Annotated in this window: 215 protein-coding genes, 1 tRNA gene, 12 pseudogenes and 2 riboswitches (2 of these 230 only partly in view); of the genes and pseudogenes, 96 read left to right on the top strand and 132 right to left on the bottom strand. The window is 63.3% G+C overall.

Annotation, left to right across the window (positions count from 1 at the left end; all coding sequences use genetic code 11):
* Positions 1-192: the beginning of a glutamate-1-semialdehyde 2,1-aminomutase gene (gene hemL / locus AC1ZQA_RS03350; RefSeq protein WP_482678417.1), read on the bottom strand. Its footprint begins 1098 nt before the window's first position; the window shows 192 of its 1290 coding nt (coding positions 1-192); its start codon is at positions 190-192; the stop codon falls past the left edge of the window.
* An 89-nt stretch (positions 193-281) separates the two neighbouring features.
* Positions 282-1148, bottom strand: a complete 867-nt coding sequence (gene thiD / locus AC1ZQA_RS03345) for a bifunctional hydroxymethylpyrimidine kinase/phosphomethylpyrimidine kinase (protein WP_482678416.1) — start codon at positions 1146-1148, stop codon at positions 282-284.
* Between the two features lie 145 nt (positions 1149-1293).
* Here thiD and AC1ZQA_RS03340 point away from each other — a divergent pair, with 145 nt between their 5' ends.
* The 6 genes from AC1ZQA_RS03340 to AC1ZQA_RS03315 all read left to right on the top strand — a co-directional run bounded on the left by AC1ZQA_RS03340 (position 1294) and on the right by AC1ZQA_RS03315 (position 11113).
* Entirely contained in the window at positions 1294-1446 is a 153-nt protein-coding gene (locus AC1ZQA_RS03340; RefSeq protein WP_013106818.1) for a rubredoxin, read from the top strand.
* Positions 1447-1515: 69 nt separating this feature from the next.
* On the top strand, positions 1516-1914 hold the full coding sequence (locus tag AC1ZQA_RS03335) for a response regulator (RefSeq protein ID WP_482678415.1): 399 nt from the start codon (positions 1516-1518) through the stop codon (positions 1912-1914).
* A gap of 22 nt (positions 1915-1936) precedes the next feature.
* Positions 1937-2302 carry a response regulator transcription factor gene (locus AC1ZQA_RS03330; protein WP_482678414.1) on the top strand — a complete coding sequence of 122 codons (366 nt, stop codon included), beginning with the start codon at positions 1937-1939 and terminating at the stop codon, positions 2300-2302.
* Positions 2303-2369: 67 nt separating this feature from the next.
* Positions 2370-2894, top strand: a complete 525-nt coding sequence (locus tag AC1ZQA_RS03325; RefSeq protein ID WP_482678413.1) for a chemotaxis protein CheW — start codon at positions 2370-2372, stop codon at positions 2892-2894.
* A 107-nt stretch (positions 2895-3001) separates the two neighbouring features.
* Complete coding sequence (locus AC1ZQA_RS03320; protein WP_482678412.1) at positions 3002-5212, top strand: methyl-accepting chemotaxis protein; 2211 nt, start codon at positions 3002-3004, stop codon at positions 5210-5212.
* 78 nt (positions 5213-5290) lie between these two features.
* Positions 5291-11113 (top strand): hybrid sensor histidine kinase/response regulator, encoded by a 5823-nt coding sequence (locus AC1ZQA_RS03315; RefSeq protein ID WP_482678411.1) that lies wholly within the window; start codon positions 5291-5293, stop codon positions 11111-11113.
* 65 nt (positions 11114-11178) lie between these two features.
* On the opposite strand, the gene AC1ZQA_RS03310 is transcribed toward AC1ZQA_RS03315, so the two are convergent.
* Positions 11179-12696 (bottom strand): cryptochrome/photolyase family protein, encoded by a 1518-nt coding sequence (locus tag AC1ZQA_RS03310; RefSeq protein ID WP_482678410.1) that lies wholly within the window; start codon positions 12694-12696, stop codon positions 11179-11181.
* Positions 12697-12777: 81 nt separating this feature from the next.
* Here AC1ZQA_RS03310 and AC1ZQA_RS03305 point away from each other — a divergent pair, with 81 nt between their 5' ends.
* Genes AC1ZQA_RS03305 through AC1ZQA_RS03280 form a run of 6 tightly spaced genes read left to right on the top strand, consistent with a single transcriptional unit; the run spans position 12778 to position 17410 of the window.
* Positions 12778-13350, top strand: coding sequence for a YqgE/AlgH family protein (locus AC1ZQA_RS03305; RefSeq protein ID WP_482678409.1), 573 nt, complete (start codon positions 12778-12780; stop codon positions 13348-13350).
* Positions 13343-13729, top strand: a complete 387-nt coding sequence (gene ruvX / locus AC1ZQA_RS03300; RefSeq protein ID WP_482678408.1) for a Holliday junction resolvase RuvX — start codon at positions 13343-13345, stop codon at positions 13727-13729. Before AC1ZQA_RS03305 ends, ruvX begins: the two co-directional genes overlap by 8 nt.
* 2 nt (positions 13730-13731) lie before the next feature.
* Positions 13732-14262 carry a bifunctional pyr operon transcriptional regulator/uracil phosphoribosyltransferase PyrR gene (pyrR, locus tag AC1ZQA_RS03295; RefSeq protein ID WP_482678407.1) on the top strand — a complete coding sequence of 177 codons (531 nt, stop codon included), beginning with the start codon at positions 13732-13734 and terminating at the stop codon, positions 14260-14262.
* A 15-nt stretch (positions 14263-14277) separates the two neighbouring features.
* Positions 14278-15246, top strand: a complete 969-nt coding sequence (locus AC1ZQA_RS03290; RefSeq protein WP_482678406.1) for an aspartate carbamoyltransferase catalytic subunit — start codon at positions 14278-14280, stop codon at positions 15244-15246.
* Positions 15243-16547, top strand: a complete 1305-nt coding sequence (locus tag AC1ZQA_RS03285; RefSeq protein WP_482678405.1) for a dihydroorotase — start codon at positions 15243-15245, stop codon at positions 16545-16547. Before AC1ZQA_RS03290 ends, AC1ZQA_RS03285 begins: the two co-directional genes overlap by 4 nt.
* Positions 16544-17410 (top strand): lysophospholipid acyltransferase family protein, encoded by an 867-nt coding sequence (locus AC1ZQA_RS03280; RefSeq protein WP_482678404.1) that lies wholly within the window; start codon positions 16544-16546, stop codon positions 17408-17410. The genes AC1ZQA_RS03285 and AC1ZQA_RS03280 overlap by 4 nt, the downstream gene beginning before the upstream one ends.
* A gap of 459 nt (positions 17411-17869) precedes the next feature.
* On the opposite strand, the gene AC1ZQA_RS03275 is transcribed toward AC1ZQA_RS03280, so the two are convergent.
* From AC1ZQA_RS03275 to AC1ZQA_RS03165, 23 genes and pseudogenes are all read right to left on the bottom strand, one after another.
* A complete protein-coding gene (locus AC1ZQA_RS03275) occupies positions 17870-18061 on the bottom strand; it encodes a 4-oxalocrotonate tautomerase family protein (RefSeq protein ID WP_482678403.1) in 192 nt (63 codons plus the stop codon).
* Between the two features lie 24 nt (positions 18062-18085).
* Positions 18086-18874, bottom strand: coding sequence for a 2-oxo-3-hexenedioate decarboxylase (gene dmpH, locus AC1ZQA_RS03270; protein WP_482678402.1), 789 nt, complete (start codon positions 18872-18874; stop codon positions 18086-18088).
* Positions 18875-18919: 45 nt separating this feature from the next.
* A complete protein-coding gene (gene gstA / locus AC1ZQA_RS03265; RefSeq protein WP_482678401.1) occupies positions 18920-19531 on the bottom strand; it encodes a glutathione transferase GstA in 612 nt (203 codons plus the stop codon).
* 65 nt (positions 19532-19596) lie between these two features.
* Complete coding sequence (gene dmpG / locus AC1ZQA_RS03260; RefSeq protein ID WP_482678400.1) at positions 19597-20640, bottom strand: 4-hydroxy-2-oxovalerate aldolase; 1044 nt, start codon at positions 20638-20640, stop codon at positions 19597-19599.
* A 60-nt stretch (positions 20641-20700) separates the two neighbouring features.
* On the bottom strand, positions 20701-21627 hold the full coding sequence (locus AC1ZQA_RS03255; RefSeq protein WP_482678399.1) for an acetaldehyde dehydrogenase (acetylating): 927 nt from the start codon (positions 21625-21627) through the stop codon (positions 20701-20703).
* A 69-nt stretch (positions 21628-21696) separates the two neighbouring features.
* Entirely contained in the window at positions 21697-22494 is a 798-nt protein-coding gene (locus tag AC1ZQA_RS03250) for an SDR family NAD(P)-dependent oxidoreductase (protein WP_482678398.1), read from the bottom strand.
* A 9-nt stretch (positions 22495-22503) separates the two neighbouring features.
* Entirely contained in the window at positions 22504-23286 is a 783-nt protein-coding gene (gene dmpE, locus AC1ZQA_RS03245; RefSeq protein ID WP_482678397.1) for a 2-oxopent-4-enoate hydratase, read from the bottom strand.
* A gap of 30 nt (positions 23287-23316) precedes the next feature.
* Positions 23317-24171: an alpha/beta fold hydrolase gene (locus tag AC1ZQA_RS03240; protein ID WP_482678396.1), complete on the bottom strand. Its 855-nt coding sequence runs from the start codon at positions 24169-24171 to the stop codon at positions 23317-23319.
* Positions 24172-24191: 20 nt separating this feature from the next.
* Entirely contained in the window at positions 24192-25703 is a 1512-nt protein-coding gene (locus tag AC1ZQA_RS03235; RefSeq protein WP_482678395.1) for an FAD-dependent monooxygenase, read from the bottom strand.
* Positions 25704-25716: 13 nt separating this feature from the next.
* Entirely contained in the window at positions 25717-27222 is a 1506-nt protein-coding gene (locus tag AC1ZQA_RS03230; protein ID WP_482678394.1) for a 2-hydroxymuconic semialdehyde dehydrogenase, read from the bottom strand.
* A gap of 84 nt (positions 27223-27306) precedes the next feature.
* Entirely contained in the window at positions 27307-27756 is a 450-nt protein-coding gene (locus AC1ZQA_RS03225; protein ID WP_482678393.1) for a GlcG/HbpS family heme-binding protein, read from the bottom strand.
* A gap of 12 nt (positions 27757-27768) precedes the next feature.
* A pseudogene (locus AC1ZQA_RS03220) lies at positions 27769-28458 on the bottom strand (VOC family protein); the annotation flags it as partial.
* Positions 28459-28553: 95 nt separating this feature from the next.
* Positions 28554-30011, bottom strand: a complete 1458-nt coding sequence (locus AC1ZQA_RS03215; RefSeq protein ID WP_482677102.1) for an IS5 family transposase — start codon at positions 30009-30011, stop codon at positions 28554-28556.
* An 82-nt stretch (positions 30012-30093) separates the two neighbouring features.
* Complete coding sequence (locus AC1ZQA_RS03210) at positions 30094-30387, bottom strand: VOC family protein (RefSeq protein WP_482678392.1); 294 nt, start codon at positions 30385-30387, stop codon at positions 30094-30096.
* Between the two features lie 14 nt (positions 30388-30401).
* Entirely contained in the window at positions 30402-30773 is a 372-nt protein-coding gene (locus AC1ZQA_RS03205) for a 2Fe-2S iron-sulfur cluster-binding protein (protein WP_482678391.1), read from the bottom strand.
* A gap of 123 nt (positions 30774-30896) precedes the next feature.
* The gene (locus tag AC1ZQA_RS03200; RefSeq protein ID WP_482678390.1) at positions 30897-31961 is read right to left on the bottom strand and encodes a 2Fe-2S iron-sulfur cluster-binding protein; all 1065 of its coding nucleotides are present in this window, start codon (positions 31959-31961) and stop codon (positions 30897-30899) included.
* Between the two features lie 56 nt (positions 31962-32017).
* Positions 32018-32374, bottom strand: coding sequence for a phenol hydroxylase subunit P4 (locus AC1ZQA_RS03195; protein ID WP_482678389.1), 357 nt, complete (start codon positions 32372-32374; stop codon positions 32018-32020).
* Positions 32375-32392: 18 nt separating this feature from the next.
* A complete protein-coding gene (locus AC1ZQA_RS03190; protein WP_482678388.1) occupies positions 32393-33946 on the bottom strand; it encodes an aromatic/alkene/methane monooxygenase hydroxylase/oxygenase subunit alpha in 1554 nt (517 codons plus the stop codon).
* 40 nt (positions 33947-33986) lie between these two features.
* A complete protein-coding gene (locus tag AC1ZQA_RS03185) occupies positions 33987-34256 on the bottom strand; it encodes an MmoB/DmpM family protein (RefSeq protein ID WP_482678387.1) in 270 nt (89 codons plus the stop codon).
* A gap of 35 nt (positions 34257-34291) precedes the next feature.
* Positions 34292-35287, bottom strand: coding sequence for an aromatic/alkene monooxygenase hydroxylase subunit beta (locus tag AC1ZQA_RS03180; RefSeq protein WP_482678386.1), 996 nt, complete (start codon positions 35285-35287; stop codon positions 34292-34294).
* A gap of 67 nt (positions 35288-35354) precedes the next feature.
* Complete coding sequence (locus AC1ZQA_RS03175; protein WP_482678385.1) at positions 35355-35771, bottom strand: phenol hydroxylase subunit; 417 nt, start codon at positions 35769-35771, stop codon at positions 35355-35357.
* Between the two features lie 200 nt (positions 35772-35971).
* On the bottom strand, positions 35972-36772 hold the full coding sequence (locus AC1ZQA_RS03170; protein ID WP_482678384.1) for a GntR family transcriptional regulator: 801 nt from the start codon (positions 36770-36772) through the stop codon (positions 35972-35974).
* Positions 36769-38466 (bottom strand): sigma 54-interacting transcriptional regulator, encoded by a 1698-nt coding sequence (locus AC1ZQA_RS03165; RefSeq protein ID WP_482678383.1) that lies wholly within the window; start codon positions 38464-38466, stop codon positions 36769-36771. Before AC1ZQA_RS03165 ends, AC1ZQA_RS03170 begins: the two co-directional genes overlap by 4 nt.
* Before the next feature lie 433 nt (positions 38467-38899).
* On the opposite strand from AC1ZQA_RS03165, the gene AC1ZQA_RS03160 reads away from it, so the two are divergent.
* The 8 genes from AC1ZQA_RS03160 to AC1ZQA_RS03125 all read left to right on the top strand — a co-directional run bounded on the left by AC1ZQA_RS03160 (position 38900) and on the right by AC1ZQA_RS03125 (position 46293).
* On the top strand, positions 38900-40405 hold the full coding sequence (locus AC1ZQA_RS03160) for a YHS domain-containing protein (protein WP_482678382.1): 1506 nt from the start codon (positions 38900-38902) through the stop codon (positions 40403-40405).
* A 69-nt stretch (positions 40406-40474) separates the two neighbouring features.
* Entirely contained in the window at positions 40475-40741 is a 267-nt protein-coding gene (locus tag AC1ZQA_RS03155) for a toluene-4-monooxygenase system B family protein (protein WP_482678381.1), read from the top strand.
* 17 nt (positions 40742-40758) lie between these two features.
* Positions 40759-41094 carry a monooxygenase system ferredoxin subunit gene (locus AC1ZQA_RS03150; RefSeq protein WP_482678380.1) on the top strand — a complete coding sequence of 112 codons (336 nt, stop codon included), beginning with the start codon at positions 40759-40761 and terminating at the stop codon, positions 41092-41094.
* 17 nt (positions 41095-41111) lie between these two features.
* The gene (locus tag AC1ZQA_RS03145; RefSeq protein WP_482678379.1) at positions 41112-41420 is read left to right on the top strand and encodes an MmoB/DmpM family protein; all 309 of its coding nucleotides are present in this window, start codon (positions 41112-41114) and stop codon (positions 41418-41420) included.
* A 96-nt stretch (positions 41421-41516) separates the two neighbouring features.
* Positions 41517-42503 carry an aromatic/alkene monooxygenase hydroxylase subunit beta gene (locus AC1ZQA_RS03140; RefSeq protein ID WP_482678378.1) on the top strand — a complete coding sequence of 329 codons (987 nt, stop codon included), beginning with the start codon at positions 41517-41519 and terminating at the stop codon, positions 42501-42503.
* A gap of 213 nt (positions 42504-42716) precedes the next feature.
* Positions 42717-43736 carry a 2Fe-2S iron-sulfur cluster-binding protein gene (locus AC1ZQA_RS03135; RefSeq protein ID WP_482678377.1) on the top strand — a complete coding sequence of 340 codons (1020 nt, stop codon included), beginning with the start codon at positions 42717-42719 and terminating at the stop codon, positions 43734-43736.
* A 35-nt stretch (positions 43737-43771) separates the two neighbouring features.
* Positions 43772-44833, top strand: coding sequence for an alcohol dehydrogenase (locus AC1ZQA_RS03130; protein ID WP_482678376.1), 1062 nt, complete (start codon positions 43772-43774; stop codon positions 44831-44833).
* Between the two features lie 59 nt (positions 44834-44892).
* Positions 44893-46293: an OmpP1/FadL family transporter gene (locus AC1ZQA_RS03125; protein WP_482678375.1), complete on the top strand. Its 1401-nt coding sequence runs from the start codon at positions 44893-44895 to the stop codon at positions 46291-46293.
* Positions 46294-46449: 156 nt separating this feature from the next.
* Here AC1ZQA_RS03125 and AC1ZQA_RS03120 read toward each other — a convergent pair whose 3' ends face one another.
* The 3 genes from AC1ZQA_RS03120 to AC1ZQA_RS03110 all read right to left on the bottom strand — a co-directional run bounded on the left by AC1ZQA_RS03120 (position 46450) and on the right by AC1ZQA_RS03110 (position 48986).
* Positions 46450-47070: a DUF3501 family protein gene (locus AC1ZQA_RS03120; RefSeq protein WP_482678374.1), complete on the bottom strand. Its 621-nt coding sequence runs from the start codon at positions 47068-47070 to the stop codon at positions 46450-46452.
* Positions 47071-47105: 35 nt separating this feature from the next.
* Positions 47106-48455, bottom strand: coding sequence for a (Fe-S)-binding protein (locus AC1ZQA_RS03115; protein WP_482678373.1), 1350 nt, complete (start codon positions 48453-48455; stop codon positions 47106-47108).
* A 108-nt stretch (positions 48456-48563) separates the two neighbouring features.
* Complete coding sequence (locus tag AC1ZQA_RS03110) at positions 48564-48986, bottom strand: rubrerythrin family protein (protein ID WP_482678372.1); 423 nt, start codon at positions 48984-48986, stop codon at positions 48564-48566.
* Positions 48987-49452: 466 nt separating this feature from the next.
* Between AC1ZQA_RS03110 and AC1ZQA_RS03105 the strand changes: the two are divergent.
* The 3 genes and pseudogenes from AC1ZQA_RS03105 (at position 49453) to ypfH (ending at position 51599) form a co-directional block, all read left to right on the top strand.
* Positions 49453-50645 (top strand): annotated as a pseudogene (locus tag AC1ZQA_RS03105) (IS256 family transposase).
* 98 nt (positions 50646-50743) lie between these two features.
* Positions 50744-50938, top strand: a complete 195-nt coding sequence (locus AC1ZQA_RS03100; protein WP_291521619.1) for a YgaP family membrane protein — start codon at positions 50744-50746, stop codon at positions 50936-50938.
* A gap of 31 nt (positions 50939-50969) precedes the next feature.
* Positions 50970-51599 (top strand): esterase, encoded by a 630-nt coding sequence (ypfH, locus tag AC1ZQA_RS03095; RefSeq protein ID WP_482678371.1) that lies wholly within the window; start codon positions 50970-50972, stop codon positions 51597-51599.
* A gap of 685 nt (positions 51600-52284) precedes the next feature.
* On the opposite strand, the gene AC1ZQA_RS03090 is transcribed toward ypfH, so the two are convergent.
* The 6 genes from AC1ZQA_RS03090 to AC1ZQA_RS03065 form a co-directional block, all read right to left on the bottom strand.
* Positions 52285-52851 carry a hypothetical protein gene (locus tag AC1ZQA_RS03090; RefSeq protein WP_482678370.1) on the bottom strand — a complete coding sequence of 189 codons (567 nt, stop codon included), beginning with the start codon at positions 52849-52851 and terminating at the stop codon, positions 52285-52287.
* Positions 52852-53954: 1103 nt separating this feature from the next.
* Positions 53955-54503 (bottom strand): hypothetical protein, encoded by a 549-nt coding sequence (locus tag AC1ZQA_RS03085; protein WP_482677032.1) that lies wholly within the window; start codon positions 54501-54503, stop codon positions 53955-53957.
* Entirely contained in the window at positions 54500-56095 is a 1596-nt protein-coding gene (gene tnpC / locus AC1ZQA_RS03080; protein WP_482676861.1) for an IS66 family transposase, read from the bottom strand. Before tnpC ends, AC1ZQA_RS03085 begins: the two co-directional genes overlap by 4 nt.
* Before the next feature lie 62 nt (positions 56096-56157).
* Positions 56158-56505, bottom strand: coding sequence for an IS66 family insertion sequence element accessory protein TnpB (tnpB, locus tag AC1ZQA_RS03075; protein ID WP_482676862.1), 348 nt, complete (start codon positions 56503-56505; stop codon positions 56158-56160).
* Positions 56505-56843, bottom strand: coding sequence for an IS66 family insertion sequence element accessory protein TnpA (tnpA, locus tag AC1ZQA_RS03070; protein ID WP_482676863.1), 339 nt, complete (start codon positions 56841-56843; stop codon positions 56505-56507). The genes tnpB and tnpA overlap by 1 nt, the downstream gene beginning before the upstream one ends.
* Positions 56844-58171: 1328 nt before the next feature.
* Entirely contained in the window at positions 58172-58480 is a 309-nt protein-coding gene (locus AC1ZQA_RS03065) for a helix-turn-helix domain-containing protein (RefSeq protein ID WP_482678369.1), read from the bottom strand.
* Positions 58481-58584: 104 nt separating this feature from the next.
* Between AC1ZQA_RS03065 and AC1ZQA_RS03060 the strand changes: the two genes are divergently transcribed.
* Positions 58585-59007 carry a hypothetical protein gene (locus AC1ZQA_RS03060; protein WP_482678368.1) on the top strand — a complete coding sequence of 141 codons (423 nt, stop codon included), beginning with the start codon at positions 58585-58587 and terminating at the stop codon, positions 59005-59007.
* A gap of 267 nt (positions 59008-59274) precedes the next feature.
* The gene (locus AC1ZQA_RS03055) at positions 59275-60549 is read left to right on the top strand and encodes an IS256 family transposase (protein ID WP_482678367.1); all 1275 of its coding nucleotides are present in this window, start codon (positions 59275-59277) and stop codon (positions 60547-60549) included.
* A 331-nt stretch (positions 60550-60880) separates the two neighbouring features.
* Here AC1ZQA_RS03055 and dmeF read toward each other — a convergent pair whose 3' ends face one another.
* Both dmeF and AC1ZQA_RS03045 read right to left on the bottom strand, forming a co-directional pair.
* On the bottom strand, positions 60881-62143 hold the full coding sequence (gene dmeF / locus AC1ZQA_RS03050) for a CDF family Co(II)/Ni(II) efflux transporter DmeF (protein ID WP_482678366.1): 1263 nt from the start codon (positions 62141-62143) through the stop codon (positions 60881-60883).
* A gap of 8 nt (positions 62144-62151) precedes the next feature.
* Positions 62152-62430, bottom strand: a complete 279-nt coding sequence (locus tag AC1ZQA_RS03045) for a metal/formaldehyde-sensitive transcriptional repressor (protein WP_482678365.1) — start codon at positions 62428-62430, stop codon at positions 62152-62154.
* A 228-nt stretch (positions 62431-62658) separates the two neighbouring features.
* Here AC1ZQA_RS03045 and AC1ZQA_RS03040 point away from each other — a divergent pair.
* Positions 62659-63369: pseudogene (locus tag AC1ZQA_RS03040) on the top strand (tyrosine-type recombinase/integrase).
* A 1954-nt stretch (positions 63370-65323) separates the two neighbouring features.
* Positions 65324-65767: pseudogene (locus AC1ZQA_RS03035) on the top strand (IS1634 family transposase); the annotation flags it as partial.
* Positions 65768-66137: 370 nt separating this feature from the next.
* Here AC1ZQA_RS03035 and AC1ZQA_RS03030 read toward each other — a convergent pair.
* The 7 genes and pseudogenes from AC1ZQA_RS03030 to AC1ZQA_RS03000 all read right to left on the bottom strand — a co-directional run bounded on the left by AC1ZQA_RS03030 (position 66138) and on the right by AC1ZQA_RS03000 (position 75062).
* A pseudogene (locus tag AC1ZQA_RS03030) lies at positions 66138-67126 on the bottom strand (IS630 family transposase).
* 143 nt (positions 67127-67269) lie between these two features.
* A complete protein-coding gene (locus AC1ZQA_RS03025) occupies positions 67270-68412 on the bottom strand; it encodes a HoxN/HupN/NixA family nickel/cobalt transporter (RefSeq protein ID WP_482678364.1) in 1143 nt (380 codons plus the stop codon).
* Positions 68413-68431: 19 nt separating this feature from the next.
* Positions 68432-69523, bottom strand: coding sequence for a carbohydrate porin (locus AC1ZQA_RS03020; RefSeq protein ID WP_482678363.1), 1092 nt, complete (start codon positions 69521-69523; stop codon positions 68432-68434).
* A 114-nt stretch (positions 69524-69637) separates the two neighbouring features.
* Positions 69638-70357: a Ni/Fe-hydrogenase, b-type cytochrome subunit gene (gene cybH, locus AC1ZQA_RS03015; protein ID WP_482678362.1), complete on the bottom strand. Its 720-nt coding sequence runs from the start codon at positions 70355-70357 to the stop codon at positions 69638-69640.
* Positions 70358-70417: 60 nt separating this feature from the next.
* Complete coding sequence (locus AC1ZQA_RS03010; protein WP_482678361.1) at positions 70418-72235, bottom strand: nickel-dependent hydrogenase large subunit; 1818 nt, start codon at positions 72233-72235, stop codon at positions 70418-70420.
* Entirely contained in the window at positions 72232-73344 is a 1113-nt protein-coding gene (locus tag AC1ZQA_RS03005) for a hydrogenase small subunit (RefSeq protein ID WP_482678360.1), read from the bottom strand. The genes AC1ZQA_RS03010 and AC1ZQA_RS03005 overlap by 4 nt, the downstream gene beginning before the upstream one ends.
* 528 nt (positions 73345-73872) lie before the next feature.
* Positions 73873-75062, bottom strand: a protein-coding gene (locus tag AC1ZQA_RS03000; RefSeq protein WP_482678359.1) for an IS3 family transposase whose coding sequence is annotated in 2 segments (ribosomal slippage) — positions 73873-74804 and positions 74804-75062 — 1191 coding nt in all. Because the reading frame shifts where the segments join, the coding sequence is not laid out codon by codon here.
* A gap of 66 nt (positions 75063-75128) precedes the next feature.
* Between AC1ZQA_RS03000 and AC1ZQA_RS02995 the strand changes: the two genes are divergently transcribed.
* The 19 genes from AC1ZQA_RS02995 (at position 75129) to hypE (ending at position 92146) form a co-directional block, all read left to right on the top strand.
* Positions 75129-75422, top strand: a complete 294-nt coding sequence (locus AC1ZQA_RS02995; RefSeq protein WP_482678358.1) for a hypothetical protein — start codon at positions 75129-75131, stop codon at positions 75420-75422.
* Between the two features lie 410 nt (positions 75423-75832).
* The gene (locus AC1ZQA_RS02990) at positions 75833-76534 is read left to right on the top strand and encodes a HyaD/HybD family hydrogenase maturation endopeptidase (protein ID WP_482678357.1); all 702 of its coding nucleotides are present in this window, start codon (positions 75833-75835) and stop codon (positions 76532-76534) included.
* A 2-nt stretch (positions 76535-76536) separates the two neighbouring features.
* On the top strand, positions 76537-76854 hold the full coding sequence (locus AC1ZQA_RS02985) for a HypC/HybG/HupF family hydrogenase formation chaperone (protein ID WP_482678356.1): 318 nt from the start codon (positions 76537-76539) through the stop codon (positions 76852-76854).
* 15 nt (positions 76855-76869) lie between these two features.
* Positions 76870-77280 (top strand): hydrogenase-1 expression HyaE, encoded by a 411-nt coding sequence (locus AC1ZQA_RS02980; RefSeq protein WP_482678355.1) that lies wholly within the window; start codon positions 76870-76872, stop codon positions 77278-77280.
* 10 nt (positions 77281-77290) lie between these two features.
* Complete coding sequence (locus tag AC1ZQA_RS02975; RefSeq protein ID WP_482678354.1) at positions 77291-78148, top strand: hydrogenase expression/formation protein; 858 nt, start codon at positions 77291-77293, stop codon at positions 78146-78148.
* Positions 78145-78366: a rubredoxin gene (locus AC1ZQA_RS02970; RefSeq protein ID WP_482678353.1), complete on the top strand. Its 222-nt coding sequence runs from the start codon at positions 78145-78147 to the stop codon at positions 78364-78366. Before AC1ZQA_RS02975 ends, AC1ZQA_RS02970 begins: the two co-directional genes overlap by 4 nt.
* Entirely contained in the window at positions 78363-78869 is a 507-nt protein-coding gene (gene hybE, locus AC1ZQA_RS02965) for a [NiFe]-hydrogenase assembly chaperone HybE (protein ID WP_482678352.1), read from the top strand. The genes AC1ZQA_RS02970 and hybE overlap by 4 nt, the downstream gene beginning before the upstream one ends.
* 7 nt (positions 78870-78876) lie before the next feature.
* The gene (locus AC1ZQA_RS02960) at positions 78877-79989 is read left to right on the top strand and encodes a nickel-dependent hydrogenase large subunit (protein WP_482678351.1); all 1113 of its coding nucleotides are present in this window, start codon (positions 78877-78879) and stop codon (positions 79987-79989) included.
* Complete coding sequence (hypA, locus tag AC1ZQA_RS02955; RefSeq protein ID WP_482678350.1) at positions 79982-80323, top strand: hydrogenase maturation nickel metallochaperone HypA; 342 nt, start codon at positions 79982-79984, stop codon at positions 80321-80323. The genes AC1ZQA_RS02960 and hypA overlap by 8 nt, the downstream gene beginning before the upstream one ends.
* Before the next feature lies 1 nt (position 80324).
* Entirely contained in the window at positions 80325-81245 is a 921-nt protein-coding gene (hypB, locus tag AC1ZQA_RS02950; protein WP_482678349.1) for a hydrogenase nickel incorporation protein HypB, read from the top strand.
* Positions 81246-81253: 8 nt separating this feature from the next.
* Entirely contained in the window at positions 81254-82729 is a 1476-nt protein-coding gene (locus tag AC1ZQA_RS02945) for a sigma-54-dependent transcriptional regulator (RefSeq protein WP_482678348.1), read from the top strand.
* Positions 82722-84089, top strand: coding sequence for a PAS domain-containing sensor histidine kinase (locus AC1ZQA_RS02940; protein WP_482678347.1), 1368 nt, complete (start codon positions 82722-82724; stop codon positions 84087-84089). The genes AC1ZQA_RS02945 and AC1ZQA_RS02940 overlap by 8 nt, the downstream gene beginning before the upstream one ends.
* Positions 84082-85083: an NADH-quinone oxidoreductase subunit B family protein gene (locus AC1ZQA_RS02935; protein ID WP_482678346.1), complete on the top strand. Its 1002-nt coding sequence runs from the start codon at positions 84082-84084 to the stop codon at positions 85081-85083. The genes AC1ZQA_RS02940 and AC1ZQA_RS02935 overlap by 8 nt, the downstream gene beginning before the upstream one ends.
* A gap of 57 nt (positions 85084-85140) precedes the next feature.
* Complete coding sequence (locus tag AC1ZQA_RS02930; RefSeq protein WP_482678345.1) at positions 85141-86580, top strand: nickel-dependent hydrogenase large subunit; 1440 nt, start codon at positions 85141-85143, stop codon at positions 86578-86580.
* Positions 86581-86585: 5 nt separating this feature from the next.
* Positions 86586-88952, top strand: coding sequence for a carbamoyltransferase HypF (gene hypF / locus AC1ZQA_RS02925; RefSeq protein ID WP_482678344.1), 2367 nt, complete (start codon positions 86586-86588; stop codon positions 88950-88952).
* Positions 88924-89235, top strand: a complete 312-nt coding sequence (locus AC1ZQA_RS02920) for a HypC/HybG/HupF family hydrogenase formation chaperone (RefSeq protein WP_482678343.1) — start codon at positions 88924-88926, stop codon at positions 89233-89235. The genes hypF and AC1ZQA_RS02920 overlap by 29 nt, the downstream gene beginning before the upstream one ends.
* Before the next feature lies 1 nt (position 89236).
* On the top strand, positions 89237-89932 hold the full coding sequence (locus AC1ZQA_RS02915) for a D-sedoheptulose-7-phosphate isomerase (protein ID WP_482678342.1): 696 nt from the start codon (positions 89237-89239) through the stop codon (positions 89930-89932).
* Positions 89919-91082, top strand: coding sequence for a hydrogenase formation protein HypD (gene hypD, locus AC1ZQA_RS02910; protein ID WP_482678341.1), 1164 nt, complete (start codon positions 89919-89921; stop codon positions 91080-91082). Before AC1ZQA_RS02915 ends, hypD begins: the two co-directional genes overlap by 14 nt.
* Positions 91079-92146 (top strand): hydrogenase expression/formation protein HypE, encoded by a 1068-nt coding sequence (hypE, locus tag AC1ZQA_RS02905; protein WP_482678340.1) that lies wholly within the window; start codon positions 91079-91081, stop codon positions 92144-92146. The genes hypD and hypE overlap by 4 nt, the downstream gene beginning before the upstream one ends.
* 265 nt (positions 92147-92411) lie before the next feature.
* On the opposite strand, the gene AC1ZQA_RS02900 is transcribed toward hypE, so the two are convergent.
* The 12 genes and pseudogenes from AC1ZQA_RS02900 to AC1ZQA_RS02845 form a co-directional block, all read right to left on the bottom strand.
* Entirely contained in the window at positions 92412-93515 is a 1104-nt protein-coding gene (locus AC1ZQA_RS02900; protein WP_094161836.1) for an NAD(P)/FAD-dependent oxidoreductase, read from the bottom strand.
* Between the two features lie 32 nt (positions 93516-93547).
* Positions 93548-93871 (bottom strand): ferredoxin FdxA, encoded by a 324-nt coding sequence (gene fdxA / locus AC1ZQA_RS02895; protein ID WP_013106996.1) that lies wholly within the window; start codon positions 93869-93871, stop codon positions 93548-93550.
* A gap of 7 nt (positions 93872-93878) precedes the next feature.
* Positions 93879-94643, bottom strand: a complete 765-nt coding sequence (gene cobA, locus AC1ZQA_RS02890) for a uroporphyrinogen-III C-methyltransferase (RefSeq protein WP_482678339.1) — start codon at positions 94641-94643, stop codon at positions 93879-93881.
* On the bottom strand, positions 94643-95947 hold the full coding sequence (locus AC1ZQA_RS02885) for a sulfate adenylyltransferase subunit 1 (protein WP_482678338.1): 1305 nt from the start codon (positions 95945-95947) through the stop codon (positions 94643-94645). Before AC1ZQA_RS02885 ends, cobA begins: the two co-directional genes overlap by 1 nt.
* Positions 95947-96906 (bottom strand): sulfate adenylyltransferase subunit CysD, encoded by a 960-nt coding sequence (gene cysD / locus AC1ZQA_RS02880; protein ID WP_482678337.1) that lies wholly within the window; start codon positions 96904-96906, stop codon positions 95947-95949. Before cysD ends, AC1ZQA_RS02885 begins: the two co-directional genes overlap by 1 nt.
* On the bottom strand, positions 96903-97694 hold the full coding sequence (locus AC1ZQA_RS02875; RefSeq protein WP_482678336.1) for a phosphoadenylyl-sulfate reductase: 792 nt from the start codon (positions 97692-97694) through the stop codon (positions 96903-96905). Before AC1ZQA_RS02875 ends, cysD begins: the two co-directional genes overlap by 4 nt.
* The gene (locus AC1ZQA_RS02870) at positions 97691-98197 is read right to left on the bottom strand and encodes a DUF934 domain-containing protein (RefSeq protein ID WP_482678335.1); all 507 of its coding nucleotides are present in this window, start codon (positions 98195-98197) and stop codon (positions 97691-97693) included. Before AC1ZQA_RS02870 ends, AC1ZQA_RS02875 begins: the two co-directional genes overlap by 4 nt.
* Entirely contained in the window at positions 98194-99900 is a 1707-nt protein-coding gene (locus AC1ZQA_RS02865) for a nitrite/sulfite reductase (RefSeq protein WP_482678334.1), read from the bottom strand. Before AC1ZQA_RS02865 ends, AC1ZQA_RS02870 begins: the two co-directional genes overlap by 4 nt.
* Before the next feature lie 10 nt (positions 99901-99910).
* Entirely contained in the window at positions 99911-100603 is a 693-nt protein-coding gene (locus AC1ZQA_RS02860; protein WP_482678333.1) for a sulfite exporter TauE/SafE family protein, read from the bottom strand.
* A gap of 151 nt (positions 100604-100754) precedes the next feature.
* Positions 100755-100982 carry a terminase TerL endonuclease subunit gene (locus AC1ZQA_RS02855; protein ID WP_482678332.1) on the bottom strand — a complete coding sequence of 76 codons (228 nt, stop codon included), beginning with the start codon at positions 100980-100982 and terminating at the stop codon, positions 100755-100757.
* Between the two features lie 267 nt (positions 100983-101249).
* A complete protein-coding gene (locus tag AC1ZQA_RS02850; protein WP_482678331.1) occupies positions 101250-101756 on the bottom strand; it encodes a phage terminase small subunit P27 family in 507 nt (168 codons plus the stop codon).
* A gap of 240 nt (positions 101757-101996) precedes the next feature.
* A pseudogene (locus tag AC1ZQA_RS02845) lies at positions 101997-102985 on the bottom strand (IS630 family transposase).
* A gap of 132 nt (positions 102986-103117) precedes the next feature.
* Here AC1ZQA_RS02845 and AC1ZQA_RS02840 point away from each other — a divergent pair.
* The 3 genes and pseudogenes from AC1ZQA_RS02840 to AC1ZQA_RS02830 all read left to right on the top strand — a co-directional run.
* Positions 103118-104458, top strand: a complete 1341-nt coding sequence (locus tag AC1ZQA_RS02840; RefSeq protein ID WP_482678330.1) for an IS1380 family transposase — start codon at positions 103118-103120, stop codon at positions 104456-104458.
* A gap of 63 nt (positions 104459-104521) precedes the next feature.
* Positions 104522-104773 (top strand): AbrB/MazE/SpoVT family DNA-binding domain-containing protein, encoded by a 252-nt coding sequence (locus tag AC1ZQA_RS02835; protein WP_482678329.1) that lies wholly within the window; start codon positions 104522-104524, stop codon positions 104771-104773.
* Positions 104773-105024: pseudogene (locus AC1ZQA_RS02830) on the top strand (type II toxin-antitoxin system PemK/MazF family toxin); the annotation flags it as partial. The gene AC1ZQA_RS02835 and the pseudogene AC1ZQA_RS02830, both read left to right, overlap by 1 nt.
* A gap of 172 nt (positions 105025-105196) precedes the next feature.
* Here the strand turns inward: AC1ZQA_RS02830 and AC1ZQA_RS02825 are convergent.
* Positions 105197-105376 (bottom strand): annotated as a pseudogene (locus AC1ZQA_RS02825) (transposase); the annotation flags it as partial.
* Positions 105377-105412: 36 nt separating this feature from the next.
* Between AC1ZQA_RS02825 and AC1ZQA_RS02820 the strand changes: the two are divergent.
* Positions 105413-105735 (top strand): annotated as a pseudogene (locus tag AC1ZQA_RS02820) (transposase); the annotation flags it as partial.
* 21 nt (positions 105736-105756) lie between these two features.
* Here AC1ZQA_RS02820 and AC1ZQA_RS02815 read toward each other — a convergent pair.
* Positions 105757-106893, bottom strand: a complete 1137-nt coding sequence (locus tag AC1ZQA_RS02815) for an IS5 family transposase (RefSeq protein WP_482678328.1) — start codon at positions 106891-106893, stop codon at positions 105757-105759.
* Between the two features lie 72 nt (positions 106894-106965).
* Between AC1ZQA_RS02815 and AC1ZQA_RS02810 the strand changes: the two are divergent.
* A pseudogene (locus AC1ZQA_RS02810) lies at positions 106966-107169 on the top strand (ATP-binding protein); the annotation flags it as partial.
* Between the two features lie 560 nt (positions 107170-107729).
* Here the strand turns inward: AC1ZQA_RS02810 and AC1ZQA_RS02805 are convergent.
* Positions 107730-108919 (bottom strand): IS3 family transposase gene (locus tag AC1ZQA_RS02805; RefSeq protein WP_482676881.1). Its coding sequence is split into 2 segments (ribosomal slippage): positions 107730-108661 and positions 108661-108919, totalling 1191 coding nucleotides; the frame shifts between segments, so codons are not numbered across the junction.
* 166 nt (positions 108920-109085) lie between these two features.
* Positions 109086-110183 (bottom strand): tyrosine-type recombinase/integrase, encoded by a 1098-nt coding sequence (locus AC1ZQA_RS02800; protein WP_482678327.1) that lies wholly within the window; start codon positions 110181-110183, stop codon positions 109086-109088.
* A gap of 133 nt (positions 110184-110316) precedes the next feature.
* Between AC1ZQA_RS02800 and AC1ZQA_RS02795 the strand changes: the two genes are divergently transcribed.
* Positions 110317-110391: transfer RNA gene (locus AC1ZQA_RS02795), tRNA-Arg, on the top strand.
* A gap of 5 nt (positions 110392-110396) precedes the next feature.
* Here AC1ZQA_RS02795 and aroC read toward each other — a convergent pair.
* Together aroC and mpl are read right to left on the bottom strand one after the other, a co-directional pair.
* On the bottom strand, positions 110397-111497 hold the full coding sequence (aroC, locus tag AC1ZQA_RS02790; protein WP_482678326.1) for a chorismate synthase: 1101 nt from the start codon (positions 111495-111497) through the stop codon (positions 110397-110399).
* A 10-nt stretch (positions 111498-111507) separates the two neighbouring features.
* A complete protein-coding gene (gene mpl / locus AC1ZQA_RS02785) occupies positions 111508-112995 on the bottom strand; it encodes a UDP-N-acetylmuramate:L-alanyl-gamma-D-glutamyl-meso-diaminopimelate ligase (protein WP_482678325.1) in 1488 nt (495 codons plus the stop codon).
* Between mpl and AC1ZQA_RS02780 the strand changes: the two genes are divergently transcribed.
* The 4 genes from AC1ZQA_RS02780 (at position 112994) to AC1ZQA_RS02765 (ending at position 117332) form a co-directional block, all read left to right on the top strand.
* Positions 112994-113671 carry a Maf family protein gene (locus AC1ZQA_RS02780; protein WP_482678324.1) on the top strand — a complete coding sequence of 226 codons (678 nt, stop codon included), beginning with the start codon at positions 112994-112996 and terminating at the stop codon, positions 113669-113671. The two genes, mpl and AC1ZQA_RS02780, sit on opposite strands and share 2 nt — an antisense overlap.
* A complete protein-coding gene (gene rng, locus AC1ZQA_RS02775; RefSeq protein WP_482678323.1) occupies positions 113668-115173 on the top strand; it encodes a ribonuclease G in 1506 nt (501 codons plus the stop codon). The genes AC1ZQA_RS02780 and rng overlap by 4 nt, the downstream gene beginning before the upstream one ends.
* A gap of 471 nt (positions 115174-115644) precedes the next feature.
* A complete protein-coding gene (locus tag AC1ZQA_RS02770; RefSeq protein ID WP_482678322.1) occupies positions 115645-116814 on the top strand; it encodes a porin in 1170 nt (389 codons plus the stop codon).
* A 41-nt stretch (positions 116815-116855) separates the two neighbouring features.
* Entirely contained in the window at positions 116856-117332 is a 477-nt protein-coding gene (locus tag AC1ZQA_RS02765; RefSeq protein ID WP_482678321.1) for a DsrE family protein, read from the top strand.
* A 72-nt stretch (positions 117333-117404) separates the two neighbouring features.
* Here AC1ZQA_RS02765 and AC1ZQA_RS02760 read toward each other — a convergent pair whose 3' ends face one another.
* From AC1ZQA_RS02760 to AC1ZQA_RS02750, 3 genes are all read right to left on the bottom strand, one after another.
* Positions 117405-117938: an SCP2 sterol-binding domain-containing protein gene (locus AC1ZQA_RS02760; protein WP_482678320.1), complete on the bottom strand. Its 534-nt coding sequence runs from the start codon at positions 117936-117938 to the stop codon at positions 117405-117407.
* Positions 117939-118050: 112 nt separating this feature from the next.
* Positions 118051-118536, bottom strand: a complete 486-nt coding sequence (locus AC1ZQA_RS02755; RefSeq protein WP_482678319.1) for a hypothetical protein — start codon at positions 118534-118536, stop codon at positions 118051-118053.
* 179 nt (positions 118537-118715) lie between these two features.
* A complete protein-coding gene (locus AC1ZQA_RS02750; RefSeq protein WP_482678318.1) occupies positions 118716-120686 on the bottom strand; it encodes a PhoX family protein in 1971 nt (656 codons plus the stop codon).
* A 368-nt stretch (positions 120687-121054) separates the two neighbouring features.
* On the opposite strand from AC1ZQA_RS02750, the gene mltB reads away from it, so the two are divergent.
* Positions 121055-122041, top strand: a complete 987-nt coding sequence (gene mltB, locus AC1ZQA_RS02745) for a lytic murein transglycosylase B (protein WP_482678317.1) — start codon at positions 121055-121057, stop codon at positions 122039-122041.
* Between the two features lie 12 nt (positions 122042-122053).
* On the opposite strand, the gene AC1ZQA_RS02740 is transcribed toward mltB, so the two are convergent.
* The gene (locus AC1ZQA_RS02740; protein ID WP_482678316.1) at positions 122054-124834 is read right to left on the bottom strand and encodes an EAL domain-containing protein; all 2781 of its coding nucleotides are present in this window, start codon (positions 124832-124834) and stop codon (positions 122054-122056) included.
* 151 nt (positions 124835-124985) lie between these two features.
* Positions 124986-125921 (bottom strand): DMT family transporter, encoded by a 936-nt coding sequence (locus tag AC1ZQA_RS02735; RefSeq protein WP_482678315.1) that lies wholly within the window; start codon positions 125919-125921, stop codon positions 124986-124988.
* Positions 125922-125975: 54 nt separating this feature from the next.
* On the opposite strand from AC1ZQA_RS02735, the gene AC1ZQA_RS02730 reads away from it, so the two are divergent.
* On the top strand, positions 125976-126734 hold the full coding sequence (locus tag AC1ZQA_RS02730; RefSeq protein ID WP_482678314.1) for a metallophosphoesterase family protein: 759 nt from the start codon (positions 125976-125978) through the stop codon (positions 126732-126734).
* Positions 126735-126744: 10 nt separating this feature from the next.
* Here the strand turns inward: AC1ZQA_RS02730 and rfbC are convergent, their stop codons facing one another.
* From rfbC to AC1ZQA_RS02680, 10 genes are all read right to left on the bottom strand, one after another.
* The gene (gene rfbC, locus AC1ZQA_RS02725) at positions 126745-127308 is read right to left on the bottom strand and encodes a dTDP-4-dehydrorhamnose 3,5-epimerase (protein WP_482678313.1); all 564 of its coding nucleotides are present in this window, start codon (positions 127306-127308) and stop codon (positions 126745-126747) included.
* Positions 127305-128183, bottom strand: coding sequence for a glucose-1-phosphate thymidylyltransferase RfbA (rfbA, locus tag AC1ZQA_RS02720; protein ID WP_482678312.1), 879 nt, complete (start codon positions 128181-128183; stop codon positions 127305-127307). The genes rfbC and rfbA overlap by 4 nt, the downstream gene beginning before the upstream one ends.
* Positions 128180-129100 (bottom strand): dTDP-4-dehydrorhamnose reductase, encoded by a 921-nt coding sequence (gene rfbD, locus AC1ZQA_RS02715; protein WP_482678311.1) that lies wholly within the window; start codon positions 129098-129100, stop codon positions 128180-128182. Before rfbD ends, rfbA begins: the two co-directional genes overlap by 4 nt.
* Entirely contained in the window at positions 129097-130161 is a 1065-nt protein-coding gene (rfbB, locus tag AC1ZQA_RS02710) for a dTDP-glucose 4,6-dehydratase (protein WP_482678310.1), read from the bottom strand. Before rfbB ends, rfbD begins: the two co-directional genes overlap by 4 nt.
* A gap of 253 nt (positions 130162-130414) precedes the next feature.
* Positions 130415-131839, bottom strand: a complete 1425-nt coding sequence (locus AC1ZQA_RS02705) for an L-serine ammonia-lyase (protein WP_482678309.1) — start codon at positions 131837-131839, stop codon at positions 130415-130417.
* Between the two features lie 15 nt (positions 131840-131854).
* Positions 131855-132925: a threonine aldolase family protein gene (locus AC1ZQA_RS02700; RefSeq protein WP_482678308.1), complete on the bottom strand. Its 1071-nt coding sequence runs from the start codon at positions 132923-132925 to the stop codon at positions 131855-131857.
* 12 nt (positions 132926-132937) lie between these two features.
* Positions 132938-135820, bottom strand: coding sequence for an aminomethyl-transferring glycine dehydrogenase (gcvP, locus tag AC1ZQA_RS02695; protein ID WP_482678307.1), 2883 nt, complete (start codon positions 135818-135820; stop codon positions 132938-132940).
* A 30-nt stretch (positions 135821-135850) separates the two neighbouring features.
* On the bottom strand, positions 135851-136225 hold the full coding sequence (gcvH, locus tag AC1ZQA_RS02690; RefSeq protein WP_482678306.1) for a glycine cleavage system protein GcvH: 375 nt from the start codon (positions 136223-136225) through the stop codon (positions 135851-135853).
* A gap of 86 nt (positions 136226-136311) precedes the next feature.
* Positions 136312-137472, bottom strand: coding sequence for a glycine cleavage system aminomethyltransferase GcvT (gene gcvT, locus AC1ZQA_RS02685; RefSeq protein WP_482678305.1), 1161 nt, complete (start codon positions 137470-137472; stop codon positions 136312-136314).
* A gap of 78 nt (positions 137473-137550) precedes the next feature.
* Positions 137551-137655, bottom strand: a riboswitch (glycine riboswitch).
* Positions 137656-137658: 3 nt separating this feature from the next.
* A riboswitch (glycine riboswitch) is annotated at positions 137659-137753 on the bottom strand.
* Between the two features lie 38 nt (positions 137754-137791).
* The gene (locus AC1ZQA_RS02680; protein WP_482678304.1) at positions 137792-138040 is read right to left on the bottom strand and encodes a TIGR04438 family Trp-rich protein; all 249 of its coding nucleotides are present in this window, start codon (positions 138038-138040) and stop codon (positions 137792-137794) included.
* Positions 138041-138236: 196 nt separating this feature from the next.
* Between AC1ZQA_RS02680 and AC1ZQA_RS02675 the strand changes: the two genes are divergently transcribed.
* Complete coding sequence (locus tag AC1ZQA_RS02675) at positions 138237-138563, top strand: c-type cytochrome (RefSeq protein WP_482678303.1); 327 nt, start codon at positions 138237-138239, stop codon at positions 138561-138563.
* Between the two features lie 242 nt (positions 138564-138805).
* Here the strand turns inward: AC1ZQA_RS02675 and ltrA are convergent, their stop codons facing one another.
* From ltrA to AC1ZQA_RS02650, 5 genes are all read right to left on the bottom strand, one after another.
* Positions 138806-140209, bottom strand: a complete 1404-nt coding sequence (gene ltrA, locus AC1ZQA_RS02670; RefSeq protein ID WP_482678302.1) for a group II intron reverse transcriptase/maturase — start codon at positions 140207-140209, stop codon at positions 138806-138808.
* Between the two features lie 570 nt (positions 140210-140779).
* Positions 140780-141916, bottom strand: a complete 1137-nt coding sequence (locus AC1ZQA_RS02665; RefSeq protein ID WP_482678301.1) for a branched-chain amino acid ABC transporter substrate-binding protein — start codon at positions 141914-141916, stop codon at positions 140780-140782.
* 197 nt (positions 141917-142113) lie between these two features.
* The gene (locus AC1ZQA_RS02660) at positions 142114-142473 is read right to left on the bottom strand and encodes a hypothetical protein (RefSeq protein WP_482678300.1); all 360 of its coding nucleotides are present in this window, start codon (positions 142471-142473) and stop codon (positions 142114-142116) included.
* Positions 142470-142895 carry a DNA polymerase III subunit chi gene (locus AC1ZQA_RS02655; protein WP_482678299.1) on the bottom strand — a complete coding sequence of 142 codons (426 nt, stop codon included), beginning with the start codon at positions 142893-142895 and terminating at the stop codon, positions 142470-142472. Before AC1ZQA_RS02655 ends, AC1ZQA_RS02660 begins: the two co-directional genes overlap by 4 nt.
* 30 nt (positions 142896-142925) lie before the next feature.
* Positions 142926-144389 (bottom strand): leucyl aminopeptidase, encoded by a 1464-nt coding sequence (locus AC1ZQA_RS02650; RefSeq protein ID WP_482678298.1) that lies wholly within the window; start codon positions 144387-144389, stop codon positions 142926-142928.
* A gap of 107 nt (positions 144390-144496) precedes the next feature.
* On the opposite strand from AC1ZQA_RS02650, the gene lptF reads away from it, so the two are divergent.
* The 4 genes and pseudogenes from lptF to AC1ZQA_RS02630 form a co-directional block, all read left to right on the top strand.
* On the top strand, positions 144497-145630 hold the full coding sequence (gene lptF / locus AC1ZQA_RS02645) for an LPS export ABC transporter permease LptF (protein WP_482678297.1): 1134 nt from the start codon (positions 144497-144499) through the stop codon (positions 145628-145630).
* Positions 145630-146727 (top strand): LPS export ABC transporter permease LptG, encoded by a 1098-nt coding sequence (gene lptG / locus AC1ZQA_RS02640; RefSeq protein ID WP_482678296.1) that lies wholly within the window; start codon positions 145630-145632, stop codon positions 146725-146727. Before lptF ends, lptG begins: the two co-directional genes overlap by 1 nt.
* A 22-nt stretch (positions 146728-146749) precedes the next feature.
* Positions 146750-147700, top strand: a complete 951-nt coding sequence (locus AC1ZQA_RS02635) for a CysB family HTH-type transcriptional regulator (protein WP_482678295.1) — start codon at positions 146750-146752, stop codon at positions 147698-147700.
* Between the two features lie 22 nt (positions 147701-147722).
* Positions 147723-148613: pseudogene (locus AC1ZQA_RS02630) on the top strand (methionine aminotransferase); the annotation flags it as partial.
* A 60-nt stretch (positions 148614-148673) separates the two neighbouring features.
* On the opposite strand, the gene AC1ZQA_RS02625 reads toward AC1ZQA_RS02630, so the two are convergent.
* Positions 148674-150377 (bottom strand): IS1634 family transposase, encoded by a 1704-nt coding sequence (locus tag AC1ZQA_RS02625; RefSeq protein ID WP_482678294.1) that lies wholly within the window; start codon positions 150375-150377, stop codon positions 148674-148676.
* Positions 150378-150553: 176 nt separating this feature from the next.
* On the opposite strand from AC1ZQA_RS02625, the pseudogene AC1ZQA_RS02620 reads away from it, so the two are divergent.
* Positions 150554-150832 (top strand): annotated as a pseudogene (locus tag AC1ZQA_RS02620) (aminotransferase class I/II-fold pyridoxal phosphate-dependent enzyme); the annotation flags it as partial.
* On the opposite strand, the gene gluQRS reads toward AC1ZQA_RS02620, so the two are convergent.
* From gluQRS to AC1ZQA_RS02590, 6 genes are all read right to left on the bottom strand, one after another.
* On the bottom strand, positions 150810-151712 hold the full coding sequence (gluQRS, locus tag AC1ZQA_RS02615; RefSeq protein ID WP_482678293.1) for a tRNA glutamyl-Q(34) synthetase GluQRS: 903 nt from the start codon (positions 151710-151712) through the stop codon (positions 150810-150812). The pseudogene AC1ZQA_RS02620 and the gene gluQRS overlap by 23 nt on opposite strands.
* Before the next feature lie 49 nt (positions 151713-151761).
* Positions 151762-152367: an SCO family protein gene (locus AC1ZQA_RS02610; protein ID WP_482678292.1), complete on the bottom strand. Its 606-nt coding sequence runs from the start codon at positions 152365-152367 to the stop codon at positions 151762-151764.
* Positions 152367-153275 carry a heme o synthase gene (gene cyoE, locus AC1ZQA_RS02605; RefSeq protein ID WP_482678291.1) on the bottom strand — a complete coding sequence of 303 codons (909 nt, stop codon included), beginning with the start codon at positions 153273-153275 and terminating at the stop codon, positions 152367-152369. The genes AC1ZQA_RS02610 and cyoE overlap by 1 nt, the downstream gene beginning before the upstream one ends.
* A 20-nt stretch (positions 153276-153295) precedes the next feature.
* Positions 153296-154459 (bottom strand): COX15/CtaA family protein, encoded by a 1164-nt coding sequence (locus AC1ZQA_RS02600; protein WP_482678290.1) that lies wholly within the window; start codon positions 154457-154459, stop codon positions 153296-153298.
* Entirely contained in the window at positions 154456-155040 is a 585-nt protein-coding gene (locus AC1ZQA_RS02595; protein WP_482678289.1) for an SCO family protein, read from the bottom strand. Before AC1ZQA_RS02595 ends, AC1ZQA_RS02600 begins: the two co-directional genes overlap by 4 nt.
* A gap of 112 nt (positions 155041-155152) precedes the next feature.
* Positions 155153-155908: an SURF1 family protein gene (locus tag AC1ZQA_RS02590; RefSeq protein ID WP_482678288.1), complete on the bottom strand. Its 756-nt coding sequence runs from the start codon at positions 155906-155908 to the stop codon at positions 155153-155155.
* Positions 155909-155961: 53 nt separating this feature from the next.
* Between AC1ZQA_RS02590 and AC1ZQA_RS02585 the strand changes: the two genes are divergently transcribed.
* Entirely contained in the window at positions 155962-156165 is a 204-nt protein-coding gene (locus AC1ZQA_RS02585; RefSeq protein WP_482678287.1) for a twin transmembrane helix small protein, read from the top strand.
* A 54-nt stretch (positions 156166-156219) separates the two neighbouring features.
* On the opposite strand, the gene AC1ZQA_RS02580 is transcribed toward AC1ZQA_RS02585, so the two are convergent.
* The 7 genes from AC1ZQA_RS02580 to AC1ZQA_RS02550 all read right to left on the bottom strand — a co-directional run bounded on the left by AC1ZQA_RS02580 (position 156220) and on the right by AC1ZQA_RS02550 (position 161809).
* Entirely contained in the window at positions 156220-157080 is an 861-nt protein-coding gene (locus AC1ZQA_RS02580) for a cytochrome c oxidase subunit 3 (RefSeq protein WP_482678286.1), read from the bottom strand.
* A gap of 11 nt (positions 157081-157091) precedes the next feature.
* Positions 157092-157307, bottom strand: coding sequence for a DUF2970 domain-containing protein (locus AC1ZQA_RS02575; protein WP_482678285.1), 216 nt, complete (start codon positions 157305-157307; stop codon positions 157092-157094).
* A gap of 60 nt (positions 157308-157367) precedes the next feature.
* Positions 157368-157493 carry a hypothetical protein gene (locus tag AC1ZQA_RS02570; protein ID WP_482678284.1) on the bottom strand — a complete coding sequence of 42 codons (126 nt, stop codon included), beginning with the start codon at positions 157491-157493 and terminating at the stop codon, positions 157368-157370.
* Positions 157494-157501: 8 nt separating this feature from the next.
* On the bottom strand, positions 157502-159133 hold the full coding sequence (gene ctaD, locus AC1ZQA_RS02565; protein ID WP_482678283.1) for a cytochrome c oxidase subunit I: 1632 nt from the start codon (positions 159131-159133) through the stop codon (positions 157502-157504).
* 91 nt (positions 159134-159224) lie between these two features.
* Complete coding sequence (coxB, locus tag AC1ZQA_RS02560) at positions 159225-160091, bottom strand: cytochrome c oxidase subunit II (protein ID WP_482678282.1); 867 nt, start codon at positions 160089-160091, stop codon at positions 159225-159227.
* Between the two features lie 40 nt (positions 160092-160131).
* On the bottom strand, positions 160132-160665 hold the full coding sequence (locus AC1ZQA_RS02555) for a DUF2244 domain-containing protein (RefSeq protein WP_482678281.1): 534 nt from the start codon (positions 160663-160665) through the stop codon (positions 160132-160134).
* 202 nt (positions 160666-160867) lie between these two features.
* Positions 160868-161809 carry a methyltransferase domain-containing protein gene (locus AC1ZQA_RS02550; RefSeq protein WP_482678280.1) on the bottom strand — a complete coding sequence of 314 codons (942 nt, stop codon included), beginning with the start codon at positions 161807-161809 and terminating at the stop codon, positions 160868-160870.
* 54 nt (positions 161810-161863) lie between these two features.
* Here AC1ZQA_RS02550 and AC1ZQA_RS02545 point away from each other — a divergent pair, with 54 nt between their 5' ends.
* The 6 genes from AC1ZQA_RS02545 to merA all read left to right on the top strand — a co-directional run bounded on the left by AC1ZQA_RS02545 (position 161864) and on the right by merA (position 166023).
* Positions 161864-162583, top strand: a complete 720-nt coding sequence (locus AC1ZQA_RS02545) for a ComF family protein (RefSeq protein ID WP_482678279.1) — start codon at positions 161864-161866, stop codon at positions 162581-162583.
* Between the two features lie 17 nt (positions 162584-162600).
* Positions 162601-163071 carry a tRNA (uridine(34)/cytosine(34)/5-carboxymethylaminomethyluridine(34)-2'-O)-methyltransferase TrmL gene (gene trmL / locus AC1ZQA_RS02540; protein WP_482678278.1) on the top strand — a complete coding sequence of 157 codons (471 nt, stop codon included), beginning with the start codon at positions 162601-162603 and terminating at the stop codon, positions 163069-163071.
* Between the two features lie 60 nt (positions 163072-163131).
* Positions 163132-163551 (top strand): Hg(II)-responsive transcriptional regulator, encoded by a 420-nt coding sequence (merR, locus tag AC1ZQA_RS02535; RefSeq protein ID WP_482678277.1) that lies wholly within the window; start codon positions 163132-163134, stop codon positions 163549-163551.
* Between the two features lie 116 nt (positions 163552-163667).
* Positions 163668-164033, top strand: a complete 366-nt coding sequence (merT, locus tag AC1ZQA_RS02530; protein WP_482678276.1) for a mercuric ion transporter MerT — start codon at positions 163668-163670, stop codon at positions 164031-164033.
* A gap of 11 nt (positions 164034-164044) precedes the next feature.
* Complete coding sequence (merP, locus tag AC1ZQA_RS02525; RefSeq protein WP_482678275.1) at positions 164045-164323, top strand: mercury resistance system periplasmic binding protein MerP; 279 nt, start codon at positions 164045-164047, stop codon at positions 164321-164323.
* A gap of 8 nt (positions 164324-164331) precedes the next feature.
* A complete protein-coding gene (gene merA, locus AC1ZQA_RS02520) occupies positions 164332-166023 on the top strand; it encodes a mercury(II) reductase (protein ID WP_482678274.1) in 1692 nt (563 codons plus the stop codon).
* A gap of 114 nt (positions 166024-166137) precedes the next feature.
* On the opposite strand, the gene AC1ZQA_RS02515 is transcribed toward merA, so the two are convergent.
* From AC1ZQA_RS02515 to AC1ZQA_RS02495, 5 genes are read right to left on the bottom strand one after another with little or no spacing between them, the layout of a single operon-like run.
* Complete coding sequence (locus AC1ZQA_RS02515) at positions 166138-166911, bottom strand: enoyl-CoA hydratase (RefSeq protein WP_482678273.1); 774 nt, start codon at positions 166909-166911, stop codon at positions 166138-166140.
* 26 nt (positions 166912-166937) lie between these two features.
* Entirely contained in the window at positions 166938-168137 is a 1200-nt protein-coding gene (locus AC1ZQA_RS02510; RefSeq protein ID WP_482678272.1) for an acetyl-CoA C-acyltransferase, read from the bottom strand.
* A gap of 21 nt (positions 168138-168158) precedes the next feature.
* On the bottom strand, positions 168159-170558 hold the full coding sequence (locus tag AC1ZQA_RS02505; protein ID WP_482678271.1) for a 3-hydroxyacyl-CoA dehydrogenase/enoyl-CoA hydratase family protein: 2400 nt from the start codon (positions 170556-170558) through the stop codon (positions 168159-168161).
* Between the two features lie 18 nt (positions 170559-170576).
* A complete protein-coding gene (locus AC1ZQA_RS02500) occupies positions 170577-172373 on the bottom strand; it encodes an acyl-CoA dehydrogenase C-terminal domain-containing protein (RefSeq protein WP_482678270.1) in 1797 nt (598 codons plus the stop codon).
* Positions 172374-172423: 50 nt separating this feature from the next.
* On the bottom strand, positions 172424-173134 hold the full coding sequence (locus tag AC1ZQA_RS02495; protein WP_482678269.1) for a TetR/AcrR family transcriptional regulator: 711 nt from the start codon (positions 173132-173134) through the stop codon (positions 172424-172426).
* 235 nt (positions 173135-173369) lie between these two features.
* Between AC1ZQA_RS02495 and AC1ZQA_RS02490 the strand changes: the two genes are divergently transcribed.
* Positions 173370-175451, top strand: coding sequence for a molybdopterin-containing oxidoreductase family protein (locus AC1ZQA_RS02490; protein WP_482678268.1), 2082 nt, complete (start codon positions 173370-173372; stop codon positions 175449-175451).
* Positions 175448-175927, top strand: coding sequence for a protein tyrosine phosphatase family protein (locus AC1ZQA_RS02485; protein ID WP_482678267.1), 480 nt, complete (start codon positions 175448-175450; stop codon positions 175925-175927). The genes AC1ZQA_RS02490 and AC1ZQA_RS02485 overlap by 4 nt, the downstream gene beginning before the upstream one ends.
* A 9-nt stretch (positions 175928-175936) precedes the next feature.
* Here the strand turns inward: AC1ZQA_RS02485 and dsbD are convergent, their stop codons facing one another.
* The 21 genes from dsbD to rplN all read right to left on the bottom strand — a co-directional run bounded on the left by dsbD (position 175937) and on the right by rplN (position 189080).
* Positions 175937-177925, bottom strand: coding sequence for a protein-disulfide reductase DsbD (gene dsbD / locus AC1ZQA_RS02480; protein ID WP_482678266.1), 1989 nt, complete (start codon positions 177923-177925; stop codon positions 175937-175939).
* 151 nt (positions 177926-178076) lie between these two features.
* Positions 178077-178859 (bottom strand): ABC transporter permease, encoded by a 783-nt coding sequence (locus tag AC1ZQA_RS02475; RefSeq protein WP_482678265.1) that lies wholly within the window; start codon positions 178857-178859, stop codon positions 178077-178079.
* 28 nt (positions 178860-178887) lie between these two features.
* The gene (locus AC1ZQA_RS02470) at positions 178888-179835 is read right to left on the bottom strand and encodes an ATP-binding cassette domain-containing protein (protein WP_482678264.1); all 948 of its coding nucleotides are present in this window, start codon (positions 179833-179835) and stop codon (positions 178888-178890) included.
* Positions 179836-179942: 107 nt separating this feature from the next.
* Positions 179943-180338 (bottom strand): 50S ribosomal protein L17, encoded by a 396-nt coding sequence (gene rplQ, locus AC1ZQA_RS02465; protein WP_482678263.1) that lies wholly within the window; start codon positions 180336-180338, stop codon positions 179943-179945.
* A 97-nt stretch (positions 180339-180435) separates the two neighbouring features.
* Positions 180436-181422, bottom strand: a complete 987-nt coding sequence (locus AC1ZQA_RS02460; RefSeq protein ID WP_482678262.1) for a DNA-directed RNA polymerase subunit alpha — start codon at positions 181420-181422, stop codon at positions 180436-180438.
* Positions 181423-181545: 123 nt separating this feature from the next.
* Positions 181546-182169: a 30S ribosomal protein S4 gene (gene rpsD, locus AC1ZQA_RS02455; protein ID WP_482678261.1), complete on the bottom strand. Its 624-nt coding sequence runs from the start codon at positions 182167-182169 to the stop codon at positions 181546-181548.
* A 180-nt stretch (positions 182170-182349) separates the two neighbouring features.
* Positions 182350-182757: a 30S ribosomal protein S11 gene (rpsK, locus tag AC1ZQA_RS02450; RefSeq protein WP_482678260.1), complete on the bottom strand. Its 408-nt coding sequence runs from the start codon at positions 182755-182757 to the stop codon at positions 182350-182352.
* Positions 182758-182773: 16 nt separating this feature from the next.
* On the bottom strand, positions 182774-183139 hold the full coding sequence (gene rpsM, locus AC1ZQA_RS02445; RefSeq protein WP_482678259.1) for a 30S ribosomal protein S13: 366 nt from the start codon (positions 183137-183139) through the stop codon (positions 182774-182776).
* A 32-nt stretch (positions 183140-183171) separates the two neighbouring features.
* Positions 183172-183285, bottom strand: a complete 114-nt coding sequence (gene rpmJ / locus AC1ZQA_RS02440; RefSeq protein WP_013106894.1) for a 50S ribosomal protein L36 — start codon at positions 183283-183285, stop codon at positions 183172-183174.
* A gap of 18 nt (positions 183286-183303) precedes the next feature.
* Positions 183304-183522, bottom strand: coding sequence for a translation initiation factor IF-1 (infA, locus tag AC1ZQA_RS02435; RefSeq protein ID WP_482678258.1), 219 nt, complete (start codon positions 183520-183522; stop codon positions 183304-183306).
* Positions 183523-183531: 9 nt separating this feature from the next.
* A complete protein-coding gene (gene secY / locus AC1ZQA_RS02430; protein ID WP_482678257.1) occupies positions 183532-184851 on the bottom strand; it encodes a preprotein translocase subunit SecY in 1320 nt (439 codons plus the stop codon).
* A gap of 17 nt (positions 184852-184868) precedes the next feature.
* The gene (rplO, locus tag AC1ZQA_RS02425) at positions 184869-185318 is read right to left on the bottom strand and encodes a 50S ribosomal protein L15 (RefSeq protein ID WP_482678256.1); all 450 of its coding nucleotides are present in this window, start codon (positions 185316-185318) and stop codon (positions 184869-184871) included.
* A gap of 77 nt (positions 185319-185395) precedes the next feature.
* Positions 185396-185581 carry a 50S ribosomal protein L30 gene (rpmD, locus tag AC1ZQA_RS02420; protein WP_482678255.1) on the bottom strand — a complete coding sequence of 62 codons (186 nt, stop codon included), beginning with the start codon at positions 185579-185581 and terminating at the stop codon, positions 185396-185398.
* A gap of 5 nt (positions 185582-185586) precedes the next feature.
* Positions 185587-186105: a 30S ribosomal protein S5 gene (rpsE, locus tag AC1ZQA_RS02415; protein ID WP_482678254.1), complete on the bottom strand. Its 519-nt coding sequence runs from the start codon at positions 186103-186105 to the stop codon at positions 185587-185589.
* Positions 186106-186118: 13 nt separating this feature from the next.
* Complete coding sequence (rplR, locus tag AC1ZQA_RS02410) at positions 186119-186475, bottom strand: 50S ribosomal protein L18 (RefSeq protein WP_482679266.1); 357 nt, start codon at positions 186473-186475, stop codon at positions 186119-186121.
* 14 nt (positions 186476-186489) lie between these two features.
* Complete coding sequence (gene rplF / locus AC1ZQA_RS02405) at positions 186490-187023, bottom strand: 50S ribosomal protein L6 (RefSeq protein WP_482678253.1); 534 nt, start codon at positions 187021-187023, stop codon at positions 186490-186492.
* Between the two features lie 11 nt (positions 187024-187034).
* Complete coding sequence (gene rpsH / locus AC1ZQA_RS02400; protein WP_482678252.1) at positions 187035-187433, bottom strand: 30S ribosomal protein S8; 399 nt, start codon at positions 187431-187433, stop codon at positions 187035-187037.
* Between the two features lie 74 nt (positions 187434-187507).
* On the bottom strand, positions 187508-187813 hold the full coding sequence (gene rpsN, locus AC1ZQA_RS02395) for a 30S ribosomal protein S14 (RefSeq protein WP_482678251.1): 306 nt from the start codon (positions 187811-187813) through the stop codon (positions 187508-187510).
* 7 nt (positions 187814-187820) lie between these two features.
* Complete coding sequence (gene rplE / locus AC1ZQA_RS02390; protein WP_482678250.1) at positions 187821-188360, bottom strand: 50S ribosomal protein L5; 540 nt, start codon at positions 188358-188360, stop codon at positions 187821-187823.
* Positions 188361-188371: 11 nt separating this feature from the next.
* Positions 188372-188689: a 50S ribosomal protein L24 gene (rplX, locus tag AC1ZQA_RS02385; RefSeq protein WP_482678249.1), complete on the bottom strand. Its 318-nt coding sequence runs from the start codon at positions 188687-188689 to the stop codon at positions 188372-188374.
* 22 nt (positions 188690-188711) lie between these two features.
* Positions 188712-189080 carry a 50S ribosomal protein L14 gene (gene rplN, locus AC1ZQA_RS02380; protein WP_013106906.1) on the bottom strand — a complete coding sequence of 123 codons (369 nt, stop codon included), beginning with the start codon at positions 189078-189080 and terminating at the stop codon, positions 188712-188714.
* 309 nt (positions 189081-189389) lie between these two features.
* Here rplN and AC1ZQA_RS02375 point away from each other — a divergent pair, with 309 nt between their 5' ends.
* The 8 genes from AC1ZQA_RS02375 to AC1ZQA_RS02340 all read left to right on the top strand — a co-directional run bounded on the left by AC1ZQA_RS02375 (position 189390) and on the right by AC1ZQA_RS02340 (position 196651).
* Positions 189390-189728, top strand: a complete 339-nt coding sequence (locus AC1ZQA_RS02375; protein WP_482678248.1) for a hypothetical protein — start codon at positions 189390-189392, stop codon at positions 189726-189728.
* A gap of 56 nt (positions 189729-189784) precedes the next feature.
* On the top strand, positions 189785-191092 hold the full coding sequence (gene hemA, locus AC1ZQA_RS02370; protein WP_482678247.1) for a glutamyl-tRNA reductase: 1308 nt from the start codon (positions 189785-189787) through the stop codon (positions 191090-191092).
* Positions 191093-191173: 81 nt separating this feature from the next.
* Positions 191174-192253 (top strand): peptide chain release factor 1, encoded by a 1080-nt coding sequence (prfA, locus tag AC1ZQA_RS02365; protein WP_482678246.1) that lies wholly within the window; start codon positions 191174-191176, stop codon positions 192251-192253.
* Between the two features lie 80 nt (positions 192254-192333).
* Positions 192334-193227 (top strand): peptide chain release factor N(5)-glutamine methyltransferase, encoded by an 894-nt coding sequence (gene prmC, locus AC1ZQA_RS02360; RefSeq protein WP_482678245.1) that lies wholly within the window; start codon positions 192334-192336, stop codon positions 193225-193227.
* Between the two features lie 24 nt (positions 193228-193251).
* Entirely contained in the window at positions 193252-193569 is a 318-nt protein-coding gene (grxD, locus tag AC1ZQA_RS02355) for a Grx4 family monothiol glutaredoxin (protein WP_482678244.1), read from the top strand.
* 18 nt (positions 193570-193587) lie between these two features.
* A complete protein-coding gene (locus AC1ZQA_RS02350) occupies positions 193588-194187 on the top strand; it encodes a UbiX family flavin prenyltransferase (RefSeq protein WP_482678243.1) in 600 nt (199 codons plus the stop codon).
* 89 nt (positions 194188-194276) lie between these two features.
* Positions 194277-195461, top strand: a complete 1185-nt coding sequence (ppk2, locus tag AC1ZQA_RS02345; protein ID WP_482678242.1) for a polyphosphate kinase 2 — start codon at positions 194277-194279, stop codon at positions 195459-195461.
* Positions 195462-195662: 201 nt separating this feature from the next.
* Positions 195663-196651, top strand: a protein-coding gene (locus AC1ZQA_RS02340) for an IS630 family transposase (protein WP_482678241.1) whose coding sequence is annotated in 2 segments (ribosomal slippage) — positions 195663-196122 and positions 196122-196651 — 990 coding nt in all. Because the reading frame shifts where the segments join, the coding sequence is not laid out codon by codon here.
* A gap of 34 nt (positions 196652-196685) precedes the next feature.
* On the opposite strand, the gene AC1ZQA_RS02335 is transcribed toward AC1ZQA_RS02340, so the two are convergent.
* The 4 genes from AC1ZQA_RS02335 to AC1ZQA_RS02320 all read right to left on the bottom strand — a co-directional run bounded on the left by AC1ZQA_RS02335 (position 196686) and on the right by AC1ZQA_RS02320 (position 199158).
* Entirely contained in the window at positions 196686-197135 is a 450-nt protein-coding gene (locus AC1ZQA_RS02335) for an HIT family protein (RefSeq protein ID WP_482678240.1), read from the bottom strand.
* A 5-nt stretch (positions 197136-197140) separates the two neighbouring features.
* Positions 197141-197872: an anti-sigma factor gene (locus tag AC1ZQA_RS02330; protein ID WP_482678239.1), complete on the bottom strand. Its 732-nt coding sequence runs from the start codon at positions 197870-197872 to the stop codon at positions 197141-197143.
* Positions 197872-198453 (bottom strand): sigma-70 family RNA polymerase sigma factor, encoded by a 582-nt coding sequence (locus AC1ZQA_RS02325; RefSeq protein WP_482678238.1) that lies wholly within the window; start codon positions 198451-198453, stop codon positions 197872-197874. The genes AC1ZQA_RS02330 and AC1ZQA_RS02325 overlap by 1 nt, the downstream gene beginning before the upstream one ends.
* Positions 198454-198555: 102 nt before the next feature.
* Positions 198556-199158 carry a ferritin-like domain-containing protein gene (locus AC1ZQA_RS02320; RefSeq protein WP_482678237.1) on the bottom strand — a complete coding sequence of 201 codons (603 nt, stop codon included), beginning with the start codon at positions 199156-199158 and terminating at the stop codon, positions 198556-198558.
* Positions 199159-199401: 243 nt separating this feature from the next.
* On the opposite strand from AC1ZQA_RS02320, the gene AC1ZQA_RS02315 reads away from it, so the two are divergent.
* Together AC1ZQA_RS02315 and AC1ZQA_RS02310 are read left to right on the top strand one after the other, a co-directional pair.
* Positions 199402-201150 carry a tetrathionate reductase family octaheme c-type cytochrome gene (locus tag AC1ZQA_RS02315; RefSeq protein ID WP_482678236.1) on the top strand — a complete coding sequence of 583 codons (1749 nt, stop codon included), beginning with the start codon at positions 199402-199404 and terminating at the stop codon, positions 201148-201150.
* 36 nt (positions 201151-201186) lie between these two features.
* Positions 201187-201861, top strand: a complete 675-nt coding sequence (locus AC1ZQA_RS02310) for a cytochrome b/b6 domain-containing protein (protein ID WP_482678235.1) — start codon at positions 201187-201189, stop codon at positions 201859-201861.
* Position 201862: 1 nt separating this feature from the next.
* Here AC1ZQA_RS02310 and pncA read toward each other — a convergent pair whose 3' ends face one another.
* Both pncA and AC1ZQA_RS02300 read right to left on the bottom strand, forming a co-directional pair.
* Positions 201863-202480 (bottom strand): bifunctional nicotinamidase/pyrazinamidase, encoded by a 618-nt coding sequence (pncA, locus tag AC1ZQA_RS02305; protein ID WP_482678234.1) that lies wholly within the window; start codon positions 202478-202480, stop codon positions 201863-201865.
* A gap of 2 nt (positions 202481-202482) precedes the next feature.
* Positions 202483-206463, bottom strand: a complete 3981-nt coding sequence (locus tag AC1ZQA_RS02300; protein ID WP_482678233.1) for a DUF3683 domain-containing protein — start codon at positions 206461-206463, stop codon at positions 202483-202485.
* A gap of 174 nt (positions 206464-206637) precedes the next feature.
* Here AC1ZQA_RS02300 and AC1ZQA_RS02295 point away from each other — a divergent pair, with 174 nt between their 5' ends.
* The 5 genes from AC1ZQA_RS02295 (at position 206638) to AC1ZQA_RS02275 (ending at position 212856) form a co-directional block, all read left to right on the top strand.
* Positions 206638-207996 carry an HD-GYP domain-containing protein gene (locus AC1ZQA_RS02295; RefSeq protein ID WP_482678232.1) on the top strand — a complete coding sequence of 453 codons (1359 nt, stop codon included), beginning with the start codon at positions 206638-206640 and terminating at the stop codon, positions 207994-207996.
* 73 nt (positions 207997-208069) lie between these two features.
* A complete protein-coding gene (locus AC1ZQA_RS02290) occupies positions 208070-208642 on the top strand; it encodes a heme NO-binding domain-containing protein (RefSeq protein ID WP_482678231.1) in 573 nt (190 codons plus the stop codon).
* Entirely contained in the window at positions 208639-210393 is a 1755-nt protein-coding gene (locus AC1ZQA_RS02285) for a PAS domain-containing sensor histidine kinase (RefSeq protein ID WP_482678230.1), read from the top strand. The genes AC1ZQA_RS02290 and AC1ZQA_RS02285 overlap by 4 nt, the downstream gene beginning before the upstream one ends.
* The gene (locus tag AC1ZQA_RS02280) at positions 210390-210767 is read left to right on the top strand and encodes a response regulator (RefSeq protein WP_482678229.1); all 378 of its coding nucleotides are present in this window, start codon (positions 210390-210392) and stop codon (positions 210765-210767) included. Before AC1ZQA_RS02285 ends, AC1ZQA_RS02280 begins: the two co-directional genes overlap by 4 nt.
* A gap of 7 nt (positions 210768-210774) precedes the next feature.
* The gene (locus AC1ZQA_RS02275; RefSeq protein ID WP_482678228.1) at positions 210775-212856 is read left to right on the top strand and encodes an EAL domain-containing protein; all 2082 of its coding nucleotides are present in this window, start codon (positions 210775-210777) and stop codon (positions 212854-212856) included.
* A 33-nt stretch (positions 212857-212889) separates the two neighbouring features.
* On the opposite strand, the gene AC1ZQA_RS02270 is transcribed toward AC1ZQA_RS02275, so the two are convergent.
* Positions 212890-213570, bottom strand: a complete 681-nt coding sequence (locus tag AC1ZQA_RS02270; protein WP_482678227.1) for a YiaD family glycine zipper/OmpA-like lipoprotein — start codon at positions 213568-213570, stop codon at positions 212890-212892.
* Between the two features lie 132 nt (positions 213571-213702).
* On the opposite strand from AC1ZQA_RS02270, the gene AC1ZQA_RS02265 reads away from it, so the two are divergent.
* The 6 genes from AC1ZQA_RS02265 to AC1ZQA_RS02240 all read left to right on the top strand — a co-directional run bounded on the left by AC1ZQA_RS02265 (position 213703) and on the right by AC1ZQA_RS02240 (position 219172).
* Positions 213703-214557, top strand: coding sequence for a ferritin-like domain-containing protein (locus tag AC1ZQA_RS02265; RefSeq protein WP_482678226.1), 855 nt, complete (start codon positions 213703-213705; stop codon positions 214555-214557).
* A 210-nt stretch (positions 214558-214767) separates the two neighbouring features.
* Entirely contained in the window at positions 214768-215244 is a 477-nt protein-coding gene (locus AC1ZQA_RS02260) for a 4Fe-4S dicluster domain-containing protein (protein ID WP_482678225.1), read from the top strand.
* Between the two features lie 30 nt (positions 215245-215274).
* Positions 215275-217122 carry an aldehyde ferredoxin oxidoreductase family protein gene (locus AC1ZQA_RS02255; protein ID WP_482678224.1) on the top strand — a complete coding sequence of 616 codons (1848 nt, stop codon included), beginning with the start codon at positions 215275-215277 and terminating at the stop codon, positions 217120-217122.
* Between the two features lie 137 nt (positions 217123-217259).
* Positions 217260-218546, top strand: coding sequence for an NAD(P)/FAD-dependent oxidoreductase (locus AC1ZQA_RS02250; protein WP_482678223.1), 1287 nt, complete (start codon positions 217260-217262; stop codon positions 218544-218546).
* Positions 218547-218567: 21 nt separating this feature from the next.
* Positions 218568-218873 carry a MoaD/ThiS family protein gene (locus tag AC1ZQA_RS02245; protein ID WP_482678222.1) on the top strand — a complete coding sequence of 102 codons (306 nt, stop codon included), beginning with the start codon at positions 218568-218570 and terminating at the stop codon, positions 218871-218873.
* Positions 218873-219172 (top strand): hypothetical protein, encoded by a 300-nt coding sequence (locus AC1ZQA_RS02240; RefSeq protein ID WP_482678221.1) that lies wholly within the window; start codon positions 218873-218875, stop codon positions 219170-219172. The genes AC1ZQA_RS02245 and AC1ZQA_RS02240 overlap by 1 nt, the downstream gene beginning before the upstream one ends.
* Here AC1ZQA_RS02240 and AC1ZQA_RS02235 read toward each other — a convergent pair.
* On the bottom strand, positions 219141-220322 hold the full coding sequence (locus AC1ZQA_RS02235) for a glycosyltransferase (protein WP_482678220.1): 1182 nt from the start codon (positions 220320-220322) through the stop codon (positions 219141-219143). The genes AC1ZQA_RS02240 and AC1ZQA_RS02235 overlap by 32 nt on opposite strands.
* A 198-nt stretch (positions 220323-220520) precedes the next feature.
* On the opposite strand from AC1ZQA_RS02235, the gene AC1ZQA_RS02230 reads away from it, so the two are divergent.
* Positions 220521-220967 (top strand): hypothetical protein, encoded by a 447-nt coding sequence (locus tag AC1ZQA_RS02230; protein ID WP_482678219.1) that lies wholly within the window; start codon positions 220521-220523, stop codon positions 220965-220967.
* A 57-nt stretch (positions 220968-221024) separates the two neighbouring features.
* On the opposite strand, the gene AC1ZQA_RS02225 is transcribed toward AC1ZQA_RS02230, so the two are convergent.
* On the bottom strand, positions 221025-222374 hold the full coding sequence (locus AC1ZQA_RS02225) for an ABC transporter ATP-binding protein (RefSeq protein ID WP_482678218.1): 1350 nt from the start codon (positions 222372-222374) through the stop codon (positions 221025-221027).
* A 27-nt stretch (positions 222375-222401) separates the two neighbouring features.
* Positions 222402-224120, bottom strand: coding sequence for an ABC transporter permease (locus AC1ZQA_RS02220; RefSeq protein WP_482678217.1), 1719 nt, complete (start codon positions 224118-224120; stop codon positions 222402-222404).
* A 185-nt stretch (positions 224121-224305) separates the two neighbouring features.
* Between AC1ZQA_RS02220 and AC1ZQA_RS02215 the strand changes: the two genes are divergently transcribed.
* Positions 224306-224783 carry the 5' portion of a cation diffusion facilitator family transporter gene (locus tag AC1ZQA_RS02215; protein WP_482678216.1) on the top strand. The gene runs 464 nt beyond the window's last position, so 478 of the gene's 942 nt are visible here — the first part of the coding sequence; it begins with the start codon at positions 224306-224308; the stop codon falls past the right edge of the window.

Here is a 224783-nt window from a genome sequence, read left to right as displayed (position 1 = left end):
AATCATCGGGCCCCAGGAGCCGATGTAGTCGATGTAGCGCGTGCCCTCGGCGTCGATCATGTACGGGCCTTCGGCGCGGTCGATGAAACGCGGCACGCCGCCGACCTGGCGGAAGGCGCGCACCGGAGAGTTGACCCCGCCGGGGATGGTGCGCTGGGCGCGGTCGAAGAGTTGCTGATTGGTGACGGACATGGTGAGTGCGCTTTCAAACGGACATCGCCCCGGCGTGCAGGGCGATGGAGGATTTGCGGGGTGAATCTGGCGACAGATTCAGACAGACTTCATTGCAGAGTCGGGGTTCCCGGTTCGCCCGGAATCTCATCTTCGTCCTCGGCGGGTTGCGCCCAGAAAAAACGATCCGGGACGACCTGTCCCATGCCGGGGCGATAGCCGAAGTCCAGGCAGTGATCGAGATACTCGATGGCCTCGTGCACCGCCTGATCGAGCTTGGCGCCGTTGGCCAGAATGGCCGTGAGCACGGCAGACAGGGTATCTCCTGCGCCGGTGAAACCGGCCTCGAACAGCTCGAAGCTCTCGCGCAGCAGCACGCGGCGCGGGCTCATCAGCACATTCTCCACCTTGCCTTCGCCAGCCAGCATGCCGGTGACGAGCAGGTACTGCACCCCAAGCTGCTGCGCCTTGTGCATCAGCGCCTCCAGGGTGGGCGGGGTTTCACCGTCCCAATCGGGCAGCAGCAACTGCGTGAGTGCGCTCTGGTTGCCGGTCAGCACCCGGGTCTGCGGCAGGATGAGATCCTGCATGGCCTTGATGTAGTCATCGGCCTGCGCCTCGTCGAGCACATGGAAGTTGCTCGCGTAGGTGACCAGCGGCACCTGGCTGTAGTCGGCCAGCAGTTCGGCCACGGCATTGACCACGTCGACCGTGCCGAGAAAGCCCACCTTCCAGGCGGAGATCTCGACATCTTCCAGCACCGCACGGGCCTGCTCCACCACCGCATCGGCTTCGATCTCGATGGTGTCGAAAATTTCTGCGGTGTCTCGCACCCAAAGCGCTGTGGTGACCGGCAGGGGATGGCAGCCCACGGCGGCGCATGAGGCCAGATCGGCGGCCAGCCCGGCGCTGCCGCTGGGATCGGCCGCGTTGAAGTACATCACGGCCGGAGGGGATTCAGTGGATTCATTCATCATGCAGTCATGGTAGTGCGACTGCCGCACGGCGCAAGCGTCGCCAGTCAACGTGTGCTTGGGTCAAAATGCAACAGCGGCTCATAGAATCGTTGAATCTTCACTCTGACCCCGATACGCTGTGGACAAACAAGAACTGAACAGTTGGATGTGCCTGATTTGCGGCTTCATTTACTCCGAAGCCGAGGGCCATCCAGAAAGCGGTATCGCGCCGGGAACACGCTGGGCGGACGTCCCCATGAACTGGACCTGCCCGGAGTGCGGTGCGCGCAAAGAAGATTTCGAGATGGTGCCGGTTTGATCGGGAACGGCAAGTCACCACGTCAGTTTCAACGCGTGTTCATTTCTCCACCTTTCGCAAAGGATGTGCATGGTTGCGCCTACCAGCTCATTCAAAGTGTTGGTCATCGATGACAGCAACACCATCCGCCGCAGCGCCGAGATCTTTCTCAAGCAGGCGGGCTACGAGGTGCTGCTCGCCGAGGATGGCTTCGACGCCTTGTCCAAAGTCAACGATCACCATCCCGACCTGATTTTCTGCGACATCCTGATGCCCCGCCTCGATGGCTACCAGACCGTGGCGGTCATCCGTCGCAGCGGTAAGTTCGCGCCGATTCCCATCGTCATGCTCTCCAGCAAGGATGGCGTGTTCGACAAGGCGCGCGGCCGCATGGTGGGCGCGCAGGACTACCTGACCAAGCCCTTCACCAAAGACCAGTTGCTCGACGCAGTCAAGCGCCACCTGACCCCGGCGCTGACTGGCATCTGATTCATTCTCCACTCTGACTGCCATGCCAGTTCACAACATTCTCATCGTCGACGATTCCAAGACCGAGCTCTATTTCCTCTCCGACCTGCTCACCAGGCACGGCTACGCCGTGAACACAGCGGAAAACGGGGAACAGGCGCTGGCCATGCTGACGGCCACCAAGCCCGATCTCATCCTGATGGATGTGGTCATGCCCGGACAGAACGGCTTTCAGCTCACGCGCCAGATCACCCGCGACCCCAACTACGCCGGTATTCCGGTCATCATGTGCACCAGCAAGAAGCTCGAAACCGACAAGGTCTGGGCCATGCGCCAGGGTGCATCCGACTACGTCATCAAGCCGGTCAACGCCACCGAACTGCTCGACAAGATTCGCGCTATCGCCTGACGCAGCGCGTGCTGACTTCACCCGCTGATTTCACCCGAGTTCACCAAGCCTCCCACCCAACCCAGTCATGTCCAGAGCCTCGCTTCGCGAATTCCAGACCCACCTTGCGCAACGCCTGAACGCGGCGCAAAGCGGGCAATCGCCGTCCCGCTGGCTGGCGGTGATGGCTGGCCCGATGCGCCTGCTGCTGCCTCTGGAATTCTCCGGAGAAATCTCCCCGATGCAGCACTGCGCACCGCTGCCGCATGCGCGTCCCTGGTTTCTTGGGCTGGTGAGTCTGCGCGGACAGGTCTGCGGTGTGGTGCATCTGGGGCGATTCATTGAACAGGATGCCAGCAGCCATCCTCCCGCCCCGTCTGCACAGGCGCGCCTGATCCAGTTTGCCGCCGCGCTCGATCTGAACACTGCCCTGCTGGTCGACCAGTTGGTCGGTCTGCGCAACCCGGACCAGTTGCGGATCGACCGCAGCATCAGCAGCGATCTGACCCACACCTGGCTGGGTGCGGCATTCCGCGACGAGGATCAGAACCTCTGGCGCGAGGTGGACCTGCTGGCCCTGGCTGAAAACGAACAATTCCTGAACGTCGTCTGAGCACGCGCCACGCTCGCGGCCGACACACTTTGCACTGCAGCATGTCCTGATCAACCTTCAGCACATCGGTTTTGTCTTCAACGCCTTTCACGTCTCACGGAGCGGTCATGTCCTTACTCTCGTCCCTGTTCGGAACGAAAAACAAAGAAACTCAAACCGACACCGAAATCGCGCCCACGGGGTATGGCCGGTCGGGACAGGAAACCCTGCAGATCGACTCGAGCATCAACGACCCGGCCGGCACGCTGAATCTGGCTCAGGGCAATCGGCCGCTGATCCTGCGTCTGCCCATGATCGGCCGCATGCCGCTTGCGCAGCAGCAGCGTTTTTTCGGCATGATGCTCATCATTTCACTGGTGCTGCTTGGCCTGACCCTCATCGTCGCCTTGCGCGGAACCTCCGACTCCGCCAGGCAACTTGAAGCCTCCGGTGCGGCACTGACGCAGTCGCAGCGTCTGGCGCGCGCAATGAACGCGGCCTTGCTCGGCAACAAGGAGGCTTTCGCCACGGTTCGCTCCAGCGCCGACGCACTCAAGGCCGACGTGAATGTGCTCCAGCAAACCACGCCGCCGTCTGGCGCACAGCCCCTGCTCGCGAAGATCGGCCCGGAGACCGACAACACCCTCAAGAATGCGGAACTGCTGCTCAAGCAGGAAACCGTGCTGACCACCACGGCGCAGCAGCTCACCGACATCAACCGCCAGACCGACGCCCTGCTCGACAGCGCGCAAACCCTCACCTCGCTGCTGCTGCAGCAAAGGGCCTCGCCCGGCAACATCAACGCGGCCAGCCAGCTCACCATGCTGACGCAGCGCATCGACAAATCGGCCAACGCCTTCCTGTCGTTCCAGGGCGTGCGTCCCGAGGCGGTGTTCGCCCTGGGCAAGGATCTGAGCACATTCAACGACCTGAGCAAGGGGCTGCTGGATGGCAATGCCGATCTTCAGCTCACCGCCGTGTCCGACTCGCAGGCGCGGCAGCAACTGCAAAACCTGATCCAGACCTACGCCAAGACCGAAGCCGCCGCCCGCGCCCTGCTGGCCAATCTGCCGTCGCTGGCGTCCGCCCGTGAAGCGCAAAACGCCGTGCTCGCGTCCTCCGGTCAGCTCTACGACAACCTCAGTCAACTGCAGCGCCTGTACGCCACGCGCACCGGCGTGAGCTGGACTGCCATTGTGTTCCTCGCCCTGCTGGGTCTGCTGGCCATCATTGCGGCAGCCGACCTGATCTACATCATGCTGAACGAAGCCCGCCAGCGTGCCACGCTGGTGGAACTGCAGCGGCGCCAGACCGAACGGCAGGAACTCGAGGCTCGGCGCACCAACGAATCCAACCAGGCGGCCATTCTGCGCCTGATGAACGAACTGCAGACCGTGGCCGAAGGCGACCTCACGCAGCAGGCCACCGTGACCGAAGACATCACGGGCGCCATCGCCGACTCGGTGAACTACACCGTGGAAGAACTGCGCACCCTGGTGGGGCAGGTGCAGCAAACCGCCGACCAGGTGGGCGAAGGCGCCGAGCAGGCGCAGGCCACGTCCGACCGCCTGATGCAGCAGGCCGACGAACAGCTCAAGGTGATCCGTGAAACCGGCCAGTCGGTGCTCGACATGGCGCAGCACATCAACCAGGTCTCGGTGCAGGCGCAGCAGTCGGCGCAGGTGGCCAATCTGTCGCTGCAGGCCGCCGAGCAGGGCCAGCGCGCGGTGCGCAACTCCATCGACGGCATGAACAGCATCCGCGAACAGATCCAGGACACCTCCAAGCGCATCAAGCGACTGGGCGAATCGTCGCAGGAAATCGGCGAAATCACCGAGCTGATCTCCGACATCACCGAGCAGACCAACGTGCTGGCCCTGAACGCCGCCATTCAGGCCGCCTCCGCAGGCGAGGCCGGACGGGGCTTCTCGGTGGTGGCCGAGGAAGTGCAGCGGCTGGCCGAACGCTCGGCCGAGTCTGCCAAGCAGATTGCCGCGCTGGTGCGCACCATTCAGACCGACACCCAGGATGCCGTGGCCGCCATGGAAAAGAGCACGCAGGGCGTGGTCGAAGGCGCCAAGCTGGCCGACAACGCCGGCGCCGCGCTGGCGCAGATCGACCAGGTGTCGCGCCAGCTCGCGGAGCTGATCACCCAGATTTCACAGCAGACCCAGGTGGAAGCCGCTTCGGCCAACAAGGTGGCCGACAACATCCAGACCATTTTCACCGTGACCGAGCAAACCTCCGAGGGCACGCGCTCCACCGCGTCGCTGGTGCGCGAACTCGCCCGCGTTGCCGACGATCTGCGCCAGTCGGTCTCGCGGTTCAAGATCAACTGAACTGTCTCCATCCTCCGCCTCCCAACGTCCGTTCCTCGGCTTTTCGGCATGAACACAGTCCCCGCTTCGAACCCCGCCGTGCACACTGCCCCAGAGGTGGACATGGGACCGCTGGCCTGGTTGCTCGACCAGATCAGCGACAACCTCCAGTCCGCCCGCACGGCACTCAAGCGCGCCTCCCTGCAGCAGGACGACGGCATCCTCGGATCCGGGCAGGCCGAAAAGTCGGGTCTGCGCACCGCCCGCACCCAGGTGCACCAGGCCGCCGGAGCCATCGAGCTTCTGGGGTTTTTCGGTGCGGCGCGGCTGATGCAGGCTGCAGAAAGCGCCCTCGACCGGCTGATCGAGCATCCGGAACAGCTCGATGCCGCAGCGCTGCAGCGCTTCGAGGCCGGCTTCAACGCCCTGGTCGATTACCTCGAATCCCAGCGCGCGGGCAAGAACGAGCCAGCGCTCAAGCTCTACCCCCAGTACCGCGACCTGATGGAACTGGCGCAGGCCGAGCGCATCCACCCTGCCGATCTGTGGGACTACGACTGGACCTGGCCTGACGCCCCCGCGCTGCCGGGCACGCCGCCACTGGGTGCTGACGACCGTGCGCAATTCGAGATGGGATTGCTGCATGTGCTGCGCGGACAACAAACCGCCTCCGCCATGCGCGATCTCGATGCCGTGGCGCGCAAGGCGCAGGCCAACGGCCTGGGGCCGACCGCCAGTCTTTGGTGGCTGGCGCGCGGTCTGTTCGAGGCCATCGGCGCCGGGCTGCTCACCCCCGACCTGGACATCAAGCGCCTGCTCAACCGCCTCAATCTGCAATTGCGCAGCCAGCTGCAAGGCCAGAATCCGGCGCCGCAACGCCTGGGTCACGACCTCACCTTTTTCTGCGCCCAGGCGCTGCACGGCAGCGGCAATGCCCATGCGCAGGAACTCCCTGTCCTGCGCGCCATCGACAGCAAACTCCAGCTCGCCGCCGCGCCGTTTGCCGATTACCAGCAGAGCCATTTCGGCCTGATCGACCCGGCTCTGGTGCAGCAGGTCAGAAAGCGCGTGCAGACCCTGCGCGACGCCTGGAGCGCGCTTGCCGGTCATGCGCAAACCCATCTCGATTCGGCGCGCATGGCCCGCCTGATCGAACTGGCGCAAGCCCTGCAGCAGCCGTTGCGCACCCTCGTTCCGGGCAGCGAAGCGCTGGTGGACGCGCTGGCAGCGTTGTTCAGGAAAATCAGCGCACGCAACGACTTCCTCACGCCGGAACGCGCACTCGACGCCGCCACAGCCATCCTGTTCCTCGAAATCAGCTTTGCGCATTTCCGGCCCGAAGAGCAGCGGTTTCTGGAGCGCGCGCAAATCCTCGCCCAGCGTCTGAACCAAAGCGCAGACGGCCTCACCCCCGATCCGCTCGCCGGGTGGATGGAAGATCTGTTCCGCCAGGCCTCCGAATCGCAGACCATGGGCAGCGTGGTCCAGGAACTGCGCGCCGACATGAGCACGGTGGAAAAGTTGCTCGACGCGTATTTCCGCAATCCGTCGACCAAACCCGACCTTGCGCCCGTGCCCCATCTGCTGTCGCAGATGCGCGGCGTGTTCTCGGTGCTCGGGGTGGATGTGGCGAGCGCGGCCCTGACCTACCTGCGCGACGAGATCGACGCGCTGCTGGGCACGGACACCCCCCCGGACACGCAGCGCTTCGACGCCCTGGCCAGCAATATCGGCGTGCTCGGTTTTCTGGTGGACATGCTGTCCTATCAGCCCGAACTGGCCAAGACCCTGTTCGTGTTCGACAGCGAGCAAAAGGTGCTGCGCGCCATCGTGCCGTCGATCCAGCGCACTGCGCCGCCCACTCAGCAGCAGGACGTCGAGCACGCCGCGCAGCAGCTCAAGCACGATATTGCGCAGGGCCTTGCCCCCGAGCAGACCGAGCAGCGCCTGGCCCAGTTGCGGGCCGAGGCCGCGCTTGCTGGCGTGCCCGACATGCCGGCGCAGTTGCTGCAGCCCGAACTGCAAGTGGAGCAGCCCGCCGAGGCGCCCCAAGCGGCAGACCTGCCCGTTTCCACGCCGGAGGCACTTGACGCCCCCACAACTCCCCCCGCGCCCGAAACCACGCCGCCCGCCGCGGCGCAAGACGACAACCCGGAAGACGAACTCACCGACATCTTCCTGGAAGAAGCGCGGGAGGTCATCGGCAACGCCGAGGCGCAACTGTTGCACTTGCGCGAATTTCCGGAGGACGAAGGCGCACTCACCAGTCTGCGCCGCGGCTTCCACACCCTCAAGGGCAGTTCGCGCATGGTCGGCCTGCGCGAATATGGCGAAGCCGCCTGGGCGCTGGAACAGGTGTTCAACCGCCAGATCGCAGACCAGCACCGTGCCACCCCAGGCCTGCTCGACCTGGCCCAGCAGGCGCTCACGGAGCTCGGCCAATGGACCGAGGCCATCGCCCGCAACGCGGCCGATGGGTTCAGCAGCGACACGCTGCGCCGCGCCGCCGAGGCCTATGCCGCAGGCGAATCCTCCGCGACCCAGGCCCACACAGCAGCCCAGCCTGCTGCGGAGCAACACGCTGCGGAGGTTCCGGCAAGCACCGCTCTGGAAACGCAAGACGACGCCGAAGCCGCGCACGACCAGACCCATGCCCCCACCGACTTCGACGCCCTGTTCGCCGGCATCGACCTCGAACTTCCGGCGCTGGACGCCGAGCCGCCCAGCGCCACCCCGACGGTCGAGGAAGTCGACATGGCGGCCTTCGAGGCCGCGCTGACCGCACAGGAGCCGCCGCAGACCGTCGAGCAGACAGCAGCCCAGCCCGCGCCGCCCGCTCCGTCCGAGCATCCCGAGCCCGCACCGCTGCACGACGACCTCGTGGCGGAAGATGCCGCCGTGCGACAGATCGGCGAGCTGCGCATTCCCACCCCGCTCTACAACATCTACCTGGCCGAGGCGGACGAGCTGTCCCGCCATCTGCAAAGCGAAATCCACGCCTGGCTGAGCGACACCGCCCAGCCCATTGGCGAACACGCTGCCATTGCCGCGCACAAACTGGCCGGCAGTTCCGCCACAGTGGGCCTGCGCAGCGTGGCCGATCTCGCCAGTCAGACCGAGCATGCGCTCGATGCCTTGCGTGCATTGCCTGCGCACGCCACGCTGCCCGCAGATCTCGACGCGCTGGCGCAGGCTGCGAGCGACATCAAGCAGCTGCTGCATCAGTTCGCCGCCGGCTTTCTCAAGCCCGTCCAGCCCGACTTGCTGGGGCGGCTCGACGCGCTGTGCGAGGCGGCCCAGGCGGTGGCCGCACTTCCCGGCGAGGCGCAGCAAGCCGTTGCAGAACCGCAGCCCGGCATGGTTGCGGCAGAACCCGCGCCCGAAGCTGTGCATGACGCCAAAGCCGCAGACGAGGCAGCGCCCGCGCTCATTCCCGCCGCCCCCCAGGAGGCCGAGCCTGCCCCCGCAATCGAAACCCCCTTGCCGCACGACAGTGGCGCGGGCCTCGCAGCTGCGCCGCATCAGCTTGTCGACACGATCGACCCGGACCTGTTTCCGATCTTCGAGGAAGAAGCCAACGAACTTCTGCCCGCACTGGCGGCCAGCCTGCGCCAGTGGGAACAGCACCCGATGGATGTCGGCCCGGCGGCGCAGGCCATGCGCGCCCTGCACACCCTCAAGGGCAGCGCGCGCATGGCAGGCGCCATGCAGCTGGGCGATCTGGCGCACAACCTCGAATCCGACATCGATTCCCTCACCGCCAACACCCCGGTGAGCGAGACCGATCTGGCCGAACTGCTGAGCCGTTTCGATCATCTCAACACCCGTTTCGACCGTCTGTGCAGCGCCGCGCAGCGTGGCGAAAGCCAATTGCTCGATCTGCCCGCCTCCGGCCCCTCCGAAGTCTTCACCCCGGACGCCGCGCCCCAGGCCGCGGCGATACCGCTGGCGTCCGCCACGCCCGCCCCACACACCACAACCGAGCAGACGGCACGTCTGGCAACGCCGCGCATCGCGGCACAGGCGGTGCGGGTACGCGCCGGACTGCTCGACCGGCTGGTCAATCAGGCCGGTGAAATCACCATTTCACGCGCCCGCCTGGAAAGCGAATTCAGTGCCATCCGCAGCTCGGTGGGCGACCTGAGCGACAACCTCGAGCGCCTGCGCCAGCAGGTGCGCGAAATCGAAATCCAGGCCGAGGCGCAGATGAGCGCGCAGGTGCAGGCCGCGCGCGACGAGCACCGCGACTTCGACCCGCTGGAGTTCGACCGCTTCACCCGCACGCAGGAACTCACCCGCATGATGGCCGAGTCGGTCAACGACATCGCCATGGTGCAGGGCACGCTGGGCCGCCTGCTGCGCGAAGTGGACGACGACATGACCCGCCAGGCGCGCCAGACCCGCGAACTGCAGCGCGACCTGCTGCGCACCCGCATGGTCGAGTTCGACAGCCTGTCCGAGCGCCTGTACCGTACCGTGCGGCAGGCAGCCAAGGATCTGGGCAAGTCGGTGCGGCTGGAAATTGTCGGCGGCACGATCGAGCTCGACCGCGGGGTGCTCGAGCGCGTGTCCGGCAGTTTCGACCACCTGCTGCGCAACGCCGTGGCACACGGCATCGAAACCGCCGAAGAACGTCAGGCCGCAGGCAAGCCCGCAGTCGGCACCATCACCCTGAGCCTGCGGCAGGATGGCAACGAAGTGGTCATCACCCTGGCGGACGATGGCCGCGGGCTGAACTACGCCGCGATCCGCGCCAAGGCCGAACGCCTGGGTCTGGTCGCTCCCGGGCAGGCCCTCTCCGACGAGGAACTGACCCAACTGGTCTTCCGCCCCAACTTCAGCAGCGCCGAAAGCACCACGGCGGTGGCCGGCCGTGGCGTGGGGCTGGATGTGGTGCGCACCGAGGTGGCCGCGCTGGGTGGCCGCGTGCTGCTCGACAACCAGCCGGGCGCCGGTGCCCGCTTCACCCTGCTGCTGCCGCTGACCACTGCGATCACCCATGTGGTGCTGCTGCGCACCGGCGCCACAGTCTATGCCGTGCCCGCCAATCTGGTGGACATCGTGCTGCGCTTCAAGCCCGAGCAGATCGCCAGCGCGGCGCATGCGCACACCATCGACTATGCCAACAGCACCCTGCCGTTCTACTGGCTGGGCGCCCTGCTCGGCCAATCCGGTCAGAGCAGCGAACCGTTCGGCAAGAGCGTGCCGGTGGTTGTGATCCGCAGCGCCACCCAGCGCGTGGCCATTCAGGTGGACGAAGTGGTCGGCAACCGCGAAGTGGTGGTCAAGAACCTCGGGCCGCAGCTCTCCCGCGTGCCTGGCCTGGCCGGCATTTCGGTGCTGCCCTCGGGCGATGCCGCACTGATCTACAACCCGGTGGCGCTGGCATCGGTGTATGGCCAGGAGGCCACCGCACGGATGGACGCTGCGCTCCTGGCACCGGTACCCGAGGCCGCACTGGCCGAACCTGCCGTACTCGCGCCATCCGGCGACGCGCTCCCCACTGTTCCGGCCGCGCCGGAAGCCGCCGCGCCGCGCAGCGCGGCACCGCTCATCCTGGTGGTGGACGACTCGATCACGGTGCGCCGGGTCACGCAGCGTTTCCTCGTGCGCAACGGCTATCTCGTGCAACTCGCCAAGGATGGCCTGGACGCGCTGGAGCAATTGCAGCAGGCCAGCACCCTGCCCGATGTCATCCTGCTCGACATCGAAATGCCGCGCATGGACGGCTTCGACCTCACGCGCAACATCCGCGCCGATGCGCGGCTGCAGAAGCTGCCCATCATCATGATCACCTCGCGCATCGCCGACAAGCACCGCAACTACGCTGCGCAGCTCGGAGTGAATCACTACCTGGGCAAGCCCTACTCCGAGACCGAGCTGCTGCAGCTCATCGAGACGTTCGCAACCCAGCCTGTCTGAGCGCGATCGCCCTGGCCGGGTGAAGACCCCTCTGGCCCCGTCCCCACTCGGTGGGACGGGACGGGTCAGGTGCGGGCGGAACCCTGTTCGCTCGCCGCCTTGACCACTGCATAGCGCTCCAGCGTTTCCGCCCGGGCCAGATCGTGCCGCACCATCGGCGCGGGGTAGCTCTTGCCCAGTTCCACCCCGGCGGCGCGCAGCGCCTGGGCGCTGGCCGTCCAGGGCGCATGAATGTCCTGCGGCGACAGCCTTGCCAGCTCGGGCACATAACGGCGGATGAATTCGCCCGAGGGATCGAACTTCTCGCTCTGCGCCACCGGGTTGAAAATGCGGAAGTAGGGTTGCGCGTCGCAACCGCTGCTGGCCGCCCATTGCCAGCCGCCGTTGTTCGCCGCCAGGTCGAAGTCGTTGAGATGGTCGGCGAAATACTGCTCGCCCCAGCGCCAGTCGATGCCCAGATCCTTGGTGAGAAAGCTCGCCACCACCATGCGCAGACGGTTGTGCATATAGCCGGTCTGGTTGATCTGCCGCATTGCCGCGTCCACCAGCGGATAGCCCGTCTGCCCCGCGCACCAGAGGGCAAACTGCCCTGGGTCGTTACGCCACTGAATGCGGTCATATACGGGCTTGAAGGCGCCCTGCACCACATGCGGATGGTGGTAGAGAATCTGGAAATAGAAGTCGCGCCACACCAGCTCGGACAGCCATACCCGCGCGCCGCTGCTGCCGGCCTGCATGCGCGCCCAGGCCAGTGCCACCAGCTCGCGGATCGACACGGTGCCGAAACGCAGATGCACCGAGAGATAGCTCGGCCCCTTGCGCGCCGGAAAATCGCGCGTCTGGTCGTAGCTGTCGATGCGCTGGGTGAATGCGTCGACCAGTTCCTGCCCGCCCGCGGCTCCGAGGGGCAGCTTGAGGGTGCGCAGATTGGTCGGCGCAAAACCCAGTTCATCCAGGCCGGGAAGTGGCTGCTGCAGGGAGTCGGGCAGCGCGGCAAGGTCGGCGGCTTGCAGCCGAGTGGCATGGGGCAGCTGCGGCTGCGCTGCGTAGCGCGCCTGCCATGCGGTGCGGTAGGGCGTGAACACCGCATACGGTGTGCCCTGCCCGGTGAGCACCTCGTCCCGCTCGAAAATCATGTGCTCCTTCACCGTGCGGAAGTGCCGTCCGTCGTGCTGCAGTGCGGTTTCCACCGCGGCGTCGCGGCTGCGCGCGGCGGGCTCGTCATCGCGCCCGCAGAACACGGCCTGCGCGCCCAGTTCCGCGGCCAGCACCGGAATGGCGTCCACCGCACGGGCATGACGCACCACCAGCGCAGAACCCAGAGCGCGCAGGGCGGCATCCATTTCCGTGATGGCGGCATGAATGAACTCCACCCGCCGATCCGCCTGCAGGCCACGGCGCAACAGCGGATCGAGAATGTCGCGGTCAAACACAAAGACCAGCACCACCTTGTGGCAATGCTGCAGCGCGGTGTGCAGCGCGGCGTTGTCGTGCAACCGCAGATCGCGGCGCAGCCAGACCAGGCCAAGTGGCATCTTTTGCACGGCGGCGGGGGCGGAGCGGTCGGGGGCAGAAGGCAGCATCGGCGCACGTCTCGGAACATGGGATGCAAACCATAACCCAGCAAGGGGAAAGCCGCGCGCCGCCGCGATAAACTCCACCACATGAACCCTCGCCCTGATACCTCCAATCTCAGCAACCAGTTTCTCATCGCCATGCCGGGCATGGCAGACGACAACTTTGCCGGAACCGTGGTGTTCGTCTGCGAGCATTCTGCGCGTGGCGCGCTGGGGCTGATCATCAACCGCCCTTCGGACATCACGGTGCAGGAACTGTTCGAGCGCGTCGGTCTCGCGCATGCGGGTCTGCATGCGTCCCAGCCGGTGCTGCAGGGCGGGCCGGTGCAGACCGAGCGCGGTTTCGTGCTGCACGAGGCAACCGGTGCGGTGTATGCCTCCACCCTCGACATTCCGGGCGGTCTGCAGATGACCACCTCCAAGGACGTGCTCGAACACATGGCCGCCGGCGACGGCCCGACGCGCAGCCTCATCACTCTGGGCTATTCCGGCTGGAACGCCGGGCAGCTCGAAGAGGAACTCGGGCAGAACGGCTGGCTCACGGTGGAAGCCGACCCCATCGTGCTGTTCGACACCCCCATCGAGGCGCGCTTCAACGCCGCCATGGCGCTGCTCGGATTCAGCCCCGCCATGCTGTCGCAAACCGCAGGACATGCCTGACATCACGGTGCTGGGTTTCGACTGGGGCCGCCGCCGCATCGGCACTGCCGTGGGCAACAGCATCACCCGCACCGCCACGCCGCTTTCCACCCTGCGCGCAGACCGCAACGACATCAAGTTCGACGCCATCGCCGCGCTGATCCGCCAGTGGCAGCCGCAGCAGCTTGTCGTCGGCCTGCCCTTGCACCCGGATGGCGCAGCGCACGACAATACCGCCCGCGCCCGGCGTTTCGCCCACCAGCTCGAAGGCCGCTTCAGGCTGCCGGTGGCACTGGTGGATGAACGCTACACCTCGGTCGTGGCAGAAGATGCCGGAGCCGACGACGTGGACAGCGCCGCCGCCCAGCTCATCGTCGAACAATATCTGCAGCAACTCTGACCATGCCCTCCACGCTCGCCGCTCCACCCGATGCCGAGGCGCTGTACGCCCTGCTCCTGGACCGGGTTCGCAGCGCCATCGCCGTGCAACCCGAGCCGCCGCTGCTCATCGGCATCTACTCCGGCGGCGCCTGGCTGGCGCAGCGTCTGCACGCCGATCTGCAACTGGCGCAGCCGTTTGGTGTGGTCTCGTCCACCTTCCACCGCGACGACTTCGCCACCCGCGGCCTGCACCCCAGCGCCAACCGCACCGCCTTGCCGGTGCCCATCGCCGACCGGGCCATCCTGCTGATCGACGATGTGCTGCACACCGGCCGCACCACCCGCGCAGCAATCAACGAGCTGTTCGACTTTGGCCGCCCCGCGCGCATCGATCTGGCCGTGCTGGTCGATCGCGGCGGGCGCGAGCTGCCCATCTGCCCGCAGATCGTCGCCGCCACACTCGATCTGCCCGGCCAGGTGTCGCTTGCGCTGCTGCGCGACGAAGACGTGACGGACGGCATCCGCTTTCGCTTTGACCTCGTGAGCAAATAAACCAGGCTGGTGAACATGCCCCGCGCCCACAACCCCCAACTCAACAAGCACGGCGAACTGCGCCACCTGCTCACGCCCGAAGGCCTGCCGCGCGACGTGCTGCTGCACATCCTCGACACCGCGCAGGGTTTTGTCAGCTTCGGCAGCCGCGAGGTCAAGAAGGTGCCGCTGCTGCGCGGAAAAAGCGTGTTCAACCTGTTCTTCGAGAACAGCACCCGCACCCGCACCACCTTCGAGATCGCGGCGCAGCGCCTGTCGGCCGACGTGTTCAATCTCGACATCCAGCGCTCCTCCACCTCCAAGGGCGAGTCGCTGCTCGACACCATCGCCAATCTCGAGGCGATGGATGCCGATGTGTTCGTCGTGCGCCATGCCGACAGCGGCGCGCCGTTTCTGATCGCGCAGCACACCCCGCCGCATGTCCACGTGGTCAACGCCGGCGACGGCCGCCATGCCCACCCCACGCAGGGCCTGCTGGACATGTACACCATCCGCCATTTCAAGGGCGATTTCAGCAACCTCACCGTGGCCATCGTCGGCGACATCGTGCACTCGCGCGTGGCGCGCTCGGCCATCCACGCCCTCACCACCCTGGGCGCGGCCGAAGTGCGCGCGGTCGGCCCCAAGACCCTGGCGCCCGACAATCTGCGCGACATGGGCGTGCGTGTGTGCCACGACATGGCCGAAGGCATCCGCGGCGCCGATGTCATCATGATGCTGCGGCTGCAGAACGAGCGCATGTCCGGCGCGCTGCTGCCCTCGGCGCATGAATTCAACATGACCTACGGCCTGACCCCCGAGCGGCTGGCGCTGGCCAAGCCGGACGCCATCGTCATGCATCCCGGCCCGATCAATCGCGGGGTCGAGATCGACAGCGCCGTGGCCGACGGCCCGCGCAGCGTCATCCTCGACCAGGTGCGCTTCGGCATCGCGGTGCGCATGGCGGTGCTGTCCATCGTCGCCTCGACCGAAACCCCAGCATGAGCACCACCCAACTCCTGATCCGCGGCGGCCATCTCATCGACCCGCTGCAAGGGCTCGACCTCCACGGCGACATCGCCATCGTCGGCGAGCGCATCGTCGCGGTCGGCCAGGCCCCGGCGGGCTTCGAGCCCGACCAGACGCTCGACGCCAGCGGACTCGTCGTCCTGCCCGGACTCACCGACCTGTGCGCCCGACTGGGCGAGCCGGGGTATGAGCACGAAGGCATGCTCGAGACCGAGCTGCGCGCCGCGCTCGCCGGCGGCGTCACCCGCGTGGTGTGCTCGCCCGACACTGACCCGGTGCTCGACGAACCCAGCCTGGTCGAAATGCTGCGCTGGCGCGCGCGGCGCATCAAAAGCGCGCGGGTCTATCCGCTGGGCGCGCTGACCAAGGGACTTGCCGGCGAGCGGCTGAGCGAGATGGCCGAACTCACCCGGGCGAGTTGCATCGGCTTCTCGCAGGCCGACACCCCGGTAGCCGACACCAAGGTGCTCTTCAGCGCCATGCAATACGCCAGCACCTTCGGCTACAAGGTCTGGCTGCGCGCCAAGGACGCTGCGCTGTCGCGCGGTGGCATCGCCGCCAGCGGCGCGTATGCGCAGCGGCTCGGTCTGGCCGGGGTGCCGGTGATTGCCGAAACCGTCGCGCTGCACACCCTGTTCGAACTCATGCGCGCCACCGGCTGCGCGGTGCACGTGAGCAAGCTGTCCAGCGCCGCGGGCGTCGCGCTGGTGCGGCAGGCCAAGGCCGAGGGGCTGCCGCTGACCTGCGACGTGTCGATCAACAGCCTGATGCTCACCGATCTGGACATCGGCTACTTCGACCCCCGCGCCCGGCTGGACCCGCCGCTGCGCCAGAGCAGAGACCGCGACGCGCTGCGCGCCGCGCTGGCCGACGGCACCGTCGACGCGCTGTGCTCCGACCACACCCCGGTGAGCAGCGACGACAAGACGCAGACTTTCGCCGACGCAGCGCCCGGCGCCACCGGGCTGGAGCTGCTGCTGTCGGTCGCGCTGCAGTTCGCCGCCGACAGCGGCCTGCCGCTGGTGCAGGCGCTGGGCTGCGTTGGCCACCGCGCCGCGCGGGCCGCGGGCCTGACCCCGGCCACGCTGGAGGTCGGTGCGGCCGCCGAGTGCATCCTGGTCGACCCCGAAGCACGCTGGCGCGCCACCCCCGACGCACTGCAAAGCCAGAGCCGCCTGACGCCGCTGGCCGAGCAGGAACTGCCTGGCCGCGTGCGGCACGCCGTGATCGACGGTCGCGTGGTGTGGAGCGCACAGCCCATCGCCGTCCCGGCATGAACACGGCGCCGGATCGCGCCGCAGCAGCACCGGGCCTTCCAGCCGAGGGGGCCGTCGAAGTGTCAGCCGAGCCACCGTCCCCCGTTCCTGCGCCCACGCTGCGCCGCGTCAGCGCGCCGTTGCGCTTCGCCGCACGGCTGAGCCGTCTCAGCGCCCACGCGCTGCGCGGGCAGCGCATCATCCGGCATCACTTCCCCAGGCTGTCCGCTGCGGAGCAACGGCAGCACATCCGCGACTGGTCGGCGCAACTGCTGCGCCTGAGCGGGATCGAACTGCACGTCAGCGGCACGCCCTTGCAGACCCCCTCCCTCGTGGTGGCAAACCATGTGTCCTGGATCGACATCTTTGCCATCAATGCGGTCCAGCCCGTGCGCTTTGTTTCCAAGTCCGAGGCAGCGCAATGGCCGCTCATCGGCCCACTGGTGCGCGGTGTCGGCACGCTGTTCATCGAGCGCGAGCGCGCGCAGGACGTGGTGCGCGTCATCCACCAGATGGCGCAATGCCTGCAGCAGGGCGACCATGTCGGTGTGTTTCCGGAAGGCACCACAGGGTATGGGCATTCGCTGCTGCCGTTCCACGCCAACCTGTTCCAGGCGGCCTGCGTCAAGGAGCATCCAGCGCCTGTCCAGCCCGTGCTGCTGTTCTACGCAGACCACCGCAGCGGCCGCTTCAGCCGAGCTGCCTCGTATGTGGGCGACGAGACCATGGTCGGCAGTCTGTGGCGCATGAGCGCTGCGCCACGCCTGCGCATCGAGGTGAACTACCTCCCCCCCATCCAGGCCAACACCCGCCGCGCCCTCTCCCAGCAAACCCGCGACGCCCTCGCCGCGCACCTCGATCAGCGCCTGCGCGACTGCCGCTGACCTCACCCCGAGCCTCTACAATCCGCTAGGGCCTGTTCACGCTATTGGTGCACCCGCGTTGCCCCCAGGCGGGGATGGATGCAAGGCGGAGGCCAGGGGCAAGGCTGGGCGCCTTGCCCCTGGCTGACAACGCCGCAGACGCCCCGCCTGGGGGCAACCCTGCGGGCCGGGGGTCTGGGCGGCGCACTGCCACGTTGCAGTCCGCTTGTGGTGCAACACACCACGGCGCGGCCTGCGCCTCGCATTGCATCCGCCCAGACCCCCGGCGCGGGTGTACGAATAGCGTGAACAGGCCCTAGCTCAGCTCGCCGTAGTTCAATGGGACGATTGGGTCGAAAGTTTAGAAAATTGCCGCATTTTTGCCGCACAACCGACTCAGGTGCCTTGCGCTTCACCCAAAATGGGTGAACACACAACCTCGTGCTTTCATGTCCACGAGCGTCATAGAAGAATCGAACGTTAGCGTCCCCGTTTTTTCGCACTCTGGCCTGCAATCCCAAAATGTTCCTTGGGCATCTCGGTGATGATGACTCGGATTGACTCCATCGGTGCGTCGAGCGAACGATGGATCGCCTCACTGACTTCGGCGATCAGGCGCTCCTTTTTCGCTGGATCCCGTCCTTCTAGGATATAAAGCTGAGCAATCGGCATGACAATGTTTCTCGCTAAGTTCGGTCAGATGAAACGCATCCCTGTCGACCCCATTGCCTGAACGCGCAAATTGACGCAGTCGCCTGCTTTGACTGCTATGGCCTCGGTAATGCCGCCGGAGAGAATCACACTTCCCGCCGGAATCGATTCGCCGCGTGCGGCGAGATGATTGGCCAGTGCGGCGACGGCGGCAGCGGGATGCCCTAAAACAGCGGCGCCCGAACCGAAGGCGACAGGCTCACCGTTTTTTTCCAACACGATGCCAGTGGTGCGCAAATCCACGCCCTCCACCGCCATGGGCTGACCGCCGATGACAAATCGCGCTGCCGAGGTGTTGTCGGCAATCACACTTTTGAGATCGAATTTGAAATCGCGGTAACGACTGTCGATGACTTCGATGCCCGCAAGCAAGAAATCGGTCGCTGCCAGTACGGTGCCGATGTGGCATCCGGGTCCTCTGATTTCGGCCTTGGTGACAAAGGCGATTTCTGGTTCGACCTTCGGATGGATGAGCTCAGACGTCTTGCACACGCCGCCGTCCGCGACGGAAAAAGCGTCCAGCAAATATCCAAAGACCGGGCTGTCCACGCCCATCTGGCGCATTTTGGCGTGAGAGGTCAGGCCGGCCTTGTAGCCGATCAAGCGTGCTCCGCGCGCAATCTGCATCTGACGCAGTTTGTCTTGGATCGCGTACGCATCGGCCCAGTCGAGATCAGGATATTCGTCCGTGATTTTCAGGGTATCGCGTGCTTCACGCGCACAGGCGTCGAGGTGTTCTGCCAAGCGGTTGAGTGTAGCATTGTCAAGTTTCATGGAAGGAAGATCTCGTGGTAGCGGGTCATTGAACGTCAGTGGCGATCAACCTTGCACCAAGCCCTCGGCGCGCAGCGCCTGCTGGACAGCAGCGCGCTGTCCCACCCGCGCGGCAAAGTGCTGAAGGGCAGGCCAAGGGGACAAATCCACGCCGACATAGCCCGCCCAAGTCAGCGTGACGAACAAATAGATGTCAGCCACGCTGAACTGCTCCCCAAGCAGATAGGGTGCCTGGTCAAGGCGCTGGGCAGTAGTTGCCAGCCGTGCGTTGAGAATCTGGCGGGCGAATGCCTTGTGCTCGTCGCTTGCGCTCGGGTTGAACAAAGGGCTAAAGGATTTGTGAATTTCTGTCGAGATGAAATTCAGCCATTGCTGGAGCTGGTAACTCTCGAAACTTCCGTTGGGCGGCGCGAGATGTTTGGCAGGTACTTGATCGGCGATGTACTGCACGATTGCTGGGCCCTCGGTCAATGTGCGGCCATCGTCCAGCACGAGACAGGGCACATACCCGTTGGGGTTGATCCGTTTGTAGTCCTCGCCACTGTCGTTCTGTTTTGTCTTGAGATCGACTTTGACCAAGTCAAACGGCAAACCAGATTCACGCAGGGCAATGTGGGGAGACATGGAGCACGCGCCCGGGGCGTAATACAACTTCATCGTCTAACCTCGTATGGTTTGAAATGGAAGGTGGGCGGCAACCGCCCGCACGCCAAAAAATCGTCTCAAGCTGCTTTCGCCGGGGCCAACCCACGGTCTCTCGCCAGAGTCAGCGCGGTGTCTTCGATCATGTCCTCCTGCCCGCCCACCATGCCGCGGCGACCAAGTTCGACCAAGATGTCACGCGCGGGAACGCCATACTTCTTCTCGGCACGCTTGGCAAACAGCAGGAATGATCCGTAGACCCCGGCATAGCCCAGTGTGAGCGAGTCGCGATCGATGCGGATGGGAAAATCCATCATCGGCACGACGAGGTCTTCTGCAACATCCTGGATTTTCCAGACATCAACCCCGGTTTGGATACCCAGGCGATCACACACGGCGATGAACACTTCCATTGGTGTGTTGCCCGCTCCAGCGCCAAGGCCAGCGCTTGCGGCGTCAATGCGGTTGGCGCCGCATTCGATCGCCGACAAGGAATTCGCCACACCCATAGCGAGGTTGTGGTGGCCATGAAAACCCAGCTCGGTTTCCGGTTTAAGCGCTGCGCGCACCGCAGTCAAACGAGCCTTGACATCATCAGGCAACATGTATCCGGCCGAGTCGGTGATGTAGATGCAATTGGCGCCGTAGCCTTCCATCAGCTTGGCCTGCTTGACCAAACCCTCCGGGCTGTTCATGTGGCTCATCATCAAAAAACCCACTGTATCCATGTCGAGCTTGCGCGCCATGGTGATGTGCTGTTCCGACACATCAGCCTCGGTGCAGTGCGTGGCGACGCGAATGGTGTGCACTCCCAGCTCATGCGCCATCTTGAGGTGGTCAACGGTACCGATTCCTGGAAGCAACAAGGCGGAGACCTTGGCCTTCTTGAGCAGGGGAATGACCGCGCCCAGATATTCCTCATCGGAGTGTGCAGGGAACCCATAGTTCACCGATGATCCACCTAGGCCATCGCCGTGGGTGACTTCAATCAAGGGTACTCCTGCCTCATCCAGCGCCTTCGCGATACTGGTCATTTGTTCCAGCGTCATCTGGTGGCGCTTTGGATGCATGCCGTCACGCAATGTCATGTCGTGAACGGTGATTTTTTTGCCTTGCAAATTCATGGTGTTTCCTTCGCTTTGCAGCGTGTCAATGTGTTGGAGGCGACTAGTCGGAAGGTCAGATCAGGCTGCCGCTGGCTCTGCAGGCGTGAGCTTGAGTTTGCCCGCGAGGATCTCCTCGGCGAACATCTCAGCGGTACGCGCCGCTGCAGCAGTCATGATGTCGAGATTGCCTGCATACTTGGGCAAATAGTCACCCAAACCCTCCACCTCGAGGAAAATCGAAACCCGATTGCCGTCGAACACCGGTCCGTTGACGATGCGGTAACCCGGAACGTATTTCTGCACTTCCTTGAGCATGGTCTGGATCGACTCGGTGATCTTGGCCTGATTCGGCTCTGTCTCGGTCAGGCAATGCACCGTGTCGCGCATGATTAGTGGTGGCTCGGCAGGGTTGATGATGATGATGGCTTTACCTTGCTTGGCTCCGCCGACCTTGGCCACTGCCGCAGCCGTGGTGCGGGTGAATTCGTCGATATTCTTGCGAGTTCCGGGCCCTGCAGATTTGCTCGACACAGTTGCGACGATTTCGGCGTATTTCAGTGGCTGCACACGCGAAACCGCATGAACCATCGGGATGGTTGCCTGACCGCCACACGTGACCATGTTCACGTTCATCTCGCGCTTGCCGACATGTTCCTTGAGGTTGACCGGCGGCACACAGTAGGGGCCGATGGCCGCTGGCGTGAGGTCGATCATCATGACGCCCAGCGCCGTGAGTTTGTCGGAGTTGTCCTTGTGCACATACGCGCTCGTGGCATCGAAGGCAATCTGAATGTTGTCGGCTTTGACATGCGGCAGCAGGCCGTCAACGCCATCGGCGGTGGTCTTCAGGCCGAGTTCACGCGCTTTATTTAGCCCATCGGAGGCCGGGTCGATGCCGACCATCCACACTGGCTCGAGCACGGGGCTGCGCATGAGCTTGGCCAGCAAGTCGGTGCCGATATTGCCGGGGCCGATCAGGGCGCAGCGGATTTTGCTTTGAGACATGGGAAATTCCTTTCTGGGGTACAAACAAAAAAGACGCGTCCGCGAGGACTGCTTAAAGAAAAGCTCTCCTCAGCCGATGCTGCGCACCACGCCGCCTTCGGCGCGCACTGCGGCGCCATTGACGGCACTGGCCAGTGGGCTGCAGACGAACGCCACGACATCGGCCACTTCTGCCGGGTCGATCAGCCTTTTGAGGATCGAGGTGGGTCTGGCCTCGCGGAAAAATTGCTCGACGAATTGCTCAGCGGTCTGCCCGGCTTGATTGGCAAGCTGCGCAAAGAATGCCTGCACACCCTCGGTGCGCGTCGGGCCGGGCAGAACACTGTTGACGGTGACACCGGTACCGGTCGTGGTTTCGGCCAAGCCGCGTGCGATCGACAGTTGCGCAGTTTTAGTCATTCCGTAGTGCACCATTTCTGCGGGGGGACACAGTCCCGATTCGCTCGAAATGAACACGATGCGACCCCAGCTGCGGCGTTTCATCCGCGGCAGCTGGTGGCGCGCCAGCCTGACCCCGCTCATCACATTGACCTCGAAGAAGCGCAACCAGTCGGTATCAGCAATATCCTCAAATGCTTTCGGTTCAAAGATGCCAAGGTTGTTCACGACGATGTCGACCTCGGGGTGCGCCCGAACGAGCTGCTCACACCCGGCGGCGTGGCTCAAATCGGCTGCTGCGTTGACAAGATTCGCCTCCGATCCGATCTCGGCGCGCAAGGTCGCGAGCGCTGCATCCACACCAGCAGCAGTGCGGCCATTAACGAGCACCCGGGCCCCTTCCGCAGCGAGTCTGCGCGCGATTGCGAAGCCGATCCCGGAGGTCGAACCGGTGATCAGCGCGGTTTTGCCTTGGAGTTGCAGATCCATTTGTCGCTCTCAACCAAACCGCACTGAACAGCTGCCAATACCGCCAATCGACACGCGAAACGCGTCGCCCATGGCGATCGGCGCCATCGCGGCCAGCGCGCCAGACAGAATCACCTCCCCTGCCTTGAGCCCGATCCCAAGGCGCCCGAGGGTATTGGCAAGCCAAGCCACGGCGTTGACCGGCGAGCCGAGCGCGGCAGCACCGGCGCCGGTGCCGATCACCTCGCCGTTTTTTTCGAGCACCATGCCGCAAGTCGATAGATCGACCCTCCTGGGACTGACCGCGCGGTCGCCCAGCACGAACACGCCGCACGATGCGTTGTCCGCAACCGTGTCCTGGATTTTGATTTTCCAGTTTTCGATACGTGAATCGACGATTTCAAAACACGGCATGACGCTATCGGTCGCAGCCAACACGTCTGCATTGGTGACGCCCGGCCCCATCAGGTCTTTTTTTAGGATGAACGCGATCTCGCCTTCGGCCTTGGGCTGAATGAGTGTGTCCAGCGGGATGGTCTGTCCTTCGCCGTACACCATGCCCGAGAGCAAATAGCCGAAATCCGGCTGGAATACGCCAAGCATGTCCATCACCGCCTTAGACGTCACGCCGATCTTTTTCCCAACCACTGTCTCGCCGCAGTCGAGCCGTCGTTGCACCATGCGCTGCTGGATGTGATAGGCGTCCTCGATGCTCAGGTCAGTATGGCGGCTTGTGAGAGGCGTGAGGGTTTTGCGCGATTGCAGCGCGGTAAAGAGTTCATCGCCAAGGTGTTGGAGTCGATCAGTTTGCATGGGAAAAGTGACTTTGGAGTTGAATGCGGATCAAAGCGAGAGGGGTTCGTCAGGTTTTGCCTCGGCAAAGTGGTCCGAGACCAGCCGACAAAACCGCGCGGTGTGCTCGATCTGCGTCCAGTGGCCACATTGACCGAACACGTGAAGCTGTGCACGCGCAATCCAGTTCGCCAGCGTGATGGAATTGGAAAGTGGAATGACTTGGTCTTCCCGACCATGAATGACCAAGGTCTGGTGGGGCAATGTCCGAATGTCCTCTTCGCGGCTCGCCATGGCATCGACCCAACGCTGCCGCGGCGCAGGGAACATCGCCGCGAACGATTCCTGAAATCCTGGCCGGATGCTCGCCTCGTACCGCAGTCGGGCCAGCTCATCGTTGACCAAGGAACGGTCGTACGCAAAGATGTCGAGCAGCTTACGCATGTTGTCGATTGAGGGCGCGTAGCCCCACACGGCATCCAGCCCCGGTGTGATGGGAAAGTGCACACCCACGCTGCCCATCAGCACCAGTCGCCGCACCCGCTTGGGGTGGCGAATCGCCAGCGCCAGCGCCAAAGCGCCGCCGAAGGAGTTACCCACCAAATCCGCCTGTTCGATCTGCAGCGCATCGAGCAGACCGATCGCCTGTGCAATCCAAACGTCCATGTTGTATTGCTGACCCGGCGGGCGGTCGGTGTAGCCAAAACCGACCATATCGGGTGCAATCACCCGAGAACTCCTGGCCAGCTCAGGAATGACCAGCCGCCAGTTCGCCCAAGCCGACACCCCGGGGCCCGAGCCGTGGATCAGTAAGACCGGAAAGCCAGAACCGGCGTCGTGGTAATTGGTGCGAATGCCCGCAGCGACGATGGAATTGGCAATCTCAGGGTTGTTTGTTGCAGTCATTTGATTCCAGAAAATAGAGTTCAGGATGCGTGTTTGGCGAGTTCCTCGCGGCTTTGGACTGCACGCGAGGTTGCTTGCACCCGGAGCTGTGGCCGCAAGGCACCCACGGTCCATCGTTGATCCAGATTGAATTTCCCCGGGACGTCGTCCACACCGGGTTCGAGGCAGAGCTCCGCGACGTCGAGCGAATCCAGTCCGAGGTCGGAAAGCGGCGCGGTGTCAACCAGTTGCGTGGGAGTCAGGTCAAAGCGTTCGATGAGATAAGCGTCAAGCGACGCCACCGAACCTTGCGGTAGCTGGGGCTGCTGGCCGACCGACCCGCTGGAAATCACCTGACGCACTGCGTCGATGATGTCATAGGCGTGGATCCAACGGATGTTGTCACCAACCCGCCAAAGACTCTGGTTGCGACGATCGATCGAATCGGCCGCGCTGAGCTTGTAAACCTGCCCAGCCAAGCGCGACCAGAGCTGAACCTTGGTGGTTCTGGGTTTGCGCAGCGCCTCGTAAGCCGCAAAAGCCTCTGCGTAGGCGTTGCCGCCGACCGCAGCGAGAAGAGCGCTGATCGAGTATCCGCTTTCGATTCCCATGCCGCCACCCATACCCTGGTGCGGTAGCGTCCCGTGCGCGCAATCCCCGGCCAGAACAACCCGCTGGGCGCTCCAGCGCGGCAATGGGGGCAGGTCCATCAAAGACCAATAGTGCAAGTCGCCCTCGCTGACACGTATCACATCGAGGATTGCGTCGTGCCAACAGCGCGCGCGAAAGTTCTCGAGCGCTTCGCCGCGATCACCGGGTTGACGATTGGTTTGTGTAGTCCAATCGGGCAACTGGGGAGGCCGAAAGACTGCGAACAAATTGATCAACGCGCCGTCGTCGATTGCGTAGTTCACCGCATGCGTCTTCGGGCCGCACCACACAGACAGATTTTCCGGCGAGGGATAGTGCGGCACCAACCTTGCAGGAACGACTCCGCGAAAAGCAACTTCACCGCTGTATCGCGGCTTGCTCTCCGGGGCGACGACGGTGCGCGCAACCGAGCGTATGCCATCTGCAGCGATGACGACATCGGCAGAAAGGCTGTTGCCTCCTTGAAATAAAAGCCGCGCTGGCGCGTGCGCATCGCCAGCAGTCAAGCCGACGAGCCGCTGCCCCATATGTAGGGCGACGCCGGCCTCGCGGATTTTTTCGGCTAGAGCGCGTTGCAGCGTGGCGCGATGGAAGGTCAGGTAGGGCGCGCCGATGTCATGGGTGTAGCGGCCGCCGACTTCAGTACTACTCAGTATCTTGGCGTCGTCCCAATTCCGAAACTCGAGCGCCGGTGGCACGTGGCCGAACTGCGCTGGATCGACGCCTAGCGATTTCAAAACCCGCACCGCATTACCACCGATGGCAATCCCTGCACCCACTTCCTCGAGCGCATGCGCCGCTTCGAACACAGCCACGCCCTGAACGCCAGCACGGGCCAGGGTCATCGCTGCCGTCATGCCGGTCATTCCGGCGCCGACGATCGCAATGTGGACGTGTTCCACGATCTGCTCTCCGTCAAAGCTTGATGCAAACGTTCTTCAACTCGGTGTAGAACTCGAGTGAATGCACCCCGCCCTCACGACCGATACCCGATTGCTTGGCGCCACCAAATGGCGTGCGCAAGTCGCGCAGAAACCAGGAGTTGACCCAGGCGATGCCGACTTCGATCGCCGCCGCAACACGGTGCGCGCGCGACAGGTTGGTCGTCCAGATGGCTGTGGCCAAGCCGTAGTCGTTGTCGTTGACGCGTCGCATCACCTCCTCTTCGCTGTCGAAGGGCATGACCAGCGCACACGGCCCGAAGATTTCCTCACGTGCGATCACGCTATCGTCACCAAGCCCGGTCCAGATGGTCGGCTGCACCCAGGCACCGTCCTTCAGTTCAGCCGGCATCTCGGGAACGCCTCCACCGGTGACCACGGTTGCACGGAGTTCGGCGGCTTTTTTGTAGTACGACAACACCTTGTTCCGGTGTTCCTGGCTGATCAAGGGCCCCATGCCGCTGGTTGGGTCTTCTGGGCGACCGAGTTTCATCCCCTCAGCGCCTTTTTTCAGCGCCTGCACGAAGCGGTCGAAAATCGGCCGCTCGACATAGACACGTTCTGTTCCCAGGCAGACCTGGCCGCAGTTGGCAAAGCAGGAACGCAGCGTCCCCTCGATCGCCGCGTCGAAGCCGCAATCGGCGAACACGATCGCGGCGTTTTTCCCACCCATCTCCAGACTCACCGGTCGCGCGCCGTCTGCTGCCGCTTTCATGATCGCTGCGCCAGTGCGCGTTTCACCGGTGAAGGTGATCGCATTGACTCCAGGATGGGTGGTGAGAAATTCCCCAGTCGAGCTCGGCCCGAAACCGTGTACGACGTTGTAGACCCCGGGTGGAATGCCTGCTGCGTTCATCACCTCGCCGAGCAATGCTGCCGTCTGCGGCGTTTCCTCCGAAGGCTTGACCACCACGGTGTTGCCGCAAGCCAGCGCCGGGCCGACCTTCCAGGTCATGAGCAGCAAAGGCAGGTTCCAAGGACAAATGACCCCGACCACGCCAACCGGGCGACGCATTGCATAGTTGAGTGCCCCGAGTCCATCGGGCGTGGACATCTCGAAGAACTCTGTCGGGACGTTTTTGATGACGTCGGCGAAGATTTTGAAATTTGCCGCCCCGCGTGGAATATCCACGTGCCGTGCGAGGCTCATCGGCTTGCCGGTATCTTCAACCTCGGCAGCAAGAAAGTCATCGAAGCGTTTGTTGATCCCGTCGGCAACGGCGTACAACAGATCGACACGCTGGGCAACGGTCAATTTTCCCCACTGGCCATGCAACGCGGCCCGCGCCGCTCGAACTGCCGCGTCGACTTCCTCGCGCCCAGCCTCGGCGACTTGAGCGATCACTTGGTTGGTCAACGGCGAACGCTTGTCAAACCAGCTCTTGCCAGCGACGTAATTGCCATTGACAAAATTCAGAATGCGCTTGGGCGCGCTCGTGCTTGTTGCGCGGGGCACAGAATTTGTTTCGGTAATCAGCATGATGGAAGGTGATGAAGTGCGTGTGCAATCGTTTTCCGGTGATGTCTGTCGGGAGTCTGGTTATATGCTTTGTCGCATCAAATCTCATCCCAAGCCGACCGCTGCAAGACCGGCGTGAGCGCATTGCTCGTCTTGATGCTCGGTGCCCCCCGATACACCGACCCCGCCGATCCGCTCGCCCGACTCCAGGATCGGAAGCCCGCCACCGAAGGCGATGAACCGCGGCCGCAGCACGATCCCGCGCTGCACAGCTTCAGAATGACTTAACAAAGCCTCGGGCCACTGGCCGGTCGGCAAACCGAAGCTCACCGCGGTGTAGGCCTTGTCGATCGCGATGTCGATCGAGTGCAGCGGAGCACCCGGCATGCGCAGGAACGCTGCCAGATTGCCACCAGGATCGACCACGGCAATATTGACCTGAATGCCCAGTTGCTGCGCATGCGCGGCAGCAGCCTGGACGATCTGCGCTGCGGCCGACCAATCGATCAGCCGTAACGCAACGCTTTGGCGAGGGCATTTTGCTCTTTGCATCATCGCACCATTCGATTAGGTATAGACCTCGGTGAACGAGGCGACCAGCTCGCCAGTGTGATAGAAAATCCCAGCGCCTAAATGATCCTCAGTCCACGTCGTGACTGGACGATCGGGTTGCGCCAAGTAGCCCAATCCCGCAAAGGTTTCGTTGCGGTTGCCGCTCGGATCGAAGAAGTAAATGGTCTCGCCACGGGTAATGCCGTGGCGGGTCGGAGCCACATCGATCTTGGTCTTGTTCTTGGCCATGACATCTGCAGCCTTGAGCACGTCGTGCCACGAATCAAGAAAATACGCGATATGGTGCAAACCGTTGCGCGGGCCACCAACGAACGCGATGTCATGCGGCTTGGTTGCGCGGAACATCCAAGTGGCCGCCTGAATGGCGCCACCTGGGCCCACGGTCACCTGCTCGGCCAGGTAGAAGTCCAGGCATTCCTTCATGAACTTGGTGTTCTCGGCCACACGGTTCACGCCAGTCTCTGGGTTGAGCTCACACATCAGCAGGCAGTGGTCCAGCCAGTGTGCACCAGCCCCCTTGATGTCATCCGGCCAAGGATCCGGATTGGTCGAGCCGACATCGGTTCCCACGCAGTCCTTGTAGGCATACAGGCGCATTTCGTGGGTGCTGGGCAAATGGAACTTGAGCATGCGCCCAGTCGACGGCAAGGTTCCCTCAGGCAGCATTTCGGTCTTGATGCCATAGTCGCCCCTGCAAAATTCGTTTTCCGTTCCCCAACCGGACGGAACGCCACCCCATGAGACAGCCGCGTCGGGATTGGGGCGGCGAGCCCACAGTCTCAGGCCAGTGCCCAAGCGGGGCCGCGGGCGGGCGGTGAGGCGCCCATCGCCCGCGCACCCCCCAGCGCCTGGCGCAGCAGGCGCAAAAAAACCGGGCCCAGGCCCAGACGGACGATGGCGCGCAGCAGCCATTTGATGTTGTAGCCCGCCGCGCAGCTCAGGGCGTGCAGCGCATCGCCCAGCGCCCCCTTGAGCCAGCAGCGATCCAGGCGGTGATCGGCCTTCAAGTGTCCGATGGCCGGCTCTACCGCCGAGCGGCGGCGCAGCCAGGTGCGCTGCTGTGCAGTCAGGCGCTTGAACTTGCCGCGGTGCAGGATGTGCCGGCCCGGGTTGTCGGCATCCACCCCGCGAAAGCCCAGATCGACGACGACATGTTGGATGGTCACGGCCCAGTCCTGCATCAGAATGGTGGCCTGTTCCAGTGCCGCATGCAGGATGTGGCCGTCATAGGGATTGCCGGGGAAGGTGCGCGCCCCCAGCATCAGCCCCTGCTGGTGCGAGACCACCACGGCCGTCTTCACCCCAAACTCGTAGGGCTTGCGCGCCTTGCCCTTGCCGATGCACTCCACCTCCGGGGCATGCAGGGCGTAGAGTTTGTTCTTGTCTTTGGGTTGCTGCGTGCGCACGGCTTCAGCCCGGGCCATCCACTCCTGGAGCGCAGCCAGCGCTTTGGGGGAAGACGGGACAAAGTCCGCCGCCTGAAGCGTGCGCTGCACCGCGCGCAGCACAATCCCCAGGATCGTGCGCTGGCGTTTGATCACGCGCTGCAGACGCCGCAATTGCTTGGCGTGGGCATAGCCTGCCGCCTTGAAGCGCAAGGCCTTGCCTTCCTTGGCGTAGGTCTGCTTGAGGGGGATGCCTGCTTGTTTGGCGCTGCGCACCACCTTGTGGCGGGCGATCTCCAGCAGGCGGCTGTCGGTGGGGTGGGCGATGGCCTTCTCCTGCACGGTGGTGTCGACGATCACCCGCTGCAGCTCCTGGGGCTGCACGGCGCGGGTGGCCACAGCCGTGTCGATGGTGGCCTTGAGGAGTTCTTCCAGGCCGTCTTCCCCCAAGGCGCGGCGAAACCTCCCGACCTGGGTCGCGTCGCACGGCAGGCGGTGTTCAAAGTACGCCTGGCCCGAGAAGAACTGCCACAGCACGTTCTCGCTCCAGCGCACGACCAGTTCCTCATCGCTGACGTTGAAGGTGTGCTTCAGATACAGCAGGCTGATCATCAGCCGCAGGGGCAGCCGTGGACGACCCGCAGCACTGGCGCCTGCACCCACAAGTGCCTGATTGGGGCCGAACAGGTCCATGCCTTCGACCACGGTGCCTGCGCGCACTTGGCGCGCAAACTTCTCGGCAATGGCCGCCTCCAGTTGCGCCCAGGGCAGTCGTGTGGCCAGCACCGCCAGCGGGTCGCCCAGGTTGATCATCGCGTCGATGCGGCTGCGGAAAAAGTCGGGCGTTGCCATCCAGAAATCCCTCAGAAAATCGCCTCCACCATAACGTTTCTCAAGGGATTCGGTGCACCGAAAAACACAACAAAGTGTGCATTCATGCGGGGTGCAGGGGTTTTGCAGGGGGGACGCCATAGGCTTCGATGCGCTTTTGCAGCGCATCCAGATCGGCATCATGCTCCACCTTGTAGGCCACGTGGTTGAGCCCGGCCTGATCGGATTGGGTCAGGATGAGCGAGTACTTGTCCCATTCGTCCCAACACTTCATGTAGACATTGCCGTGCTTGTCTTCCATGGTTTTTTTCATGCCAAGCACCTTTTCATAGTGCTTGACCGCTGCAGCCATATCCATGACTCGGATACTGGCGTGTCCAATGCGCATGACGCCCATGATTGATCTCCTCTTTATGACTTCGTGGTAACGAGATTCGACTGACAGCCAGCGAATCCTTTGAAAAACGGCTTTTGCAACTTGCCCACGACTTCCAGCTCCACTGCACACTCCGGAGCGACCCGACATGCCAGGGTGTATCCCTGTGCTTCCTCATCCACACTGACATGAGCCCGACTGACCGGACCGAGTTTGCGCACTTCGCCCTTGGTCACTCGAATCTTGCACACGCCGCACCCGCCACCAAGACATCCCACCGGAATGCCGCGCCGCCCAAGCTTTGCCATCCCGGACAGCAAGGACTCATGCTCTGTGCAGAGGTAGCTCTCGCCGGTCTGGATCAGTGTGACGGTTGGCATCTCGGCTGACGTGGAAGTGAAAGACATGGGTAGAGTCAAAAAGTCTCGAGATTTTTGATGAGGACAGTAAAATCATAGGATTAAGGAGTGCCTCAAGGACTGGTAACAACCCTGATTCGACTTATTCTCTCTCGAGATTTAAGGTCGCCTTCATACTTTCTTGAACAATGGGCTGCGCACCTGCTGGGCATCCGCAGCGGAGATGAACTTCTCGAAAAAAATGTCCCGCTCAAACAGACGCCCTTGCATCAAAGTGGTAATACAGGCATCGATCATCAACGGCGGTCCGCAGAGATAGGCCTGCCGACCAGAAAAATCGTTGTTGAAGTGTCTTTTCGCGACTTCATGCACAAAGCCGCTCTCGACACCACCGGTTGTCGCGTCGCCTGAATCGGACAGCGCAGGGACGTACGTGAAATTGGGATGCTCCCGGGCCAGTGCGCGAAACTCTGTGTCGTAATACAACTCGGCAGCATGCCGCTGCCCGTAAATCAGCGTGATCGGCAAAGAGCATCCGGCTTGCAGCAAGCCACGAATCATCGATCGAGGGCTGGACAAGCCCGACCCGCCCGCCATGAAAACCATGGGCAGCTGGGCCGATTTGCGTACGAAAAATCGGCCATAGGGGCCAGACAGACGCAGGCGGTCGCCGACCTGAAGTGTGTCGTGGATGTAGGCGGTACCTTGCCCGCCTGGAACCTGACGAACGTTCAGTTCGATCTCGCCAGTGGCAGCAACGTCTGCCGGTGAATTGGCAATGGAAAACGCGCGACTCTCACCCAGTCCGGGAATCTCGAGCTGAATGTACTGCCCGGCCTGAAAATGGATCGACTGCTCCAGGCGCAGGTACACGGCCTTGATAGTTGGGGTGAGCTGGTCAATTCGGGTCACATCGGCCGCAAAATCCTTGACCGGGATGATTTCAGCGTCGGGCTCTTCGTCGATCTCGGCCTCGATGACGGTATCGGCGCAGAGGGTTGCACAGCAGGCCAGCGCCTTGCCTTCCTCGCGTTCGAAATCCATCAGAGCGAACGGGTTTGCATCTCCGACGTCGATTTCCCCATCGACGACCTGTACCTTGCAAGTGCCGCACAGTCCATGTCCACAGGCATGCGGCAGATAGATTCCCTGGCGCAGAGCAGCATCAAGCACAGTCTGCCCCTCTTCGACCTCCACGGTCGCCCCAATCGGCTCAATGGTCAGTTGATAGCTCATATAGATAGTCAGTCCTGCTGGAGCAGCACATGCCGCTCAGGCAGGAGCGTCGACTCTCAGCTGCAGGACCCCTTGATTCCAGTGAGTCCGGGAGTTCTGAACCGGATCACATCTTTGTGCCCAAGGCCGTTTTCGGCCAGACTCTTCGACGCGTCCGGATGGAAGGGCTTGCCGGATTTGAACCACTGCACCTTGCCCCAATCGATTTTGGAAAAATCAGGGTGATATCCATAGACCCCTGGCAAAACCTCCGAGACCAGCGCCCCGAACGGCATGGTCGGCGGTAACGGCAGACAATGTGGGGCACAAAATAACAAGTGATCCTCCCAACCGATGAAGAGCAAAGGCGCAGGGAATTTCTCCACGCCATCTCGCGGTGGGAATTTGTAGGGCTTGACGGCAGCAACGGTCATCTTGATTCTCCCCTTGTCTCAGGTGTTGCTCAGCGCTTGGCCACGCCAGGCCGCAAAGTTCTTCTGGTCTTCCGAACCTTCAAAATCAAGGTTGTCTCGACCGAAGTTGAGCTCGTAGTAATTCATCACGGCCATGAGCGGGTCAAATCCTTCCTTGGTCGGATCAGTACCGGGCTTGAAACAGTTTCCCTGGTAGATCTGATGCACCGGCAACCATGATTGTGAGAATTTTTCCGGCTCGTTGTCGAAAATCTCTTTGCAATGATCGCTGCAAAAGTGATATTTGTCGCCGAGATAATCCGATTCGCGATAGCAAATCTTGGTCGCATCTCCAGGCTCGGTGAACAACATGGGAATCTGACAGGTCGTGCACAGCATTGGCAGTGTCTTGTTATAGAACCGGTTGCCTTGCTGCTGTTGCTCTCGGTAGAACTCCAGGCGCTGGCGGTACAGCTTGTCGAAGCTTTCCGGGTATTTAGCCGACAGCCAAGCCATCTCGTCGTCAGTTGGTACCCAAGTGTGGAAAGGAGCGGCCGCGCCGTAGTTATAGAAGGTGTTCCAAGCCTGGTGGCTGATGTGATCCTTACCTTCGCAGGCGTCCTTGAAACCCTTGGGTTCGCTGATGCCGTATCGCGCCAGATCCTTGAACAGGGCGCCGCCATTTTGCTCGGCATAGATCTCCCAGGCCTCTTTCCAACTCATCACGCGCTTGGGCAGCATGTAGTCCATCATCATGGCGACAAGCGTGAGCACGCGATAACCCCGCCAGAACCATTTGTCGATCCAGCGCTGCACGATCGGCACGTTGTCCGGGTCTTGCTCAAGCATGAACTTGATGCACTCGATCCCCAGGGTCATATGGCGTGATTCGTCGGACTGGGCGGAAAAACCGAAGGTCACGGTGGACATGTCGCCGTTGTAGGCCGCACCCGACATGAAGGGCACGAACAACAGGTTGGTCAGCACATACTCGAAAGAAAAGCTCACAGCAGTGAGAAATTCGAACGGACCGGCTGTATTCGCATCTTCGAAGAACGACTTGGGTACTGACAGGTACCACACGCGATCGAACCAGTGGTTCGCGTGGTGCATGCCGTTGAAAAACTTGTTGTAAGTAGAGAGTGCATGAGTTTCAGTCTGATAGTGACGCAACTCATCGACCGATTGCATTTGGCAGGCGACGCGCGCACCCTCGCCGGTGAAATGACGGCCAACATGCGCGAACCCACGATGTGCGTAGTACTCGAGCGGCGTCACCCCCTGGATGAACAACTTGAGCGCATTGACATAGCGCGCATCGGTCACGCCAAGGAAGCCGTTGTTCTGCTGGAAAGCATCGATCACAGCGTAGAGTTTTTTCTCCTTTTCGCCCTGATACTTCCAGTAGGCATCCATGGTGAGGCGGAAGGGATCCTCCCACTTGTCCCAATCATGGATCTTGATGCCTTCGTATTTGTCGTACGGAAATACTTTATCCATCGGCTGGTAAGTCGTTTCCCAGCCCAGGCCACGGGTCATCGCGGCATAACGATCCTTGAGACCGAGTTTTTTCTTCGCTACACGAGTATCCATTGTTCATCTCCTGTTGGTTTGATCGACTTTGATGCTCTAGTCAGTGCTTCCAGCTCAAGGTGAACTGGTCATCGTCCTCGTCGATATGCCCTGACAGAGTGATCAAATTGATATGAATCTGCTGGAGGTCATAGCGCGAGCCAGTGCGCTCCTCGATGCTCTCGCGCTTAATTGTCAAATGGCCGGGAGCATCAATCTTGATCATCCCCGGCGACTCGGCAACGGTCGCCTGTGGGTTGTCGGCCAGAATCGCTTCAATCACCGGTCGTGACTCTTCATTTGCTTGAAATGCGATGAATACGTTAGACATCTTGGTTCTCGCTATTGGGTTACGAAGAGCAGGCATCAGAGGGCAAGGCCAAGCTTGGTCAGGCGGCTGCGGAACTGCTGGCGCGCTTCATCGAGCGCACTCCGCCCACCCTGCGCAAGCGCCATTTCGGCGACTGGCAACAACGCCGTGGCTGCAAGCTCCTCCCAATGGCGCAACCAATGCGTGAGCAGCGCCTTGTTGTCTTCTGATTCCCCCGCCATGGTCTTGACCACCGCATCAACCCAACGGCTGCTTTCGTCGAACCAGTCCGACATGAATGCAGTGAGCATGGACACTGCACTGCCCCCCTTCAGGGCCACGTAGTCATCGACAAATGTGCTGTAGATCAGCGGGTAGAGCAAGCCGTCGAGCGCGACATTCTGCGCAACGAAGAGCTCGACCGGATCTTGCAACACCAGCGTGTCCTCGACATACCTGCGCAGCGATTGCCAAGTCGGATCGGTCAACCATGCCACCTTAGCCAGGTCCAGACGCTCGGGTCCTTCCACCGTCAGTGCCAGTCGCGTGAGGTACTGGGCTATGCCCAGGTTGTCCATGGCATGGAACATCGCTGGAGCGGTGAAAACCGTGCCGTAACCGGTCGCGCAAATCTGCGAGTTGTTCATATTTGCGCCCCAGGCGACATGACGCAGAGGCGTCAGAACATCCAGGGCGAGTTTGCTCACATCCTCGGGGATCATGTCGATCATGCCGCGGGACTCGGCAAACTCGAAATTCGACTCCATGGCGTCCTGTTGCCGCGCACGTGTCATGGTCCATGACGCGTAATAAAACTGGCGCGGATCCTTGAGCGCATACCAATTGCTCATGCGGATCGCAGTACGCGAGGCGTCGAACAATTCATGGTCGGGGCCCCAGGTTGGGCGGTAATGGAAGTTGGCTTCCGGTTGCGCTCCGAAAGTCGCTTCCTGGTAACGAGAGGCTGTCTTTCCCTCTCCGATGTATTTGGCGACGTTGGCAAATGTCGACCGCTGCGGCTTGATGTCGACGGTTTTTAGGTCGATGGTCATTGATGATCTCCTCTTGGCTTTTTGTGGACGGTGTCGGGGGACTTGGCGCCTTGCAGACCGGCGTCGATCAGTGCCGCTGCAGGCGGTGGTCGGGATCGGAGACAACGGCACTCTGCGCTGCACAGAACTCGTCGAATGCATCAGGACGCAGCATCAACTCAACACAAAGTTCCGGAGAGCCCATCGCAAACTCGAATTCGACGAAACCCTGGGGATTGATGCCCGTGACGCGCACCCATTTCATCGAGGGATCAAACTGGTCCGGCATGTGCGCCATTGCCTCGGCATGCGACTTTTGCATTTCGGCTCCTATGCTCTGCTTGTCTGGTTCCATCAATGCACCATCCATGCCAACGATGGCTCTTCCATCAAAAATCCCGAGATTTTTGGGGTAAACACCTAAGCCAGCCAGCCCACCAAACAAGAAGGGAGGGACAACTCTCTTAAAAATTGAGCGAAAAAGGCCGCTCAAAGGCGTCGCCAAACGCTTTGCTTGATGAAATGAGTCAGAAGCCGCAAACCATTTTCATCATTTGATGAAAAACATCCTTGTGTAGGTCGTGCGCATCCTCGTTGCGGTGCGCAATGCCACCTGCTTCGCAGAGAGACGTTGGAGGGTGTTACACGGCCTACCCATACCCATGACCATGTAGTCCCGGCATCAGTTGAAGATCGACGTGCGGCTCAACGCAGCGGACTTTGATCCGGTGGCAGACTTTGCAACGTGACAAGTGTGGTGCTAATGTGGTCTTCGAGCGCAAGTGCGGCCCGTGCGTCGGCACGCCGCAGCGCAGCCTCGAAGATTTCCGTATGCTCGCGATGCACATCGCGCTGACTTTGTGGCATGCCAATGCAGAGCCTGCGGTAACGCTCCCCATGTTGCGACAAGATCCGCAGGATCAGGTGCGTCCATGGAGAGGCAGCGGCCGAGATCAAAGCGTCGTGGAACTGGCGGTTGCACAGTTCCCAATCCGAGCGCCGCGCAAGCGATACGGGCTGCTCATAAGAACTCAGCCGCTCGAAACTACTGCGTACGCGCATTTCCCATTCCTTACCTCCCCTGCGTACCGATTGGCGCAGGGTGTCGACCTCGATGTGAATGCGCAACTGGGTGATGTCGGCCAAATCGGCTAACGACATCGGAGTGACTCGGAAGCCCCGCTGCCCCTCGGCGATCACCAGCGCATCACTCACGAGGCGGTTCAATGCCTCGCGCAACGTACCGGCACCCACGCCGTAATCGTCCTTCAGGTGCTCGACGCGTAATTTCGCTCCAGGAGGGTAGACCCCTTCGATAATGTGCTGTCGCAGGCTCCGATAAGCCTGCTCTGCCAGGGTTTTGGCACGTGGGTTTGAAGAATCGCAGGAATCGAGGCCTTCGATAAGTTGCGGGTCATGCTGCGAAGAAACAAGGGCTGCTGGTGCAACGTCTCCAATGAGACCGAGCAGAGGGTGAGGCAGCGTAATGTCGTCTGGGCCGTTCATGTCGAGCTCTTTTCTCGAAGCGGTTTGCGCAGCAGACGATAGCTAAGCTGCGCACGTGTAATTCCCAATAGCCGAGCCGCAGCTGACAAATTCCCCTTGGCTCGATCCACTGCCTCTTGCAGAAGACCCTGCTCAAGTTCCTCTAGGCCGCCTCCACACGATTGCAACTGATCGATCAGAGAGTGACAGTCCAGCGCGATTGTTGGCTCCAGTGCGAGGTTGCCCTTGGCATTGATGCTGCGTCCAGTCGGTTGCCCAATACCTGGAAACAGATCCTGGGCATCCACCAGACCGTTCGGCTTGGCAAGAATGACAGCCCGCTCGACCAGATTTTCAAGTTCGCGCACATTGCCAGGCCAGTCGTAGTCGCGCAGCGCCTCATAGGCATGGTCCGACAATGTGGGCACAGGCTTCTGATGCTTCGCAGCAAAGCGAACCAACATGTCGCGGATCAGCGCTTCGATGTCATCCCTTCGTTCACGCAAGGGAGGGATGAGCACGGGGTACACATTGATGCGGTAGTACAAGTCGGCCCTGAACCGCCCCTCCTTGACCTCTTGTTGCAGATCGCGATTGGTAGCAACGACCAGACGCACATCGACCTTACGAGTCTGTGTCGAACCAAGCCGCTCTATTTCCCCCTCCTGAAGGACGCGCAACAGTTTGGCTTGCGCTGCCAGGGGCAGTTCGCCTATTTCGTCGAGAAACAGCGTTCCACCATCTGCACGCTCAAACCGGCCAGCGCGTTGAGCAGATGCCCCGGTGTAAGCCCCCTTTTCGGCACCAAATAGTTCAGACTCGATCAGATCATGCGGAATCGCCGCGCAGTTGATGGCAACGAAGGATTTTTCGGCTCGGGGACTGAGAGCATGCAACTCGCGCGCGAATCGCTCTTTTCCCACCCCCGTTTCGCCGGTCAGCAAAACGGTGACTTGCGTCGGGGCTGCGTTTTGCAACAGGGTATAGGAGTTCTTGAACGCAATCGACTGACCAATGAGGCGGGATTTATTCGCCTCCACGTCCACTTCCGATCGTAGATTCTCCACTTGCGTCTGCAAGTCCATGATGGTGCGGAGCATCGAATCTTCGCGAAAATAGGACGATAACTCCTCGGCATCGGGCCACTCCTCTTGTGGTCTGCCGACAATGTGACAGTGCGAGTCACCGCAGCCGACGCAACTGGTTTCCTTGTAAATGATTGGCAACCCCATGAAAGTGCTGGTGTAGCCCGAGGCGTAGCCCACGAGCATCCAGCACACCGGGCTTCCCTGCAAACCGAAATCTCGCCGGTGGACTTCGGCCTCCCACGAGTGATCCCAGCGGAATTCCCCATGGAAATGCCCGGTATGCGGATCTGCATCGAAGTGCAGTGGCGTGACCTGTACGGCGCCTTCGAGCATGTGAAGTTGAGGTCCAACTGCAAACATGTCGAACAATGTTGCTTCAGCACGCAGCTGCTTGGCCAGGGCTGCATCACTTTCGCCTGCAGCAAATCCAACGCGTGTGAAGTAGCGACGTGTCTGCTCTGGCCCGACGCTCTGCATGAGTTCACCTCTGAGTGCAGCTAGTGCAGAGGCATGAACCAGGATCATCCGTTGACCTGCAAGCCAAATTCTCCCGTCTCCGGCAGAGAAGTGGATCAACCGCCGTAAGTCGGCGTCACTGGGCAGAGGCGGAATCGCGGTTCGTGTCATGTCTCATCTGTCGTGGTCTGTAGCCCTGGTGATTGGCTGACTCTTCGCGGACGTCTTTTGATCAATTCATCAATCCAACTTGAGCGAGGTTGCGGATTTGATCAAAGTTGACGCCCTCAAGGCTGTCTCGGATCCATCTTCGCTCCATCGGCCAGTAGTTTCCGATAGATCATCTGCCCGTTCAGGCGAGTCGCAACCCAGTGCTTACCCTAATTTCTCGATATTTTTGAGCCAACACGACCATCTTGGTATGGATCATGCGTCTGTCAGATTCGCGCAAGCTGGACGAAATGTCGGCACCCGACTCAAAGGACGCCAGTCCGACCCGGAGCCTGACATGTTCGCCCATTTTGTGGCGGCCGAATTTTCGGCCTTGAGGTTCAATCGACAGAGCGCGCAAAGATGCCGCTCTCGCTAACTGGAGACATTGACCATGGCACTACTTGAGCGAATGGACTGGTACGACATCGCCCGCACGACGAACTGGACCCCAACCTATGTTGAGGAATCTGAGCTCTTTCCCCCGGAACTGTCGGGTGATATGGGTATCCCCATGGCCGACTGGGAGTCCTATGACGAGCCGTACAAGCAGACCTATCCAGAGTACGTCAAGATCCAGCGAGAAAAAGACGCTGGCGCCTACTCTGTCAAGGCTGCGCTCGAGCGCAGCAAAATGTTCGAAAACGCAGACCCAGGCTGGTTGAGCGTCATCAAAGCGCACTACGGTGCGATCGCACGCGCAGAGTATGCAGCCGCGTCGGCCGAGGCTCGAATGGCCAGGTTTGCTAAAGCCCCAGGACACCGCAATATGGCAACGCTCGGGATGATGGACGAAATCCGACACGGGCAGATACAACTTTATTTTCCCCACGAATACGTCTCCAAAGACCGGCAATTCGATTGGGCGTTCAAGGCCTACGACACAAACGAGTGGGGCGCAATCGCAGCACGGCACATGTTCGACAACATGATGAATGCACGCGATGCAGTGGGGATTGGCCTGATGCTCACGTTTGCATTCGAGACTGGATTCACCAATATGCAGTTCCTTGGTCTCGCAGCAGACGCAGCCGAAGCGGGCGACTGGACATTTTCAAGCTTGATCTCGAGTATCCAGACCGACGAGTCACGCCATGCGCAGATCGGTGGTCCACTCATCCCGATCTTGATTGCGCATGGCAAAAAAGCCGAAGCCCAACGAATGATCGATATGGCATTCTGGCGTTCGTGGAAGCTGTTTTCTGTCCTTACTGGACCAATGATGGATTACTACACACCACTCGAGCATCGCAAGCAGTCGTTCAAGGAATTCATGCAAGAGTGGATCGTCGGGCAATTTGAACGCGCCATTCTTGATCTCGGGCTTGAGCGGCCCTGGTATTGGGAGCAATTCCTCGAGGAACTCGACTATCAACATCATGGTATGCATCTTGGTGTGTGGTACTGGCGCCCCACGGTATGGTGGAACCCCGCTGCCGGCGTGACCCCGGAGGATCGGGAGTGGCTCGAGAAGAAATATCCGGGCTGGAACGACACATGGGGAAAAAACTGGGATGTGATTATCGACAACTTGGTTGCCAACAAACCTGAATTGACGCTACCTGAAACCTTGCCGGTAGTTTGCAACATGTGCCAACTTCCGATCAATGCCACCCCGGGCGAAGTGTGGAAGGTACGCGACCATGCCCTCGAACATAAGGGCCGTTGGTACCACTTCTGCTCTGAGGGCTGCAAGTGGTGTTTCGAGCAGGAGCCAGAACGCTACGAGGGGCACTTGTCCCTGATTGACCGCTTCCTCGCCGGAATGATTCAACCGATGGATCTTGGTGGAGGTCTTAAATATATGGGTCTTGCGCCCGGCGAGATCGGAGACGATGCACACGGCTACGCCTGGGTGGAAGCCTACCGAAAGCTTGCCACAACCAAGCAGGCCGCTTGAATACATCCCCCGCTTAATGATCACAAGTCGCCCTTCGTGAGGGCGACGAAACAACCCAAGGAGATATTGATGGCCCTATTTCCACTAACGTCCAACTTTCAGGGCGATTTTGTTTTGCAGCTGCTCCCGGTCGATACGGAATTCACCATGGATCAGGTGGCCGCCGCGGCTGCACATCACTCAGTCGGCCGCAGAGTAGCAGCCCGACCGGGGGCGATCATGCGCGTACGCCCCCAAGGGGCGCAGGCACCATTGCCACGAACCATGAAGGTTGCTGATTCAGGTTTGCTGCCAATGCAATGCATTGAAGTTGTTTGGGAATCATCGAAAGCTTGAGCCCGGAGAGTCACGATATGGCATTCCAAAAGGTTTGCAACCTAGACGATGTCTGGGAAGGAGAGATGGAGTCGTTTGAAATCGACGGGCAAGAGGTTCTGCTCGTCTGCGCAGAAGGTGGGGAGATCAATGCATTTCAGGGCATCTGTCCTCATCAGGATATTCCGCTGGTTGAGGGCAAATTCGACGGCAAAACACTGATTTGTCGTGCCCATCAATGGGTGTTTGATGCTTGCACTGGTGTTGGCCTCAACCCTGGCGACTGCCAGCTCGCAAAATATCCTATCAAGATCGAGGGGGAAGATGTTTACGTTGATACAGCCAATGTTACGCCATTATTCGCCCATACTTGAATCGAGAAAGAAAGTCGATGAACACCACATTAACTTACCAAGAGAATAACCTCGTTGGCCCTGTGATGCGACAAGGTGATTTGGCCAAAGCTGTTGCAGAGGCCGCAGAGATTGACAACCCTGACAAATCTATCGCTGTTGACGACAAAGTAGCCTACCTGCGCATTCAAACTGACGGCGAAATGATTATCCGTCGCCAGACGATCGAAGACGCACTAGGACGACCGTTCCAGATGCGGCAATTGGAAATCGATTTGTCGTCCTTCGCCGGAAAGATCGATATGAATGCCGATCGAGTGCGGTTTTATTTCAACAAACACCTCTGAAATTCTAGTCAACTGAACCACAAGAAAAAATCGCACTATGCATACTAACCATCATGCAACCTGCGATTTTCCCATCTAAATAATTTAGGAGACATCATGAACGAAACTGAAGTCCTTAAACCACTGAAAACATGGAGCCATCTGGCGGGCCGGCGCCGCAAACCGAGTGAATATGAAATCGTTTCAGTCGGACTGCACTACAACGATCGTGACGAAAATGCGCCATTCGAGCTTGATCCAAATATGTTCATGGCCCGTTGGTATAAAGATCACCGCAATGGTGTCGCAATCAAGCATGCAGACTGGAATGAATTTCGCGACCCTGATGAACTGGTCTACCGTACATACAACATGCTCCAGGATGGGCAGGAGACTTATGTCGTTGGTCTTTTCGATCAATTCAATGAGCGAGAGCACGACAAGGCACTGGAACCCACTTGGGCGGGTTCTTTGGCACGACTCTACACCCCTAGCAGATATCTTTTCCACACGGTACAAATGGCATCTGCTTATTTGATGCAGATGGCGCCTGCTAGCACGATTACAAACTGTGCCGCGTTTCAGGCCGCAGATACGTTTCGTTGGTTGAGCCACAGCGCGTACCGTGCAAAGGAACTCTCTTTGACCTTTCCAGCGAAAGGCTTTGCCAAAGACGAGCGCAGGTATTGGGAAACGGATGCTGCGTGGCAAGGCTATCGAGAACTCATGGAAAAGGTTCTGGTGGCGTGGGACTGGGATGAGTCTTTTGTTGCGCTCAATCTCGTTGCAAAACCGGCGATCGAAGAGGCTGTGCTTCGCAAGCTTGGCGAAGCGGGACGACATAACGGCGATACTTTGCTCGGAATGTTGACCGATGCGCAGTTGCTTGACGCGCAACGGCACCGCCGGTGGGCCAGCGCGCTGGTCAAGATGATGATGGACGTTCCCGGCAATGCGGAAACGATCGGAGGCCTCCTTATGAAATGGATTCCGCTCGCCGACAAGGCGGTCGATGTCTATTGCTCCGCATTGAGCGAAGTGCCCGGAGCTGCAGCGGAGGCAAAAGAAGCGGTGCGGAATTTCCACCGTTCGCTTGGACTTTGAGGGTGTATAGTCCGGCGACATTCGATAACAGGTCGCCTACACACGCGCTGTAATTCGACCTGTTTTTATGGCCGTTTTCTCTGTATGAAAACAGCCGCACGGGTATATAGATGAAGGTCGGGTCAATTCGACTGGGGATGAGAATTCCGAAAATTACCTCATTACTTTGTTTTACGATTTCAAGCAATTGGCAGCCGGCTCGAGGATCCGATTATGGACCACACACTTCAGATCGAAGGATTCGATCGACCTATTCCCATCACACCAGCAGACACCGTACTGCGCGCTGCGCTGCGTGCTGGAGCCGGCTTTCCATATGAATGCAACTCGGGTGGATGCGGTAGCTGCAAATTCGAGATCGTGTCAGGCAGCGTCGATAACGTTTGGCCTGAAGCGCCAGGTTTGACGGATCGCGACCGACGAAAGAACAAGTTGCTTGCCTGCCAATGCGTTCCTGCCACCGACTTGACAATCAAAGTCAGACTCGATCCCGAATGCATACCTAAGATTCGGCCAGAGAGATTTCAAGCGCGACTCGTCGGCGTCATGAACATCACTCACGACATTCGGGAATTTCGCTTCGCGACAGACGAGCCAGCGCGATTTCTGCCAGGCCAGTACGCCAGTCTGCGTATCGATGGCGTTGGCGCTCCCCGTTGCTATTCGATGTCCAACCTTCCAAATCCAGCAGGAGAGTGGCATTTCCAGATTCGACGTGTGCATCATGGTCGCGCCAGCTCGGTATTGTTCGATCAGCTTCAGCTCGGTGGTCAAGTCGAAATTGATGGCCCATTCGGCCAAGCCTATCTTCGCGAGGAAAGCTCTAAAGATATTGTCTGCGTTGCCGGTGGATCAGGCTTGGCACCTATGGTGTCGATTGCACGTGGTGCCGCCGCAGCAGACATGTTGCAGCGGCGCAAACTTCATTTCTTCTACGGTGGACGCACCCCGAACGATTTGTGTGGTGACGATTTTCTACGTGCGCTGGATACTCAAGGTGCCAGAGTGTTTTACCACCCGGTCGTCTCGGATGCTTATAGCGTTGAACAACATGCGTGGTCTGGCGATGTCGGATTCGTCCATGAATGGATCCCCCGCAAACTCGGAGACGACCTTGGCAATTTTGAGTTTTATTTTGCCGGCCCACCTCCAATGACGCAAGCAATCCAAGAAATGCTGATGGTGACGCACCGCGTGCCTTTCAATCAGATTCATTTTGATCGGTTTTTCTGACCGTACTGAACTCAAACAACACAAGGGGACAATCCATGAAAGCAGCAGTGTATTTCGGCCCACAAGAAATTCGGGCAACCGAGATCCCCGATCCAGTAATCCGGGAAGACCATGAGATGCTGGTTCAGGTCGATGCCACTTCGATTTGCGGTTCAGATCTTCACCTCTATCGTGGTGCGCTTGATGCGATCATGGACAAGGGCAAATCACAGACCGGGCATGAACTGATTGGAACAGTCACCGATGTTGGTAAGCGGGTAGGCCGATTCAAGAAAGGGGATCGCGTCAGTATGGCTTACTCCTGCTCATGCGGCCATTGCTACATGTGTCAGGTTGGACAGACTGCGCACTGCGAAACTACCCATAAAGCAGTCTATGGCTTCGGCACGGCGTTTGGCAACCTCAACGGCACGCACGCCGAGGCGATGGTGATTCCTCACGCCGATGCGCACACCTTGCACGTTCCAAAACAGATCACGGATGCCGCCGCACTGACTTTATCGTGCAACCTCCCCTCGGCTGTCATAGCCAACCAACTAGCCGACATCCAGCCTGGAGAGGCCGTCGCACTGGTCGGATGTGGCCCTACCGGGTTGATGACCCTGGACATCGCTTTGCAGCGCGCTCCAGGGCGCATGGTGGCTTTCGACCGCGTTGCTCATCGTCTCAAGGCTGCGGAGAGTCGGGGGGCGGTGGCTATCGACACAGCCAAGTCCAACTGGAAAGATTTGGCTTTGGCGGAAACTGCTGGCCGCGGATTCGACAAAATCATTGAGGTTGTCGGTTACCCCGAAACCCTCCAAATGTGTCTGGATCTTGTTCGCCCCGGTGGAACTATTGCAGCCATTGGCGTCTTTACCGATGCGACGTTCAATTTAAATCTTGTGGATGTCTTTTTGCGCGACATCACTTTGCATATGAACGGCTTTGCCAATGTACAGCCGTTTATGTGGGAGGCATTACGTTTGATCGAGCGTGGAATCCTCGATCCCACGCAATATTTCACACACAATTTTTCACTCTCGGATGTCGATCAAGCATTTTCAACTTTTCATCAGAAAGCAGATGGCGCGATGAAGGTGTTGATTCGCCCATGATTTTTTGTATTGTTCAGCGAGGCATTGAATAATCTTTTTCAAAAACACAAGGAGACAACATGAAAATTAGATATAACCATTTATTTCGCATCACTCTGACAACATTAGCGGCCGCCGCCCTAACCGTATCCGCTGACGTTGCACATGCCACTGACGTTTTCAACCTGGAAGGATTTGGACCAATCTCCCGTGCCATGGGCGGCACCGGTGCTGCTTATGACATCGGCGCAGCCGCCATGATGGAGAATCCTGCAACCCTAGTTTTGATGGCTCCAGGAAAGCATTTGGATGTTGGTTTGGATTTTATTGACCCGACGATCAAAGCGCGCAATACTGCGACCGGCGAAACCGCCACATCGGGCAATCATGGCAACAACAATGGTCCCTATTACGCCCCCGAGTTGGGCTTTGTTTATCGTCAAGATGCTTTGGCGCTCGGCGTTGGTGCCTATGCTCAAGGTGGTCTTGGCACGCAGTTTGGCAGTAGCAGCTTTCTCTCGCGCACGGCAACAAACGGTGTTAACACGGGACTTGATCAGTTTTCCCGTTTACTCGTCCTAAGAATTCCATTCGCTTTAGCCTACAAGGTCAATGATCAGCTGAGCGTGGGCGCGTCTGTCGACGCAGTTTGGACATCACTTAACTTGGGCGCTTTGCTCGATGCGTCGCAGATCGGCTCACTCGCGGCCCAGGGTCGGGCCAGGGGGAGCCTGATCCCTGTTCTGCTGAGCGTGCCGGGATTGTCAGGTGGTTACTTGAATTTCACCAACCATGGCATCGTCGGTGGAGGTGCGGAAGGTTGGGGGGTTGGCGGCAAGGTCGGGATGACCTACCAAGTCACGCCGCAGACACGCCTTGGTGTTGCTTACAACTTCAAGACGGCCGTCAGGGATTTGACTGGCAACGCGTCCTTGTCCGCAGTGAGTTCAGTTGCTGGCAACATCCCATTGACGGGAGCGATTGCCGTTCAAAACTTCCAGATGCCCGCGCAGTTCACTTTAGGGCTGGAACATCGCATCAATTCTGAGTGGACAGTGGCGGCAGATTTTCAACGTGTGTTCTGGGCCGGTGTGATGAAGAATCTCAACCTAGCCTTCACCCAGTCCGGCACTGGAGGCGCATTAAATCTCTCGATTCCGCAAAATTATCGCGACATCAATGTATTTGCCCTAGGGGCACAGTATCGTTACAACGACAAGTGGACGCTGCGTGGTGGTTTCCAATATGCCCAAGAAGCAATTCCATCAAACACTATGCTTGCTGTCGTTCCAGCTATTCCAACGACGCACCTGACCGGCGGTTTTTCATACGCCATGACCAAATCTGATGTGATTAATTTCGGACTGTCTGTTGCTCTCCAAAAGTCATTAACGAATAATAGTCAACCGAATACTTCGGTACCTCTTGAGGTGACACACTCACAAATCAATGCAGTCGTCAATTACCAAAAGATCTTCTGATGATGTATCCGTTATGGGATCGATCCAAAATCTCCTGATGACACTACCTAAGCAGTCCGCATCTGCAAAACTCTCATAATTCCACTTGAATCTTAGGGTTTTGGCAATTCCAGCGTGCCGTCTAGGCGGGAATGTGAATAAATTAAGTACGACAATTCACGGACCCAGGTAGCTGCTGTTTCCCATCTCGGCTAGATCGCCCGCAAGCGAAGCCAGCGTTTCGGGCGAGACAGAAATGTGCGCTGGGTAATTGGGGTGGTCGCAACCGAGCTTGACCGCAGCGCCGACCCGGATGGCCTCGCGCATGGTCGGCGTGAACTCGAAGCGCAGGAAATGCACGGCGCTGGTTTTGTCCGGGGTTTCGCGGTCGAGGTCTTCATCGGCAATGGCATAGACGCGACCGTGACCCTCGACCTCGACGAACATCCGGTCTTCGATGCCGATCAGCCGCGCCAGCTCGCGCCGGCGCTCGTTGACGTCTGGGTATTCGATCATCAACGTCGCCTTCCAGTTGCTGCCATCCGGCACCAGCGGGGCGTAGGCGTCGATCTCCTGCCGGATCTCGTCTTCTTCGAAGATTTTCTCGATGCGCAGCATTTCCTGAATCTGGTAGCGCATCGACAGCTCGCTCTCGAACTGCACCGTCAGGTGCTCTCCCAGGTGCACGGTGCGCAGCCTGCGGTGCGCCATGACCTCGGCCTTGTGCGCCTTGCGCCATTTGCTGTAGGCCTCGAGCGTCATTAGGCTGTCGGGGGTGATTTTGCCAGTCAGTTGCATGGGGGTTCCTTTCACATCAGCCGCGCAGCCAGCAGTCAATCCAGACCGTAGGCCTCGCGCACCAGGGTGAGCGGGTGCTTGAGCGCAGGCGAGCCGAGCTGGTTGACCTCGAACCCCTGCGCGATGTGGTGGCCGCCGAGCGGGCAGTCGGAGCTGATCGCATCGGGGGCGCTGCCGTCTTTCATCGTCGCCATCGCCTTGAACACCGGTTTGCCGATTTTCATCGCCATCTGGTGCGTGGCCTTTTTCACGCCGAAGGTGCCGGCGTGTCCGGAGCAGCGCTCGACCGTGTTGACCTCGGTGCCCGGGATCATTTTGAGCATTTCCTCGGTCTTGCGGCCGATCTTCTGCACCCGGCCGTGGCAGGGAATGTGGTAACTCACCTTACCCAGGGGCCGCGCGAAATCGGTTTTGAGCAAGCCGTCGCGCTTGCGCGCGACCAGGTATTCGAACGGGTCCCACATGTGCTCCTCAACCAGCTGCACATCGGCGTCGTCGGGGTACATCAGCGGGATTTCCTGCTTGAACATCAGCGTGCAGCTCGGCACCGCAGCGACGATGGCGTAGCCCTCGCGCGCATACCGCGCCAGCACCGGGATGTTGGCGCGCTTGGCGACATCGACCGATTCGAGGTCACCGAGTTCGAGCTTGGGCATACCGCAGCAGCGCTCTTTCTCGACGATGACGTAGGGAATGTCGCTGTGGTCGAGGATTTTGAGCAAATCGAGCCCGATTCCCGGCTCGTTGTAGTTGATGTAGCAGGTGGAAAAAATCGCCACCTTTCCCGGCGTTTTTTCCCCATCGACCACTTTGCTCGCCTTGGCCTTGGGCGCGGCCCAGCGAAAGCGCTTGGCCGCCAGATCGGGCAGCCAGGCATCCTTGTCCACGCCCGCGACCGCCTCCATCGCGCTGCGCGCGGCCTTGGTGTGCGTCACCGCATTGGCCACCTGCACCACGATGGGGATGCCCGCGAACTGCCCGTGCACATCGGTGGATGCGAGGAATTTCTCTGCGGTGCCGACCTCGCCCTTTCTGAACTTGATCGCCTTGGCGCGCAGCATGGTGTGCGGAAAGTCGACGTTCCAAGGGTGCGGCGGCGTGTACGGACACTTGGTCATGTAGCACAGGTCGCAGATGTAGCACTGGTCGATGACCTTCCAGTAATCCTTTTTTTCGACCCCGTCGACCTCCATCGTCTCGCTCGCATCGACCAGGTCGAACAACGTTGGGAAGGCGCCGCACAGGTTCACGCAGCGCCGGCAGCCGTGGCAGATGTCGAAGATGCGCTCGAGTTCGACGAAGCATTTGTCTTCGTCGTAGAAGTCAGGGTTTTTCCAGTCCAACGGATGACGCGTAGGGGCCTCAAGATTTCCTTCAGCGGCCATAGGGCTGCTCTCCTCGTTTGTTGTTGGCATGACACATTACGCGACGCGTCGGATGCGGCGCATTGGGCGCCACGGAGATGCGGCACCCAACGCGCAGAACCCAGGAAATCAGTCCACGAGTTCGTTGAGCGCCTTGGTGTAGCGGTTGGCGTGCGAACGCTCGGCCTTGGCCAGGGTTTCGAACCAATCAGCGATTTCGTCGAAACCTTCCTCTCGCGCGGTCTTGGCCATACCGGGGTACATATCGGTGTATTCGTGGGTTTCACCGGCGACGGCCGAGGCCAGGTTCTGCCGGGTGTCGCCGATTGGCATGCCTGTGGCGGGATCGCCCGACTGCTCGAGGAATTCGAGGTGGCCGTGCGCGTGGCCGGTTTCGCCTTCGGCTGTGGAGCGGAACAGCGCCGCAATGTCGTTCTGGCCTTCGACATCGGCCTTGTTGGCGAAGTAGAGGTACCGCCGGTTGGCCATCGATTCACCGGCAAAAGCGTCTTTGAGGCACTTCTCCGTGCGCGAGCCTTTGAGTGCTGCCATGGGATTCTCCTTGAAGGTGGTGGACATCGCATCGTGTCACGTGCGGACGTTGCCGCCGGACTTTTCAACGATAGTCGGTGGGTGCAACAGGCGTCCAATTGACTGGGGCAATCCTTTTCATTGAGCGCGCCTATCACGCCAAATGGCCGGAGGACGCACGGCCCGAAGCACGTGGAAGCCCGAGCGGACTCAGGTTGGCGCGGGAGTTCAAAGCGCGCGGACGTCCGCATGCCCGGGTGCGGGTTTGGGAGATTCCCGCGGGGGTCTGAAGTCTGCGATCATTGGAAGAGGTCATCGGGTAATGTCCCAGGGAGTGGTGTAAGTCTTTGAGAGCAAGGCAAGGCGCGGAGGGCGTAGCCCGAAGCGGCTTGCCTTGCTTCGGTCGTCCCTGGTGTTGGGGTGGCCATCGTGAAGTCCGGATAAGGTTGAGGTGCGACCCACCAATCCTTGTCTGAAAGAAATCACGATGACCAACGCAACTATCGCACTCAACGAGCTCGCTGAGAAGGGAGCCGACATCGACGTGCTGCGCCAGATGGTGCAGTTCATGGCTCAGCGCCTCATGGAGATCGACGTCGAGGGGCGCTGCGGCGCGCCGACGAGAAGTCGGCCGAGCGAATCAACAGCCGCAACGGCTACCGTGAACGCACCTGGGACACGCGTGCCGGCAGCGTCGAACTCAAGATCCCCAAGCTGCGCCAAGGCAGCTACTTCCCCGAATTCCTGGAGCCGCGTCGCACGGCCGAGAAGGCGCTTACCGCCGTGATCCAGGAGGCCTACGTGCAAGGCATCTCGACCCGGTCGGTCGACGAGTTGGTCAAGGCGCTGGGCATGAGCGGCGTGTCCAAGAGTCAGGTCAGCCGGCTGTGTGGCGAGCTCGACGAGCGCGTCGGCGCCTTCCTGAATCGCCCCATTGAAGGCGACTGGCCGTATCTCTGGATCGACGCGACCTACGTCAAGACGCGGGAGGCCGGCCGCATTGTCAGCGTGGCCGTGATAATCGCTGTCGGCGTCAACACCGACGGGCAGCGCGAGGTCCTCGGTGTAAAGGTCGGGGCCAGCGAGGCGGAGCCGTTCTGGACCGAATTCCTGCGCAGCCTCAACCGCCGCGGCCTGCGCGGCGTCAAACTCGTCATCAGCGACAGCCACGAAGGCATCAAGGCCGCCGTCGCCAAGGTACTCAAAGCGACCTGGCAGCGCTGCCGCGTGCACTTCATGCGCAATGCCCTGGCGCACGCCGGCAAGACGCAGCGCCGCATGGTGTCGGCGGCGATCGGCACCGTGTTCGTACAGGACACCGCCGAGGCCGCTCAGGACCAATGGCGAACCGTGGCCGACCAACTGCGCGGCAAGTTCCCCAAGCTGGGCTCTTTGATGGACGACGCCGAGCACGATGTGCTGGCCTTCATGACCTTCCCGAAGGCGCACTGGACTCAGATCTACTCGACCAATCCGCTGGAACGGCTGAACGCCGAGATCAAGCGCCGCACCAACGTCGTCGGCATCTTCCCCAACGATGCCTCGATCACCAGGCTGGTTGGCGCCATGATGTTGGAGCAGAACGACGAGTGGTCTCTGAACCGCCGATACATGCAACTTGAAGGCCTCCAGTCGCTCTGCGATACTGCTCCCACTCGGTTGTCCGCCGTGGCACGCTGAGTAATGTGTGCCTCAGCCTATCCGGGCTGTGGACTTACACCACGCGCTGGGACGCGACCGGTCATCGGGCCCGATGACCCACCTGAGGGGAGCACAACATGACTGTGAATGAAGGGACCCTGGACCGCACGCTGCGCGTGATTGTGGGTCTTGTTCTGATTGGCCTGACGCTCACGCATGTGATTGGCGTCTGGGGCTGGATCGGCGTCGTGCCGCTGGTGGCCGGTGCTGTGGGCATCTGCCCGCTTTACAGCTTGCTCGGCATTCGCACCTGCCCGATGCGCAAGAACTGAGAGGGTGGGTATCCTGGCCCCGAAGCCAACCATGTTCACCTCCATCACGGTGTCGCGCCCTGAGGGCGGCGCCCAGCAGCTGATGCTGCTGTTTCACGGCGTTGGATCGGACGCAAAGGATATGGTGCCGCTCGGTGAGCAGTTGGCCGCAGCGTTTCCCGGGGCGTTTATCGTCAGCGTGCAGGCGCCGGAGCGCTTCGAATTTGGCCCTGGTTATCAGTGGTTTTCCGTGAACGGAGTGACCGAGGCCAACCGAGTCGAGCGGGTCGCACGCGCCTTGCCCGCCTTCGTGGCAGCCATCCGGCATTGGCAGCATGTTGCCCATGTCGGCATCGAGCGGACGACCCTGATCGGTTTCTCCCAGGGCGCCATTATGGCCCTGGAGTCGGCAGCCGCGGGACCCTGCGTCGCAGGACGTGTCGTGTCGATCGCCGGGCGCTTCGCACAATTGCCTGACACGGCACCCAAAGAGACTACGGTGCATTTGTTCCACGGGCAGCGCGATGCGGTCATTCCCACTGCGCTGACGGTGGACGCCGGCGCGCGACTGGCCGCCCTGGGCGCGAAGGTCACTGTCGACGTGGTGCCCGATCTCGGCCATGGAATCAACGCGACCTTGCTCACCTTGCTCATCGAGCGTCTTCAGAACCCCCTGTCCTGAGATGCGTGGTCAAGCGCGCAGTCGCGGGCGACGCATTAAATACACTTGCTGTCATGACAACAGACGATTCGTCGCCCCTCGGACGGCTTACCGGACCCATGAGGCGCGATATGCCGCGTGTGTTGATCGTCGGGGATGGTATCGCCGGTGCCTCACTTGCGTATGTGTTTGCGCGAGAACGACGACGCCGCTGCGTGCCGAGCCTTACCCGAACCGGGTTTCTGACGCCTGAAGCCACCTCCATGCCGCCGACTCATCCTTGTCTGTTTTTAAACCTAGCTCTTAAAGACAAGCCGCATAGCGCGCCGGCGGGTGATAGAAAGAGCCGCGAACATGATTGGGAGTCTGTTGCAGCTTCTGCATGAAGCCTCTGGGCTTTGGCCTCGAGGTCTTTGACCGTTATGGTCACCGAGCTCTGAGCGCAGAGGAGGTTTTGACATCGGCTTTGAGATATTCGTCTGGATTGGACTCCGGCCATAGAGTGGCAGGTACACCCGTTCATTGAGATTCTCCATGCCCACAAGCCACTGGCGCATGGCTTTGGCATGGCACACCCGCAGGTTGCCGGCCGTCGCTGTGGCCGAGTGCTGTGCACCCGGACACAGAGCGAACTCCTGGCAAAATCCAGCCGGGCTCAGGCAGGCCACCGGCGAGCAATACCCATCCACCCCACCGTAGGTGCAGATCACCCCGTCTTTGACGGTGCCCGATTTTTCCAACAGGAAAATGTCGTGCTACACAAGCCATCGCCGAGGAACTTACCCTTTGAGCAACACTTGGCGCTGCGGGTGCAGCAGCATCGAAATTTGAACTTGCGGTTGCGCGCACGCGCGCCTTGAACCTTGGGTGAGACTTCAGTTTTGAAGTTTCTCTCTTTGTTTGCGAGGCACACGCATGCTCGGATGAGGGCGAAAGAAGCCGCGACCTTCAAAATATCCGCTCTACGAAGTTCGGAACATCGCCCTTGGCGCTGGAGTCGCCCACGGAAGGCAGCGCCGTCGTCCTGGGTGTCGAGTTTCTCGCCTCTCCGGCGGGCCTCTTGCTTGAGGCCCTCAATGCACTGGGGGCGCGCATCGGCCCTCTTCTGCGTGCGGCGCGGGTCGTTGGCCCAGACGGAGTGCAGATCCTGCCAGCGGGTCTTGCCAATCTCCTCGTGCACCACCCCGGCGCAGCGCTGCTCATGAATTGAAATCGGTGCTGGGGAAAGCTGGGGACGCAACCGCTCCGCGCCAAGTCCGATGAATATCGACATGGACGCTCGCCGGGAACGGTCGATGGTGAAATCAACATGGACCCGAGCGCGACCCGGTGGCCGCCCCGTACGCGCCGATCAGACGCTCCGAAAGGGGGATGAACAGCTCCGCGTAGGCCGCGCGCTGTACCGCGATCCGCTGACCCGTTGGTCGAATGGACCTCCGCGCCCGCATGACCAGACCAGGGTGTCGAACCCCGGCAAAAAGGCCCCGCGAGCAGCCGGAATCGCCCTGAAATCCCCCGCGCAGGAGGGTGCGCAAGACCTGCACGCAGAGCCCGCCAAACAGGGGCTCTCAAAACCAGACACCCCCCCGGAGATAGCCTTAATTATTATTATAATGTGCAGACACCCCCCCAGAGTTACCGGTGCATTTTGGGCTCTGGAAGGCTTTGCCGGTTGACATGATACGGTTTGCAATGAGGGGTCTTGCCGTTTGAAATGAATCCCCGACCGCGGGCGCGCAGACCAGCGTCCCTGGGCCGTCCGCAGCGGCACAACACAGGGCGGTGTGTGACGGCGGGCGCCACTCCGAGTTGGGAGATGGTGGGAACCGGACCGCCGAGGGGGGCAGGCTCGTCAACATTTGGACGGCCGGTCCACGTCGCGCAAAACCGGCCTGTGCAGGGCGGGGCGAAGCGGGGAGAATGGCCGACATCCCGGGTGCGCGGGGAGTGCAAAACGGTGCGTCAGTCCCCCCGCAGACAGCGGGCTCCAAATTCGGACACCCCCCCGGGGTTAGCCTTAATTATTATTATAATGTCCGGACACCCCCCCGGGGTTACCAGTGCATTTGGGGGTTCCCGAAGGCTTCGCCGGTCGAAATGAAGCCGGTCGAAATGAGGGGTCTGGCCGGTCGAGATGAATGCCCGACGACTGGCGCGCGTCGGGTCGAATTTTGCTTCGCGCAGCGAACGCACGCCATCCATTCCGCGGCAGATCACACGCCACCGAAGCGCAAAATTCTCCCCTCCGCGCGCTGAACCCGCGCCCGAATTCCAATCCCATCCGGGTGCCCCGGTTGCTCACGCGCAACATCCGCGTAAGCGTTCAGCCAGCGGCGTGATTGCGCTCGAGCTATTGGGTGGGTAGATGCAGCAGCATCAGGCAGCAGTCTTCACGCGTCGGGCAGTGCGCCGCTGCACCGCCTTGGTGGTGTGCGATGGGCATACTGCTGCGACGCACTCGGTGAGGTTCACCGCTGCCAGAAGCATGAACTTGATCGCATCGGTTTTCACGTCCAGCAGGTCGTGATCCTGCAGGCGGCTGTAGACGAACGCCAGCAGGTTGGGCTCGGCGTGGGAGTCGATCTGCTGCTGCAGCGCCTGCGCCTGCTGCAGCGTGGTCAAGCCGTCGAGGAAGAGCATCTTCGCCACGAGGCGGTCGAGGCAGCGATCTTGCAGATCCTCGCAGACCATCGGCCATGCATGTCCGCTGATCTTCATCGCCTGGTACACCACGAAGAGGATGTTGAGGATAATCTCGACCTGCTCCAGCCTGGCGCCCAGGCGCGGCAGGACCAGCACACTGGCAAGCAGCGTGGGCTGGTGCGCATGGATCTCGTCGGCGAGCGCCTCGCGCGCGCGCAGATCCATGCGGTCGACGGTGAGGATCGCCTGGGCAACAATGCGCGTGGAGATCCGCTGCGTCATCGGGGCGCGGCCCTGTCCAGGTCCGAGCACAGCGGGTCCTGCCCGAAGTGCTGCGTCCACAGCCTGGGGGTGAGTTCGACCACCCGGGACTGGGGATGTCGGCCCACGCGCTGCAACACGTCGACCAGATAGGTGTACGGGTCGATACCCTGCAGCACGCAGGTGGCGATGAGGCTTTGCAGGATGCCCACATGGCGTGCGCCGACCTCGCTCCAGCAGAACAGCCAGTTGCGCCGCCCCATCGGGATCGGACGCAGCGCGCGCTCGATGTGGTTCGTGTCGATGGGCACCGCCGGGTCATCGATGAACACTGACAGCGCTGCCCGTCGCTCTCGCACGTAGGCCAGCGCTTTGGTCAACGGATTGCTCGGCAGCAGGCCCTGCTGCGCGAACTGCTGCTCGACCCAGGCGAAGAACGCCTGCACCCGCGCCCGGCTGTGGGTGGCGCGATGCGCCAGCTTGGCCGCACCCTCCCACCCGGCGGCGCGGATCTCGGCCTCGATACGGTACAGCGCGGTGATGTGCTGCAAGGCTTGCGTGGCCGCCCGCGGCTCGGCGTCTTGCGCCTCGAAGAACAGGCGCCGCGCGTGCGCCCAGCACTGCGCGTGGGTGACTCCGGTCTGCCTCGCATAGCGGGCATAGGCCGCGTAGCCATCGCTCAGCAGCACCGTGCCACTGGGCAACTGTCCAAGAACTTGGCTCACATGCTCATGGCGGCGCGAGGCGAAGTGGGGGAAGCACACCTCGTCGTGCTCGCCATACACCGGCCAGAAGTACGTGCCCTTCATCTTCCCCGGCCCGGCGCGGCCGGCCTTGATCGGGGTCTCGTCCATCGTGATCACATGCCCGCCCAGGATCGAGGCCAGCTGCGCATCCACGATGGGCTCGAGCAGCGCCGCAGTCTGCTGCATGAGCTGGGTCAACCAGGCCCGGCTGAGCTTGAAGCCGGCATCGGCCAGCCGCTGATGCTGGCGGTACAGCGGCAGGTGGTAGCGGAACTTGTCCACCGCCATGCCGGCGACGAAACTCACGTCGGCGCGGCTGCCCTCGAACACGCTGGCCGGCGCCGGCGCGCAGTGCAGGGTCGCGGTGTCGAGCCGCTTGATCACCGGGCGCACGTACTTGAGCGCCACATAGGCGCCCGGGCGCTGCGCCAGGCGGTAGCTGACCTTCTCGCCGATGACCTCGTACTCCTCGGCACGCAACCCCTGCGCCTGGGCGCACGGCAGGTGGATGACCTGCACCTCGACCCGCTCGGCGTCGAAGAACGCCGTCGCGTCCTGGTCGCCAGCACAATCTGTCGTGCGTGCGCGCCGCGTGTGCCCGGCCACTTGGCGTCCAGCCTCGGGGGCTTGTGGCGGGATCGGCAGATCACCCAGAATCTGGCCGAGATGAAGTTGCTGCGCATCGGCCACGCTCTGCAGCCGTTCGCTCTTGCTGCCGAAGATCTGTCGCCTGAACCACGCCAGTTGCCGCTGCTGCTCAACGATGGTCTGCGCTTGCGATTGCAGCAACCGCACGAGAGCCTCAACCGCCATGCCCGCCACGATCTGGGCGGTATAGGTCTGCACTTGAGCGGGGTCTGCACGCATGAAAGCATTGTGCCCATGGCAAAGCCCGAAGGGAATCGGGCTTTGCCACATTGCAAAACCCGTTATCGCCACTCCACGTGTCGATGCCGCTTGAACTGCCGCGTCACCTGCAGCCCCTCGAGCAGGAGCTTGAGCGCGGTGAAGTCGATCTCGGCGCTGCGCTGCCCGCCCCAGTCGCGCACAAAGCGGCCGGCCTCCAGCCGTTTGCTCCACACGCACCAGCCGCTGCGATCGAAGTACAGCACCTTGATCTGGTCAGCCCGACGGTTCGCGAACACGAACAGATGCCCGCCCAGCGGGTCGACCTCAAAGCCCTGGCGCGCCAGCGCGTACAGCCCGTCGTAGGACTTGCGCATGTCGGCAGGCTGCCCATACAAGAAGACCCGGATGCGCCCCTCAGGAAAGAACATCAGCGGCGCACCAGATGCAGGCTCATGCCGCCGCCCAGGTCCAGCCGCAACTCCATGGGCGCATGCATGCCGCCGGTACCGACTTCGCCCAACTCGATGAACCCCGCGGCACGCTGCTCCATACGCCCAGTCTTGGCCGTCACGGGCGCAGCCTTCACCTTGCCCGACAGCCGCTCACGCCAGCGCCGATAGCTGCTCACACACACTCGCTCCTGCCGACAAAAGCTCTTGAGCGTCAGCCCCGAGGCCGGGAAACGCTCAATCACGTCGCGCCAGCACGCCTCGTCCAGGTGCCGCCGCCGCTTGACCTCGGCCACCTCTGCCGCGTCGTTCTCCATCTCGAATGTCTCCTCATCCCTGCGATGGGAAACATTCTTCGTGGGATCCGAAACGAACGAAAGAACGCCGCTGGCTTACCGGTTACACATCCGCCGCAGGGGTCTCGGCGCGAATTGATGTCAACATTTACCCCTGTCCTGCGGGAATAGATGTTGACATTTTGGGCGCCCTGGTACGAATAGATGTTGACATTTTGGACGCTCCGGCGGGAATAGATGTCAACATTTTCGCCCCTGACGACCGCGTGCGCGCACCGCGCCCGGTGTCCGGATTCCTCGACTTTTGCCGCGCGGATGATGCGGATTTCCGACACCGGACGATCCGACCCCCGCGCTCCGAATGCCCTCCGGCGAAGCCGTTTTCCGGCCGCCCCGATCTTCTGGCGATCCCGTTTTCCGGCCCAACCTGGTCGGAGGATTCTCCGCCGGTCTCCCTTCACCCCGGCTGCCGTGCAGCCGGGCGTCGCCATCGCTGGCTTCGTCGCCATTACCGGAGGACGGTTCTGCTTCACGCAGAATTCCTCGTCGCAAAGCACGCTGAGCGTCCGCCGCCGAAGCGCACCACCTTCCTCCGCACGGGAGCCTGGGGGCCGTGTCAGTGCCAACCCGGGTGATCCGGTGACCCGGTTGCGCATGTGGTCCATCCGCGCAACGGGGTGGCGGCAAGAAGCGGGGGATGCTGCGCGCAAGATTCAAATCGGTTGCACCGGAGGACGGTCGAGACAAATCCCCTTTTGCGCATCCACCATGTCGCAACCCGTCTCAAGCCCTCAGGGCGGCACCTTGAACGGCACCCCCTGAAGAATTCGCCCGGGAAACCCGAACGCGGTGCTCACGGCCTTCAACCAGGAGCTTGAGCACCTGCGGAAGACACGGCGGGGATCAACCCGGCCGTCCTGCGCGCGGTGACAAAACAGCGCGCCGGAGGGTCGGCACGCGCGTGGAGCCGTTCAGCCAGGTGCAGCAGGTGCGTCGTGCATTCTGAGAGACTCGGAACGAGACCGTGGCAACCTCTGCGATCCGGTTGCACCCTCCCAACGGCGGGACGCCGAGCACGGGATGTCCGCATCCACGCTGGGCCGTATGGACACCAGGGCGGACGATCAAGGGGGCATTGACCGCACGACCTGGTGCGGTTGTACGAGGAGAAAGCATCGGCAACGGGCGCGAAGCGCTCGCCACCCAGGTGAGGGCCAACGCGCGCAGTGGGACGGCAATGCCGGTGTGACCGAAGCGGACGGGAATGTTTCATTTCGCCCGGTTGCCTTGATTTCGACCGGCTTTATTGTTCGCGGATGATTTCGCCCGGTTGATTTCGGCCGGGGGGTTTATCGTTCATTGTTGTCCGCAGGCAGGCGCTGCTCGACCAGTGCCAGGAGTGTGGCGGCTGGGATACCCAGGCCTTTGGCGATTCGCAGAATCAATGCCAGGGAGGGCTGGCGCTCTCCGCGTTCGAGTTTGCCGTAGTACGACCGGTCGATGTTGGCGCGCAGGGCGAACTGGTCTTGTGGAATGGACCGGCGCACGCGCTCGGCGCGGATGACGGCGCCGAAGGCGGCAGCGGCCGTGGGCTCGAAGGAGCTGGCACGGCGCGCTGGGGACTGAATCTTGGGAACCGTGGGGGGTGGATTGGGCATGGGCGAAGCATGCCCACTGGGTCAACCTATTGACCACGGTTTATATGCCTCTATGATGTGGGCCTGCTTGTCTCTCCCACCACGACTGTTCTCGCCCGCTCGCCATGTCTGATTCCCGCCCGTTCTCTGATCCCCCTGCTGCGACCACGCCAGACACTGCGGTCGACCGGCGCCTGTTGCTCGCGGCGGTCAAGAGTGGCCCGCCAGAGGCCTGCTTGCCCTGCTGTCTCCCGGATGGGTTGCTGAACTTGCTGGCGCGGGATCTGGACTGGTTGCTGAGTGCGGAGGGGTTTGCATCGGAGGACAGCAAGCCGCTGGTGGCGCCGATGGCGATGATCTTTCGTCTCCTTGCGGCGCAACACCATGGGGAGCCGTTTGATGTCCCGGAGGAGGCGCTGGTGCCGTTGTTCGAGGATTTGCGCGCGGAGGTGGCGCTGGAGGGGTTCCGGCGCCGAACGGGTGCGCCTATCCGGCCTGCGACAGTCGAGACGATCTTTCTGACGCGTCGGGATTGGGGGGATGTGTAGAGTACGCCAAGGTGGGCAAAAGTCCCTTGTGCGGCTGGAAAGGAACGCCCCCGTGGGGTTGACGCACGAATTCGGCAATGATTGTTTCTGTCGTAGATGAAGTGGGCGGCTTGATCTGATTGTGGGCAGGGGAATGCGGTATTCCAGCCGAGGATCGAGCAGGGCGATGTCCCGAACTCTGTTGAACGGATAGTGTGAAGGTGGCGGCTCCTTTCACCCGCATGCGAGCATGCGGGTGCCTCGCAAGCAAAGAAAGGAGCCACCAAGATGAAGTCTCGCACGAAGTCCAAGGCGCGCGCATGCGCGCAGCCCCAAGTTCAGATCTCGATGCCATTACAAGGCGTTTTGCAGGACGTGCAGCAAGCGTTTTACGGGCTGTGCATCGAAGCCGGTCGGCGGGTTCTGGACGTGATGATGGAAGCCGACCGAGAGGCGTTGTGCGGTCCCAAGGGCGTGCCCGATGCCCAGCGTCGCGCCGTGCGCGGCGGGCACACCAGCAGCCGCGTGGTGCTGGGCGGGCAGCGCATCGACATTCGCCGGCCAAGGGCACGCGCCCTCGATGGCGGGGAACTTCCCCTGCCCACGTTTGCCTGGGCGGCAGGGGCCGACCCGCTCAATGCGGCCACGCTGTCGGCGGTGGCCGCTGGGGTGTCCACGCGGCGCTACGCCAGCACGCTGGGTCCGCTGCCACCCAAGGTGCGCCGCTCGTGTGCGTCCAAGAGCGCCGTGTCGCGCCGCTTCAAAGAACTCAGCCAGCAGCAGCTTGACGCCTGGCTGAACCGGCGGCTCGACACCTTGGATCTGCCCGTCATCATGATTGATGGCATCCACTTTGCCGATCGCGTGGTCCTCATCGCCTTGGGGGTCGATGCGCGCGCGGGCAAGCATGTCCTGGGGATTCGCGAGGGCTCCAGCGAAGCCGCCCGCGTCGTGGCCGCCTTGTTGTCCGATCTCATCGACCGCGGCCTCGATGCCCAGCGCCCACGGCTGTGGGTGGTCGACGGCGGCAAGGCGCTGCGCCGCGCCATCACGCAAACCTTCGGCGCCGCAGCCCTCATCCAGCGCTGCCAGGAGCACAAGCGTCGCAACGTCCTCGATCACCTGCCCAAGACCCTGCACGCCAGCGTCAACCGCGCGCTGCGCGATGCCTATGCGGCCAGCGACGCCGACCTGGCTCGGCGCCAGCTGCAACGTCTGGCCAGCTCTCTGGCCTCCAGGCACCCCGGGGCTGCCACCAGCTTGCGCGAGGGCCTGGAGGACACACTGACCTTGCAGACCCTGGGGATCACCGGCGCGCTGTACCGCACCCTGCGCACGACCAACCCGATCGAGAACCTCAACGGACTGGTCGCCAGCTACACCCGAAACGTCAAGCGCTGGAGCGACGGGGCCATGGTGCTGCGCTGGGTTGCCAGCGCCTTGAACGACGCCGCTCCTCGCATGCGCCGATTGCGCGGCTGCGACCAGATGACGACCTTGTTGCACGCCCTCGCACAGCGCTCACCTGCTGACACCACACAGGGCGTTCAGCGCGTCGCGTAGCATCCCAATCCGGAGCCGTCACTCACCACCGTTCAACAGCGAACGGGACATCGCCATCGAGCAGCCGCAGCTCGGCCAGTGCCGACATTGGGGTGGCGCATGGCAACGGCCGTAATGCTCCACGTTGCGGACGTCGGCAGCGGCCGGCAGGTCAGCGTCTGGTTCCTGCGATGACGAAATTGCGTTATCGACCCTGACCCGTCGTTCGTATCGCCGGGGTTCCAATGACTGGTTCCGGGGTCGAGCAGCCATACAGCATGTCTATCCGCCGACAGCATATCGGCCTGATCTGGCATTGGGGCAAGCTCGCGCCATGTCAGCACTGACCAGCTTACAAATCTATCGGCATTTTTCCCACCTCAATCGTCAAATGCGACAAATCCCGGAAGCCTTGCAGCTTGTGACGATAGTAGAGCGCATCCCGACGGGGGTCATTGCATTTCACCGCCACGATCGCTCCAAGGTGCCCAGGTCCAAGGCGCCAGAGATGCAAGTCGGCCAATTCATCGCCCGCTTCCTGCACGACCTTACGGATGGACTGGCTCAGCGCGGCATCCGGATTGACGTCCAGCAGAATGGCGCCGGTATCCCGGATCAAACCGAAGGACCAGTTCGCAATCACCACCGCGCCGACGATACCCATCACGGGATCCATGAAGTTCAGGCCGAAGAACTTGCCCGCTGCCAGCCCCACAATGGCCAGCACGGAAACTGCGGCGTCCGCAGCCACATGCACGAAAGCGGCGCGCATATTGTGATCCCGGTGATGGTCTGCATGACCATGGTCATGGCCCTCAGGCTCTGCAAAGTGCAGGGTTCGAGATTCCACCGTTGCCCCGATGTTCAGATGCAACCGTGCTTCAAAGGCATGCGGCTCCGGAATGGCATCGACCGATTCCCAGTACCCGCCCTGGTCTTGAAACTGAAACGTTTGGCGTTGCCCGGAAGGACGAATCGTCTCCATCCACATGTGCGACGCCAGCAGGCTTGTGGGTGGGCCTGATTGATCTTGCCAACGCAAGCGAAACCTCGGCGGAACCCGATCCTCATGAATCTCGACCCGCACGCGACCTGCGGCAGTGTCGACGAACTGGGCATCGTCCGCGGCTCCCGCGCCATGGTCATGTCCATGACTGTGCTCATCGCCACTGAGCAGCCAGGCACTGAGGATGTTGACGAACAGGCCGAGAAAGGCAATGGCGATGGCCGCATTGAAATCGATCGCCACCGGATGGATGAAGCGGGTAATCGCCTCATAGCCGATCAATAAAGCGATCATGGCCAAGATGATGGCGCTGGAGAAACCTGCCAGATCCCCCACCTTGCCGGTGCCAAAGCTGAATCGGGCGTCATGGGCATGTTGGCGTGCGTAGTGGTAGGCCATGGCGGCAATCAGCATGGCTGCAGCATGGGTGCTCATGTGCAGGCCATCGGCGACCAACGCCAGCGAGCCAAAGTGAACCCCACCAGCGATCTCGATGACCATCACCACGGTGCACAGGGCGACGACGGCCCAGGTCTTGCGAGCATTGCGGTCATGGCCTTGACCGAGAAACACATGCTCATGCTCAAGGGTCAACGGGGTCGCGGACATGGATGCGCTCACTTGAAGTATCTGTGCACGATGTCGATCAACTGGGCTGCAGCCTCGGCCGACTCGTCCTGTTGGCCCTTGAGTGGAGCAATCAGATGGGTCTGGATGTGATCTTCGACGACCTCGGACAGTAAGCCGTTCATCGCACCACGGCAAGCGGCGATGACATGCATGACTTGCTCACAGCCCGCATCACTGTCCAGAGCACGCTCGATGGCATCGACTTGCCCGCGAATGCGGCGCACGCGGTTGAGAAGTTTGGTTTTTGCTCGGATGGTGTGACTCATGGCAACAGTATAGGGGGATAGGGTGTTATTGCAATTCCGCTGGATTGCATCGAACAGGGACACGGTCAGGTGATCGTGAGATGGATCGGCATTAGACGGGGAGGTATTTTCCAATCCTGAGAGCATCCCAGGCCCCTGTCGGCGCTGCCGTTCACCTTGTAGCGCAAGATCGTTTCTCCGCGAACGCCGGGCGCCGACAGGGGCTTGGGATGCTCTCAGGAGATCACCATGAACACCCCCGAATCGGATCGTCAGAGCACAACCGCCCCATGGAACAAGGGCAAAGTCGTCGGACAGAAGGCCCCGCTGAAACTGAAGGACATCTGGGCCATCCGGGTCCGTCTGCAAATGGAGCACCGCACGCGCGAGCTGGCCTTGTTTGGCGGCCGACAATTATCTTGAGCGCCCAGCGACAATTATCGTGAGCGCCGCTCAAGATAGTTGACGCCGGACACCTTGTTCAATCTGGGCTTGGACAGCAAGCTCCGCGGCTGTGATCTGGTCGCCCTGTGCGTGCGCGATGTCTGCCATGGTGATGCCGTGGCCAGTCGGGCGATCGTGATCCAGCACAAGACTGGCAACCCTGTTCAGTTCGAGATCACCGCGGCCACGCGCGAAGCCGTCGGAGCTTGGATCAAAATGGCTGGCCTGCGGGGCGACGACTCCCTCTTCCCAAGCCGCATGCGCGCATCCCCGCACCTCGGCACTCGGCAATACGCTCGCATCGTTCACGGCTGGGTCGAGGAAATGGGCCTTGATGGTCACGCCTATGGCACGCACTCGATGCGGCGGACCAAGCCGACGCTGATCTATCGCAAGACCAAGAATCTTCGCGCTGTTCAATTGCTGCTTGGTCACACCAAGCTTGAAAGCACGGTCCGCTACCTGGGGATCGAGGTAGAAGATGCACTCGACATCGCCGAGCAGATGGAGATTTGACGGCAGTGCCACCCGGCTCCGGTGAAGGCCGGAGTCGGCCAGAAGCTGACGGTCATTGGCGACCGCTATAGACGCGACCATCGAGAGAGTCCTGCGGATTCGCGCAGATGCCACCCGCAGACCAGCTTGCGGAGTCTCCGGTCGTCCCCCCGAGCCGAGCATGTCAGCAACTTCGCTCAATCTGGCGAGTGTGCGGGCCACAATCCAGCATTGCTTTAGCTGTGATCGCCAGACCTTGACGGTCGGAGATATCCTCTGCCGAGGAACTGGCGAAGATGCAGGTGCCTTCCCATGAACGATGACCTGTGCCGAATCTCCAGGTCACGCAGCAGAAAGGTCAGACAAGGACATGAAGTCTCAGGACGATAGCGCGGGCAAGGTCGCACCCGAAACCGCGGAGCAAGCGCCCAGCCCTCGCGAACTGATGCGGGCACGGCACCCTGACCTGTTCTCGGACTCTGTTGTCCAATCACGTCCCGTATTGGCACGTCCGGTATTCGATCACCACCTTGACACGCTAACCGCGCGTAAGGAGGAATATCAGTTCGAGCACTTCTGCCGGCTGATCGCCGAGAAAGAGATCTGCCCGAACCTACGGATTCAAACCGGCCCCACTGGCGGCGGCGACAGCAAGGTCGACTCGGAAAACTATCCTGTCGCGAAAGAGATTTCCGATCGTTGGTGGTTCGGAGAACCGGCGGGCGGGTCGGAGCGCTGGGCGTTCGCATTCAGTGCCAAGAAGAAGTGGAAGCCCAAGATTGAGGCCGACGTGGAAAACGTTCTCTCAACGAAGCGCGACTACAAGCGGATCTACTTCTTCACGAACCAGCTGGTCAGCGACAAGCTGCGAGCCGGCACCGAAGACGCGCTGACCAAGACGGCAGGAATCCCGGTCCACATCATGGACAGGAATTGGCTCACTGACCGCGTATACAGGAATGGCCATCTGGACCTCGCCATATCGGTGCTCCAAATCGAGGATGCATCCCATCAAGGCAGCGTGCGGCTCGGGCCCGAAGACACCCGGCGCAAAGCGGACCTAGAGGAGCTCGATGCGCAGATCTCAGACCCGAGTCGCTACGCGGGCGCACGGTACCAACTGATCGAAGACTGTGTCCGTGCAGCCAAACTTGCGCGCGGCCTGGATAGGCCGCGTGTCGAGATCGAGGGTCGCTTCGCCATGGCCGACCGCATTGCGCGCGAGCTGGCGATTCCCACCCAACTGCTGCGCGTCGCCTATCAGCGCGCTTGGACCGCCCATTGGTGGTTTGAGGATTTCAGCGAGTTCCTGACCCACTACGACGAAGTCGAGCGGCATGCGACAAGTTCCGCCGAGGCGGAAGATCAAGAGCGCCTCCTCAATCTAAACCAGTTGCTGATAACCCTGGAGCGTCGAAACCTCGTACCGGCTGATCGAAGCCGCGCCGGTGACCGACGCCAAGCGCTTGTCGCCCACCTGAAGACGCTGGAGGCCGATCAGGCCCGGCCCAACAACGCCTTGTTCGCGCGAATGCTGAGGACGTTCGTGAGCTTGACCGACGCGATGTACGAAGGTCGCCGGCAGGGGCTCTCGGCGGCCTGGGCAGATCTGAAGGAGATCGCTGAGACCTCCAAGCCCCTAGGTCAGTTCCCATTCGAATCGCTGTCCGGGATGATCCACGAGATGAGTGAGCTGTTCGATACGCCGGAGTTCGACAGCCTCTATGAGCTGGTCGTGGATGTGCAGCGACAGCGTGTGAGCGATGGCGAGGCTGGTGAGTCGTTCAGGTCACGCGGGCGGCAGAAGTTGCGAAATGCAAAGCCCTACGAAGCCATCCGGTGGCTGGGGCGGGCCGAAGAGCTGTTCGTCAAGGAAGAGTATCAGCGCCAGCTGATCCTCACACTGCTGGATTGCAGCTACGCCTACGAGAGCGCTGGGCTGCTATGGGCCGCGCGCAATAAGCTTGTCGTAGCGATCGAGCGCGCCTTCCTGGCGCGCGCCGAACTCAACGACGGCAAGCTGCTGCTGGTGACCAACGTGCCCGACCTCGCGCCCCCCGAGGTCCTGCGCCGCTACAAGAGCCTGGCCGACATCGAGCGTGGCTTCAAGATCCTCAAATCCGAGATCGAGATCGCCCCGGTGTTCCACCGGCTTCCCGAGCGCATCCGCGCCCATGCCCTGATCTGCTTCATCGCCCTGGTCTTGTACCGGGTCATGCGCATGCGCCTCAAGGACGCCGACTCCAAGCTCTCCCCCGAACGCGCGCTGGAGCACCTGCGTCGCATCCAGTACCACCAGGTCCATCTCGGCGGCGAGCGCCGCGACGGCACGTCCACGCTCAGCGACACCGACCACGCCATCTTCCAAGGACTCAAACTCACGAAGCCCGTCGTCGACGACCAACTTGCCCTCCTGTAGGGGCACGTTTCGTTGCTCGCCCCAACAATATCGCGGACTTACGAGTGCAACTGTCGAACTCCGGGGCGCCAGATGAGCATGCGCGGGCTGGCCGCAGCGCAGGGCGAGTGGAATCTGGTGACCATGGCCTGGAACATCAAGCGCATGCATGTGCTGCATGCGGCGGGGTGAACAGGCAGAGGTTCATGCGTCGATCCATGCCCCCGTCAGCGCCTTCAGGAACTGCCCAGCAGCCCTGCGGGACCACACAAGCGGTCGCCAGGTCGACGCCATGCCCGGAACCGCAAAAAATTGCGGCCGGCCTTCCTGATGACCGCCGATCGGACCCAAGTCCGACAGACTCCTATTGATCTTTACTTAATTAATGACACTACCAGAGCGTAGCCTGCATCCAGCATGCGGCAATGATCGAGGGGCGTTTCTGAGCGCTCTTGAGCTTGTTGCGCGCGGTCGTGTGCAGCTCGCTCAGGTCGGCGGGGCAGTAGTTGGCCAATGCGTGTCGCTTCAGCCAGGCCCACAGGTACTCCACCGGGTTCAGGTCCGGCGCGTAGGGCGGCAGGAACGCGATCTGGATGTACCCATCCAGGCTGTCGAGGTATTCGCGCACGAGCCGACTGCGATGCGCCTTGAGACCATCCCAGATCACCAGCAGCGGCTGCTTCAGATGGGCCTTGAGCGCTTTGAGGAATTCGACGATCTCCTCCTTCTTGATGCTGCCCTCGTGCAGCCGAAACAGACAGTTGGTGCGCGTCAAGCCGGCGATCACCGAGACGTGGTTCCAGTTGAAGTGGAACTGGATGATGGGTGTGTGCCCCCTGGGCGCCCAAGTGCGCACCCGGGTCGGGCGCTCGCTGATGCCCGATTCGTCCACGAAGACGATCAGGCGACCTTCTCGCTGGGCTTTTTTTTAAGCGCCGGCCAGGTGCTGCGCTTCCAACTGCGCACAGCCTCTTCGTCTCGCTCGATGGCGCGCTTCTCGGGCTTTTGCGGGCTAAAGCCCAGTGCGCCCAGAATGCGCCAGACATGCACTTCGCTGAAGGATACGCCGTACAGACGCTCGATGAGCAGACGCACCCGCTTGAGCGTCCATCACTCGGTTCCAAATCCGTGCTCGGTGGGCCGCTGCAACAGCGCGCGGCGCAACCCCTCCAGTTGCTGCGCATCCAGTTGCGCCGGGCGTCCTGGCGACATGGCGCGCAGCGCATCGATGCCGCCTTCATCGAGCCGGGCCTTCCAGGTGTACACGGTCTGGCGCGCCACCCCAACCGCCGCTGCTGCCTGTGCGGGCGTCTTGCCTGCCAGCAGCAATCGACCAGCTCGCACCCGTTTGCGTGTTGCCTCGTCCATCTTCTTTCTCATGCAACCAACCTCCAATCACGCTGATGATCGGATAACGTTTGAGTATGCTATTGGTTGTCATGTTTTATGTAAATCTCAATAGAAAAGCCGAGCCACTTCTGTCACGGATCATGGTGCGATCCCGCAGCACATTGATAACACGCTCAATCAAGATGCCGGTGTCCGTGGCGTACTCCATCCGAGTGGGTATGGACATGGTCATGGACTGTGGGGCTGGCGGGCACCGCCTGTTCAATCCCACCCCATTTCCAAATGGCAACTGACACCAGCCATCCGGTGACAAACAGTCCCACAACGAAGTAGCCAATATCTCCGAAGTCTAGGGCCGTGATCGCTTGCGAGACCGGTCCTTGCCAGCCTACGAGCGGAATCAGCACCTGCAGCAATTCGATACCTCCTAAAAGCAACGCAACCAAGACCGAGAGACTGGTGGTGGTGATGTTGTAAAAAATCTTGCGCACAGGATTGATGAAGGCCCAACCGTAGGCTTTGACCATGAGTACACCGTCTGTCGTGTCCATCGCACTCATGCCCGCTGTGAAGAGAATGGGCAGCGACAACACAGCCAGCATGGGAAAATTGCCCGTTGCAGCCCCAGCAGTCAGCGCCAGAAGGCCGACTTCGGAAGCGGTATCGAATCCCAGTCCGAACAGAAATCCGACCGGATACATCTGCCAGCTATGGCGCACGAACTTCTGGACCCGCCCCCCAAACACACGGTTGAGTAGTCCACGCTGAGCAAGTAGTTGATCGATGTGATCGTGATTGTGGTGATGTGACTTCCTCTCGCGCCAGATCTTCAGCATGCCCATCAAGACTGCGAGATTGAGCAAGCCAACAAACAGCAAAAAAGCGCCGGAGACCAAGGTACCGAAGATGTTGCCGAAACTCTCTAGGCTAGGGAGAAAATGTTTGACAAGACCAGCCGAAATTGCCGTGAAGACAGCAAGCAAGAACACGATGGTCGAATGACCCAGCGAGAAGAAGAAACCGACTCCCAAGGGCTTCTTGCCTTGTTGCATCAGGAGACGAACGGTGTCATCCACTGCCGCAATGTGGTCTGCATCGAATGCGTGTCGCAAGCCAAACAAATAGGCCACAAGTCCCAATCCAATCATGGCTGGATGATCGGCTGAGTAATACAGATATAAACCCCAACCCAGTACGTGAAGACCGAGAATGACTCCGTAGTAACCAGATAGTTGCCACAAATCAGCACGGTCAAATTTCCCCAAACAGTCGCGAGGCTGAGATGATTTCAGATATGCGGCGGTTTCAGTATTCATGACTGTAGTCCTCGAAGAATCAAAACTCCAAGTGCAGGCGCGCACCCAGAACCGTGGCTGCAGGGTGTACGCCCGCTGGGTGCCAGATGCGTTGCGCATCGGGCTGCAGGTAGACGCCAGCGGCAAGTTTGTAGGCGTAGGTCGCTTCCAGCACGGTTTCCGGATGCGGCTGACCGGCCAGGTTGGCCCGGGCTAGGCCGATGCTGAAACTGTCGTCGTCGCGCCCGGCCAAGGGGCGCTGCACGCGCAGCCCCAGGCCTAGGTAATACGGCAGCGCATTGACCCGGCCGTTGCTGGCGGCGAGTTGGACGAAAGCGCCGTAGCGCGGGCCGTTGGCCACGTCCCAACGCGTCTCGCCGATGCCGTAGACCCCGCCGGTGGAAGGGCCGAGCAGCGGGTCGTTCTGCCGCATATGCCAGACGCCGAGCTTGAACACCTGCCACGGCTGGCCGTCGGCCAGGGTGCCGATGCTCTTGCTGGCTTCCGCCAGCGCCAGCGCGCCAGCGTGCAGCACGCCGCTGAACTCGGGTGGATTGGCCTGCCAGACGCCGGCCTGCAGCGCATAGCCGTCGCCCAGCGTCACGCCCCCCATCAGGCCCAGGCCCGGGTTGGGAAAAGTGGCGATGTCGGCATTGCTGGTCAGCGTGGGCACGGGGCCGAACGAGGCGTTTTGCAGCTGCGCGGCCAGCCCGACGCTGGCGAAGTAGTAGTTGACGTCCATGATGCCGGCACGATAGAACGCGGGGCTGACGTCTTGCCGATAGGTGAATTGATAGACGCGCAAAAAATTGCTCGCCCAATCGTTGCTGGTGGTTTGCAGCGCGCCGGTTTGCGCGGGCAGATTGCCGTCAATGCGCAAACCCATCAGGCTGAATTCGAACAGCCCGCCGCGCCACAGCCCGGCCTGAGTCGTGTCCAATTGGCCGCCCAGCTGCAACAGCGCGTCGCTGGCAACCAGTCGGCGCAGTCCGCCAGCGGCCACGTCAACCACTTCGGAGTCGAGATGGCCGGAAAATGACAAGCCGTTTTCCAGGGTTTTGAACGGCGGCAGCGTGGGGGCGTTGTACGGCGCGATCTGGAATTCGCCGGGATTGTCGGCAGCATTGGGCACGGCAGGCGTTGCGGTTTGCGCGCGGGCCAGCGGCAGCAAAGCAGCCAGTGCAACGCCAGTCAGGGTGAAGGATGCAGTTTTTTTTGGGGTCTAAATTAATGAACATAACTCATCTCAAAATTCATCGCCATCCACACGACGCGTATCCTTGAATGAACGCCAACCGCTGATCATCGAACTGACGATAGATTGGCGTGACATAATGTCTTCACGAACAGCTACGTAGATATGCACCAAGATAAAAGTAATCAGATACCACATAGCGAGGTGATGCGCGGTACGCACAGCCTGTGGTTGTCCAAATAAGGGTGTAATCCAGGAAGAAAACCAGTCATACTGCCAAGAGCCTGGAAGTGTTCCCTCACCGAATAGTGCAAGGCCCGTCAGTATGATGAAAATGGAACCCCATACAAACATGACATGCATCGTCAAGACGGCAAGCGGATTGTGCCCCGAATATTTTTTGGGTTCCCGAGCAAGGAACAGATACCACTTGATCTCGTGCCACACGCCGCCCCAATATTCGCCACGGAAGATGGGAGGAAGAAAGATTTCGCGTGCATGTGAATTGCCCACGAAGGCCCAGTAGATACGAGTCAGGAAACCGATGATGAAAATGTATGCTGCGGTGAAATGGACGAAGCGGATATACCCCATCAAGAAATGGTCATATGGTTGACCAGGCTGGCTAGGTAGCGGGTGGCCAATGAAAAAACCGGTCACACATAGAGTGATGATGGCGAAAAACTGAACCCAGTGCCACAACCGGATCGGGGCTTCATAGACATAGACCGCTGGCTCGACATGGTTTTGTTGCATTGATCGTGCGCTCATACTTGTCTCCTGTTTGTCAGATCTGCGGAACCGGGCAGCGCTGCCGAGCTCCGCGTTGCGTCAGCGCACCGTCACCTGGGTGAGTTCGCCGCCATCTTCACCCATCACATGGGTGGAACATGCGAGGCAGGGATCAAAGCTGTGCAGAGTGCGCAGAATTTCGACTGGCTCGTCAGGTCGCTCCATCTTGGTGTTCATCAGGCTTGCTTCAAAAGCGCCGATGTTTCCGGCCGGATCCCGCGGCGAACCATTCCAGGTGGTCGGCACCACCGCCTGATAGTTCTCTACTCTTCCGTCCTTGATGCGGATCCAGTGGCCCAGCGCACCACGCGGCGCCGCCACCGTGGCGACGCCCTTTGCTTCCTTGGGCCATGTGCTCGGATCCCACTTCTCCATGTTCGCCGTCGAGCTGTCGCCAGCCTTGATGTTGGCGATCAGGTCGTTCCAGTCGTCCACCATCATGTCGGCGCAATACTCAGCCTCAAGAGCCCGAGCTAGAGTGCGGCCGATGGTGGTCTGCAGCACCGTCTTAGGGTCGACATTGGTGCCGGCGAGTTGGTTGAAGAAAGCCACGCTGCGATCCACCTGCTCCCGCTGGTGCGGGAGGTTCTTGGCATAGGCGATGGTGTAGCGGGACAGTGGCCCGACCTCCACCGCATGACCCTTCCAGCGCGGCGCCTTGATCCACGAGTACTTGGCGGACTCGTCAATCTCCTGGATGTTGGTCTTGCTTCCCTTGGTGTTGGGGCCAAGCTCAAACTTGGGCTCGGTCACGCCGTCCCAGGGGTGCAGACCCTTGTTCTCCTGACCCGGATAGGTATACCAGGAATGGCTCACAAACTCCTGCACTTGCTCAGGGTCTCGCGGATCGACCTCGAACACCTCGTTCCAGTTGCCGTTGAGAATGACACCACCCGGCATCTGGTCAGTCGACTTGTCGCCCATCACCTTAGCGTAGTCGCCATAGTCCATCACGCTTTTAGCGCCAAGGCCACCGCCATAGAGCCAGTCCTTGTAGAAGCTAGCGATGGCAATGACATCGGGAACGTAGACGTTTCGGCAGAAATCCACCATCTCCTGGATGCGTTCGCGCACGAAATTCAGCCGCTCCATGTTCAACGGAGCGCCGGCGGCCATGTCGCCATCCATATTGATGGCGCATGGCACACCTCCTACGAGGTAGTTGGGGTGCGGGTTCTTGCCACCAAAGATAGTGTGGACCTTCACGAATTCGCGCTGCATGTCCAGCGCTTCAAGATAATGGGTGACGCCCATAAGGTCTGCCTCGGGCGACAGCTTGTAGGCCGGATTGCTCCAGTAGCCGTTCTTGAACGGACCGAGCTGTCCCGAATCTACAAATTTCTTGATGCGTGACTGCACGTCGCGAAAGTAACCTGGGCTGGACTGCGGGTGATTAGGTGACACCGTCTGCTGAAGTGTCGACGTGGCTTTAGGGTCTGCTTTCAACGCGTTGATCGGGTTGACCCAATCCAAGGCGTGCAGGTGATAGAAGTGCACCACGTGATCGTGGACCTGTAGGGTCTTGGCCATCATCTCGCGAATGAGATAGGCATTCTTCGGGATGCGGATGTTCAGCGCATCCTCAACCGCACGCACCGAGGCCAAAGCATGACATCCTGTGCACACCCCGCAGATGCGTTCGACAAAGGCCCACACGTCGCGCGGATCCCGTCCCTTGACAATGACCTCGAGTCCCCGCCACATGGTGCCAGTTGACACTGCATTACGGATGATGTTGTCCTTATCGACATTGACTTCGCAGCGCATATGGCCTTCGATCCGTGTTACCGGATCGACCACCACACGCCGCCCCGCGGTATCTAGCGTGAAGCCGTTGGGCGTGGTCAGAATACTCATTCATTGCCTCCAGTGTGTTGGATTTCGTTCTTCGTCTTCGGTTGATCGTTGCTGCGCAGACGTTTGACCGCGCTGGCCACCGCATGCACCCCGACAGCTGCGCCGACTACCCCGGCGGTAACTGCACCTATCTCATCCGCGTTTGCTTCGACTCCGAACGGCTTGATGTCAGTGAGGTGGGCGTACCATGAACCCTTGTCCCAGAAACCGTCCTCTGAACAGCCAATGCAGCCATGGCCCGACTGGATGGGGAAGGACACGCCATCGTTCCACCGCGTGGTCGAGCAAGCGTTGTACGTGGTCGGCCCCTTGCAGCCGACCTTGTAGAGGCAATAGCCCTTGCGCGCGTTCTCGTCGTCAAAGGATTCGACGAACTGACCAGCGTCGAAATGGGGTCGGCGATAGCACTTGTCGTGAATGCGCTGGCTGTAGAACATCTTTGGGCGGCCCTGACGATCAAGCTCTGGCAAACGATCAAAAGTAAGCATGTAGGTGATGACCGCCGTCATTACCTCGGCAATAGGCGGACAGCCAGGCACTTTAATGAGCGGTTTGTCAGTGATAACCTTGTGCACTGGTGTAGCCCGAGTCGGGTTTGGCTTCGCAGCCTGCACACAGCCCCAGGATGCGCAAGACCCCCACGAAATGATGGCCTTGGCGTTGCTTGCCGCGTAACGCAGCTTCTCCACGAAAGGCTGGCCTGCAATGATGCAGTACATGCCTTCCTCATTAAGAGGCGGATTACCTTCCACGGCGAGGATGTACTGGCCTTTGTACTTGTTGACCACCTCTTCCACGATGGCTTCGGCCTGGTGACCAGCGGCGGCCATCAGAGTGTCGTCGTAGTCCAGCGAAATCATCGACAGGATGACGTCTTTGGCAAGCGGGTGGCCCGAACGGATGAATGACTCCGAACAACAGGTGCACTCGAGCCCGTGGAGCCAGAGCACCGGCAGGCGGGGTTTGTTCTCCATCGCGTAGGCGATCTCCGTGGCGTAGTGCGGCCCCAGGCCCAGGGCAGCCGCCGTCAGACTGCAGTACTTGAGAAAACTGCGGCGCGAAATGCCCTGGCGTCGCATCACTTCATAGAATGTTTCCGTCACCGGCATGGTCTGCCTCCTCGTTGCTTTTGGCGTCACTAAAAATTAAGTGCACTGCCTCTGAAGCAAACGATGTGCCAATCTTTTTTTAGCGATAAATCAATATGTTATTACTGTAATCCGCCGATTTTCATGGTTTTCCCTAGGTTCCCGCACAACCAGGATCGAGTGCCTGGTGGTAAGTCGCTAACCACTTGTATTGCATACGCAGCGCCAACTTTGTACAGCTAGCGAACCTGTCTTGACGTCATTCCTGCCCCCGTGGGGGTTGCGTTCGGGGCTGCAGCTGGGCAGATTGAAGACCTCGATCAGCATGGGCAAGGCCAAGCAGCCTTACAAGTTCGGCGTGAAGGTGGGCTGTTGATTTCCACGTAAATCTGACCCCTTTGAGCTGATTTTTTTCATCCAAATCTGACCCCTTGAGTAAGGTCTCCTGCTTGTCTTTTGAGCAGGAGGGATCAAGGAGTGATCAACGTGGGAACACTGGCAAAGATCCGCAGGTGACCTTGCCCCTGGAATTCGTATCCCATAGCTGACTCATGCACTGTCTTGCCTTGGTTTGTTGGCGAGCCAGTTTTCTTCGAACCGCATCGGGCTGACATAGGCCAGGGTTGAGTGCAGCCGGGTGCGGTTGTACCAGAGCATCCAGGCGACGGCTTCGTCCATCGCTTGGCGACGTGTCTTGAAGCGCTGCCCATGCAACCGCTCCACCTTGAGCGAACCGAATAACGTCTCGCTGCAAGCGTTGTCCCAGCAGTTGCCTTTGCGGCTCATTGAACTCGTGATCCCATACTCGGCCAGCACGTCGCGGAAGTCCTTGGCAGCGTACTGGCTACCGCGGTCGCTGTGGAAGATGAGCCCGGCTTTCTTGCTCGGATGGCGCTTGAACCAAGCCATGCGCAGGGCGTCAATGACGATGTCGCGCGTCATGTCGGCGCGCAGGCTCCAGCCGATCACCTGGCGGCTGAACAAATCAATGACCACGGCCAGAAACAGCCACCCTTCGTCGGTGGCGATGTAGGTGATGTCACCTGCCCAGACCTTGTCGGGCTCGGCCACGGTGAACTGCCGGTCAAGCAGGTTGGGGGCAATCGGGAAGTCATGATTGCTGTCGGTGGTGACCTTGAAGCGCCGCTTGCCACGGGCGCGGATGCCATGCCGTTGCATGAGCTTCTGGACACGCTCCTTGCCCACGCGGATGCCCCTGGCCAGCAGTTCCTTCCAGGTGCGCGGCCAGCCGTAGCTCCCACGGGTCTCGGCGTGGATGGCCTTGATATGCACCAGCAGCGCATCGTCGCTGAGATGGCGTTGCTGGGCCGTGCTGGCGGCCCGCACGACGTGCGCGTGGTAGCCAGCCACGCTGACCTCCAGCACCCGGCACTGCACCGAGATCGGCCACACGCGCCGGTGGCGCTGGATGAAGGCGTACTTCACGTCGCTGCCTTTGCGAAGTACGCCGTCGCTTTTCCCAGGATGTCGCGCTCCATCTTCACACGCGCCAATTCGGCCCGCAGCCGACTGATCTCCATCTGCTCGGCGCTGACGACCTTGCTGTCAGCCCCCTTGAGCTTGCCGTGCCGCTGGGCTTTGACCCAGTTGAACAGTGTCTGATCCACCACGCCCAGTGTGCGGGCTGCCGCAGCGATGCTCTGGCCGCCCTCGACCAGCCGCACAGCCTCTTGCTTGAACTCGAGCGTGTACCGCGCCCGCCTTGTCGTCTTCGTCATTTCCGCTCTCCTTGCTTGGATTGAATCACTCAGCAAGGGATACGTTTTTCACGGGCAAGGTCAAGGATGCACCTGCGCGATGACCTTCCAATCAAAGAGATCGAGCGGCGCACGGGCCTGGCCAGAAACACCATCAAGGTGTGGCTGCGCAAGGGCGAGATGGTCCAGCCCAAGTACCCCCAGCGGGTGGTGGTGAGCAAGCTCGACGGCTTCACCGAGACGCTGGCCACCTGGCTCAAGGCCGACCAGCACCGCGGCAAACGCGATCGCCGCACCGTCAAGGCCATGTTCGAGGCACTGGCCGAGCAGGGCTATGTCGGCGGCCATGGCCGGGTCGCCGCCTTTGCCAGGCGCTGGTGAGAGGAGCAGTTGGCTCAGAATTACTTCGCGCGAAGTGGCTCATTTTTACTTTGCGCGCAACTGTCAACGCCCCGCCAGCCGCGCCAAATGGTCTCGGTTTGCGCCAACGGTCGTTACCCCACCACTTTGGCATGACGATGCCGCTGCGGGCGGAGAGTCCATCCCATTGCCTTGCTTACGCATCTTTTCACTGGAATTCATCTTTTCGTTTTGAGTCACCCATCGAAAGAATACTTTGCATCGAGGCATAGAAAGTTCTGGCAAACGTTCTTCCGTTTCTAAACAAATCATGGGCTTGGCTCGGTCGCATGGAACTGGCATCGGATTTGCTGAATACATTCAAAATGATCCGAATCCAAGCAGGGATCCGATCCTTTGCTGCGGAGCAACAACACAAGGAGGCCCGTCACATGTTGGACACACCGTCCGTGCTCATCCTCGGTATCGGCAACCTGCTTTGGGCCGACGAAGGATTCGGTGTACGCACTGTCGAAGCGCTACACCGCTCGCATGCTTTCCCCAGCAACGTGCGCCTGATGGACGGCGGCACCCTGGGGCTTTATCTCATTCAGCATGTGCAGCAGGCTGATGTGCTGCTGGTGTTCGACGCAGTGGACTATGGACTGGAGCCGGGCACGCTGCACTGTGTAGTCGGCGCGGATGTGCCGCGTTTCATGGGTGCCAAGAAGATGAGCCTGCATCAGACCGGATTTCAGGAAGTGCTGATGACCGCCGAACTGCTCGGTGGCATGCCCCGCCATCTCGCATTGGTAGGGGTACAGCCATACATTCTGGAAGACTTTGGCGGAAGCCTGACGGCGCCGGTACGCGCCCAGATCGAGCCAGCCATTGCCGCTGGTCTGCGTTGGCTAGAGGGCCTGGGCGTTGCCGCCACTCGACGCTACGTCGCACTGGGTGACGACGAACGCCTCTCCCCGCCCGCGCTGGAGTTGTACCCTTACGAACATGGCCGCCCTGCCTCAGAAACGGCACCCCGGCAAGGTGACCCACGGGTGCTGGCCGATCCGGCGTTACGCTTCGATCCCAAGCCATTGCACGACGGCTGGCAACGCCTGAGCGTCAACGTCGACAGCAGACGCCCTTCCCTCTGACCATGTGCATCGGCCGCCCCCTGCGCATTCTCGAGATGCATGACTTCTCGGCCCTGTGCGTCGACCCCGACGGCATCCGGGAAACCGTAGACATGACCCTGCTCGGCGCCCAGCCGACGGGAACCTGGGTACTGGTTTTTCTCGGCCATGCCAGATCGGTCCTTGACCCAGACTCCGCGCTGCGCATCCATGACGCTCTCGCCGCGCTAAGCGACCTGATGCGCGGAGCGGCCCCGGACATCAACCGCCTGTTCTCCGACCTTGTCGATCGCGAGCCCCAACTACCTGACCACCTGCGCGGCCCCGCCGCGCTTTCTTGAAAGGACGAGCAGCCCATGCCCTCTCCGCTGATCGATCGCCTAACCGACACCCTCGGCTATCCGCGCGTTACCGCCAAGACGCTCGATGCCGTGCTCCAGTCGGCCGAAATCACGGTGTTGTTCTTCACCGAGGACCCTGCTACCACTCCCGAAGCCAATGACGTTGCCGTGGTACTGCCTGAATTGGTTCGACACTTCGGCGGACGGATCGCCCCGGCCGTGGTTGCTCGCGAAGACGAGCGCGCTCTGCAATCCCTATACAGCTTCAATCTTTGGCCAACGCTGGTATTCCTACGCAAAGACCAGTATCTCGGCGCGATTTCCAAGATACAGGACTGGACCGACTACCTAGAGCAAATTCAGGGTTTTCTCGACACCGGCCCCGTGCGTCCGCCCGCCCCGCGCATTCCCATCCTCCCAGCCTGAGCAGACAACCATGCGCAAACCTATCGACATACCCATCATCGCGGTCGGCCCCGGTAGCCAGCCCGTCGAGGAGGACACCCTTGAATACATGGCTATGCCCAAGGAGATGTTTACCCACGACGTTATCTCCCTGCCTGAACCCGACGCGCTGCGCGACCGCCCTCGCGTGCGCGACTTGTTTGACGATCTGCTTGCCACCATCCGCTCCTACGCCGTGGGCGACGATGGCATCATTCACGACGTCTCCCACTTCGACGCCGCCGATCTCGATTGTCTCAACCAGATTCTGGGCGTCGGCGAAGTCAGCGTCACCCTCGACCTTCCCGGAGGAAAGCTGATGGCGCAAGAATCGGTGCTCACCGGCATCTGGCGCGTGCGCCAAGTGAGCACCGCGCAGATCGTGCTCGACGACCGCCTCGAGGTCGGGGACGTCCCTCATGCCGTGCGCAGCAACAGTTTTGGCGCGGCGCCCGGCACCACCCTGCAGCCCGGTGCGCCCATCCCGGGTGTCCAGAACGCGCCTGCGCTTCTCGTCGAGATCGCAGAAAAAATGTCAACCTGGACTCAAGGCGACCCAGCCCATGTCATCAACCTTACACTGCTGCCGCTGACCCGCGAAGACCTTATTTACCTTGGCAGCGAACTTGGCGTCGGTCCAGCCACAATTCTTTCGCGCGGCTACGGCAACTGCCGAATCGGCGCAACCAGCCTGCCGAACGTCTGGTGGGTCAAGTATTTCAATTCACAGGACGCGCTCATCCTCAACACCATTGAAATCGTCGACGTCCCCTCAGTCGCACTCGCAGCGCAGGAAGATCTCGCCGACACTGCAGACCGCCTGCGCGAGATCCGCGCCCTCTTCCAATGAATACATTCGAAGGCTCCTATCTCGGTGACGCGTCGCGCCTCCGCGACGACGCGCGGCTGGAATGCCGCATCTGCTGGTACGTCTACGATCCTGCTGCGGGAGACCCCGTCTGGCAGATTCCGCCCGGGACCCCGTTCACCCGACTTCCGCAACACTGGCGATGTCCCGAGTGCGACGGCGAGGCGATGCATTTCATGGTGCTACGGGACAACGTATGACCACGCCGACCGCCGATCTCGTCGCCATCGGGCGTACTCTGGAGCAGGCCTACATCCAGATTCAGCACACCCGCATGAGCGGTTTACCCATCGTCAATCCAGTGCTTCAAGTCACGGTTGTGGACCCGCGGACCTGGGCTGGACTGTTCGTCGGAGTCCTCATCACCCCTTGGTGCATGAACCTAGTTGCCCTACCTCTCCCTGGCGCGCGTGCCCTGGCGCCAGCCCCTGCTGGAACGACCTGTACACTGGATCTGCCCGCTGGTCGCTATGACCTTCTCACAGCGCACCTGCCGCAGATCGGCCAATATCTCAGCGGTTCAATCTACTCACCGATGGACGCATTTAGCTGCCATGCCGAGGCAGTCAGCACCGCGCGTGCCGCGCTCGACTTGCTATTCGCCGCTGGAGTGCAAGAGTCTGCCGAAGCGATTCCTTCCGGAGCAATCGGCGCAGGCTTCGCCTCGCGCCGCAGTTTCCTGTTTCGTGGCCCCGGCCGTTAAGCGTCCCATGCCCATCGCAGAGCAACAACTGAACATCCACATCGGCGCACCGGCCTCTGGCGGGTGCACCGTGCGCATCGACAACCAGCGTCCGTTGCAAGCCATGCGCCTGTTCGAAGGTCGTACCGCCACCCAAGCGGTACAACTGCTCCCCGTACTGTTCAGTCTGTGCGGCCACGCCCAGCACGCCGCAGCACGAGACGCTTTGCGGGCCGCGCTACCGCCTATGGATTCGGAGGAGCGCCGCATCCTGCACCGCCGCGTACAGCTCGAGACCATACGCGAGCATTTGCTGCAGATCCACCGCGACTGGCCCGTTCTTTGCGGTGCACCACCCAATCCTGAAGATCTCCGGCAAATCGTCTCTCTTAGCAATGTCGCTGTGGCAGACTCATCTACCCTCGACGCACTGGTCCGCTGGGTAACCCACCGAACCATGGGGTTACCACCTGCCGAGTTCTTGTCGTTCGACGCGATCGACGCAATACGCCACTGGGCGCGTTCGACAGCCGAGGCATCGGCGCCGCGCTGGCTCGGCGTCCTGTACGGTCGCGCGACCGCCATACCAGCCATTGATCTGCCGACGCTCGAATCGCTGCCCCCTGAGAGGCTCTGCACTACGCTCGTTTCCGACGACACCTTGCAGTTCATCCGCCAACCTAACCTCGCTAGCGCCTGTCTGGAAACTGGACCGGCCGCGCGGCATCGCGACCACCCGCTAGTGAACGCTACAGCCCACCTTGGCCTGCTCTGGCGCCTGGCCGCGCGGCTTGTGGATCTTTGCAGCGTGCTTGTCGCCGTCACGCAGGGAAACGATAGCGTCGCGCCTCCGTCCGAAGCAACTGGCTTGGGTTGGGTAGACAGTGCACGCGGACGGCTGATCCATCATGCCGAACTTGACGATCACCAACGCATCACGCACTATCGGATCGTGGCGCCCACCGAATGGAATTTCCATCCACAGGGGTTGGCCGCGCAGTTGCTAGCCGGCATTGTGCCCGGTACGCTTCCGTTCATGCAGGAACAGGCACGACTTGTGGTCAAAACCATCGACCCTTGCGTGCTGACCACCCTGCAGTTCACCACATCGCAAGCCGCGCCGGAGCCCGCCGATGCATGAAATGTCGCTATGCGAAAGTATCGTGCAGATTATCGAGGAGCAGGCCAGCATCCAGCAATTCAAACAGGTGCGCCGTCTAATTCTCAACATCGGCGCCCTGTCGTCTGTGGATGCAGACGCACTGCGCTTCTGTTTCGACGTGGTCGCTGCGCACGGCGTAGCGCAAGGCGCCGAGCTTGAGATTCACACCACACCCGCGCAGGCCTGGTGCATCCCCTGCGCCACAAACGTGGCCATCACCCAACGTTTCGACCCCTGTCCACGCTGCGGCGGCCACCAAGTGGTGGTAGCGGGAGGCGACGACATGTGCATCAAAGAACTTGAGGTTGACTGATATGTGTAACGTTTGCGGTTGTTCCGATGGCGACGCCCGTCTCAATGGCCAAGCGCTAGCCAGCACCGATGCCCTGCATCATCATCCGCACGATCGTGGCGATCACGGCCATGACCACGAGCATGGTCACGACCACACCCATACGGTGGAAGCGGTGGTGGGGGGCGCCAACCATCATTACGGCAAAGGTTCGGCGCGTGCGCATGCACCGGGGTTGAGTCAAGCGCGCATGGTGCAGATCGAACAGAACATCCTGAGCAAGAACGACGGCTATGCCCAAGACAACCGGCTTGTTTTCCGAAAGCGCGGCATCCTGGCGCTGAACCTCGTCTCTAGCCCCGGATCGGGCAAGACTGCCTTACTCGCCCGCACCCTCACAGCCCTGCGCGGCGAGTTCGATCTAGCGGTAATCGAGGGCGATCAGGAAACCTCGCTCGACGCCGAGCGCATCAGAGCCACCGGCGTGCGCAGCGTACAGGTCAACACCGGCAAGGGTTGCCACCTGGATGCGCACATGGTTGGCCACGCCATCACCGAACTTGACCCACAGCACGGGGGTATGTTGTTTATCGAGAATGTTGGCAACCTTGTCTGTCCAGCCGCCTTCGATCTTGGTGAGGCGCACAAAGTAGCCATCCTCTCGGTAACGGAGGGCGAGGACAAACCGCTGAAATACCCTGACATGTTTCACGCCGCGGACATCATGCTGATCAATAAGATTGATCTCCTCCCGCATTTGGAGTTCGACGTTGAGCGTTGCATCGAGGCTGCGCTACGCGTCAACCCTGATCTGCAGATTTTGCTGGTCTCGGCGCGCAGCGGCGAAGGGCTGGACGAGTGGTACGAATGGCTGCGCCTGTCGCGTCGCACCCGGCTAATCGGTCGTCCACTTCCTCTGCATGCTGACATCCGCACAGCCTGAACCAGCCCATGGCCACCAAGCCCACCATCCTGGTCGTCGACGACGAAGTCCGCTCGGTCGAGGCACTAATACGCGTGCTCGACGACGACTTTGACGTACTCAGCGCAACCAGTGCTGCCGAGGCAGAAGCACTGCTAGAAAAGGAGTGGGTGCAGGTCATTCTGTGCGACCAGCGCATGCCCGATTCCACCGGGGTAGAGTTCCTCTCCCGGGTACGCCAGCAGTGGCCCGAGGTGATTCGCATGATCCTCTCCGGCTACACCGATTCGGAAGATCTCATCGAGGCAATCAACGAAGCCGGCATTTACCAGTTCGTCAGTAAACCGTGGACACCATCAGACCTGTTGCTCAAGCTGCACAACGCCGTGGATCTGTTTCGCCTGCAGCGCGAAAACGAACAACTCTCCATCGAGTTGAAGCTTAAGCCAGCCACCCTGAGCGATAACCTGCAGGAAAAGCGGCGCGCGCTGAAGGCTCGCTTCGACTGGGACCAGAGCATTATCCGCGCGCCCGACAGCCCACTCAACGTGGCATGCGATATGGTGCGTACTGTTTCCACCTATGACGTCAACGTGATGGTGTGCGGTGAATCCGGCACGGGCAAAGAACTGTTCGCACGCGCCCTTCACTACAACAGCCTGCGTGGCGACAAGCCCTTCGTTGCCGAAAACTGCGGCGCCCTGCCAGACGACCTGTTGGAAAGTGAACTGTTCGGCCACAAACGCGGCGCTTTCACTGGCGCTGTAGAAGACCGCATCGGCCTGTTCGAGCGCGCCAACGGCGGCACGATCTTCCTTGACGAAGTGGGCGACATTTCCCCGGCTTTCCAAGTCAAGCTGCTGCGGGTGCTGCAGGAAGGCGAGATTCGCCCGTTGGGCAGCAACACGCGCCGCTCGGTCGACGTACGGGTGCTGGCGGCCACGCACCGCGACCTCAAGGATGAGGTGAGGTCTGGACGCTTTAGACAGGACCTGTTCTTCAGGCTAGCGACTTTCATCATATTCATTCCTCCGCTGCGCGAACGCCGCACCGACATCCCGGTGCTGGCGCAAGCGCTGCTGCAGGATGCCATGCGCACGCTGGGAAAGACGGTGCGAGGTATCACGAACGAGGCACTGGCCTGCCTACAAGCCTATGACTGGCCTGGCAATGTGCGCGAGCTCCAGAACGAGATCAAGAGGATGCTCGTACTTGCCCCCACTGATCAGCTCGGCGCCGATCTCATTTCCCCACACATCCTGCGGTGCACCACAGAGGAGGAGGCTGACGCACTTGAGCTGCTCGCCGGCATCGACGGCTCGCTGAAGGAGCGGATGGAGACGCTGGAGGCGCGCATCGTGAAGGAAACCCTCATTCGCAATCGCTGGAACAAGACCCGCGCGGCGCAGGAACTGGGGCTGTCTCGCGTCGGACTGCGCAGCAAGCTCGAACGCTACGGCCTGGAGCAGATCGTGCAGATCGAGGAGTGGGCCGATCATGATTGAAACCCGCCACCACGATTCGCGCAGCGGCACTGCGGCGATCGCGCTCGCCACAACCGCCCCGTTGGACATGAGCGAGGATGCCTGGGTCGAGGTTATCCGCCGCATGGACGAAATCTACGCCGACTTGGTACGGTACCAAGTTGATCTGGAGGAGAAGAACGCCGCACTGGAAGAAGCGCAGCGCTTCATCGACAGCGTGCTGTCATCCATGTCCGATGTGCTCGTGGTCGCCGACGTGCAGGGTCGTATCCTGCGGTCGAACAAGGCGATGGTCAAACTGCTCGGACGCAGCGAGGCCGATCTGGCCGGCACCGAATTGTCAGCGCTGTTCGCCGTTTCGGCCGACTCGGCGATCGCTAACTTCTCCGACCACATCCGCACCGGCGGCATCCTCGACTGCGAGATCGAGATTCTCGCCACCGGCGGTGAGGCCGTTCCGCTGGCGGTGAACTGCAGCCCGCGCTACGACAGCGAGGGAACGCTGTCGGGCATGGTCGTCACAGGCCGTCCGCTGGGCGAACTGCGCCGCGCTTACCGTGACCTGCAGGGGACGCACAAGCGGCTCCAGGCAGCGCAGCAGCAGCTGGTGCAGTCGGAAAAGATGGCCTCGCTCGGTCGGCTGGTCGCTGGTGTCGCTCACGAGTTGAACAACCCGATCAGCTTCATCTTCGGCAACATGCACACCCTGCAGCGGTATGGCGAGCGGCTACAGGACTACTTGCGCCTGGTGCAGCGCGGCGCGGCGCCCGAGGTGCTGGCGCAAGCATGCAAGCAGAACCGCATCGACCGCATCCTCGCCGACCTAGGCCCGCTGATCGCCGGATCGCTCGAAGGCGCCGAGCGAGTCAGCGACATCGTGCAGAACCTGCGCCGCTTCGCTACGCCGCAGCGCCAGAAGCGCCGCGTCTTCGACCTCTGTCGGCTGGTCGAGTCCAGTCTTGCCTGGGTGAGCAAGGCCGCGCGCCAGCCAGTGCAGATCCACCGCGAGATGCCCAACGAACTGCCGGTGCACAACAACGAAGGCCATGTCCAGCAGATCCTGATCAACCTGATCCAAAACGCCTTTGACGCCATGGAAGGCCAGGAGCAGCCGCGGATCGACCTGTGCGTGCGGGCCGCAGACGGGCGCGCCATCGTGCGGATCCGCGACCACGGACTCGGCATCTCCGACGACAACCTTCTTCGCGTGTTCGATCCCTTCTTCACCACCAAACCGGTGGGCAAGGGCACTGGACTGGGCCTGTACATCAGCTACGGCCTGGCCACCGACCAGTGCGCCGGCGCCCTCGCGGTGCGCAACCACCCGGACGGCGGCGCCGAATTCACCCTCGAACTCCCAATGGAGGCCGCGCATGGCTGACCGCCTGAACCTGCTGTGGCTGCAGTCCGGCGGTTGCGGCGGGTGCAGCATGTCGCTGCTCAATGCCGAGGGACCCGATCTCTATGCCGCTCTCGACGTCGCCGGCATCGACCTACTGTGGCATCCGTCGCTCAGCGAAGCCAGCGCCGACGAGTTCGTTGCGCTGCTGCAGGCCATCGTCGACGGCCGGCAGCAGCTGGACATTCTCTGCCTCGAAGGCGCGGTGATGCACGGCCCCGGCGGCAGTGGCCGATTCCACATGCTCGCTGGCACCGGCCGACCACTGCGCGACTGGCTGACCGACCTTTCCACGCGGGCCCGCTACACGGTTGCGATCGGCAGCTGCGCTGCCTTCGGCGGCATCACCGCTGCGGGCGGCAACGCCGCCGAGGCCACCGGGCTGCAATACGACGGCGTCCATGGCGGCGCGCTGCTGCCGGCTCAGTGGATCTCGCCAGGCGGCCTGCCGGTGGTCAACGTTGCTGGCTGCCCAGTGCATCCGGGCTGGGTGACCGATACCCTGGCTCAGTTGACCCAGGGCGAACTCGGCCCGGCCGCGCTGGACGAACTCGCCCGCCCGCGCAGTTATACCGACCACCTAGTCCATCACGGCTGCCCGCGCAACGAGTTCTACGAGTTCAAGGCCAGCGCTGAGAAGCCATCCGACCAGGGCTGCATGATGGAACACATGGGCTGTCTCGGCACCCAGGCGCGGGCGGACTGCAACATCCGCCCGTGGAACGGCGCCGGCTCCTGCCTCAAGGGGGGCTACGCCTGCATCAACTGCACCGCGCCGGGATTCGAGGAACCGGGCCGCGCCTTCACCGAGACGCGCAAGATCGGCGGCATTCCCGTGGGACTGCCCAGCGACATGCCCAAAGCCTGGTTCGTCGCGCTCGCCTCGCTGGCGAAGGCCGCCACGCCCGAACGCCTGCGTCGCAACGCGGTGGCAGACCACATCACGGTGAGGCCGTCGGTACGGCGGAGCAAGTGACATGACCGCCGTCGCCCGTTCGATGCCATGCGCCGCTGTGCGCCGGGGGCGCTCCGCATGAGCAGGCGCATCTACGGTCCGTTCAACCGCGTCGAAGGCGACCTCGAGGTGCAGGTGGAGATCGCCGACGGTCGCGTGGCCGCAGCCTGGGTCAACTCACCGCTGTACCGCGGCTTCGAGCAGATCCTGCACGGCAAGGATCCGCGCGATGCGCTGGTGTACACCCCGCGGATCTGCGGCATCTGCTCGGTGTCGCAGTCGATGGCCGCGGCCGCTGCGCTGCGTACTGCGATGGGCGTGACCGAGGCTGACAACGGTGCGCTGGCGGCCAACCTGGTGCTCGCCTGCGAGAACCTGACCGACCACCTCACCCACTTCTACCTCTTCTTCATGCCGGACTTCGCCCGCGCGGACTATGCCGCGCGGCCCGGATTCGACACCGTCGCGGCGCGCTTTAAGGCGCAGACCGGCAACGCCGCACGCGACATGCTGCCGGCACGCGCGGCCTTCCTGCACCTCACTGGCATCCTCGCTGGCAAATGGCCGCACAGCTTGGCGCTGCAGCCAGGCGGCACCACCCGGGCCATCGAACCGCAGGAAAAGGCGCAGCTGCGCGGCATCATCGCCATGTTCCGTCGCTTCCTCGAATCGACCCTGTTCGACGACCGGCTGGAGCAGGTCGCCGCGCTCGAATCGGCCGCTGCGCTGCAGCGCTGGGCCGTGAGCCATACGCGCGGCGACTTCGGTTGCTTCCTTCGGATAGCGGCCGATCTGCAGCTCGACGCGCTCGGCCGTGGCGGTGCCCGCTTCCTCAGCTACGGCGCGTACACGCTGCACGGTGTCCCGCTGTTTGCCAGCGGAATCTGGGACGGCGAGCCACGCCCATTCGACGCCGCCGGAATCACCGAGGACATCTCGCACGCCTGGCTGCAAGGCCAGCCGGGACCGATGCATCCGTTGCATGGCTGCACCCTCCCGGCCGTCGACAATCCCGCCGGCTACACCTGGTGCAAGGCGCCGCGCCTCGACGGCCAGGTGATGGAAACCGGCGCGCTGGCCCGCCAGGTGATCGACGGCCATCCGCTCGCCCGCGACCTCGCCGCAGACGGCGGCAGCGTGCTCGCTCGGATCGTCGCCCGGATGCTGGAACTGGCGCGCGTGGTGCCGGCGATGGAGCGCTGGATCGCGGCGCTGCAGCCCGGCGCGCCGTTCTGCCACCAGACCGACATGCCGGAGGAAGCCGACGGCGCCGGACTGGTCGAAGCCGCCCGCGGCAGTCTCGGCCACTGGCTGCGCATCCGCAAGGGCCGCATCCTGAACTACCAGATCATTGCGCCGACCACCTGGAATTTCTCGCCGCGCGACGCCGGGGGCACTCCCGGTGCACTCGAGGCGGCCCTGGTCGGCACGCCGGTGGGCGCCGACGGTGCCGCCAGCGCGGCGGTGCAGCACGTGGTGCGCTCGTTCGATCCGTGCATGGTTTGCACCGTGCACTGAACGCCATGGGTGCCGCCGAACGCCAAATCGCCGCCACGCCCGCCACCATCCGTGGCCGGCTCCTGCGGGTGCGCGGCGTGGTGCAGGGCGTGGGATTCCGGCCGATGGTTTGGCGTCTGGCGCATGAGCTCGGCCTGGCCGGCAGCGTGCGCAACGACGCCGACGGCGTGCACATCAAGGCCTGGGGCGCGGCCGACGCGCTCGCCACCCTGCCCGACCGGCTACGTGCGCAGTGCCCGCCGCTGGCGCGCATCGACGCCATCGACGTCGTCCCGCTGCCGTCCAGCGACCCGCCGCCGGCGGACTTCACCATCGCCGCCAGCGCCGCCGGCCGCGCCGCCACCGAGGTGGTGCCCGACGCCGCCACCTGCCCCGACTGCCTGGCCGAGGTGCGCGACCCCGGCGCCCGCCGCTGGCGACACGCCTTCGCCAACTGCACCCACTGCGGTCCGCGCTTTTCCATCGTGCGCGCCGTGCCATACGACCGCGCCAGCACCGCCATGGGCGCGTTCGCGATGTGTCCGCGCTGCGCCGCCGAGTACGCCGACCCGGCCGACCGGCGCTTCCATGCCCAGCCCATCGCCTGCCCCGATTGCGGTCCGGTGCTCTGGCTGAAGCGCGATGGCGTCCGCCTAGCGGGCGATCCGGTCGCCGCCGCCGCCGACCTGCTGCGCGCCGGACACATCCTCGCCGTCAAGGGCATCGGCAGCTTCCATCTCGTGGTCGATGCAACCCGGCCCGATGCCGTCGCCGCGCTGCGCGCCCGCAAGCGGCGCCCGCACAAGCCGCTCGCGCTGATGGCGCGCGATCTCGACGTGGTGCGCCGCTACGCCGCGGTCGATCCCGACGAGGCACAGGCGCTCACCGGCCCGGCCGCCCCGGTGGTGCTGCTCGACGCCACCGGCCCCCGAGCGCTGCCGGCAGCAGTCGCCCCGGACACCGGGCTGCTCGGCTTCATGCTGCCGATGAGCCCGCTGCACCACCTGCTGCTCGCCGGCTTCGATGCTCCGCTGGTGTTCACCTCCGGCAACGCGTCGGGCGAGCCGCCTTGCATCGACAACGCCGAGGCGCTCGACCGCCTCGGCGGCATCGCCGACGCCTTCCTGCTGCACGACCGCCCCATCGTCAACCGACTCGACGACTCGGTACTGCGCCGCGTCGGCGACGGCCTGCAGCCGCTGCGCCGCAGCCGCGGCTACGCCCCGGGCGCGCTGCCGCTGCCCGACGGCTTCGGCGGCGCTCCGGCCGTCACCGCGCTGGGCGCCGATCTCAAGAACACCGCCTGCCTGCTCAGCGACGGCCGAGCCATCCTGTCGCCACACGCCGGCGATCTCGGCGGGGCGATGGCCGCGGCGGACGCGCAACGCGGGCTGGAGCGACTGTCCGCGCTGTTCGCCCATCGTCCGCAGATTGTCGCGGTGGACCTTCACCCGGGCTATCACGCGACGCGTCATGGCCGTGCGCTCGCCGAGCAGGCCGGCCTGCCGCTTGCCGAGGTGCAGCATCACCACGCCCACGTCGCCGCCTGCCTGGCCGACCACGGCCATCCGCCGGACGGCGGACCGGTGCTTGGCCTCGCCCTCGACGGCCTGGGCCTGGGCGACGACGGCACGTTCTGGGGCGGCGAACTGCTGTGCGCCGACTACACCAGCCATCGCCGGCTGGCCAGCCTGCGCCCGGCCGCGCTGCCGGGCGGCGACGCGGCCAGTCGGCAGCCCTGGCGCAACCTCGCCGCGCAACTGCTGGCCTTGCCCGACGCCTCGTCGCTGCTCGCCCGCCACGCCGATCTGCCCGCGGTGCGGCAGCTGCGATCCCGGCCCCTCGACACCCTGTCGCGGATGATCGCCGCCGGCAGGCACGCGCCACCGGCATCGTCCACCGGCCGGCTGCTCGACGCGGCCGCCGCGGCGCTCGGCCTGCATGCCGAGGCGCAGACCTTCGAGGGTCAGGCGGCGACGGCGCTCGAAGCGCTGGCCGCGACCGGCCGCGACGACGGCGCCTATCCCTTCGCCGTGGCGCCGGTCGACGGGCTGCTGCGCGTCGACCCGGCGCCGTTGTGGCCGGCGCTGCTCGCCGACCTGCAGCACGGGACGGCGCCCGCCGACGTGGCGCGCCGCGTGTTCGCCGGGCTGGCGGCCGCCTGGGCCGAGGCGATCGCCCGCGTCGCCGGGAGCGCGCCGTTCGCGGCGATCGCGCTGTCGGGCGGCGTGTTCCAGAACGCGCTGTTCAGCCGGATGCTGGTCAACCGCCTGCGCCACATCGGCCTGCCGGTGTGGATGCACCGCCGCGTCCCGGCCAACGACGGTGGCCTGGCCCTCGGGCAGGCGGTGATCGCCGCCGCACGTGCCCTTCAACCCGATCGGAGCAACTGACATGTGTTTAGGAATTCCCGGCCACATCGTCGAGATCCTCGACGCTAGCGCATGCCTAGCGACCGTCGAGATCTCGGGCGTGCGGCGCAAGATCAACATCGCTTGCGTTGTCGACGCCGACCATCCAGTTGCCAGTTGTGTTGGCGACTGGGTATTGGTGCACGTCGGCTTCGCGATGAGCCGGATCGATGCCGACGAGGCGCGCAAGACGCTGGAACTGCTCGCCGAACTGGGCGAGATGGAAGCCGAGGTCGACTTCATGCGCCAGACCGCAGGAGACTGAGATGCCCGCCCCGTCCCCCCTCGAAGGCCTCTATCCCTTCTTGCACGGCCGTCCCAAGGACGCGGCTCAGGAGCAGGCTGCGCTGCTCGAATCGGTGCGCCGCAAGAGCGCCGACAGCCTGGCGGCGAAGGAGCACTTCTACCGCGAGCACGCCGAGGACGTGGTCGCCTGCGCCCGCACGCTGGCCGACGTCTACGCCGGTGGCGGAAGGATGTTCGCCATGGGCAACGGCGGCTCGAGCTGCGACGCCGCCCACTTCTGCGTGGAGTTCCAGCACCCCGTCACCGCGGGACGCCCGGCCCTGCCTGCCATGAATCTGGTGGCGGACATGGCCATGTTCTCCGCCGTGAGCAACGACGTCGGCGTGCGGCACGTGTTCGTCCGCCAGATCGAGGCGCACGCCCGCGCCGACGACGGTCTGGTGGGCTTCTCCACCAGCGGCAATTCCGACAACCTCATGCAGGCCTTCGCCAAGGCACGCGAACTGGGGCTGCGCACCATCGGCTTCGCCGGCGGCGACGGCGGTGCGATGCGCCGCAGCGGACTGCTCGACCACTGCCTAGTGGTCGACACCGACTCGATCCATCGCGTGCAGGAGGTGCACGTGTCGCTCTACCACATTCTCTGGGACCTGACCCACACCCTGCTGGCCGACCGGCGGGGCGCCACCAAGGACAACGGCCATGCAATACGTTGACGAATTCCGCGATCCCGACAAGGCCCGCGCGCTGGTGCGGCAGATCGAGGTGCTGCTCGAACGCATTCCTGCGGCACGCAACCGACCGCTGCAGATCATGGAGTTCTGCGGCGGGCATACCCACACCATTTTCCGCTACGGCATCGAGCAGATGCTGCCCGAGCGCATCGAGATGGTCCACGGCCCCGGATGCCCGGTATGCGTGCTGCCGATGGGCCGGGTGGACGACTGCATCGCCATCGCCGCGCGCCCCGAGGTGATCTTCACCACCTTCGGCGATGCGATGCGCGTGCCCGGGTCGGAGAAGAGTCTGCTGCAGGCCAAGGCCGACGGCGCCGACGTGCGCATGGTCTATTCGCCGCTGGATGCGCTGGAACTGGCCCGCCGCCATCCCGACCGCGAGGTGGTGTTCTTCGCCCTCGGATTCGAGACCACCATGCCGAGCACCGCGCTGACTGTGCAGCAGGCCGAGCGCGAGGGGCTGCGCAACTTCTCGCTGTTCTGCAACCACATCACCACGGTGCCGACGATCAAGGCCATCCTCGATTCGCCCGACATGCAGATCGACGGCTTCCTCGCTCCCGGACATGTCAGCATGGTGGTCGGCGAGGCACCGTTCGCTTTCGTCGCCCGCGACTACCGCCGCCAGATCGTGATCACCGGATTCGAGCCGCTGGACATCCTGCAGTCCCTCTGGATGCTCATCCGCCAGATTGCCGAGGGCCGGTGCGAGGTCGAGAACCAGTACGCCCGCGTGGTGCCCGCCGACGGCAATCCGCCCGGGCTGCAGGCCATCGCCGACGTGTTCGAGCTGCGCGAATTCTTCGAATGGCGCGGGCTTGGATCGATCGATCACTCGGGCGTGCGCATGCGCGAGCGCTACGCGGCATTCGACGCGGAACGCCGCTTCGCGGTGCCTAACCTGCGCATCGCGGACCCCAAGTCGTGCCAGTGCGGCGAGGTGCTCAAGGGCACCATCCGGCCCTGGGAATGCAAGGTCTACGGCAATCCCTGCACCCCCCAGGCACCGCTCGGCGCGCTGATGGTGTCGTCCGAGGGCGCCTGTGCCGCCTACTACAACGCCGGCCACCGGGCCCGCCGGGTGCAGCTCGACCCACGGCTGGCCGCCCGCCTGGAGGCCGCGGTATGAACGCCCCCGAATCCACAACCCTCCGGCGCAGCGGCACCGTCTCCGGCGACCGGATCACCCTGTCGCACGGCAGCGGCGGCCGGGCGATGCGCGACCTGATCGACGACGTGTTCGTGCGCACCTTCGACAACCCGCTGCTGGCCCCGCTCGAAGACCAGGCGCGGATCGACCTAGCAGCGCTCGCCGCGCTCGGCAGCCGGCTGGCGATGACCACCGATTCGTACGTCATCACCCCGCTGTTCTTCCCCGGCGGCGACATCGGCAAGCTCGCGGTCGCCGGCACCGTCAACGACCTGGCGGTCAGCGGCGCAACACCGCTGTACCTAACCTGCGGGATGATCATCGAGGAAGGGCTGCCGATCGCGGAACTGCGCCGGATCGCCGAATCGATGCAGGCAACGGCGCAAGCCGCCGGCGTGCGCATCGTCACCGGCGACACCAAGGTCGTGCCACGCGGCGGCGCCGACAAGCTGTTCATCAACACCGCCGGCATCGGCGTGATTCCGCACGGCGTGGACATCCGCGCCGACCGCGCCCGCGCGGGCGATCTGGTGCTGATCAACGGCTACATCGGCGACCACGGCGCCGCGGTGGTCGACGCCCGCGGCGAACTGGCGCTGGACAGCGGCGTGGAATCCGACTGCCAGCCGCTGGCCGGGCTGATCGCCGACATGCTCGCCGCCTGCCCCGACCTGCGCTGCATGCGCGACGCCACCCGCGGCGGGGTCGCCACGGTGCTCAACGAATTCGCCCAGGCCAGCCGCTGCGCCATCCGGCTGGATGAAGAAGCGCTGCCGGTCCGCGAGTCGGTGCGCGGCGTCTGCGAAATCTTGGGTCTGGATCCGCTGCATCTGGCGAACGAAGGCAAGATCGTCGCCGTGGTCGCCCCGGAGCATGCCGACGCGGTGCTCGCGGCTATGCGGGCCCACCCGGCGGGGCGCGACAGCCGCATCATCGGCCAGATCGACGCGGCGCCGCAGGGCACGGTGCTGCTCGCGACGCATTTCGGCGGCGACCGCATCGTCGACATGCTGTTCGGCGACCAGTTGCCGCGGATCTGTTAACTCTACTGCCGACCTGGCCAAACAGCCGCCTGCACGAATTGCTGCCGCACCGCTGGGCGGTGGCCAACACGCCGCCGTCGCCGCTCGCAGCCACCGCCTGAACCTCCCGCCAACCCGCGTCAAGACGGGTTTGCTGGACGCATACAAATCTGCGTCGGCACACATCACTGTTGCCTCATCGCGCGAAACTGCGCGCTCGGCATGAGCGCGCGTACCTGGCCTTGAATTTCGCCCGGCCAACGCGTCCGGGCCATCGGACCCTGCTTCAATCGAAGACTGGAGTTTCGACGCCGAGGACCCGATGCAGTTTGGGGCTGGTGGTGGTGTACTGGAGGTGGATTTTCTTGTCGGGGAAGATGGTGTGGGCGGCGCCGAAGGCTGCCAGTGCGGCCTCGTGGAAGCCCGAGAGGATGAGTTTTTTCTTGCCCGGGTAGGTGTTGATGTCGCCCACGGCGAAAATGCCCGGGATGTTGGTTTGGAACTTCTCCGTGTCGACCAGGATCTGCTTGCGCTCCAGGTCCAGGCCCCAGTGGGCGATGGGGCCGAGCTTGGGTGACAGGCCGAAGAACACCAGCAGCATGTCCAGCGGCAGGCGCCGGGTGATGCCGTCGTTGCCGGTGAGCTTGACCTGCGACAGGCGGCCATCGCCGTCGGCCTCGAACCCCGTGATCTGACCGACGACGAACTGCATCGCGTGCTGCTCGCACAGGGCGTGCATCTTGGCCACCGAGGCCGGCGCGGCGCGAAAGCCGTCGCGCCGGTGCACGAGGATGACGCTTTCGGCGCGGTGCGCGTCATCCTGGGCGAAGTGCAACGCCCAATCCAGCGCCGAGTCGCCGCCGCCGACCACCACGAGATTTTTGCCGGCGAAGACCGCGGGGTTCTTCACGCGGTAGAACAACTGCGTGCCCTCGAAGGCGTCCAGCCCCTCCACTTTGAGGGTGCGCGGCTGGAACGAGCCCACGCCGGCGGCGATGAACACCGTCTTGGTGAGCAAGGTGGTGTCCTTGGAGGTGCGCACGACGAAGCGCCCGTCGTCCTGGCGCTGCAGCTCCGTCACGTCCTGTCCCAGATGGAAGGTGGGCTTGAACGGCTCGATCTGCTTGAGCAGGTTGTCGGTGAGTTCCTGGCCGGTGCACATGGGCACGGCCGGAATGTCGTAGATGGGCTTGTCCGGATAGAGCTCCACGCACTGGCCGCCCAGGTGCGGCAGGCTGTCGATGACGTGGGCCTTGATGTCGAGCAGGCCGAGTTCGAAAACCTGAAACAAACCCACGGGACCGGCGCCAATAATGACGGCATCGGTCTCGATCGGCGGGGCGCTGGCCAGGGCCGCGTCGGCGATGGCCGGATTGATGTGCATTTCCATGAGGGATGAGGGGGCGGTCGGAATCCGGATGTTCAGCGCTCGAGAAACTGCAGCTTGCCGGGTTTGCCATTCCATTCTTCGCCGTCCGGTGGGGCGGGCTTGCGCTTGGTGATGCTGGGCCAGCGGCGCGACAGTTCGGCGTTGAGGGCAATGAATGCTTGTTGGTCGCCAGGGACGTCTTCCTCGGCGAAGATGGCGTTGGCCGGACACTCAGGCACGCAGACGGCGCAGTCGATGCATTCGTCCGGATCGATCGCCAGGAAGTTGGGGCCTTCGCGGAAGCAGTCCACCGGGCAGACGTCCACACAATCGGTGAACTTGCACTTGATGCAATTTTCGGTCACGACAAAGGTCATGATGCATTCAGAGATGAAACGCTGTTCGGGACTTGGTTGGCGAGCCAGTCTGGGGTAAATCAGTGTCGGTTTCCACTGTGCACACTGGATTCGCGCCAGCGCCCACCACGACCACCGTCGGCCGGCCATTGTGGAGTATCGCCGCTTGCGCCAGATCGGCCAGTCGGTGTTCACTGTGCAGACGGTCGGCACAGCCGGCGCGTGACACCACGCTGACCGGCGTCTCCCCGGTCCATCCCGCCGCGGCCAACCGGCGCCCGAGCGCGCCTAGCTGCCGACCGGCCATGTAGAACACCTCGGTGTCGGCGCTGCGGCTGGCATGCAGCGTGCCGTCGCGGGTCATCGCCGTCGCCAGGCTGACGCTGCGGCCGCGGCCACGCCGGGTCAGCGGCCGCCCGGTGTCGGCCGCAGCGGCGAGCGCCGCGGTGACTCCCGGGACGACTTCGGCGGCGATCCCGGCCTTGGCCAGTGCCGCCAGTTCCTCATCCAGCCGGCCGAACATGCTGGGATCGCCGCCCTTGAGGCGCACGACCAGGGTGCTGGTCTGCGCCTGGCGCACCAGCAGCGCGTTGATCATGTCCTGCGCCGCGCTGCGGCGAAAGCCACGCTTGCCCACGTCGATCCAGCGCGCGTCCGGGGCCAAATCGCGCAGCGCTGGATCGACCAGCGCGTCAACCAGCACGACGTCGGCCTGTGCCAGTAGTCGGGCGCCGCGCAGGGTGATCAAATCGGCTGCGCCCGGACCGGCGCCGATGAATGCGACTCGTCCCATCACCGCACCTGCTCGACCAGCACCGCGCCGCTGGTGCGATGGCTCGCCGGATCGACCACGATCATCGCGCCGGCCACGCGGTTGTCGGCGTAAGGCGCCAGCGGCAGCAGGTCCTGCGCCTCGAACCGCGCCCGGCCGATGTCGTTGACACCGAGCGCCGTCGCCTCGACCTGGTCGAGGGTATGGATGTCCAGCCGTCCACCGATCGACGCGATGCGCGCCGCGATCCAGCGATGACCGTGGCGCAGCCAGTATTTGCGTCCGACGGTCGCCTGTTCGGTGTCGAGCCAGGCCAGCGTCGCGCCGAACGACCGCGCGGCGCCGGCGAATTCCGGCGACTCCGCCGCACCGATCCAGTCGCCGCGCGACACGTCGAGCTGCCGGTCGAGCACCAGTCCGGCGGACTGGCCGGCGACGCCGCGCTCGACCGCCCCGCCGGCGTGCCGGACCTCGACCACGGTCGCGGTCTGTCCGCCTGGATGTACCTGCACCACGTCGCCGGCGTGCACCGTGCCGCGAGCAATGCGTCCCCAGAAGGTGCGCGGCTGATGGCCGGTGCCATCGCCTTCACGCGCGACGTACTGCACCGGTAGCAGCAGCGCACCCTCCCACGCCTCCTCAACCGCCGGCAGATCTTCCAGCAGTTCAAGCAGCGGCGCACCGTCGTACCACAGCCATTCGGCCGACGCGACCGCGACGTTGTCGCCGCGCAGCGCCGAGACCGGCACGATCCCCGCCGGGCGGATGCCGGCGCCGTCGGCGAATTCGAGCAGCGCCGCGCGCACCGCCTCGAACGCGGACTGCGGATCAGCCACGGCGTCGAGCTTGTTCACCGCGAACACGATCGACGGCACCCGCAGCAGCTGCGCCAGCAGGCTGTGCCGCCGGGTCTGCGGCAGCAGCCGCACGCGCTGGGCTAACAGGTCGAGCTTGGTGATGTCGACCAGCACCACCGCGGCGTCGCTGCCGGCGGCGGCGGTCACCATGTTGCGGGTGTACTGCTCGTGTCCGGGAGCATCGGCGATGATGAACTTGCGCCGCGGCGTCGCGAAGTAGCGGTAGGCGACGTCGATGGTGATCCCCTGCTCGCGCTCCGCCTCCAGGCCATCGGTCAGCCGCGACAGGTCGATGGTGCCGGCGACCGCGTGGCGCTGCAGCGCGTCGAGCTGGTCGGCGAGAATCGCCCGGCTGTCGAACAGGAAGCGACCGATCAGCGTGCTCTTGCCGTCGTCGACGCTGCCCGCCGTGAAGAAACGCAAGGCCTTGTGGCGGGCCTCGCCGTCGGCGTCGTGTTGCCTGTCCATCAGAAATATCCTTCCTTCTTGCGCCGCTCCATTGCACTGTCCGAGGCGCGGTCGTCCATGCGGGTGGCGCCGCGCTCGCTGAGCGTGGCGGTCAGCGTCTCGGCCACCACTTCCGCCGCGTTGCCGGCAGTACTTTCGACCGGGCAGGTGCAAGTCATGTCGCCGACGGTGCGAAAGCGCACGTCGACGGTCTCGACCGCCTCGCCCGGCCGCGGCGGCGTGACCTCAGTCACCGGCACCAGCAGCCCCTTGCGCCGCACCACCTGGCGCGGATGGCGGTAATAAATCGGTGGCAGCGTAATCGCCTCGCGCGCGATATAGAGCCAGACGTCGAGCTCGGTCCAGTTGCTGATCGGGAAGGCGCGGAAATGCTCGCCCGGGCGGATCCGGGTGTTGAACAGCGACCACAACTCGGGGCGCTGCTCCTTGGGCTGCCACTGTCCGAAGCTGTCGCGGTGGCTGAAGATACGCTCCTTGGCCCGCGCCTTCTCCTCGTCGCGCCGCGCGCCGCCCACCAGGCAGTCGAAGCGGTGGTGCTCGACGGCTTCGAGCAGCGCGACGCTCTGGTGCGGGTTGCGCGATTCGAGTTCGTGCGCCAACCGCACCGAACCGCGCCGGATCGAATCGTCCAGATGGGCAACGATCAGCGCATCGCCGCTGGCGGCTACCAGCGCATCGCGGAAGGCGATCACCTCGGGAAAATTGTGGCCGGTATCGACGTGCAGCAGCGGCAGCGGCATCCGTCCGCGGTAACCGCCGTCGGGGCCGCGGTGCCCGAAGGCCTTGTGCGCCAGCCGCAGCACCACGCACGAGTCCTTGCCGCCGGAGAACAGCAGCGCCGGGCGCTCGAAGGCCCCGGCGACTTCGCGCAGCACGAAGATCGCCTCCTCCTCGAGCGCGTCGAGGTGGCCGTGGTCGATGCGGGGCAGCAGGCGTTCGATGTCGAGGGGAGCGTTCATGATTGCGTGGTCGATGCGGAATCGGTGTCTTGCAGGGCACATTCGCTGGTTGGTGCGAAATGCAGGCCGCATTCCTTCGGCGCCTCGTTCTCCCACCACCAGCGGCCGGCGCGGAAATCCTCACCCGGCGCCACCGCGCGAGTGCAGGGCTCGCAGCCGATGCTTGGGAACTGGCGGTCGTGCAGCGGGTTGTAGGGAACGCCGTGCAGCCGCACGTAATGCCAGACGTCACCAAGCGTCCAGTCGATCAGCGGGCTGACCTTCGTCCGGCCGGCGTCGTCGCGCTCGTGCGCCGCCAAGCTGCTGCGCTGCGCCGACTGCTCGCGGCGCAGGCCGGCGATCCAGGCAGACCGTCCGTGCAACATGCGCTGCAGCGGCTCGAGCTTGCGCAGTGCGCAGCAGGTGTGGCGCAGTTCGACGCTAGCGTACATCGCATTCGGGCCGCGCGCGGCGACGAAGGCCTGCACTGCGGCGGCGTCGGGCTGCCAGACTTCGATGGCGAGGCCGTAATGCCGCCGTACCCGTTCGATCAGTTCGAGCGTTTCGGCGTGCAGCCGTCCGGTGTCTAGGGTGGCCACCGCGATCGGCAGGCCATGGCGCGCGATCAGGTCGGTCAGCACCATGTCCTCGACGCCGAGACTGCTCGCCTGGACCACCGCGCCGGGCCACTGCGCCGCCGCGTCGTGCAGCAGGTCGAGCGCCGCAGCGACGCGAGCGTCGAATTGCGCGCTCGGCCGCGCGTGCTGAGAAACGGCGTCCAGCGCCACGACTGGAACCGCTACGTTCATGCCGCCTCCCGCAAGAAGAGCGGGCGTGGATCGCGCACGTCGCCCTGGTAAAACGTCGCCTCGGCGCCACCGCGCGCCGGCAGCAGCCCGTCGAAGAATGACAATGCCCGCCGCGCGGCCTGCTCATCCTGATCCTCGCGTAGCAACGCCGAACTGAATCCGGTCCGGACCAGCGGCAGCATCATGTCGACCAGCACCTGTCCGACGGCGCGGATCTCGCCCGCGTAACGCAGGCGGGCACGCAGCAACCGCGCCTGGCTGTACGCGCGGCCGTCAGACCATTTGGGAAACTGCAGGACGATCAGCGCGAAACGCGCCAGGTCGTCGCGCAGCGTCTGCACCTCGTGGTCGTTGGGCAGCACGATCCCGGTCGGCTGGTCCGCGGGTCGGGTGCCGCGGGCGGAGTCCCATTGCGTCGGCGACAGCAGCTGGAAGGGGGCGGGCGCGTCGCCGGCGGCGGCAATCGCCCACCGGTCGGAGACGGGCTCGACGAAACGGATCATGCCGCGACCTCCGGAGCGATGACCGCATCGTGCCGCGCCGAGTCTGCCGCTGCCTTGAAGGGCGCGACGCCCAGCCGGCGCACAGCGTCGACGAAGCGTTCGCCCGGCAGGCGCTCACGCAGGTAGGCCTCGATCAGCGTCTCGACCACGTCGGGTACTTCCTCGGCGGAAAACGATGGGCCGACGATCCTCCCGGGCGATGCGGGACCGCTCGCGTCCGACCCGTCCGAGCCGCCGACCGTCACCTGGTACCACTCGGAACCGTCCTTGTCGACGCCGAGGATGCCGATGTGCCCGGCATGGTGATGGCCGCAGGAGTTCATGCAACCGCTGATGTTGAGACGGATGTCACCGATGTCGAACAGTTCGTCGAGGTCGGCGAAGCGATCCATCACCGCCTGCGCGATGGGAATCGACCGCGCGTTGGCCAGCGAGCAGAAGTCGCCGCCCGGGCAGGAGATGATGTCGGTGAGTAGGCCGATGTTGGACGTGGCGAAGCGCGACGCCTTCGCGCCGCGCCACAGATCGGGTAGTTCGTCGGCGCGTACCCAGGGCAGCAGCAGATTCTGCTCGTGGGTCACCCGGATCTCGCCTACGCTGTAGCGATCGGCCAGATCGGCGGCGGCGCGCATCTGTTCGGAGGTGGCGTCGCCGGGCGCCTGGCCCGGACGCTTGAGCGAAAGGGTCACAGCGCGGTAGCCGGCGACGCGGTGGGCGTGGACGTTGCGCTCCAGCCAGCGCGCGTATGCGGGCGGGGCGCCATCTTCCGGCGGGGCGGGCTCCTGCCTCGGCTGCACGCCTTCGGGCTGCACGAAATGGCCGGTCACCCGGCGTAGCTCGTCATCGGTGAGCAGATGCGCGTCGCCGCCCAGGTCGTCGGCGAGGATCTCGGCGAACTCGCGTTCGACCTCGTCCGCAAAGCGCTCGGCGCCCAGCGCACGCACCAGGATCTTGATCCGCGCCTTCCAGATGTTGTCGCGGCGGCCCCAACGGTTGTAGACGCGCAGGATGGCCTCTACGTAGACCAGCAGCTGCCGCCACGGCAGGAACTCGCGGATGACGCTGCCAATCATCGGGGTGCGACCCATGCCGCCGCCCACCAGCACGCGGAAGCCGAGCTGACCGTCGTCGTCCACCATCTGCAGACCGATGTCGTACCAGCCCAGCGCGGCACGATCCTCGCGGGCACCGTTGAGCGCGATCTTGAACTTGCGCGGCAGGAAGATGAATTCGGGGTGCAGGCTGCTCCACTGCCGCAGGATTTCGCAGAAAGGCCGTGGATCGACAATCTCGTCGCGCGCGATTCCAGCTAGCGACTCGGCGGTGATGTTGCGGATGCAGTTGCCGCTGGTCTGGATGCCGTGCATGTTCACGTCGGCCAGCCGGTCCATCACGTCAGCGCTACGTGCCAAGGGGATCCAGTTGAACTGGATGTTCTGCCGCGTGGTGAAGTGGCCATAACCCCGGTCGAACTCGTCGGCAATGTCGGCCAGCGCATGCAACTGGCGGCTCGAGAGGGCGCCATACGGGATGGCGATGCGCGCCATCGGCGCGTGGCGCTGGATGTACCAGCCGTTTTGCAGGCGCAGCGCCTTGAACTCGTCTTCACCCAGCGAGCCGTCGAGATAACGCTGCAACTGGTCGCGATACTGTGCGGCGCGCGCGTGCACGAAGCGGCGATCGAATTCGGTATAGCGGTACATAGCCAGAACCTCAGGCGATGAGTTTGAGTCCGGCAGCGGCCAGCGTGACGGACAGCATGGCGCGCACGAGCTTCTCGGGAAGGCGCTGTGCGAGACGCGCACCCAGCCAAATTCCCGGCACCGAGCCGGCCAGCAATGCCGCCACTAGCGCCCAGTCGACCCAGCCGAGCGCGGCATAGCCGATTCCGGCAAGCAGCGTCAGTGGCACCGCGTGTGTGATGTCCGTGCCGACTAGGCGTTGCGTGGTTAGTCCAGGATTCAGCAAGAGAATCAGGGTCGTGCCGATCGCTCCTGCGCCGACCGAGCTTAGCGTGACCAGAATCCCCAGCAGGGCCCCCACGGCAACCGACAACACGGAAATGCTTGATGCGGGAAGGCGGCGGTGGATGGCCAGTGCCGTGGGCTGCCAGACGCTGCGAGATGCCACGGCCAGCGCGGTGAGTAGCAACGCCGTGCCCAGCGCGACCGTGACCACGCTGTGGCCGGCTTTGCCAAGGATGCCGGCATGCATCAGCGCTAGAACGGTGACCGAGGCGGGAAGACTTCCGGCCAGCAGCAGGCAGACAGTGCGATGATCGACGTGGCCTTGGCGGGCGTGCGCCACGGCACCCGACAGCTTCGTTAAGCCGGCAAACCAAAGGTCGGTACCCACGGCCACCGGAAGGCCCAGGTCGAACACACCCAGCAGAAGCGGGGTTATCAAGGAACCGGCTCCGACTCCGGTACAACCGATTAGAACACCGGCGGTCAGACCGTACAAACTTGCGTAACTTTGCATGATGCCGACAGAAGAACTGGATGTGGATGTCGGAAGATGCTAGGGGTGACGTTCGAGTAATGGAACGAATAATTTTTTATGGCTTCATATCTAAAAACGTATAAAGCAAGTGCGGGTCTCGGCGATCAACGATCAAGGGAAGCACTGAAGAAATGACCTCTTGGGCGAAACCGCATGTTTGCGTCATCATGCGGCCCAGCGCCATGATGAGCGCCACGACACCGTCGATCTTGTTCTCCTCGCGTTCTTTCCTCGGGTAGATGTTGTCCTTGGCGTCGCGATGGCAGACCACGTTCGAGATCATCCAGGCGAGGTTCGCCCGCCAGCGGCCCCTTGACGTGCGGCAGGCGTTCGATGAACGCGCACAGGTTGTCGGCGGGGTGATATCTCTTGCCCTTGCCGTCCGCCAGGGCCGGGTTGAACCGGTAGGGACTGGCCTTGCCCCGGAATCCAACGAGATCGTCCAGTTGCCGCTGGCAGGCGAGTCTCACCCAGCGGCAGGCGGGGATGTCGCCGGCCACCACGGCTTCGGCGTAGTGCCTGGCGATGGTCGTGTATTTCGAATCCGTCATCAGCCGGCAATGTCCGCCCAGGGATCGTCGGATCGGGTGGCCGGCACCTGGGGCACCTGGACCCGGCTGCGGGAAACCGGCGTGAATCCAAGCTCCGCCTCGCACTCCCTGAGCAGCCGCGACAACTCCATCTGCAACTCGAACAGGATCGAGCGCGTGGGCAGCCCGAAGCGATCCTTGGCGAGCAGGCCGCCGACGCCGCGTTTGGCGATCTCGTGCACCACATCGCGGTACTGTGCCAGCAGCTCGCAGTAGCGCTCCAGCAGCGCGGCGTTGTTGGCGTGCAGGACCCCCGTCGGGGTGTTGGCGACGAGATAGCGCCACAGATCGGCGGCGGCCTCGCGCATGTCCATCGGCGGATCGGCCAGGGTCGCGGTCGGCCCAGGCTCGGCCGGGTTGGTGCGGCCCTTGCGCAAGGTGCCCTTGACCGCCTTGACGGCGGTCGGCAGGGGCTTGCGCCCGGCGCCGGTGCGGGAGCCCCCGCTGCGCCCGGGCTTACCGGCCACGGACACCCACCATTTGAAAAAAAGGGGTATCCGGATTTGGCTGTGTTTGCCCACATCGAAATCCGGCTTTGCCATCCAACGACGGGCGGCCGGAGCCCACACGAACGTAAAACAGTGTTTGACATTTCTTCAACCCAGATTGTCCATTAGCCATTTTTCGTGAAGTTGGGGCAAGCTGTGAGCCTTCGCGCCGACGCTTGGGAGAGGTCGGTTCTATTTATCTTTACTTAATTAATGACACTACCAGAGCGTAGCCTGCATCCAGCATGCGGCAATGATCGAGGGGCGTTTCTGAGCGCTCTTGAGCTTGTTGCGCGCGGTCGTGTGCAGCTCGCTCAGGTCGGCGGGGCAGTAGTTGGCCAATGCGTGTCGCTTCAGCCAGGCCCACAGGTACTCCACCGGGTTCAGGTCCGGCGCGTAGGGCGGCAGGAACGCGATCTGGATGTACCCATCCAGGCTGTCGAGGTATTCGCGCACGAGCCGACTGCGATGCGCCTTGAGACCATCCCAGATCACCAGCAGCGGCTGCTTCAGATGGGCCTTGAGCGCTTTGAGGAATTCGACGATCTCCTCCTTCTTGATGCTGCCCTCGTGCAGCCGAAACAGACAGTTGGTGCGCGTCAAGCCGGCGATCACCGAGACGTGGTTCCAGTTGAAGTGGAACTGGATGATGGGTGTGTGCCCCCTGGGCGCCCAAGTGCGCACCCGGGTCGGGCGCTCGCTGATGCCCGATTCGTCCACGAAGACGATCAGGCGACCTTCTCGCTGGGCTTTTTTTTAAGCGCCGGCCAGGTGCTGCGCTTCCAACTGCGCACAGCCTCTTCGTCTCGCTCGATGGCGCGCTTCTCGGGCTTTTGCGGGCTAAAGCCCAGTGCGCCCAGAATGCGCCAGACATGCACTTCGCTGAAGGATACGCCGTACAGACGCTCGATGAGCAGACGCACCCGCTTGAGCGTCCATCACTCGGTTCCAAATCCGTGCTCGGTGGGCCGCTGCAACAGCGCGCGGCGCAACCCCTCCAGTTGCTGCGCATCCAGTTGCGCCGGGCGTCCTGGCGACATGGCGCGCAGCGCATCGATGCCGCCTTCATCGAGCCGGGCCTTCCAGGTGTACACGGTCTGGCGCGCCACCCCAACCGCCGCCGCTGCCTGTGCGGGCGTCTTGCCTGCCAGCAGCAATCGACCAGCTCGCACCCGTTTGCGTGTTGCCTCGTCCATCTTCTTTCTCATGCAACCAACCTCCAATCACGCTGATGATCGGATAACGTTTGAGTATGCTATTGGTTGTCATGTTTTATGTAAATCTCAATAATGGATTCCATTAGAGAAAGCCCTTGTGGATCAGTTGGATAGGTGAGGATCATGGCCGGTTCGGTGTTACAGGGAGAAGGTTTTGCGGTGAGCTTCAGCAACCGGGAGGTGACCGCCTGGGGTGGCTTGGCCCTGTTCAAGCAGATGCTTGACAGTCTGGGGTTCCGGCAGGCGTCTGCTGGGTGGGGGTTGCCGGAACCGAAGTCGAACCGGGGCTACGCCCCGCTGCAACTGATCGAGCAGTTCATCGTCTCCATCTGGTGCGGCGCCTGCCGGTTTGTGCACGCTGAAACGGTGCGCATGGACAGCACGCTGGTGCGCCTGTTTGGCTGGACGAAGGCCGCCGGTCACAAGGCCATCATGCGGCTGTTTGCCCGCTTTGACATGCTCACCAACGAACGGGTGCAGGCCGAGGTCTATCGCTGGTTTTTCGGCAAGATCAGCACACTCAAGCAGGTGACGCTGGACGTCGATTCCACGGTCATCACCCGCAACGGATCGCAGCAAGGCGCAGCGCGTGGCTACAACCCCAACCGGCAGGGTCGGGCCAGTCATCACCCGCTCCTGGCCTTTGTTGCCGAAGCACGCATGGTGGCCAACTTCTGGTTGCGCCCGGGTACTGCGCACAGTGCCAGCAACATCCTGCAATTTCTCGAATCGACCCTGCACCATCTGGGTGACAAGACGGTTGGTCTTTTGCGTGCCGACAGCGGTTTCTTCGACGACGCCATCTTGGCCGCACTGGAGGGCAAACGTATCCCCTACATCATCGCTGCCCGACTGACCCAGCCGCTGCAACGCACGATCTACCAAACCACCGGCTGGTGGGCGCTGGAAGCCGGGCTGGAACTGACCGAATTGCGTTACCGGGCGGCCGGCTGGGACATGGAACGACGGTTGATCGTGGTCCGCCAATCGGTCAAGCGCAAGACAGCCCCAGGCAAGACGCTGTCGCTGTTTGCCGATGACCCGGACATTCAGGGCTGGCGCTATGGCGCCTTTGTGACGAGCCTCGATTCTCCGATGGTGGAGATTTGGCGCACCTACCGGGGCCGGGCTGACTGCGAGAACCGGATCAAGGAGCTCAAGGCGGATTTCGGGCTGGATGCCTTCAACATGCGCGACTTCTGGGCCACCGAAGCCGCGCTGGGTTTTGCCATGCTGGCCTACAACCTGATGAGCCTGTTTCGTCAGGCGGTGCTGCGCTGTCAAATTCAGCATACGCTCTCTACCCTGCACGGCCTGGTGTTGGCCGTTGGCGCCTCCTGGCACCAGGACCTCAGCCAGAACAAACTGATGCTGTCCGTCCCCCGCCGAAAACGCGCCTGGTTTGCAGGACTCTGGGCCAACGCCTCGGCTCCGCCTGTCATTCATGGACTGCAAAGTGGCTAATGGACAATCTGGGTTCAACAGGCTTGCCATAATCCGTACAACGATGTTTAACAGGAGTGCTCGATGGAAGTCGCGCTGAAGAAGATGGGCAACAGCACCGCCGTGGTGATCCCGCCCCCGGTCCTCAAAGACCTTGGCATCGGTGCCGGCCAGCACCTGACGCTGGACACGACGGCAGACGGCAAGATCGTGCTGACGCCCAAGCGCAAATACGTCCTAGCCGACATGATCGCGCAGTGCGACCTGAAGGCCGCGCCGCCGGCCGACCTGGCTTTGTGGAATGTGGCTCGACCCGTGGGCGGCGAGGTCATCTGATGGCTGTTTTCGAACGAGGCGACATCGTGAGCGTACCCCTGGACCCCGCCATCGGCCATGAGCAGCGCGGCACCCGGCCGGCTCTGGTCCTGACCACCAAGGAGTTCAACCGGCTCGGCGATGTTCTGATCGCGCCGATCACCCAGGGCGGCGACTTCGCACGCTACGCCGGCTTTGCTGTGGCCCTGACGGGCACTGGCTGCAAGACCCAGGGCGTAGCCTTGGTGAACAAGATTCGCATGCTTGACCTAGGAGTCTGTCGGACTTGAGTCCGATCGGAGGTCATCAGGAAGGCCGGCCGCAATTTTTTGCGATTCCGGGCATGGCGTTGACCTGGCGACCGCTTGTGTGGTCCCGCAGGGCTGCTGGGCAGTTCCTGAAGGCGCTGACGGGGGCATGGACGACGCATGAACCTGTGCCTGTTCACCCCGCCGCACGCAGCACATGCAGGCGCTTGATGTTCCAGGCCATGGTCACCAGATTCCACTCGCCCTGCGCTGCGGCCAGCCCGCGCATGCTCATCTGGCGCCAGCCCATGGCACGCTTGATGATGCCGAAGACGGGTTCCACCGTCTGCTTGCGAAGCCCGTACTGAACCGCCCCGTATTTTGAGGCTCCAACCTTGAAGAGAATGGAGCCATGAACAAGACGAACAAGTTTTCCCCTGAAGTGCGCGAGCGCGCCGTGCGCATGGTGCAGGAACACCGCGGTGAGTACCCCTCACTGTGGGCCGCTGTGGAGTCGATCGCCCCCAAGATCGGCTGTTCGGCGCACACCCTGCTGGAGTGGGTCAGACGCGACGAGGTCGATGCAGGCACGCGCCCCGGCGTGAGCTCGGCAGAAGCCCAGCGGGTCAAGGAGCTGGAGCGCGAGGTCAAGGATCTGCGCCGGGCCAACGAGATTCTCAAGCTGGCCAGCGCGTTTTTCGCCCAGGCGGAGCTCGACCGCCGACTCAAGAACTGAGAGGGTGTAAACGAAATGATTTACCCTGCCAATCGTGTCGCGAGGATACGCGCTTCGGCCAGCCAGACCCAGGCGAGCGGGGCCCAGGTGGAACGATCATGATGGGCCATGAGGCGGCGTGCGCGCTCGTTCCAGGCATGCGTGCGCTCGACCACCCAGCGCTTGGCCTGCACGACGAAGCCCTTGGCAACAGTCTCGGGCCACAGGGGCTGCTGCGCGTCTTGCCAGGTTCCCGTGCTGCGGTTGCCGGGGTGACGCATGACCTCCACGCTGATGCCGTGGGTCAGCTCGATGCCTACGGCGCATTTGCCGCCGTAGGCGGCGTCGGTGTAGAGTTTTTTCAGTCCCGGGACTTTGGTGCAGGCCTGCGCCACGACCTCGGCCGCCGCATCACGATCCTGCACGCTGGCTGCCGTGAGCGTGACGGCCAGCAGCAATCCCAGGGTATCGACCACCAGATGGCGCTTGCGCCCCTTGACCTTCTTGCCCGCGTCGAACCCGGTGTTGCCGCCCTGGGCCGTGCTGCGCGTGCTTTGCGCATCGATGATGGCGGCCGTCGGCTCGGGGGCTCTGCCCATGCGATCGCGCCATTGCTGGCGCAGCCGGTCGTGCAGGGCCTCGAACACGCCGGCCGCAGCCCAGCGCTTGAACGACATGTAGGTCGCCTGCCAGGGCGGGAAGGTCTTGGGCAGCAACCGCCATGCGCACCCCGTGCGCAGCGCGTAGCAGCAGGCGTTGACCATCTGGCGGCGCGCGTAGCGGGGTGGCGCACCGCGCTGGCCATCGCGCTCGAACAGGTCCGCCACCAACGCCCACTCGGCATCGGTCAAATCGGTGTTCATGCCGCTGGCGCCATCGGCACGGCGGTGCGCGGCGGTGTAGCCGTAGCGCTTGGGCGCCGTTCCTTGCACGGCAGCGCGCTCGCCGGCGCGGCGCAAGGGCTTGAGTCGCTCGATACCGGCTTCGCGCAGCGCCTTGCGCACGGTCACCGTGCTGACCTTGACGCCCGTGCGTCGAAGCAACTCGCGCGTCACCTCGTCCAACGACGCGCGTGGCTGCTCCTGGGTGATCGCACGCAGCACTGTGGTGTGTTCAGCGTCCAGAGAGGGCTTGCGGCCCGGTCGTCTTGCTTGCTCATCCTGCGCCTTCTTCACCATCTGCCGCCTCGTGTCCGCATGCCCCGATCCGAGCATAACGCACGAGATGTTGTTTTCGTTTACACCCTCTCAGAGTGGGCCAATGTATTTGGCGACCCAAAGATGACGACGGCGTTGCTGGACCGACTCACCCATCACTGCCACATCGTGGAGACTGGCAACGAGAGTTGGAGGTTCAAGCATTCCAGCGCGCTGGCGCCTTCGGCACGCAAGATCGGCAAACCCAAAACACGGAAAGGAGACGACCAAGAAGTAGACTTATCCACAATCGAATAGTCCAAAAGACCTCGAACCGGGTGGCTCAGTATTCGATTGGAATCTGGCTCAGTTTGTCGCTGGAATCAACAGCCCCGGCGCCGGCAGCTCACGTTCCTGACGTCGGTCGCAAGCATCGTGGTTGTGTAGCTTGCCGACCGGCAGCTTTGCGGCAACGAGATCAGGGCAGCGGATGTCTCTTGAGGGTCGATAACGCAATTTCGTCATCGCCGGAACCAGACGCTGACTTGCCCGCCGCCACCGACGTCAGCAACGTGGGGCATTGCGGCCGTTGCCATGCGCCACCCCAATGTCAGCACTGGCCGATTTGCAGCCACTGATCATTGGGAATAGTTTTGGTGTGGATGACTTTTGCAAGTTGGTTGATGCGTCCAATCTGAGCGGCGAAGTGATGGCAGGGAATTCAAAAAAAGGGCGCGAACTGTCCACTTGGACGGCCCCATTGGGGGGCCTCCATGGGAGGACACGCGATGTCCAAAGCAACCACCATAAACGGCCCGAGCAACCTCCTCGCTCAAGCGACCTGACCTTGCCCCTGGAATTCGTATCCCATAGCTGACTCATGCACTGGCTTGCCTTGGTTTGTTGGCGAGCCAGTTTTCTTCGAACCGCATCGGGCTGACATAGGCCAGGGTTGAGTGCAGCCGGGTGCGGTTGTACCAGAGCATCCAGGCGACGGCTTCGTCCATCGCTTGGCGACGTGTCTTGAAGCGCTGCCCATGCAACCGCTCCACCTTGAGCGAACCGAATAACGTCTCGCTGCAAGCGTTGTCCCAGCAGTTGCCTTTGCGGCTCATTGAACTCGTGATCCCATACTCGGCCAGCACGTCGCGGAAGTCCTTGGCAGCGTACTGGCTACCGCGGTCGCTGTGGAAGATGAGCCCGGCTTTCTTGCTCGGATGGCGCTTGAACCAAGCCATGCGCAGGGCGTCGATGACGATGTCGCGCGTCATGTCGGCGCGCAGGCTCCAGCCGATCACCTGGCGGCTGAACAAATCAATGACCACGGCCAGAAACAGCCACCCTTCGTCGGTGGCGATGTAGGTGATGTCACCTGCCCAGACCTTGTCGGGCTCGGCCACGGTGAACTGCCGGTCAAGCAGGTTGGGGGCAATCGGGAAGTCATGATTGCTGTCGGTGGTGACCTTGAAGCGCCGCTTGCCACGGGCGCGGATGCCATGCCGTTGCATGAGCTTCTGGACACGCTCCTTGCCCACGCGGATGCCCCTGGCCAGCAGTTCCTTCCAGGTGCGCGGCCAGCCGTAGCTCCCACGGGTCTCGGCGTGGATGGCCTTGATATGCACCAGCAGCGCATCGTCGCTGAGATGGCGTTGCTGGGCCGTGCTGGCGGCCCGCACGACGTGCGCGTGGTAGCCAGCCACGCTGACCTCCAGCACCCGGCACTGCACCGAGATCGGCCACACGCGCCGGTGGCGCTGGATGAAGGCGTACTTCACGTCGCTGCCTTTGCGAAGTACGCCGTCGCTTTTCCCAGGATGTCGCGCTCCATCTTCACACGCGCCAATTCGGCCCGCAGCCGACTGATCTCCATCTGCTCGGCGCTGACGACCTTGCTGTCAGCCCCCTTGAGCTTGCCGTGCCGCTGGGCTTTGACCCAGTTGAACAGCGTCTGATCCACCACGCCCAGTGTGCGGGCTGCCGCAGCGATGCTCTGGCCGCCCTCGACCAGCCGCACAGCCTCTTGCTTGAACTCGAGCGTGTACCGCGCCCGCCTTGTCGTCTTCGTCATTTCCGTTCTCCTTGCTTGGATTGAATCACTCAGCAAGGGATACGTTTTTCACGGGCAAGGTCAACCATCCTCGATCGGTACGGCCCCCGGCTCACGATGGAGCAATTGGCGGAGGTGCTGTGTATTTCGAAGCACACGCTGTACAACCAAGTCTCCGCAGGCGTATTCAATCTACCGACGTATCTTGATGGGGGGCGGCGATTTGCGGACTATAGGGATGTGGCTGCTTACCTCGACGAATGTCGTGCTCGCGCCGCGTGAGGTCCTCGGGCCGCAAGTTGGTGTAGCGTTTCAAATTGCGCCAATCCTCATGGCCGGTGACGAGTGCAACCTGTTCAATGCTGAATCCCGCCTCGAACAAAGACGTTGCCCCTTCATGGCGCAGATCGTGGAAATGCAGGTCTGGGATGGACAGAGCGACACAGGCTTCGGTGAAATATTTGCTCATCGTGCCGCCATGGATCGGGAAAGGTCGGCCGCCTTCAGGCTGTTGACGATTCAAAATGGCCCATGCCTCACCGAGGATTGGCACCTCGTGAAGCTTTTTCCCAAGGCGGGGATGCTTGCGCCAGACTTTTGCGACGTGGGTCTCGAAATTGATGTCGCTGAGTTTCAGCGCGCTGATTTCTCCCTGGCGCATCGCGGTGGCCTCGGCAAACGCAACGACCTCGGCGTACCGTGCACCCTTGTGTTCGGCAAGCCACGCCATGATGCGAGCCAGTTCATCCTCTGTCGGCCTACGGTGACGCTTGTTGGCACCACCGATTAGCCGCAAGTGCGAAAGCAGTGGTCGAGCGGACCCCACCACATCGGCAAACTGCACCTTGAGAGAAATACTTCCCATGCGCAAGATAGTCCCCAGCTTGCTGATGTCCATGTTGCACGTGTAAGGACCTGCGCCGTCCTCCTCTCGCCTCTGAACGCAGAACGCCGCAAGGCGCTCCGGCGTCAAATTTACGACGAGTTCCTCGCCCAAGAACGATTCCAGTTTCTTGAGCTGGTAATGCTCATTACTCTGGTCGGAGATCGGTCTGGATGAGTCTCGCAGTCGCCGATAGGCCGCAATGACCTTGCCAACGGTGATGCCGCTGTCCTTCACCAAGGAGTCAGGAGCTGCGCCCGCAGCGATGCGACCCTCGATGGATTCAGCCCAGCGCTTCGCCTCTGCCTTGGTGGAGAAGCTTTTACACTGCGGCTTGTAGCCTTTTCGCCGAATCTCGGCCAGCCACATCCCTTTGTTGCCCCGCTGCCGGTATGTCGCCATGCTCGATTCCTTCCTGTCGCGCTTGCCGTAATTTTGCCGCAATTTTGCCGCACAGGATTAAGGATTCATCGGGAAATGGAATGAGCTGAAAGTGGAATCTTCCGACGGAGACAGGGTGATAGAATAAAGTCATCTCGCCGTAGTTCAATGGATAGAACGGCTGCCTCCTAAGCGGCAAATACAGGTTCGATTCCTGTCGGCGGGACCAGGGACTTATTCGATTTGACCCGCGATTGGCGGTACGTTGAATTGCACGTCGCCGCATTGTGCGCGGTGGCGCAGGGCATGGTCGATGAGGATGATGGCCACGAGCGCCTCGGCGATCGGGGCCGCGCGGATGCCCACGCAGGGATCGTGTCGGCCGTGGGTTTCCACCGTGGTGGGTGCGCCCTGCAGGTCGACCGATTGCCGCGGCAGGCGAATGCTCGACGTGGGCTTGATGGCGATGGAGGCCACCACGTCCTGCCCGGTGCTGATGCCGCCGAGCACGCCACCGGCATTGTTGCTGGCAAAACCTTGCGGGGTGAGTTCATCGCCGTGCTGCGTGCCTTTTTGCGCCACGCTGGCAAAGCCCGCACCGATTTCCACGCCCTTGACCGCGTTGAGCCCCATCAGCGCATGGGCGATGTCGGCGTCGAGCTTGTCGTACAGCGGCTCGCCCCAGCCTGCGGGCACGTCGCTGGCACGCACCATGATGCGCGCGCCGACCGAGTCGCCCGACTTGCGCAGCGCGTCCATATACGCCTCGAGTTCGGGCACGATGTCGGCATTTGGCGCGAAAAACGGGTTCTGATGCACTGCATCCCAGGTCTGGAACGGAATGGGCACTTCGCCAAGCTGGGTCATGCAGGCGCGAACGACCACGCCATGATGCTGGCCCAGCCACTTTTTCGCCACCGCGCCTGCGGCAACGATGGGTGCGGTCAACCGTGCCGAGGAGCGGCCGCCGCCGCGCGGATCGCGCAGGCCGTATTTGCGCCAGTAGGTGTAGTCGGCATGGCCGGGGCGGAAGGTCTGCAGCAGATTGCCGTAGTCCTTGCTGCGCTGGTCGGTGTTGCGGATGAGCAGGGCGATGGGCGTCCCTGTGGTCTTGCCCTCGAACACGCCGGAGAGGATTTCCACCTGATCGGCTTCCTGCCGCTGGGTCACATGGCGGCTGGTGCCAGGGCGGCGACGGTCGAGATCAGGCTGGATGTCGGCCTCGCTCAAGGCCATGCCGGGCGGGCAGCCGTCGATGACGCAGCCGATGGCCGGGCCGTGCGATTCGCCGAAGGTGGTGACTGCAAACAGCAGCCCGAGGGTGTTTCCGGACATGGGATGACTTTCAGGGTTGTGGGATGGGCGCGGCAGTGCCCCGCGCCGCGAGCGCCTGCAGCAGCCTGTCGTGCACGCCGCCAAAACCGCCGTTGCTCATCACCAGCACACGATCGCCAGGCTGCGCGGCGTCCGTCACGGCGGAAACAAGCGCGCCGAGGTCATCGAACGCCCGAGCTTTCGCGCCCAGAGGCCGCAGGGCCTCGTCGAGATTCCAGCCCAGGCCGCCGCAATAGCCGAAGCTCAGATCGGCAGCGGCCAGCGCACCGGGCAGCTGCGCCTTCATCGCACCGAGCTTCATGGTGTTGGAGCGCGGTTCGAACACCGCGAGAATGCGCGCGCTTTTCGCCTGCGGGTCGGCCTGCATCTGCGCGCGCAGCCCGGCGAGGGTGGTGGCAATGGCCGTGGGATGATGCGCGAAGTCGTCGATCACCTGCACGCCGCCCGCAGTGCCGCGCAGTTCCATGCGGCGTTTCACCCCCTGGAAAGTGCACAGCGCAGCACAGGCGGCGTCGGCAAACACCCCGGCATGCTGTGCCGCGACAATCGCGGCCAGCGCGTTGCTGCGGTTGTGCATCCCGGTGAGTGTCCAGCGCACGTCGCCGATGCGCTTGCCGCGATGCAGCACCTCGAATTGTTGCTCGCCGCCCTGCGCGCTCCACCCCTGCGCGGGATCGTCAAAACGCACGACCTCGCTCCAGCAGCCGCGCGCCAGCACGCGCTGCAGTGCCTCAGAGCCCGCGTTGACCACCAGCTGGCCGCTGCGCGGCACGGTGCGCACCAGATGGTGGAACTGGGTTTCGATGGCGGCCAGATCGGGGAAGATGTCGGCGTGGTCGTACTCCAGGTTGTTGAGCACCGCAGTGCGCGGGCGGTAATGGACGAACTTGGAGCGCTTGTCGAAGAAGGCGGTGTCGTATTCGTCGGCCTCGATGACGAAAAACTCCGAGCCGAGGCGGGCTGACGCGCCAAAATCCAGCGGCACGCCGCCGATCAGAAAGCCAGGCTTCAGCCCCGCCACATCCAGGATGTGCGCCAGCATGGATGTGGTCGTGGTCTTGCCATGCGTGCCAGCGACCGCCAACGTCCAGCGGCCCTGCAGCACATGCTCGGCCAGCCACTGCGGCCCGCTCACGTAGGGCAATCCAGCGTCGAGAATCGCCTCCATCAGCGGATTGCCGCGCGACACCACATTGCCGATGACCCAGAGATCGGGCTTGAGCGCGAGCTGATCCGCGCCATAGCCCTCGACCAGATCGATGCCCAGCTGCTGCAGTTGGGTGCTCATGGGCGGGTAGACCTGCGCGTCGCAGCCGGTCACGCGGTGCCCGGCTTCTTTTGCCAGCGCCGCCACGCCGCCCATGAAGGTGCCGCAAATGCCGAGGATATGAATATGCATGGAGGTGGATTTTAGGACCTGCGCCCCCCGCTGGAAAAACCGTCTGATCGCCCGTTTGCACGGACAATAGCCACCTCCGCCTCGACGCCTGTCACGCATGCCCAATCTTCAGAACCGCGCCCTGCCCTTGACGATCTTCCTCGCATCGGCCAGCCCACGACGGCAGGACTTGCTGCGACAGGTCGGCGTGGACTTCGAGCTGCTCGCGCCTCTGCCCGGCGAAGACAGCGAGGCGCTGGAGGTGGCGCTGCCCGGCGAGCTTCCGGCAGACTATGTGCAGCGGGTCACCCGGCTCAAGCTGGAAGCGGCGCGGCATCGCCTGGCGCTGCGCCACCCCAATGTGCGTCCCGAGACGGCCGTGCTGCTGTGCGCCGACACCACCGTGGCACTGGAGACCGCAATGTTCGGCAAGCCGGAAAGCGCCGACGACGCCGCCCGCATCCTGCGCGCGCTGTCCGGCAGGACGCATGCAGTGCTCACTGCCGTCTGCCTGCAGCGCGGCGCGGCGCAATTTGCCGCGCTGCAAACTTCGCAGGTGCGATTTGCCACACTGAGCCCGCAGGACATCGCGGCCTACATCGCCAGCGGCGAACCCTTCGGCAAGGCCGGCGCCTATGCCATGCAGGGACGCGGCGCGGCGTTCGTCGAACACATCAGCGGCAGTCCCAGTGGCATCATCGGCCTGCCACTTTTTGAAACCCTGCGTCTGCTGCGCGCTGCAGGCTGGCAGAGTGACGCACAACAGCCATCACAACAACAGTCATCGCGCCCATGAACCCGACACCAGAAGACATTCTCATCAACATCACACCGCAGGAAACCCGGGTCGCACTTGTTGCCCATGCCGCCGTGCAGGAGTTGCACATCGAGCGCAGCCTGGAGCGCGGCCTGGTGGGCAATGTCTATCTGGGCAAGGTGGTGCGGGTGCTGCCGGGCATGCAGTCGGCCTTCATCGACATTGGCCTGGAGCGCACCGCCTTTCTGCATGTGGCCGATCTGTGGCAGCGCCAAGCCATCCCCGTGCCAACCGATGCCGCGACCGACGCACCGGTCGCCCAGACGCTGCAGCCCATCGAAAAGCTGATCTACGAAGGCCAGACGCTGATGGTGCAGGTGCTCAAGGACCCGATCAACACCAAGGGCGCACGCCTGACCACGCAGATCAGCCTGGCCGGGCGCATGCTGGTGCATCTGCCGCAGGATGACCACATCGGCATTTCGCAGAAGATCGACGGCGCCGAGGCGCGCACCGCATTGCGCGAACGCATGAGCGCGCTGCTCGCCGCCGATGCCGAAGGGTCGCAGGGCTTCATCGTGCGCACCAATGCAGAAGACGCCACCGATGCCGAACTGGCCGAAGACATCGCCTACCTGCGCAAGACCTGGCGCGCCATTCAGCAGCGCGCCCACCTCACCAGCCCCAGCGCCCTGATCTATCAGGAGCTGAGCCTGGCACAGCGCGTGCTGCGCGACCTGGTGAGCGATGCCACACGCAGCGTGCAGATCGACTCGCGCGAGAACTTCGAGCTGTTGCAGGCCTTCGCCGCCGAATACATGCCCCGCGTCAGCAGCCGCCTGCAGCTCTACCGTGGCGAGCGCCCGCTGTTCGAGACCGCCAATGTCGACGAGGAAATCGAGCGCGCGCTGGGTCGTCGGGTGGACCTCAAGTCTGGCGGCTACCTGATCATCGATCAGACCGAAGCGATGACCACCATCGACGTCAACACCGGCGGCTTTGTCGGCGCGCGCAACTTCGACGACACCATCTACCGCACCAATCTGGAAGCCACGCAAGCGATCGCCCGCCAGCTGCGGCTGCGCAACCTGGGCGGCATCATCATCATCGACTTCATCGACATGCACAACCCGCAGCACCGCGCCGCCGTGCTGGAGGAACTGCGCAAATCGCTCGCACGCGACAAGGTCAAGGTCACCGTCAGCGGCTTCTCGCAACTCGGACTGGTCGAGCTCACTCGCAAGCGCACCCGCGACTCGCTGGCCCACATGCTGCTCGAACCCTGTCCGACCTGCGGCGGCCTCGGTCAGGTGAAGACAGCGCGCACCGTCGCCTACGAAATCCTGCGCGAAATCCTGCGCGAAGCCAAGCAGTTCAATCCGCGCGAATTCCGCATCGTCGGCGCCGCCGACGTCATCGACCTCTTCCTTGAAGAAGAGAGCCAGCACCTGGCGTCGTTATCAGACTTCATCGGCAAACCGGTGTCGCTGCAGGTCGAACCGGCGTTCTCGCAGCAGCAGTACGACATTGTGCTGACCTGACAAACCCCTCGGCTTCGCCCATCCGTGCGCACCAACACGGTTTGCCACATGCAGTCGAGCTGACTGCAGGAAGGTTCAGCCGAAGGCGCGCCACGTCATTTGCAACAAATCCGTCTGAATGTAACTGTTGAGTCGTCACGACTCGTCCGACGTTGGACCGATCACGTGGCGTCAACATACTCAGTTGCGCAACTATTCTTGGAAAATCCTCGCTATTGGATTTCTGAGAGTTCGCTTAAACCATTGAAATTCAAAAGATATAATAAAATTATTGAAATATTATTTCAGTATATAAAAATTTAATGATATTGATCCTAAAAATTTGACATCAATTTAATTCATAGAAGTAACAAGAAAAATCAATTTGTTGAGAGTTGCAATCTCCATTTGAATCCGCCCAGCTGATCTCTATCAGCCCAGAACCGCGCGGCACGCCGTCGGTTTCCGAAAGTAGATCAAAGAGGGGATTGCATGAAAAAAAGCATCATGACGGCCGTTGTCATTGGGGCATGCTGTCACATCGCTCAAGCCAAAGAGGGCGTTCAACTCTACGGCGTCATCGACATGGGATTTGAAAGGCTGACCTACGATCACACCAGCCTGAATCGCCTCGGCTCAGGCGTGCAATCCACAGACCGGATCGGGGTTCGAGGACAGGAAAATCTGGGAGGCGGCTTACAGACATTTTTCGATGTAGAAACAGGATTTTGTGGAAACGGCACCAACTCGTTTCCTGGGAGCCTCGTTTACAAAGGGGACGGTAGCGCGGTGGGGGCGAGTTTTTGCTCGGGTGGGGGATTCATGGGCCGCCTCAGTGTGCTGGGCTTGAAAAGCCGTTATGGAATTTTCAAGGCTGGGCGTTTTTACAGCCTGAATTACGACAACCTTGTCAAGATGGACCCATTCATGACGGGGATGACCGGCTCTGTGAAAAACATCGACCCGGCAGGGTACAACTTCGTTCGATTTTCTCAAGCCATCGGGTACACAACACCGGACTTTGGTGGACTGACAGGCGCCTTGCTCTACGCATTCGGAGGGCAGCCTGGAAGTTTTTCAAGGGGTCAGTCGTATGAGATGAACGTCGATTACGAGTCCAAAAAGTGGACAGCCGGAATGGATTATCTGAAAAACAACCATCCGTACAGCGCTGGCACGAAATTCAGTCCTTTCGTCGCGCTTGCATGGGAATTCGGCCCGGCCTCAGCGCTGACCCAGCAAGGCTCGTTCAACAATGAAGTCGTCCAGCTCTATGGCGGCTACGACTTCTCCATCGCCAGAGTAACTGCAATCTACTCCGATGAAAAATACGGCGTCGGTCTCCCCTATGCGGCAGGCCAATTCGCTCCGCATTTGAAAATCTGGATGCTAGGCACCACAGTTCCCCTGCCACGAGGGAAATTACTGGCATCCATTTCCAGGCGCACTGACGCAAACAAATCCGGCACCACTGCCACACAAATAGCGATAGGTTATATTTATCCGCTTTCCATGAGGACGAATCTCTACGCCTCATATTCACGCATCAGTAATGATTCGGCAACTGATTTATATGTTGGCGATAACGGATTCACCGCCCAGGGAACCGTAGGCGGCGCAAATGCCACTGGCCTTGCCATCGGCATCCGCCATTTTTTCTGATGGCTTCCGTGCTCTTTCCCACTCTGCACAAGGATCATTCCATGAAAATGCCCACCCCGCGCGCGCTTGTCGGCGCAACCCTCACCACCCTCGCGCTTTTGTCAGGCTTGGCACGCGCCGACAACACGGCGCCAGCAATTGCCTCAAAGTCACACTACGGGGCAATCTTCCAGATCGACTCGGGAAGTCCAGGCGCCATCAAAAAGACCATCAACAATATCGAAAATCTGCTCCACGACCCTCGACTCAAAGGCAAAGTCCAGGTCGAGTTGATTGCCAACGCCCAAGGATTCGCCGCCTACGTCAAGAACAACGGCTTTGAACAGAAATTGCAGGCACTGCAACAACAGGGCGTGGTGCTCGCACAATGCGCAAATACCTTGCGCGAATTGCACGTGGATCGCAAGGATTTGTATCCGTTCATCACAGTGGTTCCATCGGGCATGGGCGAAATCACTATTCGTGAAGCACAGGGCTGGGCGTACATACACCCCTCAGCGCCGAATCCAGGTCTGTGATCGACGCAAAAAAGGCCGGAATGCACGGCATTCCTGCCTTTTTCTTTTGAGCGCTTGAGACGCGCCCCATGATTATTTTGGACAGGTCGCCGTGCTGCCCGGTACCTTGCCGACCAGCAGCAAGAAAGAGGTGAACGGGTCCATCGCGCGCATGGCGACCATCTTCGGGCCCTGGAATTGGAGACGGCCGAACATCATGGCCTTCATCGGGCCGTATTCGCCCTTGCCCATTTCTTCCCACTGCTTGGTGTTGGCGTGCATCAGGAAGTCAACGTCGAAGTTGGGCTTGAGGGTGGGCGCGCCGCCGGACACGCACATGGCTTTGTCGTTCTGCAGTTGCAGCTTGAGCTCGACTGCGGTGTCCTTGCCGCAGTCGGTGCGGTACATCTCGACCAGCTTGTAGCCGCGCCCCTTGTCGTCATGCATGAACTCGCCCTTCAGACCGTTGGTCAGCTCGGGGGTGTTGTTCCACGCGGTGCAGGCTTCGCTGGCCCATTGCGGCGACATCAGCACCGGGGTATCGGCCCGGGCGTTGACGGCAGCTGCTGAGAAGGCCAGACCGGCTGCCAGACCGATGGCTTGCACGGCACGGCGGGGGTTGAACATTGTTTTCATGTGGTGTTGTCTCCAAGAGGGGTTGAAACGCTCGCGCATGGGTGGATTGGAGCCCTGCCGTGGCGCGACGACACGGCGACAGGCTGGATTGGACAAACGGTGTTCAGTGCAGCAACAGTTCCTGCGCGCGCCGGGCAAAGACTTCCGCCTGCCTTTCGTCGATGAACAGGCGAATGAACTTGACGCAGGCCTGCACCGCAGCGGCCTGGCCCTCGGGCGTGTCTGGATGCTGCTCGATTTTCTGCACCAGCCGAGGCGCCTGGGCGCCGAACTGCTCTTCGACCAGGGCGATGAGCAGCGCATGGGGGCTCTGCGGCGCTGCGCCGGTGGCAAAGACGGAATCAGGCGAACCGGTCGAGACAGCAGCGCTGCGCGCGAGATAGCCGTCTTCCACCAGACCGCGCAGCACTTGAAGGCAACGCTCGGGGTCGGTGCCCGCCTTGAGCAATTCACTCACAGGCCGATGACCATCGGCCATGATGAGCAGGTTGCGCTGCCCTGGCATGAGATGGTTGGCGCGGGTGGCCAGCTCGTCCCGGCCCTTTTGGGTTTTCTCGAGAATCCAGTTCAATGGCAATTCAGCAGACATCCACTTCGGGCGCGGGCTTGAGGTCCACACCTGCCTCCTTTTATTGTTGCGCTTCAGAATGCGCGGTAGTGGCGGGAGTATGCCGATTTGTTGTGCTGTTGACACCGGGATGAACCCGCAGAAAAAAGGCCCGCACGCGGCGGGCCGAAAGAGGCGATCAAGGCAATCGCAGTGCGGTATCAGACCAGTTTGGTCTGCGGCAGGCCGGTGAGGTAGCCGACCGAGGCGCCAAAGCGATCCTTGTAATTGGCGCGCACCAGGGCGTCGAGCGTGGGCTTGACCTTGTCGTGCAGCGGCGTCTCCCAGTCGGCCGGATGCTGGAAGTTGCTCAGGACGTAGGTCCAGCCGTTGACATCGTCCACCCCCTGCAAGCCGGTCGACTCCGCCCCCGCCGGGGTCGAGAGGATGCGGCTGAGCTGCTTGGTATCGACGTTGTACGCCCACAGGAAGTTGTTGACATGCATGCCGCTGTCCTCGCCGATGAACAGGGTGCGCAGCTTTTCCGAGAACTTGAGGTTGTCGGGGTTGGCGACCTTGTCGGCATTGGCCAGATTGCCCAGCGCATCGGCCGTCTTGAGGTCTTCACCGATGAGCGCTGCAGGCGCGGCCATGTCCACCGGCACCCAGTCGCTGTTGATCGCAGCGCTGCTGTTGTCGGTCTGCGCACCCTTGAGGTTGAGCGCGTAGGTGGCGCCGGCTTTGGGTCCTTCCACCTTGAAGCCAGGCACGGTGCCATCGACCATCGAGCTCTGGATGTAACTCATGGCCACATACGCGATCTTGTCCTTGGCGTTGACCGTGGTGCCCTCCCACTTGGTGAAGGCCAGCGTGCCGCCGACCAGCGCCGCGTAGCGGTGGGTTTCGAGAAAGGCGGCGGCTTTCTCCATGCCGGGCTTGAGGCGCACCCAGTTGTTCTTGCCGCTGAAGCGAATCTTGGTGTAGCTCGAGTCTTGCGGATCGGTGGTGGCCACGTCCATGATGTCGGTCGGCTTGAGCGTCTTGGCCAGCTGCTCGATCTCCGCGCTGGTGGCGCTGCCGAGCTTGATCCACTTGAGCGTGAAGCTACCCGGGCCGGTGCTCGAGGTCTGCGTGGCTTTGGCGACGTACAGCGTGCCGCTGGACAGGTCGGCCGGCCTGTCGGCGATGAACATGAACGCACCACCGTTGGTGGCGTCATCGCCCATCAGCACGGTGCGCTGATCCGGGCAGACCTGCACCAGTTCATGCGAGATGCGACCAAGGCAGAAGTGCTTGACCAGCGTGCCGGTGCCGTCGGCGTTGACCTTGACCTCGGGCATGTGGCCGTAGAGGTAGGGGTTGGCCTTCGCCGGGTCGTTGACCGCTGCGGGGTCGCCATACAGATTGGTGATGAACGCCTTGAAGTTGCTGTTGCTCGCGATGGCAAACGCATCGGGCTCGTATTCCTCGCTGGACAGGTGCGTGTTCCACGGCGAGAGGCTCGCGCCGCAGGTGATCCACAGACCGTAAGCCGGCTGGGTCGGCACGTTGTAATACTTCACCAGCGACAGCTTGCCGGTAGCCGGGTCCTGGTCGAGGGAGAGCACTGCAATGGGAGAGGGCAGGCGGCCGTACTGGCTGGCCAGTGCCTGATCGCGGGTGGTGTACTCGAACTGCACCACGGCAAACACTGGGTTGCCCTTGACGCCGAGCTTGGTCTTGTCGGCCCCGGCAATGGGCTGAAGCAGACTCATGCCGTCGGGGCAGTCGGAGAAGAACTGGCGCTCCTGCCCGGCAACCGATCTGTCGATGATGGGGTTGCCATTGATGTCGAAGTAGCCGCCGGCCAGGATGGTGCCGCCCTGCTGGTTGGGCACCTGATCGCCGGTCATGAACAGTTGCTGATAGTCAAGCTTGTAGGCCTGCTTGCTGCCGTCGCTGTAGCTGACCTGCAGGCTGGAGGCGACCGAGGTGGTGGCCATCGCGCCGGGATTGCTCAGCGAGGGTGCGGCCATGCCGGTGAATGCCGCGGCCGTGGGTGTGGCCTGGGTGGCGGCCGTGGCCGCTGTGCCGCCGCCGCAGGCGGTGAGCAGAGCCGAGGCGCCGATGCCAGCGCCCAGGGGCAGCAGTGGCGCACCGCCAAAGAGTTTCAGGGCCTGGCGACGCGAAAGGGAAGCGGGGGATTGAGACATGAGGGACTCCAACAGGGGGATGTGCGCACAAGCACGGTTACCGAAGACACGTCACGTTACATTTGCTTTGTGACAGCTTGTTGACCGGTCGCCCGATCGTGCTTTGCGGCCGCGCGGTGCGGCATGCGAACATGTGGTCTTGATCGTCCCCGCTCCCTCCTGCACCCGCCGACGCGAACATGCCTTCCTTTTCACTCCCCACCCGTTCACCGACGGATCTTGGCAGGCGGCTGTGGCTGCGCACTGCTGCTGTCGGCGCACTGTGCCGTGTTCTGCCTTTGGACGTGCATGCGCAAACGCCACCGCCAGCAATGCCCGGCGCAACGTCAAGCGCGCCCCTGTCGGACGCATCGGCCGCAAGCGTCCCGATGCTGGGTGACTGGCCAGAGCAGCCAGCGCAGGCGCTGGTTGCGGACATCGTGCAGCGCAACCGCCTGCCGCAGGGACTGGTCGAGCGACTGATCGGCAAGGCGCAGTATGTGCCCACGGTCGCCCGCCTCATCCTGCCCGGCCCGCCGACGAAAAAGAACTGGCGCGTGTACCGCAGCCGGTTTCTCGACAGCCTGCGCATCGGCGCGGGCAGCGATTTCCTGCAGGAATTCGGCATCTGGTTCCAGCGCGCGCAGGCGCGCTACGGCGTGCCGCCGCACATCGTCGCGGGCATCCTCGGGGTGGAGACGATCTACGGCCGCAACATGGGCAATTTCCGTGTGCTCGATGCGCTGTCCACCCTGGCGCTGCGCTTTCCTTCACAGGCGCCGCGCGACCGCAGCGCGTATTTCGGTGCGCAGCTTGGCGATTTTTTCCAGTGGTGCGCGCAGGACGGACGCAACCCGCTGCAGGTGCGCGGCTCGTATGCCGGAGCCATCGGCATGCCGCAGTTCATGCCCGAGAGCATCCTCAAATACGCGGTGGATTTCGACCAGGGCGGCGGCATCGATCTGATCAACGACCCAGCAGACGCGATCGGCTCGGTGGCCAGCTATCTGGCCGCCAAGGGTTGGGAGCGCGGCCAGCCGACGCACTTTGCGCTGCAGCTGCCGTCCGATCTGCCGCAGCCCACGCGCGACGCCCTGCTCGCCCCGGACATCACGCCCACGTTCACCGCCGATCAACTGGTGGCCATGGGCCTGCCGCTGCTGCCGCAGGCGCGCGCCTACTCCGGCAAGCTCGCCGTGGTGCAACTGCCCAACGCAGGAGCTGCGCCCGACTATGTGCTGGGCACAGACAATTTCTATGTGATCACCCGCTACAACCACTCGGCGTTCTACGCGCTGGCGGTGATCGAACTGGGCGAAGTGGTTGCCGCAGCAGCCGCAGCCGCTGGTGTTTCTCTCCCCCATGAGGAAGAGTGAAAGACACGCCGTTCAATCGCGATGTTCGGCGCCGAGTTGCCGGATGCCCTGCAGCACGATGGCGCTGAGGTCGGCCACGTCCTGACCGAAGCGCTTGGCCGCAGCCAGATCGCCCACGTCCAGCGCCGCCTTGGCCTGACGCGCGAGTTCATGAATCTCGGCGTGCTGTTCAAGCAGCAGGGCGTAGCGCGGGTCGCGACCGTAATACAGTCGGCCCTGTCCATTGAGCCACAGCCCCAGGTGGCACTGGTTTTCTGCGGCCACATCGAGCACATGGTCGGGAAACGGGACCTCGCCGCGCACTGCCTGCTGCAGCCGCTCCACCCGGCGACGCTGCGCAACCTCCACCTCGTGCGGAAACTCGACCGCGCGCAAGTTGGCAGCGGGTCGCACCCAGGTCTGCACCCAGGTGGACACTGCATCGGCGTGCAGCGGGCGGGCAATGGCATAGCCCTGCGCCAGGGTGCAATTCATCGCCGAGAGCACCGACAGATGTTCCAGCGTTTCCGCGCCCTCGCCAATGACTTCCAGCCCCAGCAGATTGGCTGCCGTGACCACGGCGGAGACGATGGCAAAGTCCTTGGGGTCGTTGACCATGTCGCGCACGAAGGACTGGTCGATCTTGATGGATTGCGCCGGAAGCTGCTGCAGGTAGGTGAGCGAGGCCGCGCCGGTGCCGAAGTCGTCGAGCGCCACGCTCACGCCGAGGTCCTGGCAGGCCTGCAGCACCTGCCGCGCCTGCTCCAGATTGCGCAGGGGCGCCGACTCGGTGACTTCGATCATCAGTCCGCTGGCCGGGTAGCCGGGGTGGTTGCGCAGCGCCTGATGGAGATCATCCAGAAATTCCGGCGCCAGCAGGTGCTCGGCGCTGATGTTGACCGCGATGTGCAGTTCCAGCCCCTCGGCTCGCCACTGCGCGCCCTGGGTCAGCGCCTGATCGAGCACGAAGCGGCCAATGGCGCGCGCCAGCCGCCCGTGGTCGAGCGCGCCAGAAAACTTGGCGGCTTCCACCTGTTCGCCGCGCTCGGTGCGCAGGCGCAGCAGGGCTTCGACGCCCACGACTGCGGGCCGCGACGGGTCGCCGCCGATGGACACAATGGGCTGGTAGCGGAGCGACAGCCGACCCTGCTGCAGGGCGCTCTCCACGCTTTCGAGCAGGCTCTTTTGCCGTTGCGCTGCCAGCTCGAAATCGGTGTTGAAGCGCAGATAACGGTCGCGCCCGGCGGACTTGGCGGCGTACAGCGCCAGATCCGCGCGGCGCAGCAGGGTTTCGGCGTCGCTGCCATCCTGCGGATACAGGGCGCAGCCCACGCTGACCGAAATCGACGCCTGCCGACCCACGCCCAGATCGAAAGGCTGGCGCAGCGCCGCGAGAATGCGCTGAGCCGCGGCCTCTGCAGCAGCCGCACCGCCAAAGGCATCGGTCAGCAGCACGGCAAATTCGTCTCCGCCCATGCGCGCCATGACCTCGCCCTCGCGCAGGATGGCCTGCAGCCGCTGCGCCGTCTCGCGCAACAGGCTGTCGCCGGCCGAATGTCCGTAGGCATCGTTGACCTGCTTGAAGCCATCGAGATCGAGCAGCAACAAGGCGAATTCGCTATCCCGCGCCCAGGCGGATTCCAGCGCCAGCTGCAGGCGCTCGCGCAGCAGCGCACGGTTGCCCACCGCGGTCAATGGATCGGTAATGGCCAGGGTGCGCAGCCGCTGCTGCTGCACCTGCGCCAGCATCAATTCCCGGCTGATCTGACCCCGGGCGTAGCGATACAGCACGGTGAGCAGCAGCAGAAAGAACACCAGCCCGAGCAGCGGCGGCCAGACGGTGCGCCAATACTGCTCCCACAACACGGCGCTCGGCACAGAAACCGCCACCGCCAGATCGGGGTAGGTCTGCAGGCGCTGCCAGCTGCCGATGCGCATGACACCATCCGCCAGCACCAGGCCGCTGTAGTGGCCACTCGAGGAGGCTGGATGTTCGGACAGGGACCTGGTGAAGGCGCCCACCTGCGGTCTGGAGAAAAACGCCTTGTCTTTGGGCGAAGGCCAACGCGCCAGCACATAGCCATCGTTGCGGGCCAAGACGGCCGCCATACCGCTGTACGGCAGCGCGGTATTGGCCAGGGTCTGCCGCAGAAAGGTTTCAGTGCTCACGGCGGCCACGACATAAAACGCCGGATGGCGCGCACTGGCAGACACTTCACGCACCAGCGGAATCACCCAAACACCCAGCATCGGGCCAATGATCGGGCGGCCGACGAGCAGGCCCTTTTTCTGCGGCAAGGCGCGCATGCGGGCAAACGCCTGCACCAGATCAGGAAAGCGCTGCAGATCGGGCAGTTTGTCCGAGCGCAGTGAACTCCCCAGCAGGCGCCCATCTGCCGAAACAATGTTGAGAGACAGGGCGCTGGGCAGCAGGGCCTGCCTGCGTTCCAGCAGGATCTGCAACACTTCCGGGTGCTGCAGCAAATCGGACTTGTCCGCCAGATCGGATCCCGTGGCTTCCAGAACAGACGAAAAACTCTGGAAATACGACTGCGTGGCGCTCACCAGAAAGCTGGAGCTGGTGTCGAGCGAGCCGTACAGGATCTGCCGCTGAGTGCGCCAGGTGGTCAGGGCGTAGAGCAGCGCCAGCGCGATGAACACGACAAACAGCGTCCAGTACAGTCTGCGGATCCAGCGCTGCGCCAGAGGCGTATCCGCCATGCGCTCAGCCGGTTCAAACAAAGGCAGCGCAGTCTGGCCTTCCATGCCGAGCGTCAAGGTATCGGGTTCGGTGGCGGTCCGCGCGGAATCCATGCAAGGCGGGGAGGGGAAAGGAGAACTTGACTGGAACGAGAGAGCTGCGCGATCAGACCCGCAGGCCGGAGCACTTTACCGCGCACTCTCCGCCATTCACAACGCCCTATTCCCGGTTGTGCGCATCAACCCGCGCATTCTGTGGAGAACTTCACAATTCCTGTTCCAGCGGCACGGTCTGCCTGCGGGTGTTGAGCGCGACGTGGATGCCGGCAAAGATCAGCACCGCCGCCCAGAAGTGGTACCAGTGGATGGTTTCGCCGAGGAACAGCCAGCTCAGCAGCGCCGCGAACAAGGGCGCGAGGTTGCCGAAGTAGGACGGGATCTGCGCGCCGACCTTGCCCACCGCGCTGCCCCAGCACCAGTAGGCGAGCAGCGACGGCAGCACCGCCACATACGCGAGCGCCGCCCAGACCTGCGGCCCCCAGTGCGTGACCTGACCGCCGATCCAGCGCTCGGCAAGCATGAACGGCAGGATGGACAGCACACCCCAGATCATCTGCGCGGCCAGCGATGTCATCGGCGCCAGGCCGAGCGGGCGCTGGCGCAGTTCCCAGGTGTAGATCGCCCACAGGAACACGGCGACCAGCATGATGAGGTCGCCCGGTGCGAAGTGCAGTGCGGCCAGATGCGCCGGGTCACCCTGGGTCACGACCAGCGCCACCCCGGCAATCGACAGCAACGCGCCGATCCACTGCGCCCGGCCCACGGCCTGCTTGTAGAACGCACCGCCGATCAGCAGGATGAACACCGGTGCGCTCGAGGTGATCAGCGACACGTTCAGCGGCGTGGTGGTTTCCAGCGCCACGTATTGCAGCGAGTTGTAACTGCCGACCCCGAGCACCCCCATGACCGCGATCGATGTCCACTTGCCGCGCAGCACCGCGCGGTGGCGCCACAGATCGGGGCCGACAAGGAACAGCGCGATCGCCAGCGCAAAAAACCAGCGGTAAAAACTCAGCGCCAGCGGCGGGATCTGCCCAACCATCAACCGCCCGACCACGGCGTTTCCCGCCCAGAACAGCGGCGGCAGGGTCAGCAGCAGCGCGGTTTGCGCGTCGAGCAGGCGTGTTCTATCGTGGGGCATGCAGGCATTATTTCAGTGCGGCAGGTTTTCTGCCGGAACGGGCGAGGGACGGACATGCGACTGGCGATCATCAGCGACATCCACGGCAACCTTCCGGCGCTCGATGCCGTGCTCGCCGACATCGCCCGCCGCGGCGCCGACCTCACGGTCAACTGCGGCGATCTGCTCAGCGGCCCGCTGTGGCCGCGCGAGACCGCAGACCGGCTGATGGCGCTGAACCTGCCGACGATTGCCGGCAACCACGAGCGGCAGTTGCTCGCCTGCGCGCAGCAGCGCGGCAGCAACGCCGATCAATACGCCTTCGACCAGACCACGCCCGCGCAGCGCGAGTGGCTCGCCACGCTGCCTGCGCGGCTCGAGCCGCTGCCCGGGGTGGTGATGGTGCACGGCCGCCCGGACAGCGATCTGGACTACCTGCTCGACACGGTCGATGCCGCCGACCCCGCCGGGGTGCGCCAGGCCACGCCCGAGGAGGTGCGCGCGCGCTGCGCCGGGATCGACGCCGGACTGCTGGTCTGCGGCCACAGCCACCATCCGCAGGTGATGCAGTTGCCCGGCGGAGCGCTGGTGGTCAACGCCGGCAGTGTCGGGCTGCAGGCGTATGACGACGATCACCGCGCGCTGCACTGGATCCGCAACGGCAGCCCGCATGCGCGCTACGCGCTGTGCGAACGCAGCGCCGCCGGAAGGTGGAGCGTGGCGCTGATCGCGGTCGATTACGACTGGGAGGCGGCGGCAGCGCAAGCGCAGCGCAACGGCGCGCCCGACTGGGCGCAGTGGCTGCGCACCGGCTGGGCGCAGGCGGGGCAGTGAGCGCAACAAATCAGTCGTACACCTCGGCGGCGGCGAGCCGCGGCGCGGCGGCGTCCTTGGCGGCGAGCAGCGGCTGGCCGCCTGGCAGGTCGAGCCCGGCCAGCGGCCAGGCGATCGCCAGCTGTGGGTCGTTCCACGCCAGGTTGCGGTCGTACTCGGGGTACCAGTAATCCGTGGTCTTGTAGAGAAAGTCGGCGGACTCGCTCAGCACCAAAAACCCATGACCGAACCCCGGCGGCACCCACAGCTGGCGCTGGTTGTCCGCCGATAGTTCCACCCCGACCCATTGCCCGAAGCGCGGCGAGCTGCGGCGCAAATCCACCGCCACGTCCCACACCGCGCCGGCCACCACCCGCACCAGCTTGCCCTGCGGCTTGACCAGTTGGTAATGCAGCCCGCGCAGCACCCCGCGCACCGAGCGCGAATGGTTGTCCTGCACGAATTCCACGTCCAGCCCGGTGGCGGCGGCGAAGGTCTTGCGGTTGTAGCTCTCGAAAAAAAACCCGCGGGCGTCGCCGAACACCTTGGGTTCGAGGATCAGCACTTCGGGCAGCGCGGTGGCGGTGACCTTCATGCCGCCTCCTGCAGCAGCTTGAGCAGATACTGGCCGTAGCCGTTTTTTTGCATCGGCTCGGCCAGGCGCTGCAGTTGCGCGGCGTCGATCCAGCCGGCCCTCCAGGCGATTTCCTCGGGGCAGGCGACCTTGAGCCCCTGGCGCTTTTCGATGGTGGCGATGAACTGCCCGGCGTCGAGCAGGCTGTCGTGCGTGCCAGTATCGAGCCACGCATAGCCGCGGCCCAGGGTCTGCACCTGCAGCGCGCCCTGCTGCAGATAGACGCGGTTGACATCGGTGATTTCCAGCTCGCCGCGCGGTGAGGGTTTGAGCTGCGCGGCGATGTCGCACACCTGCGCGTCGTAGAAATACAGCCCGGTGACGGCGTAGCTGCTCCTGGGCCGGGCGGGCTTTTCCTCGATGCTGATCGCGCGGCCCGAGGCGTCGAACTCGACCACGCCGTAGCGCTCGGGGTCGTGCACATGGTAGGCATAGACCGTCGCCCCCGTGGTCTGCGCGCTGGCGGCCTTGAGCGAGGCTTGCAGATCGTGCCCCCAGAACAGGTTGTCGCCGAGCACCAGGGCGCTGGGAGAGCCAGCGATGAAGTCGCGGCCGATGAGGAAGGCTTGCGCCAGCCCGTCCGGGCTGGGCTGCACTGCGTACTGCAGGCTCAGCCCCCACTGGCTGCCGTCGCCGAGCAACTGGGCAAAGCGCGGGGTGTCTTGCGGGGTGGAGATGATCAGCACCTCGCGGATGCCGGCGAGCATCAGCGTGGACAGCGGGTAATAGATCATCGGCTTGTCGTACACCGGCAGCAACTGCTTGCTCACCGCCTGGGTGACGGGGAAGAGACGCGTGCCGGAGCCGCCGGCGAGGATGAGTCCTTTGCGGGTCATGCGTGGTTCGGGGTGAGTTCGTCGATCAGGCGTTGCACCTGGGTCTGCCACGGCGGCAGATGCAGGGTGAACGTGGTTTGCAGCTTGGCGCAGGACAGGCGCGAATTGGCCGGGCGCGGCGCGGGAAGCGGGTAGTCTGCCGTCGTGATCGCCTGCACCGCCTCTGGCGCGCAGCGCAGCGCCATGCCGCGCGCAGCCGCCTGCGCGATGACGAACTGCGCGTACCCATGCCAACTCGTGCTGCCCTGCGCGGTGAGGTGGTAGATGCCGCTGGCGCGCGCTGCGCGCTGGGCGTCGGTGCGCAGGCGGTGCAGCAGCAGCGCGGTGACGTCGGCGATCAGCTCGGCGCTGGTCGGCGCGCCGAACTGGTCGGCGATCACCCGCAGGCTGTCGCGCTCGGCAGCCAGCCGCAGCATGGTCTTGGCGAAATTGCTCCCGCGCGCGGCATAGACCCACGAGGTGCGCAGGATGAGGTGGCGGCAGCCGCTGGCGGCGATCGCCTGCTCGCCGGCCAGCTTGCTCTTGCCATAGACGCTTTGCGGATTGGGCGCGTCGTCCTCGGTGTACGGCGCGGGTTTGCTGCCGTCGAACACGTAGTCGGTGGAATAGTGCACCAGCCAGGCGTCGTGCGCTGCGGCCCAGCCGGCGAGCAAACCCGGTGCCGCCGCGTTGATGCGCTGGGCCAGCTCCGGCTCGGTCTCGGCCTTGTCGACCGCGGTGTACGCGGCGGCGTTGACGATGATTTCCGGCTGCGCGCGCTGCAGCAGCGTGCGCAGACCGTCGAGGTCGCTCAAGTCGGCCTGCGCGCGCCCCAGCGCCAACACGTCGCCCAGCGGCAGCAGCGCGCGGCGCAGCTCCCAGCCGACCTGACCGTCGGCGCCGAGCAGCAGGACGCGCAGCGGTTTGGCGGCGTTCACGCTGCGGCTCCGTATTGCTTGTCCACCCACTGACGGTACGCGCCGCTGGTGACATGCTGCACCCAGTCGGGATGGTCGAGGTACCACTGCACGGTCTTGCGCAGCCCGGTGGCAAAGGTTTCCTGCGGCGCCCAGCCGAGTTCGCGCGCGATCTTGCGCGCGTCGATCGCGTAGCGCCGGTCGTGGCCAGGGCGGTCGGGAACGAAGGTGATCTGCGCGCGATAGCTCGCGCCGTCTGCCCGGGGGCGCAGCGCGTCGAGCAGGTCGCACAGGGTGTGCACCACGTCGAGGTTTTTGACCTCGTTGCAGCCGCCGACGTTGTAGGTCTGGCCGGGAGCGCCGGCTTCGAGCACGCGGGCGATGGCGCGGCAGTGATCCTCGACGTACAGCCAGTCGCGCACGTTCTGCCCGTCGCCGTACACCGGCAGCGGCTTGCCGGCCAGGGCGTTGTGGATCATCAGCGGGATGAGCTTTTCCGGGAACTGGTAGGGACCGTAGTTGTTCGAGCAGTTGGTGGTCAGCACCGGCAGGCCGTAAGTGTGGTGCCAGGCGCGCACCAGATGATCGGAGGCGGCCTTGCTCGCGCTGTACGGGCTGTTCGGGGCGTAAGGCGTGGTTTCGGCGAAGGCGGGGTCGGTGGGCGAGAGGCTGCCGTAGACCTCGTCGGTGGAGATGTGCAAAAAGCGAAACGCAGCCTGCTCGGCTACAGGCAGCGCAGACCAAAACGCGCGCACGGCCTCGAGCAGCTCGAACGTGCCTTGCACATTGGTGCGGATGAAGTCGCCGGGGCCGTGGATCGAGCGATCGACATGGCTTTCTGCGGCAAAGTGCACGATCGCGCGCGGGCGGTGCTGCGCCAGCAGCGCGGCCACGGCGGGCCGGTCGCAGATGTCGATGCGGGCGAAGTGGTAGCGCGAATCGCCGGCCACTGGTGCCAAGCTTTCCAGATTGCCGGCATAGGTCAGCGCATCGAGCACCAGCACGGGCTCGTCCTGCGTGCCCAGCCAGTGGTGGACGAAATTGGCGCCGATGAAACCGGCGGCTCCGGTGAGGAAAATCATGGTGAGTGAATTTGGTGAGGCAGTAGGTCATGCCGCCGATTCGCGGCGCAGCCGTCAGGATACCAATGCAGACTGGAGCGTCCCGGCATCCCACACGCGGGGAGGCTGGGTGGGGGCAAAGAGCTGGCTGCGACAGTGCGCAGGCACTGTCCGAAAAAACTCATCTTGGCGACTCAGGAGGTTCGGGCCTTGCAAGGCCCGAGACCCTTCGTTCGTCACCCAACAGTGCGCAGGCACTGTTGGGTGTACGAACTCAGCACTCGACGATGTTGACCGCGAGACCGCCGCGGGCGGTTTCCTTGTATTTGGTCTGCATGTCGGCGCCGGTTTCGCGCATGGTCTTGATCACCTGGTCGAGCGAGACGATGTGCCGGCCGTCGCCGTGCAGCGCCATGCGCGCGGCGTTGAGCGCCTGCACCGCGGCGATCGCGTTGCGCTCGATGCACGGCACCTGCACCAGCCCGCCGACCGGGTCGCAGGTGAGCCCGAGGTGGTGTTCCATGCCGATTTCCGCGGCGTTTTCCACCTGCTCGGGTGTGCCGCCGAGCACCGCGCACAACGCGGCCGAGGCCATCGAGCAGGCCACGCCGACCTCGCCCTGGCAGCCGACCTCGGCGCCGCTGATCGAGGCGTTTTCCTTGTAGAGCAAGCCGATCGCGCCGGCGGTGAGCAAAAAGTCGATCACCCCGGCGTCGTTCGCCCCGGGGACGAACCGGGTGTAGTAATGCAGCACTGCGGGGATGATGCCGGCAGCGCCGTTGGTCGGCGCGGTGACCACGCGGCCGCCGGCGGCGTTTTCCTCGTTGACCGCCAGGGCGTAGAGGTTGACCCAGTCGATCGCCTGCAAGGCATCGCGCAGCGGCTGCGGCGGCGCGGGCAGCGCGCCCGCCTCGCGCGGCAGCGCGCTGCCCGTGAGCGCGCGGTAAAGCTGGGGCGCGCGGCGGCGCACGTGCAGCCAGCCGGGCAGCTCGCCCTCGGTGGCGCAGCCGCGCGCCGCGCACGCCTGCATCACTTGCCAGATGGCGAGCAGCCCGGAGTCGATCTCGGCGTCGCTGCGCCAGTGCCGTTCGTTGATGCGCATCACTGCGGCGATGGTCATGCCGTGCGCGCGGGTGAGCGCGAGCAGTTCGGCCGCGCTGTGAAACGGCAGCGGCAGCACGGTGGTGTCGGGGGCGATGCGCCGTTGCTTCTCGCCATCTGCCGCGACCTCGTCGCTGACCACGAACCCGCCGCCGACCGAGTAGTAGACGCGCTCGTCCAGCAGCGCGCCTGCGGCGTCGAACGCGGAAAACCGCATGCCGTTGGCGTGCAGCGGCAACTGCTCGAGCGCGTAGAACACGATGTCGCGCGCCGGGTCGAACGCGAGCGGCTGCACGCCGAGCAGGTCGAGGCGGTGCGTCGCGCCAACGGCGGCGATGCGCGCGGGGATGCGATCGACATCGACGGTATCGGGGGTTTCTCCCATCAGCCCGAGCACGACCGCGCGGTCGCTGCCATGCCCCTTGCCGGTGGCGCCCAGCGACCCGTACAGCGCACACCGCAACCGCGCCACCCGGGGCAGCCCGCCGCTGGCCTGCAGTTGCAGCGCAAACAGCCGGGCGGCGCGCATCGGCCCGACGGTGTGCGAGCTGCTCGGGCCAATGCCCACCTTGAACAGATCGAACACCGAGACCGCCATGGCCCAGCCCCTAGATCAGGTTTGCGCCGCGCACGCGGCGGCGATGTCCGCGGCGAAGGCATCGACCGCCTCGGGCGTGGTGTCCCACGCGCACATCAGCCGGCAGCCGCCATCGGCGATGAATTCGTAAAAGCGCCAGCCCTGGGCGTGCAGCGCGTCGATCACTGCGCGCGGCAGATGCGCGAACACCGCATTCGCCTCGGGTGGGTGCAGCACCTGCACGCCCGGGACGTCGCGGATTGCCGCATACAGCCGCTGCGCCATCGCGTTGGCGTGCCGCGCATGGCGCAGCCAGGTATCGCCTTCGAGCATGCCCAGCCACGGCGCGGAAATGAACCGCATCTTGGACGCCAACTGCCCGCCCTGCTTGACCCGCCAGGCGAAGTCCTGCGACAGCGCGCGGTCGAAAAACACCACGGCCTCGCCCACCGGCAGGCCGTTCTTGGTGCCGCCAAAGCACAGCACATCGACCCCGGCGCGCCAGGTGATGTCGCTCGGATGGCAGCCCAGATGCGCCACCGCGTTGGCAAAGCGCGCGCCGTCCATGTGCAGCCGCAGGTGATGGCGCTTGGCCATCGCGGCGATCGCGCGCACTTCCTCGACGCTGTAGACCGTGCCGAGCTCGGTCGCCTGGGTGATCGACACCACCTTGGGCTTGGGAAAGTGGATGTCGCTGCGCTTGGTCACCAGCGCGTCGATCGCCTCGGGCGTGAGCTTGCCGCGCCGTGCCTGCGCGCTTTCGCCTTCGGTGATCAGCAGCTTGGAGCCGCCGGAGAAGAACTCCGGGCAGCCGCATTCGTCGGTCTCGATATGCGCCACCGGGGTGCAGATCACCGCGTGGTAGCTCTGGCACATCGCCGCCAGCGCGAGCGAATTCGCCGCGGTGCCGTTGAACACGAAATACACGTCGCAATCGGTCTGGAACAGCGCGCGCAGACGGTCCGAGACGCGCTGCGTCCAGGCGTCATCGCCATACGCCGGCTGATGCCCCGAGGCGTTGGCCTGCAGCAGCCAGTGCAGCGCCTCGGGGCAGATGCCGGCGTAGTTGTCGCTGGCGAAATGCTGACGGATTTCAGCGGACTGCATGGTGTTGGCGGGTCACTGCGCGTAGTCGGCGATCGGCAGGCAGGCGCATTGCAGATTGCGGTCGCCCCAGGCGTTGTCGACCCGGCCGACCGGCGGCCAGTATTTGTTGGCGCGGACCGCAGGAATCGGAAACGCGGCCTGCTCGCGGCTGTGCGCGTGCGCCCAGTCCGCGCCGAGCACGCTGGCTGCGGTGTGCGGCGCGGCCTTGAGCGGGTTGTCCTCGCGCGGCCACTGCCCGCGCTCGACGCGGGCGATTTCCTCGCGGATCGCGATCATCGCGTCGATGAAGCGGTCGAGCTCGGCGAGCGACTCGCTTTCGGTCGGCTCGATCATCAGCGTGCCGGGAACCGGAAAGCTCATGGTCGGCGCGTGAAATCCGTAGTCCATCAACCGCTTGGCGACATCCTCGTTGCTGATTCCGGTGGACTCCTTGAGCGGGCGCAGGTCGAGGATGCATTCGTGCGCCACACGGCCGTTCTCTCCGGTGTAGAGCACCGGGTAATAGGGCTTGAGCCTTTCGGCGATGTAGTTGGCCGACAGAATCGCGACGCGGCTGGCCTGGGTCAGTCCGGCTGCGCCCATCATGCGGATGTACATCCAAGAAATCGGCAGCACGCTGGCGTTGCCCAGCGGCGCGGCGCTGACGGCACCGACGGCCCCGTCCCGGTCGATTCCGGCGCTGCGGTGCACCGGCAGGAACGGCGCCAGGTGCGCGCGCACCCCGATCGGCCCGACCCCGGGGCCGCCGCCGCCGTGCGGAATGCAAAACGTCTTGTGCAGGTTGAGGTGCGACACGTCCGCGCCGAACTCGGGCGGGCTGGCCAGGCCGACCAGCGCGTTCATGTTGGCGCCGTCCACATACACCTGCCCGCCGTGCTGGTGCACGATGTCGCAGATCTCGCGCACCCGGGTTTCGAACACCCCGTGGGTGCTTGGATAGGTGATCATGCACGCGGCAAGACTCGCGCTGTGCTGCTCGGCCTTGGCGCGCAGATCGTCCAGATCGACATTGCCCTGCGCGTCGCACGCGACGACGACGACGCGCATGCCGGCCATCTGCGCCGAAGCCGGGTTGGTGCCGTGCGCCGAAGACGGAATCAGGCAGACATCGCGGTGGCCTTCGCCGCGGCTGGCGTGATACGCGCGGATGACCAGCAGCCCGGCATATTCGCCCTGCGAGCCGGCGTTGGGTTGCAGGCACATCGCGTCATAGCCTGTTGCGGCGCACAGCCACTGCTCGAGCTGCTGCGCCAGCCGGGCGTAGCCGCGGGTTTGCTCGGGCGGGGCGAAGGGGTGCACCGCGGCGAACTCGGGCCAGGTGATCGGCACCATCTCGCTGGTGGCGTTGAGCTTCATGGTGCACGAGCCCAGCGGAATCATCGCACGGTCGAGCGCGATGTCCTTGTCGGCCAGACGGCGCAGGTAGCGCAGCATTTCGGTTTCGCTGTGATAGCGGTGGAACACCGGATGGGTGAGGTAGCTGTTGCCGCGCGCCAGCTGTTGCGGCCAGCGCGGCGCCACACCCTTTTCGGCTGCGGCGAACAGCGCGTCGCACTGCGCCACGCCGAAGCACGCCAGGATGTCGCACAGATCCTGCCGGGTCACGGTTTCGTCGAGCGACACCGCCACATGCTGCGGGCCTACACGGCGGAAGTTGATGCCACGCTGCAGTGCCGCCGCGTGCACCGCATCGGTCCGCATGCCGGTATGCACGGTCAAGGTGTCGAAGAACTGGGGGTTGAGCACCGGCAGCCCCGCCTGTTCCAGCCCCTGCGCCAGCAGCACGGTGTAGGCATGCACCCGCTGCGCGATGCGCTTGAGCCCGTCGGGCCCGTGGTAGACCGCATACATGCTGGCGAGCACTGCGGGCAGCACCTGCGCGGTGCAGATATTGCTCGTGGCTTTTTCGCGGCGGATGTGCTGCTCGCGGGTCTGCAACGCCAACCGGTAGGCCGGCTGGCCATGCGCATCCTGGCTGACGCCGACCAGACGACCGGGCATCGAACGCTTGAGCGCATCGCGCACCGCCAGATAGCCGGCGTGCGGGCCGCCGCATCCCAGCGGCAGACCGAAACGCTGCGTGGAGCCGCAGGCGATGTCGGCGCCGAGTTCACCGGGCGACATCAGCAGCGTCAGCGCCAGCAGGTCGGCGGCGACGATGACCAGCACGCCCCGCGCCTTGAGCGCCGCGATGCGCTCGCGATCGTCGCGCAGGGTGCCGTCCGCGCCCGGGTATTGCAGCAGCACACCGAAATAGTCGCCCTCCAGCGCCTGGTCCACCGGGCCACTGATCACCTCGATCTCCAGCGGCACGGCGCGGGTATGCAGCACTTCGAGGGTTTGCGGCAGCACGTCGTCGGCAACGAAAAAGCGCTGCGATTTCAGTCGGGTCGAGCGCAGTGCGAGGGTCATGGCCTCGGCTGCGGCGGTGGCCTCGTCGAGCATCGAGGCGCCCGCCACGTCCATGCCGGTGAGATCGGCGATCATGGTCTGGAAGTTCAGCAGGGCTTCGAGCCGACCCTGGCTGATCTCGGGCTGGTAGGGCGTGTAGGCGGTGTACCAGGCCGGGTTCTCCAGCACGTTGCGCTGAATGACGCCGGGCATCAGCGCGTTGAAATACCCCTGGCCGATATAGCTGCGCATCACCGTGTTGTCCCGGGCGACACCGCGCAATTCCGCAAGCGCCTGCGCTTCGTCGATGGCCGTGGGCAGATCGAACGCCCGCTGCCGACGGATGGCTGCGGGAATCACCGATTCGATCAGTTCAGGCAGACCGGGCGCGCCCAGCGCGGTCAGCATGCGCTGCTGGTCCGTGGCGTCGGGGCCGATGTGGCGGCGCTGAAAGGCCTGCGCGTCTTCAAGATCGCTCAGCGCGGGTTGGGTGGACATCAACATGCAAATCTCCGGGGAAGCGGGCAATGGCGCTCAGGCGTTCTTGAGCAGTTCGGCGTAGGCGGCCTCGTCCATCAGACCATCGAGCTGGCTCGGGTCGGACAGTTTGATGCGAAAGAACCAGCCGCTGTCCTGCGGGTCGGTGTTGGCCAGCGAGGGGTCGGCGCGCAGGGTCTCGTTCACTTCTGTCACCTCGCCAGAAACCGGGCTGAACACGTCTGCCGCGGCCTTGACCGACTCGACCACGCCAACGGTGTCGTGCGCGGCATAGGTCTTGCCGACCTCGGGCAGGTCGACGAACACCACATCGCCCAGCGCGTCCTGCGCATGGGGGGTGATGCCGACGGTGGCGATGCCATTGGCATCGAGGCGGATCCATTCATGGTCGGGGGTGAATTTCAGGCTCATGGAACACTCCGGATAGCAGGGAAAAGTCGAATCAGAAACGGGCTTGAAACAGAAAAGAGTCGAAACAGCCAACCGCCGCGCATCAATCACCCGCGCCAATAGCGGTGCGGCACAAACGGCATGGGTTGCAACTGCATGGGCACGGCACGGCCGCGCACCTGGGCATGCAGCGTGGTGCCCGGGGCGGTGAATTCGGTGGCGACATACGCCATGGCCACTGGCCCACCTGCGCTGGGCGCAAAACTGCCGCTGGTCACGCGGCCGGCCAGGCGGCCATCGGCTGCATGCAATTCGGTGCCCTCGCGCACCGGCGTGCGATCCAGCCCGATCAGGCCAACCCGGCGTCGCGTCACGACAGCAGGGTTGTCGAGCTGCGACAGGATGCGGTCCGCGCCGGGAAAGCCCCCTGCCCGCGCGCCCCCGGTCCGGCGGACTTTTTGCAAGGCCCAGCTCAGCCCGGCTTCGACCGGGGTGGTGGTGGTGTCGATATCGTGGCCATACAGGCACAGACCGGCTTCCAGACGCAGGGTATCGCGCGCGCCCAGACCGATGGGTTTGACCTCGGGCAAGGCCAGCAGCAGCCGCGCCAGTCGCTCGGCATCGTGCGCCGCCACCGAAATCTCCAGCCCGTCCTCGCCGGTGTAGCCGCTGCGGGTGGCATAGATGCGGATCGGCGTGGTCGGCGTCGGAACGTCCATCCAGCGCCCGGTCATGAACACCAGCCCTGCGGCCTGCGGCATCAGCCGGGCGAAACTCTGCACCGCCAGCGGCCCCTGCAGCGCCAGCAGCGCCTGCTCGGGCATGGGAACGATCTCGCAGCGGTCTGCGAGGGTCTGCAGCAGGGCGACATCCTGCGCCTTGCAGGCGGCGTTGACGATGAGGAACAGCTCAAGCCCCTGACCATCGGCACGCGGGCGAGGAATCACCATCAGGTCGTCGAGAATTCCGCCCGCGTCGTTGGTGAACAGGGCGTAGCGCTGCTTGCCTTCGGCCAGCCCTTGAATGTCCACCGGCACCAGGGTTTCGAGCGCGGCAGCAGCGCCATCACCGCGCAACGCCACCTGCCCCATGTGCGAGATATCGAACAAACCGGCACTTTGCCGGGTTTGCAGGTGCTCGGCAAGAATGCCCGCCGGATACTGCACTGGCATGGCATACCCCGCAAACGGCACCATGCGGGCGCCGAGTTCGAGATGCAGCGCGTGCAAGGGGGTGGAAATCAGATCGGAAGCTGTGGAATCGGACACGTCGGGTTCTCGCGGGGGTGCGGCGCTTGCGCCAGTCATTCCACGCTTCGCACCATGACGGCAGCAAAGCGCGGCGCTCAACCCCTCGCTGTCCCGGGTACCTGAGAGATTGATCCGGCACATGGCCAGACTTGCCCCTTCGGTGAGCGCCCAGATGCAGCGCCACTCTCCAGTGAGGAACACCTTGCGGTGTGGTCAGTCCTTCTGCCTGAGCGGTACACCCTGATCGGGCTTACGCCTTCGGCGGCTGCGGCAAGACAGCTCTCTCCTGACCGAGGAAAGTGTATCGCAGAGCCGCCCAGCCGCCACCATGCAGGGTCTATTTTTTTCGACGATCGCTGCCCAGCCCCAGGCTGGCGCGGTATTTCTGTCGGCGCGCCTTTTGCCGATCCGCCATCTCGTTCATCGCACGCTTTTTCGAGATGTCGAACATGGGATCGATGATCTCCCACCAGATGAAGGCAAGCGCCAGCGGCAGAAGCACCCACCACCAGGACCAGGCAGCGACAGGCGCAATGCCCATGAGCTTGAGGACAATGAAAATCAGACCAAGGATGACGAACGCCATGACATTGCACCTGCTGGGAGGGAATCGCGACAAGATACAAAAGGAAACACCGAATTGCACAGCGCGTGTTGCGCAAAATCAATCTGAACCGACGACGCGATCATTCTCGCTGACTTCCTTCGCTCCAAGTCAACCGAATTGACTAAGATGCGTTACTTGGCTGTACCTGTTTTGTTTAACCCTCTGGAGGACTGGAATGAAAAAAGCTGTTTTTGCTGCTGCTCTGGCCGCTGCCGCCACCATGACCATGTCGTCGGCTTTCGCCGCTGAAGACATGATGGCTCTGGCCAAATCGAAGAACTGCCTGGCTTGTCACGCAGTCGACAAGAAACTGGTTGGTCCGTCCTATCAAGACGTCGCGGCCAAGTACGCTGGCAAGCCCGGCGCCGTGGACACCCTGAGCAACGCCATTCTGCACGGCGTGTCTGGCGTGTGGGGCCCGGTTCCCATGCCGGCCAACCCGCAAGTCACCCCCGCCCAGGCCAAGCAACTGGCCGAGTGGGTTCTGTCGCTGAAGAAGTAATTGCCGCGATGCGCGAACCTCATGGGTTCGCTGCAGCGATAGTGTGATGTGCATCAGCTGATTGACTACGGTTGACATCCCACCCAAAGCCGAGTGCCACAAGCTCCTCGGCTTTTTTGTTGCGTATTTGTTGTGCCTTTTTAGTTTTTTGGCATGTCTTGTGCTGATGAGATCGAGTAGGGGACGGGGTCACCCCCGTCGCCCTCTCACACCACCGGACGTGCGGTTCCGCATCCGGCGGTTCATTGAACACACTGGAGTCGTCGCGTCGTATCAAGCAGCGACACCAGACCTAATCGATCAAAGAAGGACTTCGGGAAGGCCTGGTTCATGTGGCTTGCGCCACTGTTCCACCACGGCCCGCGTTGGTTGAACGCCGAGCGAAATGCCCGCTCTTCCGTTAGCCCCGCCTTCATCAAGTTCCTGGCGCGAGTGTAGGGGCGTTTCCACTGCCGCCACAGGATGCAGCGCAGCTTGCGCCTGATCCAGCCATCCCGCTCTTCCAGCGCCCGCTTGGTTTCGGTCAGCTTGAAATACGCCGCCCAGCCGCGCAGGATCGGGTTGAGTTCGTGGATGACCGTCGTCAGGTTGCGCCCCCGCGCGCCTTTGAGTACTGCGCGGATTTTGTCGTCCAGCCGGCTCAGGCTGGTCGGCGCGATCCGCAGCTTCGGGGCTTTGTGCCACGTCAGGCTGTAGCCCAGAAACTGCCTCTTCCACGGTTCGGCCACCGCGCTCTTGGCCACATGGACCTTGAGCTTGAGCGTGTCCGCCAGAAACCGGGTGATGCTCGCCATGACCCGCTCCCCCGCCGCCTTGCTTTTGACGTAGATGTTGCAGTCGTCTGCATAGCGGCAGAAGGCATGGCCCCGGCGTTGCAGTTCCTTGTCCAGTTCCGTCAGCAGGATGTTCGATCGCAGTGGACTCAAGGGCCCGCCTTGCGGCGTGCCTTCCGTCCGCGGGGAGACGATCCCCTGTGCCATCATGCCCGCTTCGAGATACCGGCGGATGAGGCGCAGTACCCGACCATCACTGATCTTCGTCGAGAGTTTCTGCATCAGCAGGTCGTGATGGACCCGGTCGAAGAATTTCTCCAGGTCGATGTCGACCACGACCCGGCGGCCTGCGGCCACGTATTGCTGCGCTGCCTTGACCGCCTGATGGGCGTTCTTCCCCGCTCGGAAGCCGTCGCTGTGCGCCGGGAAGTCCGCCTCGAAGATCGGCGAGAGGACTTGATGCAACGCTTGCTGGATCAGCCGATCCGTCAGCGTCGGTATGCCGAGTGTCCTGACCCCGCCTTGCGGCTTGGGGATGTCCACCCGGCGCACTGGTGAGGGCACGTATTCCCCCGCCAGAAGCTTGGCCTTGATCGTCGGCCAGTGTTGCTTGAGGTGTGCTTTGAACTCATTGCCGCCGATGCCATCGACACCGGCCGCCCCTTTGTTCTTGAGCACCCGATCATAGGCAAGCACCAGGTTGCCGCGTTCGACCACGGCTTCCATCAGCCCGCTTGCCCGCGCCCACTCCGCTTTCGTCTGCTTGCGGGTCGTCGGCTCAGCCTCGGCACGAGTCCCGGCCCCGGCGACGTTCCGCGCCACCGCATCCAGGTTCGCATCCGCTTTGCGCGGATCTTCTGCCTTCCTCGACATGCTCCGTGTTCCCGCCGCCTACTCGCGGTCTTCAATGTTCGGCCCTTCGGCTTTCGCCTACTATGGCCTCTGCTGACTTCTGCACAGGCATCCCGCCATCTCACGATGGCAGTAGCACAAAGGTCGCCCTCGGCACCTGTGCAGATCTCCCCGGGTATGACGCACCCACCTTGTGCCGCCTCGCTTCGCTCGTGACGGCATCCCGCTGCGCGGGACCGCCCTTCGGGCGTCCTTCGCCTTCGGCTTGTCACGCTTATGCCCGTCGGATCTACGTCACGGCGTTCCGTGCAAGTTTCGGGCTTTGACGATAATGGCCGCCTCACCCCACCGTGCCGCCTCGTATCCGCTTCCTGTTCGTCAGGCCAGCGCTTTGCCTTCGGCTTCCTCCAGATTTCCAGTCGCCCAGAACACCCTTGCCGTTCGGCTAACTCTTCCCCTTGCCGGGCGAGTAGAGGACTTTCACCTCCAAGTGAGTGCGCCCTGCCGGGCGCACCATTAAAAAAAGCACCCCGAGGGGCGCTTTTTTGTTGAATCCAGGCACAGACCGCTGCGCACCTGGAGGCAACAGAGTTACTGCACGGCCAGCACGCTCTTCTTGCCGTCCTTGTCGAACTCCGAGATGGTGATGGTCGCATCCACCAGTTCGCCGGTCTTGGTGAAGTGGATGTCTTTCTTGGTCACGCCGTTGTAGTTGACATTGGCAATGAAGGGCAGATATTTCTTCGGATCGACCGACTTGGCCTTCATCATGGCGTGCGCCAGCACCATGGTGCCGTCATAGGAGTACGGGGAGTAGAGCTGGAAGGCATTGGGGCCGAACTCGGCGTCGTAGCGCTTCTTCCAGGCTTCGCCGCCCGGCATCTGGCTCAGCGGCGAGCCGCCTTCGGCGCAGATGGTGCCGGCAACCGCTTCGCCCGCCAGCTTGCCCAGTTCCGGTGCACAAATGCCGTCACCGCCCATCAGCGTGGCCTTGATGCCCAGTTGGCGCATCTGGCGCACCAGCGGACCAGCTTGGCTGTACATGCCACCATAGAAAATGATGTCGGGATTCGACGCTTTGATCTTGGTCAGAATGGCGGAAAAGTCGGTGGCCTTGTCGTTGGTGAACTCGCGATCAACCATCTTCATGCCGTCTTTTTGCGCGGTCTTGGCAAACACGTCGGCAACACCCTGGCCGTAGGCGGTGCGGTCGTCGATCACTGCAACAGTCTTGGCCTTGAGCTTGTTCTTGGCGTAATTGGCCAGACCAGAGCCGAGCGCATTGTCATTGGCGATGATGCGGAAGAAGGTCTTGAAGCCTTGTTGCGAGATCTTGGGATCGGTGGACGACGGAGTGATGTCAGGGATGCCGGCGTTGTTGTAGATGCGCGAGGCCGGGAAGGTGCAACCGGAGTTCAGGTGACCGACCACTCCGTTGACCTTCTCATCGACGAACTTCTGTGCCACGGTGGTGGCCTGTTTCGGATCGGCCTGATCGTCCTGGGCGTCGACCTTCCAGATGACTTTCTTGCCGCCGATGACGATGTTCTGCGCGTTCAGGTCCTTGATGGCCATTTTCACGCCATTGGCGTTGTCCTGACCGAAGCTGGCCTGCGGGCCGGACATGGGCGATGCACTGCCGATGGTGACGGTGACGGTGTCTTCCGCGTACGCAGTGCCGATGGCCATGGACAGAGCCAGCAGCGGAGCAACATATTTGAGTTTCATGAATGAGCCTCCAAACGAGTGAGAGATGTGTTGTGTTGTGAAGTCAGGATGAATCTGACAGAGCGATACATTAACTGAGTTACAGATTTTTGAACAGATCGCCTTTCCCAAGGTAAGCAAGCAATGTGCCTGGGCAACGTCTGGTTGACAAGTCTGCGGCGGATTTCAGCGCGCATCGCGTCGATCGCTGCGCCAACCTATCGCTGTTTCACCGCCTCGGCAAGGGAATCACGCAGCATCTGTTCGATCGACTGAAACACCTTGGCGGCAACTTGCGGAGCCAGGGCATCAAGCTCGGCACGCACCTGCTCCTGCAAGCGCTGCTGCAGTACCGGCGCGATCTGCGCCCAGAGCTGATTCGGGTCGATTGCGGACGCACGCACAATCGGATCGGCGGTTTGCAGCAGCGATGCCGGATCGCGATAGACCGCATCGGCATAGGCCGATGGCTGGACCTCAAAAGGCGCGGCAATGTCCCCCTCTGTGACGGCGTCGTCGGGCTGCAGGCGCTCGGTAAGCACGGGCAGGATGACATGCTGGGGAGGCAGGGGTTTCATGATCCAGACGGAATGACTTTGGGCTCGACACCGGCCGCGCGGTAGGCCCGCAGCCGCTCGCGGGCAGCGGGCTTGTCGGGGGCGTGCTCGCCCACGAGTTCGATCACGCGATCCAGACTGTCCCAACCCGGCACCAGATCGGGGCCGAGGTTGACCAGCGCGTCCAGGCGGCCTGCCTTCTGCAGATCCGGGGTGGCCGCGAGGATGACCGGCGTTTGCGCGGCAAGCGGGTCGTCCTGCCAGACATGCGCAACAAAGCTGCCGGGCTGAAAGGTCCAGAGCAGCTGATCGAGTTCATCGAGAAACGGCTGTGGCGCCGCAACCAGCAGCCGCGCACTGTGCTGGGTCGCCGTGCGCAGCAGTCCGCAGGCGTAACGCAGCGGATCTGGCAGGTTCACACGAAATTCGACGGCGCAGGCCATGGACTCAGACTGAGGTCGATGCGCGCAGACTCATTTCACCTGCGACAGCAGATAGCGCACCAGCAGCGGCACCGGGCGGCCTGTGGCCCCCTTGTTGGTCCCGCTGTTCCAGGCGGTGCCCGCGATGTCGAGATGCGCCCAGCGGTAGTCCTTGGCGAAGCGCCACAGGAAGCAGGCCGCCGTGATGGCGCCAGCCGGACGGCCGCCAATATTGGCCACATCGGCGAAATTGCTCTTGAGCGCGTCGGCGTACTCGGTCTCCAGCGGCAGGCGCCAGCAGGGGTCGAGCACGGTGCGACCGGCTTCGAGCAGAGCGTTGGCGAGCGCGTCGTCGTCCGTGAACAAGCCGCTGTTGACCTTGCCCAGCGCGATCACACAGGCGCCGGTCAGGGTGGCAATGTCCACGACGGACTGCGGCTTGTAACGCGCGGCGTAGGTCAGTGCATCGCAAAGAATCAGGCGACCTTCGGCATCCGTGTTGAGGATTTCGATGGTCTGGCCCGACATGCTGGTGACCACATCGCCCGGCTTGACCGCGCCGCCATCGGGCATGTTCTCCGTGGCCGCGATCAGGCCGACCACATTGAGCCGGGGCTTGATGCGCGCGATCGCCTCGAACGCGCCCAGCACCGAGGCGGCACCGGACATGTCGAACTTCATCTCGTCCATCTCGGCGCCGGGCTTGAGCGAGATGCCGCCCGTGTCGAACGTCACCCCCTTGCCGACCAGCACATGCGGCGCCTCCTTCTTGCCTGCGCCGTGATACTCCAGCACGATGAAGCGAGGCGGCTGCACCGAGCCTTGCGCCACGGCGAGGAACGCGCCCATGCCGAGTTTTTCCAGCTCGGCGCGACCGAGCACCTTGCAGGTCAGGTTGTGGAATTTGGCGAGCTTTTTCGCCATGTCCCCCAGATAGGTCGGCGTGCAGTAATTGGCCGGCAGGTTGGCCAGTTCGCGCGTGAGCCGCACGCCGATGGCCACGGATTCCGCTTGCTGCAGGACGGCCTTGGCATGCGTCAGCCCGGCTTCGGCGCCAACTGCGCAGAGATGCACGGCGTCGAGCCGGGGCGGGTCATTCTGATCGACGGTGCGGGTGGTGTCGTAGCGGTAAAACACGTCGGCGAACACCACAGGCGCGAGCTCGGCCAGTGTGTCCAGCCCGTTGACGCACAGCAGATGCGCCTGCGCCACGGGCAGGCTCTTGATCACACCGGCGGCAACCTGCAGGGCCTTCTTCCAGTCGCGCATGTCTGGCTTGGCGGCCAGTCCGACCAGCAGCAAACGCCGCGCCGCAACCGCCTGCGGCCGATGCAGCAGCATGGTGCTGCCAGGCTTGGCCTTGAAATCGCCATCGACCGCGAGCTGCGCGATCAGGTCGTCGAGCGCGTCGGCATCGCCCAACCCGCTGGCACCGCGCCCCTCCGGAACGAACACGACCAAGACATCGGTTTTGGTCTGAAGAGGCTTTTTGACGGCAGATATACTGAATTTCATGTCCGGGTTCCATGGAGAGTGTGGAATGCATTATTCCATCGCACCGCGCCCCGTGCCCACGCCCGCGGCCCGCTCCCGCCTACCGCTCTCGCCGCCCGTTCTTCCGCATGCTTCTCGACCTCACCCTGCGCCGTGAAATGAGCCGCAACTTTGGCGGCGCTTTCACCGTGCTGTTCACCGTGGTCATCACCCTGATGCTCATCCGCATCCTGGGGCAGGCGTCCGATGGTCAGGCCAGTCCGCAGGACGTGTTCCTGCTCATTGGGCTCACCGCACTGAGCTATCTGCAAATCGTCATCACCCTGTCGCTGTTTCTGGCCGTTCTGCTCACGTTCACGCGCCTGTGGCTCGATTCGGAAATGACCATCTGGCGCACCACGGGTGTCGGGCGGCTGCGGCTGATGGGCAGCGTGCTGCGTTTTTCCTGGCCCATCCTGCTGCTGATCGCGGCGCTCACCCTGTTCGCCTGGCCGTGGGCCAACCAGCAGTCCACCGCGCTGCGCATCCGCTTCGAGCAGCGCTCGGACATTTCGCGCGTGGCGCCGGGGCAATTTCGCGAATCGGCCTCGGGCAAGCGGGTGTTTTTCATCGACAAGGGCGCGCAGGCTGGGGGCGTGGCGCATGACATCTTCATCCGCGACGACACGTCCGGGCAGACAGTCCTGATCACCGCACGATCGGCGCAGGTGCAGCGCATCGACGGCCAGCCGTTTCTGGTGCTGCGCAATGGCAACCGCTACGCACACACACCGGGACAAGTGAACTACACCATCACAGCGTTCGACACCCTGGAGATGCGGCTCGACGCCACCAGCGGCCTGAGCACGGTAACGGCTAACAAGACCGGCCCAGTGAACTGGCTGGCGCAACCCAATCGCAATGTGCCCACCGAGTATCTGTTCAACCCGACCCTGCCGAACTGGTTGGGCGAGTTGTCCTGGCGGCTGGGCGTGCCGTTGTCGGCCGCGCTGCTTGCGCTCATGGCGCTGCCGCTGGCCTCAGGTTCGGTGCGCACCGGGCGTGCAGGCAGCCTGATCGCCGCCATCCTGGTGTATCTGATCTATTTCAATCTGCTCAACGTGCTGCAGGGCTGGATCAGCGAGGGGCGGGTGGGATTCACCACCGGATTTCTGCTGCTGCATGGCGCTGCCCTTGCGTTTTTGCTGGCGCTGCTGTTGCGCGGCAATGGCGGGCTGCAGCGTCTGTGGCATGGACTCACCCAACGCGGAGCAAACGCCTGATGCGCACGGTTCGCCGCTTTTTGCTTCTGCATGTGTTGAGCGCTGTCGGTCTGGTGACGTTCGCGTTTCTGGCCTTGCTGTTTTTCATTGACATGCTCAACGACCTGAGCAACCTCGGCAAGCCAGATTTCAGTCTCAGCGGCACCTTGCTGCATGTGGCCTTGAGCATGCCCAGCCGCGCCTATGAGGTGCTGCCCATCGCCACCCTGGTCGGTGGGGTATTTGCACTGTCGTCGCTGGCCGCCAGCAGCGAGTTCACCATTTTGCGGATGTCGGGGCTGAGCCCGCGAGGGGCGCTGCTGCTGTTGCTGCAACTGGCCGCCGCATTGGTGATCACGCTGTTTCTGCTGGGCGAATGGCTGGCGCCTGCGGCCGGGCAGCTTTCCGCACAGATGAAGGCTGGCGGTGGCACCGGAATCGGCACGCAGCTGGCCTCGGGTGTCTGGCTGCGCAATGACTCCGATCGCAGCGGCAACCAGACCGTCAATATCCAGGCCATCAATACGCAGGGCGATCTCACCGACGTGCGCATCTATGTGCTCAATGCGCAGGCGCAGATCACGGCAGAACTCCACGCCCTCAGCGGCCAGTACGAGGGCAGTGGCACCTGGATGCTGCACAACGTCACCCGCACCGATCTGCCGTTGCAAACGGGCGCTGCGCTGCAGGTCAGTCAGCTGCCGAGTTTTCGCTGGCAGACTTCGCTGTCGCCCAGTGTGCTCGGGGTGCTGCTGTTGCCGCCGGACAAGATGTCGGCCATCGATCTGTGGCGGTACATCCAGCATTTGCGGGCCAATCACCAGGCCGCCGAGCGCTATGAAATCCAGCTCTGGAAAAAGCTGTTCTATCCGTTCAGTGCCGTGGTCATGCTGCTGCTCGCCCTGCCCTTCGCCTATCTGCACACGCGCTCCAAGGGGGTGAGCGGCAAGGTGCTCGCGGGCATCGTGCTGGGCATTGCGTTCATCCTGCTCAACACCCTGTTCTCCAGCCTGGGCATCCTGGGCACCTGGCCACCCGCGCTCACGGCCGCCATGCCCATGCTGCTGTTCGGCGGACTGGGGTTGATCGTGTTTGCCTGGCAGGTGCGGTTCCGCTGAAGGACGACGCACGAGGACGGCGATGAATCTGCACCAGTTCCGCTTCCTGCAGGAGGCCGTGCGCCGCAAGCTCAATCTCACCGAGGCGGCGCGCGCGCTGCACACCTCGCAGCCCGGGGTGTCCAAGGCCATCATCGAGCTGGAAAGCGAACTCGGGGTCGAGATTTTCAGCCGGCACGGCAAGCGCATCCGCAAACTCACCGAGCCCGGCGTGGAGGTGCTGCGCAGTGTGGACATCATCCTGCGCGAGGTAGCCAACCTCAAGCGCATCGGACAGGACTATGCCGCGCGCGATGCCGGGGAGCTGACGGTAGCGGCCACGCACACGCAGGCGCGCTACAAGCTGCCGTGGGCGATCGCCGAATTCCGCCGCCGCATGCCTGCGGTGCAGGTCAGACTCATCCAGGGCACACCCGAGCAGGTGGCGCAGGCGGTGCGCGAGGAGCGTGCCGACCTGGGGCTGGCCAGCGAGTCGCTGCAGGACGCGCCCGATCTGCTGACCCTGCCGTGCTACAGCTGGCAGCATCTGGCCGTGGTGCCGCATGGCCATCCGCTGTGCGAGCGCGTCGAACCCACGCTGGCCGAACTTGCCACCTATCCCCTGGTCACCTATGAGCCGACATTCGCTGGCCGCCGCCAGATCGACGCCGCCTTCGCGCATGCCGAGTTGCAACCGCAGATCGTGCTCGAAGCGCTCGACTCCGATGTGCTCAAGACCTACGTTGAACTCGGTCTGGGCGTCGGGCTGATCGCGGAAATGGCCATCTCCCCCGAACGCGACACCGGCCTGCGCGCGCTGCCGGTGGGTCACCTGTTCGGCCAGCAGCTCACCCGCGTGGCGTTCAAGCGCGGTGTGCTGCAGCGCAATTTTGTTCCCCTGTTCACCGAACTCATCTCGCCCCGCCTGCCGCGCAAGCTGGTGGAACAGACCCTGCGCGGTGAACTGGACGGGCAGGATGTGTTCTCGATCTGATTCCCCTTGATCCGGTTTGCCCATGCCGCCCCGCACCCCTGTCCTCGATTCGCGTCTGCCGCAGGTCGGCACCACCATCTTCACCGTGATGTCGGCGCTGGCGCAGCAGCACGGCGCGATCAACCTCGGCCAAGGGTTTCCCGATTTCGACTGCGACCCCAAGCTGATCGACGCAGTCGAAGCCGCCATGCGCCGCGGCGACAACCAATACCCGCCGATGGCCGGCGTGCCCGCGCTGCGGCAGGCAGTGGCCGACAAGATCGCCGCGCTCTACGGCCACCGTTATGACGCCGATGCCGAGATTACCATCACCGCCGGCGCGACGCAGGCCATCTTCACCGCGCTGCTCGCCGTGGTGCATCCGGGCGAAGAGGTCATCGTGCTCACGCCCTGCTATGACAGCTACCTGCCCAACATCGCGCTGTGCGGCGGCATCGCCCGCACCGTGCCGCTGCGTGACGATTTCCGCCCCGACTTGGCCGCAATCGCTGCGGCGATCACCCCGCGCACCCGCGCCCTGCTGATCAACACCCCGCACAACCCGAGCGGCACGGTGTGGAGCGAAGACGACATGCGCGCGCTCGACGCGCTGCTCGCGCCGACCGACATCGTGCTGATCGCCGACGAGGTTTACGAACACATGGTGTTCGACGGCGCGCAGCACCACAGCGCCGCGCGCTTTGCCGGGCTGGCCGCGCGCGCCTTCGTGGTGTCGAGCTTTGGCAAGACCTTTCATGTCACCGGCTGGAAGGTGGGCAGCGTCGCCGCGCCGGCGGCGCTCACCGCGGAATTCCGCAAGGTGCATCAGTTCAATGTGTTCACGGTCAACACGCCGATGCAACACGGCCTGGCGGCCTATCTTGCCGATCCGGCGCCGTACCGCAATCTCAGCGCGTTCTACCAGGCCACACGACTTCGACACTTCCGGCACGCAACTTGTTGATTGCATTGGAAGCTGGCTTCCGAACGCAGACTACAGGAGGGGCGCGGGCAGGTCGGTGGGGGCTGGCGTGGGCAACGACAGATCGGCGAACAGCGCCTTCTGCGCCGGGGTGATTTCGGTGAGTCCGTACGCGGTTTCGCCGCTGGCGGATTGGACCGTCTGCTGATGGATGGCGCGCAGCTGCTCGAGCCAGCGCGTGGGTGAGCCCTCGCGACCGGCCGCGCGCAGCCGCATGCGCAGGACGCGGTACAGGATCAGTGCGATGAAGCAGATCAGTGCGTGGGCGCGAATGCGCTGGGGTAGCCGGTGGTAGACCGGGCCGATTTCGATGTCGGATTTGAGCACCCGGAAGCCGCGCTCGATGTCGGCCAGACTCTTGTAGCGCTGCACGACCTCGTCGGCCGGCGCATCGGTGTTGGTCACCAGCAGCAGCTTGCCGTCGAGCAGTTCCAGGTAGTGCTTGCGCGCTTCGTCGATCGCGTAGTTGAACAGCTCGCCCTGAAGGTCGACCTTGACCACGTGGGCCATGTTGGCGTCCTTGACCGCGTGGTAGAAGCGCGCGGTCGCGCCCGAATCCGACAGCGGGCGCCCAGGTCGCCGATGACCGGCGTCCTGGGCATCGAGGGTGCCGCCCCACTGCTGGCCCAGCGCGACGAGCTCGGCCAACGTGTCCTCGCGCCGCTGGCGGCGACGCGCTGCCACCTCCGGGTCGTGGGCGACAACCAGGCGTTGCTGTTGCCACGGCAGCTGCGCCGTCCACGGCGTGGCGCTGTCCTGCCCGGTGGCCAGACGGCGCAGATCGTCGGCAAACTCACTGTGGCGCGCGGCGGGCACCGCCAGGATGTACTGCACGTCGACGTCGCGCCCTTCGGCTCGCAACGCCTCACCCAGCGCGCTCAGCTCCTTGAGGTTGTCCAGGCTGAGCAGGCCGCGGTCGGCGATCAGCACCACGCGCTTGAGCGGGTAACGCGCCAGGAGACGCCGGATGCTCGGCAACAGCGTGCGCGCCTCAGCCGTGTTGCCGGGATGCACCTCATGGGCGATCGGCAACCCGTCGGCGGTCTGCACCAGCGAGAGCATGAACTGGCGCTCCACCTTGCCGGACTTGCCCATCCCGTGCGCACGCACGTCGCCGGGCAACTCGCTGTCGCCGGCAACGCTCACTGTCGTGAGGTCGTAGAACACCACCGACAGGTCCTGGTCAACCAAAGGGCGCAGCAGCATCGACAGCCTCTCGCCCAAGGCGTCGGCATGCTCGTCGAGCACATCCATCGCCCGCAGCAGGTGCTGGTGCTGAGGGGCTTGGCCGAAGGTGAATTCCGTGGGCAGCGCCACCGTGTCGAGCCAGCGCAGTACCCCCAGCTTGCTCCCCGCGTCGCTGAGGCGGTTCCACACCATGGCGCGCAGACAGCCCAGCACGTCAACCTCGGTCTTCGAGCGCCTCCAGGCGCCGGCCAACTCATCGAGTTCGAGTTGCTTCCACAGTTGCGCCAGCGCCCAGACGTCGCCCGCTTGCCGGCTGCCAAGAAAGCGCAGCCCCTGCAACGACGAACTCGGTGGCGCGCGGCCCTGGGCACGCTGCAATCCGGCGACCAGCTTGTCCACGTCACCGCCCACGTCGAGCCGACCCAGCGTGCACACCGTGCGCTGACGCGGCTGTCCTGCCTCGTTGCGGAACGATTCCACAAGCTGCGCGTAGCGCCGACCGCCGGACTGGGTGACCTTGATGAACATGACCGGAGTGTAACCGATGCGAAGCGCGCAATCAACTACAACACAGTTATAAACGTGCCACTACAAGCCGCCCGCTAAAACCAACCCCTCCGCGCGCTCAAGTCATTGATTCAACACGCCACGTCCGGCCTCAGGCCCGCCCGAAGGCCGGGAAATCGGCCCCGAAGTGTTGAACTTGGGAGGCCAAGCGCGACCGCTTCCGCGCCGGGCTGGCCGCAACCCGCTTCGACATCCTGCCCTGCAGCGGCAGCTATTTTCAGTGCGTGCGGTATGGCGCGATCAGCGACCTGCCGGACACAGACTTCTGCCGCTGGCTGACCGAGCGGGTTGGCGTGGCCGCGATTCCGCTGTCTGCCTTCGAGCCCGACGGCAGACAGCGCGGAGTGGTGCGTTTTTGCTTTGCCAAGCAGGAGGCAACGCTGGACGCTGCGCTCAAGCGGCTGGCGGCGCTGTGACCCAGCGCGCCCGCCAGGCGTGAACCGCCTGCGCCAGCAGTTCGGGCAGCGTCTGCGCCTGCACCTGCAAATTGAGCACCCGCAGCGCCGCGCGCACGCTCTCCGGCCCCGCAACGAAGGCCTGCGCACCCCGGTGCTTGGAGAGCTTTTCGCCTTTCGCATCGCGCACCAGCGGGGTGTGCAGATAGCGCGGGGTCGGCAGACCGAGCAGCCGCTGCAGCGCGATCTGCCGCGCGGTGGACGCCGCCAGATCCTCGCCGCGCACCACATCGGTCACGCCCTGCGCCGCATCGTCCACCACCACGGCGAGCTGGTAGGCCCAGGCACCGTCCGCCCGCTTGAGCACGAAGTCGCCCGCATCTCGACTGAGCACCTGCGATTGCGCGCCGAGTCGCCTGTCGATCCAGTGCAGGGGCTTGCTCGCATCATCCGGCAGTCGCACGCGCCACGCACGCGCCGGACGTCCGTTGAGACCGTCGCGACAGCTACCCGGGTAGACCGGCTCCTGACCGCGCTCTGGCAGTCGGCCGCTTTGCGCCAGCACCGACAGAATCTCGCTGCGTGAGCAGGCGCAGGGGTAAGCATGGCCCGTCTGAATCAGCGCATCCAGCGCGTGCTGATACAGGGCAGAGCGCTGCGATTGCCAGGTGGGCGGTTGGTCTGGGTGCAGGCCGCAGTCTGCCAGTTGCTGCAGGATGCGCTGCCCTGCGTCCGGCAGGTTGCGGGTGAAGTCCACGTCCTCGATCCGCACCAGCCAAACCCCGCCCCGCGCCCGCGCGTCCAGCCAGGAGGCCAGCGCCGCAACCAGTGAACCGTCATGCAGCGGCCCGGTCGGTGACGGTGCAAAGCGGCCGATGTAGGTCGGGGTGGATGCGTTCATGCCAGCGCGCACTGGCCGATCGACGCGGGCAAGCGCTGGCGAGCGCCGCTCAGCGACCGTCGATCAGGGCCTTCAGATCCTGCGCCAGATCGGCGGCAGTCACGCCTTCGCGCTCGAACAGGCGGATCTTGCCTTTCGGATCGAACACATAGAACCCTGCCGTGTGGTCCATGGTGTAGCTGCCCGGCGTCTTGCCCGGCACCTTCTTGTAATACACCTTGAAGTCCTTGGCGGTCTGTTCGATCTGCGTGGGCGTGCCCGTGAGTGCGAGAAAGGTCGGGTTGAAGTGGGTGACGTAGGACTTGAGAATTTCAGGCGTATCGCGCTGCGGGTCGACGGTGACGAACAGGAACTGCACATCCCGCGCCTTGTCGCCCAGGTCATCCATGGCCTGCGCCACCACCTGCATCGACGCCGGGCAGATATCGGGGCACTGGGTGTAGCCAAAGTACATCACCACCACCTTGCCGGCAAAGTCTGACAAGGTGCGCTGCTTGCCGTTGAAATCGGTCAGGTCAAAGCCGCTTGCATAGGGCACGCCGGTGATGTCCACCCCGTGAAATGCATACGGCTTGCTGCAGGCGGCCAAGGCCAGGACGGATGCCGAGGCAGCAAGGACGAAGCTGCGGCGGGCGGCAGAGAAACGCTTGGGCATCAGACGAAATGGAAGTGCAAATAGTGATCGACCAGCAGGGCCGCAAAGAGCAACGAAAGGTACAGGATGGAATAGCGGAACGTCTTGCGCGAGAGCAAATCGCTGTATTCACGCTTGAGCGCCCAGGCGTAGGCGATGAAAATGCCGTCGAGCACCACTGCGCTGGCCAGATAGATCAGTCCGCTCATGCCCAGCACATAGGGCAGCAAGGTCACTGCTGACAGCAGGAGGGTGTACAGCAGGATCTGGGTCCGAGTGAATTCTGAGCCGTGCGTGACCGGCAGCATGGGCAGGCCGGACTTTTTGTAGTCTTCCACACGGTAGAGCGCCAGCGCCCAGAAGTGCGGCGGTGTCCAGAGAAAAATGATGAGGAACAGCAGCATGGCCTCGACAGACACATGGCCGCTGACTGCAGCCCAGCCCAGCACCGGCGGCATGGCGCCAGAAGCCCCGCCGATGACGATGTTCTGCGGCGTGGCCGGTTTGAGGAAGATGGTGTAAACCACCGCATAGCCCACGAAGGTGCCGAAGGTCAGCCACATGGTGAGTGGATTGACCTGGGTGTAGAGCAGCCACATGCCCGCGGCGCAAAGCACGCCGGAAAAGCTGATGATGGCCGCCGCGCCAAGCTCGCCATTGGCCGAGGGGCGCCAGGCAGTGCGGCGCATCACTGCGTCGATCTTCTGCTCGACCAGGCAGTTGAACGCCGCCGCCGCACTGGCCACCAGCCAGATGCCCAGGGTGCCAAACACCACCGGCTGCCAGGCAGGCAGCGTGGACTCGGCGAGAAACATGCCGATCACGGCGCAGAACACGATGAGCTGTACCACGCGGGGCTTGGTCAGCGCGTACAGCTGCGAGGCCACACGAAGCGGACTGGGAGCGTTGTTGAGAACTTGAGGATTCATGCTGATCTCCACGAAATGGATCAGTGCCTGGGCAGCACCTGGCCCGCCCGTTGCTTGACGAAGGAAGAACCAAGAGACTCCGAAGGCGCCTGCTGACGCACCGTCGCGCTGACACGATAGATGCCCGTGGTGAGCAGCAGCACGAGAATGGCCGAACCGCCGTTGTGCGCAACCGCGACGACGAGCGGGTGACCCTCGGTCACGAGCACGATGCCGAAGATCACCTGCAGCACCACGGCGAACGCGATCCAGCCGGCCAGCCGACGCAGCGCCGGATGCCGCCACATGGCGGCCACTGCGGCGAACACTGCAGCCGTGGCAAAAATCGCAAACAGTCTGTGGCCCCACTGAATGGCCACCAGCGCAGCTTCGGTAATGGGCTGACCATCCCCGGTCAGGCCCAGATGGCGCCAGAAGGTGAAGCCCTGTGCCCAGTTGGCATCTGGTGTGAAGGTGCCGTTGCAGGTCGGAAAGCCACTGCAGGCCAGTGCGGCGTAGTTGGTGCTGGTCCAGCCACCCAGGAAAATCTGCATCAGCACGGCGGCCGTGGCCGTCCAGAGCAAGGTCCGGGTCAGCCCCCCGGCATGGACACTCACCAGATCGGCCCGGTTACGCATCCAGAACCAGGCCAGAAGCATGAGCAGGATGATGCCACCCATCAGGTGCAGTGTGACGACCAGTGGGATCAGCTGCATGGTCACCGTCCACTTGCCGAACAGACCCTGCAGCACGACCCAGAAAAACAGCGCAAGGGGCAGGCCAAGCTGAATATCCTCACCATGCTTGCGGGCCCAGATGGCGCGCGCCAGCAGCACCATGATGAGTGTGCCGATGATGCTGCCCGCATAGCGATGGATCATCTCGATCCAGGCCTTGAACGGGCTCACATACCCCTGCGTACCGCCCTGCTCCTTCACTGCCTGCGCAATTTGCTCATGCGCCTGCAGCGGTGTGAATTTGGAATAGCACCCTGGCCAGTCCGGGCATCCCAGACCTGAGTCCGTGAGGCGGACGTACGAGCCGAACATCACCAGATCGAGCGTGAGGAACACCAGCACGGCGGTGAGCTTGGACCAGCGCATTTTCAAACCGATCCAGAACACTCCTGCGAGCACGATGACCCACACCAACGCCTGCACCCAGTGCAGGGAAAACTGCCAGATGGCATTGCTTGCGAGATTCATTGCACCGGCTCCACATGCTTGAATTTGATCCCGGCGTTGTTGAACAACAGCCGCGTGAGCACACGCCGCATCTTGGTGGGATCGGGATTGGCCGGGAACTGCATCATCAGATGACCGAACGGATCGACAAGCCAGGTCGGGCCCTGCAGCATCCCGCCCTTGTTGGGCAGCCAGGCAAGGAGCCTCTGCGGATCTGCCCGCAACATCAACGTTCCTTCGGCAGGCACCAGCACGCCCGGGTTGACCGCTGCATCATCGGTGATCAGCCAGACACGAACGATCTGATCGCGGTTATCGCCCTGCGCAATGCGGATCTGGCGCATGTAGAAAAGTGACCGCTGGCATTGTGCGTCGCAGGCTGCAGGCGCTGCCATCACCATCAGCCAGTAGCCTTCGAGCCGCCTGAGATCGTAAGGCTTGCCATCGAGTGTCTTCAGTCCGAGATCGAGCGGGATGGGCCGCTGGGGCTCGACCAGAGAGCCATAGGGTGGCTTGCCGGTGGGATGCACCACATAGAACAGAAAAAAGGCCGCCACGATGGGCGCAGCCGACATGGCGAGCAGCAACCACAGCGTGAACATCGAACGTGGCTTACGGGCCGGTGTCTGGCCTGGGGAATTCAAACTGGAGGTCAAGGGTGTGCTCACAATCGCTGCGTCTAAAAGGGTGCGTCAGGACAATCAAGGCGTGCGCTCATGCCCCATCTGGCGGGGTGAGCGCGCCGCGGCCCAACCTGAACTTTCGCAAACGCCAGAAAACAAAATAAATCAACAAGACGACGCCCGTTGCACTCATGCCGAACCACTGCGCAGCGTACCCGTAGTTCGTGCTGATTCCCGTATTGGCGGCAGGCCATTCGCGTCCCAGGCCGTCATGCAGGTTGCCGGATTGGCGCAACACAAAGGGAAGCAACTTGATGTGGTGGAAGGCCGCAAACTGCTTCAGGTTCACATTTTGCCGGATCACGGCAGCAGGCGGATCGGAGAAAAACGAAAACCATTCTGAGGGCGGCGGGGCGATGAGTCCATCGATCTGCGTCAATCCTTGAGGCGTTATGTAGGGGGCAATCAAATCCATTGCCTGAAAATTGCGCGGAATCCATCCCCGCTGCACCATCACGTACTCGTCGCGCCCCGCCAGCTTCAGCGGAGTCATCACCCAGAATCCCGTCTGCTCATTCTGCTGGCGGTTCTGCAGATACACGGTCAATTTTTCCGCGAAAGACCCTGTCGCCGTGGCGCGTCTCCAGATATCGGCCTGCAACCGAATGTTGTCCGCACCGATCCGCAGGGGAGATGCGCGTTCGCGCTGATCCATGCGCAAATGCAGGGCTTCCTTTTCGTGGGCACGGCCGAGTTGCCAGAAACCAAGCGAAGTCGTGATGCCGATCACCAACACGCCCAGAATGATGATCAGCAAGTCCTTGGGGCCAAAGGCACGCATCTGCATTCGACTCGGAGAATCTGAGGTAATCTGCTCACTCAATTGCACAGGCTCGCACCATGAAAATCCTGATCCCCATTGCCTTCCTGCTCATCATTGCCAGCTTGTTTTCCGGCCTGTTCTTTGTGATGAAGGATAAGGGCAAAAGCAATCGCGCTGTGTATGCACTGACTTTCCGAGTCGGCTTCTCGGTCCTGTTGTTCCTCATTCTGATCATCAGCTACAAGTTGGGTTGGATCCACCCGCATGATGTCGGTCAGTAAGCAGGAAGTAAAAATGCGCCGCAAATGCGGCGCATTTTCCTGATTCGTGCTCAATCAGAGCCAGTAAACCAGCACATACAGCAGCAACCAGACCACGTCCACGAAGTGCCAATACCACGCGGCCCCTTCGAAGGCAAAATGATGATCGGCAGTGAAGTTGCCCTTGATCAACCGGTAGAGCACCACCGAGAGCATGGTGGCGCCGAGAAACACGTGGAAGCCATGAAAACCCGTCAGCATGAAAAAGGTCGACCCGTAGATCCCGGAAGTCAGTTTCACGCCTTCGACGGTGTAGGCGTGGTGGTATTCGTAACCCTGCATGAAGAGGAAGACGACACCCAGCGCGATCGTGAGAGCCAGCCAGAAGATGGCTTTGCCACGATGAGCTGCGCGAAGTGCATGGTGCGCGATGGTCAGCGTGACACCAGAGCTCAGCAGCAACGCGGTGTTGATCGTGGGAATCGGCCAGGGACCCAACGCCTCGGGCACCGCCGGAATGAGACCTCCAGGGCCTGTGGACGGCCAGGTGCCGCTGAAATTCGGCCAGAGAATCTTGCTGTGCAGAGCTGAAAGATCAGGCAGGGAAAACTCACGCGAGTAATACAGCGCGCCGAAGAACGATGCAAAGAACATCACTTCGGAGAAAATGAACCAGGCCATGCTCCAGCGATAAGAAACATCGACGCGCTGGTTATGTTTTCCGGATTCGCTCTCGCCAATGGCCTTGCCGAACCAGCTGAACACGACGTAAACCAGCCAGACAAAACCGGCAAGCAACAGCCATTCCGCATGGGGAACCCCATTGAACCAGAGCGCCGCACCGAGCGCCATTGCCAATAACCCGGCCGATGTCAAGACTGGGTACTGTGACGGTCCAGGTAAAAAATACCCATGCGGCTGGGATGTCGATGCCATATTGCCTCCTGTTATGTGCGCGCAGCGCTGGAAATCACGAAATTGACAATCAAGATCAATCCGACAACAAACACGAACGCTGCAATCAATCCAGCAGCGACGATGTGTTCAGGTCGTGCATTTTGAAAATCTTTACTACGTTCACTCGACTTGCGGATTCCGGCAAACGACCAGAGCACCGCAATCAGTGCACGGAGGAAAGACGGCTGAGGTTCTTTGCTCAACACAGTTGCTCTATTCAAGTTCATGTGGGGCGCCGTCAACATCCTGCGCCCCACATGAATGAATCAAATACCCAATACCTTTGCCTTGATGAGATAACCAAAATAAATCGCCAGTGCGATACTGACTATGATCATCGCCGTTTTGAAATTCTGACGGCGCTTTTCTGGAGGAAGCTGGCGATTACTCATTTCGATTCTCAGTTGTAACCCAGCACGCGGGTTGCATCGGCATTGAGCTTGGGCGGGGTTTCGAAGGTATGGAACGGTGCCGGTGACGGAATTTCCCACTCGAGACCTTCCGCACCTTCCCACGGGCGCTGAGGCGCCTTTTCACCCTTGCCGCGCAGCATGGGAATCACCACCGCGAACAGGAAGTAGGCCTGCGACAGACCGAACAGCCAAGCGCCAACAGTGGAGATCTGGTTGAAGTCAGTGAACTGCACCGGGTAGGCCACATAGCGACGCGGCATGCCAGCCAGACCCAGGAAGTGTTGCGGGAAGAAGGCGATATTGAACGAAATCATGGAGGTCCAGAAGTGGATCTTGCCTGCTGTTTCGTTGTACATCACCCCAGTCCACTTGGGCGACCAGTAGTAGAAGCCCATGAAAATACCGAACAGCGAACCAGCCACCAGCACATAGTGGAAGTGGGCGATCACGAAGTAAGTGTTGTGCACCTGGGTGTCGATGGGCACCATGGCGAGCATCAGGCCGGTGAAGCCACCCAGCGTGAACACGAAGATGAAGCCGATGGCGAACAGCATCGGGGTTTCAAACGTCATGGAACCACGCCACATGGTGGCCACCCAGTTGAACACCTTCACGCCCGTGGGCACGGCGATCAGCATGGTGGCGTACATGAAGAACAGCTGACCTGTGGTGGGCATGCCCGCGGTGAACATGTGGTGCGCCCAGACCAGGAAGGACAGGATGGCGATGGAAGCCGACGCGTACACCATCGAGCTGTATCCAAACAGACGCTTGCGGGCAAACGCCGGGATGACCGAGCTGACGATGCCGAACACCGGCAGGATCATCACGTACACCTCGGGGTGGCCGAAGAACCAGAACAGATGCTGATAAAGCACCGGATCACCACCGCCAGCAGCGCTGAAGAAACTGGTACCGAAGTGACGGTCGGTCAGGGTCATGGTGACCGCGCCTGCCAGAACCGGCATGATGGCCAGCAGCAGGTAGGCGGTGATCAGCCAGGTCCAGACGAACAGCGGCATTTTCATCAGGGTCATGCCGGGAGCGCGCAGGTTCAGGATGGTCACGATGATGTTGATCGACCCCATGATGGACGAAGCGCCCATGATGTGGATCGCGAAAATCACCATGTCCATGCCCATGCCTTGCTGAACGGTCAGGGGGGCGTAGAGTGTCCAGCCCACACCGGGGGCACCGCCGGGCACGAAGAACGAGGCAGTCAGCAGGATGCCCGCAGGAATGAGCAGCCAGAAGCTGAGATTGTTCAGCCGCGGGAAGGCCATGTCGGGCGCACCGATCTGCAGCGGAATCATCCAGTTGGCAAAACCCACCAGCGCGGGCATGACCGAGCCGAAGATCATCATGATGCCGTGCATCGTGGAGAACGCGTTGTACAACTCGGGGTTGAGCAGCCAGACGTAAGGCTTCCACAGTTCGGTGCGGATACCGAGCGCGAGAATGCCGCCCTCGAACAGCATCCACAGGGCAAACAGCAGATACATCGTGCCGATGTCCTTGTGGTTGGTGGAGAACAGCCAGCGGCTGATGCCGTGCGGATGTTCGTGGGCGTGGTCACCGGCATGGGCCGATGGCGGTGCGTGGTCAATGACTGCGCTCATGGTGACTTCCTTTCCTGCGATTCCAGAAAATGTTGAAACGTTGTTCTCGTGCTTGCCGCGTTGTTATGGGCTGTCTCCCACCACGCCCCGATCAGGTTTTGCTGGGCGCTGCGCCGTCAGCCGGCGGCGTGCTGTCGGGATGCGCCTTTTTCCATTGCGCCACCCATTGCTCGTACTCGGGCATGGTCACCACCTTGATGACGATGGGCATGAAGGCGTGATACTTGCCGCAGATCTGCGCGCACTGGCCGTAATAGGTGCCGGTCTTCTCGGCAGTGAACCAGGTCGAACGGACGAAGCCGGGAATGGCGTCCATCTGCACCCCCAGGGCATTCACATAGAAACCATGCAGCACATCGTCGGAGGTGGTGACGATCTTGATCTTCTTGTCCACCGGCACGACCAGTTCATGATCCACCGCCAGAACAAAGTTGTTCGGCAGATCCTTGCCTTGATAGATTTCGGAGTAGGGCGTCGTCAGCGTCGACCAGAACGAGATTCCCTTGCCAGGTCCGGCCATGTAGTCATAGCCCCACTTCCATTGCGCGCCGGTTGCCTTGACGGTCATGAAGGAATCACTGTGGTTTTCCTGAGCGATGACGGTGCGGGTGGCCGGAATCAGGATGGCGATCACGATCAGGATCGGGATGACCGTCCAGGCGATCTCGACCTTGGTGCTTTCATGAAAGTGCGCAGCTACGGCACCCTTGGATTTACGGTGCTTGAACACCGAATAGAACATTGCGCCGAACACCACGATCCCGATGCCCAGACAGACCCAGAGCATCATGTCCATCAGGAACTGCTCCTGCCTGGCCATGGGAGAAACAGGATTCTGGAAATACAGACCCCAGGTTTGCGGACCTCCGGGAATGCTTTCCACCGCGGCATGCGCCGCGCCCATGACACCCAGAAGAGATGCCGCGGTAGCCAGTCGGATTTGATGCAATGCTTTCATGTCGCCCCACTCTAAGAATTGGTCTTGTCCCTAAAACACATCAAAGGGCGCGCAAAGCGGCCCGCAAATCTTTCGCCAGTACTGCACGCCGCTCCGGGCGGGCGTAGCGGCCGATGTAGGCCGTTTTTCCGGCTGACGACAACTCGATCAGCCCACTCTCCGGCAGCGACACCCGCACCCAAACCGGGTTGAAACTGACGGTCTGCACAACACCCGCGTTTTCCCATTCCACCTGCAACTGCTGCGCGGACAAACGCACACGCTCTTGATCGGTCGCGTGGCGCCCATAGACGAACAACGCAATCGCCACCGAACCCAATTCGATTCCGGTGAACGGCATCACCAGAGAACCGCCCACATCCCAGGCGATCGCCGCAACCATCAGCGACACCACGCTCAGCGACACAAAAAACACCACCAACTGCTGCGGTGACATGGAACAGTTGCGGCGGAAAACCCAGTTGCGCAACCAGTTCTCGCCCTGCTCCTGCTGGCCGTCCAGACTTTCAGCGGCCAGCGGCAGGCCTTGCGGCGCGCGCTCTGCAAGACATTGCTGAGAATCGGCGTTGTGCATTTACATCACCTGTGATCGTCGTTGGGTCGTGGCGTGTCGCTCGTCACAGACCTATATGAGTGATCGATTATAGGTGCGACACCATGTCGCATCGCGATTCTGCAGATCACTTGACTCTATTTTGCGTGAGATCAAGATGACGCAGTTACATTCTGATCCATGAATGTTGCAGACACTCACTGCGACAAACGGTCACAGGTTTTTAGTCCAGACGCCGACCTCTCGGCAATCCGGGTTGACGCGCAGTGTTGCGCAATTGTTCGACATCGAAAGCGGCCTGACCGGCCTGCGCGCGCTCGGTGCGCGGGCGGAATGCGTGGCCATAAACCAACTCGAATGTCAGGGAAATGCGGCCGTCGGCTCCCGCCGTGGCCTCCAGCGCGTCCGTCAGTCGCTTCCAGGCGCGGGGCGTCCGCAACCCCGGGGCATGCGCCGCATGCGGCACCGCGCCCAGCGCGCGCAACTCCAGCAGCGCGGCCTGTGCGGACGCCCAGGTCATGCGCACCAGTTCCATGTCCATCACCGGATCGGCAAAGCCCGCCTGAATCAGTTCATCCCCGAGGTCGTGCATGTCGGTGAAGGCCATCGGCTGCGAGTCGTAGCCAATGGTGCGGCAGACTGCGGCGAGTTCCTTGAGTGTGTCCGGGCCAAACGTGGTGAAAAACAGTGCGCCCTCGGGCTGGAGCTGTCGCCGCCACGCGGCCAGAACCGGCGCGCGATCGCGCTGCCAATCCAGGTAGAGGTTGGACCACAGCACATCGGCCTGCGCGGGGTATTCAGGGTCTGCAGCGTCCACCGCCTGCACCTGCACCATGCTTTGCCGCCCGAACCAGCGCGCCCAGCCCGAGCGTGCAAAGCGTCTTGCTGCAGCCTGCGCCAGCAGCGGAGAAGGTTCATAGCCGAGGATCTGCGCTTGCGGATACTGTTGATGAAGCAAAGCCAGGCCATCGCCCCAGGCGCAGCCGGCATCGAGCACGCGTCGTGCCTGCATGCGGAGCAGGGGCAGACGCTCGGCCATGCGCCGCGCCGCCTCCTGCCAGATGAAGGGCGCAGGAAGCCGTGCCAGCCGGTCGCGCGCGCAGGCGGCGGCTGCCAGCCAGCGGGCTTGCTGTTGCGCGGCAAGGAATTGATCGGGGCGATCCATCGGCCAGGGCAAATTGAGGAGCGATACCGCGCGAGCGGGCGATATAGTGCGGCGATGCCTGCACTCGAGCGCCCTATTTTGCCTGCCTCGCGCTGGTCCACGCTGTGGCCCGGTCGTTGCGCGCACTGCGAGGCCCGCAGCAGCCAGCCGCTGTGCAACGCCTGCCTGCAGCAGGACCTGCCACTGCGCCCGCGCTGCCCGCGCTGTGGCGTGGGCGTTGCACAGGATGGGCAGATCTGCGGCCATTGCCTGCTCCATCCCCCGCGGTGGGTCGGCGCGCTGACCCTGGGCGACTACCGCTTTCCGAACGATCAATTCATTCTGCGCATGAAGTTCGGCGCCGAGCCCGCCATCGGGCGCTGGTTTGGCGATCTGCTCGGTGCACGCTGGTTGGATGCCGGGCTGCCACTGCCCGATCGCATCCTGCCCGTTCCGCTCTCGCGCGAGCGGTTGCGCGAACGCGGCTTCAACCCGGCATGGGAGATGGCCCGGCGCATTGCAAAGTGGCTGGATCGCCCTGCAGATCCACATGCCCTGCAGCGGGTGCGACAGGGCATCGCGCAGAGCAAGCTGCCGCTCGACGCCCGCAAGCGCAATATCCGGGGCGCCTATGCCTGCCAGACCCGCTTGGATGGCAAGTCCGTGCTGCTGGTGGACGATGTCATGACCTCGGGCGCCACACTGGCCGAGGCGACCCAGGTGCTGCTGCAACAGGGTGCGACCACCGTGCGAGTGGCTGTCGCCCTGCGCACGCCGCTCGACCCCGCACCCTGATTCCTCCGTTCAAACCCATGTTCCACGTCGTACTGGTTCAACCGGAAATTCCACCCAACACCGGCAACATCATTCGCCTGTGCGCCAACACGGGCTGCAGCCTCCACCTCATCGAACCCCTGGGGTTCACGGTGGAAGACCGGCAGTTGCGCCGCGCGGGGCTGGACTATCACGAATACGCCAGCATGCAGATTCACGCGGATTGGACCCAGTTCGTGCAGACCGCGCAGCCGCCCCGCGAGCGCCTGTTCGCGTTCACCACGCGGGGCAGTCAACTGATCGGCGAGCAGCGTTTCCAGCCGGGCGACTGGCTGGTGTTCGGCGCCGAGACCAGCGGATTGCCGGAGGACGTGCGCGCGCAGTTTCCGCCGCAGCAGCGCGTGCGCCTGCCGATGCGCCAGGGGCAGCGCAGCCTGAATCTGTCGAATGCCGTGGCGGTGACGGTCTTCGAGGCGTGGCGGCAGAATGGCTATGCAGGCGGGGTCTGACGCGGCAGCGAAAATGGCAATTTCACCAGAGCTTCTGGAACACGGACTGGAGACAAGACGATGCAAACGCCCTCGAATGGCCTGACCATCGGCGCGGTCGCCCGGGCCGCTGGAGTGAATGTCGAGACCATCCGGTTCTATCAACGCAAGGGCTTGCTGAGCGAACCCGATCGACCGCAGGGCAGTGTGCGCCGTTATGGGCCAGACGACATCGCGCGCCTGCAATTCATCAAGTCCGCCCAGCGCCTGGGCTTCAGTCTGGTTGAGATCGCGGGCCTGCTCCAGCTCGACGACGGCATGCATTGCGACCAGGCCCGCGAACTGGGCGAGCGCAAGCTCCAGAATGTGCGTGCCAAGCTCGCCGACCTCAAGCGCATGGAATCGGCCCTGGCCCAGATGGTTCGCGCCTGCGGCTCCAGCCATGGCGCCCTGTCCTGCCCCTTGATCGAGGCGCTGCACGGCAAACCGCGCAACACCTGATTGCGCATGCCGCGCAAAGGCCCCATGGGCCTGTCAACCATGACGCAACACCGCTTGACTCCGGACTTTGGTACGGCCCTAAAGTGCCGTCATCGTCAATGCCCTGGAGTTTCAGCATGTCGCAATCCCATCCCTCCCAGCAGCCCAAGGGCCGCGGTGCGCTGTTCGCCGGCGGACTCGCGGCCATTCTGGCCTCCACCTGCTGCCTCGGGCCGCTGATTCTGCTGTCGCTGGGCATCAGCGGCGCGTGGATCGGCAACCTGACCCTGCTCGAACCCTACCGGCCGATCTTCATCGGCGTGGCACTGGTCGCGCTGCTCCTTACCTATCGCCGCTTGTTCAGGGCGCCTGCAGCATGCAAGCCCGGCGAGGTCTGTGCCATTCCTCAGGTCAACGCCACGTACAGGCTGCTGTTCTGGGTCGTGGCCGCGCTGATCGTCGTCGCTCTGTCTTTCCCCTTCGTCGCTCCCCTCTTTTACTGAAAGGACACATCATGAACAAACTTCTGACCTCCCTTGCCCTCAGCCTGGCCTTCACCGCGCCGGCCTGGGCCGCAGTGCAGACCGTGACACTCGCCGTGCCCGGCATGACCTGCGGCGTCTGTCCCATCACGGTGCACAAGGCGCTCACGGCCGTTCCGGGCGTGGAGAAAGTCAGCGTCAACGAAGCCAGGAAGGACGCCGTGGTGACCTTTGACGACACCAAGACCAACGTCAAGGCCCTGATCAAGGCGACGACCGACGCTGGCTATCCCTCGGTCGTCTCCCAGTAAGGCGCCCCATGTCCCTCGCCAGCCCTCCGCGCAGAGCCGTGTTCGACATCGGCGGCATGACCTGCAACGCCTGTGCGACCCATGTGAGCAAGACCCTCGAGCATCTACCGGGGGTGCATTCCGCGCAGGTGTCCTACCCCCAGGGCATCGCGCAGGTGCTGGCCGATGCCGGGGTGTCGCTGGACGCAATGGCTGCCGCCGTCGCCAAGGCTGGCTACTCGGCCCGGCTGACAACACAGACGCTCCGCCCTCCACAGGGTCTGGCCGGCGACACCGGGCAGGCTGGACGCGCCGCTGCGGGCCACGGCCTGCGCATCGCCGTGATCGGCAGCGGCGGTGCGGCAATGGCTGCTGCGATCCGCGCCGCGGCCGATGGTGCGCAGGTCACGCTGATCGAGCGCGGCATCATTGGCGGCACCTGCGTGAACGTGGGCTGTGTGCCGTCCAAAATCCTGATCCGCGCCGCGCACATCGCCCACCTGCGGGGCGAAAGCCCGTTCGACGCAGGCATCTCCGCCACGGCTCCGTCCATCCTGCGCGACAAGCTGCTCGCTCAGCAGCAGGGGCGCGTGGCGGAACTGCGGCACGCCAAGTACGAAAGCATCCTAGAAGGCCAACCGGGCATCACCACCCTGCGCGGCAGCGCACGGTTTCGGGATGCTCACAGCCTGACCGTGGCCCTGCACGACGGCACCGAGCAGGCAGTTGTCTTCGACCGCTGCCTCATCGCCACCGGCGCCAGCGCCGCGATCCCCCCGATCGCCGGGCTGCGTGACACCCCGTACTGGACCTCGACCGAGGCGTTGGAGAGTGACGCCATCCCGCCTCGCCTGGCGGTCATCGGCGCCTCCGTGGTCGCCGTGGAGCTTGCGCAGGCCTTCGCCCGGCTGGGCAGCCAGGTCACCATTCTGGCGCGCAGCACGCTGCTCTCGCAAGACGATCCGGCAATCGGCGCAGCGCTCACCGCAGCCTTGCGCGGCGAGGGCATCACCGTGCACACCCACACCCAGGCCAGCGCGGTGGCGCATGCCGATGGCGTGTTCACCCTGACAACCGAGCAGGGCGCGATCTGCGCCGAGCGTCTGCTGGTGGCCGCAGGGCGCGCGCCCAATACCCGCGACCTGCAGTTGCAGGCAGCGGGCGTGCAGGTCGATGCGCATGGTGCCATTGCGGTGGACGATCATCTGCGCACCAATGTGCCGCACATTTTCGCCGCAGGCGACTGTACCGATCAGCCCCAGTTCGTCTATGTGGCAGCCGCTGGTGGCACGCGCGCGGCAAACAACATGCTCGGCGGCGACGCCAGACTCGATCTTTCCACGATGCCCGCGGTGGTATTCACCGACCCGCAGGTTGCCACGGTCGGCCTGAGCGAGGCGCAGGCACGTTTGCAAGCCATCGAGACCGACAGCCGCACGCTGACTCTGGACAACGTGCCGCGGGCGCTGGCGAACTTCGATACCCGCGGCTTCATCAAGCTGGTCGCCGAGGCCGGCAGCGGGCGACTGCTCGGCGTCCAGGCCGTCGCGGCTGAAGCAGGCGAACTCATCCAGACCGCCGCGCTCGCCATCCGCAATCGCATGACGGTGCAGGAACTCGCCGATCAGCTCTTTCCCTACCTCACCATGGTCGAAGGCCTCAAGCTCGCGGCGCAGACCTTCACCAAGGACGTGAGCCAGCTGTCGTGCTGCGCGGGGTGAGGGTGCAGCACTCTGGTCGGGAATGCCACGCGGCGGCAGTGAACGGCTCTCGAGGAAACGCAGGGCCGCCCCAGGTTTCCTTGACCCCCAGGTCGGCAGCCGTCACCCGTGTCGTCAAAGCGCTGAAAAATCCGGCTTGCGCTTCTGCAAGAAGGCCATCATCGCCTCGCGGGCCGCGGGCGCGCCCAGCAGGGCCTGGAACAGCGCCTCTTCCGCGCGCATGCGCGCCAGCACCGCCTGAGGCCCCTGGTCGCCCAGCCCCTTGAGCAAGCGCTTGGTCGCGCGCACCGACGGGCCGGGCAGCCGGGAGAACTTTTCCGCCTGCGCCACGGCAAACGCGCGCAGATCATCCGCAGGCAGCACGCGGTTGACCAGCCCCATCGCCAGGGCCTCGGCCGCGTCGAACGGCTCACCGAGCAGCAACTTTTCCGCCGCGCGCTGGTAGCCCGCAATCTGCGGCAGCAGCAGGCTGGATGCAGCCTCGGGGCACAGCCCAAGCTGCACGAAAGGCAGCACGAACTGCGCGTCGTCAGCCGCATAGACCAGATCGCAGTGCATCAGCAGCGTGGTGCCTACGCCGACCGCAAACCCCTGTGCCGCAGCGACCAGCGGCTTGTCCAGGCTGGCCAGATGGCGCAGGAACTGCAGCACGGGCGCGTCCTCGCCCTGCGGCGGATTGGAGACGAAGTCCTGCAGATCGTTGCCTGCGGTGAAGCTGCCCCCTTCGCCCGCAATCAGCACCGCCTTGACCTCCGCATCGCTGGCGGCGCGCTCGAAAGCGGCGTTCGCCTCCTCGTACATGGCCAGGGTGAGCGCGTTCTTCTTTTCCGGGCGATTGAACACGATGTGCAGCACGCCGCTGCGCAACTCCACAAGCATTGAACCCATGCCTTGTCTCCCGATTGGCGCTGATCTCAGACGTTCTCGAAAATGCCGGCGGCGCCCTGCCCGGTGCCGATGCACATGGTCACCATGCTGTATCTGGCCTTGCGGCGGCGCATGCCGTAAATCGCGGTGGCGGCACGAACCGCGCCGGTGGCGCCCAGCGGGTGGCCCCAGGCAATGGCACCGCCCAGCGGGTTGAGGACCTCGGGGTTGATGCCCAGATCCTTGACCACCGCGAGCGACTGCGCCGCAAAGGCCTCGTTGAGCTCGATCCAGCCGATGTCGTCGAGCTTGAGCCCGGCCTTTTCCAGCGCCGCGGGAATGGCGAACTTCGGGCCGATGCCCATGATCTCGGGCGGCACGCCGCGCACCGCGAAGCTGACGAAGCGCGCCAGCGGCACAAGATTGAAGGCCTTGAGAATCTTCTCGCTGACCAGAATCAGCGCACCCGCACCGTCGGAGGTCTGCGAGCTGTTGCCCGCGGTCACGCTGCCCTTGGCGGCAAACACCGGCTTGAGTCGGGCCAGGGCTTCGAGCGTGGTGTCGGCGCGCGGACCTTCGTCTGCGGTCATCTTGCGGGTCTTGATGTCGACCTCCGCGGTGCCGAGGCGCGGAAACTTCTCCACAATGTCCAGCGGGGTGATTTCCTCATTGAATTCACCCGCAGCCTGCCCGGCCAGCGCCTTCTGGTGCGAGGCCAGCGCAAACGCGTCCTGCTCCTCGCGGCTGACCTTCCATTGCTGCGCCACCTTCTCGGCGGTCATGCCCATGCCGTAGGCAATGCCCACGTGTTCGTTGTTGGCGAAGATGGACGGGTTGAAGCTGGGATGAAAACCGCCCATCGGCACCCGGCTCATGCTCTCGGTGCCGCCGGCGATCATCACATCGGCCTCGCCCACGCGAATGCGGTCGGCTGCCATCTGGATCGCGGTGATGCCCGAGGCGCAGAAGCGGTTGATGGTCACGCCGCCCACGGTGTCGGGCAGTCCAGACAGCAGCGCGCCGATGCGCGCCACGTTCATGCCCTGATCGCCTTCGGGCATCGCGCAGCCGATGATCGCATCCTCGATCAGCTTGGGATCGAGACTGGGCACCTGCGCCAGCGCGGCGCGGATGACATGCACCAGCAGATCGTCGGATCGGTAGTTCTTCAGCATCCCGCGCGGGGCCTTGCCGACCGGCGTGCGCGTTGCGGCAACGATGTAGGCGTCCTGGATTTGTTTGCTCATGTTGTTCTCCTGGTGGCGGGATCAGTTGCGCACCGGCTTGCCGGTCTGCAGCATGCCCATGATGCGTTCCTGGGTCTTGGCCTGGCCGAGCAATTCGCAGAAATGCTTGCGTTCCAGCGCCATCAGCGTGGCTTCGTCGGCCTGCGCGCCCTCTTCCACATCACCGCCGCACAGCACGGTGGCAATGCGGCTGGCGATCTCGAAGTCGTACGCCGAGATGAAGCCACCGTCGCGCAGATTGACCAGCTGCGCCTGGATGGTGGCCACACCATTGCGGCCGAGCACCGGGAAGGTCTGCCCTGGAATCGGCGGGCGGTAACCCGAATCCGCCATGCCCCGCGCCTGTGCAATGGCCACATGCAGCAGCTCGTGACCGTGCATCACGATGGCATCGCACGGCAGCAGGTAACCGAGGTTGCGGCTTTCCAGCGCCGACTTGCCGACCGTGGCCATCGCCGCCGCCTGGAAATAGGTCTTGAGGAAGTGCAGGATGTCGCCGCCCTTGGCCTCTTCTGCGGCGCGGCGGGCAAGGTAGGTCAGGCCGCCGCCACCCGGAATCAGCCCCACACCCATTTCGACCAGGCCCATATAGCTCTCGAAGTGCGCCACGCGCCGCGCGCAGTACACGCTCAATTCGGTGCCGCCGCCCAGCGCGATGCCCGAGACCGCGGCCACCGTGGGCACTTGCGCATAACGCAGGGTGAGCATCAGGTCCTGCAGTTTCTTTTCCTCGGGTTCGATCGCCCTGGGGCCGCCTGCCATGAAGGCCGGCATCATCGACTGCAGATCGGCTCCGGCGGAAAACGGCCCGCCCGACAGCGAGGTGGGCTGCCAGACCACCAGGCCCTTGTAGCCGGCCTCGGCCAGCGCGATGCCCTTGTGCAACCCGGCGATCACGCCCGGGCCGATGGTGTTCATCTTGGTCTTGAAGCTGGCCACCAGCACATCGTCCGCGCCGGGCGCGGTCCACAGCCGGATCGATTCGTCCTCGAACACGGTCGTGCCGGACTTCAGCGGCTCGGGCGCGTTCTCGCCGAGCACCGACTGCCGAAACACCTGCCGTGCATACACCGGCAGGCTGGAGCGGCCGACAAAGGCGTTTTTCGCTGCGGAATACGACCCTTCAGGCTTGTGCACCCCGTCCACCTGGCCCACCCACGCCGGCAGCGGCGCGCTGCACAGCGCCTTGCCCGCGGCGATGTCTTCGCTGATCCAGTCGGCAATCTGCTTCCAGCCTGCGGCCTGCCAGCTCTCGAACGGGCCTTCGTTCCAGCCAAAGCCCCAGCGGATGGCAAAGTCGAGGTCGCGCGCGTTGTCGGCGATATCGCCCAGATGCAATGCGACGTAATGCCAGACGTCGCGGAAAATGCTCCAGAGGAACTGCGCCTGCGGGTTGCTCGACTCGCGCAGCAGCTTGAAGCGCTCGGCCGCGGGCTTCTTGAGCATGCGCACGACGATGTCGTCGGCCTTCCCGCCGCTGGGCACATAGTCGCCCTTGGCCGGGTCGAACTTGAGGATGTCCTTGCCGACTTTTTTGTAGAACCCGGCGCCGGTTTTCTGCCCCAGCGCGCCGTTGGCCACGAGGGTCTGCAAGACTGGCGGCGTGGCGTAGAGCGCAGCGAACGGGTCCTTGTCCAGCGGCAGGGTGTCCTGCATGGTCTTGATGACGTGCGCCATGGTGTCCAAGCCGACCACGTCGGAAGTGCGGAAGGTCGCGCTCTTGGCGCGGCCGAGCTTGGAGCCGGTGAGGTCGTCGATCACGTCGAAGCCCAGGCCGAATTTCTCGCCTTCCCTGATGACCGCCAGGATGGAGAACACCCCCACGCGGTTGGCGACGAAGTTGGGCGTGTCCTTGGCGCGCACCACGCCCTTGCCCAGGGTGGTGGTGAGGAAGGTTTCCAGCCGGTCGAGAATCGCGCCGTCGGTCTGCGCGGTCGGGATGAGCTCGACCAGATGCATGTACCGCGGCGGGTTGAAAAAATGCACGCCGCAGAAACGCTTGCGCAGATCGTCTCCAAAGCCCTCGGACAGCGCGGTGATCGACAGCCCCGAGGTGTTGGAGGCGAAGATGGTGTTGGCGTCCAGATGCGGCGTGACCTTCTTGTACAGCTCGTGCTTCCAGTCCATGCGCTCGGCAATCGCCTCGATCACCAGATCGCAGCCTTGCAGCAATGCGAGGTCGGTGTCGTAATTGGCCTGGGTGATCAGACCGGCCTCGGCCACATCGCCCAGCGGCGCCGGGCTGAGCTTTTTCAGATTGGCCACCGCCTTGTCGACGATGCCGTTCTTGTTGCCATCCTTGGCGGGCAGATCGAACAGCACGACCGGCACGCGGGCGTTGACACAGTGCGCGGCGATCTGCGCGCCCATGACACCGGCGCCGAGCACCGCAACCTTGCGGACAGGAAGAGTTTGAGTCATTGCGGTTCCTTCTAAGAATCAGGCGAACACCGCCTCGGTGTCCATGAGGGATTTGGCGCCGCTGCGCGCCATGCGAATGGCCGCGGCCGATTCCGGATAGAGCCGTGCGAAGTAGAACCGTGCGGTCTGCAGCTTGGCCTGGTAGAAGGGTGAAGCGTCTCCCGCGGCAATTTTTTGCAGCGCCACCTGCGCCATGCGGGCGAAAGCGTAGGAGAACACCACATGCCCGGCCACGCGCAGGTAGGGCACGGCAGCGGCGCCGACCTCGTCCTTGTTGGTCATGGCCTTCATGCCCAGTTCCATCGTGAGCTTCTGCATCTTGTCGGCCAGGTCGGCCATGGGGTTGATGAATTCCTGCATGGCTTCGTTGACGCCCTCTTCCTCGATGAAGTCGGTGAGGATCTTGCCGAACTTGCGCATGCGCGCGCCGCCGTCCATCAGCACCTTGCGGCCCAGCAGGTCGAGCGACTGGATGGTGTTGGTGCCTTCGTAGATGAGGTTGATGCGCGCGTCGCGCACGTACTGTTCCATGCCCCATTCGCGGATGTAGCCATGCCCGCCGAACACCTGCAGACACTCGTTGGTGGCCTGCAGGCCGTTGTCGGTGATGAAGGCCTTGACAATGGGGGTCAGCAGCGACACCAGATCGTCCGCATCCTTGCGCTTTTCGGCATCGGGATGGTGCAGCGCCTGGTCGAGCAGCAGCGCCACCCAGTAGGCGAGAAAGCGACCGCCCTCGGCCCAGGCGCGGGCGGTCAGCAGCATGCGGCGCACGTCCGGGTGGACGAGGATGGGGTCGGCCGGCTTGTCCGGCGCCTTCGGGCCGGACAGCGCGCGCATCTGCAGTCGGTCACGGGCGTAGGCCAGTGCGTTCTGATACGCCACTTCGGTCAGCCCCAGCGACTGCATGCCCACGCCCAGCCGCGCGCCGTTCATCATCACGAACATCGCCGCCAGGCCCTTGTTGGGCTCGCCGACCATCCAGCCGGTGGCGTTTTCCAGGGTCATCTGGCAGGTGGAGTTGGCATGGATGCCCATCTTGTGCTCGATGCCCGAGCAGAAAATGCCATTGCGCTCGCCCACCTTGCCGTCGGCCGTCGGCACGAACTTGGGCACGATGAACAGCGAAATGCCCTTGCTGCCCTCGGGCGCGTCCGGCAGCTTGGCCAGCACCATGTGCACGATGTTGTCGGCCAGATCGTGCTCGCCGCTGGAGATGAAGATTTTCTGCCCGCTCAGGCGATAGCTGCCGTCGGCCTGCGGCACGGCCTTGCTGCGGATCAGACCCAGGTCGGTGCCGCAGTGCGGCTCGGTCAGACACATGGTGCCAGTCCACTGCCCCGCCACCAGCTTGGGCAGGTACAGGTCTTTCTGCTCGGTGCTGCCGTGCGCGGTCAGCAGCTCGACCACGCCCTGCGTCAGGCCGGGGTACATGGTCCAGGCCTGATTGGCCGCGTTCTGCATTTCATGCACCGCGCTGCCCACCAGGTGCGGCAGCCCTTGCCCACCGTATTGCGGGTCGGCAGTCAGCGCGGTCCACCCGGCCTGCACGAACTGATCCCACGCAGACTTGAAGCCCTTGGGTGTAGTGACGGCATGCGACTGCACGTCATAGTGGCAGCCTTCGATATCGCCGCTGGCGTTGAGCGGCTGCAGCACCTCGCTGCAGAACTTGCCCGCTTCTTCGCAGACCTGGTTGATCAGATCGGCGTCGACCTCCTGATAGGGCGGCAGCGTCTTGAGGGTGCCGACCGCATCGAGCACCTCGTGCATGACGAACTGCATGTCGCGCAGCGGCGGAGTGTATTGGGGCATGGGGATCTCCTTGGAATTCGGATGGATGACAAAACGGTTCTATGAGCGGCTCAGTGCGCCACATCGCCCTGCGCCGCCTGGGATGCATGCGCCTGGCAGGGCGTGAGCAGCGCCAGTCCAGCGGGTGTGGCCTGCGCGCGCAGCAGGGCATCGAGACTGCGGCAGGCCAGCGCCAGGCTGTTGGGCAGTCGCAGCAGCCGGGCGTCGTGGTGCAGCGCCAGGATGTAGCCGTGGATCTGAAACATCAATTGCTGCGGGTCGGTGTCGGCCTTCAGATGACCGCACTCGATCGCCTGGGCAATGGCGCGGCGCACTGCATCGTGCCAGGTCTGGATCATCGCCACCAGCGCCTCGCGCACCGGGCCAGGGCGATCGTCGAACTCCACCGCGCTGGAGATGTAGATGCAGCCGGTCTCCATTTCCACGCTCACCCGCTGCAGCCAGCGCTGCACCATGGCCGCGAGTCGCGGCATGCCGCGGGGCTGCGCGATGGCGCGATAGAACACCTCCTGCTCGAACTGGTCGTGATAGGAGCGGATGACCGCGATCTGCAAGTCCTCGCGCGAGCCGAAGTGCGCGAACACGCCCGACTTGCTCATGTCCATGCGATCGGCCAGCACCCCGATGGACAGCCCCTCCAGGCCGATGCGCCCGGCCATCTGCAGCGCACAGTCGATGATCGCCTGCCGCGTCTGCCGTCCCTTGGCCGAGCCGCTTGGCGCGCCTGCTTCAGGCACGGAGGTTTTCGCCAGACTTTCCATGATTGGCTGGCCTGCAGGCGATTTGCGCGGCGCGCGGCGTGCAGAAACAGTGGGGCGGCTGGGATTCATGTGGAACGGAGGGCTGGGGAATGCAGGATTAAAAAACGAACGGTCGTACTATTTCTGATTCCCGGCGGTTTGTCAACCACACATCACGCAAACGGGATTGCCGCCTACACTTTCAGAGGGCGGTGCGCACTGATTGCCGCCCACTGCCCTGCTCCGGAGATCCGCCATGCCTGACCTCGCCCCCCCACCACTGGAGACCGTGGTGCGCGCTGCCTGCCCGCACGACTGCCCCGACACCTGCGCGCTGCTGGTCACGGTGCAAAACGGTGTGGCCATCAGCGTGCGCGGCGACCCCGACCACCCCACCACCCACGGCAAGCTGTGCACCAAGGTGTCACGCTACACCGAGCGCACCTACCACCCGGGCCGGCTGCTGCAGCCGATGCAGCGTGTCGGCCCCAAGGGCAGCGGGCAGTTCGCTCCCATCAGCTGGGACGAAGCGCTGGACACCATCACCGCCAGGCTCAAGGCCATTGCCGCGCGCGACCCGCAGGCCATCCTGCCCTACTCCTACGGCGGCACCCTGGGCTTCGTGCAGGGCGAGAGCATGGCCGCGCGCTTTTTCCACAAACTCGGCGCCAGCCTGCTCGACCGCACCATCTGCTCGACCGCGGGCGAGGCCGGGCTGAACGCGGTGATCGGCGGCAAGCTCGGCATGGATGTGGAGCAGTTCGCGCACAGCCAGCTCATCCTCATCTGGGGCAGCAACAGCATTACCAGCAATCTGCATTTCTGGACTTACGCGCAGCAAGCCAAGCGCAACGGCGCCCGGCTGGTGTGCATCGACCCCTGGCGCAACGACACCGCGGAAAAATGCCACGACCATGTGCAACTGCGCCCGGGCACCGACGCGGCGCTGGCGTACGCGCTGATGCACGAGCTCATCGCGCACGACTGGCTGGACCACGACTACATCGCGCGCCACACCGTCGGTTTCGATGCGCTCAAGGCGCGGGCGCTGGAGTGGCCGCCCGAGCGCGCGGCGCAGGTGTGCGGCGTGCCGGTCGAGCAGATCCGCGCCCTCGCGCGCAACTACGGCACCATGTCCCCGGCGGCGATCCGCATGAACTACGGCCTGCAGCGCGTGCGCGGCGGCGCCAACGCGGTGCGCGCGATCGCCTGCCTGCCTGCGCTGGTCGGCGCGTGGCGGCACGCCGCCGGCGGGCTGCTGATGTCGAGCTCCAACCATTTCAAGGTCGATACCGCGGCGCTGGAGCGCCCCGATCTGCTGGCCGGGCGCACCCCGCGCACCATCAATATGGTGACCATCGGCGACGACCTGCTGCGCGCATCCTCACCCGAATTCGGCCCGAAAATCGAGGCGGTGATCGTCTACAACAGCAACCCGCTGGCGGTCGCGCCCGACGGCGACAAGGTGCGGCGCGGCTTTGCCCGCGACGACCTGTTCACCGTGGTGCTCGACCACTTCCAGACCGACACCGCCGACTACGCCGACATCCTGCTGCCGGCCACCACCCAGCTCGAACATCTGGACGTGCACAAGGCCTACGGCCACCGCTACTGGCTGGCGAACAACCCCGCGATCGCCCCGCTCGGGCAGGCCAAGCCGAATACTGACATCTTCCGTCTGCTCGCCGCGCGCATGGGCTTCACCGACCCCTGCTTTGCCCAAACCGATGCGCAGATCGCCGCGCAGGCGATCGCCGCCGACCCGCGCAACGGCAGCATCACCTGGGAGCAGGTCCAGCGCGACGGCTGGGCGAAGCTGCCCGGCGCGCCCGCGCCGTTCGCGCACGGCGGCTTTCCCACGCCCTCGGGCAAGTGCGAATTCTGGTCGCAGCGCGAGGCCGACGCCGGGCGCGACCCGCTGCCCGCGGTGCTGCTGCCGTATGAATGCGCAGACACCACGCCGGAACTGGCCGCGCGGTATCCGCTGGCGATGATCTCGCCGCCGGCGCGCAACTTCCTCAACACCAGCTTCGGCGCGGTCGACAGCTTGCGCGCCAGCGAAGGCGCGCCCGCGCTGCTGATCCACCCGCAGGATGCGGCAGCGCGCGGCATCGCCGACGGCGCTGCCGTCATCGTGCACAACGACCGCGGCAGCGTGCAGCTGCAGGCACGCATCACTCCTCGCACCCGCCCCAGGCAGGTCGTGGGCCTGGGCATCTGGTGGCGCAAGCACAGCCCCGATGGCAAGAATCTCAACACCCTCACCCACCAGCGTCTGACCGACCTCGGCGCCGGGCCATGCTTCTATGACTGTCTGGTGGAGGTCACGGCGGCATGAGCGAGGCTCCAGCGACCCGCATGGACGCCGAGAGCACAGTGCAGGTGTTTGATGGACTGTGGTGCTCGGGTCAGCTCAGTGCCGCCGACATTGCGCGCCTGCCTGGCCTGGGCATCGCAACAGTCATCAACCTGGCGCTGCCCACGTCGAGCAATGCGTTGAGCGGCGAGGCCGAGCGGGTGACTGCGCTGGGGATGAACTATGTGCAGATTCCAGTCGCTTGGGATGGGCCGAAGCTGCGGCACTTCGAGCAGTTCGTCGGCGTGATGGCCGCGCTGGGGGATCAGCCCGTCTGGCTGCACTGTGCCAAGAACATGCGGGCCTCGGCCTTCGTCTATCTGTACCGCAGACTGGTCAGAGGCGAACCGGAGGAACAGGCAGCTTGGCCGATGCGCATCATCTGGACACCGAATCCCATCTGGCAGCACTGGATCGACAGCGTCTGCGCTGCGCGCGGCCTGACGCCACCGCGCTGAACACGCCCCTCAAACCCCCGCGCGCTGCATCGACGCCAAAAACGTCTTGGCGTCCTCGAACCCCACCACGCGGCCGACCTCTTTGCCGTCCTTGAAAAAGATGATGCCCGGCGGGCCGAAGAGCTGAAAGCGCTTGAGCAGTTCTTTGTCTTCGGCGGTGTTCTTGGTCACATCCGCCTGCAGCAGCGTAAACCCGGCCAGGCGCTGCGCCACGGCTGGGTCGGTGAAGGTGAAGTGCTCCATTTCCTTGCACGACACGCACCAGTCGGCATAGAAGTCGAGCATCACCGGCTTGGTGCTGCTGGCCACCACGCGGTCGAGATCGGCCACGGTCTTGATGCGCTGAAACTGCACCGCAGGCGCTGCGGCCACGGGGCCTGCGCCACCGCCCAGGCCTGCGAGCGGCTGCAGCAGATTGCGGTTGCCCGCCGCCAGTCCGACCAGCAGGATGGCGCCCACGACCGCCAGCGCCACGCCAAAGCCCTTGAACAGCCGCTTCCAGCCAGAAGCGTCCAGTGGCAGACTGTCGAACGCGCGCAGATAGCTGGCGCTGACCAGCAGCAGCAAGGCCCACAACGCCATCAGCAGCCAGGTCGGCAGCACCGGGGCGATCATGTAGAGCGCAGTGGCGATCAGGAGCACACCGAAGAACGCCTTGACGCCGTCCATCCAGCCGCCAGCCCGTGGCAGCAGCGTGCCCGCGCCCAGGCCCACCAGCAGAAGCGGCAAGCTCATGCCCACCGCCAGCGAAAACAGCGCCACGCCGCCGATCAGCGCGTTGCCGGTCTGGCTGATGTAGAGCAGCGCACCGGCCAGCGGCGCGGCCACACAGGGCCCGACGATGAGCGCGGAAATGCCGCCCATGATGAATACCCCGGCAAAATGCCCGCCCTGCATCTTGTCCGACGTGGAGGACAGCTTGCTCTGCAGACTGCTGGGCACCTGCAGTTCATAGAAGCCGAACATCGACAGCGACAACACCACCAGCAGCAGCGCGAACACCGACAGCACCCACGGGTTCTGCAGCGACGCAGCCAGCCCCTGGCCCAGCAGACCGGCCGCCACGCCGAACGCGGTGTAGACCACGGCCATGCCAAGCGAGTACGCCACGGCCAGCGCAAACCCTCTGCCGCGCGAGACCTTCTCGCCCTGCCCGACGATGATGCTCGACAGAATCGGGATCATCGGCAGCACGCAGGGCGTGAACGCCAGCAGCAGCCCGAACACCAAAAACATCGGCACGATGGTCAGCAGGCTGCCTGATGCCAGCGCCGCGCCGATGCGCGACGACTCGCCGCCCTGCGCCACGGCGGATGACGATGCAGACGCCGCGGGCACATCAGCCCGAGAAGCCGTCGGCGCGGAAGCCGCTGCGGGTGAGGACGCTGCCCTTGCCCCGCTTGCCGCCCCCATCAAGCCGGCAACCAGTCCGCTGGCGCCGTTGCTGCCCGCCACGGGCGCGGCTGCGCCGCCTTGCGCATCCGGCTCGGAAATGCTGACCGTTCCATTGCCACCAAAACCACTCAGGCTCACCGTGGCGAGCTTCTCGATCGGCGGATAGCACAGCCCTGCGTCGGCGCAGCCCTGATAGGTCACCAGCATCTTGAACGTGGCCGGTGCCTTGAGCACGGGCAGCGGGATGGACACCAGATCGCGGTAATGCGCCACGTCATGGCCGAGGTTCTTGTCGAAAATGACATGTGCCGGTGGAAAGCCGGGCTTGCCCAGGTCCACTCCCGGGGTCTGCGATTCGAAATGGAATCGCTCCTGGTACATGTAATAACCCTGGTGCGCCTTGAACTGCAGCAGCACGGTCTTGGCATCCTGCGCCTTGGCGGTGAACTGGAACGCCTCGTCCGGCGGCAGGAAGTCGCCCTGCTGCGCTTGCGCCGCAGGCAGCAGCACCCCGGCCCAGAGCATGGAAACGCCGAGCAACAGGCGGGCGAGCAGCACCCAGTATCGTGCGTGGTGCGGGGTGGATGTGGCGCGATCGGGCATGAACCGTCTCCTTTGAGTTGTTGTGTCGTCGGCCGACGCTCCCGAACCTGACACTGTGGGTCGGCACGCGCTGCGGCGAACAGCAAAATATAAGTCTTGAGTCATATTTGAATCCGTCGGGAATTGCCCTGCGTCGCACACGGGCACACAATCACGCCCGAAAACGCCGCTGCGTGAGTGTGCGCGCCAGCCACCACGCCACCAGCAGATCGAGAACCAGCACGGCCAGATGCAGCCCTCCCTTTGCGTCGAACTGGCCGAAGAACAATGGGCGCACCAGTTCGACCGCGGCATGCAAGGGCAGCACTTGCGCCAGCCACTGCAAAGGCAGCGGCAGCGCAGTCAGCGGGAAATACACACCCGACAAGAAGGTCATCGGCGTGAGAACCAATGTGAAGTAATAGGTGAAAAAGTCATAGCCGCGCGCCTTGGCATTGACGATGAGCCCAATGGCCGAGAACACCAGCCCGGTGAGCAACAGCAGCGGCAAGGCCAGCAGCAGAGTCCACTGCCGGCTGATCCCCAGCAACACGATGACTGCCAGGATGGCCACCCCGCTGAGCATGGATTTGCTCGCCGCCCAGGTGAGTTCGCCCAGCAGCACATCGTCCAGCGATGTGGGCGTCACCCGAATCGCATCCCAGGTCTTTTGCACATGCATGCGCGAGAACGCCGAATACAACGCCTCGAAGCTGGCCGCCATCATCACACTCATGCAGATCGCACCTGAAGCCAAGAACTGGATATAGGGCACGCCATGCACCTGACCGATCAGTGACCCGACGCCAAAGCCAAAGGCCACCAGGGTGATGAGCGGCTCGGCGATATTGCCCACCAGGCTGGGTATGGCGAGTTTTTTCCAGACCAGAAAATTGCGCTGCCAGATGGGGAAGAAGCGCAATCGGCGTCGCTCTGTGATGGTGGGCAGGGACATGGGCGGGACGGTATTGGGCCAGGGCGACTCAGTCGCGCAACTGTCGCCCGGTGAGTTTGAGAAAGACATCTTCCAGATTGGCCCGGCGATGGATCACACGCAGACCCGACAGCGCCTCCAGCGCATGCAGTGCCGGCGCCGCGTGGTTGGTGTAGGCGAACAGGCCGTCTCCACTGCGCTCCAGGCGTTGCACCAGCGGACGCAGCAGTTGCTCCGCGGTGTCCAGGCCCTCACCGTCCATCTCGATGACTTCGGCCTCGACCTGCGCGGCGATCAGCGCACGCGGCGTGTCTTCTGCAATGCGGCGGCCGTGATCGAGCACCAGGATGCGATGGCACAGCCGCTCGGCCTCGTCCATGAAATGGGTCGTCAGCAACAGCGACTTGCCCTGCGCGGTCAGCACCTTCAGCCGCTCCCAGATGAGGTGCCGCGCCTGCGGATCGAGCCCGGTGGTCGGCTCGTCCAGAAAGATCAGGTCCGGGTCGTTGACCAGGGCACGCGCCAGACTCAGGCGCCGTCGCATGCCGCCGGACAGCTCGCTGATGCGTGCCTTCGCCTTGGATTCCAGCGCAGCAAACGCCAGCAACTGCGGCAGACGCGGCCGCAGCTCGGCGTCGCGCAATCCAAAATACCGCCCGAACACCATCAGGTTCTCTTCGACCGTGAAATCGGGATCGAGGCTGTCGAACTGCGTGACCACACCCACGTGCAAGCGGGCACGCCGCGCGTTGTCCGGCACCGGCTCGCCCATCAGCAGGATGCGTCCACTGTCCGGCTTGGCCAGGCCCAGGCAAAGCTGAATCGTGGTGGTCTTGCCCGCCCCATTGGGGCCGATGATGCCGTAACACTCCCCGGGCTTGAGACGCAAGCTCAGGCCATTCACGACCTGCAACTGGCCGTAGCGCTTGTGCACGGCATCGAGCTCCAGCAAAGCCGGGGCGGGTTCTGGCGCGACGTGAGGCAGGAAATCTGGCATGGCAGGAGATGCTACGGGGCGGCCGTGCAATCTGCCGCGCTCCAATGAAAAAACGCCAGCAGGTGCTGGCGTTCTGGGCAGGTTGGAGGGGCAGAGAAGCCGTCACCTTACTCCGACTTGTCTTCCACCGGCGCTGCATCCACATCGGGGCGATCGACCAGTTCGATCAACGCCATCGGCGCGTTGTCGCCCACGCGGAAGCCGAATTTCAAGGTGCGGGTATAGCCACCCGGACGGGTTTCGTAGCGCGGCCCGAGCACGTTGAACAGCTTGGTCACCGAGTCGCGATTGCGCAGGCGGTCAAATGCCAGACGACGGTTGGCCAGAGACGGTTTCTTGCCCAGGGTGATGAGCGGCTCGACCACGGCGCGCAATTCCTTGGCCTTGGGCAGCGTGGTCTTGATGGCCTCATGCTCGATCAGCGCATTGGCCATGTTGCGAAACATGGCCTTGCGATGGCTGGAGGTGCGATTGAGTTTGCGAAGTCCGTTTCCGTGACGCATGGTGCTTTCCTTTCTTTATGAATGAGGGCCAGCCGGATCAGGTACTGGCCTTGCACTGCCGGATACTCCATCCGGCGAATCTGAATGAATCTGTGAATCAGCGCTTGTCCAGGCCGCTGGGCGGCCAGTTCTCGAGCTTCATGCCCAGGGTCAAGCCACGGGCTGCCAGCACTTCCTTGATTTCGTTCAAGGACTTACGGCCGAGATTCGGGGTCTTGAGCAGCTCGGTTTCGCTGCGCTGGATCAGATCACCGATGTAGTAGATGTTCTCGGCCTTGAGGCAGTTGGCCGAGCGCACGGTCAGTTCAAGCTCATCCACCGGGCGCAGCAGGATCGGGTCGTAGGTCTGCGCGCCAGCAGCAGCTTCGGTCGCCTCGGTGGTTTCGGCACCTTCCAGGCTGGCAAACACCGACAGCTGCTCCACCAGAATGCGGGCAGAAGAACGAATCGCCTCTTCGGCACTGATGACACCGTTGGTCTCGATTTCCATGACCAGCTTGTCCAGATCGGTCCGTTGCTCCACGCGCGCGCTCTCCACGGCGTAACTCACGCGCCGCACGGGAGAGAACGACGCATCCAGCACGATGTGTCCGATGCTCTTGCCACCTTCGTCACCGTAATTGCGCAGGGTGCCGGGCACATAGCCGCGTCCCTTTTCCACCTTGATCTGCATGTCGAGCTTGCCACCCTGCGACAGATGCGCGATCACATGATCCGGATTGATGATCTCCACGTCATGCGGTGTCTGGATGTCGGCAGCAGTCACCACGCCCTCGCCTTCCTTGCGCAGTGACAGGGTGACTTCATCCCGGTTGTGCAACTTGAGGACCACACCCTTGAGATTGAGCAGCACGCCGATCACGTCTTCCTGCAGGCCGTCGACCACGGAGTACTCATGGAGCACCCCGTTGATGCTGACTTCCGTCGGGGCATAGCCGACGAGCGACGACAACATCACACGACGCAACGCGTTGCCGAGAGTATGTCCATAGCCACGCTCGAACGGTTCAAGAACGACCTTGGACCGGTTGTGGCCGAGCGATTCAACCTGAATCGATTTGGGGCGAAGTAGTGCTGTTTGCATGAGGCTTCCTGTTCAATACCCTCCGCTCGTTACGCGGATAAGGCCGAGGTGAGCAGTCGCCGCCGGAACCGGCGCGACACAAACACGCCCTGGCAAGGACCAAGGCATGACAAACAAAAAAGATCAGCGGGAATACAACTCGATGATCAGCGACTCGTTGATATCGCTCGCAAAGGCGTCGCGATCCGGCGATTTCTTGAACACGCCTTCCATCTTGGCGGCGTCAACCTGGACCCACTCAGGAAATCCATTGGACTCGGCCAGTTTCACCGCCTCCTGGATCCGCGCCTGGTTGCGTGACTTTTCGCGCACGGCAACCACGTCGCCAGCCTTCACCTGCGCGGAAGGAATGTTCAGCAACTTGCCATTCACGGTAATGGCGCGGTGGCTCACCAATTGCCGGGCTTCGGCGCGGGTGCTGCCATAGCCCATCCGGTAGACCACATTGTCCAGACGCGACTCCAGCAAACCCAGCAAGTTGGCACCCGTGTTCCCGGAGCGGCGCTGAGCTTCTTCGTAGTACCGACGAAACTGGCGTTCGAGCACGCCGTACATGCGCTTGACCTTCTGCTTTTCACGCAGTTGCTTGCCATAGTCGGAGGTGCGGGCACCCGATGTGCGCCCATGCTGGCCGGGCTTGGTTTCCAGCTTGACCTTGGAGTCAATACCGCGGCGCGCACTCTTGAGAAAGAGATCCGCACCTTCGCGGCGTGTCAGTTTGCCTTTGGCACCAATAAAACGAGCCACTTGGAATTCCTTTCAATACTGCCATGCCATTCATTGCATGGGAGCCCGACAAGGTCGGGCAGTGGGCTTAACGAAAACACGCTCAGCCGCCAACCGGATGGCAAGCCGAGCGAGCAGGTGAAATTGAATCAGCGATGCGTTGCGTTGCGATGGAAAACCATGAGCATCAACGCGTCGACATCAGACGCGACGGCGCTTCGGCGGGCGGCAGCCGTTGTGTGGAATCGGGGTGACGTCTTCGATGAGGGTAACCTTGATGCCCAGATTGTTCAATGCACGAACCGAAGATTCGCGACCGGGGCCCGGGCCCTTGATGAACACTTCCAGATTCTTGATGCCGTATTCGAGAGCGACACGCCCAGCCTGTTCGGCTGCAACCTGCGCTGCAAAAGGCGTGGACTTGCGCGATCCCTTGAAGCCTTGCGCTCCCGAAGAGGAAGCGGACAACGCGTTGCCCTGACGGTCTGTGATCGTGATGATGGTGTTGTTGAACGACGCATGCACATGCGCAATGCCGTCGGACACGTTCTTCCGAACTTTCTTGCGGGCCCGTTGAGCAGCGCTGTTCTGAGTGGATGGTTTAGCCATTTGCTTGGATCCTTACTTATTTCTTCAGCGAGATGCTGCCCTTGCGCGGGCCCTTGCGCGTGCGTGCATTGGTGCGCGTGCGCTGGCCGCGAACCGGCAAACCTCGGCGATGACGAAAGCCACGGTAGCAACCCAGGTCCATCAAACGCTTGATGTTGACCGAGATCTCACGACGCAGATCACCTTCGATGGTGAGCTTGCCGATTGCATCCCGCACCTTTTCAAGCTCGGTGTCGGTCAGGTCCTTGATGCGCTTGTTGTAAGGAACACCAGAAGCATCACAAATGGCACGCGCTGTCGTGCGGCCAATTCCGTAAATCGCCGTCAGGCCAATCTCGGAGTGTTGTTGTGGCGGAATGTTGATACCAGCAATACGTGCCATTGAATACCTCGAACTTCAAAAATTATGTGGGTTCAACCCTGACGCTGCTTGTGGCGTGGGTCTGTGCAAATCACGCGAACAACGCCCTTGCGCCGGATGATTTTGCAGTTACGGCACATTTTTTTGACTGATGCGCTCACTCTCATGATGATCCTCTCTTACTCTTACTTGGCGCGGAAAACGATCCGGGCACGTGACAAATCATAGGGTGTCAACTCGACGGTGACCTTGTCGCCGGGAAGAATGCGGATGTAATGCATGCGCATCTTTCCGGAAATGTGACCGAGCACCGAGTGACCGTTTTCCAGCTTGACTCGGAAGGTTGCGTTGGGGAGATTTTCGAGAATCTCGCCCTGCATTTGAATGACGTCGTCCTTGGACATAACACTCCGTTAACGTGCGCCGCCCAAGCCAGATTTGAAATTGGCCTTTTTGAGCAGTGCATCGTATTGATGCGACATGGCATAAGCCTGGACTTGCGCCATAAAATCCATCGTTACCACGACAATAATCAACAACGAAGTACCACCAAAGCTGAATGGCACATTGTATTTCAATACCAGAAACTCAGGGAGCAAGCAGACCAGTGTAATGTAGATTGCACCAACCAATGTCAACCGCATGAGCACCTTGTCGATGAACTTGGCCGTTTGCTCACCCGGACGAATACCCGGAATGAAGGCGCCGCCCTTTTTGAGCTGATCTGCAGTCTCTCGACTGTTGAACACCAGCGCGGTATAAAAGAACGCGAAGAAAATAATTGCGGCTGCGTACAGCAGAATGTAGAGAGGCTGACCTGGCGAGAGGGCACCCGCAACATCTTTCAGCCAACCCATTCCCTTGGTAGCGCCAAACCAGCTCACTGCAGTTGCCGGAAGCAAAATGATGGAGGAAGCGAAAATCGGCGGGATCACACCAGCCATGTTCAACTTGAGCGGCAAGTGCGAGCTCTGGCCACCGTAGACCTTGTTGCCGACCTGACGCCGCGCATAATTCACCAGAATCTTTCGCTGGCCGCGTTCGACAAAGACGACAAAATAGGTGACGAGAATCACGATGGCGAGAACAAAAAGGGCAACCAGCACACTCATCGCACCCGTACTGACCAACTCCATCAAACCAGCGATCGCCGAGGGCAAGCCAGCAACAATGCCAGAGAAAATAATGATCGAAATCCCATTGCCCAAGCCACGCTCAGTGATCTGTTCACCGAGCCACATCAGGAACATGGTGCCCGAGGTCAGGGTCAACACAGCAGACAACTGAAACCCGATTCCAGGATTGATCACCAATCCAGGCGACGCCTGCAAGGCCACGGCAATGCCAAAGGACTGAAACAGCGCCAGAACGAGAGTGAAATAACGGGTGTATTGCGTGGTTTTGCGCCGACCCGCCTCACCTTCCTTTTTCAAGGCTTCGAGTGAAGGCACAACATAGGTCAACAACTGCATGATGATCGATGCCGAGATATACGGCATGATCCCCAACGCGAACACCGTGAAGCGCGCGAGAGCGCCTCCGGAAAACATATTGAACAGGCCGAGTATGCCGCTTGAATTGTTTTTGAACAATTGCTGCAGATGCGTCGGGTCGATACCTGGCACCGGGATGTGCGCCCCGATCCGGTAGACAACCAGTGCGCCAAGCAGGAATAACAGGCGACGACCAAGGTCGCCGTATTTGCCCTGCTGTGCCACGCTAGAACTGGCCATGTCGATGGTTCCGTGTATCAGGCAGCCGCGACTGCGTCGGCTACGCTGCCGCCAGTTGCTTCAATGGCGCTGCGCGCACCCTTGGTGGCAAGAATGCCATTCAGCTTGACCGCGCGCGAGATCGCACCAGATGCAATGACCTTGACCGTGCGTGAGAGATCCGGCACTAATCCGTGCGCCTTGAGAGTCAGCATATCGATCTCATCTTCCTGCAGCCGGTTCAGATCAGCCAGGGTGACCTGAGCACTGTAACGTGCGATCGGCGATTTGAAGCCGCGCTTCGGCAGGCGGCGCTGCAAAGGCATTTGACCGCCTTCGAATCCGACCTTGTGGAAACCACCGGAACGGGACTTTTGACCCTTGTGTCCACGGCCTGCGGTTTTGCCAAGGCCCGAACCCATTCCACGGCCGACACGGCGCTTGGCATGCTTCGCGCCGCTGGCGGGCTTGATGGTGTTGAGTTGCATATCGAATCTCACAAATTCTTCTGTCGTGCGAAACCTGGCACAGCAGCAAACGAAAATGTCGTGTTTGCCGCAAGCGCTCAAGCGCAAATTTCAACCAGATAACTGACCTTGCGAACCATTCCGCGCACAGCCGCAGTGTCCTCGAGCTCGCGCACACTGCCCAGCTTGCGCAGTCCGAGGCCACGCACCGTGGCGCGATGCGATTCACGTGTTCCGATCACACTGCGGACGAGTTTGACCTTGATGACTTTTTTATCGCTCATGATGTTCAGCCCAGAATCTCTTCGACGGTTTTGCCACGCTTCATGGCAATTTCCTGGGCAGAACTCATATTGCCCAAGGCATCCAGGGTTGCGCGCACCATGTTGTAAGGATTGGTCGAACCATGGCTCTTGGCCACGATATCGGTAATCCCCAACACCTCAAACACCGCGCGCATCGGCCCACCAGCAATGATGCCCGTGCCCTGCACCGCCGGCAGCATCATCACATTGGCAGCGCCGTGCTGGCCCATGACCTTGTGATGCAGCGTGCCGCCCTTGAGCGGTACCTTCACCATGTTGCGGCGCGCCTGCTCCATCGCCTTCTGCACGGCGACAGGAACTTCGCGCGCCTTGCCCTTGCCCATGCCGATGCGTCCATCGCCATCACCGACGACGGTCAAGGCGGCGAAACCCAGAATGCGGCCACCCTTGACGACCTTGGTGACGCGGTTGACCGCGATCATCTTCTCGCGCAGACCATCGTCACGCGCTTCGTTGGCAAACTTGTTTTGAACTTTAGCCATGATGTGCTCGTTCTCAGAACTTCAGGCCGGCTTCGCGCGCAGCCTCTGCGAGCGCCTTCACGCGCCCATGAAAGCGAAACCCCGAACGGTCGAAGGCAACGGACTCGATACCAGCTGCCTTGGCCTTTTCGGCAATGCGCGCACCAACTGCAGCCGCAGCGGCCAGATTGCCACCGTGCCCATTGAGTTGACCGCGCAATTCGGGCTCCACCGTGGAGGCAGAGGCAAGAATGCGATCGCCTTCGGCGGAAATGATGCTCGCGTAGATGTGCTGATTGGTGCGATGCACCGACAGGCGCACGGCGCGCAGTCGCGCAATGCGGCGGCGGGTAGCCTGAGCACGGCGCAGGCGGGAAATGTTTTTGCTGATCATGATCCTGGCCCTTACTTCTTCTTGGTTTCCTTGATCACCACGACTTCGTCGGCATAGCGCACGCCCTTGCCCTTGTAGGGCTCAGGCGGACGATAGGCGCGCACTTCGGCGGCGATCTGGCCAACGAGTTGCTTGTCCACACCCTTGATCACGATCTCGGTGGGAGTGGGCGTCTCGACCTTGATGCCTTCCGGCATATCCTTGATGACAGGATGCGAAAAACCGATCGACAGATTCAGCTTCGCGCCCTGCGCCTGCGCTTTGAAACCGACGCCAACCAGCGTCAGCTTGCGCTCGAAACCCTTGGAGACACCATGCACCATGCCGGCGACCAAGGCGCGCATCGTGCCAGACATGGCATGCGCTTCGCGGGACTCATTGGTCGGTTCGAAGGTCAGGGCACCATTGTCCTGCGCAATGCGGACACCGGCGAATTGCGCGCGCTGCAGCTTGCCCAGCCCACCCTTGACGGCGATCATGTCTTCGGTGAGATTGACCTCGACACCAGCAGGCACCTGAACCGGATACTTTGCGATACGTGACATTGTCGTTCTCCTTAGGCCACGTAGCAGAGCACTTCGCCACCCACGCCAACCTGACGCGCCTTGCGATCGGTCATCAACCCCTTGGGAGTGGAGACGATCGCAACGCCGAGGCCATTCATGACCTGCGGGATGCCTTCCTTGCCACGATAGACACGCAACCCCGGGCGGCTGACGCGCTCCAGGCGCTCGATCACCGGCTTGCCTGCGTAGTACTTCAGCGAAATTTCAAGATCGGCCTTGGCATCGCTCTCGCGACGGATGTTGAACCCGTCGATATAGCCCTCTTCGTGCAGGACTTGAGCGATTGCCGCTTTGATCTTCGAAGCTGGCATCGTTACCTTCGCCTTGGCGACCATCTGCGCGTTACGAATACGCGTCAGCATGTCGGCGATGGGATCACTCATGCTCATCAATACTCTCCTAAAAACTTTTGGCGTCTGGCCGGAATGGTGAACCGAACTCGACTGACTGTCTGACTGAACGATTACCAGCTGGACTTGGTCACGCCGGGGATTTCCCCGCGGAACGCCAGCTCACGAATTTTGCTGCGCGACAGGCCGAAGCGGCGGAAGGTTCCGCGCGGACGCCCTGTGATGGCGCAGCGATTGCGCAGACGCGTCGGGCACGAGTTGCGCGGCAGCTGCTGAATTTTCAGACGCGCTTCGTAGCGCTCTTCGAACGACTTGGACGAGTTGTCAACGATGGCCTGCAGCTCGGCGCGCTTCGCAGCAAATTTCGCCACCAGGTCTTCGCGCTTTTTTTGACGATTGATGAGGGACAGTTTTGCCATGATGACCTCAGTTCTTGAAGGGAAAGCGGAACGCGGCGAGCAGCGCCTTGCATTCTTCGTCTGTTTTCGCCGTCGTGGTGACGCTGATGTTCAAGCCGCGCAGCGCATCCACCTTGTCGTACTCGATTTCCGGAAAGATGATCTGTTCCTTGACACCGATGTTGTAGTTGCCACGGCCATCAAAGGCGCGCGCGGAGATGCCACGGAAGTCACGCACACGCGGCAGCGCAATGGTGACAAACCGATCGAGGAAGTCGTACATGCGACCGCCACGCAACGTCACCATGCAACCGATCGGCAGATCTTCACGGATCTTGAAGCCGGCAATCGCCTTGCGCGAGCGGGTCACGACGGGCTTCTGCCCAGCGATCTTGGTCAGATCACCGACAGCGTGCTCCATCACCTTCTTGTCAGCCACCGCCTCGGACACCCCCATGTTGAGAGTCACCTTGGTCAGGCGCGGCACTTCCATCACCGATTTGTAGCCAAACTTGGCCATCAACTCGGGAACCACTTTCTCTTTGTAAATCGTCTGCAGGCGCGACATAAATCCTCCGGTCAGCCCTTGATCTGCTCGCCACTGGACTTGAAGATGCGCACTTTCACGCCATCCGCCAGGGTCTTGAAGCCGACGCGGTCGGCCTTGCCGGTCGCCGGGTTGTAAATCGCCACATTGCTCTGATGAATCGGCAGGTCGCGGGACACCACACCGCCTGCCTCGCCCTTCATCGGATTGGGGCGCACATTCTTCTTCACAGTGCGCACGCCCTCCACCACGATGTGGTCAGCATCAGCGCGTGCCGTCACTCTGCCGCGGCGACCCTTATCGCTGCCGGCAATGACAATCACCTCATCATCCTTGCGAATCTTGTTCATCACAAATCCCTTTCTCACGCGCTCAAAGCACTTCAGGTGCCAGAGAAACGATCTTCATGAAGCGCTCGGTGCGCAACTCGCGCGTCACCGGCCCGAAAATGCGCGTTCCAATCGGCTCGAGCTTTGCGTTGAGCAGCACTGCGGCGTTGCCGTCGAACTTGATCAGGGAGCCATCGGCTCGGCGCACGCCCTTGGCGGTACGAACCACCACAGCGCTGTACACCTCGCCCTTCTTCACGCGACCACGCGGCGCAGCTTCTTTGATGCTGACCTTGATGATGTCGCCCACGCCGGCGTAGCGGCGCTTGGAGCCGCCAAGCACCTTGATACACATGACGGATTTGGCGCCCGTGTTGTCGGCGACATCCAGTCTGGATTGCGTCTGAATCATGTAATTTCCTTCACCCAACTTAGTCGCACTGCGTGCGCCAGTCTTGGCTCCCTGGTGCGGGAATTGACCTGTGTAGTTCGCCTCTTGGCCGCAGCGGCTTGCAATCAGCGCATCACGCCATTGCCACTACTCTTGCCACCACCCGCTTCAACCGTTGTTCCGAATCGAAGCGCGCCACATAAAAGACAAGCGTGTAATTCTGCAGCGTCCTCGGAGAACTGTCAACTTGTTTTTGTGGCGCGGTCGCGGCGGCGGCCACAGCTCCAAGCGCTGATCACTGTGGAAATCAAGACCACAGCGGCGTAATCGATGATCGATCCCTCTCGAACAAGTCCGCTCCCCACAACCGCGAGGTGCGTGATCCAGGCGGCCGCGCCCGCCCTGATCGCACGCCGCCACGGCCCTGTCGCGCAGTCATTCCCCCAAGCCGATGCAGCCAAAGCGCCAGTCACCGCGCCGACAGACAAGGGCATGACACTGGTCTGCACAAACCAAACGAAAAAGATCGAGATCATGAAACGTGATAGAAAGATGGGTTTTTCTGGGTTGAAGGTCGGCGGAGTTGCCGTTTTCCCGATGGACGGCTCTGACGAACAGAAATACTCTCCCCCGTACAGTCAACGTCAGAACCCTCTGGCGCATTCCTGATTTGATCAGGATCAGACGTCGCAAGGCACGACAGTTCTTAAAATCACGATTTAACTATGTTGCTCGCCGCCATCGGACTCAACCACCAGACCGCTCCTGTCGGGGTGCGGGAGCGTCTGGCGTTCTCGGCGGATACCCTTGTGGATGCCCTGCAGCGCCTGAAGGCATCCATGCTGTCGGGCAAAGGCAACGGGCCAGTCGAGGCGGCCATTCTATCGACCTGCAACCGTACCGAAATCTATTGCGCGGCCGAGGATGATCCACGCGACGCCTTGCTGCACTGGCTGTCCAGCGAGCGCAATGTGCAACTCGGCGATCTGGCCGACCACAGCTACAGGCTGGTGCAGGACGGTACCGTGCGACACGCGTTTCGCGTGGCGAGTGGACTCGACTCGATGGTGCTGGGAGAGCCGCAGATTCTGGGGCAGATGAAGGAGGCGGTGCGCGTGGCCTCCGACTCCGGCGCCCTGGGCAGCACGCTCAATCAGATGTTCCAGCGCACCTTCTCGGTTGCCAAGGAAGTGCGAACCAACACCGAAATCGGTGCGCACTCGGTCAGCATGGCGGCTGCCAGCGTGCATCTGGCTCAGACCGTATTCGAGAGTCTCAGCGATTGCCGGGTGCTGTTCATCGGCGCGGGCGACATGATTGAGCTCGTCGCCACCCATTTTGCAGCGCATCAACCCAAGAGCATGGTGATCGCCAATCGCACGGTCGAGCGGGGCGCACGTCTGGCGCAGCGCTTCGGGGCGGAAGCCATGCGTCTGTCTGACGTGCCGCAACGCCTGGCGGAATTCGATGTCGTGGTCACCAGTACCGCCAGCACCTTGCCCATCATCGGCCTGGGTGCTGCCGAACGCAGCATCAAGCAACGACGCCACAAACCCGTGGTCATGGTCGACCTGGCCGTGCCGCGCGATATCGAGCCCGAGGTTGCGCAGCTGCGCGACGTCTATCTGTATTCGGTGGACGACCTGTCGGCTCTGGTGCGCAGCAATACCGAAAAGCGTCAGGCCGCCATCGAGCAGGCAGAAGCCATCATCGAAAACCGGGTGCATGGCTTTCTGGAATGGCTCGATCTGCGCGCGCAGGTGCCGCTGATCCAGCGCCTGCAGTCGCAAAGCGAGCAATGGCAGGCACACGAAGTCGAGCGCGCACGCCGCTTGCTGGCGCGTGGCGAGCCCCCCGAGGCCGTCCTGGACGCCCTCGCCCGCGGCTTGTCGCACAAATTCCTGCACGGTGCCTTCACCGCGCTGCATCACGGCGATCCGGGACATCGTCAGGTCGTGGCGCAAGCTGTCGAGCGGGTCTTTCTCTGCCCGCACCGGGGCGGCCCTGACACCTCATCCGACGCCTCGGTCTAGCGGCGCGTTCCGCTGCATTGAATCGGTCTTGCACCTGCGTGCCTGGCCGCTTGCGTCGCCACCCCGCTTGAACCCTCTGTCATGATGCCTTCCCTGCTGGACAAACTGGAGCAGATGCAACGTCGCGCAGGCGAGCTCGATGCCCTGCTCGCCGATCCCGATTGCACCGCCGACATGGAGCGCTATCGCAGCATCACGCGGGAGCTGGCAGAACTGCAGCCCATCGTTGCGCTGCTCGGCCAGTTCCAGGCCCGGACGGACGATCTGGCGCAAGCCCAGTCCCTGCTGAACGATCCCGACATGAAGGATCTGGCGCAGCAGGAGGTCCAGGACGCACGCGCTGCAATTGCCGAGTTGGAAGCGCAGCTGCAGATGGCGCTGCTGCCGCGCGACCCGGATGACAGTCGCAACGTGTTCGTGGAAATCCGCGCCGGAACCGGGGGCGAGGAATCCGCGCTGTTCGCCGCCGATCTGTTGCGCATGTACACGCGCTACGCCGAACGCAAGCGCTGGGCGACCGAGCTGATCAGCGAGAGCCCCAGCGATCTGGGCGGCTACAAGGAAGTGATCCTGCGCATCGCGGGCGAAGGCGCCTACGGGCTGCTGAAATATGAATCGGGCGGACACCGCGTGCAGCGCGTGCCCAAGACCGAAACCCAGGGCCGCATCCACACCAGTGCGGCGACGGTGGCGGTCATGCCCGAGATGGACGAGGCGCAGGCGGTACAGATCAACCCGGCCGATCTGCGCATCGACACCTTCCGCGCCTCGGGCGCCGGCGGCCAGCACATCAACAAGACCGACTCCGCCATCCGCATCACCCACCTGCCCACCGGGCTGGTGGTGGAATGTCAGGACGAGCGCTCGCAGCACCGCAACAAGGCGCGGGCGCTGTCGGTGCTGGCCGCGCGGCTGGCCGAGCGCGAACGGCAGGCACGGCAGGCGGCAGAGGCCGCAACGCGCAAAAGCCTGGTGGGCAGCGGCGACCGCTCCGATCGCATCCGCACCTACAACTTTCCGCAGGGGCGTGTGAGCGAGCACCGCATCAATCTCACGCTGTACAAGATCGATGCCATTCTCGACGGCGATCTGGACGAGCTGCTCACTGCCTTGCGGACCGAAGACCAGGCCGAGCAGCTTGCAGCGCTTGGGGCCACCTGAGGTGAAACAGCCCCCTGTCTCGCTGCGCACGTTCGCCCCGGGGGCGGTCAGTTTCTCCGGAACGGCCGTGCAGAACTGACATGACCCGGCTGTCCGACTGGATGCAGGCAAGCGGGCTGGCCCGGCTGGACGCGCAAGTCCTCGTCGGCACGGTGCTGGGCTGGAGCCGCGCACAGCAGGTCGCGCATCCCGAGCAGGAGCTGCGCGACGCCGACCTGGCGCGGCTCAACGCGCTTGCTGCCCGACTGCGCGCGGGTGAACCGCTGGCCTATGTGCTGGGCGAGCGGGAGTTTTATGGGCTGACTTTCCGGGTCACGCCCGATGTGCTCATTCCCCGGCCCGATACCGAGCTGCTGGTCGACCTGGCCTTGCAGACATTCGACGCCTTGCCGCCGCTCTCCGGCCGGCGAGCACTCGACTTGGGCACGGGCAGCGGGGCCATCGCCGTGGCGCTGGCCCATGCGCGGCCAGTCGCGCAGGTCTGGGCGCTCGATGCCAGTGCCGCCGCGCTGGCCGTGGCACAGGCCAATGCGCAGCGACTGTTGCCCGCGCAGCGGGCCGGGGGCGCAATTCGCTTCGTGCAGTCCAATTGGTTTTCAGCGCTGCGCGAGGCAGAGGCCGCTGTGCCGCGCTTTCACTGCATCGTCTCCAACCCGCCCTACATCGCACAGCACGACCCGCACCTGCCCGCATTGCGGCATGAACCGACGCTGGCGCTCACCGGGGAACGACCGAGCGCAGATGGGCTGGGCGATATTCGCCACATCGTCACGCAGGCCGCCGACTTTCTGCATGACGACGGCTGGCTGCTGGTGGAGCATGGGTATGACCAGGCGGATGCGGTGCGCGCCCTGCTGGCCGCGCAGGGTTTCCGCGCGGTCTTCAGCGCACGCGATCTGGCGGGTATCGAGCGGGTCAGCGGGGGACTTTGCCCACACCCACGTGCAAGGCAAAGCGCCCCTAAAATTGTGTGATCGACACCAAACAGGAAACCCGCCATGTCCAGCGTGCAGGAACAGATTGATCAAATCGTCAAAAGCAATGACGTCGTGCTCTTCATGAAAGGATCGCCGCAGTTCCCCATGTGCGGGTTCTCGGGCCGGGCAGTGCAGTTGCTCAAGTCCTGCGGCGTCAGCCAGATCAAGGCGGTCGATGTACTGCAGGACGAAGCCATCCGTCAGGGCATCAAGGAATATGCCAACTGGCCGACCATTCCTCAGCTCTACATCAAGGGCGAATTCATCGGCGGCTCGGACATCATGGCCGAGATGGCGCAGAGCGGTGAGTTGCAGGCCCTGTTGGGCAGCCTGAAATAAACCATTTCGGCTGCACGTTTGAATTCCGCTGCCCCCTCCAGCTCCCGGCCCCGGCTCATCGTGGCGCTGACGGGCGCCACCGGCATCGTCTACGGCGTGCGCCTGCTGCAGCATCTGCGTCGGCTGGGTACGGTGGAAACCCACCTCATCCTTTCCGCTGCGGGCATTCTCAACCTCAAGGTGGAACTGGACATCGACCGCAAATCGATCGAAGCCCTGGCCGATGTCGTCCACCCGGTCGGTGACATCAGCGCCAGCATCGCCAGCGGCTCGTTTTCCACTCTGGGCATGGTGGTGGCGCCGTGTTCCATGCGAACCCTGGCCTCCATTGCCCATGGTTTCTGCGACAACCTCATCACCCGCGCGGCGGATGTGTGCCTCAAGGAGCGGCGCAAGCTGGTGTTGCTCCCCCGCGAGGCGCCGCTCAACCTGGCGCATCTGCGCAACATGACCGCCGTGACCGAAATGGGCGGCATCATCTTCCCGCCGCTGCCCGCGTTTTATCTGCGCCCCGGCAGCATCGCGGCCATGGTGGATGGCAGTCTGGCCCGCGTGCTCGATCAGTTCGGTCTTGCGCATGACCTCGGCGTGGAGTGGACCGGGATCAAATCAACCTAGATTCTTCGTCGCTGCGCTGCACATTGTCCGATGTCATTGTGAGCGGCTGTCACTCGGGCCTATAAAGACAGACTCTTCTGGAGTCTGCCATGAACAAACCCGTCGCCACACGCCGTGCCTCTCCTCGCCCTGCCGCAAAAAAGGGCGCCGCCAAGCCCACTGCCAGTCGTCGCGCCGCACCGCACGACAAGGTTGCCCAGGGCGATATTCCGCCGCATCTGACCCCGACCGGGGTGCGCAATTTCGTGCTTGAGCAATCGCAGGAGGCCGCGCAGCAGGCCGAACTGGCCGCGCTGAACACCATCCTCCATAGCGCACCTGCACCCGATGGCGCCAGCGAAGGTGTCCAGGCCATTCTCGAGGGCGATGCACCCGACGATGCCCAGGCCATGCGCGCAGCACTCGGCCTTGCGGCAACCACGGCCGCGCCGCGCGGCACCAGCGACGAACTGGCGGAAGACTGGCGCAAGGGCGGCTATCCGTACAAATACAAGATGCTGCGCCGCGATTACGAGCGCGAAAAATTCGTGCTGCAGACCGAACTGCTCAAGCTGCAGGCCTGGGTCAAGGAAACGCAGCAGCGTGTGGTCATCCTGTTCGAGGGCCGCGACGCTGCAGGCAAGGGCGGCACCATCAAGCGCTTCATGGAACATCTCAACCCCCGCGGCGCGCGCGTGGTGGCGCTGGAAAAGCCCAGCGAGATCGAACGCGGGCAGTGGTATTTCCAGCGCTATGTGCAGCATCTGCCCACGGCGGGCGAAATCGTGCTGTTCGACCGGAGTTGGTACAACCGCGCCGGAGTGGAGCGGGTGATGGGATTTTGCACCCCTGCGGAATACACCGAGTTCCTGCGGCAGGCGCCCGAGTTCGAGCGCAATCTGGTGCGCAGCGGGATACATCTCATCAAGTTCTGGTTTTCGGTCAGCCGGGATGAACAGCGCCGACGCTTCAAGGAGCGGCAGGTGCATCCGCTCAAGCAGTGGAAGCTGTCGCCCATCGACATGGCCTCGCTCGACAAATGGGACGACTACACCCGCGCCAAGGAAGCGATGTTCTTCCACACCGATACCGCCGATTCGCCCTGGACGGTGGTGAAGTCGAATGACAAGAAACGCGCGCGACTCAACGCCATGCGCTATCTGCTGCATTCCATGCCCTACACCGGCAAGGATGTGAGCCGGATCGGCGAGGTGGACAACCTGATCGTCGGCCGCGCCAACTTCATCCATGAGCGCGGCGAGCACGACCTGAGCAAGGGCGAATACGTCGCCTGACGGGCGCGGCGTGGCCTGGTGCCAAGGCAACGCTGAACAAGTCCCTTGCGCGCTGCGCATCCGGTCTGCGGGCGGTCTGCGGCGTTGCGCATCATCACAAGAACTTTTTCAGTGTTGCCCTATTGAGATTTACATAAAACATGACAACCAATAGCATACTCAAACGTTATCCGATCATCAGCGTGATTGGAGGTTGGTTGCATGAGAAAGAAGATGGACGAGGCAACACGCAAACGGGTGCGAGCTGGTCGATTGCTGCTGGCAGGCAAGACGCCCGCACAGGCAGCAGCGGCGGTTGGGGTGGCGCGCCAGACCGTGTACACCTGGAAGGCCCGGCTCGATGAAGGCGGCATCGATGCGCTGCGCGCCATGTCGCCAGGACGCCCGGCGCAACTGGATGCGCAGCAACTGGAGGGGTTGCGCCGCGCGCTGTTGCAGCGGCCCACCGAGCACGGATTTGGAACCGAGTTATGGACGCTCAAGCGGGTGCGTCTGCTCATCGAGCGTCTGTACGGCGTGTCCTTCAGCGAAGTGCATGTCTGGCGCATTCTGGGCGCACTGGGCTTTAGCCCGCAAAAGCCCGAGAAGCGCGCCATCGAGCGAGACGAAGAGGCTGTGCGCAGTTGGAAGCGCAGCACCTGGCCGGCGCTTAAAAAAAAGCCCAGCGAGAAGGTCGCCTGATCGTCTTCGTGGACGAATCGGGCATCAGCGAGCGCCCGACCCGGGTGCGCACTTGGGCGCCCAGGGGGCACACACCCATCATCCAGTTCCACTTCAACTGGAACCACGTCTCGGTGATCGCCGGCTTGACGCGCACCAACTGTCTGTTTCGGCTGCACGAGGGCAGCATCAAGAAGGAGGAGATCGTCGAATTCCTCAAAGCGCTCAAGGCCCATCTGAAGCAGCCGCTGCTGGTGATCTGGGATGGTCTCAAGGCGCATCGCAGTCGGCTCGTGCGCGAATACCTCGACAGCCTGGATGGGTACATCCAGATCGCGTTCCTGCCGCCCTACGCGCCGGACCTGAACCCGGTGGAGTACCTGTGGGCCTGGCTGAAGCGACACGCATTGGCCAACTACTGCCCCGCCGACCTGAGCGAGCTGCACACGACCGCGCGCAACAAGCTCAAGAGCGCTCAGAAACGCCCCTCGATCATTGCCGCATGCTGGATGCAGGCTACGCTCTGGTAGTGTCATTGATTAAGTAAAGATCAATAAGTAAAGATCAATAATTCGCGCCAAACCGCGCGCTGAATGCCTCGGCCAGTGCGGCATCCACTGCGGGCAGGCGAGCACGCAGGGCGTCCAGCTGCGCGGTATCGGCCTCGCGCTGCGCTGCGGACCAGGCGGATTGCGGCCAGTACGCATCCGAGCGCCAGCGGGCGATCACATGCCAGTGCAGATGCGGCACGACATTGCCCAGACTGGCGAGGTTGATCTTGTCGGGCTGCAGACGCGCGCGCAGCGTCTGCTCGATCAGCGTCACGGCGTCCATGCAGCTCATGCGCTGCAAGGCAGTGAGATCCGAGAATTCGGCCACATGCGCCGTCCACACCACGCGATAAAACGCGGGCAGCAAGACGTCTTCCGCGCGGATCAGGCGAAAGTCCGCACCGCGCCAGATCACGTGGCCCGCGTCGGTGCTGCACAGGGGGCAAGAGGCATGGTCTGCCATGCGGCTCAGGCGCGCTGCGCCGCTCCCACCATGATGACTGGCCCGGTCGGCAACCCGGTGGGAGAACCTCCGGGCGGCTCCACGCTGACCGCGAAAGCCTTGGCCTGCGCCAACAAGGCCTGCGCAGCCGCAGGCAGGGGATAGCGCGTCTGGCCAGCGGCCATCACGCCCAGGGAGACCGGCGCACCCTGCGTGGGCAACAGCCAGAGCTGGTAGCTCTTGCCGCTGGGCGGCGCCAATGCCCCCACAGCGGTCAGGGTGAGCGCGCCGTTCTGCACCGTGACCACGGCAGACTGCCCGCCCTGCCCGTGCATCAACGCGGCCATCTGCACCGGGGCTGCGCTGCCTCCAGTCGGGCCGGGCTGCTGCACGACGAGCAGCACCGAAAACGCCACGGCCGCCACTGCAACACCACCAAGCAAGAGAGACAGGCGACGCCAGGCCCGCACGCCCCAGCCGGATTCAGCCGCCACAGTGGGCGCCGCGCTTCGCGGCATGTCGATCCGCGCCGCAATGGCCTGCCAGATCGCATCGGACGGCTGCCCAAACTCCTTGCGCGACATCAGACCCGCATCCAGTCGTTCGCGCCAGCGCTGCACCGCGCTGGCGAACGCCGGGCTCTGTTCCAGCAAACGCTGCGCGCGGCGTTGCGCAGCAGGGCACAGACCGCCGGTGAGCCAGTCGGCCGCAAGGCGATCGAGCAAATCCGGGTTGGCGTAGCGCTGCGGCAGGTTCATCAAACGCCCTCCCCCAGACAATCGCGCAACAGCAACACGGCGCGGCGAATCAGGGTCTTGACCGTGCCCAGCGGCAGCGTGCGCTCGCGCGCCACCTCGGCGTGCGACTGTCCAAGAACATAGGTTGCGGCCAGCAAGTCACGCTGACGCGGCTGCAGCTGACCCAGACAGTCTTCCATCTGCCGCCCTTGCAGCCCGGCTTCGAGCAGCGCTTCGGGCGTGCGGTGATCGGCGATCTCGGGCGGGTCGTCATCCTCATCGGTCTGCATGGGCACCAGGTACTGCGCCTCGCGCTTGCCCGCGCGCAGGCGGTCGAGGCAGGTGTTGCGCACCAGGGCGGACAACCAGGCCTCCGGGCTTCCCAGATGCGGCCGATAGCTGGCTGCCTGACTCCAGATCTTCACGTAGGCATCCTGCATCGCCTCTTCCGCCGCGGCCGTATCGCGCAGCAGGCGCAGGCAGATGGCCCAGGCCCGGCTGCGGGTGGCCGCATACAGCTGGCTGAACGCATCGCGATCGGCCAGTGCGGTGTAGGCAAGGAGAGACTGCAGGTCGGGCATGGATGTGGTGCGAGTGGACAACCGTCTCCTCGCACCCCGCCAGATCGTGGCTTGGTGGCTTGCGGGAAGACGCACTGCACATGGTACAGACATGGCGCCTCCCGTTTGCGCAGGCGATGCCGCTCAGGCGATGAACGCCGCAGGCACCGGGTCCTTGCCCAGCGCGTTGAGCAGAATCGCCCAGTGCATGGTCTCGTCGCCCATGATGCTGGCCGCTGCCTTGGCCAGGTCCTTGTTGTGAAACTGCGGGACCGCGCCCAGGTAGGCACTGGCGGCGCCCTTCTCCAGCCCGGCGGCAAACTCCAGCACATCGGCCTGGGTCTTGAGCGAAGCGGTCGGAAAGCCGTAGTCAGCCGGCTTTTTCGCCTGCACCGCAGTGCCGCCCAGCTTGGCGATGGTCGAGGCCAGCACCTCGGCATGCGCCTTGTGCTGTCCCTGGAATTTCACCGCGACCGCAAGTACCGGCTTTTCCAGCAGCCCGGATTCGGCGCCGACCTGATAGGCCGCGATCGCCTGATATTCCAGCCCCAGCGCAGTGTTGAGAATGGCGATGTCGTCCGCGGTGGAGGCGGACAGGGTTCCCGCCCAGCTCGCCACCGGCGCCAGCGCGGCGGAAGCGGCCAGCCCGGCGGCGAACAGGCCGCCAGCGCGGAAGAATTGACGACGGCCCGTGCCCTGCTCGGTCGTGTCCTGTGTGTTCAAAGCGGTGTCTTGCGTGCGTTGCATGGTGAAACCTCCTGATGACTCACAGCGCGCCCCGTGCGGCTGTTGCAGGAATTACGACGCATCGGCGCAAATGGATTCAAAACCGGAGGCAACCCACCGCGTGCGTTTATCCCAGATCAAGAGATTGCAATTCCGGCATATCGGCGCCCCGAGTTTTTGCGTCTTGTCACATTTGCAACAAGATGCGTCAGGGATGATGCACGCCTCGATCGATTTGTTTGGCACACCGCTGGAGTGTTCGTCATGCCGCTTTCCCATCGTTTCGCTTCCTCGGCCCGCGTCGCACGCTGGCTGGGCCTGGCCGTCGTCGGCGCTGTCGCCGCGGTCAGCATGCCGCTCGCCTCGGCCGGCCCGTCCTCGCCGCCGCAGTCGGCGCAGGCCGAGGTGGACATCCACTCTCCCTACCGCGTGGTGCCGCCCATCCCGATGGGCCACAAGGCCACCGCAGATCACAGCAAGTTCAAGGAGCTGCAGGGCCCGTTCAAGAGCGGCCCCGAAGTCACTGCAGCCTGCCTGAGCTGCCACACCGAGGCCGCCAAGCAGATCAAGGGCACCATCCACTGGAAGTGGGAGGAGGTCGAGAAGGACTCCAAACGGATCGTCGGCAAGAACAAGGTGATGAACAACTTCTGCGTGTCCACACCCAGCAATCAGCAGTTCTGTACCGGCTGCCATGTCGGGTATGGCGACGCCAAGTCCGGCGAATTCGTCGCGTTCAGCAAACGCCCCGATAGCGATGTGGACTGCCTGGTCTGCCACGACCAGACCGGCAACTACAAGAAGGCGCCGTACCAGTCAGGCAACCCGGCGACCACGCGCATCGAAATGCCGCCCGGGTCGGGCAAGTTCATCGAGCCGATCGACCTGGCCGCCATCGCCCAGCACGTGGGTGCGCCGTCGCGCGCCAACTGCGGCACCTGCCACTTCAACGGCGGCGGCGGCGACGGCGTCAAGCACGGCGACCTGGACAGTTCACTGATCAACCCGCCCAAGTCGCTCGATGTGCACATGGCCAAGGACGGGCTGAACTTCCAGTGCCAGACCTGCCACGCCACCGGCGGCCACGAAGTCAGCGGCAGCCACTACAAGCTCGACGCCAAGCATGCGGGCGGGCAGTACGTGCGCGGCAGTCAGCACAACGTCGGCAGCGCGGCAAGCTGCCAGTCCTGCCACGGCGACACCCCGCACAAGGGCAGCCTGGCGCAGGACCTGAACATGCACACCCGCAACATCGCGTGCCAGACCTGCCACATTCCCGAGTTCGCCCGCGGCGGCGTGCCGACCAAGGTGGAATGGGACTACTCCAAGGCCGGTCAGCGCGGCCCGGATGGCAAACCGCTTGTCATCAAGGATGAGCACGGTCACCCCACCTACCTCGGCATCAAGGGCCAGTTCAAGCTGGGCGAGGACGTGGTGCCCGACTACACCTGGTTCAACGGCGCGGTGAAGTGGATGAACATCGGCGAACACGCCGTGCCGAACAAGGATGGCGTCATCGCCATCAACCAGTACGGCGGCAGCCCCGCCGACGGCAAGTCGCGCATCTGGCCGGTCAAGACCATGAAGGGCACCCAACCTTACGACCCCGAACTGCACCGCCTGCTGGCGATCCACAACGCTGGCTTCGACGACGCTGCCTACTGGAACACCATGGACTGGCGCAAATCCATCGCCGCCGGCATGAAGGAGGCCGGACTGCAGTGGTCGGGCAAGTACGAATTCGTCAAGACCACGACCACCTGGCCGATCACCCATATGGTTGCACCCAAGGACAAGGCGCTGAACTGCGCGCAATGCCACAGCAACAACGGGCGGCTGGAGAAGATCGACGGCGTCTACATCCCCGGACGCAGCAAGGATCACCAGACCTGGATCGAAACCATCGGTCTGGGCATTGCCGGAATGAGCCTGGCCGGAGTGATGGTGCATGGCGGCATCCGCAGCGTCATGTGGCTGCGCCGCCGCAGCAAACCCGGTACCAAGAGCCACTGATCCACCGCGCACCGCAGGCACTTCAAGGAATTCGTCATGTCACACAAAAAACACGTCATCCTGTTCAAGCGCTTCGAACGTTTCTGGCACTGGAGTCAGGCCGGGCTGATCATCACCCTGATGCTCACGGGCTTTCGCATCCACGGCCTGTATGACCTCGGGGTACCGTTCCTCAACGCGCTGCGCATCCACACCTTCGCCGCATGGTCACTGGTGGTGCTGTGGGTGTTTGCGATCTTCTGGCACTTCACCACCGGGGAATGGAAGCAATACATCCCGACCTTCGACAAAATCTTTCTGGTCGCGCGGCATTACGCCTGGGGCATGTTCCGCGGCGAAGACCACCCCTATCACCAGACCCCGACGCGCAAGCACAACCCGCTGCAGCGCCTGGCCTATCTGTGGGTGAAGCTGATGATCAACCCCATCATCTGGGCAAGCGGCATCTGGCTGCTGTTCTTTGCCGACTGGGGCACATGGCCGGTGTGGCAGCAATGGGGCATCAGCCTGCAGACGGTGGCCTGGGCGCACACCCTCGGCGCCTACATGATGCTGATTTTCTTCATCATCCACGTCTATCTCACCACCACCGGCCACACACCGATGGCGCACATCCTGGCCATGATCCGTGGCTATGAAGATGAGCCGGCGCACCACAAGCCGCAGACCAAGGTTGCGCTGCAGACCACGGCTGCGAGCGAGAAGGTCTGAGTCAGAACGCGAAGGACGTCGCGCGCCGCACCCCTGCGGCATGCATGTGCGTCCACGCCCGCGCCAGCGAGCCGTTGAGGTCGATGGCACGGCAGGCATCGTCCACCACCGTGGCCTCGAAGCCTGCAGCCCGTGCGTCGAGCGCGCTCCAGCGCACGCAAAAATCGGTTGCCAGCCCGCAGAGCACGACCTGACGCACCCCAAGCTCGCGCAGCAAACCGGCAAGCCCGGTCGGCGTCTGACGATCCGACTCGACAAATGCCGAGTAGCTGTCCACCTCGGCTCGCCAGCCCTTGCGCACAATCGCATGGGCATGCGGAACGTGCAGACCGGGATGGAAATCGGCGTCCGGTGTGCCCTGCACGCAATGCACCGGCCAGAGGATCTGATCGCCATAGGACAGTGGGATGGTCTCGAAGGGCTGACAGCCGGGATGCGATGCGGCAAATGACACATGCCCGGGGGGATGCCAGTCCTGCGTCAGGATGACCTGGGAAAACCGCGCAGCCAGCCGGTTGATCACCGGCACCACGGCCTCGCCGTCCGGCACCGGCAGACCGCCGCCGGTGCAAAAGCCGTTCTGCACATCGACCACCAGCAGCGCGGCCTTCTCTGCCATGCTCACACCAGCACGCGTTCGATGCCGCCCGCGTTGGCGGCCTTGACGTAATCGGCCATCCAGTTCTCGCCGATGAGATGGCGCGCCATCTCGATCACGATGTAATCCGCCTGCAGCAGCCCGTGCTGCAGATCGTTGCCGTAGCGGGTGAGGCCCTGCAGGCAGGACGGGCAGGCGGTGAGGATTTTGATGTCGCCGGCAAAACCGTCGGCGCGCAGCGCCAGTTCGTTCTTGCGCAGTTCCTCCTCCTTGCGAAACCGCACCTGTGTGGCGATGTCCGGGCGCGAGATGCCGAAGGTGCCGCTCTCGCCGCAGCAGCGCTCGCTCTTGCGCACATCGTCGCCCAGCAGCGCCTTGACCGTTTTCATCGGCTCCTGCAGCTTCATCGGACTGTGGCAAGGGTCGTGGTAGAGATACTTGACCGGGTTCGCGCCGTTATCCGCACCGAGGCGATAACCCTTTTCCAGCAGGAATTCGTGGATGTCGATGATGCAGCAACCAGGAAAGATCTTCTCGAACTCGTAGCCCTGCAACTGGTCGTAGCAGGTGCCGCAGCTCACCACCACGGTTTTGATGTCGAGGTAGTTCAGGGTGTTGGCCACGCGATGGAACAGCACCCGGTTGTCGGTGATGATCTTCTCGGCCTTGTCGAACTGGCCCGCGCCGCGCTGCGGATAGCCGCAGCACAGATAGCCCGGCGGCAGCACGGTCTGCACCCCCGCATGCCAGAGCATGGCTTGGGTGGCCAGCCCGACCTGGCTGAACAGCCGCTCCGACCCGCAGCCCGGGAAATAGAACACCGCCTCGCTGTCCACCGACGTCGCTTGCGGGTTGCGGATGATGGGCACGAACTCCTTGTCCTCGATGTCCAGCAGCGCGCGCGCGGTCTTTTTGGGCAGGCCGCCGGGCATGGGCTTGTTGATGAAGTGAATCACCTGCTCGCGCACCGGCGGCTTGCCCACGGTGAGCTTGGGCGCCGCGGTCTGCGCCTTGGCCGCCGGTTTGAGGAGCTTGACCGCCATGCGCTGCGCGCGAAAGCCCATGCCGACCATGGCCGAACGCACCAGCTTGATGGTCTGCGGCTTGGTCGCGTTGAGGAAGAACATCGCCGCGGCATTGCCTGGCTTGAAACTCTTCTTGCCCATTTTGCGCAGCAGGTTGCGCATATTCATCGTGACATCGCCGAAGTCGATGTCCACCGGGCAGGGGGTGACGCATTTGTGGCAGACGGTGCAGTGGTCGGCCACGTCCTCGAACTCCTCCCAGTGCCGAATGCTCACGCCGCGCCGGGTCTGCTCCTCGTACAGGAATGCCTCGATCAGCAGCGAGGTGGCGAGAATCTTGTCGCGCGGCGAATACAGCAGATTCGCTCGCGGCACGTGCGTGGCGCACACGCTCTTGCACTTGCCGCAGCGCAGGCAGTCCTTGACCGACGCGCTGATCGCGCCGATGTCGCTCTGCTGCATGATCAGCGACTCATGCCCCATCAGGTTGAAGCTGGGCGTGTAGGCATTGCGCAGGTCGGCCGGATGCGCCGGGTCGTCGAGCAGCTTGCCCTTGTTGAACCGGCCTTCGGGATCGACCGCACGCTTGTAGGCGCGAAACGCGCCGATCTCGTCTTCGGTGAGGAATTCCAGCTTGGTGATGCCGATGCCGTGCTCGCCCGAGATCACCCCGCCGAGGCTGCGCGCCAGCGCCATGATGCGCGCCACCGCGTCATGCGCCTGCTGCAGCATCGCATAGTCGTCGGAGTTGACCGGGATGTTGGTATGCACATTGCCGTCTCCAGCGTGCATGTGCAGCGCCACCCAACAGCGGCTCTTGAGCACGCGCTGGTGGATGGCGTCGATCTCGCGGCGCAGCGGCTCGAACAGCCCGCCGGAAAACACGGCGGCCAGCGGCTTGCGCAGCTCGGCTTTCCACGACGCGCGCAGCGTGCGATCCTGCAGTAGATGAAACAACGTGCGGCCCGGCGCGAAATCGCTGGGCGGCAACGCCAGCAGCGCCGGAGACAGCGCGCGCTGCGCGTCGGTGAGCGCCGCCACCGGGGTGTCGAGCTGTTCGAGGTAGAACGACCAGCGCGCGTGCACCGCGGTGAGCAGTTCCAGCGCCTGCGCGCGCTTAGCTTGCAGCTCGTCGGCGGAAAGCGGCGCCTCGCCCTCGGCCAACTCCTCGTTGCGCGCCAGCGGCAGGGCGCCGCGCAAAGCGCGGTCGATTTCGGCGACCAGCGCCAGCTTGTTTTTCAGCGACAGCTCGACGTTGATGCGCTCCACCCCATCGACGTATTCGCCCATGCGCGGCAGCGGAATGACCACGTCCTCGTTGATCTTGAACGCGTTGGTGTGGCGCGCGATCGCCGCTGTGCGCTTGCGGTCGAGCCAGAATTTTTTGCGCGCCTCGGCACTCACCGCGATGAAGCCTTCGCCCACGCGGGCATTGGCCATGCGCACCACTTCGGAAGCGGCGCGGGCCACCGCGGCTTCGTCGTCACCGACGATGTCGCCAAACAGCACCATTTTCGGCAGCGTGCCGCGCGCGCTCTTGGTGGCATAGCCCACGGCCTTCAGATAGCGGTCGTCCAGATGCTCCAGCCCGGCGAGAATCGCGCCGCCCGGGCGGGCATCGAGATAGTTCTTGATCTCGACGATGCTGGGAATGGCCTCGCGCGCCTGGCCGAAGAATTCCAGACACACGGTGCGCACATGCGGCGGCATTTTGTGCAGCACCCAGCGCGCGCTGGTGATGATGCCGTCGCACCCTTCCTTCTGCACCCCGGGCAGGCCGGCGAGGAATTTGTCGGTGACGTCCTTGCCCAGCCCGGCCTTGCGAAAGCGCGCGCCGGGAATCTCGAGCACGCGCGTGTCCAGCAGCGTCTTGCCGTCGGCGGCAAGGGTGCGGATTTCAAACCGCGCCATCTCCACATCGTGAATCTTGCCCAGGTTGTGGTCCAGCCGCTGCACCTCGACCCAGCGGCCTTGCGGGTCGACCATGCGCCACCAGGCGAGGTTGTCGATCGCCGTGCCCCACAGCACCGCCTTCTTGCCTCCGGCGTTCATCGCCACATTGCCGCCGATGCACGATGCATCGGCCGAGGTCGGGTCGACCGCGAACACCAGACCGGCGGCTTCGGCCGCGTCGGCCACGCGCTGCGTCACCACCCCGGCCGGGGTGTGAATGGTCGGCACCGGGTGCGCAACCCCGGGAAGTTCGACGTATTCGACCGGGCCGATGCGGTCGAGCTTTTCGGTGTTGATCACCGCGCTTTTCCACACCAGCGGAATCGCCCCGCCGGTATAGCCGGTGCCGCCGCCGCGCGGAATGATGGTCAGGCCCAGTTCGATGCAGCCCTGCACCAGCCCGGCGATTTCGTCCTCGCTGTCGGGGCAGAGCACCACAAAGGGATATTCCACCCGCCAGTCGGTGGCATCGGTCACGTGCGACACCCGCGCCATGCCGTCGAAGCGGATTGCACCCTGCGCGCTGTGGCGTCCGAGCACCCGGCGCGCGCGCTGGCGCAGCGCCGCAGCTTCGTCGAACCAGGCGGCAAACGCGGCCACCGCAGCGCGGGCGCGGTCGAGCAACTGCCGCACCAGCGCGTCGCGCTGCGCATGCTCGCCTTCGCTGTGTGCGCTGTCGTCGCGGCGGCGGTCGATTTCGCGCAGACGGTGTTCGAGCGCGCCGATCAGCGCAGCGCGGCGCTTGCGGCTTTGCAGCAGATCGTCCTGCAGAAAGGGGTTGCGCTGCACCACCCAGATGTCGCCCAGCACCTCGTAGAGCATGCGCGCCGAGCGCCCGGTGCGCCGCTCTTGCCGCAATTGGTTCAGCCACGTCCAGGCCTGCTCGCCCAGCAGGCGCATCACCACTTCGCGGTCGGAAAACGAGGTGTAGTTGTAGGGAATTTCTCGCAGGCGGGCTGGTGCATCCGCCGCGTCTTGGCTCAGCGCGGGGATCAGTTGGGGGGCATGTGGTGCAGGGGCGTTCATCGGGAACGGCGGCCGGCGCGGGCGGGCCTGGGAGGTAAAGCGCCATTGTAGGGAGGGCGGCATTCCCGCATGCGCCGGGTGTACTCCCGAAATTCGTGAGGAATGTCACACTTTCGCTCGATGGATGCGGCAGTGCAACAAACAGGGGAAACGCTGCGCTTTTATGCTCGTCGCATGAAGGATCTGAAACTCGCCGAACTGATGAGCGCCCTGAGCCATGCGCTCGACATGACCGAGGGCCAGCCCGAGGGCCACTGCGTGCGCTGTGCCTGGATCGGCATGTCGGTAGGCCGCGAAATCGGCCTTGCGGCACAGCAGCAGTGGGAGCTGTACTACACCCTGTTGCTCAAGGACCTGGGATGCAGCAGCAATGCGGCCCGCATCTGCGAGCTCTACCTCGCCGACGACCTGCAGTTCAAGCGCGACTTCAAGCTGCTCGACGGCAGCCTGCCGCATGTGCTGCGCTTCGTGCTCGATCACACCGGGCTGCGCAGCGGTCTGGCCGAGCGCTTTCGCGCCACACTCAACATCTTTCGCAACGGCAGCGGCATCGCGCAGGAACTCATCCAGACCCGCTGCCAGCGCGGCGCCGACATCGCGCGGCAATTGCGTTTTCCGGAAAGCGTGGCGCAGGGCATCCACGGTCTCGATGAACACTGGGACGGCAGCGGCAAGCCCGAAGGGCTGATCGGCGAGAACATTCCGCTGTACGCCCGCATGGCCCTGCTGGCCCAGGTGGTCGATGTGTTCTTCACCGCAGGCGGCCCGGCCGCGGCGCGCGAGGAGGTGCGCCGCCGCCGCGGCAGCTGGTTCGACCCCGAACTGGTCGACGCCTTCACTGTCCTGTCGCAGGGCGAGGCGTTCTGGCAAGCGCTGCGCGACCCCGATCTCGGCAGACAGGTGCTGGCGCTGGAGCCCGCGCAATGCTGCGTGCCGCTGGACGAAGACTATCTCGACGAAATCGCCGCGGCTTTCGGCCAGATCGTCGACGCCAAAAGCCCCTACACCGCAGGGCACAGCGCGCGCGTGGCGCTGTACGCCGATCACATTGCCACCCAGCTCGACATCCCCCCCGAGCGTCGCCGCTGGCTGTACCGCGGCGCGCTGCTGCACGACGTGGGCAAGCTCGGCGTGAGCAATGCGATTCTCGACAAGGCGGGCAAGCTCGACCCGGATGAGTGGGAAGCCGTGCAGATGCACGCCACCTACACCGAGCGCATCCTGGGCCGCATCGATGCGTTTTCCGAGCTGGCCCGCGTATCGGGCGCGCACCACGAACGGCTGGACGGCACCGGCTATCCACGCAGGCTTGCTGCGGAGCACATCGCCCTGGAAACCCGCATCATCACCACAGCCGACATTTTCGACGCCATCTCCGCCGACCGCCCCTACCGCGGCGCTGTGCCCATTCCCGAAACGCTGCAGATCATGTCCAAGACCGTCGGCACCGCGCTCGACCCGCGGTGTTTTGAAGCGCTGTGCAGGGCAGTGCAGGAGGTGGAGGCGGCAGCGCGCTTGCCCGCAGCTGCCTGAAGATCCGACCCTCAAGTCCGCGTGCGGCGTGCCGTTACCCGGCAAGCCGAGCCATTCCCGACAATCGCGCATCATGATCGGTCTGATCCAGCAAACCCTGCTCACCATGGCGGACGCTAGCGGCGTGCCAGACGCCCGCGCCGAAATCCTGCGGCGCGCCGGTCTGCCGCCAGACATGCACTTCCGCATCGACACCGACTACGACGACGCGCAGGCCGACACGCTGCTTGAGCAGGCCTGCGCCGTGCTGCAGGTCACGCGGGAGCAGGCGTTCGAGACCTTCGCCCGGGTGTTCCTGGCCGAGACCCGCGCGCGCTTTCCGGCGTTCTATGCCATGTCCGCCGACTCGCGCGCCTTTCTGGCGCGGCAGGCGGCCATCCACAATGTCATGGCCTCCGGCCTGCGCGATCCCTCCCTGCGCTCGAAAATCAACGACAAGTTTCAGATCACCGCGCTGGACAACGGCGATTTGAGCGTGACCTACAACTCCGCCCGCCGCTGGTGCGGCCTGTACCTCGCGCTGGCGCGCGAAGTGGCGCAGCTCTACGGCGACACGCTCGAAGTTTCCGTGGCGCAATGCCGCCAGCGCGGCGAAGCGCAATGCGTGTTCCACCTGCACTGGCCCGAAGCCAGCGCGTCCACATGAGCCGCGCGGACGACGGAACGCAAGCCGCACGCGACGCCGCCTTGCGGCAGGCGGTGGAGCAGATGGCCGACCAGCTCTGCCTGGCGGTCGATCAGAAGGTCGATTTCGTGGTGCGCAATCCGCTGGCCGATCCCACCGCGGAAAAGCTCGCCCTGCTCATCAACTTCCTGCTCGATTCCGGCGGGCGGCTGATCGACCAGGTGCAGCAGCAGGCCGAAGCGCTCGATCGCCGCGTGGCCGAGCGCAGCGCCCTGCTGCAGGCGGTGTTCGACAACATGCTCGACGGCCTCATCGTCATCGACACGAGCGGACAGATCCGCAATGCCAACAACGCAGCGCACACCCTGTTCGGCTACGCGCCCGGCGCGCTACGCAAGCTGCGGCTCAATGACCTGATGCCCGAGCCGTGGCGCAGCGCGCACGACGGCTATCTGCAACGCTTTCTCAGCACCCGCCAGCCGCACATCATCGGCACCGGACGCGATGTGCGTGGCCTGCGCGGCGACGGCAGCACCTTTCCGATGCGCCTGGCAGTCAGCGAGGTGCAGGTGGGCGACACCCACTGGTTCGTCGGCCTGGTCCACGATCTCACCCAGGAGCAGGCGCAATTGCAGGCACTACAGAACGAGCAGCAGTTCACCCAGCGGCTGTTTGCGGCCATGCCCGACCTGGTTTATGCCTTCGACACCCGTCTGCGCTTCCTGCGCTGGAACCAGGCCACCCTCGACGCCGTGGGCATGGACGCCCAGACCTTCGCCGACAGCAGCGTGCAGCAACATCTGGCCGTGCGGGACTGGCCTGTGGTGCTCAAGACCATTTTCACGGTGTTCACCAAAGGTGAGGGACGTGTGGTGGCGCGCCTCAAGCTTGCGAACGGCACGCTCCGGCCCTATGAATTCGCCGCCTCGCGCCTGCTCGACGCGCAGGGCAAAACCGTCGGGCTGATCGGCGTCGGCCGCGACCTGGGAGAGCGCGAGGCGCAGCAGATTGCGCTGCGCGAAGCCAAGGAAGCCGCAGAAGCCGCTGCCCTGGCCAAGAGCCAGTTCCTCGCCAGCATGAGCCATGAGCTGCGCACTCCGCTCAACGCCATCATCGGATATGCCGAGCTGATCATCGAGGAAATGGACGACGGCGTGCCGCTGGCGCAAAGCCGCACCGACCTGCAGGCGGTGCGCGATGCCGGGCGCCATCTGCTGCGGCTGATCAACGATGTGCTCGATCTCAGCCGCTTCGAAGCCGGTCATGCGCAGGCCCTGGTGGAAGCGTTCGACCCAGCCGAACTCACCCGCAGCGTGGCCTCCACCGTGGGCGCGCTGGTGCGGCATCGCTTCAACCGCCTGCAACTCGACCTGCCGCAGCAGGTGGGGGTGATGCACAGCGATCCCGGAAAAATCCGCCAATGCCTGCTCAATCTGCTGGGCAACGCTGCCAAGTTCACCGAGCATGGCGACATCATTCTCTCCTTGCGCCCCGCCACGCTGAACGGCTCCACGCCCGCGTTGGCATGGAGCGTGCGCGACACCGGAATCGGCATGACAGCCCAGCAGTGCGCCCGGGTGTTTGATGCCTTCACCCAGGCCGATGCCAGCATTTCGCGCAACTATGGCGGCACCGGTCTGGGGTTGACTCTGAGCGCTGCGCTCGCTGCACTGCTGGGCGGAACGATCTCGGTGCAGAGCGCGCCTGGAGAGGGATCGACCTTCACCCTGCTGCTGCCACTGAGCGCGCCAAACCCGGAGAACGGGGCATGAGACTGCTGCTGGCCGAGGATGACCCACTCAACCGCGACATGCTGGTGCGCAGACTGCGTCGCCGGGGTTATGAGGTCAGCGAGGCTGCCAACGGCGCGCTGGCGCTGGACTTGCTGTGCAGCCAGCCCGCACCAGACGCAGTGTTGTTGGATCTGGACATGCCGGTGCTCGATGGCTGGGGCCTGCTCGGCGCACTGCGTGATCGGGGTCTGCATATGCCGGTTCTGATTCTCAGCGCGCACTCGCTCAAGGAAGACCGCCAGCGCGCCGCCGCGCTGGGCGTGAGCGCCTATCTCACCAAGCCGCTGGATTTCGACGATCTGCTGCAGCGACTCGATCGCATCCGTATCGCACAATCCGGGACAACCAGCTGAGCGCCATATGCAAACCGACCACGCCAACTGGAGCTGGAACCAGAGCACCATCCTGATCGTCGAGGACGATCCCGCCAGCCGCGATCTCCTTGCACGGCGCCTGCAGCGCGATGGCTTTGCCGTCCTCGGCGCGGCAGACGGCCCAGCCGCGCTGGCCTTGCTGCCGCAGCACGCGGCCGATGGCGTGCTGCTCGACATCGGCCTGCCCGGCATGAGCGGCCTGGAGGTGCTGCGCGCGATCCGCCAGACCCACAGCGCCGAGCTGCTGCCCGTGCTGATGGTAACCGCCTTCGACGAAACCGAGCGGCTGGAGGAGGCGCTGGAAGCCGGCGCGAACGACTATCTCAATAAGCCGATCGACTATCCCATCGTCCGCGCCCGGCTGCGGGCGCAACTGGAGCGCGCCCACGCGGCCCGCACCCTGCACGCCGTTCGCCAACGGGAATCTCTGGTGCTCAGCGCAACCAACGACGGTGTCTGGGACTGGGACAGCGCCAGCGGGAAATTGCTGCATTCCGGCAACTGGTTCGCCCTGCTCGCCTGCAGCGAGGACGCCGCGCCGCACACCATCGACGACTGGATGCGCCGCATTCACCCGGACGACGCGACTGCCACACAGCAGGCCTTCAGCGGCTTTCTCGGCACGCCCGAGCAGCAGACCTTCCGCCTGCAATACCGGATGCGCGGCGGCGACGAGGACTATCGCTGGATCGAGACGCGCGGCGCGGCCATTCGCGATGCGCAGGGCCACTGCCTGCGGCTGGCCGGAACGCACACCGACATCAGCGGCCTGCGCTACGTCAACCGCGTCACCAATCTGCCCAATCTCCTGCGCCTGACCGATCTGCTCGACCGTTTTCTGCAAGCGCACCAGACAACAACCGGTGCGCAACTCGGGATCCTGGTGGTGCAGCTCTGGGAGCTGGAGCGCCAGCTCGACATCGAGCGCCGCAACACCCTGGGCCGCAGCGTGGAAACCATCGCCGAGGCGCTCTCCAGCGTACTGGGCGACGCAGTGCATATCGGCAGCGGCGAGCTATCCAGCCAGATCGTGATGCTGTCGCGCAACCCCGGCACCGACCTCGCCACGCTGCACGCCCAGGCGCTGATCATCCATCAGCGCCTGGCCATGGGCGTGCTCTCGGGCAACCGCACATTGCGGCCCGTGGTCACCATCGGCCTGTTCTGCGAACCCGTTGTGCAGAGCAACGCTCGCCAAAGCCTGGCCGCAGCGCAGCTGGCCGCCCGGCTGGCGCGCGAGCAGCAGCGCAGAACCGTCGCGTTCGACGTCGGCGCGCTTGCCGCCGAGGAGCGCAAAAAACGCATTCTCGATGCGCTGCACGACGCCATCGCGCAGCGCCAGATCCTGCCGTGGTGGCAACCCATCCTGTGCAACACGGGCAAACTGGCCGGGTTCGAGGCATTGGCCCGCTGGACCACTGCAGATGGGCAATCGGTCAGTCCGGCTGACTTCATTCCTCTGGCGCAATCGGCCGGTCTTCTGAGCGAACTGACTGCCTTGATCCTGGACCAATCCCTCGCGGCGCTGGCCCGATGGCGCACGCAAGGGCTGGTCGCGGAGCACGTCTATATGGCGGTCAACTTTCCTCCCGCAGCCCTGCTCGACGCGCACTTCCCGCTTGCCCTCCAGGCCGCCACGGCAGCGCACAATCTCCCCGCTGCGGCGCTGTGCGTGGAAGTTACCGAGTCGGATGCAGCCTCACCGGGCGAGGAGATGGAGCGCATCACCGGATCCTTGCGGCAGCAGGGATTCCGCCTAGCCATCGACGACTTCGGCACCGGCTATTCCTCGCTGTCCACACTCAACCGGCTGGCGTTCGACACCGTGAAAATCGACCAGAGCTTTGTGCGCGGCATGCTGGATCAGCCCCGCCAGCACGAAATGGTGCGCGCCATCATCGGCATGGCGCGCGCACTCGGCATGAAGCTGGTGGCCGAAGGCGTGGAAACCCCGCAGCAAGCCAACACGCTGCAACAAGAAGGCGTCGACAGGATGCAGGGCTATCTGTACGGCCGCCCGATGCCCGAGCATGCCCTGCTGGACTGGCTGCAGTCGCGCAACGCCTGATCCCGCAGCGCCGCCACAGCACACGCGGTCGCTTCAGCCCTTGGCCGGCATGGCAACGTAAATCTCCACGCGCCGGTTCTCCGCGCGGCCTTGCGCCGTGGCATTGCTCGCCACGGGGTTCTGCGGGCCCAGGCCCTGGGTGGAAATGCGCTGCGGCGCCACGCCGCGCGACACCAGGAAGTTCTTGACCGTCAGCGCCCGGTTCTCGGACAGCGGATAGTTGATCGCATCGGTCCCGGTGCTGTCGGTGAAACCGAACACCTGCACGGTTTCGGCCGGGTTCTGGTTCAGCCCCGTGGCCAGGCTCTCCAGGATGGGATACATGCGCGCATTGAGCTGGGCGCTTCCGGTGGCAAAGCCGGCATCCGCCGGCACATTCATCTTCAGGCGGTTGTCCTGCGTCTGCGTGACCTGCACGCCGGTGCCAGACGCCTGCGCCTGCGCCTGCAGATCCTGCTTCTGCTTCTCCAGGTGCTGGTTCCACAGATAGCCGCCCAGAGCGCCGACGGCCGCTCCGGCCACTGCGCCGGTCGCAGCACTCCGACCCGTGTTGCCTCCCGCGGTCAGCGCGCCGATCACCGCGCCCGCCGCAGCGCCAATTCCGGCGCCGGAGGCGGTGGTTTTCTGCGACTCGTTCATGTTGGCGCAACCGCCAAGCCCGAGCGCGAACACACTGGCAGACAACACAACGGCAAGCGATTTCTTGTGCATCATGACATGCTCCTTGGCGAGAATGGATGGGTCATACTTGGTGACAAGTTTAGGCGCGTTCCGTCCGGGAGATGAAACTGTGACGCCGATTTTTCAGTCTATTCTTGGACCATGACAGACCCTGGGAGATTCAGCATGGAACGCTCTCTGCCCCTCGTTCAGGCGCATTCCAGCGCCCGTGAGACCCCGCACTGGACCCTGGACTGGATCGACTTTTCACGCATCCAGATCGAGGCAGTCCACGACAACGACGATCTGTTCTATCTGCTGATCAGCGCCTCGTTCGTTGAATCGGGCTCGCACACCTACACCCGCAATCTGGTTGCGCATTTCGACACCCAGCCGCAGATTGCCGACTGGCTGCAAAGCCAGTGGGAGCCAGAGGAACTGCAGCACGGTCGCGCCCTCCGAACCTATGTGCAGACCGTCTGGCCCGAATTCGACTGGCAAACCGCCTACGCCGCGTTCTTCGCCGATTACTCGCGCCTGTGCACCGTGGAGGAACTGGAAGACGACCGCGCGCTGGAACTCGTTGCCCGCTGCGTGGTGGAAACCGGCACCGCCACCTATTACCAGACCCTGCGCGACCTCACCGCCGAGCCGGTGCTCAAGGATCTGGCCGAGCGCATCCGCATCGACGAAGTGCAGCATTACAAGCACTTCTATCGCTATTTCAGGCAACTCAATGCCGAGCGCGGCCTCTCTCGCGCGCGCATTTTCGGCGCGCTCAAGCGCCGCCTGAACGAATTGCGCACCAGCGATTCGGACATCGCCCTGCGTTATGTCTGGGCCTTCCGCCACGCGCCCAACGAGGCCGACGACGTGCCCTTCGAGCAGGTGTGCCAGCGGCTGTACCGGCGCGTGGGCGCGCTGTTGCCGATGGAGCAGGCGGTGAAGATGCTGCTCAAGCCGCTGGCCCTGCCACACCGCATGGAGCATGTCATCGAACGTCCACTCGCGCGCATCGCCCGCAAGGTGATGGCAGCCTGAACACCGGCGTCCTTGAACCGCGTTGCACTGGAGGTGGATAACGCGGCGGCACAATTCCGAGTGCGTTACTCAAGCACTCGAATTCCGGGCCTATCTTCCCTTGGAACCTCGGCCTATATTGGGCTGGTCAAGGCGGTGTTGACCCCTGTTTGCCAGGGCGTGAACGCGGTCTGCTGGCGGAACACTTCATAACAATCGAGGAGATGCAAGATGCAAAAGTCCCTGCATATCGACCCGGACAAGTGCACGGGTTGCCTGCAATGCGAAATGGCCTGCTCGTACGAAAACTACGGAATTTTCAACACCTCCAAGAGCCGCATCAAGGTGTTCGATTTCCATGAAACCGGCCGCAAGGTGCCTTACACCTGCACGCAGTGTGACGAAGCCTGGTGCCTGCACGCCTGTCCGGTGGAGGCCATCAAACTCGACGCCGCCACTGGCGCGAAGATCGTGCTCGACGATGTGTGCGTGGGCTGCAAGGTCTGCACCATCGCCTGTCCGTTCGGCACGGTGAACTATGTCGCCGACACCGGCAAGGTGCAGAAATGCGACCTGTGCGGCGGCGAGCCGGCCTGCGCAGAAGCCTGCCCCACCGGCGCCATCACCTATGTCGATGCGAGCTGGACCGGGCTGTCGCGCATGCAGCAATGGGCCGACAAGCTGGGCAACCAGAACGCCGCGGCTTGAGCGCACATCGCACAACACAAGGAGACGAACATGACCTGGGCAGGAAAACTATTGCGCGTGAACCTCACGCAAGGCACTGTCAAGAGCGAGCCGCTGAACATGCAGTGGGCACGCGAGTACATCGGCCAGCGCGGGCTGGCCACCAAATACTTTGTCGAGGAAGTCGACGCCAAGGTGGACCCGCTGTCGCCCGACAACAAGCTCATCTACGCCACCGGGCCGCTGACTGGCACCATGGTGTCCACAGGCGGGCGCTATTCGGTCATCACCAAGGGCGCGCTCACCGGGGCGATTGCCTGCTCCAACTCGGGCGGCTACTTCGGCGCCGAGCTGAAGATGGCCGGCTGGGACATGATCATTGTCGAAGGCAAGTCCGCCAAGCCCGTCTATCTCTACATCGAGAACGACAAGGCCGAACTGCGTGACGCGTCCCCGATCTGGGGCAAGACTGTCTGGGAGACGGAGCCCTGGATCAAGAACCACCACCAGGACCCGCTCATCCGCGTGAACTCCATCGGCCGCGCCGGTGAAAACGGCGTGATGTACGCGGCCGTGGTCAACGATCTGCACCGTGCGGCCGGGCGCAGCGGCGTGGGCACGGTGATGGGCAGCAAGAACCTCAAGGCCATTGCCGTGCGCGGCACCAAGGGCGTGGGCAATGTGCGCGATCCCAAGGCCTTCTTCCAGGCGGTGAATGCGGGAAAGAAAGTGCTGCACGACAACGCCGTCACCGGCCAGGGCCTGCCCAAGTACGGCACGCAGGTGCTGATGAACGTGATCAACGAAATCGGCGCGATGCCCACGCGCAATCACCGCGACGTGCAGTTCGAAGGCGCAAAGGATATTTCCGGCGAAGCCATGCACGAGCCGCGCAAGACCGACGGCAAGCCCAACCTGGTCACCAACCAGGCCTGCTTCGGCTGCACCATCGCCTGCGGGCGCATCAGCAAGATCGACGAGACCCATTTCAGCGTCGAGAACAAGCCGCAGTACTGGGGCGCGTCGGGTGGGCTGGAGTATGAGGCCGCCTGGGCGCTGGGTTCGGCCAATGGCGTGAACGACCTGGAGGCGCTGACCTATGCCAACTTCATCTGCAACGAAGATGGCATGGACCCGATTTCCTTCGGCGCCACCGTCGGTGCCGTGATGGAGCTCTATGACCTCGGATTGCTGACCAAGGAACAGCTGGGGATCGAGGCCCCCTTCGGTTCGGCCAAGGCGCTGACCTACTTCGCCGAAATCACCGCACGCGGCGAAGGCTTCGGCAAGGAGCTGGCGCTGGGCAGCAAGCGGCTGACGGCCAAGTACGGCCATCCGGAACTCAGCATGAGCGTCAAGGGCCAGGAATTCCCGGCCTACGATTCGCGCGGCATCCAGGGCATGGGCCTGGCCTACGCCACCAGCAACCGCGGTGCCTGCCATCTGCGTGGCTATACCGTGGCCTCCGAGGTGCTGGGCATTCCGGTCAAGACCGATCCGCTGGTGACTGCGGGCAAGCCCGAACTGGTGAAAGCCTTCCAGGACGCCACCGCGGTGTTCGACTCGGCCGGCATCTGCATTTTCACCAGCTTCGCCTGGACCCTTGCCGACGTCCAGCCCCAGCTTGCCGCCGCCTGCCTGGAAGAGTTCACCATGGATGAACTCAATACCATTGGCGAGCGCATCTGGAACATGGAGCGCGACTACAACAACCGCGCCGGCTTCACCGCCAAGGACGACACCCTGCCGCCGCGCCTGCTGACCGAGCCCGCCAAGACCGGCCCGGCCAAGGGCTTGGTGAACAACCTGCCGGAGATGCTGCCCAAGTACTACGAACTGCGCGGCTGGACCCCCGAAGGCACCCTCAAGCCCGAAACCCGTACGCGGCTGGGGCTCTGACTTGACCCCCCTCCCCACTGCGTGGGGAGGGCTGGGGTGGGGAGTTCGGGCGACTGCGATTCCCCCTCCCAACCTCCCCCACGCCGAGGGGGAGGAGGCAAGCGGCGAGAGATCCGTTCGCAATCGAGGCAGACAACATGAAACACCACGTCATCATCGGCAACGGCCCGGCAGGGGTCGTTGCAGCAGAGACCCTGCGCAAGCATGTTCCGGCGGACGACGCGATCGTGCTGTTTGGCGACGAGGACGCGCCGCCCTATTCGCGCATGGCGATCCCCTACCTGCTGCACGGCGACATCACCGAACGCGGCACCTGGCTGCGCAAGGATGCGCAGCACTGGAAGCAACTCGGCATCACCCTGCGCCACGACCGGGTGAAATCGCTCGATCCCGCCGCGCGCACGCTCGCGCTGGAATCGGGCGGCACCCAGTCCTTCGACACCCTGCTGATCGCCACCGGCTCCAGGCCGGTGCTGCCGCCCATCCCGGGAATCCACGCCCAACGCGTGCACACCTGCTGGACGCTGGACGACGCCCGTGCCATCGAGAAATTCGCCGTGCCGGGTGCGCGGGTCATCCAATTGGGTGCGGGCTTCATCGGCTGCATCATCATGGAGAGTCTGGTGCGCCGCCGGGTGCAACTCACCGTGGTGGAAATGGGCGACCGCATGGTGCCGCGGATGATGGGCGAGACCGCAGGCGGCATGATCCGTGACTGGGTGCAGGCCAAGGGTGTGACCGTGCACACCGGCGCGCGCATCGAGTCCATCGAGTCCAACCCCTCCGACATGGCCGCGCCGCTGGCGGTGCGCCTGTCCAGCGGCGAGCGCCTGCCCGCCGATCTCGTGATCTCGGCTGCGGGGGTGAAACCCAACATCGGCTTTCTCGAGCACTCCGGGGTGCAATGCCTGCAAGGCGTGCTCACTGACGAGCGCATGCAGACCAATGTGCCGGGCATCTTTGCCGCGGGCGACTGCGCCGAGGCCTTCGACCCCCTCTATGGCAAGCCGATCGTGAGCGCCATCCAGCCCAACGCGGTCGATCAGGCCTATGTGGCGGCAATGAACATGGCGGGCAAGCACGCCAGACTGCGCGGAGTCACGCAGATCAACGTGCTCGACACCCTGGGGCTGATTTCCACCAGCTTCGGCCAATGGCAGGGCGTGCCCGGTGGCCAGGGGGTGGAACTGACCGATCCTGCGGGCTTTCGGCACCTGAGCCTGCAGTTCGAAGGCGATGTGATGGTGGGCAGCAACAGCATCGGCACCACCGAACACATCGGCGTGCTGCGCGGACTGGTCGAAGGCCGGGTGAAGCTCGGCGGCTGGAAGGACAAGCTGCTTGAAGATCCGACCCGGCTGATGGAGGCCTATCTCGCCCGCGCCCAGGCGCAGGACCGTCGCGGCGACACGATCCATCATTGAATCTGCGTACACCCCCACCACATGGACTCTCCCGCATCCCCCACCGCAGCGGCTGACGCAACGCTGCGAACTCCTGTGCGCATCACCCTCAAGCTGATGGCCACGCTCACCGACTATCTGCCGCAACCGCGGCAGGGTCACCAGATGGCGCTCGAGATTCCGCCGGGCACCACCATTCAGGACGTGGTCGAGCGCTTCCGCCTGCCGTGGAAGCTGGTCCACCTGGTGCTGGTGGACGGCGTCTACATCGACCCCGAGCAGCGCGACCACCGCGTGCTGCGCGATGGCGAAACCCTGGCGATCTGGCCGCCCGTGGCGGGCGGCTGATGTTTGGCAATCAGGCACCCGCTTCGGCCCGGCTGGACCTGGCCATTACCCGCAGCGAATTTGCGCGGCAGATCAGGGCCGCGTTCCCTGGCCTGCAGGAATCCTCACCCGACCAGTTTTCCGGCGAAGACGGTGGATGTCAGTGGTCGATCCACCTGCAGCCCACGGCGCCCACGCGGCTGGGCCTGATCGTGCTGGAACGCTGGCTGGCCGACATCACCGTGGACGCGCAATCCCCCGCGCAACGCCAGCTCTGGTGGCAACGCTTCAGTGCCCACTTTCAGAAAGGCGGCGGGTAAGCAGTTCGCTGGCCTGCGCATCCACCCCCTGGGCGCTGCGCAGAATGCCCTCCAGAATTTGCGGCACTTCGAAGACCGCGCGGTTCGGGTGCGCCGCAACCCGCGCACGAAACGCCGGAAGCTCGGCCAGGAATGTCGGCAGCTCTGCCGCAATGGCGCGAAAGCTCGGCAGCACCAGGCCGTAACCGTTGTCGCGCACCCAGTCGGTGTTGTAGCGCTCCTGCGGCATGGTCCAGGCGTTGCGGACGACGATGACCGGCAGGCCCAGATGCAGCGCCTCGCTGAGCGAACCGGGGCCCGGCTTGCCGATGAAAAAATCGCCCAGCCGCATGGTTTCGGCCACCTCGCTGGTGAACCCCATCACATGGCGCGGCGCGGCAGCCGGCAGGGCGCGCAGTTTGGTCGCCAGCTTGTCGTTGTGGCCGCACATGAAGATGAGCTGGGTGTCGGGCAGACGCTCGGCGATCGCCATCATGCTGCGCGACCCGTGACCACCGAACATCACCACACCGACGGGACGCTGCGGGTCGAAACCCATCGCCTGCAGGCGGGCGGTGCGGTCGACATATTGCGCCGCGCGATAAAAATCCGGGCGGATGATCATGCCGGATGTGGCATGGACCTTCTCTGGCGGGAAACCAGCGTCCAGCGCCTGCTGCACCGCACGCGCGGAACCGCAGATCAGGTGCTGGTCCTGACCCTGCTCCATCCAGAAATGCGGGGGAAAATCGGCCAGGTCGGTCAGCAGGGTGACATAGGGCACGCCAGGCAGTGTGGCCGTCAGGCTGTCATACAGCGCACGATTGAAATTGGGGATCAGCGACACCACCAGATCGGGCTCGGTGCGCAGCCAGTGCAACTTGAGAATCTTGAGCAGGGTGGGGTGCAGAAGGCGCAGCGCCCCCTGCAGCAGCTTGAGCTCGTGTCGCAGCCCCAGGGTCAGGCCGCGGGCGAGGCGGGCGTTGTAATAGTCTTCCGGTGAAAACGTGTACTTGCGCAGCGTGCCCTGCGGATCGAGCACGTCGGTCAGGTTGACCAGTCGCACCTGCCAGGGCAGGTTGGACAGCGCGATGCTTTGCTGCAGCGCCAGTGCCGAGGCGCGATGGCCACCGCCGGCATTGAAATAAATCAGATCGACAGTTTTTTTCATTTTCGGAATGTGGAACATGAGGCCGCACGATACACCCGTCATGTGACGAAATTACCACGTCATGGTTTCGCGCAAGCGCGGGAATTTTGTAAATTTCATCAAGTACGGATTGAGAAAATGCGCAGAATCAGGTCAGATTCCAGTTGATGACGGGAGCATATCCGTCTCACCCCCCACCAAATCCGACTTGGAGTCTTCATGAAATTCAAAATTGCCCTGATCGCCGCCGCCCTGCTTTCGCTGGCGGCTTGCCAAAAAGCGGAACAAGCTGCCAGCGGCGCAGCGAGCGCAGCCAAAGCAGCCGCCAGCTCTGCGGTTGCCGCAGGCGCAAGCGCTGCGGGTGCAGCCGCCAGCGCAGCACATGGTGCTGCTGCCGGTGCGGCCAGCGCAGCAGGTGGCATGGTGAACCATGCAGCCAGCGCGGCCCAGGGCGCGGCCAGCGCAGCCGGTCATGCCGTTGGCGGCGCAGCCAGTGCGGCAGCGGGTGCCGCCAGTGCCGCCGTGCATTCAGGAGCCAATGCGGTCTCCGGCGCTGCCGACAAGGCCAAGGACGCTGCGGCTGGCGCGGTCAGCACCCTGAAGGAAAAAGCCACGGATGCGGCGCACGGCGCAATGGACAAGGCCACGCAGGCCGTCAAGCCCTGAAGCCCTGATCGGACCGGCTGAACCCCGAAAAAACGGCGCACTACGGTGCGCCGTTTTTCATTCCTCCGCTTCGGGATTGTCGAGGCTGAACACCTCGGCGTTGTCATCGTAGGCGTAGAGTTCGGCGTAGCGGCCCCAGTCGATCGCGGTGTCGAGCACGCGGCGGGCTTCGTCTTCGCTCAAGTGGTCTTCGAGCTCGGTGAGAAAGCGCGAGTCGGGCGCGCGGTGGTTGAAACGCTCATCGAGCACGGCGCGGATGCGCGCCACCAGCGGCACGCGCTCGGTCAGATGACGGGCGAACAACTGTTTGCGCTCCTGCAGGCTGCCATCGACAAAGTTTCGCCCTGCGGGCAGCAGCATGATGTCGCCGTCTTCCACCTGGGCGAAACCGAGCAGTTCCACGCCCTCGATCAGCGGGAACAGATCGTCCACGGAAAAGTGCATGTCCTCGGCCAGATCGGGCAGGCTGATGCGCGTGTTGGCATTGCTCTTTTCCAGCGCGTCGAGCTCTTCGAGCAGGCCGGCCAGCGCGTTGACCGAGAGTGACGGCAGCCGCAGACCAATGCCTGGCGCCTGCTTGCGCACGGCGTCGCGCCCGGTGGGGCGGGCGGTCATCACGCCGTAAATGTCCTCGACCAGATCGCGGAACTCCTGCGATTCGCGGTTGCGCGGATGCGGCAGGCCGATGCGCATTTCGTTGACGATGCGCCCCGGGTTGGAGCCGAGGATGATGATGCGGTCGGCCATCAGCACCGCTTCCTCGATGTTGTGCGACACCAGCAGGATGCCGCGCGTGGGAATCTTGCGCTCGGTCCACAGGTCGAGCAGGTCGGTGCGCATGGTCTCGGCGGTGAGCACGTCCAGTGCCGAAAACGGCTCGTCCATCAGCAGCACGTCCGGGTTGATGACCAACGCGCGGGCAAAACCGACGCGCTGGCGCATGCCGCCCGAGAGCTCGCGCGGGTAGGCGGATTCGAAGCCGTCCAGGCCGATCAGGTCGATGGCCGCGATCGCGCGCGCGCGACGCTCGGCTGCCGGCACCTTGAGCGCTTCGAGGCCGAGCTCGACGTTCTGCAGCACGGTCAGCCACGGCAGCAGCGCAAAGCTCTGGAACACCATCGCCAGCCCCGGCACCGGCCCGTTGATCGGCTGGCCGCGGTGCAGCGCCACCCCGCCCGAACTCGGCACCAGCCCGGCGAGCATGCGCAGCAGGGTCGACTTGCCCGAGCCGGAGCGCCCGAGCAGCACCAGGATTTCGCCCTCGCTCAGGTGCATGTTGACATCGTCGAGCACCAGCAGCTCGGCGCCGTCGGGGGTCTTGAACGCCTTGCGCAGATGCTCGGTGCGGAAAATGTCCACACCCTGCGCGGTGGCGGCGGTGGGCGCGTGTTCGACAGGAACGGCCATGATCGATGTCCTCGAGTGAAAGCAGGGTCAGTCCAGCCGCACGCGGCGCTGCGCCAGGTCGTACAGCCGGTGCCAGACCAACCGGTTGGTGAGAATGACCAGCAGCGACATCACCCCCACGCCGAGGGCGATCTGCGCAGTCTGTCCCCTGGCCGTGGTCTGGCTGATGTAGGCGCCCAGACCGGTGGCAACCAGGGTCTTGTCGCCCCAGCTCACCACCTCGGCGACGATGCTCGCGTTCCACGCCCCGCCGCTGGCGGTGATCGCGCCGGTGACAAAGCCCGGAAAAATGCCCGGCAGATACAGCCGTTTCCACAGCAGCCAGCCGCGCAGCCCGAGGTTCTGCGCCGCCTCGCGCATGTCGGTGGGAATCGCCGCGGCGGCGCCAACCACCGAGAACAGGATGTACCACATGCTGCCCAGGATCATCAGCGGCGCGGTGAACACGTCCACGTTGAGATGCCAGTGGACGATGACCACCACAAACAACGGAAACAGCAGATTGGCCGGAAACGCCGCGAGAAACTGCGCCAGCGGCTGCACCTTTTCGGCCCAGCGCGGACGCAGCCCGATCCACACGCCGATCGGCACCCACACCAGCGCCGACATCGCCACCAGCACGAACACCTTGAACCCGGTGATCAGCCCCAGGCCGATGACATGCCCGACCATCGGCCAGCCGAAATCGCGTGGCAGCACCTGCAGCAGCCGTACCACGGCCCACACCGCGAGCACGCCGAGAGCGGCGTAGAACACCCCGTCGGCAAGCCGCCTGCGCTGTCGGGCTTTGCCTGGCACGCGGCGCGGCGGCACCTTGGGCGTGAGCCGCACGCTGAGTTCCCACAGCCGCGCCGGCACCACCGCAAGCAGCTTGAGCAGGCGGGTGCGGCGCAGGAAATCAAGCACCACCGAGCGCGGCGTCTCGCTCGAGGCAGTCATTTCAAACTTGAACTTGTCGGCCCAGGCGACAATGGGGCGAAACAGCAGGGTGTCGTAGGCGAGGATGATGACGATCATCGCCGCGATCGCCCAGCCGATGGCCGCCAGGTCCTTGTGCGCAATCGCCGCAGCAATGTAGGAGCCGATGCCCGGCACGGTGACCGTCTGGTCGGAGACGGTGATCGCCTCGGAGGCGACGACGAAGAACCAGCCGCCCGACATCGACATCATGGTGTTCCACAGCAACCCGGGCATGGCAAACGGCAGTTCCACCTTCCAGAACCGCTGCCAGGCGTTGAGCCGGTACAGCGTGGCGGCCTCGTGCAGGTCGCGCGGCACGGTCTTGAGCGACTGGTACAGGCTGAAGGTCATGTTCCACGCCTGCGAGGTGAACACCGCGAAGATCACCGCCAGCTGAACGCCGACCAGACTGCCCGGAAACAGCGCCATGAAGCCGGTCACCGTGATCGACAGATAGCCCAGGATCGGCACCGATTGCAGCACGTCGAGCGCCGGAATGAGAATGCGCTCGGCGTAGCGGTTGTGCGCCGCCAGCCAGGCGTAGCCAAGTGTGAACACGAACGACACCACCAGCGCCGCGAGCATGCGCAGCACGGTGTACAGGCCGTATTCCGGCAGCGCCAGCGGCGACAGCGAGATCGACAGGTTCTCGCCCAGATGGAACGGCACCGCCATTTCCCGCCCGGCATGCGCGATGATGAAAAACAGCGCAATGACCAGCGGCAGCGCGATCAGATCGCGCCGGTTGGGCACCGGAAGCGGAAGCGGCGGGAGGTTGAAGGCCATGTGCGGGATGGTTCTGTTTCGTGGCGGCGCATGGCCGCTGGCAAGGCGGCAAGTCTAACCAGACAAGATGACGATTCACAATCGCGTCATCGCAGGCGTGGACAGGCTGAAACAGCGCCGATCGCGGCGCGCAGCCGACACCGCACCCATGCACAATACGCATCGCCCAGCCCACTGCCCGAACCATGCAAGCCAGAACCTACCTCCGCGCCTCACTGTTTGCGGCGCTCATCGTCATCAGTCTCAAGCTCCTGGCCTGGAAGGTCACGGGCTCGGTGGGCTTTCTGTCGGACGCGATGGAATCCATCGTCAATGTCGCGGCAGCGGCGTTCGCGCTGTTCATCGTGCGCATTGCCGAGGCGCCGCCGGACGCGGACCATCCCTTCGGCCACACCAAGGCGGAATACTTTTCCAGCGGGGTGGAGGGGCTGCTCATCGGCGTGGCCGCAGTGCTCATTCTGGTGGAAGCCGGGCAGCGCCTGACCCATCCCGAGCCGATCAGTGCGGTGCCGCTGGGTGCCGCCATTTCCGCGCTGGCGACTGCCATCAATCTGGGCGTGGCGCTGTGGATGCTGCGCGGCGCCAGGCGGCTGCGCTCCATCGTCATCGAGGCCGACGCCCGGCACCTGATGACCGATGTGTGGACGTCGGTGGGCGTGATCA

The sequence above is a fragment of the Thiomonas sp. DCM-2 genome, assembly GCF_056820905.1.
The sequence above is the reverse complement of the archived record's forward strand: the minus strand, read 5'-3'. Positions and strand labels throughout refer to the sequence as shown.

Coding starts and splice junctions, on each gene's coding strand:
- thiD (WP_482678416.1), bottom strand. CDS start 1,148: ATGATGAATGAATCCACTGAATCCCCTCCGGCCGTGATGTACTTCAAC.
- AC1ZQA_RS03340 (WP_013106818.1), top strand. CDS start 1,294: ATGTGCCTGATTTGCGGCTTCATTTACTCCGAAGCCGAGGGCCATCCA.
- AC1ZQA_RS03335 (WP_482678415.1), top strand. CDS start 1,516: ATGGTTGCGCCTACCAGCTCATTCAAAGTGTTGGTCATCGATGACAGC.
- AC1ZQA_RS03330 (WP_482678414.1), top strand. CDS start 1,937: ATGCCAGTTCACAACATTCTCATCGTCGACGATTCCAAGACCGAGCTC.
- AC1ZQA_RS03325 (WP_482678413.1), top strand. CDS start 2,370: ATGTCCAGAGCCTCGCTTCGCGAATTCCAGACCCACCTTGCGCAACGC.
- AC1ZQA_RS03320 (WP_482678412.1), top strand. CDS start 3,002: ATGTCCTTACTCTCGTCCCTGTTCGGAACGAAAAACAAAGAAACTCAA.
- AC1ZQA_RS03310 (WP_482678410.1), bottom strand. CDS start 12,696: ATGCTGCCTTCTGCCCCCGACCGCTCCGCCCCCGCCGCCGTGCAAAAG.
- AC1ZQA_RS03305 (WP_482678409.1), top strand. CDS start 12,778: ATGAACCCTCGCCCTGATACCTCCAATCTCAGCAACCAGTTTCTCATC.
- ruvX (WP_482678408.1), top strand. CDS start 13,343: ATGCCTGACATCACGGTGCTGGGTTTCGACTGGGGCCGCCGCCGCATC.
- pyrR (WP_482678407.1), top strand. CDS start 13,732: ATGCCCTCCACGCTCGCCGCTCCACCCGATGCCGAGGCGCTGTACGCC.
- AC1ZQA_RS03290 (WP_482678406.1), top strand. CDS start 14,278: ATGCCCCGCGCCCACAACCCCCAACTCAACAAGCACGGCGAACTGCGC.
- AC1ZQA_RS03285 (WP_482678405.1), top strand. CDS start 15,243: ATGAGCACCACCCAACTCCTGATCCGCGGCGGCCATCTCATCGACCCG.
- AC1ZQA_RS03280 (WP_482678404.1), top strand. CDS start 16,544: ATGAACACGGCGCCGGATCGCGCCGCAGCAGCACCGGGCCTTCCAGCC.
- AC1ZQA_RS03275 (WP_482678403.1), bottom strand. CDS start 18,061: ATGCCGATTGCTCAGCTTTATATCCTAGAAGGACGGGATCCAGCGAAA.
- dmpH (WP_482678402.1), bottom strand. CDS start 18,874: ATGAAACTTGACAATGCTACACTCAACCGCTTGGCAGAACACCTCGAC.
- gstA (WP_482678401.1), bottom strand. CDS start 19,531: ATGAAGTTGTATTACGCCCCGGGCGCGTGCTCCATGTCTCCCCACATT.
- dmpG (WP_482678400.1), bottom strand. CDS start 20,640: ATGAATTTGCAAGGCAAAAAAATCACCGTTCACGACATGACATTGCGT.
- AC1ZQA_RS03255 (WP_482678399.1), bottom strand. CDS start 21,627: ATGTCTCAAAGCAAAATCCGCTGCGCCCTGATCGGCCCCGGCAATATC.
- AC1ZQA_RS03250 (WP_482678398.1), bottom strand. CDS start 22,494: ATGGATCTGCAACTCCAAGGCAAAACCGCGCTGATCACCGGTTCGACC.
- dmpE (WP_482678397.1), bottom strand. CDS start 23,286: ATGCAAACTGATCGACTCCAACACCTTGGCGATGAACTCTTTACCGCG.
- AC1ZQA_RS03240 (WP_482678396.1), bottom strand. CDS start 24,171: ATGACTGCAACAAACAACCCTGAGATTGCCAATTCCATCGTCGCTGCG.
- AC1ZQA_RS03230 (WP_482678394.1), bottom strand. CDS start 27,222: ATGCTGATTACCGAAACAAATTCTGTGCCCCGCGCAACAAGCACGAGC.
- AC1ZQA_RS03225 (WP_482678393.1), bottom strand. CDS start 27,756: ATGATGCAAAGAGCAAAATGCCCTCGCCAAAGCGTTGCGTTACGGCTG.
- AC1ZQA_RS03215 (WP_482677102.1), bottom strand. CDS start 30,011: ATGGCAACGCCCGACTTTTTCCGCAGCCGCATCGACGCGATGATCAAC.
- AC1ZQA_RS03210 (WP_482678392.1), bottom strand. CDS start 30,387: ATGGGCGTCATGCGCATTGGACACGCCAGTATCCGAGTCATGGATATG.
- AC1ZQA_RS03205 (WP_482678391.1), bottom strand. CDS start 30,773: ATGTCTTTCACTTCCACGTCAGCCGAGATGCCAACCGTCACACTGATC.
- AC1ZQA_RS03200 (WP_482678390.1), bottom strand. CDS start 31,961: ATGAGCTATCAACTGACCATTGAGCCGATTGGGGCGACCGTGGAGGTC.
- AC1ZQA_RS03195 (WP_482678389.1), bottom strand. CDS start 32,374: ATGACCGTTGCTGCCGTCAAGCCCTACAAATTCCCACCGCGAGATGGC.
- AC1ZQA_RS03190 (WP_482678388.1), bottom strand. CDS start 33,946: ATGGATACTCGTGTAGCGAAGAAAAAACTCGGTCTCAAGGATCGTTAT.
- AC1ZQA_RS03185 (WP_482678387.1), bottom strand. CDS start 34,256: ATGTCTAACGTATTCATCGCATTTCAAGCAAATGAAGAGTCACGACCG.
- AC1ZQA_RS03180 (WP_482678386.1), bottom strand. CDS start 35,287: ATGACCATCGACCTAAAAACCGTCGACATCAAGCCGCAGCGGTCGACA.
- AC1ZQA_RS03170 (WP_482678384.1), bottom strand. CDS start 36,772: ATGAACGGCCCAGACGACATTACGCTGCCTCACCCTCTGCTCGGTCTC.
- AC1ZQA_RS03165 (WP_482678383.1), bottom strand. CDS start 38,466: ATGACACGAACCGCGATTCCGCCTCTGCCCAGTGACGCCGACTTACGG.
- AC1ZQA_RS03160 (WP_482678382.1), top strand. CDS start 38,900: ATGGCACTACTTGAGCGAATGGACTGGTACGACATCGCCCGCACGACG.
- AC1ZQA_RS03155 (WP_482678381.1), top strand. CDS start 40,475: ATGGCCCTATTTCCACTAACGTCCAACTTTCAGGGCGATTTTGTTTTG.
- AC1ZQA_RS03150 (WP_482678380.1), top strand. CDS start 40,759: ATGGCATTCCAAAAGGTTTGCAACCTAGACGATGTCTGGGAAGGAGAG.
- AC1ZQA_RS03145 (WP_482678379.1), top strand. CDS start 41,112: ATGAACACCACATTAACTTACCAAGAGAATAACCTCGTTGGCCCTGTG.
- AC1ZQA_RS03140 (WP_482678378.1), top strand. CDS start 41,517: ATGAACGAAACTGAAGTCCTTAAACCACTGAAAACATGGAGCCATCTG.
- AC1ZQA_RS03135 (WP_482678377.1), top strand. CDS start 42,717: ATGGACCACACACTTCAGATCGAAGGATTCGATCGACCTATTCCCATC.
- AC1ZQA_RS03130 (WP_482678376.1), top strand. CDS start 43,772: ATGAAAGCAGCAGTGTATTTCGGCCCACAAGAAATTCGGGCAACCGAG.
- AC1ZQA_RS03125 (WP_482678375.1), top strand. CDS start 44,893: ATGAAAATTAGATATAACCATTTATTTCGCATCACTCTGACAACATTA.
- AC1ZQA_RS03120 (WP_482678374.1), bottom strand. CDS start 47,070: ATGCAACTGACTGGCAAAATCACCCCCGACAGCCTAATGACGCTCGAG.
- AC1ZQA_RS03115 (WP_482678373.1), bottom strand. CDS start 48,455: ATGGCCGCTGAAGGAAATCTTGAGGCCCCTACGCGTCATCCGTTGGAC.
- AC1ZQA_RS03110 (WP_482678372.1), bottom strand. CDS start 48,986: ATGGCAGCACTCAAAGGCTCGCGCACGGAGAAGTGCCTCAAAGACGCT.
- AC1ZQA_RS03100 (WP_291521619.1), top strand. CDS start 50,744: ATGACTGTGAATGAAGGGACCCTGGACCGCACGCTGCGCGTGATTGTG.
- ypfH (WP_482678371.1), top strand. CDS start 50,970: ATGTTCACCTCCATCACGGTGTCGCGCCCTGAGGGCGGCGCCCAGCAG.
- AC1ZQA_RS03090 (WP_482678370.1), bottom strand. CDS start 52,851: ATGTCGATATTCATCGGACTTGGCGCGGAGCGGTTGCGTCCCCAGCTT.
- AC1ZQA_RS03085 (WP_482677032.1), bottom strand. CDS start 54,503: ATGACGCAGCGGATCTCCACGCGCATTGTTGCCCAGGCGATCCTCACC.
- tnpC (WP_482676861.1), bottom strand. CDS start 56,095: ATGCGTGCAGACCCCGCTCAAGTGCAGACCTATACCGCCCAGATCGTG.
- tnpB (WP_482676862.1), bottom strand. CDS start 56,505: ATGTTCTTTCCTGAGGGGCGCATCCGGGTCTTCTTGTATGGGCAGCCT.
- tnpA (WP_482676863.1), bottom strand. CDS start 56,843: ATGGAGAACGACGCGGCAGAGGTGGCCGAGGTCAAGCGGCGGCGGCAC.
- AC1ZQA_RS03065 (WP_482678369.1), bottom strand. CDS start 58,480: ATGCCCAATCCACCCCCCACGGTTCCCAAGATTCAGTCCCCAGCGCGC.
- AC1ZQA_RS03060 (WP_482678368.1), top strand. CDS start 58,585: ATGTCTGATTCCCGCCCGTTCTCTGATCCCCCTGCTGCGACCACGCCA.
- AC1ZQA_RS03055 (WP_482678367.1), top strand. CDS start 59,275: ATGAAGTCTCGCACGAAGTCCAAGGCGCGCGCATGCGCGCAGCCCCAA.
- dmeF (WP_482678366.1), bottom strand. CDS start 62,143: ATGTCCGCGACCCCGTTGACCCTTGAGCATGAGCATGTGTTTCTCGGT.
- AC1ZQA_RS03045 (WP_482678365.1), bottom strand. CDS start 62,430: ATGAGTCACACCATCCGAGCAAAAACCAAACTTCTCAACCGCGTGCGC.
- AC1ZQA_RS03025 (WP_482678364.1), bottom strand. CDS start 68,412: ATGAATACTGAAACCGCCGCATATCTGAAATCATCTCAGCCTCGCGAC.
- cybH (WP_482678362.1), bottom strand. CDS start 70,357: ATGAGCGCACGATCAATGCAACAAAACCATGTCGAGCCAGCGGTCTAT.
- AC1ZQA_RS03010 (WP_482678361.1), bottom strand. CDS start 72,235: ATGAGTATTCTGACCACGCCCAACGGCTTCACGCTAGATACCGCGGGG.
- AC1ZQA_RS03005 (WP_482678360.1), bottom strand. CDS start 73,344: ATGCCGGTGACGGAAACATTCTATGAAGTGATGCGACGCCAGGGCATT.
- AC1ZQA_RS02995 (WP_482678358.1), top strand. CDS start 75,129: ATGCACCTGCGCGATGACCTTCCAATCAAAGAGATCGAGCGGCGCACG.
- AC1ZQA_RS02990 (WP_482678357.1), top strand. CDS start 75,833: ATGTTGGACACACCGTCCGTGCTCATCCTCGGTATCGGCAACCTGCTT.
- AC1ZQA_RS02985 (WP_482678356.1), top strand. CDS start 76,537: ATGTGCATCGGCCGCCCCCTGCGCATTCTCGAGATGCATGACTTCTCG.
- AC1ZQA_RS02980 (WP_482678355.1), top strand. CDS start 76,870: ATGCCCTCTCCGCTGATCGATCGCCTAACCGACACCCTCGGCTATCCG.
- AC1ZQA_RS02975 (WP_482678354.1), top strand. CDS start 77,291: ATGCGCAAACCTATCGACATACCCATCATCGCGGTCGGCCCCGGTAGC.
- AC1ZQA_RS02970 (WP_482678353.1), top strand. CDS start 78,145: ATGAATACATTCGAAGGCTCCTATCTCGGTGACGCGTCGCGCCTCCGC.
- hybE (WP_482678352.1), top strand. CDS start 78,363: ATGACCACGCCGACCGCCGATCTCGTCGCCATCGGGCGTACTCTGGAG.
- AC1ZQA_RS02960 (WP_482678351.1), top strand. CDS start 78,877: ATGCCCATCGCAGAGCAACAACTGAACATCCACATCGGCGCACCGGCC.
- hypA (WP_482678350.1), top strand. CDS start 79,982: ATGCATGAAATGTCGCTATGCGAAAGTATCGTGCAGATTATCGAGGAG.
- hypB (WP_482678349.1), top strand. CDS start 80,325: ATGTGTAACGTTTGCGGTTGTTCCGATGGCGACGCCCGTCTCAATGGC.
- AC1ZQA_RS02945 (WP_482678348.1), top strand. CDS start 81,254: ATGGCCACCAAGCCCACCATCCTGGTCGTCGACGACGAAGTCCGCTCG.
- AC1ZQA_RS02940 (WP_482678347.1), top strand. CDS start 82,722: ATGATTGAAACCCGCCACCACGATTCGCGCAGCGGCACTGCGGCGATC.
- AC1ZQA_RS02935 (WP_482678346.1), top strand. CDS start 84,082: ATGGCTGACCGCCTGAACCTGCTGTGGCTGCAGTCCGGCGGTTGCGGC.
- AC1ZQA_RS02930 (WP_482678345.1), top strand. CDS start 85,141: ATGAGCAGGCGCATCTACGGTCCGTTCAACCGCGTCGAAGGCGACCTC.
- hypF (WP_482678344.1), top strand. CDS start 86,586: ATGGGTGCCGCCGAACGCCAAATCGCCGCCACGCCCGCCACCATCCGT.
- AC1ZQA_RS02915 (WP_482678342.1), top strand. CDS start 89,237: ATGCCCGCCCCGTCCCCCCTCGAAGGCCTCTATCCCTTCTTGCACGGC.
- hypD (WP_482678341.1), top strand. CDS start 89,919: ATGCAATACGTTGACGAATTCCGCGATCCCGACAAGGCCCGCGCGCTG.
- hypE (WP_482678340.1), top strand. CDS start 91,079: ATGAACGCCCCCGAATCCACAACCCTCCGGCGCAGCGGCACCGTCTCC.
- AC1ZQA_RS02900 (WP_094161836.1), bottom strand. CDS start 93,515: ATGGAAATGCACATCAATCCGGCCATCGCCGACGCGGCCCTGGCCAGC.
- fdxA (WP_013106996.1), bottom strand. CDS start 93,871: ATGACCTTTGTCGTGACCGAAAATTGCATCAAGTGCAAGTTCACCGAT.
- cobA (WP_482678339.1), bottom strand. CDS start 94,643: ATGGGACGAGTCGCATTCATCGGCGCCGGTCCGGGCGCAGCCGATTTG.
- AC1ZQA_RS02885 (WP_482678338.1), bottom strand. CDS start 95,947: ATGGACAGGCAACACGACGCCGACGGCGAGGCCCGCCACAAGGCCTTG.
- cysD (WP_482678337.1), bottom strand. CDS start 96,906: ATGAACGCTCCCCTCGACATCGAACGCCTGCTGCCCCGCATCGACCAC.
- AC1ZQA_RS02875 (WP_482678336.1), bottom strand. CDS start 97,694: ATGAACGTAGCGGTTCCAGTCGTGGCGCTGGACGCCGTTTCTCAGCAC.
- AC1ZQA_RS02870 (WP_482678335.1), bottom strand. CDS start 98,197: ATGATCCGTTTCGTCGAGCCCGTCTCCGACCGGTGGGCGATTGCCGCC.
- AC1ZQA_RS02865 (WP_482678334.1), bottom strand. CDS start 99,900: ATGTACCGCTATACCGAATTCGATCGCCGCTTCGTGCACGCGCGCGCC.
- AC1ZQA_RS02855 (WP_482678332.1), bottom strand. CDS start 100,982: ATGATCTCGAACGTGGTCTGCCATCGCGACGCCAAGGACAACATCTAC.
- AC1ZQA_RS02840 (WP_482678330.1), top strand. CDS start 103,118: ATGGCCGGTTCGGTGTTACAGGGAGAAGGTTTTGCGGTGAGCTTCAGC.
- AC1ZQA_RS02835 (WP_482678329.1), top strand. CDS start 104,522: ATGGAAGTCGCGCTGAAGAAGATGGGCAACAGCACCGCCGTGGTGATC.
- AC1ZQA_RS02815 (WP_482678328.1), bottom strand. CDS start 106,893: ATGGTGAAGAAGGCGCAGGATGAGCAAGCAAGACGACCGGGCCGCAAG.
- AC1ZQA_RS02800 (WP_482678327.1), bottom strand. CDS start 110,183: ATGGCGACATACCGGCAGCGGGGCAACAAAGGGATGTGGCTGGCCGAG.
- aroC (WP_482678326.1), bottom strand. CDS start 111,497: ATGTCCGGAAACACCCTCGGGCTGCTGTTTGCAGTCACCACCTTCGGC.
- AC1ZQA_RS02780 (WP_482678324.1), top strand. CDS start 112,994: ATGCCCAATCTTCAGAACCGCGCCCTGCCCTTGACGATCTTCCTCGCA.
- mpl (WP_482678325.1), bottom strand. CDS start 112,995: ATGCGTGACAGGCGTCGAGGCGGAGGTGGCTATTGTCCGTGCAAACGG.
- rng (WP_482678323.1), top strand. CDS start 113,668: ATGAACCCGACACCAGAAGACATTCTCATCAACATCACACCGCAGGAA.
- AC1ZQA_RS02770 (WP_482678322.1), top strand. CDS start 115,645: ATGAAAAAAAGCATCATGACGGCCGTTGTCATTGGGGCATGCTGTCAC.
- AC1ZQA_RS02765 (WP_482678321.1), top strand. CDS start 116,856: ATGAAAATGCCCACCCCGCGCGCGCTTGTCGGCGCAACCCTCACCACC.
- AC1ZQA_RS02760 (WP_482678320.1), bottom strand. CDS start 117,938: ATGTTCAACCCCCGCCGTGCCGTGCAAGCCATCGGTCTGGCAGCCGGT.
- AC1ZQA_RS02755 (WP_482678319.1), bottom strand. CDS start 118,536: ATGTCTGCTGAATTGCCATTGAACTGGATTCTCGAGAAAACCCAAAAG.
- AC1ZQA_RS02750 (WP_482678318.1), bottom strand. CDS start 120,686: ATGTCTCAATCCCCCGCTTCCCTTTCGCGTCGCCAGGCCCTGAAACTC.
- mltB (WP_482678317.1), top strand. CDS start 121,055: ATGCTGGGTGACTGGCCAGAGCAGCCAGCGCAGGCGCTGGTTGCGGAC.
- AC1ZQA_RS02740 (WP_482678316.1), bottom strand. CDS start 124,834: ATGGATTCCGCGCGGACCGCCACCGAACCCGATACCTTGACGCTCGGC.
- AC1ZQA_RS02735 (WP_482678315.1), bottom strand. CDS start 125,921: ATGCCCCACGATAGAACACGCCTGCTCGACGCGCAAACCGCGCTGCTG.
- AC1ZQA_RS02730 (WP_482678314.1), top strand. CDS start 125,976: ATGCGACTGGCGATCATCAGCGACATCCACGGCAACCTTCCGGCGCTC.
- rfbC (WP_482678313.1), bottom strand. CDS start 127,308: ATGAAGGTCACCGCCACCGCGCTGCCCGAAGTGCTGATCCTCGAACCC.
- rfbA (WP_482678312.1), bottom strand. CDS start 128,183: ATGACCCGCAAAGGACTCATCCTCGCCGGCGGCTCCGGCACGCGTCTC.
- rfbB (WP_482678310.1), bottom strand. CDS start 130,161: ATGATTTTCCTCACCGGAGCCGCCGGTTTCATCGGCGCCAATTTCGTC.
- AC1ZQA_RS02705 (WP_482678309.1), bottom strand. CDS start 131,839: ATGGCGGTCTCGGTGTTCGATCTGTTCAAGGTGGGCATTGGCCCGAGC.
- AC1ZQA_RS02700 (WP_482678308.1), bottom strand. CDS start 132,925: ATGCAGTCCGCTGAAATCCGTCAGCATTTCGCCAGCGACAACTACGCC.
- gcvP (WP_482678307.1), bottom strand. CDS start 135,820: ATGTTGATGTCCACCCAACCCGCGCTGAGCGATCTTGAAGACGCGCAG.
- gcvH (WP_482678306.1), bottom strand. CDS start 136,225: ATGAGCCTGAAATTCACCCCCGACCATGAATGGATCCGCCTCGATGCC.
- AC1ZQA_RS02680 (WP_482678304.1), bottom strand. CDS start 138,040: ATGGCGTTCGTCATCCTTGGTCTGATTTTCATTGTCCTCAAGCTCATG.
- AC1ZQA_RS02675 (WP_482678303.1), top strand. CDS start 138,237: ATGAAAAAAGCTGTTTTTGCTGCTGCTCTGGCCGCTGCCGCCACCATG.
- ltrA (WP_482678302.1), bottom strand. CDS start 140,209: ATGTCGAGGAAGGCAGAAGATCCGCGCAAAGCGGATGCGAACCTGGAT.
- AC1ZQA_RS02665 (WP_482678301.1), bottom strand. CDS start 141,916: ATGAAACTCAAATATGTTGCTCCGCTGCTGGCTCTGTCCATGGCCATC.
- AC1ZQA_RS02660 (WP_482678300.1), bottom strand. CDS start 142,473: ATGAAACCCCTGCCTCCCCAGCATGTCATCCTGCCCGTGCTTACCGAG.
- AC1ZQA_RS02655 (WP_482678299.1), bottom strand. CDS start 142,895: ATGGCCTGCGCCGTCGAATTTCGTGTGAACCTGCCAGATCCGCTGCGT.
- AC1ZQA_RS02650 (WP_482678298.1), bottom strand. CDS start 144,389: ATGAAATTCAGTATATCTGCCGTCAAAAAGCCTCTTCAGACCAAAACC.
- lptF (WP_482678297.1), top strand. CDS start 144,497: ATGCTTCTCGACCTCACCCTGCGCCGTGAAATGAGCCGCAACTTTGGC.
- lptG (WP_482678296.1), top strand. CDS start 145,630: ATGCGCACGGTTCGCCGCTTTTTGCTTCTGCATGTGTTGAGCGCTGTC.
- AC1ZQA_RS02635 (WP_482678295.1), top strand. CDS start 146,750: ATGAATCTGCACCAGTTCCGCTTCCTGCAGGAGGCCGTGCGCCGCAAG.
- AC1ZQA_RS02625 (WP_482678294.1), bottom strand. CDS start 150,377: ATGTTCATCAAGGTCACCCAGTCCGGCGGTCGGCGCTACGCGCAGCTT.
- gluQRS (WP_482678293.1), bottom strand. CDS start 151,712: ATGAACGCATCCACCCCGACCTACATCGGCCGCTTTGCACCGTCACCG.
- AC1ZQA_RS02610 (WP_482678292.1), bottom strand. CDS start 152,367: ATGCCCAAGCGTTTCTCTGCCGCCCGCCGCAGCTTCGTCCTTGCTGCC.
- cyoE (WP_482678291.1), bottom strand. CDS start 153,275: ATGAATCCTCAAGTTCTCAACAACGCTCCCAGTCCGCTTCGTGTGGCC.
- AC1ZQA_RS02600 (WP_482678290.1), bottom strand. CDS start 154,459: ATGAATCTCGCAAGCAATGCCATCTGGCAGTTTTCCCTGCACTGGGTG.
- AC1ZQA_RS02595 (WP_482678289.1), bottom strand. CDS start 155,040: ATGTTCACGCTGTGGTTGCTGCTCGCCATGTCGGCTGCGCCCATCGTG.
- AC1ZQA_RS02590 (WP_482678288.1), bottom strand. CDS start 155,908: ATGCAGATGCGTGCCTTTGGCCCCAAGGACTTGCTGATCATCATTCTG.
- AC1ZQA_RS02585 (WP_482678287.1), top strand. CDS start 155,962: ATGAAAATCCTGATCCCCATTGCCTTCCTGCTCATCATTGCCAGCTTG.
- AC1ZQA_RS02580 (WP_482678286.1), bottom strand. CDS start 157,080: ATGGCATCGACATCCCAGCCGCATGGGTATTTTTTACCTGGACCGTCA.
- AC1ZQA_RS02570 (WP_482678284.1), bottom strand. CDS start 157,493: ATGAGTAATCGCCAGCTTCCTCCAGAAAAGCGCCGTCAGAATTTCAAA.
- ctaD (WP_482678283.1), bottom strand. CDS start 159,133: ATGAGCGCAGTCATTGACCACGCACCGCCATCGGCCCATGCCGGTGAC.
- coxB (WP_482678282.1), bottom strand. CDS start 160,091: ATGAAAGCATTGCATCAAATCCGACTGGCTACCGCGGCATCTCTTCTG.
- AC1ZQA_RS02555 (WP_482678281.1), bottom strand. CDS start 160,665: ATGCACAACGCCGATTCTCAGCAATGTCTTGCAGAGCGCGCGCCGCAA.
- AC1ZQA_RS02550 (WP_482678280.1), bottom strand. CDS start 161,809: ATGGATCGCCCCGATCAATTCCTTGCCGCGCAACAGCAAGCCCGCTGG.
- AC1ZQA_RS02545 (WP_482678279.1), top strand. CDS start 161,864: ATGCCTGCACTCGAGCGCCCTATTTTGCCTGCCTCGCGCTGGTCCACG.
- trmL (WP_482678278.1), top strand. CDS start 162,601: ATGTTCCACGTCGTACTGGTTCAACCGGAAATTCCACCCAACACCGGC.
- merR (WP_482678277.1), top strand. CDS start 163,132: ATGCAAACGCCCTCGAATGGCCTGACCATCGGCGCGGTCGCCCGGGCC.
- merT (WP_482678276.1), top strand. CDS start 163,668: ATGTCGCAATCCCATCCCTCCCAGCAGCCCAAGGGCCGCGGTGCGCTG.
- merP (WP_482678275.1), top strand. CDS start 164,045: ATGAACAAACTTCTGACCTCCCTTGCCCTCAGCCTGGCCTTCACCGCG.
- merA (WP_482678274.1), top strand. CDS start 164,332: ATGTCCCTCGCCAGCCCTCCGCGCAGAGCCGTGTTCGACATCGGCGGC.
- AC1ZQA_RS02515 (WP_482678273.1), bottom strand. CDS start 166,911: ATGGGTTCAATGCTTGTGGAGTTGCGCAGCGGCGTGCTGCACATCGTG.
- AC1ZQA_RS02510 (WP_482678272.1), bottom strand. CDS start 168,137: ATGAGCAAACAAATCCAGGACGCCTACATCGTTGCCGCAACGCGCACG.
- AC1ZQA_RS02505 (WP_482678271.1), bottom strand. CDS start 170,558: ATGACTCAAACTCTTCCTGTCCGCAAGGTTGCGGTGCTCGGCGCCGGT.
- AC1ZQA_RS02500 (WP_482678270.1), bottom strand. CDS start 172,373: ATGCCCCAATACACTCCGCCGCTGCGCGACATGCAGTTCGTCATGCAC.
- AC1ZQA_RS02495 (WP_482678269.1), bottom strand. CDS start 173,134: ATGGAAAGTCTGGCGAAAACCTCCGTGCCTGAAGCAGGCGCGCCAAGC.
- AC1ZQA_RS02490 (WP_482678268.1), top strand. CDS start 173,370: ATGCCTGACCTCGCCCCCCCACCACTGGAGACCGTGGTGCGCGCTGCC.
- AC1ZQA_RS02485 (WP_482678267.1), top strand. CDS start 175,448: ATGAGCGAGGCTCCAGCGACCCGCATGGACGCCGAGAGCACAGTGCAG.
- dsbD (WP_482678266.1), bottom strand. CDS start 177,925: ATGCCCGATCGCGCCACATCCACCCCGCACCACGCACGATACTGGGTG.
- AC1ZQA_RS02475 (WP_482678265.1), bottom strand. CDS start 178,859: ATGTCCCTGCCCACCATCACAGAGCGACGCCGATTGCGCTTCTTCCCC.
- AC1ZQA_RS02470 (WP_482678264.1), bottom strand. CDS start 179,835: ATGCCAGATTTCCTGCCTCACGTCGCGCCAGAACCCGCCCCGGCTTTG.
- rplQ (WP_482678263.1), bottom strand. CDS start 180,338: ATGCGTCACGGAAACGGACTTCGCAAACTCAATCGCACCTCCAGCCAT.
- AC1ZQA_RS02460 (WP_482678262.1), bottom strand. CDS start 181,422: ATGCAAACAGCACTACTTCGCCCCAAATCGATTCAGGTTGAATCGCTC.
- rpsK (WP_482678260.1), bottom strand. CDS start 182,757: ATGGCTAAACCATCCACTCAGAACAGCGCTGCTCAACGGGCCCGCAAG.
- rpsM (WP_482678259.1), bottom strand. CDS start 183,139: ATGGCACGTATTGCTGGTATCAACATTCCGCCACAACAACACTCCGAG.
- rpmJ (WP_013106894.1), bottom strand. CDS start 183,285: ATGAGAGTGAGCGCATCAGTCAAAAAAATGTGCCGTAACTGCAAAATC.
- infA (WP_482678258.1), bottom strand. CDS start 183,522: ATGTCCAAGGACGACGTCATTCAAATGCAGGGCGAGATTCTCGAAAAT.
- secY (WP_482678257.1), bottom strand. CDS start 184,851: ATGGCCAGTTCTAGCGTGGCACAGCAGGGCAAATACGGCGACCTTGGT.
- rplO (WP_482678256.1), bottom strand. CDS start 185,318: ATGCAACTCAACACCATCAAGCCCGCCAGCGGCGCGAAGCATGCCAAG.
- rpmD (WP_482678255.1), bottom strand. CDS start 185,581: ATGAGCGATAAAAAAGTCATCAAGGTCAAACTCGTCCGCAGTGTGATC.
- rpsE (WP_482678254.1), bottom strand. CDS start 186,105: ATGGCTAAAGTTCAAAACAAGTTTGCCAACGAAGCGCGTGACGATGGT.
- rplF (WP_482678253.1), bottom strand. CDS start 187,023: ATGTCACGTATCGCAAAGTATCCGGTTCAGGTGCCTGCTGGTGTCGAG.
- rpsH (WP_482678252.1), bottom strand. CDS start 187,433: ATGAGCATGAGTGATCCCATCGCCGACATGCTGACGCGTATTCGTAAC.
- rpsN (WP_482678251.1), bottom strand. CDS start 187,813: ATGGCAAAACTGTCCCTCATCAATCGTCAAAAAAAGCGCGAAGACCTG.
- rplE (WP_482678250.1), bottom strand. CDS start 188,360: ATGTCGCGCCTGCAGACGATTTACAAAGAGAAAGTGGTTCCCGAGTTG.
- rplX (WP_482678249.1), bottom strand. CDS start 188,689: ATGAACAAGATTCGCAAGGATGATGAGGTGATTGTCATTGCCGGCAGC.
- rplN (WP_013106906.1), bottom strand. CDS start 189,080: ATGATTCAGACGCAATCCAGACTGGATGTCGCCGACAACACGGGCGCC.
- AC1ZQA_RS02375 (WP_482678248.1), top strand. CDS start 189,390: ATGATCGATCCCTCTCGAACAAGTCCGCTCCCCACAACCGCGAGGTGC.
- hemA (WP_482678247.1), top strand. CDS start 189,785: ATGTTGCTCGCCGCCATCGGACTCAACCACCAGACCGCTCCTGTCGGG.
- prfA (WP_482678246.1), top strand. CDS start 191,174: ATGATGCCTTCCCTGCTGGACAAACTGGAGCAGATGCAACGTCGCGCA.
- prmC (WP_482678245.1), top strand. CDS start 192,334: ATGACCCGGCTGTCCGACTGGATGCAGGCAAGCGGGCTGGCCCGGCTG.
- grxD (WP_482678244.1), top strand. CDS start 193,252: ATGTCCAGCGTGCAGGAACAGATTGATCAAATCGTCAAAAGCAATGAC.
- ppk2 (WP_482678242.1), top strand. CDS start 194,277: ATGAACAAACCCGTCGCCACACGCCGTGCCTCTCCTCGCCCTGCCGCA.
- AC1ZQA_RS02335 (WP_482678240.1), bottom strand. CDS start 197,135: ATGGCAGACCATGCCTCTTGCCCCCTGTGCAGCACCGACGCGGGCCAC.
- AC1ZQA_RS02330 (WP_482678239.1), bottom strand. CDS start 197,872: ATGAACCTGCCGCAGCGCTACGCCAACCCGGATTTGCTCGATCGCCTT.
- AC1ZQA_RS02320 (WP_482678237.1), bottom strand. CDS start 199,158: ATGCAACGCACGCAAGACACCGCTTTGAACACACAGGACACGACCGAG.
- AC1ZQA_RS02315 (WP_482678236.1), top strand. CDS start 199,402: ATGCCGCTTTCCCATCGTTTCGCTTCCTCGGCCCGCGTCGCACGCTGG.
- AC1ZQA_RS02310 (WP_482678235.1), top strand. CDS start 201,187: ATGTCACACAAAAAACACGTCATCCTGTTCAAGCGCTTCGAACGTTTC.
- pncA (WP_482678234.1), bottom strand. CDS start 202,480: ATGGCAGAGAAGGCCGCGCTGCTGGTGGTCGATGTGCAGAACGGCTTT.
- AC1ZQA_RS02300 (WP_482678233.1), bottom strand. CDS start 206,463: ATGAACGCCCCTGCACCACATGCCCCCCAACTGATCCCCGCGCTGAGC.
- AC1ZQA_RS02295 (WP_482678232.1), top strand. CDS start 206,638: ATGAAGGATCTGAAACTCGCCGAACTGATGAGCGCCCTGAGCCATGCG.
- AC1ZQA_RS02290 (WP_482678231.1), top strand. CDS start 208,070: ATGATCGGTCTGATCCAGCAAACCCTGCTCACCATGGCGGACGCTAGC.
- AC1ZQA_RS02285 (WP_482678230.1), top strand. CDS start 208,639: ATGAGCCGCGCGGACGACGGAACGCAAGCCGCACGCGACGCCGCCTTG.
- AC1ZQA_RS02280 (WP_482678229.1), top strand. CDS start 210,390: ATGAGACTGCTGCTGGCCGAGGATGACCCACTCAACCGCGACATGCTG.
- AC1ZQA_RS02275 (WP_482678228.1), top strand. CDS start 210,775: ATGCAAACCGACCACGCCAACTGGAGCTGGAACCAGAGCACCATCCTG.
- AC1ZQA_RS02270 (WP_482678227.1), bottom strand. CDS start 213,570: ATGATGCACAAGAAATCGCTTGCCGTTGTGTTGTCTGCCAGTGTGTTC.
- AC1ZQA_RS02265 (WP_482678226.1), top strand. CDS start 213,703: ATGGAACGCTCTCTGCCCCTCGTTCAGGCGCATTCCAGCGCCCGTGAG.
- AC1ZQA_RS02260 (WP_482678225.1), top strand. CDS start 214,768: ATGCAAAAGTCCCTGCATATCGACCCGGACAAGTGCACGGGTTGCCTG.
- AC1ZQA_RS02255 (WP_482678224.1), top strand. CDS start 215,275: ATGACCTGGGCAGGAAAACTATTGCGCGTGAACCTCACGCAAGGCACT.
- AC1ZQA_RS02250 (WP_482678223.1), top strand. CDS start 217,260: ATGAAACACCACGTCATCATCGGCAACGGCCCGGCAGGGGTCGTTGCA.
- AC1ZQA_RS02245 (WP_482678222.1), top strand. CDS start 218,568: ATGGACTCTCCCGCATCCCCCACCGCAGCGGCTGACGCAACGCTGCGA.
- AC1ZQA_RS02240 (WP_482678221.1), top strand. CDS start 218,873: ATGTTTGGCAATCAGGCACCCGCTTCGGCCCGGCTGGACCTGGCCATT.
- AC1ZQA_RS02235 (WP_482678220.1), bottom strand. CDS start 220,322: ATGAAAAAAACTGTCGATCTGATTTATTTCAATGCCGGCGGTGGCCAT.
- AC1ZQA_RS02230 (WP_482678219.1), top strand. CDS start 220,521: ATGAAATTCAAAATTGCCCTGATCGCCGCCGCCCTGCTTTCGCTGGCG.
- AC1ZQA_RS02225 (WP_482678218.1), bottom strand. CDS start 222,374: ATGGCCGTTCCTGTCGAACACGCGCCCACCGCCGCCACCGCGCAGGGT.
- AC1ZQA_RS02220 (WP_482678217.1), bottom strand. CDS start 224,120: ATGGCCTTCAACCTCCCGCCGCTTCCGCTTCCGGTGCCCAACCGGCGC.